The organism is Nocardia sp. NBC_00511 (assembly GCF_045161165.1).
Lineage (GTDB): Bacteria > Actinomycetota > Actinomycetes > Mycobacteriales > Mycobacteriaceae > Nocardia.
Genome location: NZ_CP107849.1, coordinates 3157365 through 3388050, shown reverse-complemented (window position 1 = coordinate 3388050; position 230686 = coordinate 3157365). Strand labels below are relative to the sequence as shown.

General features: G+C 67.8%; 210 protein-coding genes, 1 pseudogene and 1 riboswitch (2 of these 212 only partly in view). Of the genes and pseudogenes, 127 read left to right on the top strand and 84 right to left on the bottom strand.

Annotation, left to right across the window (positions count from 1 at the left end; all coding sequences use genetic code 11):
* From OG300_RS16030 to OG300_RS16020, 3 genes are all read right to left on the bottom strand, one after another.
* Positions 1 to 105, bottom strand: the beginning of a protein-coding gene (locus tag OG300_RS16030) for a DUF6892 domain-containing protein (protein WP_405496661.1). 180 nt of this gene lie to the left of the window's left edge; only the first 105 of its 285 coding nucleotides appear in the window; the start codon lies at positions 103 to 105; its stop codon lies off the left edge, out of view.
* A gap of 122 nt (positions 106 to 227) precedes the next feature.
* Entirely contained in the window at positions 228 to 1760 is a 1533-nt protein-coding gene (locus OG300_RS16025; protein WP_405496659.1) for an FAD-dependent monooxygenase, read from the bottom strand.
* Between the two features lie 99 nt (positions 1761 to 1859).
* The gene (locus OG300_RS16020; protein WP_405498571.1) at positions 1860 to 2435 is read right to left on the bottom strand and encodes a dihydrofolate reductase family protein; all 576 of its coding nucleotides are present in this window, start codon (positions 2433 to 2435) and stop codon (positions 1860 to 1862) included.
* Between the two features lie 73 nt (positions 2436 to 2508).
* On the opposite strand from OG300_RS16020, the gene OG300_RS16015 reads away from it, so the two are divergent.
* From OG300_RS16015 to OG300_RS16000, 4 genes are all read left to right on the top strand, one after another.
* Positions 2509 to 3090, top strand: a complete 582-nt coding sequence (locus tag OG300_RS16015) for a TetR/AcrR family transcriptional regulator (RefSeq protein ID WP_405496657.1) — start codon at positions 2509 to 2511, stop codon at positions 3088 to 3090.
* A gap of 52 nt (positions 3091 to 3142) precedes the next feature.
* Positions 3143 to 3811, top strand: coding sequence for a TMEM175 family protein (locus OG300_RS16010; protein WP_405496655.1), 669 nt, complete (start codon positions 3143 to 3145; stop codon positions 3809 to 3811).
* Positions 3808 to 4947: an alkaline phosphatase family protein gene (locus tag OG300_RS16005; RefSeq protein WP_405496653.1), complete on the top strand. Its 1140-nt coding sequence runs from the start codon at positions 3808 to 3810 to the stop codon at positions 4945 to 4947. The genes OG300_RS16010 and OG300_RS16005 overlap by 4 nt, the downstream gene beginning before the upstream one ends.
* Positions 4948 to 5015: 68 nt before the next feature.
* The gene (locus OG300_RS16000; RefSeq protein ID WP_405496651.1) at positions 5016 to 5447 is read left to right on the top strand and encodes a GNAT family N-acetyltransferase; all 432 of its coding nucleotides are present in this window, start codon (positions 5016 to 5018) and stop codon (positions 5445 to 5447) included.
* Here the strand turns inward: OG300_RS16000 and OG300_RS15995 are convergent.
* Positions 5438 to 6421 (bottom strand): MerR family transcriptional regulator, encoded by a 984-nt coding sequence (locus OG300_RS15995; protein ID WP_405496649.1) that lies wholly within the window; start codon positions 6419 to 6421, stop codon positions 5438 to 5440. The two genes, OG300_RS16000 and OG300_RS15995, sit on opposite strands and share 10 nt — an antisense overlap.
* A 116-nt stretch (positions 6422 to 6537) precedes the next feature.
* Between OG300_RS15995 and OG300_RS15990 the strand changes: the two genes are divergently transcribed.
* The 4 genes from OG300_RS15990 to OG300_RS15975 all read left to right on the top strand — a co-directional run bounded on the left by OG300_RS15990 (position 6538) and on the right by OG300_RS15975 (position 8920).
* Positions 6538 to 7374 carry a TIGR03619 family F420-dependent LLM class oxidoreductase gene (locus OG300_RS15990; protein ID WP_405496647.1) on the top strand — a complete coding sequence of 279 codons (837 nt, stop codon included), beginning with the start codon at positions 6538 to 6540 and terminating at the stop codon, positions 7372 to 7374.
* Between the two features lie 50 nt (positions 7375 to 7424).
* Positions 7425 to 7907 (top strand): nitroreductase/quinone reductase family protein, encoded by a 483-nt coding sequence (locus OG300_RS15985; protein ID WP_405496645.1) that lies wholly within the window; start codon positions 7425 to 7427, stop codon positions 7905 to 7907.
* A 24-nt stretch (positions 7908 to 7931) separates the two neighbouring features.
* The gene (locus OG300_RS15980; protein WP_405496643.1) at positions 7932 to 8462 is read left to right on the top strand and encodes a pyridoxamine 5'-phosphate oxidase family protein; all 531 of its coding nucleotides are present in this window, start codon (positions 7932 to 7934) and stop codon (positions 8460 to 8462) included.
* A gap of 83 nt (positions 8463 to 8545) precedes the next feature.
* On the top strand, positions 8546 to 8920 hold the full coding sequence (locus tag OG300_RS15975; RefSeq protein WP_405496641.1) for a hypothetical protein: 375 nt from the start codon (positions 8546 to 8548) through the stop codon (positions 8918 to 8920).
* A 9-nt stretch (positions 8921 to 8929) separates the two neighbouring features.
* Here the strand turns inward: OG300_RS15975 and OG300_RS15970 are convergent, their stop codons facing one another.
* The gene (locus OG300_RS15970) at positions 8930 to 9385 is read right to left on the bottom strand and encodes a group III truncated hemoglobin (RefSeq protein ID WP_405496639.1); all 456 of its coding nucleotides are present in this window, start codon (positions 9383 to 9385) and stop codon (positions 8930 to 8932) included.
* A gap of 237 nt (positions 9386 to 9622) precedes the next feature.
* Here OG300_RS15970 and OG300_RS15965 point away from each other — a divergent pair, with 237 nt between their 5' ends.
* From OG300_RS15965 to OG300_RS15945, 5 genes are read left to right on the top strand one after another with little or no spacing between them, the layout of a single operon-like run.
* On the top strand, positions 9623 to 13288 hold the full coding sequence (locus OG300_RS15965; protein ID WP_405496637.1) for a nitrate reductase subunit alpha: 3666 nt from the start codon (positions 9623 to 9625) through the stop codon (positions 13286 to 13288).
* Positions 13288 to 14862, top strand: a complete 1575-nt coding sequence (gene narH / locus OG300_RS15960) for a nitrate reductase subunit beta (protein ID WP_405496635.1) — start codon at positions 13288 to 13290, stop codon at positions 14860 to 14862. Before OG300_RS15965 ends, narH begins: the two co-directional genes overlap by 1 nt.
* On the top strand, positions 14862 to 15467 hold the full coding sequence (gene narJ, locus OG300_RS15955) for a nitrate reductase molybdenum cofactor assembly chaperone (protein WP_405496634.1): 606 nt from the start codon (positions 14862 to 14864) through the stop codon (positions 15465 to 15467). Before narH ends, narJ begins: the two co-directional genes overlap by 1 nt.
* On the top strand, positions 15464 to 16189 hold the full coding sequence (gene narI, locus OG300_RS15950) for a respiratory nitrate reductase subunit gamma (protein ID WP_405496632.1): 726 nt from the start codon (positions 15464 to 15466) through the stop codon (positions 16187 to 16189). The genes narJ and narI overlap by 4 nt, the downstream gene beginning before the upstream one ends.
* A 9-nt stretch (positions 16190 to 16198) precedes the next feature.
* Complete coding sequence (locus OG300_RS15945; RefSeq protein ID WP_405496630.1) at positions 16199 to 17239, top strand: hypothetical protein; 1041 nt, start codon at positions 16199 to 16201, stop codon at positions 17237 to 17239.
* Here the strand turns inward: OG300_RS15945 and OG300_RS15940 are convergent, their stop codons facing one another.
* The gene (locus OG300_RS15940; protein ID WP_405496628.1) at positions 17240 to 18292 is read right to left on the bottom strand and encodes an HtaA domain-containing protein; all 1053 of its coding nucleotides are present in this window, start codon (positions 18290 to 18292) and stop codon (positions 17240 to 17242) included.
* A 177-nt stretch (positions 18293 to 18469) separates the two neighbouring features.
* On the opposite strand from OG300_RS15940, the gene OG300_RS15935 reads away from it, so the two are divergent.
* The 4 genes from OG300_RS15935 to hpnE all read left to right on the top strand — a co-directional run bounded on the left by OG300_RS15935 (position 18470) and on the right by hpnE (position 23624).
* The gene (locus tag OG300_RS15935; protein WP_405496626.1) at positions 18470 to 18883 is read left to right on the top strand and encodes a pyridoxamine 5'-phosphate oxidase family protein; all 414 of its coding nucleotides are present in this window, start codon (positions 18470 to 18472) and stop codon (positions 18881 to 18883) included.
* A gap of 179 nt (positions 18884 to 19062) precedes the next feature.
* Positions 19063 to 20463 carry an amino acid permease gene (locus OG300_RS15930; protein WP_405496624.1) on the top strand — a complete coding sequence of 467 codons (1401 nt, stop codon included), beginning with the start codon at positions 19063 to 19065 and terminating at the stop codon, positions 20461 to 20463.
* Positions 20464 to 20481: 18 nt separating this feature from the next.
* Complete coding sequence (locus tag OG300_RS15925; protein WP_405496622.1) at positions 20482 to 22170, top strand: LCP family protein; 1689 nt, start codon at positions 20482 to 20484, stop codon at positions 22168 to 22170.
* Between the two features lie 71 nt (positions 22171 to 22241).
* Positions 22242 to 23624 (top strand): hydroxysqualene dehydroxylase HpnE, encoded by a 1383-nt coding sequence (hpnE, locus tag OG300_RS15920; RefSeq protein WP_405496620.1) that lies wholly within the window; start codon positions 22242 to 22244, stop codon positions 23622 to 23624.
* On the opposite strand, the gene OG300_RS15915 is transcribed toward hpnE, so the two are convergent.
* Positions 23625 to 24320 (bottom strand): TetR/AcrR family transcriptional regulator, encoded by a 696-nt coding sequence (locus OG300_RS15915; protein ID WP_405496618.1) that lies wholly within the window; start codon positions 24318 to 24320, stop codon positions 23625 to 23627.
* 65 nt (positions 24321 to 24385) lie between these two features.
* Here OG300_RS15915 and OG300_RS15910 point away from each other — a divergent pair, with 65 nt between their 5' ends.
* Together OG300_RS15910 and OG300_RS15905 are read left to right on the top strand one after the other, a co-directional pair.
* Positions 24386 to 25405, top strand: coding sequence for an oxygenase MpaB family protein (locus OG300_RS15910; protein ID WP_405496616.1), 1020 nt, complete (start codon positions 24386 to 24388; stop codon positions 25403 to 25405).
* A 15-nt stretch (positions 25406 to 25420) separates the two neighbouring features.
* Positions 25421 to 26752 carry an oxygenase MpaB family protein gene (locus OG300_RS15905; RefSeq protein WP_405496614.1) on the top strand — a complete coding sequence of 444 codons (1332 nt, stop codon included), beginning with the start codon at positions 25421 to 25423 and terminating at the stop codon, positions 26750 to 26752.
* 3 nt (positions 26753 to 26755) lie between these two features.
* On the opposite strand, the gene OG300_RS15900 is transcribed toward OG300_RS15905, so the two are convergent.
* Positions 26756 to 27106, bottom strand: a complete 351-nt coding sequence (locus tag OG300_RS15900) for a hypothetical protein (protein ID WP_405496612.1) — start codon at positions 27104 to 27106, stop codon at positions 26756 to 26758.
* Between the two features lie 98 nt (positions 27107 to 27204).
* The gene (locus OG300_RS15895; protein WP_405496610.1) at positions 27205 to 27954 is read right to left on the bottom strand and encodes an SDR family oxidoreductase; all 750 of its coding nucleotides are present in this window, start codon (positions 27952 to 27954) and stop codon (positions 27205 to 27207) included.
* A 58-nt stretch (positions 27955 to 28012) separates the two neighbouring features.
* Between OG300_RS15895 and OG300_RS15890 the strand changes: the two genes are divergently transcribed.
* Together OG300_RS15890 and OG300_RS15885 are read left to right on the top strand one after the other, a co-directional pair.
* Positions 28013 to 28333, top strand: a complete 321-nt coding sequence (locus OG300_RS15890; RefSeq protein WP_405496608.1) for a winged helix-turn-helix transcriptional regulator — start codon at positions 28013 to 28015, stop codon at positions 28331 to 28333.
* Positions 28334 to 28465: 132 nt separating this feature from the next.
* On the top strand, positions 28466 to 29158 hold the full coding sequence (locus tag OG300_RS15885) for a polysaccharide deacetylase family protein (protein ID WP_405496606.1): 693 nt from the start codon (positions 28466 to 28468) through the stop codon (positions 29156 to 29158).
* Between the two features lie 9 nt (positions 29159 to 29167).
* Here the strand turns inward: OG300_RS15885 and OG300_RS15880 are convergent, their stop codons facing one another.
* Positions 29168 to 31174 carry an APC family permease gene (locus OG300_RS15880; RefSeq protein WP_405496604.1) on the bottom strand — a complete coding sequence of 669 codons (2007 nt, stop codon included), beginning with the start codon at positions 31172 to 31174 and terminating at the stop codon, positions 29168 to 29170.
* 176 nt (positions 31175 to 31350) lie between these two features.
* Between OG300_RS15880 and OG300_RS15875 the strand changes: the two genes are divergently transcribed.
* Complete coding sequence (locus tag OG300_RS15875) at positions 31351 to 32133, top strand: GntR family transcriptional regulator (protein WP_405496602.1); 783 nt, start codon at positions 31351 to 31353, stop codon at positions 32131 to 32133.
* A 54-nt stretch (positions 32134 to 32187) separates the two neighbouring features.
* Here OG300_RS15875 and OG300_RS15870 read toward each other — a convergent pair whose 3' ends face one another.
* Both OG300_RS15870 and OG300_RS15865 read right to left on the bottom strand, forming a co-directional pair.
* Positions 32188 to 32481, bottom strand: coding sequence for a hypothetical protein (locus OG300_RS15870; protein WP_405496600.1), 294 nt, complete (start codon positions 32479 to 32481; stop codon positions 32188 to 32190).
* Between the two features lie 134 nt (positions 32482 to 32615).
* Entirely contained in the window at positions 32616 to 32792 is a 177-nt protein-coding gene (locus OG300_RS15865; RefSeq protein ID WP_405496598.1) for a hypothetical protein, read from the bottom strand.
* Positions 32793 to 33174: 382 nt separating this feature from the next.
* Between OG300_RS15865 and OG300_RS15860 the strand changes: the two genes are divergently transcribed.
* The gene (locus OG300_RS15860) at positions 33175 to 33405 is read left to right on the top strand and encodes a DUF397 domain-containing protein (RefSeq protein ID WP_405496596.1); all 231 of its coding nucleotides are present in this window, start codon (positions 33175 to 33177) and stop codon (positions 33403 to 33405) included.
* A gap of 86 nt (positions 33406 to 33491) precedes the next feature.
* Positions 33492 to 34379 carry a helix-turn-helix domain-containing protein gene (locus OG300_RS15855; RefSeq protein WP_405496594.1) on the top strand — a complete coding sequence of 296 codons (888 nt, stop codon included), beginning with the start codon at positions 33492 to 33494 and terminating at the stop codon, positions 34377 to 34379.
* Between the two features lie 211 nt (positions 34380 to 34590).
* Here the strand turns inward: OG300_RS15855 and OG300_RS15850 are convergent, their stop codons facing one another.
* From OG300_RS15850 to OG300_RS15840, 3 genes are all read right to left on the bottom strand, one after another.
* The gene (locus OG300_RS15850) at positions 34591 to 34839 is read right to left on the bottom strand and encodes a hypothetical protein (protein WP_033089065.1); all 249 of its coding nucleotides are present in this window, start codon (positions 34837 to 34839) and stop codon (positions 34591 to 34593) included.
* A 311-nt stretch (positions 34840 to 35150) separates the two neighbouring features.
* Positions 35151 to 35396, bottom strand: coding sequence for a hypothetical protein (locus OG300_RS15845; RefSeq protein WP_405496592.1), 246 nt, complete (start codon positions 35394 to 35396; stop codon positions 35151 to 35153).
* A 2-nt stretch (positions 35397 to 35398) separates the two neighbouring features.
* Positions 35399 to 35965 carry a hypothetical protein gene (locus tag OG300_RS15840; RefSeq protein ID WP_405496590.1) on the bottom strand — a complete coding sequence of 189 codons (567 nt, stop codon included), beginning with the start codon at positions 35963 to 35965 and terminating at the stop codon, positions 35399 to 35401.
* 150 nt (positions 35966 to 36115) lie between these two features.
* On the opposite strand from OG300_RS15840, the gene OG300_RS15835 reads away from it, so the two are divergent.
* Both OG300_RS15835 and OG300_RS15830 read left to right on the top strand, forming a co-directional pair.
* Complete coding sequence (locus OG300_RS15835; protein WP_405496588.1) at positions 36116 to 36964, top strand: acyl-CoA thioesterase domain-containing protein; 849 nt, start codon at positions 36116 to 36118, stop codon at positions 36962 to 36964.
* Between the two features lie 241 nt (positions 36965 to 37205).
* A complete protein-coding gene (locus OG300_RS15830; protein ID WP_405498570.1) occupies positions 37206 to 38555 on the top strand; it encodes a lipase family protein in 1350 nt (449 codons plus the stop codon).
* A 70-nt stretch (positions 38556 to 38625) separates the two neighbouring features.
* On the opposite strand, the gene OG300_RS15825 is transcribed toward OG300_RS15830, so the two are convergent.
* On the bottom strand, positions 38626 to 40176 hold the full coding sequence (locus tag OG300_RS15825) for an acyl-CoA carboxylase subunit beta (RefSeq protein ID WP_405496586.1): 1551 nt from the start codon (positions 40174 to 40176) through the stop codon (positions 38626 to 38628).
* 238 nt (positions 40177 to 40414) lie between these two features.
* Between OG300_RS15825 and OG300_RS15820 the strand changes: the two genes are divergently transcribed.
* Together OG300_RS15820 and OG300_RS15815 are read left to right on the top strand one after the other, a co-directional pair.
* Positions 40415 to 41782 (top strand): ABC1 kinase family protein, encoded by a 1368-nt coding sequence (locus OG300_RS15820; RefSeq protein WP_405498569.1) that lies wholly within the window; start codon positions 40415 to 40417, stop codon positions 41780 to 41782.
* 105 nt (positions 41783 to 41887) lie between these two features.
* A complete protein-coding gene (locus OG300_RS15815) occupies positions 41888 to 42238 on the top strand; it encodes a hypothetical protein (RefSeq protein ID WP_405496584.1) in 351 nt (116 codons plus the stop codon).
* A 129-nt stretch (positions 42239 to 42367) separates the two neighbouring features.
* Here OG300_RS15815 and OG300_RS15810 read toward each other — a convergent pair whose 3' ends face one another.
* On the bottom strand, positions 42368 to 42616 hold the full coding sequence (locus OG300_RS15810; protein ID WP_405496582.1) for a hypothetical protein: 249 nt from the start codon (positions 42614 to 42616) through the stop codon (positions 42368 to 42370).
* A 281-nt stretch (positions 42617 to 42897) separates the two neighbouring features.
* Between OG300_RS15810 and OG300_RS15805 the strand changes: the two genes are divergently transcribed.
* The gene (locus OG300_RS15805; RefSeq protein ID WP_405496580.1) at positions 42898 to 43326 is read left to right on the top strand and encodes a hypothetical protein; all 429 of its coding nucleotides are present in this window, start codon (positions 42898 to 42900) and stop codon (positions 43324 to 43326) included.
* A 31-nt stretch (positions 43327 to 43357) separates the two neighbouring features.
* Here OG300_RS15805 and OG300_RS15800 read toward each other — a convergent pair whose 3' ends face one another.
* From OG300_RS15800 to OG300_RS15790, 3 genes are read right to left on the bottom strand one after another with little or no spacing between them, the layout of a single operon-like run.
* The gene (locus tag OG300_RS15800; protein ID WP_405496578.1) at positions 43358 to 44530 is read right to left on the bottom strand and encodes a mandelate racemase/muconate lactonizing enzyme family protein; all 1173 of its coding nucleotides are present in this window, start codon (positions 44528 to 44530) and stop codon (positions 43358 to 43360) included.
* 8 nt (positions 44531 to 44538) lie between these two features.
* A complete protein-coding gene (locus OG300_RS15795; RefSeq protein ID WP_405496576.1) occupies positions 44539 to 45882 on the bottom strand; it encodes a cation:dicarboxylate symporter family transporter in 1344 nt (447 codons plus the stop codon).
* Between the two features lie 16 nt (positions 45883 to 45898).
* Positions 45899 to 47014, bottom strand: coding sequence for a mandelate racemase/muconate lactonizing enzyme family protein (locus OG300_RS15790; protein WP_405496574.1), 1116 nt, complete (start codon positions 47012 to 47014; stop codon positions 45899 to 45901).
* Positions 47015 to 47168: 154 nt separating this feature from the next.
* On the opposite strand from OG300_RS15790, the gene OG300_RS15785 reads away from it, so the two are divergent.
* From OG300_RS15785 to OG300_RS15750, 8 genes are all read left to right on the top strand, one after another.
* The gene (locus OG300_RS15785) at positions 47169 to 47855 is read left to right on the top strand and encodes an FCD domain-containing protein (RefSeq protein WP_405496572.1); all 687 of its coding nucleotides are present in this window, start codon (positions 47169 to 47171) and stop codon (positions 47853 to 47855) included.
* A gap of 204 nt (positions 47856 to 48059) precedes the next feature.
* Positions 48060 to 49355: an MFS transporter gene (locus OG300_RS15780; RefSeq protein ID WP_405496570.1), complete on the top strand. Its 1296-nt coding sequence runs from the start codon at positions 48060 to 48062 to the stop codon at positions 49353 to 49355.
* An 89-nt stretch (positions 49356 to 49444) separates the two neighbouring features.
* Positions 49445 to 50167 carry a GntR family transcriptional regulator gene (locus OG300_RS15775; RefSeq protein WP_405496568.1) on the top strand — a complete coding sequence of 241 codons (723 nt, stop codon included), beginning with the start codon at positions 49445 to 49447 and terminating at the stop codon, positions 50165 to 50167.
* A 128-nt stretch (positions 50168 to 50295) separates the two neighbouring features.
* A complete protein-coding gene (locus OG300_RS15770; protein WP_405496566.1) occupies positions 50296 to 50838 on the top strand; it encodes a thiamine pyrophosphate-binding protein in 543 nt (180 codons plus the stop codon).
* 2 nt (positions 50839 to 50840) lie between these two features.
* The gene (locus tag OG300_RS15765) at positions 50841 to 51437 is read left to right on the top strand and encodes a thiamine pyrophosphate-dependent enzyme (protein WP_405496564.1); all 597 of its coding nucleotides are present in this window, start codon (positions 50841 to 50843) and stop codon (positions 51435 to 51437) included.
* Complete coding sequence (locus OG300_RS15760; protein ID WP_405496562.1) at positions 51434 to 52813, top strand: aldehyde dehydrogenase family protein; 1380 nt, start codon at positions 51434 to 51436, stop codon at positions 52811 to 52813. The genes OG300_RS15765 and OG300_RS15760 overlap by 4 nt, the downstream gene beginning before the upstream one ends.
* Positions 52810 to 53943, top strand: a complete 1134-nt coding sequence (locus tag OG300_RS15755; RefSeq protein WP_405496560.1) for a mandelate racemase/muconate lactonizing enzyme family protein — start codon at positions 52810 to 52812, stop codon at positions 53941 to 53943. The genes OG300_RS15760 and OG300_RS15755 overlap by 4 nt, the downstream gene beginning before the upstream one ends.
* Before the next feature lie 36 nt (positions 53944 to 53979).
* Entirely contained in the window at positions 53980 to 55431 is a 1452-nt protein-coding gene (locus OG300_RS15750) for a glycoside hydrolase family 76 protein (protein ID WP_405496558.1), read from the top strand.
* A 32-nt stretch (positions 55432 to 55463) separates the two neighbouring features.
* On the opposite strand, the gene OG300_RS15745 is transcribed toward OG300_RS15750, so the two are convergent.
* Positions 55464 to 55817: an ArsR/SmtB family transcription factor gene (locus OG300_RS15745; RefSeq protein WP_405496556.1), complete on the bottom strand. Its 354-nt coding sequence runs from the start codon at positions 55815 to 55817 to the stop codon at positions 55464 to 55466.
* A complete protein-coding gene (locus tag OG300_RS15740; RefSeq protein WP_405496554.1) occupies positions 55814 to 56275 on the bottom strand; it encodes an SRPBCC family protein in 462 nt (153 codons plus the stop codon). The genes OG300_RS15745 and OG300_RS15740 overlap by 4 nt, the downstream gene beginning before the upstream one ends.
* Positions 56276 to 56399: 124 nt before the next feature.
* Between OG300_RS15740 and murJ the strand changes: the two genes are divergently transcribed.
* A complete protein-coding gene (murJ, locus tag OG300_RS15735; protein ID WP_405496552.1) occupies positions 56400 to 58070 on the top strand; it encodes a murein biosynthesis integral membrane protein MurJ in 1671 nt (556 codons plus the stop codon).
* A gap of 105 nt (positions 58071 to 58175) precedes the next feature.
* Positions 58176 to 58589, top strand: coding sequence for a nuclear transport factor 2 family protein (locus OG300_RS15730; RefSeq protein ID WP_405496550.1), 414 nt, complete (start codon positions 58176 to 58178; stop codon positions 58587 to 58589).
* On the opposite strand, the gene OG300_RS15725 is transcribed toward OG300_RS15730, so the two are convergent.
* Positions 58590 to 59219, bottom strand: a complete 630-nt coding sequence (locus OG300_RS15725; RefSeq protein WP_405496548.1) for a TetR family transcriptional regulator — start codon at positions 59217 to 59219, stop codon at positions 58590 to 58592. It abuts the gene before it with no gap.
* A 108-nt stretch (positions 59220 to 59327) separates the two neighbouring features.
* Here OG300_RS15725 and OG300_RS15720 point away from each other — a divergent pair, with 108 nt between their 5' ends.
* The 15 genes from OG300_RS15720 to OG300_RS15650 all read left to right on the top strand — a co-directional run bounded on the left by OG300_RS15720 (position 59328) and on the right by OG300_RS15650 (position 72051).
* Entirely contained in the window at positions 59328 to 60551 is a 1224-nt protein-coding gene (locus OG300_RS15720; protein ID WP_405496546.1) for an alkane 1-monooxygenase, read from the top strand.
* On the top strand, positions 60551 to 60715 hold the full coding sequence (locus OG300_RS15715; RefSeq protein WP_405496544.1) for a rubredoxin: 165 nt from the start codon (positions 60551 to 60553) through the stop codon (positions 60713 to 60715). The genes OG300_RS15720 and OG300_RS15715 overlap by 1 nt, the downstream gene beginning before the upstream one ends.
* Positions 60716 to 60725: 10 nt before the next feature.
* The gene (locus OG300_RS15710) at positions 60726 to 60911 is read left to right on the top strand and encodes a rubredoxin (RefSeq protein ID WP_405496542.1); all 186 of its coding nucleotides are present in this window, start codon (positions 60726 to 60728) and stop codon (positions 60909 to 60911) included.
* The gene (locus OG300_RS15705; protein ID WP_405496540.1) at positions 60908 to 62140 is read left to right on the top strand and encodes an NAD(P)/FAD-dependent oxidoreductase; all 1233 of its coding nucleotides are present in this window, start codon (positions 60908 to 60910) and stop codon (positions 62138 to 62140) included. Before OG300_RS15710 ends, OG300_RS15705 begins: the two co-directional genes overlap by 4 nt.
* Before the next feature lie 266 nt (positions 62141 to 62406).
* Positions 62407 to 63273, top strand: a complete 867-nt coding sequence (locus tag OG300_RS15700) for an MlaE family ABC transporter permease (RefSeq protein ID WP_405498568.1) — start codon at positions 62407 to 62409, stop codon at positions 63271 to 63273.
* Positions 63273 to 64142 carry an MlaE family ABC transporter permease gene (locus OG300_RS15695; protein ID WP_405496538.1) on the top strand — a complete coding sequence of 290 codons (870 nt, stop codon included), beginning with the start codon at positions 63273 to 63275 and terminating at the stop codon, positions 64140 to 64142. The genes OG300_RS15700 and OG300_RS15695 overlap by 1 nt, the downstream gene beginning before the upstream one ends.
* 3 nt (positions 64143 to 64145) lie before the next feature.
* Positions 64146 to 65174 carry an MlaD family protein gene (locus tag OG300_RS15690; RefSeq protein WP_405496536.1) on the top strand — a complete coding sequence of 343 codons (1029 nt, stop codon included), beginning with the start codon at positions 64146 to 64148 and terminating at the stop codon, positions 65172 to 65174.
* On the top strand, positions 65171 to 66178 hold the full coding sequence (locus OG300_RS15685; RefSeq protein WP_405496534.1) for an MlaD family protein: 1008 nt from the start codon (positions 65171 to 65173) through the stop codon (positions 66176 to 66178). Before OG300_RS15690 ends, OG300_RS15685 begins: the two co-directional genes overlap by 4 nt.
* Complete coding sequence (locus tag OG300_RS15680) at positions 66175 to 67188, top strand: MlaD family protein (RefSeq protein WP_405496533.1); 1014 nt, start codon at positions 66175 to 66177, stop codon at positions 67186 to 67188. Before OG300_RS15685 ends, OG300_RS15680 begins: the two co-directional genes overlap by 4 nt.
* Entirely contained in the window at positions 67188 to 68117 is a 930-nt protein-coding gene (locus OG300_RS15675; protein WP_405496531.1) for an MCE family protein, read from the top strand. Before OG300_RS15680 ends, OG300_RS15675 begins: the two co-directional genes overlap by 1 nt.
* Complete coding sequence (locus tag OG300_RS15670; protein WP_405496529.1) at positions 68114 to 69121, top strand: MlaD family protein; 1008 nt, start codon at positions 68114 to 68116, stop codon at positions 69119 to 69121. The genes OG300_RS15675 and OG300_RS15670 overlap by 4 nt, the downstream gene beginning before the upstream one ends.
* On the top strand, positions 69122 to 70072 hold the full coding sequence (locus OG300_RS15665) for an MlaD family protein (RefSeq protein WP_405496527.1): 951 nt from the start codon (positions 69122 to 69124) through the stop codon (positions 70070 to 70072).
* A gap of 13 nt (positions 70073 to 70085) precedes the next feature.
* The gene (locus OG300_RS15660) at positions 70086 to 70754 is read left to right on the top strand and encodes a hypothetical protein (protein ID WP_405496525.1); all 669 of its coding nucleotides are present in this window, start codon (positions 70086 to 70088) and stop codon (positions 70752 to 70754) included.
* On the top strand, positions 70661 to 71398 hold the full coding sequence (locus OG300_RS15655; RefSeq protein WP_405496523.1) for a TetR/AcrR family transcriptional regulator: 738 nt from the start codon (positions 70661 to 70663) through the stop codon (positions 71396 to 71398). The genes OG300_RS15660 and OG300_RS15655 overlap by 94 nt, the downstream gene beginning before the upstream one ends.
* Positions 71395 to 72051: a TetR/AcrR family transcriptional regulator gene (locus OG300_RS15650; RefSeq protein ID WP_405496521.1), complete on the top strand. Its 657-nt coding sequence runs from the start codon at positions 71395 to 71397 to the stop codon at positions 72049 to 72051. Before OG300_RS15655 ends, OG300_RS15650 begins: the two co-directional genes overlap by 4 nt.
* Here the strand turns inward: OG300_RS15650 and OG300_RS15645 are convergent.
* The 4 genes from OG300_RS15645 to OG300_RS15630 all read right to left on the bottom strand — a co-directional run bounded on the left by OG300_RS15645 (position 72048) and on the right by OG300_RS15630 (position 76497).
* A complete protein-coding gene (locus tag OG300_RS15645; RefSeq protein ID WP_405496519.1) occupies positions 72048 to 72602 on the bottom strand; it encodes a vancomycin high temperature exclusion protein in 555 nt (184 codons plus the stop codon). The two genes, OG300_RS15650 and OG300_RS15645, sit on opposite strands and share 4 nt — an antisense overlap.
* Positions 72603 to 72702: 100 nt before the next feature.
* Positions 72703 to 73185: an LOG family protein gene (locus OG300_RS15640; RefSeq protein ID WP_405496517.1), complete on the bottom strand. Its 483-nt coding sequence runs from the start codon at positions 73183 to 73185 to the stop codon at positions 72703 to 72705.
* 1022 nt (positions 73186 to 74207) lie between these two features.
* Positions 74208 to 75674 carry a DUF222 domain-containing protein gene (locus OG300_RS15635; RefSeq protein ID WP_405496515.1) on the bottom strand — a complete coding sequence of 489 codons (1467 nt, stop codon included), beginning with the start codon at positions 75672 to 75674 and terminating at the stop codon, positions 74208 to 74210.
* 178 nt (positions 75675 to 75852) lie between these two features.
* Positions 75853 to 76497 (bottom strand): hemerythrin domain-containing protein, encoded by a 645-nt coding sequence (locus OG300_RS15630; RefSeq protein WP_405496513.1) that lies wholly within the window; start codon positions 76495 to 76497, stop codon positions 75853 to 75855.
* A gap of 89 nt (positions 76498 to 76586) precedes the next feature.
* On the opposite strand from OG300_RS15630, the gene OG300_RS15625 reads away from it, so the two are divergent.
* Positions 76587 to 77147 (top strand): TetR/AcrR family transcriptional regulator, encoded by a 561-nt coding sequence (locus OG300_RS15625; protein ID WP_405496511.1) that lies wholly within the window; start codon positions 76587 to 76589, stop codon positions 77145 to 77147.
* Positions 77148 to 77165: 18 nt separating this feature from the next.
* On the opposite strand, the gene OG300_RS15620 is transcribed toward OG300_RS15625, so the two are convergent.
* A complete protein-coding gene (locus OG300_RS15620; protein WP_405498567.1) occupies positions 77166 to 78023 on the bottom strand; it encodes a cyclopropane mycolic acid synthase family methyltransferase in 858 nt (285 codons plus the stop codon).
* A 224-nt stretch (positions 78024 to 78247) separates the two neighbouring features.
* On the opposite strand from OG300_RS15620, the gene OG300_RS15615 reads away from it, so the two are divergent.
* Together OG300_RS15615 and OG300_RS15610 are read left to right on the top strand one after the other, a co-directional pair.
* Entirely contained in the window at positions 78248 to 79150 is a 903-nt protein-coding gene (locus OG300_RS15615; protein WP_405496509.1) for an expansin EXLX1 family cellulose-binding protein, read from the top strand.
* A 119-nt stretch (positions 79151 to 79269) separates the two neighbouring features.
* Complete coding sequence (locus OG300_RS15610; RefSeq protein ID WP_405496507.1) at positions 79270 to 80199, top strand: alpha/beta fold hydrolase; 930 nt, start codon at positions 79270 to 79272, stop codon at positions 80197 to 80199.
* A 1-nt stretch (position 80200) separates the two neighbouring features.
* Here the strand turns inward: OG300_RS15610 and OG300_RS15605 are convergent, their stop codons facing one another.
* A complete protein-coding gene (locus tag OG300_RS15605) occupies positions 80201 to 81622 on the bottom strand; it encodes a WS/DGAT/MGAT family O-acyltransferase (RefSeq protein ID WP_405496505.1) in 1422 nt (473 codons plus the stop codon).
* A gap of 328 nt (positions 81623 to 81950) precedes the next feature.
* On the opposite strand from OG300_RS15605, the gene OG300_RS15600 reads away from it, so the two are divergent.
* Positions 81951 to 82541: a cutinase family protein gene (locus OG300_RS15600; RefSeq protein WP_405496503.1), complete on the top strand. Its 591-nt coding sequence runs from the start codon at positions 81951 to 81953 to the stop codon at positions 82539 to 82541.
* Between the two features lie 147 nt (positions 82542 to 82688).
* Here the strand turns inward: OG300_RS15600 and OG300_RS15595 are convergent, their stop codons facing one another.
* Positions 82689 to 84701 (bottom strand): SDR family oxidoreductase, encoded by a 2013-nt coding sequence (locus OG300_RS15595; RefSeq protein ID WP_405496501.1) that lies wholly within the window; start codon positions 84699 to 84701, stop codon positions 82689 to 82691.
* A gap of 406 nt (positions 84702 to 85107) precedes the next feature.
* Here OG300_RS15595 and OG300_RS15590 point away from each other — a divergent pair, with 406 nt between their 5' ends.
* Both OG300_RS15590 and OG300_RS15585 read left to right on the top strand, forming a co-directional pair.
* Entirely contained in the window at positions 85108 to 86052 is a 945-nt protein-coding gene (locus OG300_RS15590) for an LLM class F420-dependent oxidoreductase (protein ID WP_405496499.1), read from the top strand.
* Positions 86053 to 86155: 103 nt separating this feature from the next.
* On the top strand, positions 86156 to 87163 hold the full coding sequence (locus tag OG300_RS15585; RefSeq protein ID WP_405496497.1) for an RNA polymerase subunit sigma-70: 1008 nt from the start codon (positions 86156 to 86158) through the stop codon (positions 87161 to 87163).
* 13 nt (positions 87164 to 87176) lie between these two features.
* On the opposite strand, the gene OG300_RS15580 is transcribed toward OG300_RS15585, so the two are convergent.
* The 12 genes from OG300_RS15580 to OG300_RS15525 form a co-directional block, all read right to left on the bottom strand.
* Complete coding sequence (locus OG300_RS15580) at positions 87177 to 88037, bottom strand: amidohydrolase family protein (RefSeq protein ID WP_405496495.1); 861 nt, start codon at positions 88035 to 88037, stop codon at positions 87177 to 87179.
* A 13-nt stretch (positions 88038 to 88050) separates the two neighbouring features.
* Positions 88051 to 88809 (bottom strand): SDR family NAD(P)-dependent oxidoreductase, encoded by a 759-nt coding sequence (locus OG300_RS15575; protein ID WP_405496493.1) that lies wholly within the window; start codon positions 88807 to 88809, stop codon positions 88051 to 88053.
* A 35-nt stretch (positions 88810 to 88844) separates the two neighbouring features.
* The gene (locus tag OG300_RS15570; RefSeq protein WP_405496491.1) at positions 88845 to 89981 is read right to left on the bottom strand and encodes a glycosyltransferase; all 1137 of its coding nucleotides are present in this window, start codon (positions 89979 to 89981) and stop codon (positions 88845 to 88847) included.
* A gap of 15 nt (positions 89982 to 89996) precedes the next feature.
* Positions 89997 to 91313 carry a glutamate-1-semialdehyde 2,1-aminomutase gene (locus OG300_RS15565; protein ID WP_405496489.1) on the bottom strand — a complete coding sequence of 439 codons (1317 nt, stop codon included), beginning with the start codon at positions 91311 to 91313 and terminating at the stop codon, positions 89997 to 89999.
* Positions 91306 to 92517, bottom strand: coding sequence for a GNAT family N-acetyltransferase (locus OG300_RS15560; RefSeq protein ID WP_405496487.1), 1212 nt, complete (start codon positions 92515 to 92517; stop codon positions 91306 to 91308). Before OG300_RS15560 ends, OG300_RS15565 begins: the two co-directional genes overlap by 8 nt.
* The gene (locus tag OG300_RS15555; RefSeq protein ID WP_405496485.1) at positions 92514 to 93866 is read right to left on the bottom strand and encodes a glycosyl hydrolase family 28-related protein; all 1353 of its coding nucleotides are present in this window, start codon (positions 93864 to 93866) and stop codon (positions 92514 to 92516) included. The genes OG300_RS15560 and OG300_RS15555 overlap by 4 nt, the downstream gene beginning before the upstream one ends.
* A gap of 41 nt (positions 93867 to 93907) precedes the next feature.
* Positions 93908 to 95209 (bottom strand): Wzz/FepE/Etk N-terminal domain-containing protein, encoded by a 1302-nt coding sequence (locus OG300_RS15550; RefSeq protein ID WP_405496483.1) that lies wholly within the window; start codon positions 95207 to 95209, stop codon positions 93908 to 93910.
* Positions 95200 to 96624, bottom strand: coding sequence for a hypothetical protein (locus OG300_RS15545; protein WP_405496481.1), 1425 nt, complete (start codon positions 96622 to 96624; stop codon positions 95200 to 95202). The genes OG300_RS15550 and OG300_RS15545 overlap by 10 nt, the downstream gene beginning before the upstream one ends.
* A gap of 90 nt (positions 96625 to 96714) precedes the next feature.
* Positions 96715 to 97719 (bottom strand): glycosyltransferase, encoded by a 1005-nt coding sequence (locus OG300_RS15540; protein WP_405496479.1) that lies wholly within the window; start codon positions 97717 to 97719, stop codon positions 96715 to 96717.
* On the bottom strand, positions 97716 to 98999 hold the full coding sequence (locus tag OG300_RS15535) for a lipopolysaccharide biosynthesis protein (RefSeq protein WP_405498566.1): 1284 nt from the start codon (positions 98997 to 98999) through the stop codon (positions 97716 to 97718). Before OG300_RS15535 ends, OG300_RS15540 begins: the two co-directional genes overlap by 4 nt.
* A gap of 506 nt (positions 99000 to 99505) precedes the next feature.
* Positions 99506 to 100669 (bottom strand): glycosyltransferase family 4 protein, encoded by a 1164-nt coding sequence (locus OG300_RS15530; protein WP_405496477.1) that lies wholly within the window; start codon positions 100667 to 100669, stop codon positions 99506 to 99508.
* Positions 100666 to 101709, bottom strand: coding sequence for a glycosyltransferase family 4 protein (locus OG300_RS15525; RefSeq protein WP_405496475.1), 1044 nt, complete (start codon positions 101707 to 101709; stop codon positions 100666 to 100668). Before OG300_RS15525 ends, OG300_RS15530 begins: the two co-directional genes overlap by 4 nt.
* A gap of 256 nt (positions 101710 to 101965) precedes the next feature.
* Here OG300_RS15525 and OG300_RS15520 point away from each other — a divergent pair, with 256 nt between their 5' ends.
* From OG300_RS15520 to OG300_RS15510, 3 genes are all read left to right on the top strand, one after another.
* Entirely contained in the window at positions 101966 to 103582 is a 1617-nt protein-coding gene (locus OG300_RS15520) for a serine/threonine-protein kinase (RefSeq protein WP_405496473.1), read from the top strand.
* 103 nt (positions 103583 to 103685) lie between these two features.
* On the top strand, positions 103686 to 105074 hold the full coding sequence (locus tag OG300_RS15515) for a polysaccharide pyruvyl transferase family protein (protein ID WP_405496471.1): 1389 nt from the start codon (positions 103686 to 103688) through the stop codon (positions 105072 to 105074).
* The gene (locus OG300_RS15510) at positions 105071 to 105907 is read left to right on the top strand and encodes a glycosyltransferase family 2 protein (protein ID WP_405496469.1); all 837 of its coding nucleotides are present in this window, start codon (positions 105071 to 105073) and stop codon (positions 105905 to 105907) included. Before OG300_RS15515 ends, OG300_RS15510 begins: the two co-directional genes overlap by 4 nt.
* Here the strand turns inward: OG300_RS15510 and OG300_RS15505 are convergent.
* Positions 105904 to 106527, bottom strand: a complete 624-nt coding sequence (locus OG300_RS15505) for an MspA family porin (RefSeq protein ID WP_405496467.1) — start codon at positions 106525 to 106527, stop codon at positions 105904 to 105906. The genes OG300_RS15510 and OG300_RS15505 overlap by 4 nt on opposite strands.
* Positions 106528 to 106606: 79 nt before the next feature.
* Complete coding sequence (locus OG300_RS15500; protein WP_405496465.1) at positions 106607 to 107719, bottom strand: class I SAM-dependent methyltransferase; 1113 nt, start codon at positions 107717 to 107719, stop codon at positions 106607 to 106609.
* Positions 107720 to 107733: 14 nt separating this feature from the next.
* On the opposite strand from OG300_RS15500, the gene rfbC reads away from it, so the two are divergent.
* On the top strand, positions 107734 to 108297 hold the full coding sequence (rfbC, locus tag OG300_RS15495) for a dTDP-4-dehydrorhamnose 3,5-epimerase (protein ID WP_405496463.1): 564 nt from the start codon (positions 107734 to 107736) through the stop codon (positions 108295 to 108297).
* Here the strand turns inward: rfbC and OG300_RS15490 are convergent.
* The 4 genes from OG300_RS15490 to OG300_RS15475 are packed head-to-tail and all read right to left on the bottom strand — an operon-like array spanning position 108281 to position 112004.
* Positions 108281 to 109309 carry an NAD-dependent epimerase/dehydratase family protein gene (locus OG300_RS15490; RefSeq protein ID WP_405496461.1) on the bottom strand — a complete coding sequence of 343 codons (1029 nt, stop codon included), beginning with the start codon at positions 109307 to 109309 and terminating at the stop codon, positions 108281 to 108283. The two genes, rfbC and OG300_RS15490, sit on opposite strands and share 17 nt — an antisense overlap.
* Positions 109310 to 109312: 3 nt before the next feature.
* Positions 109313 to 109963 carry a PIG-L deacetylase family protein gene (locus OG300_RS15485; RefSeq protein ID WP_405496459.1) on the bottom strand — a complete coding sequence of 217 codons (651 nt, stop codon included), beginning with the start codon at positions 109961 to 109963 and terminating at the stop codon, positions 109313 to 109315.
* Complete coding sequence (locus OG300_RS15480; protein WP_405496457.1) at positions 109960 to 110742, bottom strand: glucose-1-phosphate cytidylyltransferase; 783 nt, start codon at positions 110740 to 110742, stop codon at positions 109960 to 109962. The genes OG300_RS15485 and OG300_RS15480 overlap by 4 nt, the downstream gene beginning before the upstream one ends.
* On the bottom strand, positions 110739 to 112004 hold the full coding sequence (locus OG300_RS15475) for a methyltransferase domain-containing protein (RefSeq protein ID WP_405496455.1): 1266 nt from the start codon (positions 112002 to 112004) through the stop codon (positions 110739 to 110741). Before OG300_RS15475 ends, OG300_RS15480 begins: the two co-directional genes overlap by 4 nt.
* A 578-nt stretch (positions 112005 to 112582) precedes the next feature.
* Between OG300_RS15475 and OG300_RS15470 the strand changes: the two genes are divergently transcribed.
* From OG300_RS15470 to OG300_RS15450, 5 genes are all read left to right on the top strand, one after another.
* Positions 112583 to 114034, top strand: a complete 1452-nt coding sequence (locus OG300_RS15470) for a sugar transferase (protein WP_405496453.1) — start codon at positions 112583 to 112585, stop codon at positions 114032 to 114034.
* 84 nt (positions 114035 to 114118) lie between these two features.
* Positions 114119 to 114496, top strand: a complete 378-nt coding sequence (locus tag OG300_RS15465; protein WP_405496451.1) for a hypothetical protein — start codon at positions 114119 to 114121, stop codon at positions 114494 to 114496.
* Positions 114483 to 118424: a hypothetical protein gene (locus OG300_RS15460; RefSeq protein ID WP_405496449.1), complete on the top strand. Its 3942-nt coding sequence runs from the start codon at positions 114483 to 114485 to the stop codon at positions 118422 to 118424. The genes OG300_RS15465 and OG300_RS15460 overlap by 14 nt, the downstream gene beginning before the upstream one ends.
* A gap of 69 nt (positions 118425 to 118493) precedes the next feature.
* Positions 118494 to 119720 carry a cytochrome P450 gene (locus OG300_RS15455; RefSeq protein WP_405496447.1) on the top strand — a complete coding sequence of 409 codons (1227 nt, stop codon included), beginning with the start codon at positions 118494 to 118496 and terminating at the stop codon, positions 119718 to 119720.
* Between the two features lie 67 nt (positions 119721 to 119787).
* Positions 119788 to 120516, top strand: coding sequence for a TetR/AcrR family transcriptional regulator (locus OG300_RS15450; RefSeq protein WP_405496445.1), 729 nt, complete (start codon positions 119788 to 119790; stop codon positions 120514 to 120516).
* Between the two features lie 2 nt (positions 120517 to 120518).
* Here OG300_RS15450 and OG300_RS15445 read toward each other — a convergent pair whose 3' ends face one another.
* From OG300_RS15445 to OG300_RS15435, 3 genes are all read right to left on the bottom strand, one after another.
* Positions 120519 to 121937, bottom strand: coding sequence for a serine/threonine-protein kinase (locus OG300_RS15445; RefSeq protein WP_405496443.1), 1419 nt, complete (start codon positions 121935 to 121937; stop codon positions 120519 to 120521).
* A gap of 17 nt (positions 121938 to 121954) precedes the next feature.
* Positions 121955 to 124174, bottom strand: coding sequence for an MMPL family transporter (locus OG300_RS15440; RefSeq protein WP_405496441.1), 2220 nt, complete (start codon positions 124172 to 124174; stop codon positions 121955 to 121957).
* 139 nt (positions 124175 to 124313) lie between these two features.
* Entirely contained in the window at positions 124314 to 125696 is a 1383-nt protein-coding gene (locus OG300_RS15435) for a threonine/serine exporter ThrE family protein (protein ID WP_405498565.1), read from the bottom strand.
* Between the two features lie 149 nt (positions 125697 to 125845).
* Between OG300_RS15435 and OG300_RS15430 the strand changes: the two genes are divergently transcribed.
* The 3 genes from OG300_RS15430 to OG300_RS15420 all read left to right on the top strand — a co-directional run bounded on the left by OG300_RS15430 (position 125846) and on the right by OG300_RS15420 (position 130756).
* Positions 125846 to 127753 (top strand): acyl-CoA dehydrogenase, encoded by a 1908-nt coding sequence (locus tag OG300_RS15430; RefSeq protein WP_405496439.1) that lies wholly within the window; start codon positions 125846 to 125848, stop codon positions 127751 to 127753.
* Positions 127754 to 127938: 185 nt separating this feature from the next.
* Positions 127939 to 130089, top strand: coding sequence for an MMPL family transporter (locus OG300_RS15425; RefSeq protein WP_405496437.1), 2151 nt, complete (start codon positions 127939 to 127941; stop codon positions 130087 to 130089).
* 31 nt (positions 130090 to 130120) lie between these two features.
* Entirely contained in the window at positions 130121 to 130756 is a 636-nt protein-coding gene (locus tag OG300_RS15420) for a phosphatase PAP2 family protein (protein WP_405496435.1), read from the top strand.
* Here OG300_RS15420 and OG300_RS15415 read toward each other — a convergent pair.
* Together OG300_RS15415 and OG300_RS15410 are read right to left on the bottom strand one after the other, a co-directional pair.
* Positions 130753 to 131643, bottom strand: a complete 891-nt coding sequence (locus OG300_RS15415; protein WP_405496433.1) for an NERD domain-containing protein — start codon at positions 131641 to 131643, stop codon at positions 130753 to 130755. The genes OG300_RS15420 and OG300_RS15415 overlap by 4 nt on opposite strands.
* Positions 131644 to 131753: 110 nt before the next feature.
* The gene (locus OG300_RS15410; RefSeq protein WP_405496431.1) at positions 131754 to 133448 is read right to left on the bottom strand and encodes a GMC oxidoreductase; all 1695 of its coding nucleotides are present in this window, start codon (positions 133446 to 133448) and stop codon (positions 131754 to 131756) included.
* A 145-nt stretch (positions 133449 to 133593) separates the two neighbouring features.
* On the opposite strand from OG300_RS15410, the gene OG300_RS15405 reads away from it, so the two are divergent.
* The 7 genes from OG300_RS15405 to gcvP all read left to right on the top strand — a co-directional run bounded on the left by OG300_RS15405 (position 133594) and on the right by gcvP (position 140818).
* Positions 133594 to 134235 carry a CDP-alcohol phosphatidyltransferase family protein gene (locus tag OG300_RS15405; protein ID WP_405498564.1) on the top strand — a complete coding sequence of 214 codons (642 nt, stop codon included), beginning with the start codon at positions 133594 to 133596 and terminating at the stop codon, positions 134233 to 134235.
* Positions 134236 to 134298: 63 nt separating this feature from the next.
* Complete coding sequence (gene gcvH / locus OG300_RS15400) at positions 134299 to 134703, top strand: glycine cleavage system protein GcvH (protein ID WP_405498563.1); 405 nt, start codon at positions 134299 to 134301, stop codon at positions 134701 to 134703.
* A 184-nt stretch (positions 134704 to 134887) separates the two neighbouring features.
* Positions 134888 to 135361, top strand: a complete 474-nt coding sequence (locus OG300_RS15395) for an FHA domain-containing protein (protein ID WP_405496429.1) — start codon at positions 134888 to 134890, stop codon at positions 135359 to 135361.
* A gap of 44 nt (positions 135362 to 135405) precedes the next feature.
* Entirely contained in the window at positions 135406 to 136173 is a 768-nt protein-coding gene (locus tag OG300_RS15390; RefSeq protein ID WP_405496427.1) for a MerR family transcriptional regulator, read from the top strand.
* Between the two features lie 161 nt (positions 136174 to 136334).
* Positions 136335 to 136808 carry a bifunctional nuclease family protein gene (locus tag OG300_RS15385; RefSeq protein ID WP_067822294.1) on the top strand — a complete coding sequence of 158 codons (474 nt, stop codon included), beginning with the start codon at positions 136335 to 136337 and terminating at the stop codon, positions 136806 to 136808.
* A 216-nt stretch (positions 136809 to 137024) separates the two neighbouring features.
* A complete protein-coding gene (locus tag OG300_RS15380) occupies positions 137025 to 137594 on the top strand; it encodes a MerR family transcriptional regulator (RefSeq protein WP_405496424.1) in 570 nt (189 codons plus the stop codon).
* 131 nt (positions 137595 to 137725) lie between these two features.
* A riboswitch (glycine riboswitch) is annotated at positions 137726 to 137821 on the top strand.
* Between the two features lie 156 nt (positions 137822 to 137977).
* Positions 137978 to 140818, top strand: coding sequence for an aminomethyl-transferring glycine dehydrogenase (gcvP, locus tag OG300_RS15375; RefSeq protein WP_405496422.1), 2841 nt, complete (start codon positions 137978 to 137980; stop codon positions 140816 to 140818).
* A 77-nt stretch (positions 140819 to 140895) separates the two neighbouring features.
* Here gcvP and OG300_RS15370 read toward each other — a convergent pair whose 3' ends face one another.
* From OG300_RS15370 to OG300_RS15355, 4 genes are all read right to left on the bottom strand, one after another.
* Positions 140896 to 141306 (bottom strand): hypothetical protein, encoded by a 411-nt coding sequence (locus tag OG300_RS15370; protein WP_405496420.1) that lies wholly within the window; start codon positions 141304 to 141306, stop codon positions 140896 to 140898.
* Positions 141307 to 141397: 91 nt separating this feature from the next.
* Positions 141398 to 143071, bottom strand: a complete 1674-nt coding sequence (locus OG300_RS15365) for a substrate-binding domain-containing protein (RefSeq protein ID WP_405496418.1) — start codon at positions 143069 to 143071, stop codon at positions 141398 to 141400.
* Positions 143072 to 143176: 105 nt separating this feature from the next.
* Positions 143177 to 143443, bottom strand: coding sequence for a WhiB family transcriptional regulator (locus tag OG300_RS15360; protein ID WP_405496416.1), 267 nt, complete (start codon positions 143441 to 143443; stop codon positions 143177 to 143179).
* Between the two features lie 49 nt (positions 143444 to 143492).
* Positions 143493 to 144038, bottom strand: coding sequence for an HNH endonuclease (locus OG300_RS15355; protein WP_405496414.1), 546 nt, complete (start codon positions 144036 to 144038; stop codon positions 143493 to 143495).
* A gap of 582 nt (positions 144039 to 144620) precedes the next feature.
* Between OG300_RS15355 and OG300_RS15350 the strand changes: the two genes are divergently transcribed.
* The 8 genes from OG300_RS15350 to OG300_RS15315 all read left to right on the top strand — a co-directional run bounded on the left by OG300_RS15350 (position 144621) and on the right by OG300_RS15315 (position 160252).
* Complete coding sequence (locus OG300_RS15350; protein ID WP_405496412.1) at positions 144621 to 145565, top strand: LysR family transcriptional regulator; 945 nt, start codon at positions 144621 to 144623, stop codon at positions 145563 to 145565.
* A gap of 74 nt (positions 145566 to 145639) precedes the next feature.
* Positions 145640 to 147319 carry an AMP-dependent synthetase/ligase gene (locus tag OG300_RS15345; protein ID WP_405496410.1) on the top strand — a complete coding sequence of 560 codons (1680 nt, stop codon included), beginning with the start codon at positions 145640 to 145642 and terminating at the stop codon, positions 147317 to 147319.
* 7 nt (positions 147320 to 147326) lie between these two features.
* Positions 147327 to 148577, top strand: coding sequence for an NAD(P)/FAD-dependent oxidoreductase (locus OG300_RS15340; RefSeq protein WP_405496408.1), 1251 nt, complete (start codon positions 147327 to 147329; stop codon positions 148575 to 148577).
* Entirely contained in the window at positions 148574 to 149173 is a 600-nt protein-coding gene (locus OG300_RS15335; RefSeq protein WP_405496406.1) for an SGNH/GDSL hydrolase family protein, read from the top strand. Before OG300_RS15340 ends, OG300_RS15335 begins: the two co-directional genes overlap by 4 nt.
* A gap of 40 nt (positions 149174 to 149213) precedes the next feature.
* Entirely contained in the window at positions 149214 to 155738 is a 6525-nt protein-coding gene (locus OG300_RS15330) for a beta-ketoacyl synthase N-terminal-like domain-containing protein (protein ID WP_405496404.1), read from the top strand.
* Positions 155735 to 157786, top strand: a complete 2052-nt coding sequence (locus OG300_RS15325) for a beta-ketoacyl synthase (RefSeq protein ID WP_405496402.1) — start codon at positions 155735 to 155737, stop codon at positions 157784 to 157786. The genes OG300_RS15330 and OG300_RS15325 overlap by 4 nt, the downstream gene beginning before the upstream one ends.
* Complete coding sequence (locus tag OG300_RS15320) at positions 157783 to 159339, top strand: PfaD family polyunsaturated fatty acid/polyketide biosynthesis protein (protein WP_405496400.1); 1557 nt, start codon at positions 157783 to 157785, stop codon at positions 159337 to 159339. Before OG300_RS15325 ends, OG300_RS15320 begins: the two co-directional genes overlap by 4 nt.
* A gap of 103 nt (positions 159340 to 159442) precedes the next feature.
* Positions 159443 to 160252: an amidohydrolase family protein gene (locus OG300_RS15315; protein WP_405496398.1), complete on the top strand. Its 810-nt coding sequence runs from the start codon at positions 159443 to 159445 to the stop codon at positions 160250 to 160252.
* Positions 160253 to 160272: 20 nt separating this feature from the next.
* Here the strand turns inward: OG300_RS15315 and OG300_RS15310 are convergent, their stop codons facing one another.
* The 3 genes from OG300_RS15310 to OG300_RS15300 all read right to left on the bottom strand — a co-directional run bounded on the left by OG300_RS15310 (position 160273) and on the right by OG300_RS15300 (position 163470).
* Complete coding sequence (locus OG300_RS15310) at positions 160273 to 161424, bottom strand: DUF3089 domain-containing protein (protein ID WP_405496396.1); 1152 nt, start codon at positions 161422 to 161424, stop codon at positions 160273 to 160275.
* Positions 161425 to 161884: 460 nt separating this feature from the next.
* The gene (locus OG300_RS15305) at positions 161885 to 162553 is read right to left on the bottom strand and encodes an alpha/beta fold hydrolase (RefSeq protein WP_405496394.1); all 669 of its coding nucleotides are present in this window, start codon (positions 162551 to 162553) and stop codon (positions 161885 to 161887) included.
* A 191-nt stretch (positions 162554 to 162744) separates the two neighbouring features.
* Positions 162745 to 163470 (bottom strand): class I SAM-dependent methyltransferase, encoded by a 726-nt coding sequence (locus OG300_RS15300; protein WP_405496392.1) that lies wholly within the window; start codon positions 163468 to 163470, stop codon positions 162745 to 162747.
* A 243-nt stretch (positions 163471 to 163713) separates the two neighbouring features.
* On the opposite strand from OG300_RS15300, the gene OG300_RS15295 reads away from it, so the two are divergent.
* On the top strand, positions 163714 to 164163 hold the full coding sequence (locus tag OG300_RS15295; protein WP_405496390.1) for a VOC family protein: 450 nt from the start codon (positions 163714 to 163716) through the stop codon (positions 164161 to 164163).
* A 16-nt stretch (positions 164164 to 164179) separates the two neighbouring features.
* Here the strand turns inward: OG300_RS15295 and OG300_RS15290 are convergent, their stop codons facing one another.
* Positions 164180 to 165724, bottom strand: a complete 1545-nt coding sequence (locus OG300_RS15290; protein ID WP_405496388.1) for an acyl-CoA carboxylase subunit beta — start codon at positions 165722 to 165724, stop codon at positions 164180 to 164182.
* A gap of 187 nt (positions 165725 to 165911) precedes the next feature.
* Here OG300_RS15290 and OG300_RS15285 point away from each other — a divergent pair, with 187 nt between their 5' ends.
* The 3 genes from OG300_RS15285 (at position 165912) to OG300_RS15275 (ending at position 168546) form a co-directional block, all read left to right on the top strand.
* Positions 165912 to 167462 (top strand): hypothetical protein, encoded by a 1551-nt coding sequence (locus OG300_RS15285; RefSeq protein WP_405496386.1) that lies wholly within the window; start codon positions 165912 to 165914, stop codon positions 167460 to 167462.
* 128 nt (positions 167463 to 167590) lie between these two features.
* Positions 167591 to 168100: a hypothetical protein gene (locus tag OG300_RS15280; protein WP_405496384.1), complete on the top strand. Its 510-nt coding sequence runs from the start codon at positions 167591 to 167593 to the stop codon at positions 168098 to 168100.
* A 50-nt stretch (positions 168101 to 168150) separates the two neighbouring features.
* A complete protein-coding gene (locus OG300_RS15275) occupies positions 168151 to 168546 on the top strand; it encodes a hypothetical protein (protein ID WP_405496382.1) in 396 nt (131 codons plus the stop codon).
* A 157-nt stretch (positions 168547 to 168703) separates the two neighbouring features.
* Here the strand turns inward: OG300_RS15275 and OG300_RS15270 are convergent, their stop codons facing one another.
* The 3 genes from OG300_RS15270 to OG300_RS15260 all read right to left on the bottom strand — a co-directional run bounded on the left by OG300_RS15270 (position 168704) and on the right by OG300_RS15260 (position 170879).
* A complete protein-coding gene (locus OG300_RS15270) occupies positions 168704 to 169096 on the bottom strand; it encodes a hypothetical protein (RefSeq protein WP_405496380.1) in 393 nt (130 codons plus the stop codon).
* Between the two features lie 127 nt (positions 169097 to 169223).
* On the bottom strand, positions 169224 to 169910 hold the full coding sequence (locus tag OG300_RS15265) for a hypothetical protein (protein WP_405496378.1): 687 nt from the start codon (positions 169908 to 169910) through the stop codon (positions 169224 to 169226).
* A 45-nt stretch (positions 169911 to 169955) separates the two neighbouring features.
* Entirely contained in the window at positions 169956 to 170879 is a 924-nt protein-coding gene (locus OG300_RS15260; RefSeq protein ID WP_405496376.1) for a PDR/VanB family oxidoreductase, read from the bottom strand.
* Positions 170880 to 171019: 140 nt separating this feature from the next.
* Here OG300_RS15260 and OG300_RS15255 point away from each other — a divergent pair, with 140 nt between their 5' ends.
* From OG300_RS15255 to OG300_RS15215, 9 genes are all read left to right on the top strand, one after another.
* On the top strand, positions 171020 to 172180 hold the full coding sequence (locus OG300_RS15255; RefSeq protein WP_405496374.1) for an acyl-CoA dehydrogenase family protein: 1161 nt from the start codon (positions 171020 to 171022) through the stop codon (positions 172178 to 172180).
* A 32-nt stretch (positions 172181 to 172212) separates the two neighbouring features.
* On the top strand, positions 172213 to 172737 hold the full coding sequence (locus OG300_RS15250; RefSeq protein WP_405496372.1) for a YiiD C-terminal domain-containing protein: 525 nt from the start codon (positions 172213 to 172215) through the stop codon (positions 172735 to 172737).
* A complete protein-coding gene (locus OG300_RS15245) occupies positions 172737 to 173627 on the top strand; it encodes an alpha/beta fold hydrolase (protein ID WP_405496370.1) in 891 nt (296 codons plus the stop codon). Before OG300_RS15250 ends, OG300_RS15245 begins: the two co-directional genes overlap by 1 nt.
* Before the next feature lie 9 nt (positions 173628 to 173636).
* A complete protein-coding gene (locus tag OG300_RS15240) occupies positions 173637 to 174761 on the top strand; it encodes an ABC transporter ATP-binding protein (RefSeq protein WP_405496368.1) in 1125 nt (374 codons plus the stop codon).
* Positions 174762 to 174795: 34 nt separating this feature from the next.
* The gene (locus OG300_RS15235; RefSeq protein ID WP_405496366.1) at positions 174796 to 176166 is read left to right on the top strand and encodes an ABC transporter substrate-binding protein; all 1371 of its coding nucleotides are present in this window, start codon (positions 174796 to 174798) and stop codon (positions 176164 to 176166) included.
* Entirely contained in the window at positions 176163 to 177020 is an 858-nt protein-coding gene (locus tag OG300_RS15230; RefSeq protein ID WP_405496364.1) for a metallophosphoesterase, read from the top strand. The genes OG300_RS15235 and OG300_RS15230 overlap by 4 nt, the downstream gene beginning before the upstream one ends.
* 2 nt (positions 177021 to 177022) lie before the next feature.
* The gene (locus OG300_RS15225) at positions 177023 to 177976 is read left to right on the top strand and encodes a carbohydrate ABC transporter permease (protein WP_405496362.1); all 954 of its coding nucleotides are present in this window, start codon (positions 177023 to 177025) and stop codon (positions 177974 to 177976) included.
* Entirely contained in the window at positions 177969 to 178793 is an 825-nt protein-coding gene (locus OG300_RS15220; RefSeq protein ID WP_405496360.1) for a carbohydrate ABC transporter permease, read from the top strand. Before OG300_RS15225 ends, OG300_RS15220 begins: the two co-directional genes overlap by 8 nt.
* A 71-nt stretch (positions 178794 to 178864) precedes the next feature.
* Positions 178865 to 179398 (top strand): hypothetical protein, encoded by a 534-nt coding sequence (locus tag OG300_RS15215; RefSeq protein ID WP_405496358.1) that lies wholly within the window; start codon positions 178865 to 178867, stop codon positions 179396 to 179398.
* A 7-nt stretch (positions 179399 to 179405) separates the two neighbouring features.
* Here the strand turns inward: OG300_RS15215 and OG300_RS15210 are convergent, their stop codons facing one another.
* The 5 genes from OG300_RS15210 to OG300_RS15190 all read right to left on the bottom strand — a co-directional run bounded on the left by OG300_RS15210 (position 179406) and on the right by OG300_RS15190 (position 184124).
* Complete coding sequence (locus tag OG300_RS15210) at positions 179406 to 179804, bottom strand: VOC family protein (RefSeq protein ID WP_405496356.1); 399 nt, start codon at positions 179802 to 179804, stop codon at positions 179406 to 179408.
* Complete coding sequence (locus tag OG300_RS15205; RefSeq protein WP_405496354.1) at positions 179797 to 180582, bottom strand: phosphosulfolactate synthase; 786 nt, start codon at positions 180580 to 180582, stop codon at positions 179797 to 179799. Before OG300_RS15205 ends, OG300_RS15210 begins: the two co-directional genes overlap by 8 nt.
* Positions 180564 to 181781, bottom strand: a complete 1218-nt coding sequence (locus OG300_RS15200) for an acyltransferase (protein ID WP_405496352.1) — start codon at positions 181779 to 181781, stop codon at positions 180564 to 180566. The genes OG300_RS15205 and OG300_RS15200 overlap by 19 nt, the downstream gene beginning before the upstream one ends.
* Positions 181778 to 183271: a class I adenylate-forming enzyme family protein gene (locus OG300_RS15195; protein ID WP_405496350.1), complete on the bottom strand. Its 1494-nt coding sequence runs from the start codon at positions 183269 to 183271 to the stop codon at positions 181778 to 181780. Before OG300_RS15195 ends, OG300_RS15200 begins: the two co-directional genes overlap by 4 nt.
* A 103-nt stretch (positions 183272 to 183374) precedes the next feature.
* On the bottom strand, positions 183375 to 184124 hold the full coding sequence (locus tag OG300_RS15190) for an SGNH/GDSL hydrolase family protein (RefSeq protein ID WP_405496348.1): 750 nt from the start codon (positions 184122 to 184124) through the stop codon (positions 183375 to 183377).
* Positions 184125 to 184284: 160 nt separating this feature from the next.
* Here OG300_RS15190 and OG300_RS15185 point away from each other — a divergent pair, with 160 nt between their 5' ends.
* Positions 184285 to 184629, top strand: a complete 345-nt coding sequence (locus OG300_RS15185) for a VOC family protein (protein ID WP_405496346.1) — start codon at positions 184285 to 184287, stop codon at positions 184627 to 184629.
* Between the two features lie 83 nt (positions 184630 to 184712).
* On the opposite strand, the gene OG300_RS15180 is transcribed toward OG300_RS15185, so the two are convergent.
* Complete coding sequence (locus tag OG300_RS15180) at positions 184713 to 185891, bottom strand: FAD-dependent monooxygenase (RefSeq protein WP_405496344.1); 1179 nt, start codon at positions 185889 to 185891, stop codon at positions 184713 to 184715.
* 403 nt (positions 185892 to 186294) lie between these two features.
* On the opposite strand from OG300_RS15180, the gene OG300_RS15175 reads away from it, so the two are divergent.
* The 9 genes from OG300_RS15175 (at position 186295) to OG300_RS15135 (ending at position 197694) form a co-directional block, all read left to right on the top strand.
* Positions 186295 to 186735: a hypothetical protein gene (locus OG300_RS15175; protein WP_405496342.1), complete on the top strand. Its 441-nt coding sequence runs from the start codon at positions 186295 to 186297 to the stop codon at positions 186733 to 186735.
* Between the two features lie 109 nt (positions 186736 to 186844).
* Positions 186845 to 189568 carry a phosphoenolpyruvate synthase gene (locus OG300_RS15170; RefSeq protein WP_405496340.1) on the top strand — a complete coding sequence of 908 codons (2724 nt, stop codon included), beginning with the start codon at positions 186845 to 186847 and terminating at the stop codon, positions 189566 to 189568.
* Entirely contained in the window at positions 189565 to 192921 is a 3357-nt protein-coding gene (locus OG300_RS15165) for an AMP-binding protein (RefSeq protein WP_405496338.1), read from the top strand. Before OG300_RS15170 ends, OG300_RS15165 begins: the two co-directional genes overlap by 4 nt.
* Positions 192918 to 193175 (top strand): acyl carrier protein, encoded by a 258-nt coding sequence (locus OG300_RS15160; protein WP_405496336.1) that lies wholly within the window; start codon positions 192918 to 192920, stop codon positions 193173 to 193175. Before OG300_RS15165 ends, OG300_RS15160 begins: the two co-directional genes overlap by 4 nt.
* Complete coding sequence (locus OG300_RS15155; RefSeq protein ID WP_405496334.1) at positions 193172 to 194260, top strand: SDR family oxidoreductase; 1089 nt, start codon at positions 193172 to 193174, stop codon at positions 194258 to 194260. The genes OG300_RS15160 and OG300_RS15155 overlap by 4 nt, the downstream gene beginning before the upstream one ends.
* A complete protein-coding gene (locus tag OG300_RS15150; RefSeq protein ID WP_405496332.1) occupies positions 194257 to 195156 on the top strand; it encodes a nucleoside-diphosphate kinase in 900 nt (299 codons plus the stop codon). Before OG300_RS15155 ends, OG300_RS15150 begins: the two co-directional genes overlap by 4 nt.
* Positions 195153 to 196124: a ScbA/BarX family gamma-butyrolactone biosynthesis protein gene (locus OG300_RS15145; RefSeq protein WP_405496330.1), complete on the top strand. Its 972-nt coding sequence runs from the start codon at positions 195153 to 195155 to the stop codon at positions 196122 to 196124. Before OG300_RS15150 ends, OG300_RS15145 begins: the two co-directional genes overlap by 4 nt.
* Entirely contained in the window at positions 196121 to 196753 is a 633-nt protein-coding gene (locus OG300_RS15140) for a nitroreductase family protein (protein WP_405496328.1), read from the top strand. The genes OG300_RS15145 and OG300_RS15140 overlap by 4 nt, the downstream gene beginning before the upstream one ends.
* Positions 196750 to 197694, top strand: coding sequence for a hypothetical protein (locus OG300_RS15135; protein ID WP_405496326.1), 945 nt, complete (start codon positions 196750 to 196752; stop codon positions 197692 to 197694). Before OG300_RS15140 ends, OG300_RS15135 begins: the two co-directional genes overlap by 4 nt.
* Before the next feature lie 13 nt (positions 197695 to 197707).
* Here the strand turns inward: OG300_RS15135 and OG300_RS15130 are convergent, their stop codons facing one another.
* Both OG300_RS15130 and OG300_RS15125 read right to left on the bottom strand, forming a co-directional pair.
* Entirely contained in the window at positions 197708 to 198469 is a 762-nt protein-coding gene (locus OG300_RS15130) for an ABC transporter permease (RefSeq protein ID WP_405496324.1), read from the bottom strand.
* Complete coding sequence (locus OG300_RS15125) at positions 198466 to 199743, bottom strand: glycosyltransferase (protein WP_405496322.1); 1278 nt, start codon at positions 199741 to 199743, stop codon at positions 198466 to 198468. Before OG300_RS15125 ends, OG300_RS15130 begins: the two co-directional genes overlap by 4 nt.
* Positions 199744 to 199862: 119 nt before the next feature.
* Here OG300_RS15125 and OG300_RS15120 point away from each other — a divergent pair, with 119 nt between their 5' ends.
* On the top strand, positions 199863 to 202415 hold the full coding sequence (locus OG300_RS15120) for a cytochrome P450 (protein WP_405496320.1): 2553 nt from the start codon (positions 199863 to 199865) through the stop codon (positions 202413 to 202415).
* On the opposite strand, the gene OG300_RS15115 is transcribed toward OG300_RS15120, so the two are convergent.
* A complete protein-coding gene (locus OG300_RS15115; protein WP_405496318.1) occupies positions 202383 to 203435 on the bottom strand; it encodes a TIGR03617 family F420-dependent LLM class oxidoreductase in 1053 nt (350 codons plus the stop codon). The genes OG300_RS15120 and OG300_RS15115 overlap by 33 nt on opposite strands.
* Positions 203436 to 203636: 201 nt before the next feature.
* Here OG300_RS15115 and OG300_RS15110 point away from each other — a divergent pair, with 201 nt between their 5' ends.
* From OG300_RS15110 to OG300_RS15100, 3 genes and pseudogenes are all read left to right on the top strand, one after another.
* Positions 203637 to 204602, top strand: a complete 966-nt coding sequence (locus tag OG300_RS15110) for a fumarylacetoacetate hydrolase family protein (protein ID WP_405496316.1) — start codon at positions 203637 to 203639, stop codon at positions 204600 to 204602.
* Positions 204599 to 205327 carry an MBL fold metallo-hydrolase gene (locus tag OG300_RS15105; RefSeq protein ID WP_405496314.1) on the top strand — a complete coding sequence of 243 codons (729 nt, stop codon included), beginning with the start codon at positions 204599 to 204601 and terminating at the stop codon, positions 205325 to 205327. Before OG300_RS15110 ends, OG300_RS15105 begins: the two co-directional genes overlap by 4 nt.
* A 164-nt stretch (positions 205328 to 205491) precedes the next feature.
* A pseudogene (locus OG300_RS15100) lies at positions 205492 to 206412 on the top strand (glycosyltransferase 87 family protein); the annotation flags it as partial.
* 309 nt (positions 206413 to 206721) lie between these two features.
* Here the strand turns inward: OG300_RS15100 and OG300_RS15095 are convergent.
* Positions 206722 to 207975 (bottom strand): cytochrome P450, encoded by a 1254-nt coding sequence (locus OG300_RS15095; RefSeq protein ID WP_405496312.1) that lies wholly within the window; start codon positions 207973 to 207975, stop codon positions 206722 to 206724.
* Between the two features lie 154 nt (positions 207976 to 208129).
* Here OG300_RS15095 and OG300_RS15090 point away from each other — a divergent pair, with 154 nt between their 5' ends.
* Positions 208130 to 208597, top strand: a complete 468-nt coding sequence (locus tag OG300_RS15090; protein ID WP_405496310.1) for a PaaI family thioesterase — start codon at positions 208130 to 208132, stop codon at positions 208595 to 208597.
* Positions 208598 to 208687: 90 nt separating this feature from the next.
* Here the strand turns inward: OG300_RS15090 and OG300_RS15085 are convergent, their stop codons facing one another.
* The 6 genes from OG300_RS15085 to OG300_RS15060 are packed head-to-tail and all read right to left on the bottom strand — an operon-like array spanning position 208688 to position 213660.
* Complete coding sequence (locus OG300_RS15085) at positions 208688 to 209530, bottom strand: acyl-ACP desaturase (RefSeq protein ID WP_405496308.1); 843 nt, start codon at positions 209528 to 209530, stop codon at positions 208688 to 208690.
* Positions 209531 to 209545: 15 nt separating this feature from the next.
* A complete protein-coding gene (locus OG300_RS15080) occupies positions 209546 to 210379 on the bottom strand; it encodes an SAM-dependent methyltransferase (protein WP_405496306.1) in 834 nt (277 codons plus the stop codon).
* The gene (locus OG300_RS15075) at positions 210376 to 210627 is read right to left on the bottom strand and encodes an acyl carrier protein (protein ID WP_405496304.1); all 252 of its coding nucleotides are present in this window, start codon (positions 210625 to 210627) and stop codon (positions 210376 to 210378) included. Before OG300_RS15075 ends, OG300_RS15080 begins: the two co-directional genes overlap by 4 nt.
* Positions 210624 to 211166, bottom strand: coding sequence for a PaaI family thioesterase (locus OG300_RS15070; RefSeq protein ID WP_405496302.1), 543 nt, complete (start codon positions 211164 to 211166; stop codon positions 210624 to 210626). Before OG300_RS15070 ends, OG300_RS15075 begins: the two co-directional genes overlap by 4 nt.
* Before the next feature lie 10 nt (positions 211167 to 211176).
* Positions 211177 to 211965: a ferritin-like domain-containing protein gene (locus tag OG300_RS15065; protein WP_405496300.1), complete on the bottom strand. Its 789-nt coding sequence runs from the start codon at positions 211963 to 211965 to the stop codon at positions 211177 to 211179.
* Positions 211966 to 212004: 39 nt separating this feature from the next.
* The gene (locus OG300_RS15060) at positions 212005 to 213660 is read right to left on the bottom strand and encodes an AMP-binding protein (protein ID WP_405496296.1); all 1656 of its coding nucleotides are present in this window, start codon (positions 213658 to 213660) and stop codon (positions 212005 to 212007) included.
* Between the two features lie 211 nt (positions 213661 to 213871).
* Between OG300_RS15060 and OG300_RS15055 the strand changes: the two genes are divergently transcribed.
* The 8 genes from OG300_RS15055 to OG300_RS15020 all read left to right on the top strand — a co-directional run bounded on the left by OG300_RS15055 (position 213872) and on the right by OG300_RS15020 (position 222216).
* A complete protein-coding gene (locus OG300_RS15055) occupies positions 213872 to 215110 on the top strand; it encodes a cytochrome P450 (RefSeq protein WP_405496294.1) in 1239 nt (412 codons plus the stop codon).
* A complete protein-coding gene (locus tag OG300_RS15050) occupies positions 215107 to 216327 on the top strand; it encodes a cytochrome P450 (protein WP_405496292.1) in 1221 nt (406 codons plus the stop codon). Before OG300_RS15055 ends, OG300_RS15050 begins: the two co-directional genes overlap by 4 nt.
* Positions 216324 to 217769: an NAD(P)/FAD-dependent oxidoreductase gene (locus tag OG300_RS15045; protein ID WP_405496290.1), complete on the top strand. Its 1446-nt coding sequence runs from the start codon at positions 216324 to 216326 to the stop codon at positions 217767 to 217769. Before OG300_RS15050 ends, OG300_RS15045 begins: the two co-directional genes overlap by 4 nt.
* A gap of 17 nt (positions 217770 to 217786) precedes the next feature.
* Complete coding sequence (locus OG300_RS15040) at positions 217787 to 219055, top strand: cytochrome P450 (RefSeq protein ID WP_405496288.1); 1269 nt, start codon at positions 217787 to 217789, stop codon at positions 219053 to 219055.
* A gap of 59 nt (positions 219056 to 219114) precedes the next feature.
* A complete protein-coding gene (locus OG300_RS15035; protein ID WP_405496286.1) occupies positions 219115 to 219540 on the top strand; it encodes a hypothetical protein in 426 nt (141 codons plus the stop codon).
* The gene (locus OG300_RS15030; RefSeq protein WP_405496284.1) at positions 219534 to 219761 is read left to right on the top strand and encodes a helix-turn-helix transcriptional regulator; all 228 of its coding nucleotides are present in this window, start codon (positions 219534 to 219536) and stop codon (positions 219759 to 219761) included. Before OG300_RS15035 ends, OG300_RS15030 begins: the two co-directional genes overlap by 7 nt.
* Positions 219758 to 220720, top strand: a complete 963-nt coding sequence (locus OG300_RS15025) for an NAD(P)-dependent alcohol dehydrogenase (protein ID WP_405496282.1) — start codon at positions 219758 to 219760, stop codon at positions 220718 to 220720. The genes OG300_RS15030 and OG300_RS15025 overlap by 4 nt, the downstream gene beginning before the upstream one ends.
* Positions 220721 to 221112: 392 nt before the next feature.
* Positions 221113 to 222216 (top strand): hypothetical protein, encoded by a 1104-nt coding sequence (locus tag OG300_RS15020; RefSeq protein WP_405496280.1) that lies wholly within the window; start codon positions 221113 to 221115, stop codon positions 222214 to 222216.
* 115 nt (positions 222217 to 222331) lie between these two features.
* Here the strand turns inward: OG300_RS15020 and OG300_RS15015 are convergent, their stop codons facing one another.
* Positions 222332 to 223171, bottom strand: coding sequence for a hypothetical protein (locus OG300_RS15015; RefSeq protein ID WP_405496278.1), 840 nt, complete (start codon positions 223169 to 223171; stop codon positions 222332 to 222334).
* An 87-nt stretch (positions 223172 to 223258) separates the two neighbouring features.
* The gene (locus tag OG300_RS15010) at positions 223259 to 224098 is read right to left on the bottom strand and encodes an alpha/beta fold hydrolase (RefSeq protein WP_405496276.1); all 840 of its coding nucleotides are present in this window, start codon (positions 224096 to 224098) and stop codon (positions 223259 to 223261) included.
* A 96-nt stretch (positions 224099 to 224194) separates the two neighbouring features.
* On the opposite strand from OG300_RS15010, the gene OG300_RS15005 reads away from it, so the two are divergent.
* Positions 224195 to 225172, top strand: coding sequence for a helix-turn-helix transcriptional regulator (locus OG300_RS15005; protein ID WP_405496274.1), 978 nt, complete (start codon positions 224195 to 224197; stop codon positions 225170 to 225172).
* Positions 225173 to 225197: 25 nt separating this feature from the next.
* Here OG300_RS15005 and OG300_RS15000 read toward each other — a convergent pair whose 3' ends face one another.
* Both OG300_RS15000 and OG300_RS14995 read right to left on the bottom strand, forming a co-directional pair.
* Positions 225198 to 225785, bottom strand: coding sequence for a Uma2 family endonuclease (locus OG300_RS15000; protein ID WP_405496273.1), 588 nt, complete (start codon positions 225783 to 225785; stop codon positions 225198 to 225200).
* 102 nt (positions 225786 to 225887) lie between these two features.
* Entirely contained in the window at positions 225888 to 228071 is a 2184-nt protein-coding gene (locus OG300_RS14995) for a malate synthase G (protein WP_405496271.1), read from the bottom strand.
* A gap of 182 nt (positions 228072 to 228253) precedes the next feature.
* Between OG300_RS14995 and OG300_RS14990 the strand changes: the two genes are divergently transcribed.
* The 3 genes in view from OG300_RS14990 to OG300_RS14980 are tightly spaced (at most 2 nt apart) and all read left to right on the top strand, a layout consistent with a single transcriptional unit that may run on beyond the window.
* Positions 228254 to 229000, top strand: a complete 747-nt coding sequence (locus OG300_RS14990; protein ID WP_405496269.1) for an SDR family NAD(P)-dependent oxidoreductase — start codon at positions 228254 to 228256, stop codon at positions 228998 to 229000.
* Positions 228997 to 229632, top strand: a complete 636-nt coding sequence (locus OG300_RS14985; RefSeq protein WP_405496267.1) for a TetR/AcrR family transcriptional regulator — start codon at positions 228997 to 228999, stop codon at positions 229630 to 229632. Before OG300_RS14990 ends, OG300_RS14985 begins: the two co-directional genes overlap by 4 nt.
* A gap of 2 nt (positions 229633 to 229634) precedes the next feature.
* Positions 229635 to 230686, top strand: partial view of an acyl-CoA dehydrogenase family protein gene (locus OG300_RS14980; RefSeq protein WP_405496265.1) — the 5' portion only. 238 nt of this gene lie beyond the right edge of the window; 1052 of the gene's 1290 nt are visible here — the first part of the coding sequence; its start codon is at positions 229635 to 229637; its stop codon lies beyond the right edge, outside the window.

Genomic DNA, 230686 nt, shown 5'->3' with positions numbered 1-230686 from the left:
TCGCAGCGTGTCCTCGAGGGACCACTGGGCGAGCTTGGGGGAGTCGCCGTACATGAGTTCTTCGACGACTGCCAGTTTGAGATTGAAGTCCACGAACCTGGTCACATGTCTGAACTTTGCGGCAGGTGTGGTCGAGCCGGGTGCCGTTATCCGGTTGGCGGGGTACGGGTTTCGGCTGGCCGACCCGTTCGGGCGGGTCGGCCAGCGCGTCGGGGACTCGGAGTGGGTCAGGACACGCGGGGTGTTCCGAACCAGAGTTGCAGGGCTGCGCGGAGGCCGGATGCGGTGGTTTCCGCGGGCTCGTCGAGGGTTGCGGCCCAGGCGATGTGGCCGTCGGGGCGGATGAGAAGGGCGTCGGCCGGGCGGTTTTCGAGCTTCGCGGTGTGGATATCGAAGTGGGGGTGCGACTCTCGGGCGATGACCTCCAGGTCCGTGCGGTCGGACAGTAGAAGGAGGAACGGGCGCGCGGGGTGGAGGAGGTCGGCCAGCTCGATTCGGCCGGTGCCGGTGTGGAGGGTGAGGTTGGGGGCGAGGGTGCCGGTCAGGGGGTGGTTGCCGGGGTTGGGGAAGGGGTAGCGGAGGTCGGTGCCTCCGATTAGGGCACCTACCCGGCGTAGGGGCTGGTCGTCGGTGAGGAGTTCCTGGAAGAGGGTGCGCAGGGCCTCGGCGGCGGGGTCGTGGGCGCGGCGCAGGGCCACCTGGGCCTGGGTGTGCATCATCGTGCGGGCGCCCGCGAAATGGCGTTCGTCGTGGTAGGTGTCGAGCAGGTCGGCGGGTGCGTGACCGTTGAGGTCGGCGGCGAGTTTCCAGGCCAGGTTGACCGCGTCGAGCATGCCCGCGTTGAGGGCGACGCCGGTGGCGGGGAAGAGGTGGGCGGCATCGCCGGCGAGTAGGACGCGGCCGTCGCGATAGCGTTCGGCGTGGCGGGCCTTGAAGGTGAAGCGGGACAGGCGGTGGGTGTGTGCCACCGGCAGGTCCGCGCCCAGGACGCGGCGGATGCTGTCCTGCAATTCGGTGACTGTCAGCGGGATGTCGTCGTCGTATTCGGTGTCCTCGTCCTCGATCGTGTAGACGGACAACACGTCCGAGGTGGGGGAGACGCCCATGCCGAACAGGCCGCGCTCGGTGCGGGTGAAGCCCGCGTGCAGGGTGCCGAAGCCGGGTAGCTCGAGGTCGCCGTTGTCGTGGCGGTTCACCGAGTCGGGGACGGTGATCGCCGCGAGCCGGTTCACCTCCGGATAGACGGTGCCGGAGAACGGGATTCCGGCCAGTTCGCGCACCCGGCTGCGGGCGCCGTCGCAGCCCACCACGTAGCGGGCGGCCACCTGATAGGCACCGTCGGGACCCTCGACGTCGAGGGTCACCGCCTCGGCGTCCTGGCTGAGGCCCACCACCCGGTGCCCGCGCCGGATCTCGACGCCGAGCTCCTCGGTCCACTCGCCCAGCACCCGCTCCAGCTGCTGCTGGGGCAGTGGCAGCGCGTGCATGGGGCTGTCCTCGAACCGGGTGAGGTCCACGTGTACCCCGCCGAACGGAAAGCGCGGCGCCGGAATCGGATCCGTGCACGCGTCCTGGAAGCGTTGCAGCACACCGCGGTAGCGCAGCAGCTCCAGGATCTGGCCGCCGATCCCGCCCGCCTTCGGGGTGTCCCGGGGCCGCGGCTGCCGTTCCAGCAGCAGCGGCCGCACCCCGGCCAGCCGCAGTTCCGCGGCCAGCATCAGCCCGGTCGGGCCCGCACCCACGATGATCACCTCGGTCATTGCACACCTCTCGTATTCGACCGTTTCCGGTCTCGGCTCAACACTTTTCGTCATCCCCCGGGTCCGCCGCGAACCCGGGGCCCATTTTCGGTGCGCCGATCAGGCGCGGTCGAACCAGCTCATCTGGGTGCCGTTGTCGAACTGGCGTCGCTCGGTGACCCGGAACCGGGTGGGCTGGAAGTTGGCGCCGAACAGGGGGATGCCGCCGCCCGCGACCACCGGGTAGCTCTTGATGATCAGGTGGTCGATCTCGCCGAGGAGCTGCGTGGCCAGGTTGCCGCCGCCGCACAGCCAGATGTCCAGGCCGGCTTCCTTCTTCAGCTGCTGGACCAGGGCTACCGGGTCGGTGTCGACGATCTCGACGTCGAGGCAGTCGGCCGCGGCCAGTGTGCGGGAGAAGACGTACTGCTTCAGGTGCGGGTAGGGGTTGGCGACGCCGACGGTGAGGCCGGGTTCGTAGCTGCCGCGGCCCATGAGCACGGTGTCCCAGTGCTTGTTCGGGATGTCACGCGGCATCCCGAAGTAGTCGCGGACGTGCACCGGGACCGAGTCCGGGTAGTTCTCGTTGACCCAGGCGATCTGGTCCTCGCCGAGCGGATAGAAGTCGAATTCGCCCCGCGGACCCGCGATGTAGCCGTCGATGGAAACCGCCGCGAAGTAGGTGAGCTTTCGCATTTTCGACCGCCTCATCTGTAGTACTCTGTGCGAAGTGATTTGAACCGTAGTACTACAAATGGAGTGGTGTCAAGTGGTCCGTACGAACCCGGAACGACGGCAGGCGTTGCTGGACGCATCGATCGAGGTCCTGGCCCGAGAAGGCGCTCGCGGCTTGACCTTTCGCGCGGTCGACAAGGAGGCGCAGGTGCCAACGGGCACCACCTCGAACTACTTCCCCAACCGCGATCAACTGCTCGTACAGGTCGGCAACCGGTACTACGAGCGGCTGGTGCCCGGACCCGAGGCCATGACCAAACTGCACGCACTGCGCTCGCGGGAGACCGTCACCGAACTCATGACCGAGGTGGTCGAGCGCGTCACGCGGTTCCGCAGCGGATACCTGGCGATCCTGGAACTGCGGCTGGAAGCCACCCGCCGCCCCGAATTGCAGGCCCTGCTCACCGCCCGCGTCCGCGCGGACCTGGATTTCAACGTCCGCAATCACGTCGAGTACGGCATGCCCGGCGACGAGCGCACGCCGGTCATCCTCTATCTCGCACTGAACTGGCTGATCCTCGACCGCCTCACGCTGCCCGACATCTTCGACGAGAAACAGGCCGCTGAACTGGTGCACACCATCGTGGAACGCGCGATCCCGGCCGAAAACGATTGAGCCGGATCGCGACTAGCCGGAACCGGGAGGCCGGGAGGCCCATAATTCGATCGTGTTCTCCCGCAATGTTGTGTCATCCGAGCGCCGGTCGGAGCCGTCCGATACCGCTCGCGTCGAAGCCTTCAGTGACGGGGTCATGGCCATCGCCATCACCCTGCTCGTCATCGAGATCCACCTGCCGGACACCGAGGGTGGGAATCTGCTCCACGACCTGGGTCACCTGTGGCCCAGCTACTTCGCCTATGCGGCATCGTTTCTCACCATCGGCGTGATCTGGCTGTGCCATCACCGGTTCTTCGGGCGCATCCGGCGCATGGACGGGCTGCTGCACGTCGGAAATCTGCTGCTGCTCTTGGCGGTCGCCTTCCTGCCGTTCCCGACCACCGTGCTGGCGCATCACCTCGAGGACGGGGGACCGAACGCCCGGGTGGCGGTCGCCTTCTACGGGGTGGTGGCGTCGTGGCAGACCGCGGCGTGGTTCGTGATGTGGATGGCGTTGCGCCGCAACCCGGATCTGTTCGAGCCCGGATACGACGCGGAGTTCGCGCGGCTCGAGAGCAAGCAGGCCGTGATCGGGTTCGTGGTGTTCGACGTCATCGCGGCCATCGGCCTCGCCGTGCCGATCCTCGCCCTGATCCTCTATCTGCTGATGATTCTGCTGTTCGGCTACACCAGCACCCGCTCCCACGTGTTCGGTCGCGAATTGGAGGGCTCGCGGTGAAGACGCTCGCCGATATCCTGCCCGCCGTCGGAGCGACCTTCGGGTCGGCGGAAGCCAATCCGCTCGGCCTGGCGGGTAACCGCGACGTCGTGGTGCTGGTGATCGACGGACTGGGGGCGGAACTCGTTGCGCGGCACCGGGAAACCGCGCCGACGCTGGCGGGGCACGTGGTCGATACGCTGGTCGCGGGATTCCCGGCGACCACCGCGACCAGCCTCACCAGCCTCGCGGTGGGTGCGCCGTGCGCGACGCACGGGATCGTCGGGTACACGTTCGCGGTGCCGGACGGGGACGGGCTGCGGTCGTTGAATTCGCTGCGGTGGCGGCTGGATACGGCCGAAGGGGAGAACGCGCTCGCGGCCTACCCGCCGGAAACCGTGCAGCGGCAGCCCAGCCGATTGCAGGAATTCGCGGCGCGCGGGGTGGAGATCCACTATGTGATTCCCGGCTATCAGCGGGATTCCGGGCTCACGCGGGCGGCGTTCCGGGCGACCGGCATCGTGCATCCGGCGGCGACGCTGGACGAGGTACGGGACGGGATTCTCACCGTCGCAAGGCATTCCGGCACCGGATCGCGATTCGCCTACGCGTACTTCGCCGACCTCGACGCCAATGGTCACGTGTACGGCCCCGAATCGCCGGAGTGGCTGGCCGTGCTGCGCGCCGTGGACGCCTTCGTCGCCGACCTGCTGTCCGAGCTGCCCGCCACCTGCACGCTGCTCATCACCGGCGACCACGGGATGATCCGGGCCGATACCGTCATCGACCTCGAATCCCGGGCCGAGCTGCGGCGCGACGTGCGGTTGATCGCCGGTGAGGCGCGGGTGCGCCACGTCTACCTGGAGCACCCGGACGCCCTCGCCGCCGTGCATGCCGCGTGGGCCGGTGAATTGTCCACGCACGCAACCGTTGTCACCCGTGAGCAGGCCCTGGATGAGCACTGGTTCGGTCCGACGCCACCGGACTCGGTGATCACCCGGCGCATCGGCGACGTCATCGCGGTGGCGGAGGGCAACAGCATTCTGGTGCGGCCGACGACGGAGGCGTTCGAGTCGACACTGCTGGGTCACCACGGCGCACGGACGGCCGCGGAGCAGCTGGTACCGCTCATCGCCAACCGGGCGGCCTTCGCCTAGCCCGGACGGGCACCCGGTGAGAGCCGGGCCGCCGCAGTGAACTGTTCGGTCGTCATTACCATTTGGCAATGCTTTCGCACGACGAAGACGGGTACGAGATCGACGCCGACAGCGGGCGAATCGACGTGGCCCGGGTCCACCACTGGCTGTCAACCGACGCGTACTGGGCACTGGGACGTGAACTGGACGTCGTGCAGCGCGCCGTCCAGGGCTCGCTGAGCTTCGGGGTCTACGACCGCGACGGCGAGCAGGTCGCCTTCGCCCGCGTGGTCACCGACCTGGCGACCTTCGCGTGGCTGTGCGACGTCTACGTCGATCGCGGACATCGGGGGATCGGGCTCGGTCACCGGCTGGTCGCCGCCGTTCGCGACCACCTCGCGCCCTACCAGCTCAAGCGCATCCTGCTGGCGACTCTCGATGCGCACAGCGTGTACGCCGACCTCGGATTCGCGCCGCTCGCCGAACCGACGCGGTGGATGGAGCTCGGCGCTCAGGGCTGAACGGGCTTGTCGCGACAGCCTTGTCGCGGCGACAGCCCTTCCGGTGCGGTGGAGACCGGCTCATCGGAGCGGGTCAGCGCGGTGTAGAGCCAGCCGTGCGCCTGCCCGACAGTGACGGGCATGTCCAGCAGGTCGGAGGTGAGCGCCCAGTAGCGTTGAATCCTTGGATCGGAATCGGTTGCGCCGCAGCGCAGTTGGTTTCGGAACTCGGGGGTGTCGCGTTCGCGACGGGCTGTGGCGTGTGCGGAGACGAACCGGTCCAGCAGCGGGTTCGCGTGCGGTTCGACGCCTGCGGCGGCCAAGGGAACCACGTCCATCAGGATGTCGCCGACGGCGAAGAACAGGTCGCGCCGGTCGCGGATGGTCTGCGAATCCGCGCGCCAGATCTGTTGTGCCACTGCACCGTAGAGGCTGGGATCGGTGACGAGATCGGTCAGTTCGGCGTACGCGAGGACCTCGTCGACGGTGGGGTCGACGGGCGGTTCGGGAATGGTGCCGCAGACGAAAGTCTCGAAGTCGAGGGGCTTCAAGGCCGGGAGAACTCGTCGCCAGAAGCGGATGAGGCCGTCCCGCGCGGCGTGGGTGTCCTGCGCTCCGGCCAGTAGGCAGAGTCGATCCGCACGATCGGCCGGTGGGGCGGCTTCGAGTGCGCGCAGTGAGGCGCGCCGCCAGGCCAGCGACCGGAATTCGATGTCCAGCCGGGCGCTTTCGGCGGCGACCGCCTCGGCGAGTGAGCATTCCCCCTGTAGCACTTCGACAATCGACGGCAGGCCGAGGCCGAGCGCGCGCAGGCGGCGGACCTGCGTGAGACATGCCGTCGCGGCGTCGGCATCGAATAGACGATGCCCACCGGGACTGCGGGACGCCGCCAAAATCCCTTCGTCGCAGTAGAACCGGATCGTCCGCACCGGAAGCCCTGTCGTGCGCGCCAATTCGCCGATGGTGATCAGCGTCGCGCGCGGTAGGCCGTCCATCCCTTCGAACCTAGCGGATAAGACCGCAACGACCCCACCCGTCGACACTGACCGGGATGGGCCGTTTGCGTGGCCTGTCGGAATCCGCCGCTGCCGGGGTGCGTATAACTGCTGGGATGCGCATCGGTTTGTCGACCCCCGTGGTCACCGCGGTCCCCGGGCTCACCTCGGCGTGGGAGGCCACGGCCGGACCGGACGAGCTGGGGGCGATCGCGGCCTGTGCGGACGAGCTGGGATTCGACCACCTCACCTGCTCCGAACACGTGGTCGTCCCGGTCGAGGTCGCGGCGATTCGCGGCGGCACCTACTGGGATCCGCTGGCCACCCTGTCGTTCCTGGCCGCCCGCACCCGCGCGATCCGCCTGGTCACCTCGGTGCTCGTGCTGCCGTATCACCACCCGCTGGAGATCGTGAAGCGCTACGGCACCCTGGATCGGCTCAGTGGCGGCCGGGTGGTGCTCGGGGTCGGGGTCGGTTCGCTGCGTGAGGAATTCGACCTGCTGGACGCGCCGTGGGACGACCGGGGCGCGGTCACCGATGTGCGGATGCGCGAATTGCGTGCCGCGTGGGGGCAATCCGAGGTAGACGGGATGCTGGTGTCCCCGGCCGCGCAGCGGGACAGTGTTCCGCTCTGGGTCGGCGGCCGCACCGGGCGTTCGCTGCGGCGGGCGCTGGAACTCGGTGACGGTTGGATGCCGTTCGGGCTGCACCCGGATCAACTGACGGACATGCTGAGCCGCGCGGAACTGCCCGCCGGTTTCGACGTGATCCTGTCTCCGGCGCACGCGCTGGACCCGCTCGGCGACCCGGACGGCAGCGAATCCGCCGTGCGGCGACTGCAATCCACCGGTGCGACGCTCGCGACCTGCCGAATCAGCGCCACCTCGGCCGACCACTACTGCGAGCAGCTGCACGCGCTGCGCGCCCTCGCCGACAAGATCACCGAAGCCTGACGTCCGCCGAAGAGTGTGCGCGCCGGGCACGTTTCGTATCTAATGGCGCTATGGGGACTCTTGGGGGATTGGTTTTGTCGGCCTCGGATCGGATCAATCGGCGCGGCATCTATCTGGGGCGCAGATCGACGAAAATCCATGCGGCCCTGTACCGATGGTCGAACGGTCGGCTCGGGGCGAGTGTCACCGGCTGGCCGCGGGCGCGGATCCTGCTGCTCGACCACGTCGGAGCGAAGAGCGGGATACAGCGGACCTCGCCGGTCATCTTCCAGCAGGTCGATGGTGTACTCGCGGTGGCGGCTTCGAAGGCTGGACAGCCCGACAACCCGGCCTGGTTCTACAACCTGCGCGCCAATCCCGACACGACGATCCGACTGGGCTCCGAAACCCGTTCCGTCCGTGCGCGAGTGGCGAGCGACGCCGAATGGGAGCGGCTGTGGCCCGGCTTCGCGGCCGCCTTCCCGGCCTTCGAGACCTACCGCACCAATGCCGGAACCCGCCGCATCCCGATCATCGTCCTCGATCCGCGCTGACGATCTCGACCACGGAGCACTGACATGGACAGCGACGTCGAATGGGCCCGGATCCGGCAGTTGCTGGACCGAGGCCGCAGCAGCACGGGGCATTTCGCGATCGGATCACTGGATCCCGTCGGCGGCCCGAGCATCACTCCGGTGGGCACGGTGTTCTTCCGTGACGACCGCAGCGGCTTCTACTTCGACCAGTACGCCACCGGACTGCGCCGCAACCTCGACGCCGACCCGCGCGTCTGCCTGATGTCGGTCGACAGCGGATCCCTGTACTGGTTCCGCTCCCTGCTGACCGGCCGCTTCGCCACCCCGCCCGGTGTGCGCCTCTACGGCACCGCCGGACCGCGCCGCCCGGCCACCGACGCCGAACTCGAGAAGGTGCGCCGACGCGTCCGCCCGATGCGGGCACTGCGCGGCGGCCGACTGCTGTGGTCGGACTTCACCCATGTGCGTGACCTCACCTTCACCAGCGCCCGCCTGGTGCGTTACCCGGTGATGATGTCGGGGCTGCCGCAAGAGGATTCGATCACCCTGGCGGAGGAGATCGGCGGGGTGTGACCCGCCGGTGACACCTCGCCGCGAGAGCGCCCGCGCGCCCCGACTCTACGATTCAGCTACGCGGAATCGGAGAACGGACGGACATGAGCATCGAGCACGATCAGGGCACCGGGGTGGTCGGCTGGGCGGTCGCGGCGTGGGGCGGCATCGCCGCAGTGCTGTGGGCCCCGGTCGCCGCGGCACTGCTGGACTTGCTCTACCGCTTCCCGATCCCGTTCGGCGACTTCGCAACCGGCCTCGCCGAAGCGGGCAACGCGGGCCTGGCCTCGGTGTACTACCTGGTCATGGGCGAGGGCCCGGTACTGTTCCTGCTCGGCGCGGCCGCGGGCTACTACAGTGCACGAACCGTGGGGCCGAGGCTGATTCGCGGCCTGGCGCTGGCCGTCGTGGCCGGATTCGGACTTGCCTTCCTGGGTGCGCTACTGCTCGCGGTGACGGGGTTGGCCACCGGTAGCTGATCGTTCGGGTCAGGCGACGCGCAGGCCGACGGCTGCCAGGGCGACGAAGCCGGGGCCGTCGCCGGTGGTGGTGGCTTCGGGGCCGTTGAGGCGGCGGAACATCGAGATGGCGATGCGTTCGCCGACGGCCTTGGCGCGCTCGGCGTTGGGGCCCGCGTAGCGGCCGTCGACGGCGGCTCGCCACAGTTGGACCCAGCGGCCGAAATGGTCGGCCCGCATCGGGATCGCGGCGTGCAGTTTCGCGTGCGGGGCGAAGGCGTTGCGGCGGTATTCGGCGGTGCGGAACAGGGCGCGTTCCCAGAAGTCGGTGATGCGCGGGATGTGGATCTCGAGATCGGTGCGGGCGATCTCGGTGAAATAGGGTCCGATCAGTGAATCGGTGAATGCTGCTACATAGAAGCGGCGCAGCAATGCCTCGAGATCGTCGCGGCCGGTGATATCCGGCTTGTTCGAGGAGATAGTCACGGATCGAATTCTAGGCGATGGAGAATCCTCGATCCAGGGACAAATGTCCCTTCGGATGTGGCTGTGACCGGGGCATACTCTCCCAGCTGGGTTAAGTGACGCAAATTACTTCGAGTCGAACTGTAATCAGCGGTTCAATATTCAGCTCTGGTATAGCGGATTTGCAAAAGGCAAAATTCGATAGCACGATCAATTCGACCGCTGTGCCGCGAGTTCCCGGGAAGACAGGACGAGATGATGACCGAAGCCGACGCACTTCTGCTGCGGACCGGGAAATTCCTCCGGCGTGCCGAAGTGTCCGAAGATCTGCGCAGCATCCGTCATGAGGGCGGGCGCGAGGGCGACAGGTTCTATCGGGATCGGTGGAGTCACGACAAGGTGGTGCACTCGACGCACGGGGTGAACTGCACCGGCTCGTGCCGGTGGAAGGTGTACGTCAAGGACGGCATCATCACCTGGGAGACCCAGGCCACCGACTATCCCTCGGTCGGGCCCGACAGCCCCGAGTACGAGCCGCGCGGCTGCCCGCGCGGCGCGGCCTTCTCCTGGTACACGTATTCGCCGACCCGTGTGCGGTATCCGTACATTCGTGGCGTCCTGCTGGAGATGTACCGGGAAGCCAAGCGCCGCACCGGAGATCCCGTGCTGGCCTGGGCCGACCTCCAGAACGATCCCGAGCGCCGTCGCCGCTACCAGCAGGCCAGGGGCAAGGGCGGCTTGGTGCGCGCCACCTGGGACGAGGTCGTCGAGATCATTTCGGCGGCGCACGTGCACACCATCAAGGAGTACGGCCCGGATCGCATCGCGGGCTTCTCGCCGATTCCGGCGATGTCGATGGTGTCGCATGCGGCGGGCGCGCGGTTCATGGGTTTGATCGGCGCGCCGATGCTGTCGTTCTACGACTGGTACGCCGATCTGCCGATCGCGTCGCCGCAGGTGTTCGGCGATCAGACCGACGTCCCGGAGTCCGGAGACTGGTGGGACGCCGCATATCTCATCATGTGGGGCTCCAACGTTCCCGTCACCCGCACTCCCGACGCGCACTGGATGACCGAGGCGCGTTACCGCGGCCAGAAGGTGGTCGCCGTCGCCCCCGACTACGCCGACAACGCCAAATTCGCCGACGAATGGCTGCATCCGCACCCGGGCACCGACGGCGCGCTGGCCCTGGCCATGGGGCAGGTGATCCTGCGCGAGTTCTTCATCGACCGTCAGGTCCCGTTCTTCACCGACTACGTCAAACGCTTCACCGACCTGCCGTTCCTGGTGACCCTCAGCGAGCGAGACGGTGCGTACGTGCCGCACAAGTTCCTGCGTGCCGCCGACCTCGGCGATACCGAGGAGGGCGCGGAGTGGAAAACCGTTGTGCTGGACGAGAACACCGACGCACCAGCCATCCCGGGCGGTTCGCTGGGCTTCCGCTGGTCGGACTCCGGCAAGGGCAAGTGGAACCTCGACCTCGACGGCATCGAGCCGAAACTGTCGCTGCACCAAAATGATTCGGCGTCCGTGCCAGTGCTGCTGCCGCGCTTCGACACCGAGGGCGGCGTGCACGGTCAGGGCCGGGGGAGCACCATCGCCCGCGGAGTCCCGGTGCGGCGCATGGGCTCCGGCGGACCGCTGGTCACCACCGTCTTCGATCTGCTGCTCGCCCAGTACGGCGTCGAACGCGAAGGACTGCCCGGCGAGTGGCCCAGCGGTTACGACGACGCCGATTCCCCGGGCACCCCGGCCTGGCAGGAATCGCACACCTCGGTGCCCGCCGCGACCTGCGTGAAGATCGCCCGCGAATTCGCGACCACCGCCGAGAAGTCCCAGGGCCGCTGCATGATCCTGATGGGCGCGGGCACCAACCACTGGTTCCACTCCGAAACCATCTACCGCGCCTTCCTCGCCCTGTTGCAACTGACCGGCTGTCAGGGGCGCAACGGCGGCGGCTGGGGTCATTATGTCGGCCAGGAGAAGGTGCGCCCGTTCACCGGCTGGTCCACCCTCGCGGGTGCGACCGACTGGGTCCGCCCACCGCGTCAAATGATCGGCGCGGGTTACTGGTTCGTGCACACCGACCAGTGGCGCTACGACCAGTTCGACGCCGACGTGCTGGCCTCCCCGCTGGGCGAAGGCCGCTTCGCGGGCATGACCGCCATGGACTGCCTCGCTCAATCGGCGCGCCTGGGCTGGACCCCGTCGTACCCGACCTTCGACCGCAACCCCCTCGACCTCGCCGACGCCGACGATCCGGTGGCCGCCGCGACCGAGCAGATCCGTTCCGGCGAAATGAAATTCGCGTGGGAAGATCCCGACGCGCCGGAGAACTGGCCGCGCGTGCTGACGCTGTGGCGCGCCAACCTGCTCGGCTCCTCGGCCAAGGGCGCGGAGTACTTCAGCAAGCACCTGCTGGGCACGCACTCATCGGTGTCGGCCGCCGAGGCACCGGAGAACGCGCGACCCCGCGACATCACCTGGCACGAGGACGCCCCCGAGGGCAAGCTGGATCTGCTTGTCTCCATGGACTTCCGGATGACGTCCTCGACCATGCTCTCGGACATCACGCTGCCCGCCGCCACCTGGTACGAGAAGCACGACCTGTCGTCCACCGACATGCACCCGTTCGTGCACTCCTTCACCCCGGCGATCGATCCGCCGTGGCAGGCGCGCACCGACTTCGAAGCGTTCAGGGCCATCGCGCACCGGTTCAGCGAACTGGCCGCCGATCATCTCGGCGTCCGTAAAGACCTGGTCGCCACCGCATTACAGCACGACACCCCCGGTGAGATGGCGCAGCCCGGCGGCGTGGTCGCCGACTGGCGCGACGGCGACTGCCCGGCGGTCCCGGGACAGACGCTGCCCACGCTGACCGTCGTCGAACGCGACTACACCGCTGTCGGAGCGAAATTCGAGGCGCTGGGCCCGCTGGTCGAGGAACTCGGTCTGCCGGTCAAGGGCATCGCGCTGCGACCTGACGAAGAGGTCGAGCGGCTCAAAGCCCTCAACGGCACTGTCCTCGGTGGTCCCGCCGACGGCCGGCCCCGGCTGGACACCGCGGTCAAGGCGGCCAACACCATCCTGGCGCTGTCGGGAACCACCAACGGCCGCTTGGCGACCCAGGGCTTCCACACCCTCGAGCAGCGCACCGGCCAGCCGATGGCCGAGCTGGCTTCCGAACACGAGGGCAAACGCATCACCTACGCCGACACCCAGGCCGCTCCGGTCCCGGTCATCACCTCGCCGGAGTGGTCGGGCAGTGAGTCCGGTGGCCGCCGCTACACCGCGTTCACGCTCAACACCGAACACCTCAAGCCGTGGCACACGCTGACCGGCCGCCAGCACTTCTTCATCGATCACGACTGGATGCACGAACTCGGCGAAGCACTGCCGGTGTACCGCCCGCCGCTGGACATGCACCGGCTCTTCGGTGAGCTCGCGCTCGGCCCCGACGGCGACCGGCAGGTGACGGTCCGCTACCTGACCCCGCACAACAAGTGGTCGATTCACTCGCAGTACCAGGACAACCTGTTCATGCTCTCGCTCACCCGTGGCGGACAAGTGGTCTGGATGTCGCCGCAGGACGCGGCCGCGATCGGTGTCGCCGACAACGATTGGATCGAGGCGGTCAACCGCAACGGTGTGGTGGTGGCGCGCGCCATCGTCTCGCACCGCATGCCCGAGGGCACCGTGTACATGAACCACGCGCAGGAACGCACCGTGCACGTCCCGAAATCCGAGGCCACCGGCAAGCGCGGCGGCATCCACAATTCGCTGACCCGGCTGCTGCTCAAACCCACCCACCTCATCGGCGGCTACGCCCAATTGTGCTGGGGCTTCAACTATTACGGTCCGACCGGCAACCAGCGTGACGAGGTCACGGTCATTCGCCGCCGCGCACAGGAGGTGCAGTTCTGATGAGACCGATGGCCCAGATCGCGATGGTGATGAACCTCGACAAGTGCATCGGCTGTCACACCTGCTCGGTCACCTGCAAGCAGGTGTGGACCAACCGCACCGGCATGGAATACGCCTGGTTCAACAATGTCGAGACCCGTCCCGGCCTCGGATACCCACGCGCACACGAGGATCAGGAGAAGTGGCGCGGCGGTTGGGAACTCGACAGGCGTGGACGGCTGAAGCTCAAGGCCGGTGGCAGGCTGCGCAAGTTGGCCACCCTGTTCGCCAATCCGACCCTGCCGCAACTCGCCGACTACTACGAACCCTGGACCTACGACTACCGGATGCTGACCGAAGCCCCACTGGGCGACGACTATCCGGTCGCGCAGGCCCACTCGGCGCTCACCGGCAAACCGATGACGATCCAGTGGAGCGCCAACTGGGACGACAACCTCGGCGGCGCCACCGAACACGGCGACGACGACCCCATGGTGCGCAAGACCCGCGAAAAGGTCTCCGACGCCATCAAATTCACCTTCGAGCAGACGTTCATGTTCTATCTGCCGCGCGTCTGCGAACACTGCCTCAACCCGGCCTGCGTCGCCTCCTGCCCGTCCGGCGCGATCTACAAGCGCAGCGAGGACGGCATCGTGCTGGTCGACCAGGACGCCTGCCGCGGCTGGCGGATGTGCGTGACGGGCTGCCCGTACAAGAAGGTGTTCTTCAACCATCACACCGGCAAGGCCGAGAAGTGCACCTTCTGCTACCCGCGCATCGAAGCCGGACAACCGACCGTGTGCTCGGAGACCTGTGTGGGACGCATGCGCTACCTGGGTGTGCTGCTCTACGACGCCGACAAGGTCGCCGCGGCGGCCGCGACCGCGGCTGAAAAAGATCTCTACGCAGCGCAATTGGATGCTTTCCTGGATCCGGAGGATCCCGAGGTGCGTCGTGCCGCCGAACTCGCGGGCATCAGCGCCGAATGGATCTCCGCCGCGCGCCGCTCCCCGGTGCACGCGCTGATCAGCAAGTACCGCGTGGCGCTGCCGCTGCATCCGGAATACCGGACCATGCCGATGGTCTGGTACATCCCACCGCTGTCGCCGGTCGTCGACGCGCTCTCGGAGACCGGGTTCGACGGTGAGGACGCCGGCAACCTCTTCGGCGCGATCGATTCGCTGCGCATCCCGGTGCAGTACCTCGCGGAACTGTTCACCGCCGGTGATGTCGTGCCGGTGCGCGCGGCACTGGCCAAGCTCGCCGCCATGCGCTCGTATCAGCGTGACATCAACCTCGGCGACGCCCCGGACGAGTCGATCGCGGCCGCCGTCGGCATGACCGGTGCGGAGCTCACCGCCATGTTCCGGCTGCTCGGCATCGCGAAATACGAAGACCGGTACGTCGTTCCGACCGCGGCGACCGGCGAGGCTCGGGCCCTGGACGCGACGTTCGACGACGGATGCAGCCTCGACTTCCAGGGCGGACCCGGATTCGGCGGCGCCGGTCCGGAATGGGCGAGTCCCGGCCGTAAGACGTTGCCGCTGAGCCCGATCGAATCGTTGCATCCCGCGTCGACCGGTCAGGAGCGGTGATGGCGGCGACCCGACCGGCGCTGTATCAGGCCGCCGCGCACTGCCTCGACTATCCCGACGCCGACTTCCTCGAACGGCTTCCGCTGCTGCGTGAATGCGCGCCGGAGCTGCGGCCGTTCCTCGACTACGCCGCCTCGGTCGAGCTGGCGGAGCTGGCCCGCAACTACGTGTCCTGCTTCGACTTCCGCAAACGCCACTGCCTGCACCTGACCTGGTGGATGGACGGCGACACCCGCAGGCGCGGTGAGTCCCTGGTCGCGATCAAACAGGCGTTCCGGGACCACGGCCTCGAGTTGCAGACCGGCGAACTGCCCGACTACCTGCCCGCCATCCTCGAATTCGCCGCTGCCACCGGCTCGATCGATCTGCTCGTCGAGCACCGCCCCGGCCTGGAACTGCTGCGCCTGGCGCTCGTCGAACAGCACGACCCGTACGCGAACGTGCTGCAGGCGGTCTGCGCCACCCTGCCCGGCGCGTCGCCGAAGGATCAGGCCGCCGCCCGCGCCCTGGCCCGCTCGGGTCCACGCAGCGAAACAGTCGGCGTCGCACCCTACGGGCACCTGGATCTGCTGCCCATCCTCACCACGACCGGAGACCGGCGATGAACGTATTCCTCTGGGGCGCACTGCCCTACATCACCGTCGGGCTGCTGGTCGCGGGCCTGTACTGGCGGTACCGCTACGACAAGTACGGCTGGACCACCCGCTCCTCGGAGCTGCACGAATCCAAGCTGCTCAGCGTCGCGTCGCCGATGTTCCACTACGGCATCATGTTCGTGTTCGTCGGGCACATCATGGGTTTGCTCGTCCCGGCCTCCTGGACCGACGCGGCGGGACTGGGCGACCATACCTACCACCTGCTTTCGCTCTTCGGCGGTACCGCGGCCGGAATTCTGGCGGTGGTCGGGATCGGGCTGCTGATCTACCGTCGCCGCCGCAACACCGCCGTGCACCGGGCGACCACGCGTGGCGACAAGGTCATGTATGTGTTCCTGGTGGCCGCCATGCTGATGGGAATGTGGGCCAAGCTCGCCAACGCCTCGCTCGGTTCCGGTTACGACTACCGTGCCACCATCGCGCCGTGGACGCGCGGGGTGCTGACCCTACAGCCGGAACCCGCTCTGATGCAGGGCGTTCCGGTCACTTTCCAGGTGCACATCCTGTTCGGGATGGCGTTGATCGCGTTGATTCCGTACACGCGGCTGGTGCACATGTTCAGCGCGCCCATTCAGTACCTGTTCCGGCCGTACATCGTCTACCGCTCGCGTGACACCCGTCAGCTCGGGACGCGCGAGGAGCGGCGCGGCTGGGAACGCACCGGGGTCTGACGCGAAACCATGCCGGGCATCACCGAATCGGGCACTGTCGGAGTTGATCATGAAGCGGCCGGGCAACTCTCACCGCGCCGCACCTCGCCCATTCAGGGACGGCCGCCGCTGATCTGGCCGGTAGCGCAGGCGGTGGTGTTCATCGCGTTCGCGGCGGTGGTCGTACTGCTGTTCGCGCGACCCGAAACCGGGCTGACGCTGCTGTTCGGGATCGCGATACCGCTACTGCCGCTGACCTTCCTGATCGCGCCGGGACTGTGGCGCAATGTCTGCCCGCTGGCGAGCGCGAATCAACTGCCGCGCACACTGCGGATCAGCCGCCGCCTGCATCCGCCGAAATGGCTGTACTCCTACGGGTATCCGATCGCGATGGCGCTGTTCTTCGGGCTGGTCTGCGCGCGCCCGGCGGGCCTGGACCGCAACGGGCCGGTCATGGGCGCGGTGCTGCTGGTCGTCCTGCTCGCGGCGTTCATCGGCGGCCTGGCTTTCAAAGGCAAGAGCGGCTGGTGCAGCACGGTCTGCCCACTGTTGCCGCTCGAACGTGCTTACGGGCGAACGCCTTTGATCACCTTCGGCAACGCGCACTGCCGACCGTGCCTGGGCTGCACCAAGAACTGCTACGACCGCAAACCGGCGAACGCCTACACCGCCGACCTGAGCGATCGCGCCCGCTCCTGGCGCGTGCCGCGAGAGCTGTTCGCGGCCGTCCTGCCCGGATTCGTGGTGGGGTTCTTCACCATTGCAACCCACGCGGGCCAGCCCCTGGCTGGGCGGTATCTCGGATTCGGGCTCTGTGTGCTGGCCGGTGTCGCACTGTTCGGCGCGCTGTCGACATTCGCGTCCACCACGACCCTCACCGCCGTCTACACCGGTGTCGCGCTGAACCTCTTCTACTGGTTCGGCGGACCGGTCTTCACCGCCGCCCTCGCGCGGATCCTCGGGGTGAACGTGGACTGGCTGCGCTGGCCGCTCAGCGCGACGGTCCTGGCCGCCACCGTGTGGTGGGCGAGCAGGACCGCGGGCGTGAACCGGCGGGTATCGCGCCGGTGATCAGTATCGGAAGCTGATCGGCGCGCCCGGCTGAGCGGCATAGGGCTGCAACGACATCGGCGACAGCGTCGGCTCGAAGGTCACCGGCACCTGCGACCACTCCGTGCGGCCCGGCTGCGCGGCGGCGTCCAGCTGCGCCAACCGAACCCGCCGCAACGAATCCGCGCCGATGGTGTCGGAGGTGGAAGTCTCGGCGGTGAGCCAGGTTCCGGAGTCGGTGAACTCGATCCACGGGTTCGCGATGGCGATCTCACCGAGGTGGAAGCGGGTCGAGGCGACCGCCGTGCCCCGGTACTTGATCGTGCCCTTGCCGGTCGACGGATCGACTGCGGCGGAATCGAATTCGAAGTTCAGCGCTTTGTCGCGGACCGCCGCGCCACCCGAGCCGGACAGCGTGCCCGACAGTGGGCCGGTCACCGTGTCGGCGAAACCGGCGGCGACCGGCCACACCAGATCGGCCGCGGACGGCTTCGGGGTATTGACGCCGGGGGCCGGATCGAAACGCACCGTGGTGGCGAGCTCCTGGCTCGCGTTGACCGCCTCGGCGGCACCGTAGGTGTACACCCCGTACACGCCGTCGGCGGGCATCTTCGCGGGCTTGGCGACCTCCAGCGTCGCGGTGAAGGTGCCGTCACCGGCCAGCGGGATCCACTGCTTGCGGACCGTGCGCTGCAGATCGAGGGGAGCCTGCGGAATGCGCTGCAGCGCGGACTCGCTCAGGACCCACGCGGTATCGGCGCGAGCCAGCCCGCGCGCGGCGGTCGGCGCGCCCTCCGAGGGCCGCCACTGCGGCGAGAACGCGCCGAAGGTGACGAAAGTGCCGTGCGGGACGCCCGGCGGCACCGGCACCGGCAGCCCGCCGGTATTGGCGGCGGGATCGAATCCCTTGCCGCGCACCACGATCCGATCCCCTGGATGCACCACGGCGGCGCCCAGCGGGGTGACGCCGTCGGCGGCGAACAGCTCGATCGACGGGTTCGCTTCGGCGGCCGCGGCCGGAAGCGCCTGCACCAGGCCCAGTCCCGTCCCGGCGGCCACGACCAGCGGGATCACCGATAGCCGACTCCGTGCGAACCCTCGCGATGCAATCTCCATACCGCCACGGTAAGGCAACCCTAAATCACACTCGTCGCGGGGGTATTTCCGCAACCGGCCCCGATGCTGGGAGTGAACCATGGGTCCCGGCAAGGCAATTGGCGAAATCGGGATGAATCGACCACAATCGAAAGTATGGGCGGCGTAGGGGCACGAAAGCTGCGCGAGCTCTCGGCTGCCGATGCACTGAAACGGCTGGCGAGCTCGCAATTCGGGCGAATTGTGTACTCGCGACGCGGTCTACCGATCATCCGGCCTGTCAACCACATCGTCGAAGAGGACATCGTGGTGGTGCGGGCGCATCTGGGCGCAAGCCTGTTGCGGGGCGACGGTCAGGTCGTCGCCTACGAGGCCGACTCCTTCGACGAGCACACCCGGCAGGGCTGGAGTGTCATCGTCACCGGCGTCGCGCGGGTGGTCACCGACCCCGAACAGGTCTCGCGCTACGAGACGCTGCTCGACCCGTGGATCAACCTGCCGATGGACCACGTCATCCGGATCGAGACCGAGATCGTCACCGGCCTCGAGCTGGTCGACGACGAGGGCTGATCCGACTTCGGGATTCCCACCCACGGTTGCCGCTGACTGTGATCTGAAATACCACTGCGGTAGCGTGACACGCCGATGTACCGAGCCCGGCAACCCGCCGGCTAGCTCGGCGCGGCCCGGGTACCTCCACCATGCGCGACCACGAGCCCCCGCGGCCGCTCGCACGTGGAAGGAACTGCATGACAGCCTCGGAAAGGCAGCTACCGGACACCGGTGCCGCACCCGCGGACGAGGGGTACGCGCGCGGTCTCTCACCGCGCACCATCCAGATGATCGCCATCGGCGGCGCGATCGGCACCGGCCTGTTCTACGGCGCGGGCGGCGCGATCGCACAGGCCGGGCCCGCGCTCATCCTCTGCTATCTGGCCGCCGGCCTCGCCATCTTCGTCATCATGCGGGCACTGGGCGAACTGCTCACCTACCGCCCGGTGACCGGCAGCTTCGCCGAGTACGCCAACGAATTCCTGGGCCGATTCGCCGGATTCGCGACCGGCTGGACCTACTGGGCGGTGTGGGTGGCGACCTGCATGGCCGAGATCACCGTGGCCGGCAAGTACGTGCAGTACTGGTTCGACATCCCGCAGTGGGTGACCGCGCTGGTGGTGCTCGGCGTGATGTTCCTGGCCAACCTGATCTCGGTGCGGATGTTCGGCGAGGGCGAATTCTGGTTCTCCACAATCAAGGTCACCGCCATCGTCGCCATGATCCTGATCGGCATCGGCGTGCTGATCTTCGGTTTCGGGCATGCCACCAACCCGACGGTGAGCAATCTGTGGAACGACGGGGGCGTGTTCCCCAACGGCACCGGGCAGGCCCTGCTGGCGTTGCAGATCGTGGTGTTCGCCTATGTCGGTGTCGAACTGGTCGGCGTGACCGCGGGTGAGGCCCGCGATCCGAAGCGCACGCTGCGCAAGGCCATCAACACGCTGCCGTTCCGCATCGGGCTGTTCTACGTGGGCGCGCTCATCGTGATCATGTCGGTGTCGAGCTGGCGCACCTTCCACGCCGGCCGCAGCCCGTTCGTGGAAGTGTTCGAGCAGATCGGGATTCCCGGTGCGGCGGCCATCATCAACTTCGTGCTGCTGACCGCGGCGCTGTCGTCGTGCAACTCGGGCATCTACTCCACCGGGCGCATGCTGCGCAGCCTCGCGCAGCGTGACGAGGCCCCGGCGAAGCTGGCCACGCTGAGTCGCCGCTCGGTGCCCGCGGCGGGCATCGCGGTCTCGGCCGCGGTCATGGTGATCGGCGTCGGCGTCAACTACTTCTCGCCGGACAAGGCGTTCGCGTACATCACCTCGGTGTCGACCATGGGCATCATCTTCGTGTGGGGCGTCATCCTGGTCTGCCACCTGATGTACCGGGCCCGGGTCGCGCGCGGCGCGCTGCCCGCCAGCGATTACCGACTACCCGGCGCACCTGTGACAACCTGGCTCGCATTGGCCTTCCTGGGTCTGGTCGTGGTGCTGCTGTTCTTCAACGAGGCCGGTCGAACGGCCCTGGTCGTGGGCCTGGTGTGGGGTGCGCTGGTGTGCGTGGGCTACCCGGTGCTTTCCCGCAAGCGCTCGGGAAGCACTGCATAGCAGCTACTCTCGGTGGGCATGACGCACGCACGAGGACGACGAGCCAGACCGTCGCCCGCGTACGACCCCGAGACGGTGCCGCTACGCCCGGCCCGGCCGCGAGCCAGACCGCCCGCCGCCGGTCGCCCCAGAGGCCGCCCGAAACGGCGGGCGCACGGGGCGCTGGTGGCGGGCCGGACCGCGATCGCACTGATCGCGGTGGCGGTGCTGGCCCTGACCGGCACCGCCTGGCGCAAATATCACGTGGAGATCAGCGGCATCACCACCTCCGATGCCATCGCCGACGGACCCAAATCCACCGGCAAGACCCAGAACATCCTCATCATGGGGCTCGACAGCCGCCTCGATGAGCACGGCAATCCGCTGCCGCAGGAAATGTACGACGCCCTGCACGCCGGAGACGACAGCGAAGGCGGATTCAACGCCAATGTGCTGATCCTGGTTCACATTCCGGGCGACGGCTCGAAGGCCACCGCCCTGTCCATTCCCCGCGACGACTACGTGAGCCTCGACTCCGCGTCCTGCACCGGATCCACCTCGTGCAAGGGAAAGATCAAGCAGGCCTACGGTTTCGCGTACGCGGCGGCCAAGGACAAGCTCGGCGCCGCCGGGGTGAAGGATCCGCAGACCCTCGATCAGAAGGCTCGCGACGCGGGCCGCAAGGCCGAAAGCAACACGGTCAGCAAGTTTCTCGGCGATGTGCCCATCGACCACTTCTTCGAGGTCACCCTCGCCGCTTTCTTCCAGATCGCCGAGAACGTGCAGCCGATCACGGTGTGCCTCAACGAGGACACCAGCGACAGCTACTCGGGCGCGAATTTCAAGAAGGGCAAGCAGGAGATCGACGCCTCGCAGGCGATGGCCTTCGTGCGGCAGCGCCGCGACCCGGATCAGCCGCTGTTCACCGACCTCGACCGCACGCGGCGCCAGCAGGCGTTCATCGTGTCGCTGGCCCGGCAGCTACAGGACGGCGGAACCCTCAGCAGCCCCACCAAATTGCGCGGCCTGCTCGATATCGCCAAGCAGAACACCGCCATCGACAGCGGACTGGATCCGCTGCAGTTCGCGCAGCGGGCCTCGAGCCTGATGAACGACGGACTGTCGCTGTTCACGTTGCCGGTCAAGGACTTCGGCACCGACGACGCGGGCGAATCCATCAATATCGTGGATACCGCCGAGATTCGATCCATCGTGCACAACCTGCTGAACCCCGGTGACAGCGACGGCTCCGCGACGACCACACCGACCGCCACCGGTATCCCCGGCACCTCGGGGGTGTCGATCGACGTGGTGAATTCCTCCGGCGGCACCGGCCTCGCGGCGCGTCTCGAAGCCGCCCTGACCGCACAGGGATTCACCCAGGGACAGGCCACCACGGGCAGCGTGCGCGCGGCCAGCACCCTCAGCTACGGCACCGGTGCGGAAACGGCCGCGACCGCGCTGGCCACCCAGCTCGGGCTGACCGCGACCGCGTCGAGTGCGGTGTCACCGCAGACGGTGAAACTCACCGCGGGCACCGACGCCGCGACCGGGCCGATCGCGGATCTCGCCGCCGCCCAACCGGATTCGACCGACACCGCCGCCACGACGCCCACCGTCACCACCACCCCGCCCGCACCGGTCTCGGCCACCGCGCCGGGCTCGAACGCACCGGCGGCCACCGACCTCTCGCAGATGGACACCGGCGGGATCCCCTGTGTGAGGTAACGGGATTCGGACATATCGGCCGGGAGTCGGGCGTAACTTCCTTGGTGAAGGTTCCGGCTCGAGGGGCGCGCATGAACGATCCGCGACGGTATGTGGTCATCGGTGGGGGACTGGCCGGACTGGCCTCGGCGGTCTGGCTGGCCGAAGCCGGAAAGCAGGTCACGCTTTTGGAGCGGCGCGGGCGACTCGGCGGGCGCACGCACGCGCTCGAGGTCGCACCGCTGCGCGATCTGGCCGACAACGGGCAGCACGTCATCGCCACCGGATATCACCATCTGTTCCGGTATCTGAGCAGCGTCGGCACCCGGCAGTACGTGAGCTTCCCGCATCAGGGCGTACTGCGCTGGCCCGGCGGCCGCACGGCACGCATGGGCACCAAGGGATTACCCGTGCTGAAGGCGCTGTTCGGGGCGCATCCCGACGCCAGTACCGCTGACCGGCTACGCGCCGCGGTCGCTACCGCACGGCTGGGCTGGCAGTGCTTCGACCAGCCCGCCGACCTCGCCGATCTGACGACCGACCAGTGGCTGCGACGACTGGGCATGCCCGAGACCGCGCGGGAAGCGCTGTGGGACTGGCTGGCCCTGGGCATCGCCGCCGAACCCGTGCGCCAGGAATCGGCCAAGGTGTTCGCCGACGTGCTGGCGACCGGAATCCGGTTGGGCGTCAAGCATCGCCGGCCGGTCTCCATCGGCTACCCGACCACCGACCTCGACACCCTGTTCGTGTCCGGGGCGCAGCGGGTCTTCGAAAGACACGGCGTCACAGTGAAATACCGGGCGGTGGCGCGGCGCATCCGCATCGAGGACGGCACTGTCACCGGCGTCGTACTGGCCGACGGTGATATCGAACCCGCCGACGCGGTGGTGTGCGCGGTACCCAACTCCTACATCGGCGGCCTGCTCGACGATCTGCCCGAACACGACCGGATCTATTCCGCCGCGGACAAACTCGGGTACACGCCCATCGTCAGCACCAACCTCTACCTCGACCGGCCACTCGGCACCGAGGGCGCGATGGAGGCGCTGATCGGCGGCGCGGGCATCATCGACGAGGTCTTCGACCGCCAGCGCATGCACGGGCGCGGCACCCTCAACGGCTGGCTCTACTGCCTGACCACCAGCGCCGCCTACGAACAGGTGCACAAACCCGGGCACGAGATCGTCGAGGAGCAGATGGCGCTGCTGCGGCGCTACTACCCCGACGCCGCCGACGCCAAAATCGTGCACGCGCAGGTGGTTCCGATGCCGCGCGCCACCTTCTCCCAGGTCGTCGGCACCGACGGGCTGCGGCCCGGACAGGCCACCTCGGTGCCCACCCTGGTGCTGGCGGGGGATTGGACGCGCACCGACTGGTCGGCGACCATGGAGAGCGCGGCCCAGAGTGCCGCGCGCGCCGTGGAACTGCTGCTGGCGCTGCCCGTGCCCCGGGTCGTCACCGGGCCCTCGGTCTGATCACTCGCGTTCGGCTCGCGCCTGCGGGCGGAAGAAGTTGAGGATCAGCCGGGTGATGTCGGCCAGGAAGCGCTCGCGGGGAATCGGCGGGCCGTCCAGCAGATAGCGGATGGTCAGGTGCTCGACCACCCGCACCAGCATCCAGGCCGCGGCATCGGTGTCCACGTCCGGTGGCGCGGAATAGCGGCCCATCGACAGCGTGAGCCGGGCCAGCTCGCCGATCTGCTGCTCGAAGGCCTGCACCGGACCGCCCACCGACAGCCGCGGCGTCTGCTCGACCACCGCGCGCAACAGCTCACGATCATTGCCGAGGGCATCGAGGAGATCCGAGATCGTCTCCGGGACAGCCACTTCCGGGGCCGCGCCGATATTCGCCAGCACCCGGGCGCGCACCCGCTCGGCGACGGTGCTGGTGTAGCGCTCGATCACCGCGGCGACCACCGCGTCCTTGTTCGGGAAGTACTGATACAGCGAGCCGGGGCTGATCCCGGCGGCCGTCGCGATGCGATTGGTGGACGCGCCGTCGTAGCCGTGCGCGATCAGCACCCGCTGCCCGGCATCGACGATCCGCGACACCATGGCGCGGGAGCGATCCTGCTGCGGGGTACGACGCGGGGGAGCGGGCGCGCGACGCGGCACCGACGCCGGTTTCGGTGTCGTAGCAGCGGTTTTCGGGGTGCGAGGTTGCGATGTCATGGCGATCCGGTGGAGGTTTCGAATGCGAATTGAAGGCGAGCGATGATTCGTGTCAGCGTGGGCTCATGGTGTCACAAGGCGCAACGGCGCGCGAGCGTCACAGTGAACCCGCACCCCTGGGTCCGGACTCGCTGACCTGGAAAACCTTCGGCTCGCTGTACTTCCTGCCCAGCGCGCTGTTCGTCGGCATGGTGCAGAACATGCACCCGGGACTCGGCGCGGGCGTCGAATTCCACTCCGGGCTGGAACAGGAGTTCTATCAACGGATCCTGCGTTCGCTGTACCCGATCTACGGGGTGGTGTTCGACGGCGACCGGGCCGCCGAGACCGCGCGCGAGATCGTCGGATACCACCGGACCATCAAAGGCGTCGATGCGCGGGGGCGGCGATATCACGCCCTCGACCCCGGCACCTTCTACTGGGCGCACGCGGTGTTCTTCATGCAGAACCTGCGCGCCGCAGACCTCTTCATGGGCGGGCTGAACGAGGCACAGCGCGAACAACTCTGGCGTGAGCACTACCGGTGGTACGAGCTGTACGGGATGAGCATGCGGGTGGTGCCGCCCAGTTGGCCCGCCTTCCAACGGTATTGGCGCGACATGTGCCGCGACACCCTCGAATCGACCAAGGCGGCGCGCGATGTGTTCCACCTCGTCGAAACCGTGTCCGTGCCGCCTTTCCCGCTGGTGCGGCAGCTGCCGGAACCGCTGTGGGAACACCTGATCCGGCCCGCGGGCGGACGGTTCTATCAATTCGTCACCATCGGCATGTGCGATCCGGAGATCCGCCGCACCATGGGATTCACCTGGAGCACCCGGGATCAAGCGCGATTCGACCGCCTGTGCCGGACACTGTCGGCCGCGAACGCGGTGACACCCGACGGCCTGAAGTACTTCTTCCCGCGCATCCACGCCGCCCGCCGCCGCATCGCCGGGAAACGCCCGGCCTGGCTGCCGCCGCCGGAAGCACCCGAAATGCTGTGGCCCGCACCCGAACAGCGCGACGACCCCAAGCACTACTGCCCCGTCCACGCCCGCCGCCCGGGTGGATCCGTCGCCGGATTCCGCCAGCTGACCGGCTACTGACCGAACAGGATCGACATGCTGCCCACCGCCGCGAAGCATCCCAACGACTACTACTACCGCCCCGGCCTGCCGCTGCGCCCGCCACCCGCGCGCGCCGTGCCCTCCGACCTGTGGTTCGAACCGCGAAAGGCCATGCTGGGACCGTGGATCGACGTGCGACCCGAACCCGTCGACACCCCGCGCACCCGGCTGATGGCCGACCACCTCTGGCAGGGCGACGAACCGATGGACGCGGTGGTCGCGGCATTCGGGCGCATGCGCGCTCCGGGTGGACGCCGCATGCTCGACCAGGCCCTCGCACACGGCATCGACAGTCTCGACGACCCGCTGCCCGAACTGGTGAATCTCTTCGCGCTGCTGGACAATCCGCCGGACTGGTACGACCCCGACCTGTGGGAATACGGGCGGCAGCGGTGGATCAACGTATCCCTCGCCGGGAAGATGGCGATGGGGGTGCAGGACTTCATGGGGACCTTCGTCGGCGCGGAGGTCGCCTCGGCGGTCGGGCGCACCGGGCGCTTCGTGAAAGACCCGTATCGGCGCGGACTCGAATCCTCGGTCTGGTTCCGCAGTGTCACCGCACCGCGGGCGCTGGAACGCACCAATCCGATCTTCCACGACACCGTGCGGGTGCGGCTCATGCACGCCCAGGTGCGAGCCATGCTCCGGCGCAGCTGGGGCGACGAGCATTTCGCGCAGCACGGCAACCCGATCTCCAACGCCACCACCATGGGCGCGGCCGTCACCTTCGGACTGTCGCCGATGTGCTTCGACCACGTGCACGGACGGCGCGGCAGCACACGACAATTCGATGCGGTCATGCACTACTGGGCGTACATCGCCTACGTGTTCGGAGTGGCGGAGGAACTGATCCCGCGCTCGGCCGCCGAGGGCATGGAACAGGCCGACTACATGGTGGCCACCGCCGGGGTCGCCCCGCAGTGGACCGCCACCATGGCCGGTGCCGCCACTCGCCGCTTCACCTCGGCGACCCCGGCCGGACGACTCCAGATCGCGGCCACCGCACCATTACTCGGGGCGCTCGCGTATTACAGCAGCGAACCCCTGGTGCGCACACTGTTCGCGGACACCGCACTGAAATCGGTCCCGCTGCGCCCCTTCTCCGCACTGGTCGGCCTCGCCGCCGGGACCGAGGTGAAGGTCCGCGCCCTCGACGACCGCCTGCCCGGGGCGCGCACTCGAATGATCCGGCGCGCCCGGCACATCGACCCCATGTGGGACCGCAACACCCGCATCGCCCGCTACCTCGCCGCCCGCGTCGGCATCCGCACGACGCCGTTCGACCAGCACGACACCACCGCCGAGCAGACCCGCTGCCCGATCTGAGGGTCAGCCCTGCGTGCCCGCGATACTCAGGTACACCACCATCACCGTGAACAGGAACCAGCCCGCGCCCTGCCAGATCGGCCAGGCCCGACCCGCCCGGAACGCCCGGTACGCCAGGACGAACGCACCCACGCCCCCGGCCAGCAGCACCAGGCCCGGCCCCAATCCGACCACCAGTCGCGCGGTCGTATCGCAGACCATGCCGTCGGCATTCAGACAACGCTGCCGGGCCGCCGCCCAGGTCAGCACGATCGCGGCGACCACACCGGCGGCCATCAGCACGCTCACCGCGTAGATCACGGCGTGCCGCAGCATCGATGGATCGTTCCAGCGTTTCTCGACGTCATTGACCATGCCCGCACCTCCTCGCCACACTCGGCGGATACCCCCGTCGCGCCGATACCACCATGGTCGTCCTGTCCGGGAGCCGCCGCCACGCCGATCGCGGTCGCCTATCCCGCTGCCACGTAGTCGCGGCCGCCGACATAGACGGTGTCGCCCAGCGCCGCGGCCACGGTGGTGGCGTCGGCGACCGCCGTGGCGAACTCCTCGACGGTCGGCAGCTCACCGTGATCGCGGCGAGCGGTCACCGCGTCCGGATCCCGCCGCTCGAGCAATCGCACGATGATGGTCCCGTCAATCATGTCCCCGGACACCACGACGAAACCCACACCGCCGCTCTCGAATTCAGCGCTCATGGTCCGCAGCGCGTCCTCACCGGCCCGCTTGCTCGCCGCGATCTGCTCATAGCCGGGCGGCACCGCGCGGGTCGCCGAGAAATGCGCCTGATGACTGGTGACGAACACGATCCGCCCGCCGACCGGCAGGTGGGGGAGCGCGAGCGCGGTCAGCCGGGTCTGCGCGTCGCGATTCAGCGCCATCGCGTACCCGGGCGCGGCATCGCGCTCGAGCCCGCCGGAAGCATTGAGCACCAGCACATCCAGCCGTCCGAACTCCGCGACCACACCGTCCACGAGCGCCTTCGAGCTACTCGGATCCGCGATATCCGCACCCGCCACCGACGCACTCCCGCCCGCCGCCACGATCTCGGCCACCAGTACCTCGGCCCGCCTGCGCTTCTCCCGATAGTTCACCACCACGTGATCCCCGCGCGCTGCCAGCACCCGCGCCGTCTCCGCCCCGATACCCCGGGAAGCCCCGGTGATCAACACGATCCGTTGATCCGCACCGCTCGCCGTCATCAATAACTCCGTCCGCCGAACCACTTCTAATCCAGAAGCACTACTCTGATGCTTCGAAATGAGAAGCGCAAGCGAACCACCGCCCACCCCACCCAGATCCGCCCCCGCGCACGCCGCGATGGAGCTGCTCGGCCAACGCTGGATGCTGCGCGTCATCTGGGAACTCGACGCCACCCCCCTTGGCTTCCTGGAACTGCGCCGCCGCATGGACAACTGCTCGTCGAGCATGCTGTCGGTCCGCCTGCAACGTCTCGTCGAAGCGGGCATCGCCGCCAAACTCCCCGACAAGTCCTACGAACTCACCACCGCCGGAAAAGAACTCGCGCAGGCCCTCACCCCGATCTGGGAATGGTCCGAACGCTGGAGCGGCTGCTCCTAGTCCGCTCGCCCCTCGAGTTGGCCACCGCTGGAACGCAATTGGTGCAGAGGACTCGGCGCGGTCCACCTGGGAACCGGAGATCGGTCGGATACGGTGCACACCGCCGGGGGACTCCGACGACCGTAGGACGGTATGAAGCGCAAGTTGATCATGGTGGTGGTCGCGCTGCTGTTGATCGCGACCGGGTTGTACGTGCTGATGAATTCGCGCACCTATCAGGTGGCCGGGCGGATCGTGGCGCGGGTGAAGACCGACGAGAGAGTGGTGGCGCTGACGCTCGACGACGGGCCTTCGGAGAGAACACCGGACATTCTGAAAACCCTTGCCGACGCGGATATTCCGGCCACCTTCTACCTGATCGGCAATGAACTCGCCGATCGGCCCGACGACGGCCGTGCCATCGCCGAGGCGGGGCACGAGATCGGCAATCACACCTATCACCATCGGCGGATGGTGTTCGTGACCCCGGGGTTCGTGCGCGACGAGATCGAGAGCACCGACGCCGAGATCGCCAAGACCGGATACCAGGGGCCGGTCACGTTCCGGCCGCCCAACGGCAAGAAGCTCTTCGCGCTGCCGCTGTATCTCTACAGCCACGATCGCGTCACCGTCACCTGGGATGTGGAACCGGATTCCGGCAAGTCGCCGAGCACCGACGAGATCGTCGCCGACACCGTCGAGAATGTGCGGCCGGGCTCGATCATCCTGCTGCACACCATGTATGACAGCGGCGCACCGTCACTGGCCGCGATCCCGCGCATCGCGCAGGCGCTCAAGGATCAGGGCTATCGCTTCGTCACGGTGTCCCAGCTGCTCGCGCTCTGAGGATCGAGGTCACGCGGCATCACCGGGTCCGGAGATGCCGCGGCGGACCTCACCGGCCGTGTGCTCGAAGCGCAGCGGATCACGACCCCGCGAGGAATGCAGCTGCCACGGCACACTGGTCACCATGACGCCCGGCTCGAACAGCAGCCGGGCCTTCAACCGCAGCGAACTCTGGTTGTGCAGCAGGTTCTCCCACCAGCGGCCCACCACGTACTCGGGGATGAAGATGCTGACCACATCGCGCGGGCGCGACTTGCGCTGCCGCTTGATCTCCTCGAGCACCGGCCGGGTGACCTCGCGGTAGGGCGACTCGATGACCTTGAGCGGAATCCCCACCTGGTTGTTGTCCCAGTCGGCGGCCAGCCGCCGGGTGTCGTCGTCATCGACGTTCACGGTGACCGCGGTCAGTGTGTCGGGCCGGGTCGCCCGCGCGAACTGCACCGCCCGCTGGGTCGCCTTGTGCCAGCCCGACACCAGCACCAGCGCGTGCACCCGGCCGGGCAGCGTCACCAGATCGTCCGGATCGATGGACAATTCGGCCCGCACCGAGGTGTAGTGGCGGTGGATCGACCACATCAGCCCGACCAGGATCGGCATCGCGATCACCACCAGGTACGCGCCGTGGGTGAACTTGGTGATCAGCACGACCACCAGCACCACCCCGGTGAAGCACGCGCCGAAGGCATTGATCGCGCGCGCCCGGTGAATGTGCAAGCGCTCCTTGGTGGTTTCCGCCGCCCGCAGCGCCTTGTTCCAATGCCGCACCATGCCCGTCTGGCACAGCGTGAACGAGGTGAACACACCCAGGATGTAGAGCTGGATCAGACGGGTGGTGGATCCGTCGAAGGCGTAGATCAACACCCCGGCCACCACCGACAGCAGGATGATGCCGTTGGAGAACGCCAGCCGGTCCCCGCGGGTGTGCAGCTGCCGTGGCATGTAGCGGCGCTGCGCGAGAATCGAATTCAGCAGCGGGAAACCGTTGTAGGCGGTATTGGCGGCCAGGATCAGGATCAGCGCCGTGGTCACCATCAGGTAGTAGAAGGCCACGCTGTGCCCGCCGAACACCGCCGCCGAGATCTGCGCGATCACCGTCTTCTGCGCGTCGGTGTGGCAGTCGCCGGGGAATCCGATGATGTCGCAGGTGTTCTCGACCACCCGGGTCTTGGTGATCATGGCCAGCGCGGTGACCCCGGCGAACATGGCGATCGCGATGACACCCATCGCGGTCATGGTCCGAGCGGCATTGAGCGCCTTGGGCTTGCGGAACGCGGGCACCCCGTTCGAGATGGCCTCCGCACCGGTGAGCGCGGTACAGCCGGAGGAGAAGGCGCGCAGCAGCAGGAACGCCAGCCCCGCGGTCGACAGCCCGACCTGCTCGGCGTGGATCTGGAAGTGCGCGCTCTCCGCGACCGGCGCGTGCCCGAACGCTGTCTGACCCAGCCCGACCACGATCATCACGAACACGCCGACCACGAAACCGTAGGTCGGCACCGCGAAGGCCCGTCCCGACTCGCGGACCCCGCGCAGATTCATCGCGGTCAGGAACACGATGAACCCCAGATTGATGGCCACCCGATACGGATTCAGATCCGGCACCGCGGACACGATGTTGTCCACCCCCGCGGCCACCGACACCGCCACGGTCATCACATAGTCGACCAGCAGCGCGGCCGCGACCACCAATCCCGGCAGCGCCCCGAGGTTCTCGGCCACCACCTCGTAGGAACCGCCGCCGGAGGGATAGGCCTGCACCACCTGGCGATACGACAGTGCCACCACCGCGAGCAGCACCACCACCCCGCCCGCCACGATCGGCGTCAGATGCAGATACGCCAGCCCGCCGAGCGTCAGGATGAGCAGAATCTCCTGAGTCGCGTAGGCGACCGACGACAATGGGTCACTGGCGAAGATGGGCAGTGCCAGGCGCTTGGGCAGTAACGTCTCGCCCAGCCGATCGCTGCGAAACGGACGCCCCAGGACCAGTCGTTTTGCGACGTCGATCGGTGAAACCACGGTGGTCGAGCGTAGGCGGGAAATCCGCAACCAGCCGAAACGCGCACCGTATGGATTTCGTAAAGAAACCCAAATGACGAGAGTTCGTGCTGTGGGCGCCGAGACTTGTGCAGTTGATCCAACAACCACCTAGACTGTCTGGGACGTGAACAAAGATTTTGTGGGAAGGTGACACGATGGGAGACCGGACGGTAGTCGCCGACGTTGCCGATGAGCTGGCACGTCGAGTGGCATCCGGGGAGTACGAGCCCGGTGGTCTGATGCCGTCCGTCCGCCAGGTCGCCGAGGAATTCGACCTGAATCGTGCGACGGCGCAACTGATTCTGGGACGGCTGGAGTCCTACGGCTTCGTGGACGCCTACCGCGGCAAGGGCTTCGTGATCCGCGATGTGCGGTCCGAGGGCGGCGTGGACGTGTACCGGCGGCTGTTCCGGCTGTCGATGCCCGCGCCGGAGATCGCTGCGGAGATGTTCGGCAATATCGTCGACGAGGAGCGCGGCATCGCGCTCGACGCACTGCTGGCATACACCGGCAGCGATCGGGCGCTCGACCCCGCCGACCTCAAGGACGACATCGACGAGCTGGAAACGCTTGCGCGCGGGGCGAATCCGGATCCGCACCGGATGCTGAGCATCGAGCTGGGCCTGCTGCGCCGACTGCTCACCGCACTCGGACATTCGGTACAGCGCGCGGTGCTCAACTCCATCGGCGAGATGATCCTCGAGGTGCCGGAGGCCGTGCAGGCCTACTTCGCGGTCTCGCCGGATCTGCATGTGCTGGTGTGGCGGGCGCTGGTCGCCGTCTGGGAATCCGACGGCGGGCCGAGTCAAGCGCAGCTGGCGCTGTTCGAGGACCTCTTCGGCATGTACCACCAGAAGGTGCTGGCCCGCTTCGAGGAGCTGGTGGGCGTCGACCTCGCGGCCGAGGAAGTTCCGGCTCCGCACGCGGCCACCGCGTAGAGGGGGATGCGGCTACCGGGCGGGAATCCGTCAAGGCAGGTAGCCGAAATCCCGTTACTGTCCGATCACCGCGTTCATGATGGTGCCCGCGCTGGTCGCGATGATGCCGCCGATGAGTGCGCCGGCCACCTGCTTCGGCGCCTGCAGCGCGCTGCCGCTCCACTTCTCCCACGCGAACCGGCCACCGGCGTAGACGATGGCCAGCACCCCGGACAGCAGTACGAACCAGGTGAAGTATCGAACCAGGCGTAGCAGCTTGTCCGCGAGTGGCGGCGTCTCCGGGGTCGGATTGAAGATCTGAGCGTGCTGGATCTGCAGTAGCAGATCGTGAGTGGCAGTAAGGATCATCCGGTGCTCTTCCACGCGACGGCTCTTCCCCTATCCGGGGTACTCGCCGTAGGTGGGTCGCGCAAGCGGCAACCGGCGCGAGCGTGGCGGCAAACGTGATTGCCGCGCAAGCGAACTCGCGTACCGGTCGGTCCTCAGTCCACGTCGTTGTCGGCCGATAAGTACGCTATGGCCGCCAGGTACTGCCGACAGGCGAAGTGCTGATCGTGGGCGCGCAGGATGGTGCGGGCCCGGCGGTAGGTGAGATTGCGTGGTTCGACCGCGCAGTCGTCACCGGAGAGATCGGTGGAGCGGGCGAGCATCTGTGTCATTGGATGCCTCTGGCCGATGGAATGGTGCTCCGAGTTTAGGAGTCTGCACGGTGCAGATGCAAGTACATCTGCACGCTCGAACATCCCGTGTTGCGGCCGGATTCCGCCGTCACGTGACTATTCGGACGGGCGCTTCGGGAGCAATCGGACGAACAGGACCGACTAGCCGGGATTGTCTGTAATTCTTCGCAACTTCGCCAGGGGTTTTGCGACAACAAGATCAAAGCTGTTGTGTTGCAAAGGATGTGCCCATTTGTGCCATCGATGCCGGGCAATCTGCGTGCTATCGTTCAGCTTGCGGTTGCAACTGTAAGTACATCTGGTCGAACATTTGCAAGTACCCGGACGACCGTCTGCGGGCGGTACTGGCAAGGAGTCTGAAATGTCTGATATCTCGGCAATCTCGCTCGATCGCTCGAACCTGTTGTGGCGCAAGAGCACCTACAGCAACCCCAGTGGTAACTGCGTTGAGCTGGCTCCGCTCGCCGATGGGCAGGTGGCGGTGCGCAACTCGCGCGACCCCGAAGGATCCCTGATCGTGTACACCCGTCCCGAGATCGACGCGTTTCTGCAAGGCGCGAAGAGCGGAGAATTCGACGACCTCGCGCGCTGAGCGGTAGCATTGGCAATCGGCGCGGTGGTTCGCGACTAGCCGTTGTGAGTCCACTGCCGGCAAACCCGAGCATCGGAGTGGACCCCATGATCGCAGAACCCGTTGCCCACGGTCGGGCGGATTCCGCTGTCGCCGAACGTGGTCCGACTGCACTGCGTATCGCGGTCGGAAGTCAGCTACGGAAGCTGAGGGAAAGTCGCGGCATCACCAGGGAAGCCGCGGGTGAACACATCCGCGGATCCCATGCCAAGATCAGTCGCCTGGAACTCGGGCGAACCGGATTCAAGGAGCGCGACATCCGGGATCTGTTGGCGCTGTACGGCGTTACCGATCCCGGTGAGCTCGAGCAGTTCCTCGACCTGGTGCACAAGGCCAATCAGCCCGGCTGGTGGCACCGATACAGCGATCTGCTGCCGCAGTGGTTCGAGACCTATCTCGGACTCGAGCACGCGGCCAAATCGATTCGTACCTATGAGGGTCAGCTCGTACCGGGTCTGCTGCAGACCCCGGACTACGCGCGCTCCATCGTTGCCCTCGGGCACGATGCGGACGCCGAACGCCGCGTGTCGCTGCGCAGGCGTCGGCAGGAGCTACTCACCCGCGACGGCGCACCCAGCTTCTGGGCCGTCCTCGACGAGTCGGTGCTGCACCGGCCCATCGGCGGCTCGGGTGTGCTGCGCGGTCAGCTCGAGCACCTGATCGACATGTCCAAGCTGCCCAACGTGACCATCCAGATTCTGCCGTACGCGGCGGGTGGCCATGCGGCAGCGGGCAGTTCGTTCACGATGCTGCGTTTCGCGGAGGCGGAGCTTCCGGACATCGTGTATCTGGAGCAGTTGACCAGTGCGCTGTATCTGGATCGCCGCCAGGATCTGGAGCTCTACCGGCAGGTGATGGATCAGCTGAGTGTGCAGGCGGAGGCGCCGGAGCGCTCCCGCAAACGTCTCGCGGAGATTGCCGCGGAACTGCACTGAGCCAGCGGCACAACTGAAGCATCGGCAAGACTGAGGCATCAGCAAGGCGGACTCACCACCGTGGGTCCGCCTTGAATGCTGTGCGGGTAATGCTTAGTTGAGCAGGGATCGAAAGGGTATGTGCGCCAGAGTAATCGGCCGGAACATGAATAAGGGGCCCCCAAAGGGGCCCCTATCAGTCCACCGTCAATGCGTCGGCGGGCGTGCCGGGTTACTGCCTGATGAAACTGGAGGCAATACGCCAGAACGCCTCCGGTTGCATGGTGTGCAGATCCCAGTCGTTCACCATGGCATGTGCCGTGGTGACGATCCGCTCGATGTCGAAATCATACCGAGTGGCCGCTCCAGTGGATTCGACCTGGCGGATAACGAAAGCGGTAGCCGTTTCTCGGGAATAGGTTTGCTCCGGCTGACTTCTGTCGGCAAACCCGAGTCGGCTGAGGTTGATTGGCTGATTCATTCGAACGCCCCTGACGCCAGGCCGACGGCTAACCGTGGGCGAAGAATCGCCGGTGATTCACCGCTCGGCTCTCTGGTTGTCCCCTTATTGGTGCCTTGCACCGATGAGTCTATGACCGTGCATTGCGCAGATGCAAGTACATCTGCAACCTCGAATTCGCAGCGTCAGAGTGAATTTCGGGATGCTATAAGTTTGCGAAACGATGGTTGGCGAAAGGTTGGAACCCGCGATCAGCGGACCTACCGGGTAATTCCGAACGAAACTTCTGGTCGCGCCGCGTTGTGGTGATTTATCCAGGTATTTGCGGGAGATCAAACCCAGCCGCTGGAAGCCGCTCCACGGGCCTTCGCAGCTTTGACCCGGTGATGTTCGTCGATCATGAGAGCGATCCCGAAGCGTAGGCACAGCAGCGCGGCGAGGGCACACAGGGCGCTCCAGGTGAGTTCGCCGTAGCCGACCATCGTCAAAGTCAAAGCCATCGCGACGATTCCGGCGGCCGTCAGAATCGGTCCGGGTTGATTGTGCGTGTCATCGACGACGCTGGGGGCAGCCGGCATATTCAAGATCCTTTCTGCGCGGTGATACCGGGGTCGTCCAGCAGCCCGAGAAAGGCGCGGGCGTAGGGCGAGGCGGCCGTCTCGGCATGCACCCGTGGCCAATCCACCTGGGCCCGTAATTCCCGTGCGATGTGCAGCAGCCGGGTGAAATCGACCCGGTGCGGATCGAGCACCAGCAGTTCCCCGATGAGCAGATCGGCGACCGTCACCACCGGCGCCTCGATCCGCCCGACAGGTAGTCGATCGGCGCGGGCCAGCAACTCCGCGCTCACCTCCTGCCCATTGGGGCGGAAGAGCAGATCGACCCGGACATCGCGGTCGTAGAGCAGGATTCGGCTCTCGTCGGCCGCGTCCGGTGCGCGCAGCCCGGTCCCGAGCAGCGCGGCCCGTGCCCGCGGTGCGTCAGCCGGGCGCAGCAGCACCTGGACGGCCGAGTAGCCGTCCGGCAGTGGCCCGCCGCGGGCATAGACCGCACAGGCGCCGCCGACGGCGCCCGGAATGTCATTGGCCAGTAGCGTTTTCACCACGGAGGAGAGGGTGTCGAGCTGGCGGCCGATGGTGCGGACCATTGGGATGGCTTACCCGTCTGCGGCCACGCTAACCGTCTCGGCGCAGGGGACCTGACACCCCGGGGCCGGGACCGGTCAGTGGGTGCCGGATTGGATCGGCCTCCGCTCGTATGTTAGGCCTGGAAACGGTGGATCGATCAACCTGAGTGGATGGGAGCCGGTGCCGTGGTAGACGTGCCCGCATATTTCGATGAGGTCGACGGCGGCTTCTATCCGACCGGCTACGCGGCCAGTCAGTGGTCCTCGGCGCAGGTGGTCGGGCCCGCGCTGACCGGCCTGCTGGCCCGGGAACTGGAAAGGGCGCACGCCACCGAGGGATTCGTGCCGGTGCGCCTCACGGTCGATCTGTTCCGTGCCGCCCGCTTCGCGCACACCACCACCCCCACGGTGCGGGTGCGTGACGGCCGCCGGATCCGAGTGGCCGATGTCAGCGTGATGCAGGAGGGCGCGATGGCCGCCCGGGCGACCGCGGTACTGCTGCAGCCCGCCGAACAGCCGCCAGGGGAGCTGTGGCGCCGCGAGCGGGAACCGCGGCCGCCGACGCCGCAACGCGCACCCACCTCGCCGCTGCCGCAGATTCCGTTGTTCGGCAGCGATACCGAGATGACCGCCTGGTCCTCGGTGCCGACCGAACACGAGAACAACAGCCGCAAACGCACCTGGCAGAACCCGATCCGGGTGATCACCGGCGAGGAGCTCTCGCCGTTCGTGCGGGTCTCGGTGGTCGCCGAGGCCACCAGCATGATGACCAACTGGGGTGACAAGGGCATCGGGTTCATCAATACCGATATGACGCTCGGCCTTTCACGGCTACCGGCGGGCTACGAGATCGGCGTGGAGGCCGACAGCCACTTCAGCGAGCACGGCACGGCCGTCGGCGTGGCGACTTTGTTCGACCGGGTGGGCTCTTTCGGCAGCTGCATGGTCACTTCGGTGTCGAACGCGGGCCGCCAGATCAGCAACGCGCAATTGGACATGGTGATGTCCAAGCGCTCGTGAGGTCCGGAATGCGGCGCTGACAGGGCGTTTGCGACCCGCAGGCAACGTGGCTGCGACCCCCGGCCACGGACCGGTCTCGATGTGGCTTCGAACAGACCACTCGGGAGTGTCGGGCGCTCGCCCGGTCGTACGCTCGGGCCCTCGAGATGAGTATGCCCGGGCCACCGACTACAGATTTGTGGGGGTTGCTGTGCTGCGCTGCCTGCGAAACCTCGCCGGTACCTTGATGATCGGCTGCTTGATGGTCCTGGGCCCCGGTGCGGGACCGGGATTCGCCCAACCCGCGCTTCCGACGCCGAATCCCGGCCCGCCGCCCGGCATTTCGCTGCCGGACTTCCAGAAGTGGATCGACGAGGTGGTGCCCCACCCGGCGCTGGCCCCGGCGGCTCCGGACTCGCCCCTGGTCGACACGGCGGATCTGACACCGGAATTGGCGGCGCTGCGCTCGGCGGCCATGCCCGCCGCCATCGGCGACCCGTTCGTCGACGACTGGCCCGACGGCCTCGACGCGCTCGACAACGGCGCGATCGTGGAGACCCGCGACATCACCGCCTTCGCCGGGGGTGAGATGGTGCTGCCGGTCCGCCAGGTGCTGCAACTGAAGTACCGCACCAGCGACTCTCAGGACAAGCCCTCCTACGCCATCGCCAGCCTGGTGCTGCCCGCCGGAGACTGGACCGGCCCGGGGGAGCGGCCGATCGTGGTCAACAACCTGCCGATCGACGCGTTGGGCCGCAAGTGCAATCCGAGTTACACACTGACGCACGGGATCACGCGTGCCGCCGAGCTCACCGGCTACCTGCAACCGACCACGCAGCTGGCGCTGGCGCGCGGCTACGGGGTGCTGATCACCGACCACGAGGGCCCGCGGATGGCCTACGCCGAGCCGGTGGTGGCCGGGCACGCGATTCTCGACGCCATTCGCGCGGTGCGCAATCAATACCCGGATGAGCTGTCCGACAGTAGATTCGGCATGATCGGCTACTCCGGCGGAGCCATCGCCACCAACGGCGCGGTGAAGCTGATGGACTCCTACGCCCCCGAACTCGACAACCTGGTGGTCGGTGCGGCCATGGGCGGTGTGCCCGCGGACTTCTCGCTGCTGGCGCACAGCATGAACGCCAACCTGGCGTCCGGGGTGTTCATGGGCGCGGTCTTCGGCATCGGCCGCGAACGCCCGGAAATCCTGGCGGCCATGAACAATCTTGCCCAGTGGGTGGCGACCTCGTCGATCAACAGCGAATGCAGTGAGACCTTCGCGACGCCGGGCGCGCTGCTGCTGCCCATCGACGTGCTCTCGAACATCCCCGACCCGCTCGACAGTCCACTCGCGCACCAGATCTACTCGGTCACGCGGATGGACGGCATGAAATCTGCTGTGCCGCTGTACATCTTCAACGGCGATCAGGAGTTCTGGGTGCCCGCGGTGGGTGCGGAGAACCTCTACAACGAGCAGTGCGCCCTCGGGGTGCGCGCCGTCTACCGGCACGTGCTCGGCGAGCACTTCATCGCCGCGTTCACCGGCTATCCGGAATCACTGGCATGGCTGGATCAACGACTCCAGGGCATCCCCGCGCCCGACGAATGCTGAGGTGATCCCGTGCCGGAGTGGGGCTTTCGACGCACCGCATCGAAAGCCCCGCCCGGGCAACGGGTTGCGGTCACATGGGGAACAGGTTGTGCTTGCGCGGGTTCGACTTGCGCACGGCGTCCTTGTCGCGCAGCAGCCGCAGCGCCTTGCGGATCTCCAGGCGGGTGGCCGACGGTTCGATGACCGCGTCGATGTACCCGCGCTCGGCCGCCGTCCACGGGGTGGCGACGGTGGCGTTGTAGAAGTCGATCATGTTCTGCCGCACGGCTTCCCGCTGTTCCGGCGGGGCCGCCTCGAGCTGCCGCTTGCCGACGATCGGGATCATCGACTCCGCGCCCATCACCGCGAGCCGGGCGGTCGGCCAGGCCAGCGCGATATCCGCGCCGAGCTGCTTGCAGCCCATCACCGCGTAGCCGCCGCCGTACGCCTTGCGCGTCACGATGGTGACGATCGGCACGGTGGCCTCGATCAGCGCGCGGAACATGCGCCCGCCACGCTTGATCACGTGGTTGCGTTCCTCGTCCACGCCCGGCAGCACACCCGGGGTGTCCACCACGTACACCAGCGGGATGTTGAAGGCGTCGCAGAGCCGGATGAAGTGCGCGGCCTTGTCGGAGCAGGCGGCGTCGAGCGCACCGCCCAGCGCCATCGGCTGATTGGCGACCACGCCGACCGGCAGGCCGTCGACACGCGCGAACCCGGTGATGAGATTCTCCGAGGTCTTGGCCCCGAGCTCGTGGAACGCGCCGTCGTCGAAGATGCGCAGCAGGACCTCGTGCATGTCGTAGCCGGTCTTGTCGGCGTCCGGCATGAGCTTGTCGAGCTCGCGGTCGGTGTCGGTGAGCTCGGGCTCGAGGCCCGGGTTGACCACCGGCGGCGCTTCCAGGCAGCTGGTCGGCAGGTAGCTCAGGTAGTCCCGCACCCAGGTGAAGGCGTCGCTCTCGGTCTTCGCGACGTGGTGCACGGTGCCGTTCTGCTCGAGCGCGCGCGCCCCGCCCAGCTCCTCGGCGGTGACCACCGAACCGGTGACGGCCTTGATCACCTCCGGGCCGGTGACGAACATGTACGAATCCTCGGTCGCCACCAGGACATCCATGTTGATGGGTCCGTACACCGAGCCGGCCGCGCACTTGCCGAGCATGACCGCGACCATCGGCACGTAGCCCGACAGGTCCTCCTGCAGCCGGCACATGATGGCGTACCAGGCCAGGGAGGTGACGCCGTCCTGGATGCGCGCGCCGCCGGAGTCGTTGATGCAGACCACCGGGCAGGCGTTGTTGTAGGCGAACTCCATCACCAGCCGCACGCGGCGGCCGAACATCTCGCTGACCGAACCGCCGTACACGGTCGGGTCGTGCGAGATCACCACGACCGGGCGGCCGTCGATGGTGCCGCGACCGGTGACCACGCCGTCGCCGTAGTAAGCGTTGGGGTTGCCGGGCTGGCGCATCAGCGCGCCCATCTCGACGAAGCTGCCCGGGTCCAGCAGCATGTGCGCCCGTTCTCGGGCGCTGGGAATGCCCTTCGCAAGCCGCTTCTGGAGTCCCTTTTCACCGGTGGGTTCTTCGGCGATCTCCAGGAGCTTGCGCAGTTCCGCCAGCTTTTCCGCTGTACCCGTCATTACTTAGGTCTTGCCTTTCCGACTTCAGCTATTCAGGTCCGATGCCGACCCGGTCGAGCCGGATCGCGGCCCGACCATGCACGGTACCGTGAGCACCCGGTTCCTAACCAGTGAACGCCCGGGTAACCTGTGCCGCCGGTCACAGCCGGGATCGGCTGCCATTCGTGTATCGGAACCGGTGCGGCCATTGCTACTTCCGCCTCGACTGGGGGATACACTGCGGCCCGTGAGCTCACCTATGACTGTGCGAGCGGGGACGCCCGAGGTGATCAGGCCGGATCTCGATACGTTCGGGTTCTCCGAGTTACGGCGCACCGCTGCCGTCGGCGCGGTACTCGGCGGCTCGGTGGTGAGCAGTGTGCTGCGAGGTGGCCTGCGGCCGTCCAAACGCAAGCGTGCCGCCGCCGAGGGCGTGGTGAACGGCTTCGAGACGCTGGGCCCGATGTTCGTGAAGCTGGGTCAGCTCATCGCCTCCTCGCCGGGTGCGTTCCCGCGTGAGCTGGCCGACGCCTGCCTGCGCTGCCTCGACGATGTGCCGCCCTTCCCGGGCGCCGACGCGCGCGCCATCGTGGAGGCCGATCTCGGCAAGCCGATCTCGGAGCTGTTCCTCGAATTCGACGACAAGCCGCTCTCGGCGGCGTCGATCGCCCAGGTGCACGCCTGCGTGCTGCCCGGCGGCCGCCCCGCGGTGGTGAAGGTGCAGCGCCCCGAGATCGCGCGCCGGATGATCGTGGATCTGCGCGCGGCCATGCGGCTGGCGCGCACCCTGGAGAAGCGCTCGGAGAACGCGCGGGTCGCCAATACCCAAGCGGTGGTGCGGGATCTGTACGAGGCCACCGTCGCCGAACTGAACTTCCTCATCGAGGCCGAGAACCAGAGCCGGGCCCGCGAGCACCTGGTGGCCTTCGGCGACAACACCAATGTGGCCGTGCCCGAGGTGTATTGGGAGTACTGCGCCCCGCGCGTGCTGTGCATGGAGCGGATGCGCGGCATGCCGCTGGACCGCTTCGACGACATCCGCGACGCCCATCCCGAACCGGAGCTGCTGATCCGGCGGCTGGTGAAGGCGTGGATGGAATCGGTTGCGGTGCACGGGCTCTTCCACGGTGACGTGCACGCGGGCAACCTGTGGCTGCTCGAGGACGGCCGGGTGGCCATGCTCGATTTCGGCATCGTCGGCCGGATGGAGACGGAGTGGCGCGAGTTCGTGCGCGCCCTGTTCTACGCCAGCTCCATCGACAACGACTTCCGTCCGGTGGCCCGCGCGCTGCGCAAACTGGACCTGGTCGCCGACGACAGCGGCGACGACGCCACCATCGGACGGCAGCTCGCGGTGGCGCTGGGCCCGGTGCTCTCGGGCAGCCTCGACAAGCTCGACCTGGGCCTGGTGTCGGCGCGGCTGCTCGAGTTCGGCAAGCGCCGCGGCGCGTCGGGCCCGCAGCAGCTGATGCTGATGGGCAAGCAGCTCGGCTACTTCGAGCGCTACGCGGTCGCGCTCGCGCCGGGCTGGAAGCTGGGCCGCGACCTGTACCTGTTCCGCAATATCTTCCCCGCCGAGGTGGCCGCGAAGGCCGCCGAGGACGGCCTCACCCTGCCCGTGGACTGATCCGGGAAACCTGAGAGGGAAAAGCAAGGAAACGCTCAGGCTACGGCCAGACGCACCCGGCACTGTGGATCTCGTTGGCATACGGCGAGAAGTGCGAGGTGCGTAATGGTCGAGTTCGAGGTCACCGGAACCACTGTGACGGTGCATATCACCGGAACCCATCGCCTGTTGGCCCTGCGTGAGAACGTGGTCTTCGACATGTCCCAGGTCGCCAGGATCACGATGGCCCCGGTCGATCTGCGCCCACCGTGGGTGCGCGCTCCGGGCACCTTCCTACCCGGTGTGATCGCCGCCGGTATCTTCCGCGGCAAGGGTCGTAAGGAGTTCTGGGACACCCGTTTCGAGGGCAGTGCCCTGCAGATCGACCTGGCCGGGGGCAGCCTCACCCGGCTGGTGGTCGACACCGACGATCCCACCTCCACCTATCTGCGACTGTCCAAGGCCGCGGCGGCCTGACCGCCGTACTCCGGAGACGGCAAAAGACCGGGCCCGGACCGCATCGAGTGCGGTTCGGGCCCGGTCTCTTTCGTTGTCCGCTTGGTGGGCCCTTATCGGAGTGACATGCGAAGCGATGCCGGAAATGGATCAGGGGGTCGGGCAGAGCATGCCCGCGCCGGGGCCGGGGGCCGCGCCGGGGGTGCCGCCGGGTGCGGCGGGGACGGGAACGATGCGTTCGGGTACGACGCCGGCGGGTGTGTTGGCGGGGGCTCCGGGTGCGGGAGCGGCCGGTCCGCCGATCTCACCCGAGCCATACGCGGCGGATGGGGTCATGGTCAGCAGGGCGGCACAAACGAAGCCTCCGACGAGCACACCGGTTAGTTTCTTTCGTGTCATGGCAGTGACGCTACAACCAGCTCAATGCAATTCGTGGCATCTGCGGGTGTTCGGAATGTCGTGACCGGGGCATCGTGTCAATACAGGATTGAATTGGGCTGTGACGCAAGGATTCACAACAGCGGAATGAATCGTTTTCAGAGTGTCGTCCCGGTGTGGCCTCGGAAGACCTTGTCGCCGCTGCCGGAACACTTTTCGATACCGACCGGGCGTGTCTTCACACTCCGGGGTCGCCGGTGTTGTTCACTGCTTGCTTAATTTCATTGCTGGGAGGGAGCGGTATGGCAGGGCCGGGTTCGAGAATCGCGGTGGCGGTGGCGATGGTTGTCGTGGGCGGTGCCGCGATGGTGGCGCAGGCGCCCTCCGGGTCCGCCATCGCGGGCTGTGGCACCAACTTCACCGACTTTCGCGGCGGGTTCACCGCCGAGGGCGATCCGCAGAATTCACTGCAATTCGACGAGGGCGGCGGCATCACGTTCCACAGCGTGCGATTCGGTACCGGCGAGGGCATTTACGCGGTGATTCCCACCGGCGGATTCACCGCCGCGCTGCGGCTGTCCGACAAGGGCGAGGACATCGCCCGCATCGCCAATGCCACCTCGATGGTCAAGAGCACGGCCTTCGTGTGCGCCGCGCCGGGTACCCAGGTCACCACGTTCACCTCGCTGGATCAGAGCAGTCGTCGCCTGAACTACGTCCGTACCAGCTGAGCTGGGTCGCGGTGACCCGGGCGGGGTGCGCTCAGGCGTGCAGTGCCCGGAACACCCGGTAGAGCGCGGCCTTGTCCTCGAAGCCGATTCCAGGGCTCTCGGACAGGGTGAGCCGACTGTGCGCGATCACCGCGTCATCGGCGAATCCGCCCGTGGGCTGGAATTCCCCGGGATAGGACTCGTTGCCGCCCAGGTGCAGGGCGGCGGCGATATGCGACGCGAATTGATGACCGCCGTGGGGAATGCAACGCCGTGCCGACCAGCCGCGCTGCCGAAGGAGGTCCTGAATCCGCAGGTATTCCACGAGCCCGTAGCCGAGGACCGGATCGAATTGCAGGATGTCGCGATCGGGCCGCATCCCGGCATAGCGCAGCAGATTGCGAGCGTCGGTGTGGGAGAACAGATTCTCCCCGGTCGCGAGCGCGCCGGAATAGTGTTCGGCCAGGGTGGCGTGCAGCGCGAAATCCAAAGGGTCACCGGGTTCTTCGAACCAGCGCAGCCGATACGGTTCCAGCGCTTCGCCGTACGCGAGCGCGGTGGTGAGATCGAAACGGCCATTGGCGTCCACGGCGAGTCGGGAACCGTCACCGTCGAGCACGTCCAGCACCGCTTCGACCCGTTTGATATCGGTGGCCAGATCCGCGCCGCCGATTTTCATTTTGACGACGTCGTAACCCTGCGCGAGAAACTCCCGCACCTCGTCCTGCAGCTGCGGTAGGTCTTTCCCCGGCGCGTAGTAACCGCCTGCCGCATAGACGAATACGTCCGGATCCGGCGCGCCGAGGTCGTAGTGCTGCGAGAGCCACCGGTGCAGCGGCAGCCCGGCGAGTTTGGCGGCGAGGTCGAACAGTGCCATGTCGACGACGCCGACGGCGACCGAGCGTTCGCCGTGCCCGCCGGGTTTCTCGTTGCGGGTCATGACCTCCCAGGCACGTTCCGGGTCGACGGCCGCGCCGTCGGCGGTGACCAGATCGTCGGGATCGGCGGCGAGCAGGCGCGGAATCACGCGGCGGCGCAGGATCTCTCCGGCGCTGTAGCGGCCGTTGGAGTTGAAGCCGTAGCCGACGACGGGTTCGCCGTCGCGCACGACATCGCTGACGACGGCGACGATGGAGCAATCCATGGCGCTGAAGTCGATGAACGCGTTGCTCATGGCGGAGCTGATGGCGACGGTGCCCTCGTGGATGGCGGTGATGCGTGGCATGGGATTCCTCAGGGTTGTTCGGGGACACAGGTTTTGCCCGGCGTCATGCCGAGCACGCGGGCGGCGACGCCGCGGTCGATGCCGTCGGGTTCGAAGCGCGCGACCACGACGGTGGCCACGGCGTTGCCGAGCACATTGGTGGCGGCGCGGGCCATGGACAGGAACCGGTCCACCGAAAGCACCAGGGCCAGACCGGCGATGGGGACCAGGGCGGTGGCCGCGACGGTATTGGCGAGGGTGACGAACGCCGACCCGGAGATCCCGGCGGTGCCCTTCGACAGCACCAGGAACAGCGCGAACACGGTGAGCTGGTCGGTCAGGGTCATCGGCACGCCGTACACCTGCCCGATGAAGATGACGCAGATGGGCACCACCACCGCGACCCCGTCGAGGTTGAACGAGAACCCCGCGGGCACCACCAGGCCGATCACCTTGCGCCGGCAGCCGACCGATTCCAGGCGTTCCATCAGTTGGGGCACAACGGCTTCCGAAGACGCGGTGCCCAGCACCACCAGCAGTTCCTTGCGCAGCACCCGGATCAGCCGCAGCAGCGAGAATCCGGCCAGCCGCGCCACCAGACCCAGCACCAGGGCGATGAACACCAGCAGCGCCAGCACCGACACCAGCACCAATTTCACCAGCGCCGTGAGGGTTTGCGACCCGTTCTTCCCGACGGTCGAGGCGACCGCCCCGAAGGTGCCGATCGGCGCGAACAGCATGATGACCGCGATCATCCGGAAGAACACGGTGCTGAGCGTGGTGCAGCCGCGAATGATCGGCTCCGACACGGTCTTCGGCAGTCCGAGCACCGCGATCGCGAACAGCACCGCGAAGATCAGCACCTGTAGCACGCCGCCGGTGGCGAACGCACCGACCGCGTTGCTGGGCACCATCTTCGCCAGGAACCCGGTCAGCGACGTGTTGTGCTGATCGGCGCTGACATAGGTGGAGAGCTGATCGGAGGCGTGCGCGGGCTTGTGCACGCCGCGGCCGGGATGCAGCAGGTTGACGGCGGCGAGCCCCAGCAGCATCCCGATGGTGGTGACGATCTCGAAGTACAGCAGGGTCTTGAGCGCGATGCGCCCCACCGACTTCAGTTCTCCCGCCGTCACGATCCCGGTCACGATGACCAGGAACACAATCGGCGCGATGACAAGCTGCACCAGCGAGATGAAGACGGTCGCCAAGGGTTGCAGTCCGGCCGCGTAATGCGGTGCGGTGATGCCGAATACGGCGGCGGCGATCGCCGCGACGAGCACCTGGAGACTGGTGCTCGTGATCAGTTGCAGCCAGCGGGGTTTCGGCCGGGCCTGCGCGGTGGACGGCAGGCTCTCGGTGCCGAGGATGTCCATGTCACTCGCCGCCCGCTCATGCTTCGGTGACGAGGGTGTCGCGCAACGCGTCGCGGTCCACGCTCAGGCCGAGCCCGGGGCGGTCGGGAACCGTGATGCGGCCGTTGACCGGTCGCGGTGAATCCGGGAACAGCAGTTGCCCGACCTGGGCCATCCCGACATGCCATTCCAGCAGCCACCCGTTCATGAGTCCGGCCAGCGCGTGCAGGTTGAACAGCGGCCAGCCGCCGCCGTGCGCGAGCGGCAGGTTGTAGATCTGGGCGAGGTGGGCGGCCTTGCGCTGTTCGGTGAAGCCGCCGCAGTAGCAGGCATTTGGTTGCAGGATGTCGACCGCGCCGCGTTCGACGAGTTCGCGCAGCCGCCACCGATGTCCCTCCATCTGCCCGGCGGCGATCGGGATCCGGGTGTGGGCGCGCAGGTCGGCCAGGGCGCGAGCGTCGTTCTGCTGCAACGGTTCCTCGAACCAGGTCAGCCGGTCGTCCTCGATCTCGCGGCACAGCATGGCCGCGTCGACGGGCGTGAACAGGTAGTTGGCGTCGATCATGAGGTCGATGTCGTCGCCGACCGCCGCACGGACCGCGTGCACCCGGGCGGCGTCCTCGCGCCAGCCCCGATCATCAACGCCGACAACCTGTTTGAGTGCGCTGAAACCCTGGTCGACATGCAATCGCGCGGCGGCTGAGAGGGTTTCGCGGTCGTACTGCGGGAACCCGAACGTGACGTATACCGGCACCTCGGTGCGTGCCCCACCGAGCAGGCTGGCCACCGAGCGCCCGGCGTCCTTGCCCTTGATGTCCCACAGCGCGATATCGAGCAGTGACAGCGCGCTGGACACCACGCCGGTCATGGTGCGCGGGTTGATCCGCTGCCAGATCCGCTGATGCACGGCCTCGATCTCGCGCGGGTCCAGATCGAGCACGGCCGGAAGGAAGTGCCGTTCGAGGGCGACGACCACGGCGTGCGCCAGGAAGTGCCCGGTGACCGCGACCCCGGTCAGTCCCTCGTCGGTCTCCACCTCGCAGAACACGAAGTTCTTCTGTTCCTCGCGGCCGTAGCCGCGCACCCGTCCGTCGAGCAGCGGCACCTCGATGGAGGTGGTGTGCACGCTGGCGCGAATGTCCTTGATCCTCATCGCAAGCCTCCCTTGGCTTTCCGGGGAACCTGGTGACTGGTCCGCCGGTGGACCGAGCATGCGCGCGGCGATTGTCAACTGTCAACGATTTGCAATCGACAATTTGGCCGGTCATAATGCGGTTCATTTGCGCGGCGAGCCGGAAGGGAACCCCATGGCCCACGACCCCGAGATGATGACGGCGCTGCAGCAGCGCCTGGCCGAACGTCAGGCCAGTTCACTGCCACAGCTGATCGTCGAGGAACTCGAGCGCATGATCATCGACGGCGTGCTGACGGGTGGCGACCGGATCAACGAGTCGTCGCTGGCGCTACGGCTGGGCGTGAGTCGCGGCCCGGTGCGTGAGGCGTGCCGTCAGCTCGAGCGCAGCCGCCTGGTCGAATTCCGCACCAACCGTGGCATGTTCGTACGCGAGATCTCCGTCGAGGAGGCCGCCCAGCTCTACGACATCCGCGCGAGCCTGTTCGGGCTGGCCGGACGCTTGGCGGCCGCCCGGGTGACCGCCGGGGAGGTGGCGGCACTGCGCGCGCGGGTGGACTCGCTCGCCGAGGTCGAGGCCCGGATGGACGAGTACTACCCCGGCAACGTGGACCTGCATCGGGAACTGCTGGGGCTCACCGGCAATCCGCGCCTGATCGAGCTCTACGACGCGGTGTCCAAGGAGCTGCACCTGTTCCGACGGCACGGCCTGGAAACCGATGCGGCCCGCCATGTTTCGAACACCCAGCACACCGAGATCATCGATTGCCTGGCGGCGGGGGAGGTCGAGCGCGCCGGAGCGCTGATGGAGGCGCACGTACTGGCGGGCAAGGAACGCATGCTCGCCGCGGCGCGCGACTGAGACTATCCCGCGCGCGCCCCCGGGTGAGGTTGGCGGGAAATGGGTCTTGTGGGCCCCGTCACAGAATGAGTAGCATGCTACTCATTCTGAAAGGCATGCCACGCCTCTGAGTGGCTGCCTGATCTAGGTCCATGTGGAGGAAAGATGGACAGAGTCGTTCTCCGGCCGGAAGATTCGCCCTTCGGTGCGAGCGTCCTGCGGAAAGTGACGCTGAGGCTGGTACCACTGCTGATGGTCGGATACATCGTCAGCTACGTGGACCGGATCAATATCGGCTTCGCGAAGTTCGGGATGGACAAGGCCTTCGGCCTCAGCGCCACCCAGTACGGCTTCGTGGCGGGCGTCTTCTTCGTCGGCTACATCCTGGCGGAGGTACCCAGCAACATCATCATGACCAAGGTGGGCGCGCGGGTCTGGCTCAGCCGGATCCTGGTGACCTGGGGCGTGATCGCGGCCGCGACCGCCTTCGCACCCAACTTCACCACCGTGTGCGTACTGCGCTTCCTGCTCGGCGTCGCCGAGGCGGGCTTCTTCCCCGGCATCATCGTCTACCTGACCCGCTGGTATCCGAATGCCCAGCGCACCAAGGTGATTTCGACGGTCATGGTGGCGATCCCGATCGCCAGCGTGATCGGCGGCCCGCTCAACGGCTGGATCCTGGACTCCTTCGACGGTGCGCTGGGCCTGTCGGGCTGGCGCTGGGTCTTCGTGGTCGGCGGTGTCCCGGCGATCGTGCTGGGCGTGGCGTTCTTCCTGATGCTGACCGAGTCCCCGGAGCGGGCGCGCTGGCTCAACGACAGCGAAAAGGCCTGGCTCACCGGTGTTCTCGCGGCCGAGGACGCCGAGCGCGCGGTGGCCGCCCCGGTCGGGCACCGGGGCGCGCTGCGCGATCGAAGGGTGATCGCGCTGTGTCTGGCCTACTTCCTGCTGCTGTGCGGGGCCTATCCGCTGACCTACTGGATGCCGTCGGTGATCAAGAAGGCCGGGCACGGGCTCAGCAGTTTGCAGGTGGGCTGGCTCTCGGCGGTGCCGTTCCTGCTCGCGGCCATCGCCATGTATATCGCGGGCCGCCGGGTGCGCGACGAGCGCTCGGCCAAACCGGTGCTGATCGCACTGGGCATCTCGGTGGTGGCGTTCGTGCTGACGGCGGCCGAATTGGCGGTCCCGGCAATCGCTTTCGCGGGCATCACGGTGGCCACCATGGCCGCGCAGACCGCCAAGCCGCTGTTCTGGGCGGTGCCGACCTCGTATCTGGCCGGGGTGGGCGCGGCCAGCGGCATCGCGCTGATCAACTCGCTGGGCAATGCCGCCGGGTTCGTCAGCCCGTATGCCTTCGGCTGGATCCAGGACGCCTCGCACGGCGATACCGGTCTGTCGATGGGCGTGATGATCTTCGCGAACGTGGCCGCCTTCGGGGTGCTGGCGGCGCTGGCGATGCGGTCCCGAGCGGGGCGCGTCGCGGTGGCGGGGGTCGAACCGGCACCCGGCGTGGGCGCGTAGGAGTTCCTCGCGCAACCGATTAGGCTGGGCAATCGCCCGTGGCGACCCGCCGCGGGCGATCGGTCGTCGTTCGCCCCCGAAGAGGTCTCGTGTCGCAGGATGCACCAGCTGACAGCAAGTCCGAGCTGATCGCGGAGGAGATTCGTGACGCGATCCGGCAGGGGCGGCTGGAGCGCGGCATTCTCTACTCCTCGCGCGAACTCGGTGAAATGTTCGGTGCGTCAAGGACTCCCGTGCGCGAGGCGCTGCTGCGGCTGGCGGATCTGGGCCTGGTGCGCATCGAACGCAATCGGGGCGCGCGGGTGGTGGGTCAGGACGGCCGCGGCATCGTGGACCTGTGCAGTCTGCGGGTGCTGCTGGAACCGCCCGCGTGCCGCAGTGCCGCCGCGGTGATGACCAGCCGCGACGACGAGGCCATGCTGACCGAGTACCGGATCATGGAGCGGCTCGCCGACGGCGGCGCGGAGTACTTCGCCGCCGATGAGCGCCTGCACGAACTCATCCTGCAGGCGAGCGGAAATGTGCGGCTGGCCAAGATGGTTCGCGAACTGCGCCAGACGCTGACCCTGGACGGACGGCACAGTGTGCCCCGGTATCAGCCGGTGGAGACGGCGCTGCGCGATCACTGGGCGATCGTGGACGCGCTGCTGAAGCGCGACGGCGCGGCCGCCGAGCGCGCGATGCGCCTGCATCTGGTGCGTTCGGGTGATCTGCTGGTCGCGCATTCCAGTGAGAACGACCGCGGCCTGGTGGCCGAGTGGCGGCGCTGGGTGGCCGTGTCGTTGCCCGAGGGCGAGCAGATCAGCTACTGAGGGTCCGGCCCCTTCCGATCTGCTGGCTAACTTCTATCAATCAGTTGCATGCTACTCACCTTCATTAGTATGTTGTTGACGGATAGTGAACTGCCACACGGCAGTCGGTCCCTGTGAAAGGACAAGCTGTGGACCCCAATTCATATGCGGCGTCGGTCGCGCGGGGGATCTGGGCGGCGCAGGTCGATCTGGTCGGATACGTTCCCTCGGTCAGCGTCGCGCCCGTCATCTCGGCCCTGGTGGAAACCAGCGGTGGCGCGGACGGTCGCTCGCGCACCGTCTTCCCGCTCTCTCGCGAAGAGGAGGCCGCCGGCGTGCTCGGCGCGCTCCCGCTGACCGGTAAGCTCGGCGCGATCGTCATGCAGGACAACGGTTTCGGCAATGCGCTGACCGCGCTCACCACCTTCAACCTCGCCTACCACCTGCCGCTGCTGATCGTGGCGAACACCCGCGGCGGGCTCGGCGAATACAACTCGATGATCCACACCTTCAGCCAGTACGCGCCCGCCCTGCTGCGGGACCTGGGCCTGCAGGTTTTCGAAATCGACAGGCGCAGTGGGGTTTCGGATTGGGAGGCGGTGGTAACCGAGGCCGGTGTGCATGCCCGGATGACCTTCCGCCCGGCGATCGTGCTCGCCCACTTCTGGAACACCGATGGAAAGGCGGCCTGATCATGCGGCGTATCGATGCCCTGCGGGTGCTCGCCGACCTCACGCCCGACCTACCGGTGGTGGTCACCTGCGCGGCCTCCAGCCGGGAGCTGGCGGCGGTCGCGGACCGGCCCAATCACCTGTATCTCCTCGACGCGATGGGGCTGGCCGGTTCGGTGGGTACCGGTGTGGCCCTGGGGATCGCGGACACCCCGGTGCCGAAGGTGATCACCATCGAAGGTGACGGATCCCTGCTGATGAACCCGAATGTGCTGCCCACGGGCGGGTTCCTGCGTCCCGACAAGCTGGTGATGGTGCTGCTCGACAATGCCGTCTACGGCGCGACCGCCAACCTGCCCACCTACGCCGACACCATCGATCTGGGCATGCTGGCCGAGGCGAGCGGCTGGACGGTGCGGCGCGCCAGCGATCCGGTCGAGCTGACCGCGGCCGTCGCTGCCGCCCTGGAGCTGCCGGGCCCGGTGCTGCTGCACGTGCACATCGAGGTGGGCAATGCCTCGGATGTGCCCAAGCTGCTGGAGGATCCGGTGATCCTCGGCCGCCGCTTCCAGGACTGGCTGTGCGCCCGCATCGCGGCGCCGGTGGAGGTGCTGCTGTGATCGGCACTGTCGACCCCACCACCGGTCGTACCCTCGACACCTACCGCTTCACCTCCGATCGCGAACTCGAGTTGCGGCTGCGGCGCGCGCACACCGCGGTGAAGGTGCACGGCGACAGCGACATCGCCGACCGCATCGGCAACTTCCGGCTGCTGGCCGAGCTGTTGCGCACCCGCCGTGAGGATCTCGGCCTGCTGATCACCGTGGAGATGGGCAAGCCGATCACCCAGTCCTGGGCCGAGATCGACAAGTGCGTGGCGGCGTGTGAGTACTACGCCGACCACATGGCCGAGCTGCTCACCCCGCAGCGCGTCGACGTCGCCCCCGACACCGCCGAGGTGCGACTGCGCCCGCTGGGCGTGCTGCTGGCGATCATGCCGTGGAATTACCCGTTCTGGCAGGTGATCCGGGCGATGCTGCCCGCGATCGCGGTCGGCAACGCGGTGGTGCTCAAGCACGCCGACAATGTGACCGGCTGCGCGCGGGTGCTGCAGTCGCTGTTCGACGAGGTGTTCGGCTACGGCGTGCTCACCCACGTGGTGCTGCCGCCGCACCGGGTGTCACCCTTGATCGAGCATCCCGTCATCGCCGGAGTGGCCTTCACCGGTAGCAATCGGGTGGGTGCTCAGGTAGCGGCGGCAGCAGGGCAGTCGGTCAAGAAATCGGTGCTGGAACTGGGTGGTTCGGACCCGTTCATCGTGCTCGAGGACGCGGACGTGTCGGCGGCTGCTGCCGCGGCGGTGCGTTCCCGTTTCCTCAACACCGGCCAGAGCTGTATCGCCGCCAAGCGAATCATCGTGCAGCGCGGCATCTTCGGCGAGTTCGTCGAGGCGATGGTCACCGAACTGGGCAAGCTGGTGTACGGCACGCCGACCGATCGCGGCACCGATGTCGGCCCGATGGCGCGCGCGGATCTGCGCAACGAACTGCGCCGCCAGCTGGATGTGGCGGTGGCGTCGGGTGCGCGGGTGCTGTTCGGCGGCACCGTCGACGACCGGCCCGGCGCGTGGTTCCCGCCGACCCTGGTGCAGGTGCGCGACACCGGATCCGCGGTGTTCCGCGAGGAGACCTTCGGTCCCCTGGGCGCGGTGCTGTCGGTGGCCTCGGAGGAGGCCGCGCTGACCGCCGCCGAGGACTCGATATACGGCCTGAGCTGTTCGATCTGGGGGTCCGACCTCGACGCGGTGGATCGAATGGCCCGGCGCATCCACACCGGATCCGTGTTCGTGAACCGGATCTCCGAATCCGATCCCCGGCTGCCCGTCGGCGGCGTCAAGGCCAGCGGTTACGGCCGCGAGCTGAGCCACTACGGCGTCACCGAATTCGCCAACGTCCAGACGGTGCGCAGCGCCGCGACCCCCAGGAGCCTCCGATGAGCATCGCCAGCATTCGCACCCGCGCGGTAGCGGTCCCGGTCGACAAGCCGACCCGAATGTCCAACCGCGAGTTGAACGTTCGCCACTATCTGCTCGTCGAGGTGACCGATTCCGACGGTGTCACCGGCGTCGGCTACACCTATGCCGGAACCGGCGCGGGCATGCTCGCGAAGGTCGCGGCCGAGGACCTGCTCGTGCCCGTCTACCTGGGCGCGGACCCGAATGACGTGACGGGACTGTGGGAGAAGGCCTTTCAGGAGACCCTCCTGGAAGGCCGCCGCGGCACGGTGATCCGGGCGCTCTCGGCGATCGACATCGCCCTGTGGGATCTGCGCGCCAAACGCGCCGGACTGCCGCTGGTGAGTCTGCTGGGCGGCTCGACGGATTCGCTGCCCTCCTACGCATCGGGCGGCTATTACCGCCCGGACGAGGGAGATTGGGCCGAGGCGGTGGTGCGTGAACTGGAATTCAATGCGTCCCAGGGCTTCACCGACCACAAGATCAAGGTCGGTGGGCTGAGCGTGGCCGAGGACGCCCGCCGGGTGGCCGCCGCCAGCGCGGCGATCGGCGACACCGGCCGACTCGCCCTGGATGCCAACAACGCCTACCGCTCTGTCCACGAAGCCCGCACCGCCATCACCGCTTTCGAGCGCGCCGCGGGCGATCGTGGACTGTGGTGGTTCGAGGAACCTTTGTCCCCGGAGGCCTTCGCGGGCCACGCCGAACTCTCGCGCACCATCGCGACCCCGGTCGCCACCGGCGAGATCCATCAGACCCGCTGGGAATTCCGCCCCCTGATCGAGGCGGGCATCCCGATCCTGCAGTGCGACGCCGGTGTCGCGGGTGGCGTCACCGAATGGCTGCGCATCGCCGCCACCGCCGCCACCTTCGGGTCGCAGATGGCTCCGCACTGGCATCACAACCTGCACGTCCACCTCTGCGGTGCGGTACCGAACGCGCTGGTCGTGGAGTACTTCGCGGGGGAGAAGGGCATCTACAACTTCGAGAAGCTGCTCACACCCGAGACCCGGCTCGAGTACGGCGGCAATCGGGTGCGAATCCCGGCCCGACCTGGTCTGGGCATCGAATTCGACCCGGAGCTGGTGAGCAAGTTCGAGCTCATGGGCTGAGCCGGGGTTCGGTCGCCGCGCGGTAGCGTGGCGGAGATGACCTCACGCAGCTGGAGCCGGTGGGCCGTGGTCGGCGCGGTGGCCGGGCTGTCGGTGGTGGCCTCGCTGGTGCTGCTGCCGCGGCCCGGTGGCGACTCGTTCGGCGCGGGACCGCAGGCGCGGCTGTGGTGGCGCACCATCACGCTGATGACGGGGGAGGACGGTGCGTCGGCCCGCATCGACGGCGGGCGGCCCGGTGATCGGGTGTGGCTGGATCGCAGTGTCGACGGCAGCCGCGTCGCTGATGGAAAGCTCACCGTCGCAACGATTCCCGAGGCGAGTATCGCGGGGGAGACCGCCGTCGTGAGTTACGCGGGCGGCCTGCTGCGGGCCTGCGCCGAGGCCGATGACCGGGCCGTGGTGCGCTGCACCCGCTGGACCTCGGCCGCCGATCCCACCCCCGATCGCCGCACCCGGGCCGTCGAGCGCCTGATCGACCGCTACGACCACGACACCGGCCGCTGGTCCGGTGACGGCGGCACCTGGCAGAGCGCCAACGCACTGACCGCGCTGATCGACTACATGCACCGCACCGGTGACCGCCAATACGTCGGCTACCTCGACGACGTCTACCGCCACGGCGATGTCGCCCGCACCGGTGTCCCCAAGCAGACCGGCTATCACGATGACGAGTTGTGGTGGGCGCTGGCCTGGATCGACGCCTACGACCTGACCCACGAGGCCCGCTATCTGACGGCCGCCCGCACCATCGTGGACGCCCTCGACGATCAGCATGCCTCGTTCTGCGGCGGCGGCCTGATCTGGGCGCGGGTGGGAACCGATGCGCCACAGCATCCTTGGGACCAGGTCAACTCGATCACCAACGCGCTCTACCTGACTGCCACCGCGCAGTTGGCGGTCCGGGTGGAACCGCAAGCACAGGCGGGCTATCTGTCCCGCGCCAGCACCGCCTGGCAGTGGTTCGGCCGCCCGCCCGGGCAGCTGCTGATGGATTCCTCCGGCCTGGTCGAGGACCACCTCGACCGCTATGGCGACACCTGCGTGGTGGTCGACGCCGGAAAGCGCTGGACCTACGGCCAGGGCCAGCTGATCAGCGGCCTGGTCGCGCTGTCGCGGGCCACCGGCGACACCGGCCTACTGGGCGATGCCGACCGGATCGCCACCGCCACAACACGATCCGGGTCGGAGTTCATCGACAACGGCGTGCTCACCGAACCCTCTGCCACCGATTGCCCCGGTCCCGAATGCCACGACGCGGGCACCTTCAAGGGCGTGTTCGTGCGCGCCTACGCGGAACTCCTCGACACCGGCCGCTCCCGGGCAGCCACCGCCACTTTCCTCACCACGCAGGCGAATTCCATGCCGCACACCGCGATCGACGATTACCCGTTCCGCTGGCAGCCGCCGATGATCGCCAAGGATCAACCGAATTTCGCCACCCAGGCGGCGGCACTGGATGTCCTCAATGCCGCCGACGCGGCGAGGTAGGCCGGACCCGCAACGGGCCCGGCCCACCTCGATCAGCCCGCGTCGCCGGACCGATCCTGTTGCTGCTGAATGGTTTCCGCGATCCGCTTGATCCGCCGCAGCCGTGCGTCCCAAGCCGCACCGACGGTGGCGAACTGTGCCACCGCCCGCGCCAACTGCGCCTCGTCCACCCGATATCTCCGTTCCCGCCCGGCGGGCATCGCGTGCACCAGCCCGACCCGGTCGAGCACCGCGAGATGCTTGGCCACCGCCTGCCGCGTCACCGGGAGATGCTCACTGAGACTCGTCGCGGTCCCGCCCCCGTCACCGAGCAGCAGGTCGAGCATGCGCCGCCGCGTCGGATCGCCGACCGCCGACCACAGCTCGTCATCGACGGCCGTACTCATTTCGCCGCTACCAGCCCGGTGACATAGGTACCGAGGTCCGGCACGAACTTGCTCCAGCCATTGCTGTGGTCGAGGTACTCGGCCTCCAGTTTCGCGGCCTCCCAGCCCATTTCGCGGAATCCGGTCTCCACGAGCCGAATCCGCGTCCCGCCGTCGACCGCCGTCAACTCGAAGGTCACCAGCAGCGAATTGCTCTCATCGGCAGCGTCCCCCTCGGGCGCACACCACCGGAACGAGAACAGCCGCGGCGGATCGACATCCACCACGGTGATCGCGGTAACCTGCGCCCCGTCACCCCACTCCAGTTCGCCGGTCGCCCCCGCCCGCGCCTCGAACCGTGCGTCATCACTCCACCACTGCGCGACGTGCTCGGGCTTGCTCACCACCTCGAACACGATGTCGGGCGAGGCGTCGACATGGATTTCCCGCTCGATGCTGCCGAACTCTGTAGTGGTCATAACTTCCTCCATGTGCAACGTTTGGTTGCGAGTAATCTAACCCGCGCTGGGCTGATTGGCAACCATTGGTTGCGCGTAGGTCGGTAGCTTGGAGAGAATTCGTTCACCGACCGGGGGAGACGCAGTGCACGACTACGGCAGCTTTCCCACGCAGCCACTGCCGATCGCACCACCCCGCAAGCCCGTCGAATGGAAGGGCGTCAACCCGTCCGCCCGTCCCGATGCCGCGGTACGCGCCGGACGCCAGCTGGCAGTGGCCGGAATGGTCAGCCGCGCGACGGGATTCGCCCGGACCCTCGCGGTGGCGGCCGTGCTGGGCACCGCCGCGGTCGGCGACGCCTACAACGGCGCCAACAACTTCCCGAACATGGTCTACGAGCTGCTGCTCGGCAGTGTGCTGGCCGCCGCGGTGGTGCCGGTGCTGATCCGCGCACGCCGCCACGGCCGCAAGCACTCCCGCGAGTTCACCCAGCGCCTCATGCTGGCGATCGTGCTGGTCCTGGCCGTCATCACGGCGGCGACGGTGGCGTGCGCGCCGCTGATCGCCGGCGCCTTCGTCGACGATCCCGGGCAGCGGCATCTCACCACCCTGCTCGCGTATCTGCTACTGCCACAGATCTTCTTCTACGGCCTGACGGTGATCGCGGGAGCCGTGCTGAACGTCCGCGACAGCTTCGCCACCGCGGCCTGGGCTCCGGTGGTCAACAATGCCATCGTCCTGTTGACCTGCGCCGTCTTCGTCCTACTGCCCGGCCCGATCACCCTGACGCCCGCGACCATGACCACCGCTCAGGTGCTCACCCTCGGCATCGGTACCACCGCGGGCATCGCCGGACAGGCGGCGTGGGTGGTGGCGGCATTGCGCCGCAACGGATTCGAATGGAGCTGGCGCGTGCGCCCGCTGCCCTATACCTGGCGTCCGGTGCGAGCCGGGGTGCCGGTGCTGGGCTGGCTGCTGGTGTACGCCGTGATCAGCCAGGTCGGCGTTTTCGTGACCACGCGCATCGCCTTCGCCTACGGCGGCGTCTCCATCAGCGGCTACGCGGATCTGCTGTTCCAGGTTCCGTATGGCATTCTCGCGGTTTCCGTGCTGACCGTGCTGATGCCGAGGATCTCCCGGGCCGCCGCCCGGGGCGATCGCCCCGCCATGCTCGCGGACCTGGCCAGGGGCGCACGCTATCTCACCACCGCCCTGGTCCCGGTGACCATGGCGATGATCCTGCTGGTTCCCGCGCTGGCTCCGCTGGTGTTCACCGGCCGGGTCGGTGTCGCCGACGCGCACCTGATCGGCACCGTCGTCGCGTGTTCGGCCTTCGGCCTCGGCCCCTTCGCGCTGGTGATGCTGCAGATGCGGGTCTTCTACGCGGACAACGACACCCGCACGCCCGCCCTGATGAACCTGGTGATGGTCGCGACCAAGGTCGGCACGGTGGCGCTGTCGGCGATGTTCCTGTCTCATCAGTCGGTGATCGTGATGCTCGGTGTCTCCGGGTCGCTGTCGTACGTGGCGGGAGCGCTCACGGGTCACCTTCTGCTGCGCCGCCGCCACGGCCTGCTCGGATTCTCCGCTGTCGCGGCGACGTTCCGGGATGTGGCGTGGGCGACGGCGTGCGCGGGAATCGCTGGGCTGCTGGCGATTTCGCTCGCGCACCACCTGATCACCACCGCGAGTCCGGAACGGTTGCTGTCGCCCGCTGTCGGCGCCGCGGCCCTCGCCGCAGTGTTCCTCCTGGCGGCCCGTGTGATCGGCATTCCCGAACTGCGCATCGTGCGAACCCTGCTCGCCCGCACCTGACGATAAGCAATCCTTATCGCTACCAGGCTGCTTCGGCCCTCGTTCCGGGCCTCCGCGGACGGTTGACTCTGTGTTGTCAGCAAGACGGCAACGAGAGGCAAGACGATGACGAACACCGCACTCGCTCCACAGGACGTGGTCCGCCGCTACTTCGAGGCGCTGGCCGCGGGCGATCAGGCCACCATTCTGGATTCGTGGGCCGAGGATGGAAGCTGCTGGTACGGCGGGGAATTGCCGATCTCGGGGACCTGGAAGGGGCGCGACGCCGTGATCGACGGGTTCCTGGCGACGGCCTTCGATCACCTGGATCCGGCGCACGAGGTCGGCCTGCGGGTGACCAACCTGTTCGGCGAGGGCAATCAGGTGTTCGCCGAATGGGATTCGTGGGCCACCGGTAAGACCGGGCGTGCCTACGACCAGAAGAACAGCGCGGTCTTCCGCATCCGCGACGGACGCATCGTCGAGATGCGCGAGTACGCCGATACCCAGCACTGGGCCTGGGCGCTGCTCGAGCGGTGATCAGTCCCGCTGTGCCACAGCCGATTCCAGTGTCGCCCCGAAGGTGCCGACGATCACGCGGTTGATCTGCACGACCGCGCGGTCGATCGGCCCGGTGGGCTGGAACAGATGGCTGAGGGCCAGTCGGACCAGGGTTTCCGCGAGTGCGGCCAGTTCGGCGTCGGTGACGGCACCCAGCGTGTACTGGCTGCGAATCATCCCGGTCACCGCCGTGATCGCGCGTCCCAGCACCGGTTCCGGCTCGGTCATCAGGACCGGCAGCAGGGTGGTGTCGGTGGCCGATCGCCCGGTGAGCACCGCCTTGAGCAAGGTGTTGTCGGCACCCGTGCGCAGCGTGAAATCGACCGCCTCGGTCAACCCGGCTATCACGTCGGCGGGGTGCGCGGCGAGGCTCCCGGCGATGCCGGTGAGGAAGACCTCGACCTCCTGCTCGATCACCACCTCGGCCAGCGCGTGCTTGTTGTCGAATTCCTTGTAGAGCACCGGGCGGCTGACGCCGACCTCCTTGGCCAGCCGCGACATGTTCACCGCACCCCAGCCTTCGGTGACGACTATGCGGCGCGCGGCGTCGATGATCCGCTCGCGCAGGAGTTGCCGCATCTCGGTCTGGAAGTTCGGCGCTTCAACCACGACCCGATCGTACATCAGCCCAACTTCCGTCTCGTCGTTGACAGATTCTAGCAAGCTGTATCTAATGAATACAGTTTCTCGGAAAGTGTAAACGCTAGGAGTACGGCAATGACGACGTCTCGCATCGGAGAGCAGGTGGCCCCGGCTCGCCCGCAGTGGCGTGACCGCAAGCGCTACCTGTGGCTGTTCGGTCTGGTCCCGCCGACCGCCCTGTTCCTGGCCACCGCGCTGGTGGCGGCCTTCAACCAGTTCGGCTGGGACGCGGTGGCCCCGGTCTGGTGGTGGATCGGCCCGATGCTGGTCTACGGCTTGCTGCCGCTGCTGGACCGCTTCTTCGGCCCGGACGGCCAGAACCCGCCCGACGAGGTAATGGAGTACCTCGAGCAGGACCGCTACTACCGCTACTGCACCTACGCCTACATCCCGTTCCAGCTGCTGAGCGTCGGGTTCGCCTGCTACCTGTGGACCGCGAGCAACCTGTCCTGGCTCGGTATCGAGGGCGGTCTGGGCCTGGTCTCCAAGATCGGCGTGGCGCTGAGCATCGGCGTGATGGGTGGCGTCGGCATCAATACCGCGCACGAAATGGGCCACAAGAAGGACGAATTGGAGCGCTGGCTCTCGAAGGTCACCCTGGCGCAGACGTTCTACGGCCACTTCTACATCGAGCACAACCGCGGCCACCACGTCCGCGTCGCCACGCCGGAGGATCCCGCCTCCGCCCGCTTCGCCGAAACCTTCTGGACCTTCCTGCCGCGCAGCGTCTGGGGCAGCCTGCGCTCATCGTGGGAGCTGGAGGCCAAGCGCCTGGAGCGACTGGGCAAGCGCCCGTGGACGATCCACAACGACGTGCTCAATGCCTGGCTGATGTCGGTGGTGCTGTGGGGCGTGCTGGTCGCGGTCTTCGGCCCGATGGTGCTGCCGTACCTGGTGATTCAGGCCGTCTACGGTTTCTCGCTGCTGGAGACGGTCAACTACCTCGAGCACTACGGCCTGCTGCGGCAGAAGACCGCCACCGGTCGCTACGAGCGCTGCACCCCGGAGCACAGCTGGAATTCCGACCACATCGTCACCAATATCTTCCTGTACCACCTGCAGCGGCACAGCGATCATCACGCGAACCCCACCCGCCGCTATCAGATCCTGCGCAGCATGGACGGCGCGCCGAACCTGCCCAGTGGCTACGCCAGCATGATCGGCCTGGCGTACTTCCCGCCACTGTGGCGCCGGGTGATGGATCACCGCGTGCTCGAGCACTATTCGGGTGACATCACCCGGGTCAATATCCAGCCTCGCAAGCGTGCCCGCGTGCTGGCGAAGTATGGGGTGGCGTGATGTCGGCCTACCGCTGCCCGGTCTGCGAGTACGTCTACGACGAGACCGCCGGCGCACCGCGCGAAGGCTTCCCGGCGGGCACCGCCTGGTCGGCCATCCCCGACGACTGGTGCTGCCCCGACTGCGGGGTCCGCGAAAAGCTCGACTTCGAACCCGCCCGATAGGAGACCCCCGATGAGCACCGACTTCAAACTCTTCCGCTGTCTGCAATGCGGTTTCGAATACGACGAGGCGCTGGGCTGGCCCGAGGACGGCATCGAGCCGGGCACCCGCTGGGCCGACATCCCCGAGGACTGGTCCTGCCCGGATTGCGGTGCGGCCAAGACCGACTTCGAGATGGTCGAGGTCAGCCGCGCGTGAGCGGGCGCATCGTCATCGTGGGTGCGGGCGTGGCGGGCGCGACCGCCGCCCGCACCCTGCGCGCCGAGGGCTACGGCGGCGAGATCGTGCTGCTGGGCGCGGAGCCCACCTCCCCGTACCGGCGGCCCATGGTGTCGAAGGAACTGCTCGCCGGAACCGCCGCCGAACCCCGGACGCTGTTGCAGCCGCAGGAGTTCTGGGCCGCCAACGGCATCGAATTGCGCACCGGTGTCACCGTCGAGTCCATCGACCCGGAACCGGGCCTGGTCTGGCTGGCCGACGGCAGCGCCATCGGCTACGACACCCTGCTGCTGGCCACCGGCGCCCGCCCGAGACTCCTTGCGAGCGAGGGCGATCCGCTCCCCGGTGTGCGCACGCTGCGCAGTCGCGCCGATGCCGAAGCACTGCGCGGCGCGCTCGCGGGCGGCGGCCCGCTGCTCGTCGTCGGCGCCGGTCTGATCGGCTGCGAGGTCGCCGCGACCGCACGCGGCCTGGGTGTCGAGGTGAGCTTGCTGCACGCGGGCCCCACCCCCATGGACCGGGTCGCTCCCGCGCTCATCGGCGACTACTTCCGGAAGCTGCACGCCGACAACGGCGTAGCCGTCCACACCGAGGTACTGCTCACCGGACTCGAGGCCGACGGCGCGCACACCACCGCCATCGCCGCCGACGGCAGCACCTGGTCGGCGGCCGCCGTGCTGGTCGCGATCGGATCTGTCCCGGACACCACCCTCGCGGAGCGCGCGGGAGTGCTTGTGGGAGACGGAATTCTGGTCGACGAGCACTACCGGACCTCGGCCGCGGGCATCTACGCCGCGGGTGACGCGGCCGCTCGTTTCGATTCCGCACTCGGTGCGCACCGTCGTGAGGAACACTGGAACTCCGCACAGGCGCAAGGCGTGGCGGTGGCGAAGTCGATGCTCGGCAAACCGGCCGGGGCCGTCGACGTGCCCTGGGGCTGGTCGCTGCAATACGGCCGAAACCTCCAGTTCGCCGGGCAGATTCGACCCGGCGACGACCTGGTGGTGCGCGGTCCGGTCGGTGCGGGGGAGGGGACCGTGCTGGCGCTGCGCGACGGCCTTATCGTGGGTGCCGCCGCGGTCGGCCGGCCCGCCGAGGTGCGCACCGCCCGCGATCTGATCGCGCGCGGCGTGCGACCGGATCCACTGGCCTGCGCCGACGATTCGCGCTCGCTGGCCGACGCGGCGGCACTGTCCGGACAGTCGTGACGGCATCCGCCCGCAGTTGAGCTAACCGCTCGCAATATCTGAAATGCCACTGGTTCATGTGAATGATCCAGTGGCATTTCGCATTTGCCGACCCATTGCTGAAACCTGCTGGTAAACCATGCTATCCGCGCGGCGCGCGCATTCTGCACCCGCCCTGAGCGCCCCGTCAACCCCGGGAAAACTTCCGTGAAGACTGACACGTCAGTCCGAAATCTGTATTACTGTCTCGGTCAGTTCGATCCGGTCAAGCAGAGGGACCGGTCGGCATCGACCAAACAGTGGGGCTGTGGGGTGGTAAACAATTGGTCGACAAGGCTTTTCGGGGGCCGGAGCCGTTGCTGCGGCAGGCAATCGAATTCGTACTCTCAGGGTTGCGGACCTTCGGACGCACCATTCAACTCGGGATCGCCGCGTTCCGATATCTCATCGTCGATATCGTCGCGCTGCGCCATCCCTGGCGTGACACGCTGCAGCAGGGCTGGTTCATCGTCAGCGTGACAGCGATTCCCGCGGTACTGGTTTCGATACCGTTCGGGGTGATCGTCGCGGTGCAGGTCGGCAGCCTGACCCAGCAGGTCGGGGCCAGCTCGATCTCCGGCGCGGCGGGCGGTCTGGGAGTGATCCGTCAGGGCGCGCCCATGGTGACGGCCTTGCTACTGGGCGGTGCGGCCGGTTCGGCCATCGCCTCCGATCTGGGCGCGCGCACCATCCGTGACGAGGTGGATGCCCTGCGCGTCATGGGAATCGACCCGGTGCGCCGTCTGGTCGCGCCACGGCTGGCGGCGATGATCGCGCTCACCCCGCTGCTGTGCATGCTGATCATCTTCATGGGCGTGTTCACCGGCTACGTGATCGCGGTCGGCTTCCAGGGCGTGACGCCCGGCTCCTACCTGTCGGCCTTCGCGGCGTTCGCCAAGATGGCCGATCTGTGGGTGGCCATCGTGAAGTCGGTGCTGTTCGGCGTCATCGTGCTGATCGTGTCGTGCCAGCGGGGGCTGGAGGCCACGCACGGACCCAAGGGCGTCGCCAACGCGGTGAACGCCGCGGTGGTGATCGGCGTGATCGCGGCCTTCGGCGTCAATCTGGTGATCACCCAGCTGGTTTCGATGTTCATTCCGACGCAGGTGGGCTGATGACACAGGTACCCGCGCGCTACACACCGCTCGGCGCGGTCGGTCGCGCCGCCGGACGCGGAGCACAGGCCCCGCTCGGCGTCTTCGAAACCCTCGGGCACCAGGCGACTTTCGTCTACGAGGTGCTCGCCGCCATCCCGCACACGCTGCGGGTCTACCGACGCCAGACCATGCTCATCCTCTCCGACATCACCTGGGGTTCCGGCGCGATCATCGTCGGCGGCGGCACCGTCGCGGTGCTGGCGTTCCTCGGCATCGCGGTCGGCGGTTCCATCGGCGTGGAGGGATTCACGGCGTTGAACATGGTCGGCATGGGCCCGCTCACCGGGTTCGTGTCCGCCTACGCCAATACCCGCGAGATGGCGCCCATGGTCGCCGCCATCGGCTTTGCCGCCCAGGCGGGTTGCCGCATGACCGCGGAGATCGGGGCGATGCGCATCTCCGAGGAGATCGACGCCCTCGAGGCGATCGGCATCCGCCCGATGCCGTTCGTGGTGACGACCCGGGTGATCGCGGGGGCGATCACCATCGTGCCGCTGCACCTGCTCACCCTGATCCTGTCGTATCTGTCCTGCGCGACCGTGGTCAATGTGCTGCACGGGCAGTCCTCGGGCACCTACTACCACTATTTCGACGCCTTCCTGCAACCCGGTGACGTGCTGGCCTCGCTGCTCAAGGCGACGATCTTCGTGGTCACCATCATTCTCATCCATGGCTACCAGGGCTTCTACGCCTCGGGCGGGCCGGAGGGTGTGGGGCGGGCCTCGGGCCGCGCGATCCGCGCCTCCCTGGTGCTGGTGGTCATCCTGGACATGATCCTGACGATCGTGATCTGGGGCCTGGATGTCGGCATCCGGATCTCGGGGTGAATCATGGCTGTCTTCAAGGATCATTCCGGCCGTAGTGCCGGTGCGTGGATGCTGCGCCTGCGCGGCGTGGTGATCGCCGTGGTCATCGTGATCACCGCGATCTTCGTGAGTTCTTATGCCCGTGGCGATTTCGCCGACCGGTTCAAGCTGACCGTCGACGCCTCGACTCTGGGCGAGGGCCTCGCGCCCGGCGCGGAGGTGAAGTTCCGCGGCTTCGCCATCGGCACCGTGCGCAAGGTCGAGACCATCGGCTACGGCCATCAGCGCATCGACGTCGAGATCGACCGCAAACAGGCCGCCGCCCTCACCGACGACGTGACCGCACGCTTCACCTCCTCGAATGTCTTCGGTTCCAGCGCCATCGAACTGGTACCGGGCACCGATGGGAAGACGTTGCGGGAGAACACGATTCTCCAGATCGGTGAGAACGCCACCAATGCCACCGTCGCCGGGGTGTTCCGCCGTGCGGCGCGGCTGACCCAGGTCCTGGATTCGGCGTCGGTGCACCGGCTCTTCGACCTGCTGCTCGACAATGCCTCGAGCCTCTCGCCGGTATTGAAGTCGTTCTTCGACACCGCCCGCATGCTCGCGGACGGGCAGCAGGCTCCGCTGGGCAACTACCTGCGCATCGGCGGCGACATGACCGGTGCGTTCCAGCAGTTCGTGCCCGCCGCCGGCCACGCCGTGCTGGCGGTGCTCGAACAGAGCGCCTACTTCGGTGACGCGGGCAATCAGGAGCGCACCAACAAGGCCGTCAATGGCGTGAACGACGCTGTGCTGCGCGGGATTTCGGACCTGCTGCAACAGAACAACCCGGAGCTGGAGAAGATACTCGACGGCGTACTGGATCTGGCCGTCCCGATCAGCGTCTCACTGGGTTCGGTGGCCCCGGCCTACAACCGGGTCCCGAATCTGCTGCGGGCCATGGACGACGCCATGCCGGTCGTCGACGGTCACGTGCAACTGCAACTCGAGCTGATCGCGAAAACCATGCCGTACCTGGCCGATTCGCTGGCAGGGGGAACGAAATGAACGACGTCGTCAAATCGGCGGTCAAACTCACCGTGTTCCTGCTGGTGGTCGCCGCCTGCACCACCTTCATCGTGACCGCGCTGCGCACCCCGATTCCGGGTGAGAAGGTCGGCTACGACGCCCTGTTCACCGACGTGTCGGGCCTGTTCGTCGGCGACTCGGTGCGCATGTCGGGTGTCGCGATCGGCAAGGTCGAGACGGTGGCGCTGGACGGGGCCCTGGCCCGCGTGCACTTCACCGCGGACAAGACCCGCCCGATCTACGACAACACCAAGGTCGCGGTCCGCTACCAGAACCTGATCGGCCAGCGCTACATCGAACTGCTCACCGACGGCCCGGACGGCGCGAAACTCGCGGTGGGAGCGACGGTTCCGCTCGATCGCACCATCCCCAGCTTCGACGTCTCCAAGCTGTTCAACGGCTTCAAACCGATGTTCGACACCCTGGACCCGGCCGCCCTCAACCAGTTCGGCACCAACCTGCTGCGGGTCATCCAGGGTGACGGCTCCGGCATCGGCCCGGTGCTCGCGGATCTCGACAACCTGATCAAGCACGCCCACAACAGTGAGGCGGTGATCATGCTGCTGATCCAGAACCTGGGCATCGTCTCGCAGGCCATCGGCGGCAAGTCCCAGTCGGTCGGCGATCTGGTGCATCAACTCTCGGGAATCCTGAACCAGTTCACCAGCAAGACCCAGACCATGCTGAGTGCCGTCGACACCGCGAAAAAGGTGCTCGCGCCGATGATTCCGATCCTGGAGGACGGACGCGACGCCTACGACCAGGGCTACGGCCCGATCGACGGCCTGCTGCGCCGACTGGTGCCGCAGACCGATCAGCTGACCCAGATCCTCGCGCTCACACCGCAATTGGTGACCGGCCTGAATCAGTCGGTGCCCGGCCAGGGCTATCAGCCGCGCGTCACCTGCTCGCACGGCGAGGCCGCGCTGCCCGCGGTGGTCGGGGTCATCCTGTCCAACCAGAAGCTGGTGATCTGCCAATGAGAGCCCTGATCGCCTATGTCGGCGAACTGATCCGCGACACCCTCACCGGCCGCGGCGACCAACCCACCCAATTGCGCTGGGGCATAGCCGGAGTCACGGTCTGCGTGATCGCACTGGCCGTCGCGGGCGCGCTCTACGTGATCCCGTTCGGACAGCAGACCTACACCGCGAACTTCAAGATCTCCGGCGGCGCGCGCTCCGGCGACGAGGTGCGGGTGGCCGGAATCAATGTCGGCAAGATCCGCTCCGTCGACCTGGTCGGTGACCACGTCGAGGTGAGCTTCACCGTGAAATCCGATGTGCGCGTGGGCGATCGCTCGTCGGTCGAGGTCAAGATGCTGACCCCCATCGGCGGCCACTACCTGGCGCTGTCCCCGGTCGGTGACAAGGCACTCGGCTCCGCGCACATCCCGCCCGAGCGCACCGGCACCCCGTTCGAACTCAGCGACATCCTCGACAAGGGCACCCCGCTGTTCGGACAGGTCGACGCGGGCACCCTGCGCAATACCGTCGGCCAGCTCAACCAGGCCTTGAACCAGCAGCCCGACGCGCTGCGCGACCTGATCGGCAACGCCAACGACCTGACCGGCCTACTGGCACAGCGCACCGATCAGCTCAATACGGCGCTGAACGTGTCCGACGAATACATCGCCGCCATCGCCGACGACAAGGCGGTGGTCGCCGACTTCGTCCGGCAACTGGGCGCGGTCGCCGATGAGCTCGGCAACCGCAAGGACGACATCGTCAGCATGTTCAACCTGGTCAAACGCCTGCTGGTGGTGCTGGATCGGCCGATCATGGCCTACGGCGACAGCATCGAGCCGACGGTGACGCAGTTCGAGCAGCTGTTCTCGAAGCTCAATACCGATCCGAATCAGATCGACACCGTGATCACCGGATTGCGCGACGTCATCAACCGGCTCACCGGCTTGCTCGGCACCCAGGTGAAGGTCGATCAACCGGCGGCCGGTGTGCAGATCTGTATTCCCTACGCGGGGAAGGCGTGCTGATGGGTTGGGGCAGAACAGCACTCGCCGCCGGAGTCGCGGTCGTCGTGGTGGCCGCGGGTGTGGTCGGCGTGACGTGGGTGAAGACCACCCGCGACGCGAAGCACAGCGTATGCGCCGAATTCACCGACACCGTCGGGCTCTACGAGGGCAACAGCGTGACCATGCTCGGCGTCGAGATCGGCACGGTGTCCAAGATCGAAGCGCAGGGCGACCGGATGCGAGTCACCATGAGCGTCAAGGATTCCGTGCAGCTCCCCGCCGACATCCAGGCCGTCACCATGTCGAGCTCCATCGTGACCGACCGGCACGTCGAGCTCACCAAGCCGTACACCGGCGGAGCTCACTACGACACGTCGAAATGTATTCCCCTGGACCACACCAAGACTCCCATCGGCATCAGCGAAGCGCTCGACGCCATGGGACGGCTGGCCGGGGACCTGACCAATGGAGGCGGCACGCCCGGAAAACCCGACACCCTGCTGGACGACACCCTGACCGCCGCGAACAACGCCATCGACGGCACCGGACCGCAGTGGAATCAACTGCTGCAGCGGCTGTCCGCGGTGGTCGGGGACCCGTCGCAGAAGGACGCGGTGTTCCGGCGGCTGATCGACAATCTCGACAAGCTCACCTCCATGTTCGTCACCAACTGGCCGGACATGGCTCGCGTGCTCGACAACCTGCGGGCCGGATTGCAGTTGATCGGCGACTTCTCCGCGGAGTTCTCCGGAGCGGTCGACATCGCGGTCGAATTCCTGCCGGTGATCGCCCGCAATGTCGGCAAATACGATTCGCAGGCATACAGCTTCCTGGATGTGTTCCTGCCGCAGGCACACACACTGGTGCAGCAGCATCAGGGCGATATCGACTCCCTGCTGTCGGCGCTGCCGCCGCTGGCCGCCCAGCTTCCCCGGGTCGGTGTGAAATGAGGCGGGTCCTGCTCCGGCTGGTTCCGGTGGTGACGGCGGCGACCCTGCTGCTCAGCGGCTGCGGGGTGCGCGCCACCGATATCCCGATTCCCGGCACCTATCCCTCCGGCGACACCTACACGGTGCGAATCGAATTCGGTTCCGTCCTCAACCTGCCGGATCGAGCGAAGGTGATCGCCGACGGTGTCGAGATCGGCATGCTCGATCACATCGACCTGATCGGCAATACCGCGGTCGCCACCGTGAAGCTGCACACCGACGCCAAACTCCCCAAGACCACGACCGCGGAACTGCGCCAGTCCACCATCCTCGGTGACATCCACATCGCCCTGGAGGCCCCGAAGAACGCGACCTCCGGATTCCTCGGCAACGGGGACGTGATCCCGATGTCGCAGACCATCCCCGCCACCAACGTCGAGGACATCCTGCGCGCACTGTCCAACATCATCTCCGGCGGGCGGTTCGCCGATATCGAGCAGCTGGTGACCCAGGTGAACGCCGCCTTCCCGTCGGATCCGGCCGAACTCGACCGGATCAACAACGCGGGCCGGGCCGCCCTGCACGACATGGCTTCCCACACCGCCGACATCGACCGGATCCTGACCTCGGCGCAGGCGATCACCGGCAAGCTGGAGGCCGGGCGGGGCGCGGTCGACGAGATCCTGACCGAGGGACCCAATCGCGCTGCGGGCCTGTCGGACGTGCTGCTCGGCGTGGTCGGCCTGATCATCAGCGGTGGACCGCTGGCCAAGAACGCCGGAGACCTGCTGCTGCCGCATATCGGCGACTTCCAGTCCATCGTCTCGATTCTCGCGCCCACCGCGGTGACCGCCGGATACGCCGACCTGACCCTGGCCGCGAACCTCGACGCCTTCCACACGCTGCTGAAGGAGAAGATCATCCCCTTCCTCGAGGCACCGAATGTGAACGTGCAGAAGGTCTCCGCCGATGTGCAGGCCGACCAGCTGATCACCACCCTGCGATCGATCGGAATGGTGCCCTAGATGAAACTCTCACTCTCCGGGCCGGTTTCGCTGGTGCTGCTGCTGATCCTCACCCTGATCTGCGGCAGCTACATGGCCGTCGGCGTGCTGGATCTGGATCCGCGACGGCAGAACAACACGGTCACGGTGCTGCTGGACAACTCCGGTGGCCTGATGAGCATTTCGCAGGTGACGCTGCGGGGACTGCCGATCGGGAAGGTGCGTTCCATCGACGCCACCGGCCGTGGGCTGTCGGTGACCCTGGAATACGATGCGAAATACCGGATTCCGATGGACAGCGCGGTGCAGATCGCCAACCTGTCGGCGGCGGGGGAGCAGTTCCTCGACTTCCGGCCCACCGGCACCGCCGGACCGTACCTGCACAGCGGCAGCATCGTGCCGACCAGTCAGGTGCGCACCGCGACCACCGTCGGTGACGCCCTCGCCAAACTGGATGCGCTTACCGCGCAACTGGATCCGGCGAAACTCCAGAACCTGGCCAGCACGGTGGCCGCCGGATTCGACGGGCGTGACGGTGATGTCGCCAACCTGACCAAGACGCTCATCGACACCGCGAACCTGTTGCACGACAAGCGCGATGCCATCGGGCGGCTGTACTCGAACGTGCAGACCCTCGGCGATCACTTCGACGGTCGCGCGCCGACGTTGATCGCCGCGTCCGGCGATGTCACCGCCGCACTGCCGGAGCTGCTGCACATCATCGCCGCGTTCCAGAACTACTCCTACATCGGCGAGAACATCTTCGCCGACCCGATCGGCCCACTGGTCACCAAGATCAACGGGTATCTGCAGCTGATCGGGCCCGACCTGGCGCATATCGCAACCGTCCTGAAACCCGCTACCAGCGTGATCAAACCACTGCGGGTGGACGCCGGATCGATCGTGGACCTGCTGGCCACGGTGTTCCCCGGCGACGGCTCCGCCCACGTGGCCATCGACGTGCCCCGATAGAGAGAAGGCAATCGTGAGTGATATCGACGAAACCACGGAATCGGTTGTGATAGTGGGGAAGACGAAGGTGGAAGACGCGCGGCCGGTGCTGCTGCCGGTCTCGCGGTCGACCGTCGCCGCCCGAGTCATGAAGGGCCGCGTCGCGATCCTGGTCGGGGTGACCGCGTTGTTCGCCGTCGCCACCGTCGTGCTCGGCGCACTCTGGTACAACACCTCCGGCGACTACGACGCGCTGAAAACCAATGAGGCCGACCGGGATCGGGCCGCCGAGGTCGCGCACGACTACACCCTGCGCTCGCTGACCTACGACTACAAGAACCTGCCCGCCTTCTTCGACGGCGTGGAACGCGGCACCTCCGACGCGCTGCGCGACCGCTACACGCAGGTGCACGACACGCTCGCCAAGATCATGACCGATGCCCAGGTGGTGGCGACCGGCCAGGTGGTCGGCACCTCGGTGGACGCCAAGGGCAACGACCAGTACACGGTCACCGTGTTCGCCACCCAGCGCACCCAGAACGTGCAGCAGACCGACCCGGCGACCGTCCCCAACCTGCTGGTGCTGACGGTCGCCAAGAGCAACGGCGCGTGGCTGGTGACCGACTACGGCCCCAAGGACATCGGGGCCAAGAAGGATGCCGCGGCGCAGCCCGCTCCGGCCCAGAACGGGGCCGCGAAATAGCCTCTGGACGCAGGGGGCGTCCGCCGCAGCAGGAGCTGCCGCAGCGGCGACGCCGCCAGATCATCGAGGCCGCCTACGAGGTCTTCACCGCGCAGGGCTACGAGGCCACCGCCATCTCGCAGGTGGCGGCGCGGGCCGGGATCGGTCAGGGCACCGTCTACCGGTACTTCGGTAGTAAGCGCGAAATCCTGGACCAGGTCATCGATCTCGGCGTCGAGAAGGTGATGGAGGCGCTGCAATTGCAGCTGCTGGTGGGCCGGGCATCCGAGGTGGCTGAGCTGGTGGGTGGCGTGCGGTCCGCGATGGACCGGCTCTACACCCTCATCGAACGCGAACCGCAGTTGGTGCGGCTGCTGGCGGTGGAGGCCGGAGCCATCGACCCCGAACTGGCGCACCGGCTGCTGGGTTTGGAGGCCATGGCGGCGTCACTGGTGGCGGGTGAGCTGACGCGCGGTGTCGAGGAGGGCTGGATTCGCCCCGACGTCGACGCGGATGTCCTCTCGCACACCGTTTTCGCCCTGGTCGGTCCGTGGATGCTGCGCGAGCTGGCCGGCAGCGGCAACCCGGTGAACCGGGACCGCAGCATGAGCGCGGTGCTCGGAATGCTGGAACGTTCCCTGCGCACAAGGAGTGCCAACCCGTGAGCGACGCCCCACCCACTCGCCGTTCCCCACCCACCCACGTCCCCCGCTCGGGCCGCACCCGCCACCGCCGCGACGATTTGATAGCCGCCACCTACGATTTGGTCATCACCCGAGGCTTCCGCAGTATCGGCGTCGACGACATCGCCACCGCGGCGGGCGTCAGCCACGGCACTTTCTACAACTACTTCCGCAACAAACGCGACATCCTCGACGCCGTAATCGACCACTGCTTCGACCACCTGCGCCACCGGCTCCTGGGCCCCGAAGGCGACGCCGTCCCCGAATCCCTGGACGCCTTCTGCGCCCGCTACGCCCGAGTCATCGACCGCTGCTACGACCTGGTAGCCACCGAACCCGGCCTGGTGAACTTCTTTCTCCTGGAAGCCTCGTCGATAGACGACCGCGTCCTCGACCGCTGCCTGCACAACGCCCGCACCTACGGCTCCCAATCGGTCCGCCGCATCGACGAAGGCATAGCCGCAGGTTTCCTGGACCCCGACCTCGACGCCAGCATCGCCGCGGAAGTCCTACTCTCGGTACTGGTTTCAGCCCTGATGTCAGCTTTGCGCGCTGGCAGCGACGGCCTCACCCAATCCCGAGTCCGCACCGAACTGACCACGTTCCTGCGCACCTCGTTCGCCCCGCCACCCTAACGCCGCGCCATCACCACCAACGCCCCCACGGCCTTGGGTGCAGCCAACAATTCCCGAATCCTGTTGCGCACCAACGTCCGCCGCCGACAATCAGCCCCCGCCTCCACCCCATCAGCATCGATCCCCACCCCCCGACACAACGCCACCGCCCGCGCCGTATGCCCCCGCTGCGAAACAATGATCGCCCGCCCCACCCCGAACTCCCACCGCGCCCGCTCACAGGTGGCCCGCGTCGTCACCCCCAACCCATCCTCTCGCACCACCCCCGCATCCACTCCCCGCGCCAGCAGATACCCCCGCATCGAAGCAATCTCATCCCCCGAAACCCCCGCAGCATCCCCCGAAATCAAAATCTCCCGAACCTTGCCCACCTGTAGCAGCTCGATCGCCACATCAAGCCGCCCCCGCAAATAAGCCAACGGTTCCCCGTCCACCCCCACCTTGGCCCCCGGCACGATAACCACCGGAGCCAAAGGCACATCCACCACCGAAAACCGATGCCCCGCCGACACCACCCGCAGCCAAACATTCGCCCCGACCACAACGCTCACCAGCCCGGCCCCCACCGCAGCCCAACCCCACCTCGGCACCATCACGCCCGCTACTCTTCCAGACCACCGATTGTCAGTCGGCCCACCGACCCGGTTGTGACTAGGCGGATCTGCCCCGCAGTGCGGCCTCGACGGCTTCGAATGGAGTGGCAACCGTCAGTCCAGCGTCGACCGGTTGACCGTGGGCGTCGGTGATTCGCCAACCACCCAGGGAGATGACGGGGATTGTGGTGCGGTGGTTGGCCAGGGCCAGTTCTGAGAGGGTGCCCCAGGAGCCGCCGATCACGATTGCGGCGTCGGCCGAGTTTATGAGGATGGCGTTTCGGGCTTCGCCCATGTTGGTGTAGATGACGGCGGAGAGGTGGGGGCAGGTGGTGGTGGGGTCGGTGTCGGGGCGGATGCCGATTACGAGTCCGGCTGCGGTGGAGGCGCCTTCGGCGACGGCGGCCATTACGCCCGGGCCGCCGCCGCACAGGACTGTTGCCCCGGCCTGGGCGAGGAGGCGGCCGACTTCGCGGGCGTTCGCGTTGTCGGTGGGGTTCTCTTCGCGGGGGCCGCAGACGGCAACTTGGAATGCTGGCATTGGAGCTACCGGTGAGGTTCGGGTGTGGGGAGTGCGGTGGTCGGGCGTTGCTTCGAGAAGTCGAGGTGGAAAGGTGCGCCGTTGTCGGCTGGTCTCCAGCCTCGGGTGAGACCCATGCGAATGTTGTCTGCAACCTCTGCCGGGAGGACCGGCCGGACCTCGCCGTTGATCCAGGCAGCATCCGGATGCAGGCGGTCGGTGGTGACAACCAGCGTGGTGCCACCACGTTCGGGCTGGTCAACCGCGTACGTGCACGGTGTCCATCCCATTGCCTGGCAGTATGTCGGGCGCCCGCGCAACCTCCAGCGGTAGTCGACACCGTCAACCGTGATCCGACGTGATCCCTTGCGGCGCAGCGGCATCGGCCCTCCAAGTTCGATGGCCCCACCCGAACGGCCGAGCCTCAGGGGCGCAAGTGTTCCATCCACGTGCAGAGGCCCACAACCGATTTCAACCCCAACCCCCGAACCAAGATCAAGGAGCTCTCACCGTGCTGAACCGGACAATTCTTCACGCTGAGAGCTCCTTGATCATGAAAAACGGCCCGGACAAAACCGGGGGCGCGGATCGGACAAACCTTGCGGCTGTTGCCCCATGGGACTGAACGCCAATTGGAGGATCCGGAGAACGTAATGCGTGCAGTCCCTGGGCTGGTACGAGAGATGCGGCTCCCAACCTGGCGTCAGCCCCAGTCCGGCAGGGCACCCAACGCGACCACGCTTCCCTGGTCTTTGTGCCTGCATTGTGAACGAGAGTCGGGTTTATCCAAGGGTACGGACTGGCTTGATCGCTGATGCGGAGTGTCCCACAGGGCATTAGGGAGTCCGGTAGTGCCGGGACCGAGGAGTGCTTGGCCGGGGTGGCGGATGATGCGTGCCTCACGAGCGAGCTGAGTTTCGCGGGTTCGGCTGGCTGGCAACGATTTCGCGAGGTGCCCGGCTGTGCGCGCTCGAATGCGCGCACAGGGCAGCCTTCAGCGCGGTGGGTGGTGGAGGTGGCGAGTCGTGCTGGGGGACTGCCCGCTATTCGGGTGCGCGGTGGGCGATCCGCGCTTGATACGCCAGCCGGGCTCGCCGATTCTGGCTGCGTGCCACCGATTGCGCGATCTGCTCCGCCCTATGGTGGCGATGATTGACACGCGGAGTTTGCGTCGGATCGATAGGCATCGGCGCGATCCACCCGGTGCGTCCAGCGAACGGGGAATCCTTACCCATCACCACGGTTTTCCAGCCATTCGGACCGTCATTCACCAGGGCGTGGCAGTGATCGCACGCCAAGGTGAGATTCCGCAGGTCGGTGGGTCCGCCCTTGGCCCAATCGGTGACATGATGCACCGCGCACATGCTCGGCGGGGCATCGCATCCCGGTCGCGTGCAACCCTTTTCGGAAGCAATAAGGGCGAGGCGCTGAGCGGAGCTTGCCAAGCGGCGAGCGCGACGCAAGTGCAGCGGCATGCCGTGACGGTCGAAGATCGCGAGAATCGGCTTGGTGCCCGCCGCCATCTTCAACGCCTCATTGATCGAAAGCTGAGTACCGGTAGCGGTGTTGGCGATCCCTGCCGCGTTCTCCAGGTCTTCGAGGCTCATGGTGATCACGGCCTGGACCGGAAGGCCGCGGTGCTTGCCGAGCTTGGCGGCGTCGATGTCCGGGTTCAGGATCATCGCCAGAGCATCATGAACACGCATCGCCGTGGTACGCGTGTCACGCCGGGCGGCAGCCTCGAGGACAGCCTTGTCGACCTTGCCGTAGAACAGGTTCGGGCTCTGAGGGTCGTCGAGGTTGCAGACGCCAGGGCGCGCGTACTTCGAGATGATGACATCCCAGACGGTGCGGACAGTGGGCATGATCCAGCCCTGCACCCAGGACATGCCGTCGGCGCGCTGACGTCCAATTGTCAGGCCCCGCATACGCTTACGATCCGCATCCGTGGTCAAAGAACCATCCGGATCCAAACGGGCGGTGATCTCACGCCCGATACGCGGCAGGTCATCCGGCCAGCCTTCGCGCGAGTAATCCAGCAACTGCGTCTCGACCTCGGTACGGGTTTCGGCGTCGACGGCGTCGGGCAGCTGGTGCAGTACTTCGACGATGTTGCGGACATGGTCGCGGGAGATCTCACCGATCTCGTACGCATGTGCCGTGGCAGCGAGCGCAGGCTCGCGCAGATGCCCTGTGGGGTCACGGAATTCACCGACCTGTTCGGTGACTTTCGCGCGGCAGGTGGCGTCGTATTTGGTGAGCCGCAACGTATCCCGCAGGTACCGAACAACTCCTCCGGCACCGGAGGTTTGCGGCATGGAGCGGTCGGAGACTTCGATGATCAGGCGTGAATCCATCGCCGACAACACGCGCTTGCACATCTCGCACTGCTGCAAGAACTCGGTGAGCTCATCCTCGGAGAAGTGAGTGAAATCGGTGGAGGCGACAACATTCACCGCGGCGACCAGGTCGGCCATACCGCTCATGTTGGATGATTCCCCCGAATTCATACCTCCATTCTACTCCTCCAACAAGGAAAAGAACACTGAATGCCGTTGCAGTATAAGGAAATTGGCTATTTGAATTCATCATTTCAAAACACAGGCGTCGTGGTGCCCCCTCCGAACCACGACGCCTGCGCTCTCGAGCCCGGTGAAACACCCCGGGGCGAGTCAATAACCGCAGCGTTCAGTAATTCGGGCCGAAGGCCGCGCGCTGAGTGCGTCGCAGCCACCCGCTGAACACCCGCGCCAACGGTGGCACCGGGACCCCGGCACTATCGTTCGGCCCAGCGACGGACAGCAGCCAGGCGGGCATGAACCGCAGCGTCCACAGGGGAGCCGTTGTGCGCATGTGATTTTCGAGAGCTTTCCAGACCCGCTCGTCGAGTGCGGGTGCGAGGCGGCTCAGCAGTTCTCGCTCTTCGTCCTGGGTGTGCACCGTGAGCTGGTCGCGTAGCTCCTTGGTCAGCGCGGACAGTCGTGTCGCCGACGCGGCGTCGGTGACTGGCTGGGTGACGGACTCGGTCCATCGGGTGAGTAGATCCGCGAGTTCGGCGTGTTCGGTCGTGAGGGTTTCCAGCGCCTCTGGATCGGCTCCTGCCGCACGCAGCCGCGGCCACAGGAATTCGTCCTCGCCCTCGTGATGATGGTGGATGACGTAGGCGAGTTTGCCCGCGTAGGCACTGAGCGCATCGGCGCGTACCCCGTTCGGAGTCTCGGCCAATTCGGTTGCGGTGCTCTGGATTCGGTCCAAATCGCCGATCATGGCACGGTGGGCGAGGAGCATCGTCTGATGGCCCCTCGGCAGACTGGCGACGGATGACACGGGCATGACGACTCCTAGACGTGCGGCAGCTGAGCCGACCACAACGGTACTATAAACATAGTGAAAAACACTAGGTCTGTAGTGAGAGGAGAAGCATGTCCCGCAGGCGGGAGCAGGTTTTGGATGCGGCGATCGAGGTGTTGGCCACCGAGGGCTCGCGTGGTCTGACCTTCCAGGCGGTGGATCGGGCGGCTCGCGTGCCCGCGGGCACCGCGTCGAATTCGTTTCGCACCCGCAGCGCCCTGGTCATGGGGATCGTGAACCACCTCGTCGAGCTGGATCAACGCGATTGGCAGGCCGTCGGCGGGATGGTCCGGCCCCACACCCGAGACGCGTTGGCGCAAGCCATGATCGGCATCATCGGCCACGCGCTCGGCCCGGGGCGCAACCGGACGATCGCCCGCTACACCCTCTTCGTGGAGGCGGCCGCCCGCCCGGAATTCCGGGCCCCCATCGCTACCGGCCGCGCGGCCGTCGACTCCTGGATCACCCCGTGGCTCCAACGTCTCGGCTCATCCGAGCCCGCAGCACACTGCGGAATTCTCCTGGACCACATCGACGGCATGATCCTGCACCAGATCACCTGGCCACAAGCAGAATTCGATCCGGGACCAGGAATCGATGCCCTGCTGACCGGCCTACTACCGCCGTCCTGAACGGCAGCAGCGGCGCTCTTACTTGGTCAGCGTGAACTGCATGACGTCGAGGTGGCCCGCGCGGAAGTAGTGGGCGCACCCGGTGAGGTAGCGGCGGTAACGGGCGTAGATCTCCTCCGAGGTCAAGGCCACGGCTTCGGTGCGATGTGCTTCGAGGGCCTCGGCCCACAGGTCCAACGTGCGGGCGTAATGGGGTTGCAGTGATTGGATTCGCGCGGTGTGGAAGCCGGCGGATTCCGCTGTGCGGGTGACGGTTCCGGGCTGGGGGAGTTGTCCGCCGGGGAAGATCTCGCGTTTGACGAAGATGTGGAACAGCGCATCCTGTCGGGTCACCGGGATGTCGGCGGCGCGGAGTTCGGCGAGCGTGCGCCCGATGATGGTGTGCAGGAGCATGCGGCCGTCGGCGGGAAGCATCCGGTGGGCGCGGGTGAAGAACTCCGGATAGCGCTCGGCACGAAAGTGTTCGAACGCGCCGATGCTGACGATGCGGTCGGCGGTGCCGTCGAATTCTTCCCAACCTTGCAGGCGCACTTCGGCTTCCGGGATGTCGAGCGCGCGCAGACGTGCCCGAACCGCGTCGAATTGGTTGCGGCTCAACGTGAGTCCGATGACGCGCACGCCGTACTCCTGTGCGGCGCGGATCATGGTGGAACCCCAGCCGCAGCCGATGTCGAGCAGGGTCATGCCGGGTTCCAGCTCGAGTTTGCCGAGCGCCAAATCGATCTTGGCCTGCTGCGCCTCGGCCAGGCTGAACTCGGGCCGGGCGAAGTAGGCGCAGCTGTAGGTCATGCTCGGGTCGAGGAACAGGGCGTAGAAGTCGTCGGACAGGTCGTAGTGGGATTGCACCTGACGGTAGTAGGGGGCGAGGCGGGCCATGGCGAACTCTCCTGTGCTGGGCTGATACCCGGTGATGCGGTGCCGATACCCGGTGATACGAGGTAGCGCCCGGCATGGTTCTGGATCCATGACACACCGGCAACACGCCGAGTTTTTCAGTCCGAGTTTCTGATTCGAGCCCGTCGTAACGGGCCCGGCTGCTTTCCTGATGGGGAGTGCAGCATCGATTCAGCAAACACTATTCGGAGGGTTGGGGACCGATCATGCACCGCACGGGACTCGAAGAGGTCCACCACGGCAGGCCGTGGCTCTGGACGATTCTGGCCGGAGCAGTCGTGGTCGGATTGGCCACCTGGTGGATTCGCCCGCAGTCGCTGAGTTGTTCGATGGCCGGGCCCACCACCACCGTCGTCACCCTCCCCGCCCACGCGAGCCCGAGTACGGTTACTCCCCAGCAGATCCCGTCGTCGGATCAGCCACCGGCCCCGCAACAGGGTGAGGCCCGGTTCTACGCCTTCAGTCAGGGCGTGGCGTGCTCGCTGCCGGATCTGCCCCTGGACGGCTACTACGTCGGGGTGCCGACCAGTCAGTATGACGGCTCCGCCCCCTGCGGCTCCTACATCGACATCGACGGCCCGCTCGGCAGCGTCCGCGCGCAGATCGTCGACCGCTGCCCGGGCTGCGGCCCCGACCAATACGATTTGAGCCGTTCGGCTTTCGAGGCCATCGCCAATACTTCGGACGGGGTGGCGAAGATCCGCGTCAATCGCGTTCGCGACCCGAACCCGGCCCCGGACCTGTTCTACCGTGTGCAGCAGGGCAGTTCGGCGGACTGGATCGGATTGTTGTTCTCTGGCAGCGGAAATCCCATCGCTCAGGTGTCCCTGCGCGCCGATTCCGGCGGCGACTATCGCCCGCTGCGCCGCGGCTACGACAACTACTGGACCATCTCCGGTGCGGGACCCGGCCCCTTCACCGCCGAGGTCACCGACATCTTCGGCCACGCCGCCTTCGTCTCGGGTCTCACCGTCACGCCGGGGCAGTTGCACCAGACCGGAATTCGCCTCTACGACATTCCGGAGGACACCACGACGGTGCCGCCGCCGCCCTCGGCTCCGGTGGTCGTCACCACGGTGGTCCCGCCGCCGAACGCGTGCAAGCCGTGATCTGCCGCGTCCCGGGCGGTGTGGCATCATCAAAGTGAAACGTGTTCCTATTTTGTGCGAGCCGTGCCGCGGCCGAGCCGTCCTCGGGCATCCGGCGGCGGCGCCCCGGGAGGCATTCGATGACGAACCACAGCGTGGATCACTCCACTGACAAACCGACCGCATCGTCGCGGCGCGGTCGCCGGTTGTCGCCGCGCATCTCACGATTGACCGAGGTGCCGCAGGGTCGGATGGTGGAACTGCCCGGCCGCGGCAGCACCTATCTGGTGGATCTGCCGGGCCCGACGCCCGAGTCCCCGACCGTGCTGCTGCTGCACGGCATGGCCACCACCGCCATGCTGAATTGGTTCCCGTCGCTGGCCGAACTCAACGAGCACTTCCGGGTGGTGCTCTACGACCAGCGCTGGCACGGCCACGGAATCCGTTCGGAGCGTTTCGATCTCGACGATCTGGCCGACGACGCGGTGGCGGTGGCCGACACGGTGGGCATCGAGCGCCCCATCGTGGCGGGCTACTCGCTGGGCGGACTCATCGCGCAGCTGGTGGCGCACCGGCATCCCGATCGCATCGGCGGGATCGTGCTGGCCGCGACCACCTATCGCTTCCAGGAAAAGTGGCGCGAGCGGGCGTTCCATCGCAGCTGGGGCGCGATCGCCGCCTCGATGTCCGAATGGTCGTTCCAGCGGGCCGAATTGCGTCGCGACAGGCTGCCGGTGTTGCCGGAGTCGTCCTGGCCGGTGGGTCGCCTGGATGTCTGGGCCACGGCGGAATTCCGGGCCACCAGCGGTTGGGCGCTCGCGCAGGCCCTGGCGGTGGTCGGGCGTTTCGATGCCTCGGACTGGTTGCCGAGTCTGAAGGTGCCGGCGGCCGTGGTGATCACCACGCGAGATCGGGCGATGCCCGTCTATCGTCAGCTGGAAATGGCGAAGGCGATTCCGGGAGCCGAGATCTTCCTTGCCCGGGCCGGCCATGCGGCGTGTGCACTCGAGGCGGACGTCTTTGTCCCGGTGTTCCTCGAGGCCTGTCAAGCGGTAGCGAACCGGTTGTAGCTCACGGTGTTTCGGGCTCGGTGGTCGGTTTCTCGCGGGCGGACTTGAGCAGCTCGGTGATCACCTCGGGCACCGCGTCGGCGATCCGGTCCACATCGGGCACCAGTTCCTTGGCGGCGATGAAGCCGAAGTCCAGGTGCCCGTTGTTGGAGATCACCGTCGCGGTGAGACCGGCCCCGTGGAAGACCGGCCCGAACGGATACATCGAGGCCACCCGCACCCCTAGGAAGTACATCGGGAAGTTCGGCCCGGGCACGTTGGACACCACCAGGTTGTGCACCACCGGATGCCGCTCGGCCAGCTTCAGCGAGGAGTAGGCGCGCGCCGCGAGCTGAAAAGTGTTGGGCGGCGCGTACTTCGCCCAGTCCTGTAGGAAGTCGGCCCCGATCAGATTGTGCTCCTCCTTGGCCCCGCGATTGTCCGCGGCGATGGCCAGCATCCGTTCGACCGGATCCTCGATCTCGGTGTAGAGCCGCGCGAAGATGGTCGAGACCTTGTTGGTGCCCTCGTCGTGCCGGGAGGAGTCGTGGGTGGACACCGGAACCGAGGCGATCAGCGAGGTTTCGGGCAGTTCGTCGTGCAATTCGAGGTAGCTGCGCAGCGCGCCGCCGACCACGGCCAGCACCACATCGTTGACCTTGACCTCGAAGGCTGTCTTTATCTCCTTGATATCGGCTAGGTCGGACTGCACGAACGAGAGCGAACGATGCTGTGTGATAGCCCGATTGAAGGGCGTGCGCGGCGCGGTGAACGGTAGCGGCATCCCGCGTGATCCGCTCCCGCGGCGGCGCTGCACCAGACCGCCCAGGATGCCGACGGTCTTGGGCACCATGCCGACCAGTCCGAGCTTGCCCGGGATCTTGAGCAGCGCCTCCCCGGCCAGCAGCAGATCGTTGGGTTCGCCGTCGTCGTCGGTGGTCTCGGCGGGCGGGGTGTAGGTGACGCCCGGCTGGATGTCGCACAGGTGCATCATCATGTTGGTGCCGGTGATGCCGTCGACGATGGCGTGGTGGTACTTGGAGATGACCGCGACCCGGCCGCCCGGCAGGCCCTCCACCACCCACATCTCCCACAGCGGGCGACTGCGGTCCAGCGCGCGTCCGGCGATGTCGGCGGCCACTTCGGCGAGTTCCTTGCGTCCGCCGGGGCTGGGCAGTCCGATGCGGCGCACGTGGTAGTCGAGATCGAAGTGTGAATCCCGCACCCACACCGGGTGATCGAGGTCGAGGGGCACGTGGTGCAGCCGCCGGGTCATGGCGGGGATCAGGTACAGGCGCCGCCCGAGTTCGGCCTTGAAGCGTTCGTGGTCGAACTCGCCCCCGTCCGCGCCCGGATCGAGTATCAGCATTGCGCAGACGTGCAGTAGTTGGGTGTCTGTTTCGAGATAGAGGAAGCTCGCGTCGAGCCCGGTAAGTCGTTCCATACCAACACACTATGAGAACTCGTTGCATTTTGCGCGGGGTTCGCGGTGTGGTCCGGATCCCGTTCGATGCCGGTTCGTTGCCTCAAAGTAGCACGTAGATAACAAGTTTCATGATGAAACGGTTGGGTACCAATAAGGTGACTCTCCAGTAGAATTCGTTGCCGCTCCATCCGGTCGTCCCTACCTTGGGTCACATAGCTCGGTGATCGTTCTCTAGTCACTGACAAGAGTCACCGTGCTTCTCACAACGGCGTGAGGGGTGAGGACAATGGGCTACCGAAAGGTGCTGCTTCCTGGGAGATGGCGTACCGCAGGGGGTTTCGCGATCATGGCGATGATCGCGACGGTGTTCCTGCCGCTACCCGCGACCGCCCACGCGGACGGATGTACCGACGTGGACGTCGTGGTGGCAAGGGGCACAGGCGAACCCGGCTGGCTCGGCGACGAGGTCGGCGATCCGCTCTACGACATGCTGCAAGCCCGATTGCCCGTCTCGACGAGCGCGTACGCCGTCGCCTATCCCGCCGACTACAGCTTCAATGTGGGTGCGGGCACCTCGGATCTGGTGTCGCACTTGACTGCTCAGGTCGCCGCCTGCCCGGCGCAGCGGTTCGTCCTGGTCGGTTACTCGCAGGGTGCGGCGGTCGTGCACGCGGCGCTGGGCACCGGCGTGGTGTCCTGGTATCCGGGCCGGGTGCAGCTGCCCGGCTACCTCGGCGACCATGTGTCGGCGGTGCTGCTGTTCGGGGATCCGGTGCGGGCGCTGGGCTGGAATGTGCCGGGCGCGTTCGTATCCCGGACCGGCGACTGGTGCATCGGCGGCGATCCGGTGTGCGGCGCGGGCGTCGACGCCAACGCGCATGTGGCCTACGGCAGTGATCTGGTGGACGCGGCGAACTTCGCGGCGGACCACATCTGACCCCGGGGAGGGGCGATGCCCACGCGAGGGGCTTCAGGGGTCACGGCCTCGGGAGCCTCTGTCCCACCTCCGAACGCGCGGGCATCGAAATGGTTCGGCCCCGGTGAGCATGCTCACCGGGGCCGAACTCCGTTGCGGGACAGCCGGTTACCAGTGCAGGCCAGGAATCCGGTTGGTGAAGCGCGCGGCCGGGGCGGGCAGGCCCATCAGCGGCTGCACGATCGGGGCCAGCGCCAGCAGCGGGCTGCGGCCCTGCGGCTTGGCGGGCGCGTCGGCCGCCTCGACCGGTTCGGGCCGCCCGGCGGCCTTGGACTCACCGAACATCCGGAAACCCTGGTGCAGGATGGCGCGTTTCACCGAGGGCATGACGGTGTCGACGAACTGGGCGAAGGTGCCGATCGGGGTGTCGATGCGGTTGGGCCGGTGCTCGAGCGCCCGCACCACGATGTCGGCGGCCTGATCCGGGCTGTGCACCGGAATGGACCGGTACAGATCGGTGGGGGCGATCATGGCCGTGCGCACCAGCGGCATCCGCACCGAGGTGAAAGTGATTCCGGCGTCGGCGTTCTCGACCGCGGCGATCTCGCTGAAGTTGTCCAGGGCCGACTTGCTCGCCACGTAGGCGGCGAAGCGCGGAACCTTGGTCTGCACCGCGATCGAGGAGATGTTCACGAAGTGACCGAAGCGGCGCTCCCGCATGGACGGCAGCAGCGCGAGGATCAGGCGCACCGCGCCGAAGTAGTTGACCGCCATGGTGCGCTCGAAATCGTGCATGCGGTCGGTGGAGTTGAGCACCGAGCGGCGGATCGAGCGACCGGCGTTGTTGACCACGTAGTCGACGTGCCCGTGATCGGCCAACACCTGCTTGACCAGCAGCTCCACCGACTTCTCATCGGTGATGTCGCAGATGTAGGCCTGTGCCGCACCGCTTTCGGCGCGCACGGCGGCGGCCGCCGCGTTCAGGTCCTCCTCGGTGCGGGCCACCATGAGCACCGTCGCGCCGCGCTTGGCGACCGCGTGCGCGGTGGCCAGGCCGATGCCCGAGGACGCCCCGGTGATCAGCACGACCCGGCCGTCCACGCCTTCACGGCGGCGGGCGCGATCGGGATCCAGGTGGGCGCGCCAGTAGTCCCACAGGGTGGCGGCGTAGTCGGCGAAGTCCGGGACCTCGATGCCGGTGCCGCGCAGATGCGCCTGCGTGGATTCCGAGACGAAGTCCGATTCGAAGGCGGTGTGCGGGGCCACCTCGGCGGGAATGCCGAAGCGCTCCAACAGGAAATCGCGGACCGCGGGAACGCCCGGCAGGCCGCCGAGGGCGTGCAGCGCGGTGTGCGAGCCTGGCACGGTGCCGATGGAGGTCGGCGCACCGGCGGCGCGGGCCAGCGCGTTGTAGATCTCGCCGAAGGGCTGCGGGCGCGGGTTGGTGAGGTGGAAGGTGCGGCCGATGAGACCGGGCTTGGTGACCAGTTCGACCATGGCGGCGACCACGTAGTCGACCGGGACCACATTGGTGGCGCCCAGATCCGGCAGCGGCACCGGCAGTTCCGAGGGCAGCGCGGCCAGTCCGGCGATGGCGGGGAAGAAGTAGTACGGGCCGTCGATCTTGTCCATCTCGCCGGTGCGGGAATCGCCGACCACGATGGCCGGACGGTAGACCCGCCAGCGCAGGCCCTTCGTCTCGCGGACCAGCTTCTCGGCCTCGAACTTGGTGCGGTGGTAGGGCGAATGCAGGCCCTGGCCCAGGTCGAAGTCGTCCTCGAAGAACTTGCCCTGGTGATCACCGGCGACGGCGACCGAGGACACGTGGTGCAGCACCGCGCCCAGCTCGACGGCCAGGTCGGCGACCGCGCGGGTGCCCTGCACATTGGCGGCGTAGGTGGTGTCCGCGTCGGCGGTCATGTCGTAGACGGCGCCCAGGTGCACGATGTGGTCGGCGTGCGGCGGCTCTTCGATCAGGCCGAGCTCGGGTGCGGTGAGATCGCCGACCAGCGGGAAGACGCGGTCCTCCGCGCCCCAGCCCGCGGCCAGCTCACGTAGTTTGGCGACCGAGGCCTCGCGGGTCAATGCGTGCACCACGGCCTGTGGATCGCGTTCGAGCAGGCCCGCGACAACGCGTCGGCCCAGGAATCCGGTTCCGCCCGTGACGATGTAGGAAACCATCGTCCCCTCCTTAATGATCGAACCTGTTGGAAATCAACAGGGTTCGTCCGACATGCGTCGGTGGATGCGGACGGTGCGTGTGATGTGGCCCCCTAGCAGAATGTCGGGCCGAGGTAGGAACACCTTCGTGCCTAACTAGTGGGTAACTTTACGGACCCCCGGTTGGCCGTTCAACCAAAACGGGGGTTTCGGCGGTGTGTGACTGGTCACCTCGGAGCTAATCGAGTTGATATGTGTAACAAAGGGTTTGGTGTAACTCTCGGGCGCAGTCGGCAATTGGCTCGCTATTGATCTTGGTCATGAGCGGGCGCTCACCTGGTGCGGTGGCGGGCGGGTCGCTGAACGTCGGTGTGGTCCGTGACCTGCGTGAAGTTTCCTTTCGGAGTCGCTCGCCGTCTCTATCCATATGAAATTCAGCCTCTTCATGCCGACCGGACTCAGCCAGGACTTCGCCGACTTCACCGATCCGGTGGCGGCCTTCGAAACCATTACCGAACTGGCCCGAGCGGCCGACGAATCCGGATTCGAGACGGTCTGGGCAGCTGACCATTTCATTCCGTTCCTGCCGTCGCGCGATTACATCTTCGAAAGCTGGACGACACTCACCGCGCTCGCCCGGGATACCGGCCGAATTCGAATCGGTCAGATGGTGACGGGCAACAATTACCGCAACCCCGCGTTACAGGCGAAGATGGCCTCGACGCTCGATGTGATCTCGCGCGGCAGGCTGACCTTCGGGATCGGCGCGGGCTGGTACGAGGGGGAGTACGCGGCCTACGGGTATCCGCTCGCGGATGCGCCGACGCGGCTGCGGCAGCTCGGCGAGGCGGTGCGGATCATTCGTTCGATGTGGACCGAGCCGACGACCACGTTCGAGGGCTCGCACTATCGGGTTCACGAGGCGCTCAACGATCCCAAAGGCGTGCAGCGGCCGCACATTCCGCTGTTGATCGGGGGATCCGGGGAGAAAGTGACGTTGAAGCTGGTCGCCCGGTACGCCGATGCCTGCAATGTGCAGGTGTCGCCGCAGGAGCTGGTCCGCAAGTACGGCATTCTCGAAAAGCATTGCGAGACAGTCGGTCGCGACTACACCAGCATTCTGCGGACGTCCTCGACCTACTGCATCATCGCCGATACCGACGCCGAGGCGCGGGCGCAGGTGCCGCCGTGGGCACCGATGGTGTTCCCCGGGGAGCTGGCTGACTACGGACTCATCGGCACCCTCGATACCGTCCGAGATCGGATCGCGGCCTACGAGCACGCGGGCGTCGACGAGCTGGTGATCAGCTTCCACGACTCCCTCGACCCGGACGCGATCCGCGACTTCGCGAAGGAGTTCATCCAGCCCTGAGCGGCGTGACCTGCGCAGAGTTACCTTTCTCGTTCCGGTCCGGTCGATACTGGGGACGGCCCCGAACGGCGGGGCCCGGCCAGGGCAGGAACGGTGATGACACGTGAGCGGCACATCGCAGCGTGAAGATCCGGGGGTCGCGGCGCGCGACGAACAGTTCGCCGCCGACACCGAGCGGTACCGGCGCGAACTGCTGGCGCACTGCTACCGCATGGTCGGGTCGGTGCACGAGGCCGAGGACCTGGTGCAGGAGAGCTACATTCGCGCCTGGCGCGGATACGCCCGATTCGAGGGCCGGTCTTCGGTGCGAACCTGGCTGTACGCCATCGCCACCAATGTCTGCCTCGACGCGCTCGCCGACCATCGGCGACGCGTCCTGCCTGCCGGGCTCGGCGGGCCCTACCGGGGACCGGATGCTCCGGCCGACCCGGACGCGGGCGTCGGCATCTCCTGGCTGGAACCGCTGCCCGACGCGCTGATCACCTCGTCGGCCACGGACCCGGAATCACAGGTGATCGACCGTGAATCGCTGCGCCTGGCACTGGTCGCCAGCCTGCAACACCTCCCTCCGCAGCAGCGGGCCATCCTCATGCTGCGGGAGGTGCTGGCCTTCACCGCCGCCGAAACCGCCGAAATCCTCGGCACCACCCGCGCCGCCGTGAAGACCGGCCTCCAGCGCGCCCGCACCCGCCTCGCCGGACTCGACACGACCGCCGACGACCTGATCGAGCCGGACGACCCTCGGGCCCGCACCCTGCTGGCGGGCTACATCGCGGCTTTCGAGCACTCCGATCCCGGCCTGCTGGAACAGGTGCTGCGTGCTGACGCCACCTTGCAGGCGACGCCCTTCCTCGACTGGTACGCGGGCCGGGGGGCGTGCATCCATCAGCTCGCGACCTATGTGCTGGGCTCGCCCGGCGACTGGCGGATGCTGCCCGCCCGGGCCAATGGTCAACCCGCCGTTGTCACGTACCTCCGCGACGCGAGCGGTGTGCTGGTGCCGTACGGTGCCGCGGTGCTCACGGTGACGGCCACCGGCATCACCAGTGTGGTGGCCTTCCACGACCCGGCGGTGGTCGCCGCGTTCGGGTTCCCGCAGTCGCCGCCGTAGCCGAGGTGTCGTCCTATCCGAGGCGGTAGGTGTCGATGGCGTTGTCGCGGTAGAAGAATTCGGCTTCGGCCTCGGTGGCGTCGGTGGTGACCAGATGGTCGATGGTGGCGAGCAGTTCGGGGTAGGTGCCGGCGCGGGTGTCCACGGGCATGTTGGAGGCGAACAACAGGCGCCGCCAGCCCCAGAGCGAGACGGCGGATTCCAGCCAGTATTCGAGGGTGGGCCAGGACAGGTCGGGGCAGATCAGGCCGAGGCCGGACATCTTGCAGGACCACTGGGTTTCCTTGGCGGCCAAGGAGATCGCGTTGTGCCAGGCGGTGCGGGCGTCGGGGTCGGTGGCGGCGGGGAAGCCGAGGTGTTCGAGGACCACGCGCAGGGTGGGGTAGCCCGCGAGGAAGTCGATCCAGTCGAGCATGTCGGCGGGGCGGGCGACCAGGTCGAAGACGGCGTCGCGGTCTTGGAGCCACCCGGCGAGGGCGTCGGCGGCGGGGGTGTTGGGCGACAGGCCCGCGAAGACCCGCGCGCCGCGGAAATGCGTACTGCGCGACTGCTGTTCGAGGTGGTCGAGCAGCTCCGCGGTGGGCAGCCGCGGGTCGACGGTGCCGATCAGGGCGAACGGGCGGGGGTCGGCGGTGGCGACGGCGTCGATCCAGCGGTGCTCGTCGAGGTAGGCGTGCGGTGCGGTGGCGGCGGAGACGTGCACCAGCCCGGCGACCTCGGTGCCGGGGTGCGCGCGGTCGTAGTCGGCGAGCAGGTGGTTCACGCCGAACTGCGGATAGCCCGCGTCCACATACCCTTTCAGCCCCGGATACCAGGGGTGGGCTGTGAGATCCCACAGGTGCATGTGCGCGTCGATGAGGGGAATGGTGGGCATGAGGGCGCGACTCCTAGTTCATCGTGATGCCGCCGCTGACGCTGATCAGCTGACCGGTGAGATATCCGGCCTCCGGACTCGCCAGCCACGCGATGAGGGCGGCGACTTCGTCGGGTTGGCCGAGGCGTTTGAGGGGGATGGCCTGCTCCAGGGCGCGCAGCACGTTGCCGTGCCCGGCCATGGTGGCGGCCACCATGGCACCCGAGATCGGGCCGGGGCACACCACGTTCACGGTGACCTCGTGGCGGGCGATCTCGCGGGCGAGCGATTTGGCGAAACCGAAGAGACCGGACTTCGAGGCGGCATAGGCGGTTTCGCCGGACGCGCCCGCTCGCGCGCCGTCGGAGGCCACGAACACGATGCGGGCCGCGTCGGCGGCCTGCAATCCACGCAGCAGCTGCCGGGTGAGCTGCATCGGCCCGCGCAGATTGACCTGGAACATGTGGTCCCAGTCGGCGATCCGGCTCTCCAGGAACGGATCCACCACGGCCACACCCGCACAGTGCACCACGGTCGAGATCCGGCCCTCGACGGCACGCGCCACCGACGCGATGCTCTCGTCGCGGGTGAGATCCAATTCCAGCGCCACCGCGCCCGGTCCGAGTTCCGCTGCCCGGTCGCGGGTATGCCCCGGATCCAGGTCGGCCAGCCACACCCGCCGTCCCGCCGCGACCAGTCGTCGCGCCACCGCGTGCCCGATATCGCCCGCTCCACCCGTCACCAGTGCGCCGGACACCCTGCCGACTTCACCCACTGCCTCACCCTGTCCCACTGTCCACGAAATCCTTCGGATTCATGAATAGTCGGTCAGCGGCGGTTACGCGAGACAATGTCGGCAATCCGACCCCGGAATGCCTCCGGTGAGAACGTTTCGGCGTGTTTTCGGATAGTGGTCACGTCATAAACCGACGGGTCGAATTCCCGCAGGGCACGGGCGAATCCGGACACCACGGCATCATCGTCACCCGCTTCGACGTGTTCGCCGGATACGCCCGGAATCACGGTGTCGAGGGCTCCACCCGCGCCCACCGCGACCACCGGTGTGCCACATGCCATCGCCTCGACGGGCACGATCCCGAAGTCCTCGACGCCGGGCATGAGCAGGGCTCGGCAGCGCCGGTAGGTGTCGAGGAGCACCTCGTCGGAGGCCGCGCCCAGGAACGTGGTCTCCGGTCCCGCAAGCGATTCCAGCTGTCGCCGGTAGCGGCCGTCGCCGAGGATCACGAGTCGGACCCCGGCCTTGCGGGCCGCCAGGATCGCCAGATCGGGGCGTTTGTAGGGGACGAGGCGTCCGGCGAACAAGAAGAAGTCCTCGCGTTCGAGGGCGGGGTCCGGGGCGAAACGGTCCACGCGCACCGGCGGATTCACCACATCGGCGGGCAATCCCCACCACTGTTCGACGCGTCGGGCGACCGCCTGCGAATTGGCAACCACCCGGGTCAGTTTCGGGGCGGCGCGCAGTTCGCCGCGCCGGGCCAGACCGCCCAGTACGGTCAGGGCGGCCTGTCCGGCCCTGCCGCCCGCCTCGCGGGCACGGAACGCGGGATCCCAAGCCCAGCGGGCCGGGCTGTGCACGTAGGCGATCACGGGGGCGTCGGTGGCCAGGGCCGCCTGGGTCGCGAAGGCGTGGTGGCTGATCACCACCGCGTCGTAGCTGTCCAGGGGTAGGCGGCGCAGTGCGCGCGGTACGAAGGGCAGCAGCGGGGCGTGCGAGCGCCCGCCGGTGGCGGCGTGCAGCCGGGACAGGGGAGTGTCGCGGACGAGATCGGTTGCGGTCGTGTCGAGTCCGGCGGCGCGCAGCAGCAAGTCGCGGCACTCCGGTTCGACGATCGGTGCGAACACGGGCGCGTCCGGCCACACCTTCATGAACTCGGCGACCACCGCCTCGGATCCGCCGTACTCGGTCAGCCGCTCGTGTACGAGGGCGACTCGGGGTTCGGTCATCTGGGAACTCCTGCGTCAGGGCACGCGGCGCGGGGCGGCGTGGCGGCGGAGGGTGGGGGCGACGGGGCGGCCGGTGAGCAGGCCGTCGACGCTGCCGTTGTCGATGGCCCGCCGGTAGGTCTTGGCGGCCGCGCGGCAGGCATCGATGGTGAGATCGATATCGGCGTCGGTGTGGGCGGCCGAGACCACGAACGACTGGCCCAGTACGCCGCGATCCAGCAACTCCTGGAGGAACAGGGTCCGATAAGGCTGGGAGGCAACGCCTTCCGCGTCCCGGGTCAGGAAGATCAGGCAGGAGGCCCGGCCGCGGGCCTCCAGGTGTTCGGCGATGCCGAGTTCGGCGGCGGCGGCGTTGACCCCGTCGGCGAGCCGTCGTCCGGCCGCCTCCATGCGGGCGACCGGATCGGTGGTCCGGTAGGCGTGCACCACCGCGCGGAACGCGGCCAGCGACGCGGTTTCCGGGCCGTGGGTGGTGGACAGCAGGAACACCCGTTCGGCGTCGGTGCGCAGCCCGCCCAGCTCCATGAACTCGCGTTTACCGGCGAGTGCGGAGATCGGGAAGCCGTTGCCCATCGCCTTGCCCCAGCACGACAGGTCCGGGACGACCCCGTAGAGCTGTTGCGCCCCACCGGCCGACCAGCGGAAGCCGGTGATCATCTCGTCGAAGATCAGCAGCGCGCCGTGCCGATCACACAGGGCGCGTACGCCTTCCAGGAAGCCCGGCGCGGGTTCGGCCAGGGCGGTGGCCTGTTCGAGGACGACGCAGGCGATATCGCCTGCGTCGAGGACCGTGGCCAGGGACGGCAGATCGTTGTAGCCGAAGCGGGCCGTCGAGACGGCGGGAATGCCGGCGTTCATGTCGGTGAGGCCGATGAACCAGTCGTCGACCGAGAAGAACGGCTGATCGCACACCGCGACCCGCTCGCGGCCGGTGACCGCGCGCGCCAGCCGCACCGCAGCGGTGGTGGCATCGGAGCCGTTCTTGGCGAACTTCACCATGTCCGCGCCCGGGACCAGATCCAGGAAGTCCTGTGCGGCAAGCAGTTCCAGCTCGGTGGGGCGGGAGAAGTTGACGCCGTCGGCGATGGTGCGGGCCACCGCGTCCACCACCGGCGGGTAACCGTGGCCCAAAGTCACCGAGCGCAGTCCCATGCCGTACTCGACATATTCGTTGCCGTCGCGGTCCCACACGCGGGCGCCGCGCCCGCGCACCAGGATCGGCGCGCGGTCCTCCGGATACTGGTCCGCGCCGCGCGCGTAGGTGTGCGCGCCGCCGGGGACGAGTTCGTGCAGGCGGGCCTGAATCTCGTTGCTGCGGTGGTAGTCACGCATCGTGGTCACCGTCCGCCGTGACGGCCCACAGGTCGTGGTCGCCGAAGTGCCCGTCGATGCCGGTGTAGCTGCGCATGGTTGCCTCCTTGTGCAGTCCCGCCCGTGCGGCGACCGCGGCAGATGCGGTATCCCCGGCGGCGACGGCGGTGGATATCCGGAACAGGTCGAGCTCCTCGAAGGCGTATGCCAGCAGGGCCCGGGTGGCCGCCGTGCGGACGTCGTCGTCGGCGTGGGCGGGGTCGGCCCGGAATTGGATCCGGGCGGTGCGGTCGAACAGGTCGAGTTCTAGAATCCAGGCGTCACCGGCGGGGACGCCCGCGAGGTCCAGGTGTAGTCGCAGGCTCTCGGTGGTGCTGGATGGTCTTGTCCCGAACGGGAATTCGAGTCGGTGGCGATCCGGAGTGCGCAGCACCGCGCCGGGATGGCCGGTGAGGGGCAGTGTCACCGGGGCCGGGGGGAGCATCCGCTGTCCGATCCGCCAGACCTGACCGGCGCGATAGCGTGCGGCGACCGACAGCGCGAGCGCCCGGCCGGGGGAGTGCCGCGGCAGTGGTTCCGGCGGCGGTGTCGGATCGGTGCCGCGGGCGAGGGTCCGCTCGATCCACATCTCGGTGAATCCCTTGGGCGGCAACTCCGCTCGCGTCATCGACCACAGATCGTGATCGATGCGGGCGCCGCCCACGTCGTAGCGGCGCACCATCCGGCCCTCCCGGATGAAACCGAGCTGGCGGGCCCCGTGGGTGGCGGCGGCGTTGGCGGGGGAGATGGGCGCGATGATGCGTTCCAGCCCGAGCGTGTCGAAGCCGAAGTCGAGGATGGAACCCGCTGCCACGCCGCCGAATCCGAGCCGCCCGAGCCGGGCGTCGATCCAGATGCCCATCTCGCCCTGCCGGGTGTGCGGGTCGATATTGCCGATCTCCACCTGTCCGGCGAAGCGGCCGTCGACCTCGATGACGGTGGCCACCCGCCGCCCGGTGCGCGCGTTGGTGGCAGCCTCCAGGCATTCGCGCACCCAGCGCCGCTCACTGTGGCGGGTGTCCCAGTCCAATGGCGAGGTATGCCAGAACGGTTGCAGCAGTGCGCGATCGCGCAGCCGCAGCCGCCGCCAGTCGGGGAAGTCGGCCGCCCGGGGCAGGCGCAGCACCAGCGTGCTGCCGTGCAGTCGCGCCGGACCCAGACGCAGCCGTGTCAGGGCCGCGCTCACGAGTGCGGCCGCTGTTTGCCCAGTGGTGACGTCTTGATCGCGCCGTCGGTCCCCACCGACAGCCGCCAGTACGCTCCCGCGGCGTCCTTCATCACGATGCCCCCCTCGCTGCGATCGGAAAGATATGCGCCACTGTTCAATACCGCCGACAGCACCGTGCCGTTCTGATCCTGGACCTGAAGGATGTCGGCGTCGGACTGGGTCGCCTGCGCCACCGTGGTCCCGGCGAAGCGCGCACCGTGGATCGCGCCGCGGCCGATCACGTGCCAGCCGTCCGGGAACGAGCGCGGGTCCACGTCCTGGAAGGAACCCGAGATCAGGTTGATCGCGGTGCCCTCGGCGGCCCCCTTGGGGTCGACGCGGATCTCCAGCGGTGGGGCGTCCAGATCCGGATCGAACTGCACGTTGGCCAGATACGGCTGGCGGCAATTGATCAGGTCCAGGCACACCTTGCGGGCGGCCACTTTGCAGTTGACCATGCCGAACTGCGCGGGCCCCCCGGCCGCCGCGCCGATCGACAGTGCGGTGTCGGACCCCTCGAACCACACATTGGTCAGCCACCAGTCGTTGGCCGGACCGTCGACCACCAGGTGACGGTCGGTGGTCCTGGGATCGTTGTCGGAGACGAATTCCACATTGGCCAAGGCCAATCCGGCATTGTGGTCGCCGCCGGTGCCCAGCACGCTGATGTGGTTGTTGGTGAACTTGGAGGAGGTCACGTAGTTCTGGATGCACGAGGTGACCAGGCCGTAGCCGAAATTGTTGATGTCGCAGTCGATCACGGCGGTGCCGCCGGTGTTCTGGTCGAGCACCAGACCGCGCTGTTCGACGAAGCGGGGCGCGTTGTCGCTGAGATGGTTGCCGCGCAGCACCACGGTGTCGAAGGTGCAGCGGAAGCAGTTCGACAGCCGGATGGCGGTGGACTTGGTGCCCGAGAGGTAGAAACCCAAGCGGGAGAAGCGGACTCGCTGGCGACCGTGCAGGGCGATGAAGGTGTCGTCACCGTCGTAGTTGATGGTGGTGACGTCCGCGCCGTCGCCGAGGATCGTCGCGTAATCCGGCAGTGCCGGAAAACGTTTGAGCGTGTACTGCCCGGCCGGGATGTAGAGCACCAGCGGTTTGTTGCCCACGTTGACCGCGGCCGCGAACGCCTCGGTGTCGTCGGCCTTGCCGTCGCCGGCCGCGCCGAAGTCCTTCACATTGCGGGCCGAGGGCGCGTCGGTGACATGCGGTGAGCGGAACTGGGATCCGCTCGCGTCGTCCTTGGCGCAGGCGGCCGCGGCCACCGGCAGGATGGCGGCCGCGCCGAGTCCGGCCGTCAGCAGCCGCCGCCGGCGCACGGCGGCCACGGGTCGCTCCGGGCGCGGCGCGTCTCCGCCGCGAGGCTCTGTCACCGCTTCACCAGGTCGCCCGGGTGCTTCACGAGCTGGGCGAGAGTGCGTGGCGGCCGGGAGAATACGACCACGCCGATCAGCCGTTCGTTGTCGTGGCCGAAGGTGGCCAGCGCCCCGCGCACCTGATTGCTGGTGCTGCGGCCCAGTTCGATCACGCCGATGGTGGCGTCGCAGCGGCGGGCCAGCGCGATGGCGTCGGCGGCCGCGGTGACCGGCGCGGCCTCCACGATCACCTGGTCGAATTCGCTGTGCAGCTTGGCCATCAGATCGCTGAAGCGTTCGGAGTCCAGCAGGTCGGGGGTGCGGAAGTCCACGCCGCCCAGGGGCAGCACGCTGATCCCGACCTCGGGCCAGCCCACCACGGTCTCGGCGGCGGTGGCGCTGTTGCGCAACAGTTCCGAGAGTCCGGCCCCGCTGCCCACCGGCACCCGGGAGCTGGAACCGCGGCCGCTGGTGTCGGCGTCGACCAGGATCACCCGCGCGCCGGTGTCGGCGAAGGTGCGTGCCAGCCCGATCGCCACATCCGGTTCCGACTCCCGCGACAGCGAGGTCAGCAGCAGGCTGACCCGGTCGGGGTCCTCGGTGAGCCGGGTGCGCAGTCGCCGCAGTTCCCCGGCCGCGCCGGGCCGCCCGTCGTCGACGATGCCCAGGATCGGCACCGGCACAAAGGCTTCCAGCTGGGTGGAGGTGCGGATCCGGCGGTCGAGGCGGTCGCGCACGAATGCGGCGCCCAGGCCCAGCACCAGCCCGCCCAGCACCCCGAGCAGGTAATAGCGCTTCTTCTGCGGACCGGTCGGCGTGGTGGGGGTCTGCGCCTTGTCGATGACCTCGGCGCGGGCCGCGGGGGCGGCATCGCTCTGGGTGACCTCGAGCCGTGAGATCAGCGCGCGGAACTGCGAGACCGTCTCATCGGTGAGGGTGCGCGCGCCCGTGGCGGTCGAATCCTGCACGGAGATAACGATGATGGTGGTGGCGGGCGGGGCCACCGCGGTGATCTTGCCGCGCAGATCGTCCACCGACTCCTTCAACCCCAGCTGATCGTGCACGAAGGTGGCCACGGTGACACTGCTGGCCAGATCCACATACGACCGCACCCGCGCCTGCGCGGCCAATCCACCCTGATACGAGTCGTTGACCGAGGTACCCGTCGCCATCGACACATACACCGAACTCGTCGCGACGTAGGTGGTCGGCAGGGTGCTCGCGTACCCGTATCCCGCCCCCGTGCACACCACCACCGCGACGACGACGATCCACCAGCGCCGCCGCAGCAGGTGTACGTAATCCATCAAACCCATTGCGCTGTCCTCTGTTTCCCGGTCCTCTGTACCCCAGTGCGCGGGGGCGTCACCCTCGCGCCGAGTGGCGGCCCCGACAGCTGGTCCACCCGTCTTCGATATTCGCCGACCAGCAGATAGGTCAGCCAGGCCAGCACCACCGCCTGCAGATATTTGCCGAGCATCTCGACGGTGCCCAGAATGCCCCGCTCGAAGAGCACCGGCACCTCGATCACCGACAGCCCCAGGATCGCCAGCGCGAGATAGCGGCTGTAGAGGGCGCGCGACCAGATCAGCAGCATGACGAAGGTGATGGTGACGCCGACGGCTACCCCGATATAGCCGCCGAGCACATAGCCCTCGTTGATATTGCCCTCGGCCAGTGAGACTTCCACCGTCGACATGTCGACCGAGCGCCCGCGCACCTGCTCGGCCCACGCCGCCCCCGACCGGAACTTGTCCGCGCCCAGCAGCTGGGTGGGGATCAGGCTCTGGAAGGAGTGCAGCGCCACCTGGCCCGGGGTGAGCCAGGAGCTCGGTCCGGCGAACCAGGAGTCGGTGGCCGCCTCGAGCAGGTCGAAGCGGCGCAACATGCTCAGGAACGGGTGCACCACGGTCGGGTATTGCGCATCGACCTGTGCCGCATCGGCTTTGGCGGCCGCGTCGGTCTTGAGCGACTGCAACCAGCCGAACCCACCGATGGCCACCGCGGTGATGCTCAGTACCCCGGCCACCCGCACCCGGGTCCAGCCGATCATGGCGAAACGCACCGCGATGGCCAGCGCCGCGCCCATGATCGGCGTCTTGGACTGCACGATGGCCGTCCACACCAGTTCGCCGCAGGTCAGTCCCCCCACCACCAGCAAGGTGCTGCGGGCATTGTCGTTGCGGTAGAACACGATCAGCCCGACCGCGCCGAGGGTGGCCATGATGGTGACCAGGTTGATGATCGGACTGGGGCTCTCGAGCTCCCCGGCCTTGCCGGTGGTCCCGGTGGCGTAGGCGGCCAACCGGCCCAGCGTGCCGATCACGTACAGCACGAACAGGGTCTGCGCGAAGATCGGATCACCCGCGAAAGGCACCGGGCGCGTGGCAGATTCGCCCTTGCACGGGATCCCGCGCAGCCGGGTCCACAACACGTAGGCGATGACCAGCCCGGCGTACACCCACAGCCCGAAGATCACCGGTTGCAGGACGTCGTGAATGCCCTTGTCGTAGCCGTAGTCGTAGAGCCGGGGATCGGGCACGTTGTCGCCGAAGTTCGGCAGGGGCTGCACCCACAGCAGCACCACCGGGCGCGCGACATACGACAGCGACCAGTGCGCGGTCTGCGCGATCAGGAAGATGCGGGCGGCTCCGGGCACGTAGAGGGCGGCCACGGCAATCGTGGCCAATGCGGCGGCGACCAGGAACACGGCGAGTTGCGCGGGGGCCATCACTCTCCCATCACCCCCTTATGTCCGCGTGATATGCCGGGGCGTTACCCGATTGGGGGACAGTATTTTCGGCCGCTTCATCCGCGGCGGTCATGTCAGCGCGCCGACGATCTCGCGGGCCCGGTCCACATAGCGGTGCTCGCCGGTCACGATGCGGTGGTATCCGGCCTCGGCGACCTTGGCGGCCTGCTCGGGATAGCGCGCGCAGCGGGCGAGCACCTCGCGCAGCTCGGCGGGACCGGAGAACAGGAAGCATTCGGATTCGTCGCTGAGCAGTTCGGCGTGCTCGTCGGTGCGCTCGCCGACGAAAAGCCCACCGGCGGCCGGTACTTCGAAGGTGCGGCAGGTGTGGGTGTCGCGATTCTCGGAGTTCAGCAGCACCAGGTTGGCGGTGACGGCCGCGACCGCCGCGGAGAAGTGCTCGCCGTACACCGGGCCGCCCACCTCGGCACCGGTGCCCCACAGTTCGCGCACCCGCCGCCAGCCCGGACCGCGTAACAGCATGTCGCCGCGATGTTCCCGGGCCAGGGAGACCAGCAGGTCACGGCGATCGGGGCGGACCGCGCCGACGAAACCCAGCAGATACCGCCGGGCCCCGCGTCGCGCGGTGCGGTGGTGCAGGGCCGGATCGTAGGCGCTGCGCACGAACTTCACGTCGCGCGCACCCCGAGCGGTGAGCTCCGGGACGTTGTGCCACTTGGTGGTGACGATGAGATCCCAGCCGGATTCGGCGGCCAGGTACTCCGGGCTGGTGTTGTACGGGTTGGACACGTCGTCGGGGCTGTAGTGCACGTGCAGGCCCGCCGGGGTCGCCAGCAGTCGCTGCTGGTCCAGATGCACGGTCTTGAAACCGAACAGCAGGTCCGGGGCGAATGCGGCGGCGGCCCGGTCGATCTCGCGATGCAGCTGCTCGATATTCCAGGGTGCGCGACGGTGCGCGAACTTCGAGTACACCCACGGCGGCGAGAGCCGGGCGGGCAGCGTGACGGAGGTGGTGTCGATCACCACCACCTCGTGCCCGGCCTGCCGGAAACCGTCGGCCAGCGAGCGGGCATTGCTGCCCACCCAGTCGTCGCCCACGAACAGCACCTTCACGCCATGTCTCCCTTGGTGACCAGAACGGCGTCCGGGAGGTTCGCGCCACCGCGCGCGGACCGCTCCCGGACGATGAGCCACCGGACCCGGATGATGTACCACAGTGCGACGCCGGTTTCAGCGCAAACGGTTCCGTAGACCAGCGTCCACACCGATTGCGTGCGTACCGCGGTCACCAGAGCGATTGCGGCGATACAGGTTCCGATCACCGCACCGATCAGCACCCCGGCCGTATCCCGCTTGACCGGCAGCACCGCGGTGGTGACGTACGAGGTGATGGTGGTCGCGGGCAGGATGAGCACCTCGACCCGCAGCATGGGGATCGCGCCGTCGAAATCGCGGGTGTAGATGAGGTGGATGAGCGCCGGGGCCAATATCCACACCGACACCACCGCCAGGCACGCGAGGGTCACACACCCGATCAGCATTCGCACTGAACTGCGCCAGAAGTGATCCTCGCTGCTGCGCCGCGCCATTCGCGGCAGCAGCGCGAAACCGATGGGATCGAGAGTGGACTGCACGGCGCGCACCAGGCGGTCACCCGCCGAGTACAGGCCCAGCGTGGCCGCCTCCAGCACGGTGCCGTAGACCGCCGCCGACCCCTGCCCGTACCCGGTGACCAGCAGTCGCGAGGTGAAAATCGGTGCGGCCATCCGCAATACCGCCTTCACCCCGTGCGGTCTGGCGGGCGGCCCGTAGCGGCGGAAGGAGTCCCACCAGGTCAACGCCACCGTCGCGATGGAGGAGATGAGCAGGCACAGCACCGCCATGGAGGCGCTCGGGAACCGGGGGAGCAGCCCGACCAGCAGCGCCAGATACGCGATGCGGCCGATGCCCTGATAGATGGTGGAGGACCCGAAGCGGCCCTGCCCGATCAGCAGCCAGTCCTCCGAGATCGACCAGAAGCCACCGGCGAACAGACCCAGCAGTGCCATATGCAGTTTCGGTGACGCGTCGAAGGCGATACCGGCCAGCAGTGCCGCGCCGAGCAGACCCAGACTGGTGGCACGAATCGCGAGATAGGTGCCGCGCAAACGGTTCACCTCGCGATGGCCGGGATCGTCGTCGGGCACCCGCGCGGCCAGGAACGAGGTGATCCCGAGGTCCACGGCCAGCGAGCCGATGAAATACGAGGACATGCCGATGGCCAGCAGACCGGTGCCGTGCGGGCCGAGCATGCGGGCCAGCAGTGGGACGGTGACCAGGGTGATGACGTACTGGCCGTACTTGCCGAAGGTCACCAGCCCGATATCGCGGATCAGGCTGCCGATACTGCCCAGCCCGCCGCCGGACTGTTTGCGATGGCGGCCGTGGTCGTCGGAAACCTCTTCGGCGGCAGGCTCTTCGGCTGCGCTGCCGGTCGCGGCGGGGGTGTAGGCGCCGGTGGCGTCGCGCTGCGGTATCGGGAGCCGGACGGTGGGGAAATCGGCGTCGGCGGGGATCGGATCGCCGTACAGGCTGGGTGCGACCGGACCGCGCGAGGCCGCGGCGTAGCGGGCGGCCTTGGCCTCGAAACCGGGGGCCTCGAAGCCGGGCGGCCCGTGCTCGGAATTGGCGGTGCCGTGCTGGGCATTGCTGATGCCGTGCGGTGCGTGGCCGGTGGAGCCGGTGGCCGCGTTGACGATTCCCGGCAGGCCGCGATCGTGCTCGAAAGAGCCGTCGCGCTGATCCACGTCCGGGATCGCGTGGCGCAGTGCCCGGCGGCGGCGGAGCCGGTCGAGGGTGCCCGGGTGCACCATCGGAGTGGTGGGCGGATCGAACGGCGGTCGTGGGTCGGTCGGTTCGGTCATCGTCGCCGCCGTTTCCGCGACAGCTCGGTGACCAGGGCGGTGACGATCCAGCCGGATTCCGCGACATCGAAATCCCGGGCCCGTACCCGCGCGGCGTCGGCCAGCTTGGCGCGCAGGGCCGGGTCGGCGATGAGAGTGTCCAGGGCAGTGGTGAGTTCGGCGCGGTCACCCGCCTGCACGAGCAGTCCGTTCACCCCCGGATCGACGATCTCCTCCGGGCCGCCGGGACGGGTGGCGATGACCGCGCAGCCCGCGTGCATGCCCTCGACCACCACTTGACCGAACGGTTCGGGCAGCACCGAGCAGTGCACCAGGATGTCGGCGTCGCGCAGATAGGGTTGCGGGTCGTCGACGTGGCCGGTGAAGGTGACCGGCAGGCTCAGTGCGGTGGCCAGTGCCTCGAGTTCGGTGCGGTAGTCCTGTTCGCCGAAGAACGTGCCGCCTACCAGCACCACTTCGCGCGGCAGGGTTTTCACCTCGGCGAGGGCGCGCAGGAACAGGTCCTGGCCCTTCCACGGCGCGAGCCTGCCCACCACCGCGACGACGGTCTCGGCGGCGGGCCGCTGCGGCGGCCGGGTCGAGAGCTCGGAACTCTCAGGGCCGGAAGCGAATTCGACTCCGGGGTAGGCCACCACCGCGTGGCGTCGCCAGGTGCGGAGGGAGGACAGCGTGCCGCGGCTGTTGGCGATCATGCCGCGCGCCGCCAGCCAGCCCAGCAGCCGGATGAGCGGGGCCAGCCAGCGGCCGAAATAGTCGGTCGAAATGCGGTCGTGCACATGCCAGATCAGCGGCACCCCGGCGCGGCGGGCGGCGACCGCGCCCATCAGCATCGCCTTGGTGCTGCCCGCGACCACCACGGTCGCCTCCAGCTCGCGCACGGTCGCACCGAGCGTCCAGCCCAGGCGCACCAGGCCGACGCCGCCGATCAGCAGGCTGCGCGGGCCGGAGCGCTCGATGGTCATGGCACGGGAATCGAATTCGCCGGTCACCACCCGGGTGTCGATGCCGCGCCGGGCCATCAGGCCCAGCATGGGGCCGTCCTCGGTGTAGACGACGGTCGAGCGGGTGCCGGGCATGGCCGCGACCAGGCGCATGGTGGCCAGTTCGGCCCCGGAGGGCGCGGCGGTGTGTGCCAGGAAGACGGTGTGCGGTGGGTTCATCGGGCGGCGAGCTCCGCATACAGTTCGCCGTGCCGCCGTGCCGCCGCCGCCCAGGAGAACGTCTCGGCGTGGGCGCGGCACTGTTCGGCGTCGGGTCGGGATCCGGCCAGGGCCGCCGTGATTCGTGCCGCCAGTGCTTCCGCGTCACCCGGCGGCACGATCAGGGTGGGGTCCAGCTCGCGCACCGAATCCGGCAGCCCGCCGCACTCGGCGACCACCGGGGCGCGGCCCGCGGCGAGGGATTCCAGGGCGATCAGACCGAAACCCTCGAGCGCCAGCGATGGGACCACCGTCAGTTCGGCCAGCACGTACAGGTCGGTGAGCTCCTGATCGCTGATCGCACCGGTGAAGGTGATGGTGTGATCGCCCGCGGCCAGCTCCCGCAATTCGGCTTCCGCGCTGCCGGTTCCGACGATGACCAGCCGGGCGTGTGGATGCGTGGCCAGCACGGCCGGCCAGCCGCGGATCAGCACGTCGATGCCCATCCGCTTCTCCAGCCGCCGCACGCACAGCACCACGCCGCTGTCGGTGGCGGGCTGCGGAGTCGGGAACCGGTCGAGGTCGACGCCGGGGGCGATCACCCGGACCCGGTCCTCCCGAACCCCGTAGTCGCCGACCAGCAACCGCCGGAAATGCTCCGACAGCACCACATATCGGTCCGCGCGTGCGTAGCGTAGTCGCTCCACGAAATGCTTGGCGCGCACCGCGCGATCGCCCTCCCCGGCCATCCGGCTCTCCGCCGCCCACGGTCCGTGGAAGTGCACCACCAGCGGATTGCCCACCGCCACAGGGCCATACAGGCAGAAGTGCCGATCCAGCACGGTGCCGCGGGGCAGCGCGCCGCGGTCGGTGAAGGCCGTGCGGGCCCGATGCAGCGTGGAGCCACCGGTCGGGCCCCACGACTGGGCACCGACCGGTGCGTCACCGAAAGCCTTTGCGGTGACCGAGATTTCGGTATCGAGCGCCAATGCTCGGTACAGGTCGGTGAAGTACCGGTTCAATCCTCCGTGAGCGGCTGAAAACCACTCGGATCCGGTCATATGCACCCGAACGGGCCGCATCAAAACCCTCATCCCCGGGTCCGTCGCCCTCATTCGACCCGTGGAGTACGAGCCGAACGCCCTTGCAGCGCAAGTGTATGCCAATCCGTGCGGACGGGCGCGCTAACAGTCTGCAATCGACCAGCCGCCCGGTAGCCCGGAGCCGGAAAACACCGCGGGGTCGGGCACGCGATCGTGAGTTAGGGTGAGCTGCGGTGGTGGCATCGAAAACGGTGCCTTATAAGGAAGTGCGAACTTGGGGCGGACACTCGCGCAGGGGCAGATCTTCGCCGGGTACTCGGTGGAGCGGCTGCTCGGCGTCGGCGGGATGGGTGAGGTGTATCTCGCCCGGGATCGGGATCTGCCGCGCTCGGTCGCGCTCAAGCTACTGGCCTCCGGCAAGGCCGACGATCCCGAAGTGCGAGCCCGCTTCCTGCGCGAAGCCGATACCGCCGCGCGACTCTCGCATCCGAACATCGTGGCGGTGTACGCCCGCGGCAACGACGAGCACCGGCTGTGGATGTCCATGCAGTACATCGAGGGCACCGATGTGGCCGCGGTACTGCGCGACGGACCATTGCGACCCGACCACGCCGTGCGCATCATCACCGAGACGGCGCGCGCCCTCGATCACGCCCACCGCGCCGGGGTGCTGCACCGCGATGTGAAACCCGCCAACATCCTGCTCGCCTGGGGGCCCGACCAGCGGGTATACCTGGCGGACTTCGGAATTGCCAAGGCCTTCGACCAGACCAGCGGCCTGACTCGCACCGGCGAGATGTACGCCAGCTTCCAGTACGCCGCACCCGAACAGTTCGAACTGCGCACCGACACCGACCATCGTGCGGACATCTACGCGCTGGGCTGCACGCTGTTCCACCTGCTCACCGGGGAGCTGCCATATCCGGGGGAGAGCACCGCGCAGTTGGTCGCCGCCCACATCGGCGGCGATATCCCGCGGCCCAGTCAGCGCAATCGATCGGTCAGCCCGGCCTTCGACGCGGTCATCGCGCGCGGCATGGCCAAGCGCCGTGACCAGCGCTTCGGCAGCTGCGGGGAACTGGCGGCGGCCGCCGCGCAGGCGCTGAGCGCCACGTCGGGCCCGTGGCTGCGCCACGACGCCGTGCCCGAACTGTGGGGCGCGGCACCGGGTCCCGGGCCTCGGCTGGACCCGAGCCGGTTCACCGGGGCCCTAACCCAGCCGAGTGCTCCGACCCAGCCGAGTGCTCCCACCCAACCGCCGCTGCGCTACAGCGGACTCGACGGCACCGGTCCGAGGTACACCGATGCCGCGCCGACCCAGTTGGCGGGCAGCGTTCCGCCGCCCGTGCCGGTTGCTCGCCCGCGTCGGCGCCGGGGGCTGATCGCCGCGTTCGCGGTGGCCCTGGTGGTGGCGGCCGGTGCCGGGATCGGATTGGGCACCGGAGCAATCCATTTCACGATCGGCGGTACGAACGCCGCACCGGGTGCCCCGCCCGCGCTGAGCGGTGACGCCTCCCGCGACGCCGCGGTCAAGGCTGCCTGCGATTACAGCAAGCTGATGAGCACCTACGACTACGCCGACGGTGACGGGTGGCAGAGCAAGGTGCTCGCCGGTGCGACAGGTACCTGGAAGACACAGGCCGGACAGCTGCTGCCCACCATCCGGCTACTGCTGGAAGCGGATTCGGAGCACACCAGCGCAAAAGCCGCGGCATGCACGGTGACCTCGGGTAACACGACGCACTACGAACTCGATGCGGATATCACCGAACTCAATGTGACCAAGGGCAAGGCCGATACCACCGACCATCAGAAGATCACCATGTCCATGGACTTCGTGGACGGCAAGTGGCTGTGCAGCAAGTGGGTCAGTCCCTTGTTCCCCAGCTGACACAACAGATTTCATGCCCTAACCATCGGTAGCGCGGGCGGCCGGTCGTGCGATAGATTCGCGACGGATTCGTGCTCGAACCGGACGTCGGAAGGAATCGAGCGTGGCGAACGCTGGCGCGGGGGATGGTGCCGGAAGACTTCGAGTGCTCGTCGACAACGGCGAGTACTGGCTGCGCAATCGCGGCGACATCGCCATGATGGTGATGACCGTCGAGCGATTGCGAAATCGCTGGCCACAGGCCCGCATCGGCATGCTCACCGATCAGCCGCGCATCCTGCGCGGACTGCTGCCGCAGGCCGAGCCGGTGGTGGCGCACGAGGGCGGGCACTGGGGCAGCGGCGGTTTCGCGGGCCGTGTCGACGAGGCCGCGGGCGTGCACGTGCTGGGTCCGGCCGCGGTGCGCTGGCGGGCGGTGACCGAGGTGCCCAAACATCATCTGCGCGGGGTGCGTGATCGGGTGCGGGCCTTCGCCGGAAGTGCGTCGCCCGAAGCGCACTCGGGGATGCCGGAGCTGCCACCGGTACCCGCCGCGCTGGACACCGCCGGACTGGTGGTCGCGCAGGGCGGCGGCTACATGACCGATATCGACCGCTACCAGGCGCATCGCACCCTGGACCTGCTGGAAGCCGCGCAGCGCCAGGGCATTCCGAACGTCATGCTCGGGCAGGGGCTGGGCCCGATGGTCGATCCCGAGCTGCTGCGCCGGGCCGCCGAGGTGCTGCCGGGCGTGGACCTGATCGCCCTGCGCGAGGGCCTGCGCGGACCGAAGCTGCTGGCCGAACTCGGGGTCTCCGCCGATCGGGTGGTGGTCACCGGGGACGACGCGGTCGAGTTCGCCTACCGGCTGCGACGACCGGTGATCGGCACGGATCTGGGTCTGTGCCTGCGCATCTCGGACTACTCGAAGGTCAGCGACAGCGCCCGTGACACCCTCGGTGTGGTGGTGCGCCGCGAGGCGGCGGCGCTCGGGACCGCGCTCGCCCCGCTGATCATCTCCGAATACGACGACGAGGACCGCCGCCACACCCTGCCGCTGCTGGCCGGTGCGGGGCGCACGCGCGCGGTCATCGGCCGCTCGGGCACCGCGCAGGACGTGGCGCGGCAGGTCTCGGGTTGCCGGGTGCTGGTGACCAGCGCCTATCACCTCGCGGTTTTCGCGCTCTCCCAGGGGATTCCGGCGGTGGCTGTAACGGCTTCGCAGTATTACGACGACAAGTTCTATGGGTTGGCCGACATGTTCGGCGGCGGGACCGGCGTGGCCGGTGGGCTGCGGATCGTGCACCTCGACGTCGAGGATCTCGATACCGAATTGACATCGGCCATCCGGGATCTATGGGAGTCGGCGCCGGAACTGCGAGATACTTTGCAGCAGAAGGCCGTTGAGCAGATCGACGCCGGCCGTGCGGGCCTGGAGCGCGTGTACGGGCTCGTGGCGGGGGGTGAACGCCGCCCCGCCGAACCTGCCGTACCAGCACAGGGGGACGAATGAAGAACCTGTCGGTGTGTGTGCCCGCCTACAATTCGGCGCGCACCCTCGAGACCACGCTGCGCTCCATCCTCGACCAGGATGCCGAGATGGAAGTGCTGATCCTGGACAATGCCAGCACCGACGGGACCGGCGAGATCGCCCGATCCTTCGATGATCCGCGAATCCGCGTGGAGCGCAATGCCGAAACCCTGCCCATCGGCGAGAACTGGAACAAGGCGGTCGCGCTCAGCACCGGGCGCTACGTGAAGGTGGTGTGCGCCGACGACATCCTGTTGCCCGGCGCCCTGCACCGCCAGCTCGACGTGATGGGCGACCGCTCGATCGCCATCTGCTCGGCCAAGTTCCAGGTCATCGACGAGCGCGGTGAGGTCGAGGAGACCGACCTGGGGTTACCGAACCTGTTGGGCCCCAGGGATGCTCGCGCGCTGATGCGCACCATCGTGCACCGCGGCCCGGCCGACTTCGGCCCCACCGCCGCGGCCATGTTCCGCCGCCAGGACTTCGACCGGGTCGGCGGCTTCCGCGGCGATCTGGTCTTCCCGATGGACGTGGACCTCTTCGCCCGGGTGTGCGCCTTCGGCACCTTCTTCGGTATGCCCGAAGTGCTTGCGGCCTGGCGCAATTCGAGCTTCAACCTGTGCAGCCAGACCTCGACGGTCAGCAAGCTCACCGAGATGCTGCGCTTCCATCACCGGCTCGGTGCGGAGTACCCGCAGTACATCGGCGTGGGTGCGGTGCTCGGCGGCGACTGGCGGTTGGCGCGCGCCGCCGCCGAGCGGGTGCGGGTCCGGACGGTCGCGACTGCCCTGCGCCGCCCGGACCTACTGCACTAGATGCTCGACGTCGGGCCGTAGGCGACGACGGTGTCGCCACCGGCGCTGGTCAACCGGACGAACGGGCGGATGGTGGTGGTGCCGAGCACGCCGGTCACGGTGGCGTGGAAGCCCGACATGGTGATGCAGCCGTGGGTGCCCGACACGTCACCGCCCGCGGCGTCCACCGACTGGATGCCGGGGCCGAAGCCCACATCCAGTTCGCCGCCGATGGTCGGAATCAGGTTGTAGAGATCCGCTTTGAGATCGGTGCCGACCTCCAGTTCGAGCTGCGGAGTCTGGTACTGGAACGCGAGCTTGCCCGACAGCGTCAGCGGGTATCCGACCTGGTAGCCGATGGTGAGGTGGCCGTTCCACTGGTCGCCGGTCGGCGAGGAGACGTCGAAACAGGCCTTCCCGCTGTGGAACCACTCGCGGGTCAGCGGGTTGCCGTCCAGCGGCGCCACGAAGTTGATCCTGGTATCGGATTCGACGGCCGCCACGGTGCGGCCCTGCTGATCGACGATGGAATTGGTCGCGTCGACTGCGCCGGAGGAGCTCCCGACACTCAATGCCAGGCCGACGGAGCCGACTGCGGCCAGGGCCGCGGTGCGCTTCAGCGCGCGGTGCTTGTTGCGCATGTTCGTTCTGTTCCCTCATCAGATGCGACCGCGTATCCCCTACGCGGCCAAAGTGTTTCCCTGCCGAAACGGCCGATCTTCACGGTGGATCGGGTACGTCGATCACCCACTTTCCCTCCAGCCCGGGCCAGCGGGCCCGGACTTCCCCCAGCAGATCGGGCACGGTCAGCAGTACCCGATCCGGTCGCGCCGCGACGAGGTCCGCGGGCGCGATGATCGGAATGCCGGTACCCGGCATCTGGCGGCCCTGCTTGCCGGGCGAGGCGTCGGCCACCCCGGCCAGCAGTCCGCGATGCACACCGGCGAGGTGCAGCAGGGCGACCGCTCGGGAGGCCGCGCCGTAGGCGTAGACCCGTTGTCCCGCAGCGGCTTCCGCCTCGAGCCAGCTGCGCAGCGCCCGGGCTCGGCGGTCGGCCGCGTGCTGGAGGCCGCGTACGGCGTCCGGGGTGACGAGCGGGGCCTCGGCGGCGAGCACGCGGGCGATCGACGCGTCGGGCTCGGACTCCGCGAGTCGAGAACCGGTACGGGCGGCCGCGACGAGGACCGTGCCGCCGTACAGGTCGAACTCCCAGGCGCGCACCGCCACCATTCCGGCGGCGCGCAGCCGCTCGAGCAGCGCGGACAGGGAGTAGTAGGCGAAGTGGCCGTGCCGCAGCGCGTTCCACTGCCCCTGCGCCACGATGGCCGCGAGGGAATGGAATTGCAGCAGCAGCACGCCCTCCGGGCCGATGGCCCGGTGCCGCTCATGAAACGCGATGTCCTGCGCGGGTTCGTGCATGATGCCGAAGCAGTCCACGACCACATCGGCCGCTTCCGCGGTCGCCGCGTAGCCGCGTTCGGTGAGCAGTGGCAGCCAGCTGCCGCCGTGCGGGCTCCCGAATTCCCGCACCGTGCCGCCGCCGGGCAGCAGGCCCGCCGCGGCCACCCGATCCACCGCGTCGCGCGCCTGATCGCGCAGCGCCTGCGGTTCCACCCCGCGCGGTTCCGCGGTCACCGTGTCGTCCTCGGCGAGTTGCGCGAGATCGCAGTCGCGGCACAGGTCCATCGCCAGCGGATGCGTCGTCACCACCCCCACCCCGGCCGGATCGAACATCGGAAAGTCGTCTGCCGCAGGGGCTTTCCCGAGATCGAGCACCCGGATCAACGGCCGCGACCCGCATCCGCGACACCGCTGCGCGCCCGGCCCGCTCATGGCACCATGACCGGGTGCGCATCGACACGACCGAGCTCGCCGACGTCCTGGTGCTGACCCCGCAGCCGTTCCGCGACGACCGCGGCCTGTTCACCCGCACCTTCGACGCCGGGGAGTTCGACGCCCACCTGGGGGTGCCGGGCCTGGCCGCGAGTTTCGTGCAGGACTCCCAGTCGCGTTCGCATCGCGGGGTGGTGCGCGGCATGCACGGGCGTGGCGGGCGCGGGGAGGCCAAGCTGGTGCGCTGCGCGCACGGCGCGGTGCACGACGTCCTCGTCGACATCCGCCCCGGCTCGCCGAGCTTCGGACAGCGGCAGGCATTCCGGCTGGACGACACCGACTTCCGGCATCTCTACGTGCCGCCGGGGTTCCTGCACGGCTTCCAGGCGCTGACCGATATCGCCGACGTCTGCTACCGCATCGACCGCCCGCACGATCCCACCGAGGACCTTGCCGTCGCCTATGACGACGCGGAACTCGGCATCGAATGGCCGCAGCCGGTGACCCGGGTGTCGGAGCGCGACGCCGGGGCGGGCTCGTGGCGTGAGCTGCTCGGGCATCTCACACCCCGGTCCTGATCCGCCGCAGCTCGCCGTCGATGGTCCCGGCCGCCTGTAGCGACTTCAGGTGCGCCAGGCGGGTGAAGCGCTGGAAGAAGGCCTCGGAGGTGAGTCCGCGCGCGAGGTACTCGCGGTACAGTTCGGCGGCGCCGTCCGGAATGCTCCAGCTCGCCTCGTAGCCCAATTCCTTTCGGGCATAGGAGAAGTCGACTCGATACGAGCGCGGGTCCGCGCCGTTCTCGCCGGTGATGACGAGCGTGGACGCCGGGACCGCGTCGACCACGGACTGCGCGATCTGCGCGACCGTCAGATTGTTGACCTCGCTGCCCACGTTGTAGGCGCGACAGTGAATCGCCTCGATCGGAGCCTCCAGGCAGGTGGCGAAGGCGCGCGCGATGTCCTGCGCGTGCACCAGCGGCCGCCACGGCGTGCCGTCGGAGAGCACCCGCACCTCACCGGTCAGCACCGCGTAACCGACCAGGTTGTTGAGCACGATGTCGGCGCGCAGCCGCGGCGAGAAGCCGAAAGCGGTGGCGTTGCGCAGGAATACGGGGGAGAAGCCGGAATCGGCCAGCGCCGCCGCATCGTCCTCGACGCGCACCTTGGACTCCGCGTACGGGGTCAGCGGGCGCAGCGGCGCGTCCTCGGTGACCAGGCCGTCCCCGGCCGCGCCGTACACCGAACAGGTGGAGGCGTACAGGAACCGCCGCACCCCGGCCGCTTTCGCCAGCCGCGCCAGTCGCACCGAGGCGTGATGGTTGATGTCGTAGGTGATCTGCGGGGCCAACGCGCCGAGGGGATCGTTGGACAGCGCCGCCAGGTGCACCACCGCGTCGAACCCGGCCAGCTGCGCCTCGGTGACATCGCGCAGATCCACGTCCAGGGTCGGGGGCGCGGCCGGGGCGTCGCCCAGCACGCAGTCGGCGAAATACCCGCAGTCCAGGCCGGTCACCTCGTGACCGGCCGCCGCTAGCTCCGGCACCATGACGGTGCCCAGATATCCCTGATGCCCGGTGACGAGCACGCGCATGGCTTACCTACCTCCGAAAGTGATGGACGCCTTGTCGAGCAGGAACGCCTCGGCGTACCGGGCGCGGCACTGCACCCCGCGCAGCCGGGCCAACGCCAGGAACGACTCCTCGTCGAACCAGTCCCGATGATGCTGGGACGGATAGTGTTTGAGCAGCAGCGCGGCCTTGCGCTCGGCACAACCGGCGGGTAGCGGATGGAAGACGGCGGGCTGCGGAGTATCGCTCTCCCACTTGAGGATCTCGTAGCGCAGCAGCAGATGGTCACGGAACTCGGTGGACGCCAGTTCGGCCAGCAGCCGGTGATCCTGGTGCGCGTCCCCACGCTGCGGCGCGAACACCAGCTGGGCGGCACTGCCCCGGCGCAACGTCCCTACCGCGTTCTTCACCCGCTCCCAGTGGGCGGGTGCGTAGCCGTCCGGCACATCCAGGATACGCAGATCGAGATCCGCTCCGGGGCAAAAGGACTCGAGCGCGAAGCGTTCCTCGGCCTCGCGCTCGGTGCCCGCGCCCGCGAGCACCAGCGCCCGGATCCGCAGTCCCGGAATGGATTCCGACAGGGTGAGCAGGGTGCCGCCGAGCCCGATCGCGAGGTCGTCGCAGTGCGCGGCCAGCAGTGCGATCTCGGTGACCGCGCCGGTGTGCAATCCGATCATGCCCGCGCGTTCTCCCACACCATCCAGGGGCGATCACCGCTGAGATAGCCGGCGTCGAGTTCGGCGCGCTCCTTGAAGGTGTCGGCCGGTTTCCAGAACCCGTGATGCTGATAGCCGAACAGCCGACCCTGCGCGGCCAGCGCGCCGCAGGCGTCCTCGACCAGATCGCCACCGGGCGGCAGATGCTCGAAAACCTCCTGGGTGAGCACGAAGTACCCGCCGTTCTCCCAGATCGGCAGTCGCGAGACCGGCGTGATGTTCTTCACCTCGCCCGCGGAGTTCACATCGACGCAGTGGAAGGAGGACTGCGGCGGCACGATCATCATCGAGGCCGCGGCACCGGAATCCTGGAAACGCTCGATCATCTCGTCCAGTGGGGCGTCGGTGAGCACGTCGGCGTAGTTGGCCAGGAAGTAGGTCTCGCCGTCGAGGTGGGAACGCACGCGGCGCAAGCGCTCACCGATCGGCGACTCCACCCCGGTGTCGACGAAGGTGATGGTCCAGTCGCTGATATCGGACTGCAGCAGCTCGACCTGGCCGCCGCGGATCACGAAGTCGTTGGACACCGACTCCTGATAGGTCAGGAAGAAGTTCTTGATGTGCGCGGCCCCGTAGCCCAGACACAGCACGAAGTCCTTGTGCCCGAAGTGCGCGTAGTAGCGCATCACATGCCAGATCAGCGGGCGCGGGCCCACCATCTGCATGGGCTTGGGGACCGGATCCTCGGTGCCGTTGCGCATGCGCATGCCGTAGCCGCCGCAGAACAGTACGACCTTCACTTCGCTTGCCTCTCTGCGTGATCGAGTGCGGCGGCATCGTCGGGCGTCGCATGGTGGAGATGGGGGAGCGGGTAGACGATCTCCGCGCCCCAGGCGGTGACCGGCCGCAGCTGCGCGGTGAGCTCTCGCTCCAGGTTCCAGGGCAGCACCAGCACCACATCGGGGCGGTCGGCCTCGATGCGTTCGGGTGCGTGGATCGGGATCCGGGTGCCGGGGGTGAACCGGCCGTGCTTGTAGGGATTGCGGTCCACGGTGTATTCCAGCAGGTCCGGGCGAATCCCGCAGAAGTTGAGCAGCGTATTGCCCTTGCCGGGCGCTCCGTAACCGACGACTCGTTTACCGGATGCCTTGGCGTCCAACAGGAATCGCAGCAGATCCTGGCGCACGCGTTCGGCGCGCGGACGCAGCTCGAGGTAGCCGGCCACCTCGTGCAGACCGGCTTCGGCCTCCAGGGCCAGCACCTGCGCCACCCGCGGCGTGGGTTGCGCGACCGCGTCGGGGCGGGCCCACAGGCGCAGCGAACCACCGTGGGTGTCCAGCAGTTCCACGTCGACCACGGTGAGACCCGCGGTGGCGAGCGCGCGTTGGGCCGACAGCACGGTGTAGTACTGGAAGTGTTCGTGATAGATGGTGTCGAACTGGCCCAGCGTAACCAGATTCAGCGCATGGTGCACCTCGACCGATAGCCAGCCGTCGTCGGCCAACAGGGTACGCAGTGACCTGGTGAAACCCAGTAGATCCGGGATGTGGGCGTAGACGTTGTTGGCCACCACCAGGTTTGCCGGGCCGTGCGTCTCGCGCACGCTCGCGGCCAGTTGCTCGTCGAGGAAGGCCGTCTGGGTCGGTACCCCCCGGTCTCTTGCTGCCGCACCGACATTGACCGAGGGCTCGATGCCCAGGCAGGGGACGTCCGCGGCGACCATATGCTGCAGCAGGTAGCCGTCGTTGCTGGCCACCTCAATTACGAAACAATCGCGGTTCAGATTTAGCTGATCAATTGCGGACTCCACGAATTGTTTCGCGTGCCGCACCCAGCTATCGGAAAACGATGAGAAGTAGGCATATTCGGTGAATGTCTCCTCCGGCGTGATCAACGCCGGGATCTGCAACAGCAGGCACTTCTCGCACAGCCTCAGGTGGAGCGGAAACGTGGTTTCCGGTAGGTCCAGCTCGGCGGCGGTGAGAAATTTCTCGCAGGGCGGGGTGGCGCCCAGATCGAGAACAGTGATCAAACTCTCGGAGTCGCATAGTCGGCATTGCACGAAGTTTCCCCACCTTTCACCGAGCCCGGCAATCCGGGCAGCAACGGACACCCCATGGGTCGGCTCGGTTCGGCCTTACGTTACAACAGAATTGGGAACATCCCACGTGCCGCATACGTGACCGATAGTGCCAAATCAGGTGGATTTCTGCGACCCGCAGAACCGAGCGTCCACGTGGCGAACCCAGGAGTCTTGCAATACAAGGGTTTCGCCCACCCCACACGGTGTGCCTTGTGTAGATCAAGCTGCGATTCTGCGATTAGGGGAAACTGGGGGATCGCCCGCCGGTACCGGTCGTGTTCCTGCCCGTTACTTTCCGGAAACGTTGAGGCGGACCAGGATTGAATGTCTCGGACGGCTTCGGTGTGTAACATTCGGTCCCTGGCCGCCGAAAGACTCGACGGCCCCATCGGTTTGCATGGCCTGAAAGCCCTTGGGAAACCGGCGTCAACCCGTTCAGTGGAACTGATCAGCGGGGATCGGAACCGAGTTCTTCCCGTAGGGGGAGGTGCGTTCGTTTCATGAGTTACGAGATTTCCGCCGGTCGCGCTGTGCGTGTCATCCGGCTCCCTCGACCTGTGCCACGTTCGGATCGTGAACGCTGGCAAGCGGACTACGCGCGCCGGCTGTTGGGCGGCGACCTGGCCGTTCTCTGTCTATCCATCGGATTCGCCCAGTGGATGCGTTTCGGCGGCAACGCGCATCCGCCACTGGCCTCCCGGTTGCCCCTCGAAGTCGGCTACACCGTGGTGTCCGTGGTGCTGGCGCTGGCCTGGCAGGCCACGCTGACCCTGAGCGGCACCCGCTCGGCACGCGTAATCGGCAGCGGCACAGAGGAATACCGGCGGGTGGTGGCCGCCTCGCTGAAGCTGTTCGGCGGTCTCGCCATCGTCTCGCTGCTGCTGCGGGTCGACGTCGCCCGCGGCTACCTGGCTATCGCCCTGCCGCTCGGCATGCTCGGCCTGTTGCTGGAACGGCGGCTGTGGCGTGGCTGGGTGGCCGCGCGGCGCGCCCGCGGTGAGTTCCGGACCGCCATGCTCGTCGTCGGCAGCCCGCAGGCGGCTCGCGCCATGGTGGCGGCCTTCTCCCGCGACGGCAACTCCGGCTATCGGGTGATCGGCATCTGCACCCGCGACGAGGAGGCGCTCGCGGAACGCGTCATCGACGTCGACGGGCGCGAAATCCCGGTTGTCGCAAGCGATCACGAGGTGATCGACGCGGTGCGGCGCACCGGTGCGGACACCGTGGCGATCACCGCCACCGACAATCTCGGCCCCGCCGACTTCCGGCGCATCGCCTGGGAACTCGACGAACTCGGCGGCGAACTCATCGTCACCCCCGGTCTCGTCGACATCGCGGGCACCCGCCTGATCCACCGCGTCATCGCCGACATGCCGATGCTGCACGTGGAGAAGCCGCAGTACGACCGCGCCAAGTCGATTCGCAAGGGCTTCTTCGACTTCTGCTTCGCCCTGCTGGCGCTGCTGGCCATCGCCCCCGCGCTGTGCGGCATCGCGCTGGCCGTCAAGTGCACCAGCCGCGGCCCGGTCTTCTACCTCTCCGAACGCATCGGCCGCGACGGCCACCCGTTCCGGATGATCAAGTTCCGCAGCATGTACGCCGATGCCGAACACCACATCAACGCCCTCATCGACAGCAACGGCGGCAACCCGCTGTTCTTCAAGGTCCGCGACGATCCGCGAGTCACCACCGTGGGCAGGGTGATCCGGAAGTACTCCCTCGACGAACTCCCACAGTTCTTCAACGTGCTGCGCGGCGAGATGAGCATCGTCGGCCCCCGCCCCCAGGTGCAGCGCGAAGTCGACTCCTACGACGGCATCATGCGCCGCCGCCTGCTCGTCAAACCCGGCGTCACCGGCCTCTGGCAGGTCAGCGGCCGCTCGGATCTCACCCCCGAAGACGCCATGCGTCTCGACCTCTCGTACGTCGAGAACTGGTCGATGGTCCTGGACCTCTTACTGATCGCCAAGACCATCGGGACCGTGACCCGGGGTGAGGGCGCGTACTGACCCGGCCGAATTCGCTGGCACCGGTTGAACTCTCCTCCGTCCGCTGCCCATGGCAGACTGCTCCGAAAGCCATGCGGGGGAAGGATGAACGTGGAACTGGTGCTGGCGGTAGGGGCCTCCGACGATGACGTCGAGGAACTGCACTCACTGTTCGAGGCACTGGTCGAAGACGACGAACTACGGACTGCCAGCAAGTCGACGCAGCGTGCGGCCACCCGGACCGACACCCTCGGTGCGGAGGAGACGATTCGGATCGTCGTGGACTCGGCGGCGCTGTGTACCGCGCTGTCGACCTGCGTCGTCGCCTGGTTGCGCATGCGGCGGCCGAAACTGCGGCTGACCGTCACCGGGCCGGACGGGGCCAGCGCCGAGATCGACGCCACGGGTTCGCAAGCGGTGGAACAGGTCCAGGTACTGGAGGTCATCGAGCGGGTGCGCGGGACGCTGGATGACGCTTCCTGATCCGGAGGCCAGCCGCGCGGTCCTCATCGGGTCGGCGACCTACGCCCCGGATTCGGGCTACGAGTCCTTCGCCGAAGTGGCGCGCAGCCTCGCGGACTTCGCGGAGTTCCTGCGCGCCGAGACCGGCCTGCGGCACATCGACGTGATCGCCGACCCCGCCGACAATGCGGAGATCGCCGCCGCGATCACCGCCGCCGCCAAGGCCGCGACCGGGCTGCTGCTGGTCTACTACGTCGGGCACGGAGCTGTGGTCGACAACCAGCTTCACCTGACGCACAAGGGATCTCGCGCCGACGACGCGGATGTGACCGCGCTCGGGTACGGCACCATCCGGTCGCGGATCAAGAAGGACGCGCGGGGGCCGGTCGTCGTCATCCTCGACTGCTGCCACAGCGGCAAGGCCTTCTCCCGCGACGTGCTCTCCGGCGACAGCGAACTGCTGGTGGCGGCCACGGATATCGATGGTGCGTTCGTGCTGACCGCCACCGATGAGAAGAGCAAGTTCGCGCTCGCCAAGGGCGAGCACGGGAGCACCGCGTTCACCGGGATGCTGCTCGATATCCTGCGCACCGGGGTGCCCACCGGGGACCGGTTGTTGACCATGTCGGTGCTCTACCGCGAACTGCGCGACCGGCTGCCCGCCGCGAATCTGCCCAGACCCAAAGCGCTGGAACGCGGTACGGCCGGGCAGCTCGCGCTGGCGGCCAACCGCCGCTGGTCCGGCGGTCTCGCGGCCGAGGGGCTGCCGCCCGTCACCGCCACCGCGTACACCGCGCAGGTCCGCGACCTCACCCCGATCGACGGGCTGCTCGACCGCGACGCCGAGCTGGCCGAGCTGGCCGAATTCTGTTCCGGCGACGAACCCTACGTCTGGTGGCAGGCCGGACCCTGGGCGGGCAAGACCGCGCTGATGACCTGGTTCGCGCTGCACCCGCCTCCCGGCGTGCGGGTCATCTCGTTCTTCGTCACCTCCCGGCTGGCCGCCCACGACGACCACAATGCCTTCACCGACGCTGTGCTGGAACAACTCTCGGCCCTGCTGCCCGACCAGGTGGCGACCGTCGCCCGCGGATCCACCGATCGCGACGCCCTGCGCCGCCACCTGCTCGAGCTGGCCGCGCAGCGGGCCGCCGACAGTGGTGGCCGGGTGGTACTGCTGGTGGACGGGCTCGACGAGGATCGCGGCAAACCCAGCATCGCGTCACTGCTGCCGAAGTATCCCCACCCGGGCTTGCGCGTGCTGGTCTCGGGTCGCCCGCATCCCGATCTGCCGCTGGATGTTCCGCGCAGTCATCCCCTGAACAGTTGCCGCCGTCGCGAACTCGGCCGCTCGCTGGCGGCCTTCGACATCATCCAGATGGCGCGCCTGGAGTTGCACGGCATCCTCGAACGCTCCGACGTCGACCAGCAGATCCTCGGCCTGATCACCGCCGCGCACGGACTGACCGGCACCGAACTCGAGGACCTCACCGGACTGCCGCCGTACCGGATCGACACCATCCTCGCCGGCGTCACCGGTCGCACCTTTCAACCCCGGTCCAACCGGTTCGCACCCGGTCAGATCTACCTGCTGGCGCACGAGACCCTGCAGCGGGAAGCCGAATCCGCGCTCGGCCGCGCCCTCATGACGTTGTACCGCAACCGGATTCACACCTGGGCGGCGCGCTATCGCGATCAGGGCTGGCCGGTCGAAACACCCACCTATCTACTGACGCGGTATTTCTCGATGCTGCGCGGGCAGAACGACCGCGCGCGGATGACCGAGTTGGCCCTCGACATCGTTCGACACGACCGCATGCTGGTGCTCACCGGCGGCGACGGCATGGCCCGCACCGAGATCACCACGGTGTCCGGAGTCTGGGCTGCCGCAAAGGATCCCGATCTGCTGGCGGTGTGCAAGCTCGCCATGCGCCGTCGGCGACTGACCCGGCGTGGCGGCGACATCCCCGCCGGGTTGCCCGCGGCGCTGGCACTGATGGGGGAGACCACCCGGGCGCAGAGCCTGGCCGACGGCATCCCGCGTTCGGGTCGTCGGCGCAGCGCGCAGATCGAGCTGATCGCCGTTCGCGTCGCCGCCGGCGATGCCCGGGGCAATCGCGCGCTCATCGATTCGCTGCGGTCGGATCGGTACGCGCTCAGCGATCACGATCTGGTCCGGCTCACCGCCGCCCTGGTCCGGGTCGGCGATATCGCGGGCGCGCAGGTCCTCGGGCGTGAGATCGCGCTGCCCGTCGAGCGGACTCGCATGCTCGCACAACTGGTTTCGTCGCGGCGACTGCCACCCGAGGATGTCGCCGAGGCGATCCGCGAGATCAACCGCCACGCGCTGCTGACCAAGGGGCCCTCGCTGGAACGCGAGGACATCCTGCGCCGGGCGGCGGGCGCGTTCGCCGATATCGGCGACTTCGACCGGGCGCTGGCACTGAGCGAGACCCTCACCACCGAGGAGTTGCGGGCCGCGACCCGATGCCGGATCGCGCGCGCCATGACCGAGCACGGACAGACCGAGGCCGCCGGGCGCTGCGTGCGCTCGGTTCTGACGGCGATCCGGGGTATGACCTTCGACCCGGTGATGCGATCGCGGCTACTGGCCTGGATCGCGGCCGATCTGGTCGCGGTCGGCCGCCAGGACCGGCTGCGCGAACACCTCGACGACCTCGAGGCGCGGCTCACCGGATATACCCGGCTGGTGCGGCTGGCGATGGTGGAACAACTGGTGCACTGCCGGAGCGAACTCGGCGACGCCGACCGCGCCGTCACGCTGGGCCGCCGATTCGCCACGGAGACCGACGGACTCGCCATCTGGACCAGCACGCTGCCGGCGCTGGTGCGCGCGGGCCGGACCACCGAGGCCCGGCGGCTGGCCGCCGAGATCGAACTCATCTCCTACCAGGTGAGCGACCCCTACGAGCGCGGGTTCGAATTCTTCGCGGTGGTGCGCGCGCTGCTCGTCGCCGGGGACGTCGCGCACGCCGAGGCCATGGCCGAGCGGATCGACGACATCGGCTGCCAGTTCCTGGTCTGCGCGTTCCTCGGCACCCGGCCCGCCGGGACGACCGAGCGCGCGAGCGCCTACCTCGACCGGGCCCACGGCATCGCCGAGGCGCTGCTGGCCCGGGTGCACATCTGGGACGACAAGGCGGCCAAGCACTTCGGCCGCACCCTGTTCGCCGCCGACTGGCTCGGCCGCCACCCGGTCGGACCCGCGCAGACGCCCCTGGCCGCACTGCTCGACCGGCTGATCGCCAGAGGTTCGCTGGAAGCCGCTGTGCGACTGGCGGATCGGCTCGTCTCGCTGTACTCGACCTGGCCGCGTCCACACGAGGGACTCGATCAAGGGCTCGGCGGGCTCGCGGCGGTCTTCGTGCGGTCCGGGCACGACGAGATCGCGCGCACGCTGATCTATCGGGTGGGCGGGCTCGCGTCCCGCATCGCGGTGGCCCGGGTGGTCATCGGGGAGGTCGGCGTGCAGGCTGCTGAAGTATTGCTGCGGCCGATGCTCGATGAATTCGAGAAGGATGTACTGGCGGGCGGTTTCGTCGAGGTGTCCTCGAATCGTGCCGATCTGGTGCGCCTTTCGGTGACGCTGGGTGACAGCGACCGGGCGCAGCGGCTGTCCAATGGTGGCGGCCCGGCCGGGATCTACGGCGCGCGTGCGGCGAGCGTTCCCGCCGCCGCTGAGCGGGAGGCGCGCGAGCACAACGCCGATGCGCTGATCCGCGTCTACCGTGGGCTGCCCGCTGCGGATCGGCCCGCCGCGAACCTGCGAATCCGCAGGCTGCTGGCCGAGATTCTGGCCAAGACCCGCTGGTATGAGGCGCTGGACATGATCGCGCGCTTCGATCCCGCGCTGCTGGCGGCCATCGCGGAGGAGGCCGTGCGCCTGGATGCCGAGCCCGGGATGGCTCATCAAATTAACGCTATTTAGTAATAGGTGTTCACAAGATGCGGTGTGGTGTGGTTCACTCGACCTCGAACGTGTTCCAAAGGAGGTTCCGTGTCCGCGCCGTCCATTCCCACCGGTTTCGACTTCACCGATCCCGACCTGCTCGCCGAGCGGTTGCCCATCAAGGAATTCGCGCAGCTCCGTGCGACCTCGGTCCCGTTCTGGGTGCCGCAGGAAAACGGCCTGACCGGATTCGACGACGGCGGCTACTGGGCCGTCTCCAAGATGGATGACATCAAGGAGATCTCCAAGAGCCCCGAGCGCTTCTCGGCCGAGGAGAACACCGCCGTCATCCGCTTCTACGGCGACATCGCCCGCGAAGAGATCGAAGTGCAGCGCTACCTGCTGCTCAACATGGATCCGCCGCGCCACACCAAGCTGCGCCGGATCATCTCCAAGGGCTTCACCCCGCGCGCCATCGAGTCGCTGCGCAACGCGCTGCGCGACCGTGCCGAGCGAATCGTGCACGAGGCCAAGAAGAACGGCGGCGGCAACTTCGTCGAGCAGGTCGCGGCCGAACTGCCGCTGCAGGCCATCGCCGAACTCATCGGCATCCCGCAGGAAGACCGCGGCAAGATCTTCGACTGGTCCAACCAGATGATCGGCTACGACGACCCGGAGTTCAACGGTGACCACAAGGTGGCCACCGCCGAGGTCATGGGCTACTCCTGGAACCTCGCCGAACAGCGTCGCGCCTGCCCGATGGATGACATCGCCTCCACCCTGCTGCACGCCGACATCGACGGCGACGCACTGGCTTCCGACGAATTCGCCTGGTTCGTGATCCTGTTGTCGGTTGCCGGCAACGAGACCACCCGCAACGCCACCACCCACGGCATGAAGGCGTTCGTCGACAACCCCGAGCAGTGGGAGATCTTCAAGGAGCAGCGTCCGCGCACCGCTCCCGACGAGATCGTGCGCTGGGCCACCCCGGTGATCGCGTTCCAGCGCACCGCGACCGAGGACACCGAGCTGTCCGGTCAGGTCATCAAGCAGGGCCAGCGGGTCGGCATGTTCTACTCCGCGGCCAACTTCGATGAGGAATACTTCGACAAGCCGCGGGAATTCAACGTGCTTCGCAACCCGAACCCGCACGTCGGTTTCGGCGGCACCGGCACCCACTTCTGTGTGGGCGCCAACCTGGCCCGGCTGCAGCTCGACCTGATCTTCAACGCCATCGCGGACGTGATGCCGAACCTGCACCAGGTCTCCGAGCCCGTGCGCCTGCGGTCCGGTTGGCTCAATGGCATCAAGAGCTGGCAGGTCGCTTACGAGTAAGCCCCTCAGGCCCCGATTGCCCCGCGTGCCACACGCGGGGCAATTCCGTATTCGACAGGGAGACAGCATGACCGAGCCCCGCCGCCGCGGCCGGATGCCCGCGGTCAGCGACGCCGACATCCGGCGGGTCGCGCTGTCGCTGCTCGTGGATCAGGGGCCCGACGCGATCACGTTGCGCGCCATCGCCCGCGAACTCGGTGTCACCGCTCCCGCGCTCTACCGCTACTACGAATCCCGCGACGACCTCGTCGCCGCGGTTCGCACCGACGTGTGCGCCCTGCTGGCCCGCGACCTCGAAGCCGCCACCGACGGCCTGCCCGATGATCCCGGCATCCGCTTCTTCGCCATCTGCCGCGGCTTCCGCCGCTGGGCCCTGGCGCACTCCCGCGAATTCACCCTGGTCTTCGCCTCCCCGGTCGGCGTCGGAAACGCCAGTGTCATGCAGCAATTCGGCGAACCGGTGGGCCGCATCTTCCTAGGCGCGGCCGGTCGGCTGCTCACCAACTACACCGTGGTGACCCCGCCCACCGAACTCATCCCCGCCGAACTGCGCGACGACCTGATCACCTTCCAGACCGATCTGCTGCGCGTGCTGTCGGACTCCGGGCAGAAGTTCCCCGCCGAGAAACTGGACCTCGGCGTCAGCTACGTCATGATCCAGTTCTGGGCCCGGCTCTACGGGCACGTCACCCTGGAAGTCTTCGGCAACTATCCGATCCCGATCAGCCACCCGGACGTGCTGTTCGACACCACCCTCGCCGATATCGGCAGAACCATCGGATTGGTCAGCGACTGAGGCTATTTCGGCTGCACGCTCGGTGTGCTGGTCACCGCGGAGGGCGTCGCGGTGGCGTCGGGCATCGCCGAGTTCACCGCATTGCACAGCCAACGGCCTTCGACCTGCCGCATCGCCAGGATGATCTGTAGCACGCTGGTCCTGGCGTTGGGCGTCGTGGTGTTCGTCACCGCCGTGGTCACGTAGGCGGAGACCTGAACCTGACCGCTGTCGGCGGATTTCAACGCGCACTGCGCATCTCGGACCTCGGAGTGGGCCTGGACGTTGACCAGAGTGTCGCGCAGGTTCGCACTCGCGTCGTTCCAGTGCTGTAGCCAATCGCCGGTGGCGCCAGTGGTGATCGCTCGCGCGTAGGTGTCGAAGTCGGCTGCGGACTTGATGTCATAGGTGCTGACGACCCGGGCATATGAGCAAGCCGTCTGCACCGCAGCATCATTCGTCAGCTCGGGGCTGGGCGCAGAAGGTGAGAAATGCAGCAGGGTGACCGCCGCGGCCACCGCCGACCCGGCCAGCGCCAGTCCCGCGATCGCCGCCGCCACCCACGGCCACCGTCGCGCTCGAACCGCGCTCGGGACCGGAACCTGCTGTGACGGCGCCAGCTTCGCGGCATCGGCGAGCGCCCCGCAGGTGGGGAAGCGGTCTTCCGGATCCTTGGCCAGCGCCCTGGCGATGACCTGATCGAATCCACGCGGCAGCGCCAGGTTGCGCCGACTCGGCAGGGGCACGGGGAGATACAGGTGCCCGTGCAGCAGCTGCGCGGAATTCACTCCGGGATAAGGCAATTCGCCGGTGAACAGATGAAACAGGGTGCAGCCCAGCGAATATACATCGGCCCGTCGATCCACCTGGGCGTTCCCGGCCAGCTGTTCGGGCGCGGCGTACTGCAGGCTGGCGTAGATGTCCCCGGTCCGGGTGAGACTCACGCTCTCGTCGAGCGCCTTGGCGATTCCGAAGTCCGCGAGCAACACTCGGGCGTGCGGGCCGTTGGCCAGCATCACGTTGGCGGGCTTCACATCCCGGTGCAGCACCCCGGCGCCGTGCGCGTAATCCAGGGCCTGCGCGACCGCCGAGACAATGGCGACCGCCTGCTCGGCCGCCAGCGGACCGGAACGCACGACGTGACCGGCGTCGGTGCCCTCCACGTATTCCATGGCGATCCACAGCCGCTCGTCGCTCTCGCCCCGGTCGTAGACGGTCACGATATTCGGATGTGACAGTCGCGCGGCCAGATCCGCCTCGCGCTGGAACCGGGCCCGGACGTCCAGATCGCCGCTGACCGCCGTACCGAGCACCTTCAGGGCCACCGGCCGCGGCAGACTCCGATCCCGGGCCAGATACACCTCGCCCATCCCACCGGTGCCGAGCAGTCGCTCAATCCGATATCCGGCGAAAACCTCACCGGCCCTGAGTGCCTGCCCCACCCCGTGTCCTCTCCGCGTCAGTCGGTGCGGCTGACACTACTGTGCGCGAGTTGATTTCGCGTCAGCGTGTCGAGGTCGTCGTCGAGGACCGGTTCGCTGAGACCGACGTGGCGCTGGACGCGCTTCATCCAGCGTGGAGCCCACCAGACGCGGTCGCCGAGCAGCTTCATGACGGCGGGGACCAGCATCATGCGCAGCACGGTCGCGTCGATCACCAGGGCGGCGATCATGCCGTAGGCGATGTACTGCATCATCACCAGTTTCGAGAAGGCGAACGCACCGGTGACGACCAGCAGGATGAGGGCGGCGGCGGTGATGATGCGACCGGTGTGGGCGGTGCCGTAGCGGATCGACTCCTCGGTCGTCGCGCCGCGGGCGCGGGCTTCGACCATGCGCGACACCAGGAATACCTCGTAGTCGGTGGACAGACCGTAGATGATCGCGATGATCAGGACCAGGATGTTGGCCTGGATCGGCTGCGGGGTGAAGTTCAGCAGCGTCGCGCCGTGGCCCTCGGTGAAGATCCAGGTCAGGATGCCGAGGGTGGAACCCAGGCCCAGGGCGCTCATGAAGGCGGCCTTGATCGGCAGGACCAGGGAACCGAAGGTCAGGAACATCAGGATGGTGGTGAGTGTCAGCACCAGCGCGATCATCAGCGGAACCCGGTTCAGCAGCGCGGAAATCGCGTCGTGCTGGATGGCCGGGACACCGCCGACCAGGAGCGTCACGTCATCGGGGACCTCGATGGAACGCAGGTAGTCGATGGTGGGATCGGCGTGGCCGGAATCGGCCAGGATGGCCTGGGTGTGATAGATATCGGGCTGCAGCTGGGAGCGGCGGGGAATCTCGAACCCGGCGGGCAGCAGACCCGGTGCGCTACTTGCCTGCTGAATCAGCGGGCCGACCTCGGTGCTGTCCTTGGCGACAATGATCAGCTCGACCGGATCGGACTTGCGGAGCGGGAAATTCGTGTCGATCATCTGCTGGGCGACGCGGGTGGTGTCGTCCGGCGGTAGGTACTTCTCGCTGAACCCGCCGAACGCGATATTGCGGACCGGCAGTATCAGGACGAGTAGACCCATCACCACGATCGCGGTGATGGCGCGGGGATGCCGCATCACCCAGGCGGTGGAACGACCCCAGAAGCCGTCCTCCACATCGTGTTCCGGACGTGCGCGCCGGAAGCGCTTGAGCCCCAGCGCATCCACCCACGGACCCAGGATCGCCAGTGCGGCAGGCAGAATCGTCACGGCGGTCAACGCCGCGAGGGTCACCGTCGCGATCGCGCCGTAGGCGATCGACTTCAGGAACCCCTGCGGGAACAGCAGCATGCCGCCAAGGCTGGCGATGATCATGGTGGCGGAGAACAGCACCGTGCGACCCGCCGTCATCACCGAGCGGCGGACGGCAGTGGGGGTGTCGTACCCGGCGGCCAACTCCTCCCGGAATCGGCTCACGATGAACAGGCCGTAGTCGATGGCCAGGCCCAGCCCGATCATCGAAACCACCGGGGCCACGAACGAATTCACCTCGGTGACCGAGGTCAGCGATTTCACGATCCCATTCGCGCCGACGATCGTCAGCACACCCATGATCAACGGCAGCGCGGCCGCGACCACCCCGCCGAAGATGAAGAACAGCAGAATCGCGACCGCGGGGATGGCCAGCAATTCCATCCGATGGGTATCGGAGGAGATGGTGTCGTTCAGCGCGGTCGCCACCGCCTGCAGACCGCCCACCTGGACGTCGACACCGGGAACTTCGAAGGCGTCCTTCACCTTCCGGTAGTTCTCCAGCACGACGCCGCCGTCACCCGCGAGCGCGATCGCCGCGACCGCGTGCCGCTTGTCCTTGGTCGCCGCCGCGGCCGACGTCCCCGACTTGGTGGTGACACCGGGCCAGTAGGTGCCGTTGACTCCGCTGATCTCGTCGGGATACTCGCTCGTCAGACCGTTGAGCTTGTCGATGATCGGCTGCGCGATATCGGGATCGTCCACCGTCCGCCCTGCGGGCGCGGTGTACATGACCACGACATCCACATCGTGGTTCGGCCCGAACGCCGCACTGGCCAGCACCGCCGCCTGGGTGGATTCCGAGCCCGGATCATCCAAACCGCCGGAGCTCAGATGACTTTCGAACCCCCATCCGTACCCGCCCAATGCGAGCAGCCCGGTCGCCACCACCCCGATGACCACGAAACGCCAGCGTGCGACCAGCCCACCCCACCAGTCGAACAAATCACGCCGCCGTCGCCTACTTCGAGCCATATCCAACGGTAGCAAGCAAGATCAGGCACCGCCGTCCCAGAACCCCGGTAACCCCTCAACTATGAACGCGCACAACCGCTTACGGTGGCTGCCCGGGTGGGCGGCAACATCACATGCGGCTGGCGGTGAAGCGGGGCCGCCGAACCGCGCCGAATCGCTTGATGATTCGTGGTCGGCGCAGGTCGCGGGCCATCCATTCGCCGAGGGTGACTCCGGCGGCGAGGGCCAGGCCGACGGCGAAAGCGCTGAAGAGTTGGTTCAGGCCCACCAGGAGTTCATCGTTGAGGAGGGCGTAGAGGCCGCGGTAGACGCGCAGGCCCGGGAGCAGGGGAGTGATGCCGGCTACCGCGATCACCAGGGGTGGGGTGAGGGCTCGGCGCGCCAGGAGGCCGCCTGCGAGACCGACCACCGTGGCCGACACTCCGGTCGAGACGATGGGGCCGAAGCCCAGGTGCTGGATCATCAGGTAGACGATGGTCGCCGCGGCACCGCTGGCGGCGGCCGCTGCGACCGCGCGGCGTTCCGCGTAGCAGGCGAGGGCGAACGCCGCCGCGGTGACCGCACCGGCCACCAGTTTCAGCGGCAGGTTGGTCAGGTCGCGGGTCGAGGTCATGTCCGCGTTCGGGACGGTGGCCTCGAAGACCTCCGCCACCCGCAGCGTCAACGCGATGCCCGCGATGATGCCGCCGGTCATCATGATCACCTCGAGCATCCGGCCGGACGCGGTGATCGGAGCGCCGGTGATGGCGTCCTCCACCGCGCCGACCAGCTGTAAACCGGCCAGCAGCACCGCGATTCCCGCCGCGATGATCAAAGCCGGATCCAGGTGCAGGCCGGAGGCGAAGGTCGACACCAGCACCGCGGGCGTGGCCGCGATGATGCCGCCCACGATGTGCTGGAAGAAGAACGGCAGCTTGCGCCGATTGAGTATCCGGTTGGTCCGGTCGATGAGCATGGTCGCGGTGAAACTCAGCAGCGCGATCAGCCATCCGCCATTGAGCAGTACCGCGACCCCGGCGGCCATCAGCGCCCAGCCGAAGGTCGCCACCCACCGGTTGTAAGGGTGCGGGGCGCCGGTGATCTCGTCGAGTGCGGCCAGGGCCTCCTGCGGCGGCAGCAGCTCGGTGCGAATGCGGCGGGTCAGTTGATCGACGGCCGCGAGCCGGGTGAAATCGAGGGAGCGGTAGTGCACGACCCGCATGGTGCTGGCGGGTGGCAGCTTCGGGCCGCGGTCCACCGAGATGCGGATGGAGTTGTAGGTGACGTCGATATCGCACTTCTCCAACCCGTAGGTGGCGGCGATGAATTCGATCTGATTGGTGGTGTCCATGACGGCCGTTCCCGACGCCAGCACCACCTCTCCGACGCGCTCGGCCAGATCCAGTACCTCGGTGACGGTCGCGTCGTCGGTGAGGTCGATCGGCCGCACCGGAGCGGGCATGTCGACGACCGTGTCGGCCGGTGCGCGGTTGTCGTCGACCAGGCGATCCATGGTGCCGGTCAGCAGCCGTTGCCAGCGGGTTCGTAGGCCCGGGGGCGCTCCGCCCGGGTCGGTTGCCACCTCATTGCTCACACCAGAAACGTACACGGGTGCGGGAGATCACCAGGGTGAGCACGGCGGGGGCAGTAGTGTTTCGGAGTATGGAGACCAGCGAGAAGTCGGTAGCCGAGTCACTCCGCGCAGCCCTCGACGGCCCTTGGCGCAGCGTTCGGGAACAGGCCCGCGAGATCCTCGACGACGACCGTTTCTACGGCGATCCCGCCCTCGATATGACAGCCGCTCGGGCCCGGGTGCTCGAGCAGATGCACCTGGTGGCGTCCTTCGGCTGGGTGGAAGGTGGCTTCCGTCATCCGGATGGCAGCCCCGGCGATCCGGGCGGTGTCGTCACCGCCCTCGAGATGCTCGCCTACACCGATCTGTCGCTGTGGGTGAAATCCGGTGTGCAGTGGGGACTTTTCGGCGGCGCGGTGGAAAACCTCGGCACCGAACGCCACCGCGGCTATATCGAGGAGCTCATTCCGCTGCGCCTGCTCGGCTGCTTCGCGATGACCGAGACCGGCCACGGCAGTGACGTCGCCAACCTGGAGACCACCGCGACCTACGACCCGGCCACCCGGGAGTTCGTGGTGCACAGCCCGACTCCGTCCGCGCGCAAGGACTACATCGGCGGCGCGGCCGAACACGCCCGCATGGCAGCGGTTTTCGCGCAGCTGATCACCGGCGGCGAAAGCCAGGGCGTGCACTGCTTCCTGGTGCCCATCCGCAACGAGAGCGGTAGCGACCTGCCCGGCGTCACCACCTCCGACTGCGGCCTCAAGGGCGGTCTGCCCGGCGTCGACAATGGCCGAATCCTGTTCGACCAGGTGCGAATTCCGCGCGAGAACCTGCTCAACCGCTACGCCGACGTGGCCCCCGACGGCACCTACAGCTCCGAGATCACCAATCCGAGCCGCCGCTTCTTCACCACCCTCGGCACCCTGGTCCGCGGCCGGATCAGCGTCGGCGGCGCGGCCGCCGCGGGCGCGCGAGTGGCGCTCAGCATCGCCGTGCGCTATGCCGAACAGCGTCGCCAATTCGCCGATCCGGACACCGGCGAGGAGACCGTGCTGCTGGACTACCGCAGCCACCAGCGCCGCCTGCTGCCGCTCGTAGCCCGTTCCTACGCACTGGCTTTCGCGCAGAACGATCTGGTGCGGCGCATGCACCTGGTGCAGACCGGAGCCGACACCGACCCGCGCACCCAGCGCGCGCTCGAGAACCGGGCCGCCGGGCTCAAGGTCGCCCAGACCCGCCACGCCACCCAGGCCATCCAGGAATGCCGCGAAGCCTGCGGCGGCGCAGGCTATCTCACCGAGAACCGCCTGGTCACCCTGAAGGCCGACACCGATGTGTTCACCACCTTCGAGGGCGACAACGTGGTGCTCACCCAGCTCGTCGCCAAGGACCTGCTCACCGCCTACGCCGACGAGGTGCGTGACCTCGACGCGCTGGGCTGGGTGCGCTTCGCCGCCACCGCCGCCCGCGACGTGGTCCGCGAGGCATCGGGCGTGCGGCAGATGATCCAGCGTCTGCGCGACCGCGGCGGCGAGAGCGTCGACGACGCCGACCTGTCGCGACGCGACGTCCAGCTGCAGCTCTTCGCCGACCGCGAGGACTACATGACCCGCACGGCCGCGCATCGACTGCAGGCGCGCGCCAAGGAGACCGGGCCGTTCGAGGCGTTCAACAACGCGCAGGACCACATCCTGGCCGCCGGTACCGCGCATATCGAACGCATGGTGCTGGAGGCGTTCATCGACGGCATCGCCGACATCGAGGACGAGGAGGCGCGGGCACTGGCCGACAGCGTCTGCGACCTGTACGTGTACTGGACCATCGAGCAGAACCAGGCCTGGTACATCATGCACCGGTTCATGTCGGTGGAACGCGCGAAGGCGGTGCGTCGCGGCGTCAACGAGCTCGTCGATCGACTACGCCCGCAGGCCCTCACCCTGATCGAGGGGCTGGGCGTGCCGGAGCGGATGCTGCACGCGGCCATGCTGGGCTGACCCTCCCGAACACCCGAGTACCGGACACCGGTGCGCCGACACGGCGCACCGGTGAACTCTATTGCCGTCGTGCATCGTTGAGAGGTTGACCACTTTCCGACTACTACGCGCGGTAGGAGCACGAGTATGTGATTCACATCAGCCCGACCGGGGGACTTCACCAGGCTGTGAGGGGACATCACGCGATGATCGACAAACTCGTCCGACCCGCGTTGCGCGCGCCGAAACTCGTGCTCATCGTGGTGGGCATCGCCTTCCTGCTCTGCGGTGCGCTCGGATCGCAGGCCGCCGCCCGGCTGTCCAACGGGGGCTTCGTCGCCACCGACTCCGAATCCGCCCGCGTCGCGGACCTGCTCGACCGCGACTACGGCATGTCCGGCATGCAGCTGGTGCTCACCGTCGAAGCCGCGGGCGGTGCGAACTCGGCGGCCGCGATCAGCCGCGGCAAGGACATCGCCGGGCAGCTCACCGGCGATCCCCGTGTCTCCCAGGTGGTTTCGCCGTGGACCACGCCCGCGCTGAGCAAGGCGCTGGTCAGCCGTGACGGTGCGATCGGACTGATCGTCGCGAACGTGCGCGGCGACGAGAACACCGCACCCGGCGCGGCCCACGACCTGGCCGCCCAGTTCACCGGCGACAGCGGCGGACTCACGGTGCGCGCCGGGGGACAGGCCATGGTCTGGTCGGAAACCAACACCCAGACGCAGAAGGACCTCGCCATCGCCGAGGCCATCGCGCTGCCGCTCACCTTCCTGCTGCTGGTCTGGTACCTGAGAAGCCTGGTGGCAGCGGCGATTCCGTTCGTCACCGGGGTGGCCGCCATCGCCGGGGCGAGCGCGGTGCTGTACCTGCTCACGTATGTGGTGGAGCTGTCGGTGTTCGCGCTCAACATCACGACCGCGATCGGGCTGGCGCTGGCCATCGACTACTCACTGCTCATCATCGGCCGCTACCGCGAGGAGATCGCCGCCGGACACGACCGCACCGAGGCGCTGGGCATCGCCATGAAGCGCGGTGGACGCGCGGTCGCCTACTCCGGCATCACCGTGGGCATCGCGCTGCTCGGAATGTCGTTCTTCCCCATGGCTTTCCTGCGCTCGCTGGCCTTCGCGGGACTGGCGGTGGTGGCGCTGTCGATCGTGCTCACCCTGACGCTGGTTCCGGCGCTGCTGATGCTGCTGGGCGATCGCATCAACCGCAAACCCCTGCGCGAGGCCGCACCCGTCGAACAGGGCCTGCTCTACCGGGTGGCCCGCACCGTGCAGCGGCGACCCGCCCTGTGCGCGCTGCCGGTGCTGGCGCTGCTGCTGGTACTGGGCGCACCCATCGTCGGATTGAAACTGGGCCTGCCCGACGACCGGGTGCTGCCCGGCGCATTGGCATCCCGGCAGGTCGGCGATCTGCTGCGAGACCGCTTCGACGACAACGCCACCGGGACCGTGCAGATCATCGTGCGGGGGCAGGGCATCGACCCGAGCGCCTACGCTGCCGCCCTGTCCGGCGTCGCCGACGTCGAGGCGGTGACCGGGCCGACCGGAACCTACGCGCACGGCATGCCGGTCGCACCCGCCGACCCGGCCGCCACCGGACCCGGCAGCACCCACCTGACCGTCGCCACCCGCCTCGACCCGTACTCGGCGCGCGCCGTGCAGCAGCTCGACGCGTTGCACGCGGTGCCGGCCCCGGGGCCGGTGCTCTTCGGCGGGCTCGCGCAGCAGAACGCCGACTCCGCGCACGGCATCACCCAGGGCTTCCCGAAGGCGGTCGTCTGGATCGCGCTGATCACCTTCGTACTGCTGCTCCTGCTCACCGGCAGCGTGGTGCTACCGCTGAAAGCCATTGTGCTCAATGTGCTTTCGCTGTCGGCGACCTTCGGCGCGCTGGTGTGGGTGTTCCAGGACGGCCATCTCGGCGGTTTCGGCACCGAGGCCACCGGCTACACCATCGCCACGCTGCCGGTGCTGCTGTTCTGCGTGGCCTTCGGGCTGTCGATGGACTACGAGGTGTTCCTGCTGGCCAGGTTCACCGAGGAATGGGAGCGCTCGGCGCGCACCCGCGCGGACAACGACAACGCGGTCGCGCTGGGCATCGCCCGCTCCGGGCGCATCGTCACCGCCGCGGCCCTGCTGATGGCCGTGGTCTTCGCCGGGATCGCCGCCAGCGGCGTCACCATGAACCGGATGCTCGGCGTCGGCCTGGCCCTCGCGGTGCTGATGGATGCCACCCTGGTCCGAATGGTGCTGGTGCCCGCCTTCATGCGGGTGATGGGCACCGCCAACTGGTGGGCTCCGCGCCGCTCACGACCACTGCTGGAGAAGGTCGCGCTGCGGGAATGAGCGCATCGCCGCGCACCGGTATCGTGCGGGCGTGACCAGTTCGATCGCCCCCGCCCCGGTGCGCCCGGAGCACTCCACGCGCCGTGCCACCCTGCCGATCCTGATCGTCGCGGGGGTGCTCGTCACATTGCTTGTCCCGCAGACCTTTCCGTCCGGCGGGGGATCGACGCGCCTGGACCGCGTGCTCGAGGAGCACATCCACACCGCCCTGGACGCGCACACCTGGGTGTACCGGGTCCTGGTGTTCCCGAGCAACAGCTACGTGGTGCTGCCGCTGCTGGTGGCGTTCGCGGCCTGGTACGCCTACCGGCGGCAGTGGTGGGCGGCCGGATTCGCGCTCATCGCCCCGGAAGTGGTGGTGGCGGTGAATTCCTTTGCGCTCAAACCGTTCTGGAATCGTGAACTACACCACTACCTGGCCTACCCGAGCGGGCACACGGTGCAACTGGTGGCCGTGGTGACCGCCTTCGCGCTGGTATCCGAATCGTTGCGGGTGCGCACCGCGACGGTGCTGGTGATGATCGTGATCGTGCCCGCGGTGCTGATCGGCATGGTGGGCTTCGGATACCACCATCCCACCGACGTATTCGGCGGCACGGCGGCCGCGGTAGCGCTCGTGACCGCCCTGTATCTGCCGTTCCGCTATTTCACCGCAACGCGGGACTAGTACGAGAGCACCACCGCGGCGATGAACCAGGCGCCCCACAGCACGGCCACGATCATGCCGAGGGTGAGCAGCACCCGCATCATGCTGTGCCCGACATGGATCCGCTCACCGGTGCGCGGGTAGAGCTTGCTCGGAGCGAACCACGGTGCGGGCATCGAGAATCCGTGCCCGGCCGCCGCGTGCTCGCGCTCGAGCCGGGCCTGCTCCTCGGCGTACGCCTCGGCCTGCGCCTGCTGCGGGCCACCGTGCCACAGCGTGATGTCCACCGGGCCCAGGAAGCCCTCGTTGATGAGATCCTGCGGCGCGGGCAGATACGGCAGGATGCCCAGGCCGCGGAACGCCCACGCCACATCATTGGCCGACCACTGCGGGCGGCCGCGCGAGAGCAGCGCGGTGAAATGATCGCGCAGCCGGCGCTCGTCACCCAGCAGCACCTGGAAGCTCGGATCCGTCCACATCTGCTTGATCTGGAGATTGGATCCCGGCGCGGGCACCACCAGCACGATGCCGTGGATCACCCGCTGCCCCAGACCGCGCTCGGCCAGCCAATTCTGCAGTGCGAACGTGTGATCGCGGGACTTGTCCAGCGGGGTGCGCTTATCGCCGCCGTCGAAGGAGATGATGCGGTCCCCGACCCGCCACGGGCCGTTGATCGGAACCTCGAGGTCGCCGTCCATCTTCTCCGACAGCGCCTCGGCCTCGATCACCACGCAGCTGGTCGGCGTCCACACCACGGCGTCGAAGGGATGTAGCCGATCACCGTGGAACAGACTGCAATTGACGGTGGCGACACCCTTGGGATCGGTGCTGCCCTTCCAGGTGCGCATCCAATCGATGAGCACCTTCTCCGCATGCGTGCCGGCGGTGTTCTGGACTCGGACGAGCATCAGCTCTCACCCTCCTCGTCGACTCGATACCCCCGGCCATCCTACGGGTTCGAGCGTTCGAAACACCGCCTGGCACGCCGCTTCTCTCAGTATCTGGCGGAGCGCCTCGATCAGTACGCCGACACCGGCGGGTCGACCGGGAAGATCGGCAGCCGCAGCGCGCCCGGCGCGAAGTCCGGCACCGCCGCGCTCTTGGGCGCGACCGGGTTGATGCGCCGGTAGGCCGCACCCAGCTCCGGACGCGGATCGGCCTCGCTTCGGTTGGGCCAGAACGCCATTGCGCGTTCGGCCTGCGCGGTGATGGTCAGCGACGGGTTCACGCCCAGGTTCGCCGTCACCGCCGAACCGTCGGCCACATGCAGCCCCGGATACCCGAACACGCGCTGATACGGGTCCACCACACCGCTTTCCGGGCCCTCGCCGATCACGCAGCCGCCGATGTAGTGCGCGGTCGCCGGGATGTTGAACACGTCCATCGCCAGCATCTGCACATCGCCGTCGACCTTCTCCCCGAAGCGGCGGCTCACGTCGTGGGCGAGTGGGATCCAGGTCGGATTCGGTTTGCCCGTACCCTGTTTCGTCTTCAGCTGCCCCCAGCGCCGGAACGAGGTCAGCGAATTGTCCAGCGACTGCATCACCAGCAGGATCACCGACTTCTCCGACGCCCGATGGGCATTGAGGCTGCGCGCGAACACCACCGGATGCAACACCATCGCCAGCAGGAAGCGCAGGAACCGGAACGCGCCGCCGTCGATCAGCGGAACCGACAGCGGGAACAGGCCGTTCTGGCCCTTGCCGTAGTGGCAGACCTCGATGTGGGTGCTGGGTTCGGGGTGGATCGAGGAGGTGATAGCGATGCCCTCGGCGAAATCGTCGCGGGCCTTGCTCACCACATTGAGGATGGCCTCGGAATTGGAGCGGGTCAGCTCACCGAGCCGGGGGGAGAGGTTCGGCAGCACGCCCTCGTCGCGCATCTTGTGCAGCAGCTTCTGGGTGCCGAGCGCGGCCGCCGCGAACACCACCTGCTCGGCCGTGAACACCTTGCGGCCCTTGCGAACCCAGCGATCCGAACGTTCGGTCTCGACCGCGTAGCCGCCGCCGGTCAATGGCCGCACCTTGGACGCCGTGGTCAGCTCGAACACGTGCGCACCGGCCTGCTCGGCGAGGTAGAGGTAGTTCTTCGGGGTGGTGTTCTTGGCGTTGTGCGGGCAGCCGGTGAAACAGCGCGCGCAGTGGATGCAGCCGTTGCGGCGCGGCCCCGCCCCGCCGAAGTACGGATCGTCGACCTCGACGCCGGGCTGTTCCTCGTTGAAGAACACACCCACATTGGTGGCGTGGAAGGTGTCGGCGACACCGAGATCCTCTGCGACGGAACGGATCACATCGTCGGCCGGGGTCATGCGCGGATTCGGCGCGACGCCGAGCATGCGCTGCGCCTGGTCGTAGTAGGGCGCGAGTTCGGCGCGCCAATCGGTGATGTGGGCCCACTGCTTGTCGGTGTAGAAGTTCGGCAGCGGCTCGTAGAGGGTGTTGCCGTAGATCAGCGATCCACCACCCACCCCGGCCGCGGAGAACACCGCGCACTTGCCGAGGATGCTGATGCGCTGGGTACCGGTGAGTCCGAGGCGTGGAGCCCAGATCGCCTTGCGCACATTCCAATTCGTGTTCGGGATGTCCTCGGCGTTCCAGCGGCGGCCGGATTCCAGGACGGCGACCCGGTAGCCCTTCTCGCTCAGGCGCAGCGCGCTGACGCTCCCCCCGAAGCCGGAGCCGATAACGACGACGTCGTAGTCGAAGTCGGGCATGGTCTTTCCTCTCCCAGGTGCGGTAGTCCAGTCACCCTAGCCAATCAATGAGAAGGTGTTGATCTCATTCTCTCACCGGCGGGGGATGGCGCAGACCATATCGTCTACATCCTCCCCCTCCCGACGGCGGCGTGCCCGGATGGAGATGCCGCCGCGATTGCTGTATGACCGGGTTGTGACATCCGAGCGCAACGCCGAACCGGTCTACAGCGACCGGATTCTGACCGTGCCCAACGTACTGAGCGTGATCCGGCTGATCGGCGTCCCGGTTTTCCTGTGGCTGCTGCTGGTCGAGAAGGCCGACGGGTGGTGTTTCGCGCTGCTGATCGCCAGCGGGTTCACCGACTTCCTGGACGGCAAACTCGCCCGCCTGCTCGATCAGTCCTCGCGACTGGGTGCGATTCTCGACCCTCTCGTCGACCGCCTCTATCTGCTGGCGACCCTGGGCGGCTTCCTGATTCGCGGCATCCTGCCCTGGTGGGTGGTGGTGATTCTGGTCGCTCGCGATGTGATCCTGACCCTGGTGTTGCCGATCTACCGGCGCCGCGGCCTACCCCCGCCCGATGTCATCTACCTCGGCAAGGCCGCCACCTTCGCGCTCATGTCCGCGCTGCCGTGGACGCTGGCCGGTCAGATGGATTGGGCCGCCGCGGGTTTCAGTCGCGCCTTCGGTGGGGCATTCTTGATCTGGGGCACGGCGGTATACGTCTGGACCGGGATCCTCTACCTGGGCAAAGCCGTAGCCGTGGCCCGAGCGATACCGCCCGCGCCACACCATGATCACTAGCCGATAGGGTGTGGCACAGACGGATCGACGACGATCCCGAGAGGAACGCCTGTTGAAAGGACGCTGCCAGTGACCGCAGTACCCGAGGATTTGCGCTACTCGGAAGAACACGAATGGATCAGCAAGGTCGGTCCGACCCGGGTGCGGGTGGGAATCACCGATTACGCGCAGTCCCAGCTCGGTGACGTCGTGTTCGTACAGCTGCCGGCGCCGGATCAGGAGGTCGCCAGCGGCGACAGCATCGCCGAGATCGAATCCACCAAGAGCGTGTCGGACATCTACGCTCCGCTGGCCGGGAAAGTCGTTGCCATCAACGAGGTTCTGGACGCCGAGCCGGAGACGGTCAACTCCGACGCGTACGGCGACGGCTGGCTTTTCGAGATCGAGGTCGACTCCGCCGAAGCACTCGACGCAGCGCTGTCCAAGCTGCTCGATGCCGCAGGTTATCAAGGAGTTATCGGAGGCTGAGTCAGCCTTCACAGTTCTACCTGCACGGGTACGCCCTGGCAGGGTACGGTCAATGCCAACAGAAGTGCGCGCAGCCGGTGCCCGGAAAATCGGGGCCTGTCCGAGGCGGGAAGTGGCCGGTAGCCGCATCGCTGAAGGCATCAATTGCTTGCATGGATTATTCGGTTCGAGGAGGAGAGCAAGGGTGAGCGAGAACAAGGACCCGGGTTACCAGGAGACGGCAGCAGAGACCACTTCGGTGTTCCGCGCCGATTTCCTGAACGAGGTCGACACGTCGCGCACCGAGCAGACCGGCGAGCAGCCGGTGCAGGGAGTCGAGGGGCTGCCCCAGGGCGCGGCCCTGCTGGTGGTCAAGCGGGGCCCGAACGCCGGTTCGCGCTTCCTGTTGGACCAGCCCACCACCTCCGCGGGACGTCATCCCGACAGCGACATCTTCCTTGACGATGTCACCGTCAGCCGTCGCCACGCGGAGTTCCGTCAGGACGACGACACCTTCCAGGTCGTCGATGTGGGCAGCCTCAACGGCACCTACGTGAACCGGGAACCGGTGGACTCCTCTGAACTGCAGAACGGTGACGAGGTTCAGATCGGTAAGTTCCGCTTGGTGTTCCTGACCGGTCCTCGCCCCGCTTCCAGCGAGGCGGCGGGCACTCTATAGGGCCGAGCGGAATGACAGGCGCAGCGCAGTGGACGCGCGGAGGGATGTCGATCGGCTCCGTGCTGGATTTGCTGCGTCCGGATTTTCCGGACATCACCATCTCCAAGATCCGATTCCTGGAATCGGAGGGTCTGATCAGCCCGGAGCGCACGCCCTCGGGGTACCGCCGTTTCCACGTGGCGGACGTCGAGCGCCTGCGCTTCGTGCTGACCGCACAGCGGGATCAGTACCTGCCGTTGAAGGTGATCAAGGAACAGCTCGAAGCGATCGACAGTGGGGCGGCGACGCTCGGGGTCCGGGAAGCCCGGGCCCGGGCGAACGCCGTGGGAGGCGTCGTGCCCGATTCGACAGATGCCGTGGCGGCCAATGGAAATGCCCGGTTGCGGAGGCTGGGTGTCGTGCCCGGTGAGGTTTCCCCCGAAGAGCTGCGCTTCGATCACGAAATCCGCATCACCCGTGCGGATCTGCTCGAGCAGGCCGGGATCGACGAGAAGTTCCTGACCGAACTGATCCGCGCCAATCTGATCACGCCCGGCGCGGCAGGCTATTTCGACGGCGACGCCGTCACGCTCGCCCGTACCGCCCGGGCCCTGAGCGAATTCGGTTTGGAGGCAAGGCATTTGCGCGCCTTCAAACTTGCCGCCGATCGTGAGGCCGCGATGGTCGCGCAGATCGCCGCACCGATCGCCAAGAGCCGCGACGCCGATGCCCGCGCCCGCGCCGAGGAGACGGTTCGCGAGTTGGCGGCGCTGTCGCTGACACTGCACACCTGCCTGGTGAAGACCTCCGTGCGCGCTTCCCTCGGAGGCTGAAATCTTCGCCTAGACTCGGTGATACGGCTGAGGAGAAGGCAGGGCTCGCCAGTCGGTTGGGTTGATTTGGGAGGCAGTGCCGTGAGTGAGCGAAGCGAGCGAACCAACAAACACAGCGCGCGTTCGCGCACGGGTGGGCTGAGCGTCAGCGAGGCACGGCCGTGAGCGAAATGCGTGTGATCGGCATCCGTGTCGAACAGCCACAGAACCAGCCCGTGCTGTTGCTCCGCGAAGTGTCCGGCGACAGATACCTACCGATCTGGATCGGTCAGGCCGAGGCGACCGCGATCGTGCTCGAGCAGGAGGGCGTCACGCCGATTCGGCCGCTGACCCACGACCTGATAAAGATCTTGATCAAGGATCTCGGGCACACCCTCAAGGAGGTCCGCATCGTGGATCTGCAGGAGGGCACCTTCTACGCGGATCTGGTCTTCGAGAACGATCTGCGGATCTCCGCGCGCCCCTCGGATTCGGTGGCCATCGCGCTGCGCGTCGGCTGCCCGATCTACGCCGAGGAGCCGGTGCTCGAGGAGGCCGGGCTCGTCATGCCGGACGAGAAAGAGGACGAGGTCGAGAAGTTCAAGGAGTTTCTCGAGTCGGTCTCGCCGGATGACTTCAAGGCTACGGACAGCTGACCAACTGCTGACCTGCCGATGATCTCGAAAAGAGACATTTCCGTGTCTCTACCTCAGGTTTAGGGTGAGAAACACGCGCTCGGCCAAGCTTTAACCGGGCCGATTTTCCCGCGACAATCAGGAGAGTAGCCTCGATTGTCAGGCCACGCTCCAGGTCGATGCTGTGCCGGACGAAACGCACAAGCCCTGATAGGCAAGGCAGTAAGGGAGTAGTCAGTGGGAGATCATCCGCAATCCAAGGATGTGGTGCAGCCAGGGCTGTTCCCCGATGACACGGTGCCGGACGAGCTGGTCGGCTACCGCGTGCCCAGCGCTTGCCAGGTGGCCGGGATCACCTACCGTCAACTGGACTACTGGGCCCGCACCGGGCTGGTCGTACCCTCTATTCGCAGCGCCACCGGATCGGGCAGCCAGCGGCTGTACTCGTTCAAGGACATCCTGGTCCTCAAGATCGTCAAACGCCTGCTCGACGCCGGCATCTCACTGCAGAACATCCGCATCGCGGTGGATCACCTGCGCAGCCGCGGCGTCCAGGACCTGGCCGGCATCACCCTCTTCTCCGACGGCGCCACCGTCTACGAGTGCTCTTCGCCGGAAGAGGTCGTCGATTTACTGCAGGGCGGACAGGGCGTCTTCGGTATCGCCGTCAGTGGCGCCATGCGCGAATTGACCGGTGACATAGCCAATTTCCCGGCCGAGCGCGCCGAACTCGGCTCCACCTCGGACCGTCCGGAGGATGAGCTGTCCTTCCGTCGCAAGGCCCGGATCAACCGCAAGACCGGTTAGCTCCCGCTCCTCGAACGCGCGTCGCCCACCGGGTGGCGCGCGTTCGCTGTCTGCGAAACCCGGGCAACCCGGTGTGAAATCAACCCAGGCAACATTGCCGTAACTTGACGCCGCTTAAACTGGCAGTGCGTCGCAGCCGTGCGGGAGAGTTCCGGGGATAGTCTCGGACGCCGAAGGAGCAGCACCTCCCCGTCAATCTCTCAGGCACAAGGGACCGTGCGGAGTTACGACGCCTCTGGAAAGTGATGGTCGCGAGCCATCCGCCCATGGTGAAAGGGCTCGGCAGGTCCGGGCGCGAATCTCTCAGGCGCCCAGGACAGAGGGGGAGGGCAGACGAATCGTCGGTCCCCGGGCCGACCCACGCCCACCCCCTTGGAGCAGCCGTGATCTGGACTCGATCGTTCGCCGACCGCCACATCGGCCCCGACAGCGGCGAAACCGCGCGCATCCTGGCCGCCGTGGGCGTCGAGTCGCTGGACGAACTCGCCACCAAGGCGGTGCCCGCCAGCATTCTCGATGCCTCCGGGACCAATGGCCTCAGCGTGCTGCCGGACGCGCTGTCCGAGCACGAGGCCCTCGCCGAGCTTGCGGCACTGGCGAATTCGAACACCGTGGCCACCTCGATGATCGGCCTCGGCTACTACGACACGCTGACCCCGCCGGTGTTGCTGCGCAACCTGGTGGAGAACCCGGCCTGGTACACCGCGTATACGCCCTACCAGCCGGAGATCAGCCAGGGCCGCCTCGAGGCGCTGCTCAACTTCCAGACCATGATCGCCGACCTGACCGGCATGCAGGTCGCCAACGCCTCCATGCTGGACGAGGCGACCGCCGCCGCCGAGGCGATGACGCTGTTGCAGCGGGCCAATCGCAAGAGCAAGTCGCAGCGGCTGCTCATCGACTCCGATCTGTTCCCGCAGACCCGGACCCTGCTCACCACCCGCGCCGAACCGCTGGGCATCGAGATCGTCGAGGCCGATCTGTCCACCGGCGTGCTGCCGGAGGGCGACTTCTTCGGCGTGATCGTGCAGCAGCCGGGCGCGTCGGGCCGGATCGTGGATTGGGCTCCGGTCATCGAAACCGCGCACGAGCGTGGCGCTTTGGTCGCGGTGGGCGCGGACCTGCTGGCGCTGACCCTGATCACCCCGCCCGGTGAGCAGGGTGCGGACGCGTGTTTCGGCACCTCGCAGCGCTTCGGTGTGCCGCTGGGTTTCGGTGGCCCGCACGCGGGTTACCTCGCGGTGCGCGAGGCGCACGCGCGCCAGCTGCCCGGCCGTCTGGTCGGCGTCTCGGTCGACGCGGACGGCAGCCTCGCCTACCGGCTCGCGTTGCAGACACGTGAGCAGCACATTCGCCGGGAGAAGGCGACCTCCAATATCTGCACCGCGCAGGTGCTGCTGGCCATCCTGGCCGCCATGTACGCCTCGTATCACGGTGCGGACGGCCTGCGTTCGCTGGCGCGGCGGGTGCACGGGCACGCGCAGTGGCTGGCGGCCGGACTCGGTGACGCCGTGGTGCACCAGAGCTTCTTCGACACCGTGCTGGTGAACGTGCCCGGCGGCGCGGAAGCCATTGTGTCCAAGGCGAAGGGGCGTGGCATCAACCTGCGCCTCGTCGACGCCGACCACGTCTCGATCGCTTGCGACGAGGTCACCACCGACACCCACGTGGTGGACGTGCTGGACTGCTTCGGCGCGGAGATCCCGGTCGGCCCGGAGGGCGCGCTGTTCCACGGCAAGCAGCGCCCGCACATCGAGGTGCGCACCTCGGAGTTCCTGACCGCGCCCGCGTTCACCAGGTACCGCACCGAAACCGCGATGCTGCGCTACCTGCGTGCGCTCTCGGACAAGGATATTGCCCTGGACCGCAGCATGATTCCGCTCGGTTCCTGCACCATGAAGCTCAATGCCGCCGCCGAGATGGAGTCCATCACCTGGCCCGGCTTCAATCGCGTGCACCCGTACGCGCCGGTCGAGGACGCCCCCGGCCTGATCAAGCTGATCGAGGATCTCGAGGGCTGGCTGTGCGCGGTCACCGGCTACGACCGGGTTTCGTTGCAGCCCAACGCCGGTAGCCAGGGCGAGTACGCGGGCCTGCTGGCGATTCGCCGCTACCACCTGGATCGTGGTGACTCGCACCGGGATACGTGTCTGATCCCGTCGAGCGCGCACGGCACCAACGCCGCGTCGGCGGCCATGGTCGGCATGCGGGTGGAGGTCGTCAAGACCCGCCCGAACGGTGACGTGGACCTCGACGACCTGCGCGCCAAGATCGCCGATCACGCGGATCGCCTGGCCTGCATCATGATCACCTACCCGTCCACGCACGGCGTCTACGAGCACGAGGTCGCCGAGCTGTGCGGCCTGGTGCACGAGGCGGGCGGCCAGGTGTACGTGGACGGCGCGAACCTCAACGCGCTGGTCGGGCTGGCGCGGCCGGGCAAGTTCGGCGGCGATGTCAGCCACCTGAACCTGCACAAGACCTTCTGCATCCCGCACGGCGGCGGCGGTCCGGGCGTCGGCCCGGTCGCGGTGCGCGCGCACCTGGCGCAGTACCTGCCCGGCGATCCGCTCGAGACCGGGTCGCACGCGGTGTCGGCGGCCAAGTACGGTTCGGCCTCCATCCTGCCGATCACCTGGTCCTACATCCGGATGATGGGCGCCGACGGCCTGCGCCGCGCCACCCTGACCGCCATCGCGTCGGCGAATTACCTTGCACGCCAGCTCGATCCGCACTTCCCGGTGCTCTACACCGGTGAGAACGGCATGGTCGCCCACGAGTGCATCCTGGATCTGCGCGAGATCACCAAGCGCACCGGCGTCACCGTCGACGATGTGGCGAAGCGGTTGGCGGACTACGGTTTCCACGCTCCGACCATGAGCTTCCCGGTGGCGGGCACCCTGATGGTGGAGCCCACCGAGAGCGAGAACCTCGAGGAGCTCGACGCCTTCGTCGCCGCCATGGTGGCGATCAAGGCCGAGATCGATCAGGTCGAGGCCGGGGTGTGGCCGGTGGCGGACAACCCGCTGCGCGGCGCGCCGCACACCGCGGAATGCCTTGTCGGCGAATGGAATCACCCGTACAGCCGTGAGACCGCGGTCTACCCGCAGGGCGTGAAGCACGCCCGCGCGAAGGTGTGGCCGTCGGTGCGCCGCATCGACGGGGCCTACGGCGATCGCAACCTGGTCTGCTCCTGCCCGCCGCTGGACGCCTACGCCGAGTGATGCACGGCTAACTCGATCCTCGAAAACCACAGCGCCCCATCCGTCTTCGCGACGGATGGGGCGCTGTTGCTGGACTGTCAGGCCGTGACGGGCCGGTAGGTGGCGATGGCCCAGATGACGATCACGTCGAGCGCGATGATCAGCAGCGACCAGGCCGGGTAGTAGGGAATCGAGAGGAAGTTCTCCACGATCGACAGCGCCGCCATCAGGATTGCGGCGGTGCGGCCCCAGGTGGTGCCCTTGAGCAGGCCGATGGCGACGATGATCTCGATGATGCCGAGGCCGATGTGGATCCAGCCCCAGCCGGTGGTGTTCAACTTGTAGACGTAGTCCGCGCCGACGACCAGCAGGTCGTCCGCGGCGACCGCGGAGATGCCCTGCAGGATCGACAGCACGCCGATGACGAACAGCAGAATGCCGGCCGCGATGGAGGTGCCCGCGGCCAAGCCCTGCTTCAACGTGGCGTCGGGTTCTGTACTGTGTGCCATTCGCCGAATATGCCACTTGTTTGCTGGTGGATGCGTAAAGCGATACCAACGTGTTGCTTGGGCCGGTTTCGCACGGTTTGTCGGTTATCGCTCAGGGTGTGGTCAGCGCGTGCGAGACCGCGGTGCCGAACGGCAGGTCAGCGGTGGTGGCAACCTTGGTGTAGGTGCCTCCGGTGCGCTGGGAGAGGGTCTCCAGGGTCTGGGTGCCGGGCCCGCCCACCACGATGATGTCGACCCGCACCGGTTTGGCCGGATCGCTCACCGCGGCGAGATCGGCGAGCAGTTGATCGCCGGTGACGCTCGAGTCGTCCTCGGGCCCGTCGGTGATCAGCAGGATCGAATTGGTGCGGGCCTTCGCGTAATTGCCGAGTACGGCCTTGTAGGCGGCCTCGAGCGTCGGATAGGTGCGGTCGGGTTTCGAAGGGCTCGCGGTGACGCCGGTCAGGCCCTGCCCGATGGCATTGCGCTGATCATCGGTGAGTGGCGCGGTGGCGGTGAGCACCTTGTACGGGTTGTTCCCGTCGAGGTTCTTGGAGTACTCCCACACGCCGAGCCCGAAACCGGACGGCATGACGGTCATGGTGGAGTTCACGGCCGCAACGGCATTGGCGAGCCGGGTGGTGTTGCCCTCGGCGGTGCCCATGGAGGAGGAGACATCCAGCAGCACGGTGGCCTGCACGCCGAGCACCGGATGGTTGAGGATGCTGAACACACTGGCCAGGACCGCCTTGGCGGGCACGGCCGCAGCGGCCGGGGGTGCCGCGCCGAAACCGTTGTCGGTGAACAGTTTCTGCTGCTCCGGGGCACGCAGGAAGTCGGAGAACAGTCCCGCGATCAGGTTCTGGGTCTGATCGACCCAGCCGCCGGTGAGCTGGGCGGCGGGATAGTCGGCGATCGGTCCGGCATTGTCGGGGCGGTATCCGCTGAGCCCGGGGTGGGCGTGGATCTGCTGTTCGGTGGTGGCGACAGCGTGCAGCGGGGACTTGGCCGGGTCGGCGGCCGTGGCGAGGTCGTTGAGCGCACCGTTGGTATCGGTGGTCGTGGGTGCGTTCGCGGCCAGAATCGAAATGGCCGAGACGACCTGACCGGTGGCGACGGCCTTGTCGTCGAGCGGGTCGGTACCGGAGACGCCCGAGCCCACCGCGGTCGCCACGGCGAGGGACGGATCCCCGACCGGCAGGCCGAGTTTCAGTCCGCCCCAGGAGCCGAGCCCGACGTCGCCGAGCGAACCCTGTTGCAGCCGTGGCAGATCCGACCAGTGGATCTGGGCCTTCTCGAGCGCGGCGCGCAGGTTCTCGGGGACGGCGAGGGAGATGGGGCTGACCGCGATCGGGGCCGGATTGCCCGCGATCAGGCCCGGTATCCGCATCTCCTCGATGGAGCGGGAGGACTGCGGGATCCACAGGCCGGGCGGCTGGCCGAGCGCGGTGTCCCATTTGGCCGCGGCGAAGGCGGCGACCACGGCCGCCGACGGCTGCCCGGTCACGCTGACCTTGGCGCAGTGGTCGCGGACGTGCGGGTTGGTCGCGTTGAAGCGGTCCGCGGCGGCCTTGACCTGGGTGACGATGTCCGGATCGACCATGACCGCCAAGGTCGAGACGCCGTCCACGCAATTGGCGGCCGCGGCGCTGTCGCGCTCCTTGGAACGGTTCGACAGCCAGGCCCAGCCGACGACGGCCAGCACCAGGACGAGTACCGCGGCGAGCGCGATAACCGGTCCCTTGCTGACTCCCCGCGACCCGCCTTCGGAGCGATGAGTACCCACGATCGACCAGTGTAAGTTGACGCCCGCCAACCCACCTGTGCCAGGCGGTTACGCGCATACCGGAACGGCGGCCACCCCCGGAATGGGAGTGACCGCCGTCGTCATTCAGTCGCGGATGCGCTTACCGCGGTCGTACTCGTGTCCGCCCCAGACACCGGACTGGCCGGTGGCGGTCGCGAACTCGCCGCATTCGCGACGGATCGGGCAGGCCGCGCAGATGCCGCGCGCGTAGTCGAAGTCCTGCGAGGGGTACGGGAACCAGGCCTCGTGGTTGACGTCGCCCTTGCAGGCGGCGTGCTGCCAGTAGTCCTTCGAGTCGGAGATGGGGAGCAGATCCGCCAGGGTCGGCTCGCGAAGTGCAGTGTTGGTCATCGGATCTCGCTCCTTTCGTGTCCGATCACGCAGCTGGGATGTTTCGAGTTCAGGAGGCGGCCAGTTCTTTCCAGATCCGACGCTGCCGCTTGGCTCTGTCGTTGGGGGCCTTCGGCTCCCACAGCAGCGGCATCCCGGCCTCCTCGGGAGTCCGGTTCGCCTTGTGGGTATTGCAGGGACCGCAGGCCGCGATCAGGTTGGACCAGGTGTTGGGGCCGCCCCTGGACCGCGGGCGGATGTGGTCTACGGTGCGGGCCCAGCCGTTGCAGTACCCGCAGCGGTACTCGTCGCGCCGCAGGACGGCGGCGAGGGTGGCGCGGCTGTCGTCGTCGTGCACCAGGATCCGGTGCTCGAGGTACACGTAGCGGTTGAGCCGGATGGTCTCGGGCAGCGCGATCTCGAGCCGCTTGGAGCGGATCGGGAAGTGTGGCTGCCGGTCGGTGACCGGCTCGGCGGCGCCGCTGAGCAGCAGCACCACGGCGCGTTCGGCGCGGATGGTGGTCAGCGCCTCGTAGGAGGCGTTGAGCAGCAGCACGCCGCTGTGTATCCAGTTGTCGGTGGTTATCTCCGGGTGGTCTGCATGACGGAACAGCATGGGGGTCACCATGTTTCGTGAAGGGACAGAGCGTGAAGTGTCACAGTTGAAGTGAGGTGAAGAGAAAGAGAACAGGAAGTGTGAAGGGGTCGCTTTACGCGAGCGCGTGGAGACGGCTGCCGGGGCGGGCGATGCGCTCTGGGTCGCCCACGAGCAAAGCTCGCTGTCCCGACTTGCTCGGATGCTGTTGCAGGAACTCCGGATTCATTGCCGTCTCCTCCTTCCTGCTGGTCACGACCGGTGCGGTCGATTGATCTCGGTGAATTTCATGGTGACACAACGACATGGTCGTTGTCGGCTGATTTATTGCCCCCGGTGACGGCCCCGCGACGTGGCGGTGAAGACACCGTAGACTTTCAACGAACCGATGCCCGGCTTTGTTCCTGAGAGACAGGAATCACAGCGAGGTGTTGCACGGGGGTGTACCTGGCAGCGGTGACCAGCTGAAATCCAGCACAGCGAGCCTTGCGAAGCGTGGGATTCACTGGCAGGCAACCGAACCGGTAGCGGCTGTGTGGTTGGGATTCATCGCCGTTCACCTGCCCCAGCTACCGTGACCGGTATTCGGAAGGAGCCGGCGTCATGGAGTTCCGACATCTAGTCTCGTTCATCACCATTGCCGAAGAATTGCACTTCGGCCGCGCAGCGCAGCGCCTCCACCTTACCCAGCCGAGCCTGAGTGCTCAGCTGCAGAAGCTCGAGAAAACCCTTGGAGTTCAGCTGGTAGCTCGCAACTCCCACGAGGTGCGGCTGACCGCGGCCGGACGTGAGTTCGAACTACAGGCCCGGCAGATCGTCGCTCAGATGGATCGGGCCGCGCGGGCGGCCAAGGCCACCGCGGAGGGCCGGGCGGGCAACCTCAATATCGGCTACAACCTGCCCGCCAGCCGGCATGTGCTGCCGGAGACCCTGGTGCGGATGACCGATCGGCACCCCGACATCGTGGTGTCGCTGTGGGAGAAGCGGACCGGGCCGCAGCTCACCGCGCTCGCGGACGGATCCCTGGATATCGCCCTGGTGTACGGGCATCCCTCGACCGCGGAGTTCCAGTATCGCCGCCTGCTACACCGGGTGCCGCTGGTCGCGGTGGTGGGTCGGCGGCACCGCTGGGCGGATCGGCCGGGCGTGCCGTTCGCCGAACTGCAGGGCCAGGACTGTGTGCTGTTCACCCGTGAGCAGTGTCCGGCCATGTACGACACCATCTTCCGGGCGGCCGCACAGACGCGGATCGCCCTGAGCGTGGCCCATCACGCCGACGATCCGGGGGCAACCGCGCACATGGTGTCGGTGCGCCCGCTGGTCGGGTTCGCGTCGCTGCCGCGTGCGATTTCGATGGGAATGGGTGCGCCGGGCAGTAATTCGGTGGCGGTCAAATTATTGGATCCGGTGCCCACTCTGGATTTGTATGCGGTGTGGCGGACCGATGAAACGAATCCCGCGGTGGCGGCGTTTCTGGATTGCATCGAATCGGCGGAACCTGCACCCCTCGATGATGCTCGGCCGGTTTCGGTCGCGGCGATTCGATAGGCAATGACTTTCGCGCGGTAGGACCGGCGCACCGGCGGCGACGAGAATGATTGCGGCCGACCAGAATTCATTATGTGAACACAGCGTCTGTCATCGCTAGATCCGTCACCGGAAATGGATTCTCGCCCCCCGACACCGCGAGTTTGTACGCGATCGTCGCGGAGGCGGCCGCTCGGCGGCCGGAACGGGACACCCTCGCCGCGGGCGAGGACACGCCACTGAGCTGTGCGCGGCTCGACGCCCAGGTGCGGGCGGTGGCCTCGGTGCTGCTGGGGCGCGGGGTCGCGGCCGGGGATCGGGTGGCGATCCTGGGCCGCACGAGTCTGGCCTGGGCCGTGCTGGATTGTGCGGTGCTGGCGATCGGCGCGGTGGTGGTGCCGGTGTATCCGACCTCGTCGGCGGCGCAGATCGAACACATCCTGAGTGACAGCGGCGCGGCCTTCAGCGCTGCCGAGACCGCGCAGGACGCGCAGCGGCTGCGTAATGGCGGGGCCGGTGAGGTGTGGACCTTCGACGAGATCACTGCCTGGGCCGAGGGTTCGGTCCGCGCGGATCTCGACGACTACACCGCGCGGGTGCGCATCGACGACCTGGCCATGATCGTCTACACCAGCGGCACCACGGGTTTGTCCAAGGGCTGCATGATCACTCACCGCAACATGTACGTGTCCGCGGCGAACACGGTGCGCCAGACCGGCGATCTGTTCGACGGCGTCACCGTCCTGGCGTTGCCGCTCTCGCACGTGTTCGGCCAGACCATGTTGTTCGCCAACCTCTTCGGCGGCGCGCGCACCCACCTGCTGCCGGGCATTCCGGAACTGGTCCCGGCGCTGACCCGGGTGCGGCCCACCTTCCTGGCGCTGATCCCGTACGCGCTGGAGAAGATTCGCAAGCACTGCCGCTCGCTGCTGGACGAGGACACCGAGCGTGAGGCGGTGATCACCGGACTGCTGCGGCTCGAGAACGGGGAAGCGCCCGAGGCCTCCGCGGATCCGGTGGCGGCGGCGCTGGGTGGGCGACTGCGCTACGTGATCTCCGGCGGTGCGTCCCTGGACGATTCGACCGCCGGGTTCTACGCGGGCTTCGGGACCGTCATCCTCAACTGCTACGGCCTGACCGAGGCGGCGACCGCGGTGACGGTCAGCGCGCCGGAGACCAACCGCATCGGCACCGTCGGCAAGCCGATCCCGGGCACCTCGGTGGCCATCGGCGAGGACGGCGAAGTCCTGGTCGGCGGCCCGCACGTCTCGCCCGGCTACTGGGGTGCGGCCAGTGCGCAGCAGGTGGTCGACGCGGACGGCTGGCTGCACACCGGGGACATCGGCGTCCTCGAGGACGACTATCTGCGAATCACCGGGCGCAAGAAGGAGATCCTGGTGACCTCCGGCGGCAAGAACGTCGCGCCCACACCGCTGGAGGACCGGGTGCGGCTGCATCCGCTCGTCAGCAACTGCATGGTGGTGGGGGAGGGCCGGGCCTTCGTCACCGCGCTGGTGACGCTCGACGCGGAGCGCGCCGAAAGCTGGCAGCGTGATCATCCCGGCATCGATCCGGCGACCGTTGTCCAGGCCGCCGTGGACGACGCCAATTCTCTGGTCTCCCGCCCGGAATCCATTCGCGAGTTCCGGATTGTGGCAGGCGATTTCACCGTTGCCAACGGATTGTTGACCTCGTCACTGAAATTGCGCCGCGCGGCTATCGCGGAAACCTATTCGGCCGATATCGATCTCCTCTACTCGACGAAGCGAAAGTGAATTGAGCATGTACGACGTCATCGTTGTCGGTACCCGCGTGTCGGGCTCCCCGCTGGCCATGCTGCTGGCGCGCAAGGGTTATCGGGTGCTGGGTGTGGATCGCGCCCACTTCCCCAGTGACACCCCCTCCACCCACTACATCCACCAGGCCGGGCTGAGCCTGCTCAACACCTGGGGTCTGCTCGACCGCGTGGTGGCCACCGGCTGCCCGCCGGTGCGGCACCTGAACTTCACCTACACCGACATCGACATTCGCGGCATGGCCGATCCGTCGGTCGACGGCATCGACGCCGTGTACTGCCCCCGCCGCACGGTCCTGGACAAGATCCTGGTCGACGCCGCCGGTGAGGCGGGCGCGGAGCTGATCGAGGGCTTCACCGTGACCGGCCTGCTGCGTGACGGTGACCGGGTCGCCGGTATCCGCGGCCGCGTCGGCGACGGTCCGGAGCAGGAGTTCCGGGCGCGCTTCGTGGTCGGCGCGGACGGCGCGAACTCGATCGTGGCCAAGGAGGTGGGCGCGCAGGTCTACGAGGGTTCGGAGGCGGCGTGCTTCGTCTACTACTCCTACTACGAGGGCCTGGACTGGGGCATGAACCACCGCACCGGTTTCGGTGAGCAGCAGTTCGCGGCCTGGCCGACCAATGACGACCAGTACCTGGTGGCGGTGATGCGCAAGCGCGATCGCTTCCGCGAGTTCCGTGCCGACCCGGATGCGGGCGTACAGGAGATCGTGGAGCAGATCGACCCGGAACTCGGTGCGCGCCTGCGGGATACGGGTAAGCGGGTGGAGCCGTTCCGGCCCATGCTGTACCCGGACAACCACCGCCGCCAGTCCTTCGGCCCGGGTTGGGCGCTGGTCGGCGACGCCGGCTACCACAAGGACCCGTTCACCGGCTGGGGCATCACCGACTCCTTCAAGTACGCCCAGCTGCTGGCCGATCTGGCCGACGAGAGCCTGTCGGGCGCACGGCCTTTCGAGGAGACGCTGCCGGAGTACCAGCGCGAGCGCGACGCGCAGAGCGCCAGCACCTACGAGCTGACCCTCAGCATCTCGGAGCTGACCCTGACCCCGTACTACGACTCGGTGTTCCGCGCGACCAGCATGAGCCCCGACTACATCAAGAAGTTCTTCGGCCTGATCGCCGGGCTGTACCCGCCGGAGAAGTTCTTCGGCGAGCAGGAGCTCTCCGAGCTCTACGAGCTGGTCGGCTTCCCGGAGGCGGCGCGCCACATTTCCAAGGCCGAGGCCTCGCTATGAGCGCCCCGGGCCTGATCGCGCTGGGTGACAGCTTCGTGGAAGGTCGCGGCGACCCGGCCGCGGCCGGTGGGTATCGCGGCTGGGTGTCGCGCCTGGGCGGCCAGCTCGGCTTGCGCCCCAACGCGATTCGCAATCTGGGTGTGCACGGCGCGACCACCGGTGACGTGTTGCGCCACCAGGTGCCGCAGGCCGGTCGGGCCGGACTGTACGGCGTGGTGTGCGGGGTCAACGACCTCGTGAGTTCCTTCGACCCGGCGGCGTTCGAGGACAACCTCGACGTCCTGTTCGGCACCCTGCGTGCCACGGGCGCAACGGTATTCACCGCCGACTACCCGGATATCCCCGCCCGGCTGCCGGTCCCGGAGAACTTCCGCGGCCTGCTGCGCGAGCGTTTCGCCTTCGCCAACACGGTCATGACCCGGGTCACCGCCGACCACGGCGTCCTGCTGCTGGACCTGTCGGCCCGCCCCGACTGGGAACTGCCCGGCACCTGGACCGAGGACGGCCTGCACCCCAGCCCGTCCGGTCACCGCCAGTTCGCCGCCGCCGCGGCCGAACTCATCGCGTCCACCACCGCCACCACCGTCGCCGCCTGAGCGACACGGCTCACCACATCTGGTTCGAGAGGGATTTTCCGTGACAGACGACAGACGGCTTGCGCGCGACCCGATTGCCATTGTCGGGATGTCGGGCCTGCTGCCCAAGGCACGCAATCATCGGGAGTACTGGCAGAACATCGTCGACGGTGTGGACTGCACCGAGGACGTGCCCGCCTCCCGCTGGAGCCTGGACGACTACTACGACGCCGATCCGGCGACGCCCGACAAGACCTATTCGCGACGCGGGGCGTTCCTGCCCGATGTCGATTTCGATCCACTCGAGTTCGGGCTGCCGCCCAACCAGCTCGAGGTGACCAGCACCATGCAGACGCTCAGCCTCGGTGTGGCGCGCGATCTGCTGGTCGACGCGGGCGCGACCGGGTCGGACTGGTACGACCCGGCGCGCACCGGCGTGGTGCTCGGCACCACCGGACCGGTGCCGCTCATGCACCCGCTGGCGGCGCGGCTGTCCACGCCGGTGCTCAAGGACGCGGCCCGCTCGGTGGGCCTGTCCGACGCCGACGCCGACGCCATCGCGGACCGCTACGTCGCGGCTTTCGCTCCGTGGGAAGAGAATTCGTTCCCGGGCCTGCTGGCCAACGTGGTCTCGGGCCGGGTGGCCAACCGCCTCGGGCTCGGCGGCATGAACTGCACCGTCGACGCGGCCTGCGCGGCCTCGTTGGCCGCCATCCGCACCGCGATCGCCGAACTGCGCGACGGCCGGGCCGACATGATGATCACCGGTGGCGTCGACACCGAGAACACCATCTTCATCTACATGTGCTTCAGCAAGGTCGGTGCGCTCTCGCTCGGCGGGCAGATCAGCCCGTTCGGTGCGGGCGCGGACGGAACCCTGCTGGGCGAGGGCATTTCGATGCTGGCGCTGCGCCGCCTCGAGGACGCCCGCCGCGACGGCAACCGGATCTACGCGGTCATCCGCGGCCTCGGCTCCTCGAGCGACGGCCGCGCCAAGAGCATCTACGCGCCGGTCGCCAAGGGCCAGCGGGTGGCACTCGATCGCGCCTACGCCGACGCCGACTGCTCGCCCGCCGACGTCGAACTCATCGAGGCGCACGCCACCGGCACGGCGGTCGGCGACAAGACCGAGCTGACCGCGCTCAAAGGCCTGCTGGCAGACGCGACTTCGGAGGCCCGCTTCGCCGCGGTGGGCAGCGTGAAGTCCCAGATCGGGCACACCAAGGGCGCGGCGGGCACCGCCAGCATCATGAAGCTGGCGCTCGCGCTGCACCAGAAGGTGCTGCCCGGCACCATCAACGTAGATCAGCCGAACGCCGAAATCGCGCCCGAGACAGCGCCGTTCTACGTGAACTCGCGGACCCGCCCATGGATCCTGGACCCGGCGCGACCGGTGCGCCGGGCCGCGGCCTCGGCAATGGGCTTCGGCGGCACCAACTTCCACCTGGTGCTCGAGGAAGCCGATGGTGTCCGCCCCGAGCTGCTGCACCGCACTCCGCGCGCCCACATCTGGCACGCGGCCGACGTCTCCGGCCTGATCGACGCGGTCCGCTCCACCGAGGGCGGCGACGGCGGCGACATTCCCGAGGACCACGCGCGTGTCGGATTCGTCTCGCTCGACGAGGACACGGCCGCGGACCTGCGGACGCTGGTCGTCGACGAGCTGGTGCGCAATCCCGAAGCGCCGCACTGGGATCACCCCGAGGGCGTGTACTTCCGCGCCGCCGCGCTGCCCGGCCGCAAGGTCGGCGCGCTGTTCGCGGGCCAGGGCAGCCAGTACGTCGACATGGGAATCGATGCGGCACTGAACAATCCGGCGGTCGGCTCGGCCTTCGACACCGCCAACGCCGCCTTCACCGTCGCGCCGCAGCGTCTCGGCGCGGTGGTCTTCCCGCCCCCGGCGTTCGACGACGACACCCGTTCGGCGCAGGAGAACGCGTTGCGCCGCACCGAATTCGCGCAGCCCGCGATCGGTGCGCTCGCGGCCGGCCAGTTCCGGGTGCTGAGCGACTTCGGGTTCCAGGCCGAGGGCTACCTGGGGCACAGCTTCGGTGAGCTCACCGCGTTGTGGGCCTCGGGTGCGATGAGCACGGACGACTTCTTCGGCCTGGCCCGGGCGCGTGGCGCGGCCATGACGGTGCCCGAGGGTGTCGAGGCGGGCACCATGGTGGCCGTCGGCGCGTCGCGTGAGGACATCGAGAAGATCATCGCCGAGCTCGAGGACGTGTGGATCTGCAACCACAACGCCCCCGACCAGGTGGTGGTGGGCGGCGGCACCGAAGCCATCGCGACCGCCACCGAGCGATTCACCGAAAACGGTTGGATCACCCGGGCATTGCCGGTCTCCGGCGCGTTCCACACCCCGTATGTCGGTCACGCCGTCGAGGCGTTCGGTGCGGCGGTGTCGAAGGTGGCGATCGGTACCCCCGACGCCACCGTGTACGCCGACACCCGCGGCGCGTCCTACGGTGCGGACGCCGAGGCGAATCGCGCCACCCTGACCGCCCAGCTGAGCAACCCGGTCGAGTTCTACGACGCGCTCACCGCGATGCGGGCCGACGGCTGCACGGTCTTCGTGGAGTTCGGTCCCAAGCAGGTGCTGACCTCGCTGACGCGGCGCACCTTCGGTGACGAGGTCATCGCCATCGCCACCGACTCCGGTCCGATCGGCAACGGCGATCTGGCGCTCAAGCGGGCGGCCGTGCGATTGGCGGTGCTCGGCTTCGAGCTGCGCGGCATCAACCGCCACAGCGCGCCCGAGCTGGCGGCACCGGCCAAGAAGCCCGGTATGGCGGTGACGCTCTCGGCTCCGGAGTACGTGCCGGAGAGCCGTCGCAAGGCCTACGCGGCCGCCCTGTCCGACGACTACGAGCTGTCGGTGGTCGCGGCGGCGGCAAAGGCGCAGGCGGTCAACGGTTCTGCGGCCACCCCGGCCCCGGTGCTCGTCGCCGGGCCCGCCGTGAACGGCAACGGCCACCTTCAGGACGCTCGACTCTCCACCGCCGCGCCCGGCAGCACTCAGCTCGCCCCCGCCGTGTCCGGTGCTACCCAGCCCGGCCACGACCGGCCCACTTCCCCCAGACCTCTGGAGAATCACGTGTCCGCGGAACCCCAGTACCGCATTCCCACGCCGGGTGCGCTCGACAGCGCGCTCGTGCAGCACCTGCAGACCCACCGCCACTACCTCGACGGCCAGCTGGAACTGGCCCGCGATCTGGCGGGCGCACTGCGCCACGGCCAGGTCGACGAGCTGCTGGTCCGCGCCATCGAGGCGGTCAAGGATCACGGCGTCGCCATCAGCGAAAGCCATTCCCGGGCAGGCGATGTGGTCGCGCAGCTGGCCGAGCTGGAGGGTGGGTCCACGGTGACCCGCGCCCAGTCGGTGCCGGTCTACGTCGATCCGGTCGCCAACGGTGCGGCCGTCGAGTACCGCGCTCCGGCGGCGCTGACCGCCCCGGCTCCCGCCATCCCGGCCGCCGCGCCTGTCGCTCCGGTCGCCGCGCCGACGATCGCGACCGTCCCGGTGCAGGTGGAAGTTGCCGTGCCCGTGGCGGTTACGTCTCCGGCGGCTGCTCCCGTCGAGTCCGGCGCACTGTCGGCCGACGCGGTTCGCCAGGCCCTGCGCGAGGTGGTGGCCGACAAGACCGGTTACCCGGTCGAGATGGTCGACACCACGATGGATCTGGAAGCGGATCTCGGTGTCGACTCGATCAAGCGGGTTCAGGTGATCGGCGCTCTGCAGGAACGGTTCCCGGAACTGCCGGTGCTCGGGCCCGAACAGCTGGGCACGCTGCGCACCCTCGACCAGGTCGTGGACGAGCTGGTCGCCGGTGAACCGGCCGCGAATACCGTTGCCGCCGAACCGGTCGCGACCGAATCCGCCGCCGATACCATCGAATCCGCCGCGAACACCGCCGCGGCGGGCGTTTCCGCCGACACCCTGCGGCAGGCGCTGCGGGAAGTGGTCGCCGACAAAACCGGTTACCCGGTCGAGATGGTCGACACCACGATGGATCTGGAAGCGGATCTCGGCGTGGACTCGATCAAGCGGGTCCAGGTGATCGGCGCACTGCAGGAACGGTTCCCGGAACTACCGGTACTCGGACCGGAGCAACTCGGCACGCTACGCACGCTCGATCAGATCGTGGGCGAGCTGGCCGGGGGTGATGTCCACCCAAAAGCTGAGGCCGCGGCCGAAACGCCGCGGCACGTCGTCGAACTCGTCGAGCTGCCCGCGGTCGATCCGGCCGTGGACCCCTACCGCCCGGCCGGGCACGCCGTGCTGGTGTGCCTGGACGAGTCGGCCGAAACCGACTGTGAGGCCATCGAAGAGCTGCTGAGCGCGCGCAGCTGGTCGGTGCGCCGGGTGTCCGGACCCGACGCGGTCGCGGGCACCGGTCCGGTCGATGTCTGCGTGGTCGTCGCCGGTGTGGCGACGGAATGGGTGCAGGCACAGGCGATCCTGACCGACGCCATCCTGGTCGCGGGGCAGGCGCTGCCCCGGCTGCGGGCGGCGAGCGCCCGGGCCGGATTCGCGACCATCACCCGGCTCGACGGCCACCTCGGCTTCCGCGGTGACGCGGAACCGGTGGCGGCCCTGCTCGGCGGACTCGGCGGCCTGGTGAAAACCCTGGCGGCCGAACAGCCCACGCTGTTCTCCCGCGCCCTCGACATCGACCCGGAGGTGCTGCCGCAGCGCCTGGCCGAGATCGTCCTGGAGGAGCTCTGCGATGTCGCTCGCGACACCGCGGAGGTCGGCATCGACGCGAACGGCGTGCGCCGCACCCCGGTGCCCAGCCGCCACGATGATGCTCGCACCACCGAGATTGTCCGCGCCGGAGCCGATTTCGGTCCATCGGTGCTGACGGCCGCCGACACCCTGGTGGTGACCGGCGGTGCGCGCGGCGTCACCGCGACCTGCGTGCTGGAACTGGCGCGGCACAGCGACTGCCGGTTCGTCCTACTGGGGCGCACCGAGCTGGCGGCCGAGCCGGAGTGGGCGGCCGGGGTCGCCGACACCGACCTCAAGCCCGCCGCGGTCCGCGCGCTGGCCGGTACCGGCGTCAAACCCCGCGATATCGACCGGGCCTGCGGGCAGATCCGGGCGGTGCGCGAAATCCGCACCACCCTGGCCGAACTCGGTGACCGGGCCGATTACCTCGCGGTCGACGCCACCGACGCACAGGCGCTCACGGCGGCTCTCGCACCGTGGCGCGTCGAGGAAGACGCCGAGCACCTCGCCTCGGACGGCTCGATCGACACGGATGCCGAAGCTGTTGTGCGCGGACCGATCACCGGTGTGGTGCACGGAGCGGGTGTGCTCGCGGACTCGCTGATCCCCGACAAGACGGTCGAATCCATCGGCCGGGTGCTCGGGCCCAAGCTGGCCGGACTCGCGGCGGTGCTCGCGGCGGCGGGCGATCCCCGTCACCTGGTGCTGTTCACCTCGGTGGCCGGATTGTTCGGCAACACCGGGCAGGCCGACTACGCGGCGGCCAACGAGGCGCTGGGTCGCTTCGCGGTCAGCTGGGGCGCTCGCGATCCGCAACGGTTCGCGACCGCTCTGGACTGGGGCGCCTGGGACGGCGGCATGGTGACTCCCGAACTGCGGGAACACTTCCTGTCGCAGGGCGTGCCACTGCTGGCACCGGCCGCCGGTGCCGCGGTGTTCACCGCTCAGTTCGGTGCGGCTCGCCGCCCGGAACCGATCCTGCTGGTCGGCCCGGCCACCGCGCTCTCGCAGGCGGATCCGGATCCGGCTCCGGTGCGGGCCCGCCGCGGCATCGCCGACCTGGTGACCGCTCCGGTGATCGACGCCCATCGCATCGGTGAGCACATCGTGCTGCCCGCGACCTTCGGTCTGGGTGTCATGGCGAACCTCGCCGAACGCACCCGGCCCGGCCGGATCGTGGTCGGGGTGCGCGGTTTCCAGGTGCTCAAGGGCCTGGTGTTCGATCACCCGATCCCGAGTCTCGAGGTGGAACTCGAGCCCGCCGATCCGGTCGACGGTCGGATCGCGGTGCTGGCCACCGTCTTCGGTGACGGAGCCGCCCGATTCCGGGCCACGCTGCTTCTGGGCGATAAGCCCGAAGCGGTGGCCCGGCAACAGGTCCCGGCCGGACCGGGGGAGGACGCCAGTTACCTCTACCGCGACGGCATCGAGTTCCACGCCCCCGCCCTGCAGGGGTTGCGTGCCATCCGTTCGGCGAGCGACCAGGCCGTCGTCCTGGAATGCGCGCTGCCCGCGGACCCGGTGGCGCACGGCAGTTTCGCCAGCCGCCTGCACGATCCGGTGCAGGCCGACCTGATCCTGCAGTCCCCGCTGGTGCTGGGACACCGGTTGCTCGGCGCGGCCTGCCTGCCGCTGGGCGTCGGCCGGATCGACTACCACCATCCGCTGCCGTCGGGCGACCCCTTCCTGGTGGTCGTCGACAACCCGCGGGCCAGCCGGATGGAAGCCCTGATCGACGCGACCGCACTGGCCCTCGACGGCACGGTGCTGCAACGGTTCTCGGATGTCACGGTTCTCACGACACCCGATCTGACGGAGAAGTTCCAGACCTCGGTGAGGGGGTGGACGGCATGACAACTCTCGACTTCGACGGCATCGCCTTCGATCCGGCAGGGGCGCGGGCGACCGCACCCGCGGCCGGACCGGCGGTGCGGCAAGATGATTCGGCGCCGGTGGCGGCCCGATCCGATAGTGCGGCAGTCGCGCCGGTGGATCACGGTTCGCCCGTGCACCCGGTAGCGGCCGATGCGATCGCTCAGATTCGGGCCGGTATCGTCGCGGCGCACCGGTCGGCGCTCAACGCGCAGACCGCATTGCAGCGTGAGCTGTGGCGGCAGGCACGTGGCGGCGTGGCTGGCCGACAGGCTGAATCCATCGAGCCGGTTCGGTCGGAGGCGCTGGTGGCCGCCCACCCGAGCGTCCCCGGCTCGGCTCTGGTCGCGGCGGCCGGAGCGCAGGGATCAGCGATCCTCGCGGCGACCCACGCGGCCGAAGGATCGTTCAAAGCTCTGGCACGCACGCAGGTTTCGCGACTGGACGCCGCCGCGCTGCGGCAGCTGGCCGAGAGCGACGCGAGCGTGGTGTTCGGCGGGTCGCACCGCCGGGCGGGGGTGGAGGTGGCCGCACGGCTGGCGTCCACCACACCGCTCACCCTCACCGCCGTGTCCTCGATCGAGTTGTACGGCGGCAATGGCAATGGCCGGGTCATCGCTTCGTTCGAGGGTGATCCACGGGCGGCGGCATTGCAGGCGGCCGAGGTCTTCGCCCTCTACACCGGGATGCCGCTGTGCCTGTCGGGCAGCACGCTCACCGGTGGAGTGGGGGAGTCCGAGGCCGGATTCGGCAGCGGCACTGTCGATCTGGTGGTGGACCGCCTCGATGTGGTGCCGCGTCCGTTCCTGCAGGCGACCGCCACCCTGGGTGACGGCACGTCGGTGGCGGTGACCATGATGGTCGCCGAGCGGCACGGAGCCGAGGTCGGTCCCGGCCAGGCGGTGCCGCGGGTGCTGCTCAACGAATTCCACATGGCACACCTGGCGCGCGGCGATCAGGCCATCGCCATGGGCCAGGAATTCGCCGAATACACCGGGGTGCGGGCGACGCGCCTGCCCACCGGCGGGCTGCTGCTGGTGGATCGGGTGACCCGGTTCGACGGTGCGCGCGGTGAGTTCGAATCCGCGTCGTACGACACCGAATACGACTCGCCCGCCGACTCCTGGTACTACGGCGACACCGCCAACGACTCCATGCCGCACTTCGTGTACATGGAGACCTCGTTGCAGGCGGCGCTGCTGATGGGCTACTACGTGGGGCCGACGCTGACTCAGCCCGGCACCACCCTGAGCCTGCGCAACCTTGGCGGCACCGCGACGGTGCTGCGGCAGGTCGATCTGCGGGACAAGACGATTCAGCAGGCCTCCCGGCTGCTGTCGACCACGATCCTGCCGGGTTCCTCGCTGCAGACCTTCGACTACACCCTCAGCGTCGACGGTGAGCCGTTCTATCGCGGTGAGACCATGTTCGGCTACTTCAGCGATCAGGCGCTGGGCAACCAGACCGGCCTGGACGCCGGACGCTATGTGCCGAGCTGGCTTTCGGCGCATCCCGAGGCGACGCCGCGGGTGATCGACGTGGCCGCCCGCCGCGCCGACCCGGTGGCTCCGGCCTGCTCGCGTCGCAAGCTGGCGCTCATCGACAGCGTCGAGGTGGTCGACGAGGGCGGCAATTACGGTGCGGGATACCTGCATTCGGTGCGGGCCATCGATCCGGCGGACTGGTTCTTCGATCGGCACTTCCATCTGGACCCGGTGATCCCGGGCTCGCTGGGTGTGGAATCGGTGATCCACGCCGTGCAGGAGTGGATGCTCGACGCCGGATACGCCGCGGGACTGCAGGACCCGGTGTTCCGGATTCCGCAGGACCTGGCCTTCAGTTGGCGTTATCGCGGCCAGTTCCTGCCGACGGACGGCACCGTGGAGCTCGAGGCGCACATCAAGTCGGTGCATCGCGGGCCGAACTCGACCACCGTGGTGGTGGACGGTTCGCTGTGGAAGCCGGGCCTGCGCATCTACGAATTGATCGACCTGGCAATCGAACTCGCCGACCGGGAGGTGCTCTCGTGACCACCTTGCACACTCCGGCCGCCGAGACGGTCGAGGACATCGGCGCGTTGCTGCTGGATCTGGATCGGCCGTGCTGGATCGTGCGCCACGACGGCCGGGTCGCCGCCACGGCGGACGAGGGACTGGCCGCGCGCGGTCAGGTCCTCGCCGCGGTCGGTCCGCTGCCGCCGGAACGGCTGGGCGACAGCGCGTTCCGGGCCGCGCACGGCGTGCGGTCGGCGTATGCGGCCGGTGCCATGGCCAATGGCATCGCCTCGCCCGCGCTGGTGATCGCCATGGCCGAGGCGGGTTACCTGGCCAGCTACGGCGCGGCCGGGGTGCCGCCCGCCGGAGTGGAGGCGGCGCTGGCCGAACTGTCCACCCGGCTGGTGGGAAAGCCGTTCGCCTGCAACCTCATCCACAGCCCGTCCGAGCCCGCGCTGGAGCGGGCCATCGTGGATGCCTGCCTGCGTCACGGCGTGCGGTGCGTGGAGGCCTCGGCGTTCATGGATCTCACCGCCGAGGTGGTGCGGTATCGGGCGGCCGGGCTCGCGGTGAATCCGCAGGGCGGCATCGAGATTCGGCATCGGATCATCGCCAAGGTGTCGCGGGTCGAGGTGGCGGAGCTGTTCCTGCGGCCCGCGCCGCAGCGGCTGGTGACACAGCTGGTCGAGTCCGGGCGCATCACCGCGGTTCAGGGTGACCTGGTGACCCGGGTGCCGATGGCCGACGACATCACCGCCGAGGCGGATTCCGGCGGTCACACCGACCGTCGCCCGCTGGTGGTGCTGCTGCCGGAGCTGATCGCCGCCCGTGACCGGATCGCATTGAGCGTCCCGGCCGCGGCGGGGGTGCGCATCGGCGCGGCGGGCGGCATCGGCACGCCGGACGCGGCGGCGACCGCGTTCGCCATGGGTGCCGCCTACATCGTCACCGGATCGGTCAATCAGGCCGCGCGCGAGGCGTTGCAGTGTGAGGCCACCAAGCGGCTGTTGGCCACCGCGCAGTTCGCGGACTGTGTGATGGCTCCGTCCTCGGACATGTTCGAGCTCGGCGTGCAAGTGCAGGTGCTGCGGCGCGGCACCATGTTCGCCACCCGCGCCCAGCGGCTCTACGACCTGTACCGAGCCTACGACGGCATCGACGCCCTGCCGGAGGAGGTGCGGGGCGAGTTGGAAGCCAAGCTGTTCCGCCGTCCCCTGCAGACGGTGTGGCAGGATTGCGTGTCGTTCTTCACCGAACGTGATCCGGCCCAGCTGGTTTCGGCGGAACGGGACCCGAAGGCGCGCATGGCGTTGATCTTCCGCTGGTATCTGGGCCTGTCCTCGGGCTGGAGCATCCGCGGTGACGCCGAGCGGACCGCCGACTACCAGATCTGGTGCGGCCCGGCCATGGGCGGGTTCAACACCTGGACGGCCGGAACCTATCTGGCCGAGCCCGGCAATCGGTCGGTGGCCGATATCGCCGATCAGTTGATGACGGGCGCTGCCTATCTCACCCGGATCGCCCAGTTGCGGACCGCCGGTGTGCGGTTGCCCGCTGCCATCAGCCGCTACACGCCCGCAGCGCGGTAGCGGCATCCGAAACGTGCCCTCGCCTCGCGGTTCGCTCGCCGCGCGGGCGGGGGCACGCGCATGATGGAGGGCATTCGTCCGGAATGCGAAGGAGCTCGCGTATATGACCATCGACGCCTGGGCGCAGCACCCCACCGCGCGGTTTCTCGCCCACGACATGTTCGATTCGCTGCGGCGCTGGACCGCTGCCATTCCGCCGAGTGAGATCACGCTGAAGACGACGCTGGCCGCCATGGACGCGGCGGGTGTCGATCACGCGCTGCTGTCTGCCTGGCACGCGCCCGAGGGCGTGCTCATCTCCAATGACGAAGTGGCGGGGTGGGTCACGGAGTATCCGGACCGGTTCTCCGGGATCGCCTCGGTCGATCTGCGGCGGCCCATGGAGTCGGTGCGTGAACTGCGGCACCGGGTCACCGATCAGGGTTTCAAGGGGCTGCGGGTGCTGCCGTGGTTGTGGGAGGTGCCGCCCACCGATGCCCGGTTCTACCCGCTGTACGCCGCGTGCGTGGACCTGGGCATTCCGTTCTGCACCCAGGTCGGGCACACCGGGCCGCTGCGCTCCTCGGAGTCCGGGCGACCGATTCCGTACATCGACCGTGTCGCTCTGGACTTTCCGGAGCTGACGATCGTCTGCGGGCATATCGGCTACCCGTGGACCGAGGAGATGATCGCGGTCGCGCGCAAGCATCCGAACGTCGTCATCGACACCTCGGCGTACACCACCAAGCGACTGCCGCCGGAACTGGTCTCGTATCTGAAGACTCGCAGCGGGCGTCGAAAAGTGTTGTTCGGCACCAACTTTCCGATGATCTTTCCCGAGCATGCGCTCGCCGGTCTGGACGCTCTCGGTCTCGACGACGAGACGCGGGGGCTCTACCTGGACGGCAACTCCCGGCGCGTCTTCGGGCTGTAGTCGACGCGCCGGGATCGGGGTTAGTGCGCGGCCTGCCAGGCCTGGATCTGCTGGTGCGCGATCGAGACCAGGCGGTCGGGGCCGTAGTTCATGTCGATCAGGTGCGATTCGAACAGCGGGATGTCGTTGAGATGGTCGGGCCCGTCGAGACTCACCTTGTAGAAGGTGTACGCGCCCTGCGTCTCACAGTGCCCGACGCCGCGTGACGAGGTAGAGGTCCACGGCGAATCCGAATGCGGGAACGCGTCGGGAAGTGTCGTGTAGTCCAGCAGGATCGACACGATGCCGAACGCGTACGGATCAGACGGAACTGTCACCGGCTGCGGTGTGGCATCACCGCTCAACACCGCGGGATCGGTGCAGGCGACCTGGTATCCGGGACCGTAGGGCAGACCCCACCGCATCGACATCAGGCCCGGGTCGGCATTGCCGAAGAACGACACCAGCGGATCGTGCTGCGCCGTCGAATACGCTACGACGCAACCGTATTGGCCGCGCTGCGTGCACAGCGGAACGCTGGAGAAGTCGCCTCCGGTGGTGCTGCCCTGCGCGACGGTGACATTGCCGCCCATGAGGAACGCACCCACCAACTGTGACCGCTGCTGGGCATCGGATTCGATGTGCTCGCGAATCAGTTTGCGCGCCAACAGTGTTCCCTGCGAATGGCTGATGATGACGACACCGCGCCCATGATTGTCGTGCGCCATGTAATCGTTCCACGCATCGACGATGTCCTGATATCCCGGCTGCGTGATATCCACTCCGGCCAGCGCCACCGGCACCGCGGGCAATGTCACCTGCCGATACACCGGCGCGAAAACCCGGCACTCACTGTCGAATCGGCCCGCCTGGAACTGCGCGATCGACCGCGCCTCCGGCTGCGCCACCAGATCCTGCGTCAACGCCACCTGGCTGCTCACCGTCGGATAGATGTAGAAGCAATCCACCGGCTTGTCTTTGTCGGCCACCGCAGGCGGATCCGACACCTGCCCCGTCCCGAGATCGGTGGTCCGCAACGACCCGTCACAGGGATTCCCGGTCATCCCCGGCCGACACAACCACGTGGTCGCCGTCCCCTGCCCCGTCGGCTCCGCCTGCGCGACTCCCGTCGCCGCCACCGCGAGCACCCCAGCGAACACTGCCACCACTACCCGCAAGCCACGTCCAGACACCGTCGTCCCCTTCAGCTTCCGATGATCGTCCATCCCACGCCGCCGAGGCATCGCCGAATCGTCACCTCAGCCAGCCAACGACCCTAATCGGGCGGCACGCGGTGCGGACGGAAACCATAGAATCCGGCTATCAATGTCAATGCTCGAGCCCGGCTCGGTCGGCTGTCACCGAGTATCCGAGTCGGAATCGCCGGCTACGAAGTGCATGACAGCCGAATAGTGTTGCTGCACATTGTGACCCAGGCTATGAACCGTCGGAGCGGGGTCGCCGGACGCCTGCTCGAGGAGACCGCAATTCGACATCCCGGGTGCGCCGTCGTCGCCGAAACAGACAGTGACGCCGTGGAGTTCTATCGAGCCGTAGGGTTCGAGGTGAATTCTCTGGGGGAGAAATACCCCGGGGTCGAGCGATTCGAGGTGCGCCGCCCACCTCCGCACGCTCGTGCTGATGGTTGAGCTGTCAGAGGTGGTTGCGGATTATGGCCACGACGTCGGCGGGACGGCTCAGGAACGGGCAGTGACCGCCCGGCAAGGTGACGGCGGTGTCGCAGCGTTTGGTGAAGTGGGTGACCATTTCGGGCAGGATCGCCCGGTCCTCGCTTGCCGCGATGTAGGTCGTGGGGGTGTCTTTCCACGCCGCGTGTGCGGGGGAGTCGGCGAATATCGAAACGGGTTCGGGGCGAAGGAGATCGATAGCGCGGTCCGCGACTTGTGCTGCGCAGTCGGCGAACAGGCCTTCGCGAGCACCGGCGGGATCCAGCCGTGTCATACCCGCGTCATCGACAGTGAGTGGCAGCGGAGCACCTTGCTGACCGGTCTCCTCTTCGATCCGCGCGATCCACTGCTGAGCGTTCTCCCCGACATCGAAGACGAAGCTCGACAGATACAGCAGATGAGAGACCCCCTTCAACCCGGTCGCCGTGACTCCGCCGAAGGAGTGCGCCAACACAACCGGGGACTCGACCGCCTGATCGACGAGGTCCTGAACACGCCGAGTGCTGTCGGTGAGCGACTGGCCTGCCAGATCAGGCACCGTGACAGTGACCCCGTCGCTACGCAAACGTGCGGCGACCTCGTCATAGTGGGCGGGTTGCAGCCAGGCACCGTGCAGGATTATCAAGGGGCGCATAACTACTGGTTATACCCGCGCCGAGAGAACATCTACGTCAGGGCCGGATTCGTTGCGGCCGCTGGTCATCAAGCCTCAGCCGACGCGAAGCCGATGGTCGCGGCATGGGCCTAATCCTGCAAACGACCTGCGAGATAATCAGTTTCCTGACGAATACACCATCGGTTTGCAGGAATAGGCCCATTCGAGCGTCATGAGCGAGATGCGCGCGCGAGGATGATTCCGCCGAGCGGGCTCTCTGGTGAGGTCAGAGTTCGGTCTGTCTCGATGGTGAAGTCGGCGGCGTCGAGCCATGCGCGCATCTGGTTGTGTTGGCGGCGGTGGACGTGGAGGTGCATCGGATGGCCGCCGTAGCCTTGGGTTTTCAGCTGGGTGTCGTCGCCGACGTGGAAGCCGAGGAGCAGCGGTCCGCCAGGGCGAAGCACTCGCTGGAAATGGTTGAAGACGGAGCCGAGTTCGTTGTCGGGGACGTGGATGAGTGAATACCAGGCGACCAGGCCCGCTATCGAGGAGTCCGCGAGGGCGAGATTCGTCATGGAGCCGACTTCGAATCGGAGGTCGGGGTGATCGCGGCGGGCCACGTCGATCATCGCGGGCGACAGGTCTATTCCGAATGCGTCTGCATTCAATTGGTGCAGGTGGGCGGTGATTCGTCCCGCCCCGCAACCGACATCCGCAACCGGGCCGCCGCCCTGTGCGCGCACTGTCTCGGCGAAGGACGCCAGGATTGATCGTTCTTCGGGTGTTTCATCCAGCAGGTGGCGGGTGACGTCCGCATACGTAGTCGCGACGGTGTCGTACGACATCCTCGTCTCATCCAGCCAGTCGTCACTGTTCGGTTCGATCCCCACGGTCCGAAGGCTACCCAGGAGCCTGAGCGTGCCCTGACCCGCATCTGAGTTGATCGATTGCGCCACAGTCGATCCCCGCGTCCGTACCTGCCGAGAATCGTCCCGACCGAACCGGCCAGCTCCCGGCTGTGGGATGATGAGCATGGCAATTGGGTCAGGGCTGCGCCGCATACAGGCGGCCGGTGCCATTGGCAACGCAATCTCAGGCCGGTGTCTGTACGGCGGAACAAGTAGGAATCGCGGTCTTCGCAACAGTGGTCTCGGACCCGTCTCGCACGGGATGCGAGTCCTGATCGGTGGAGGTGCCAATTGGTCGAGCCCACACAGCCCGGATTCGGAATGGTAGCGGCCCATTTCATTGTCTCGGACGACGTCGAACGCTCTCAACGTTTCTACACCGAAGTACTCGGTGGCAAGGTCGCCTTCTCCGGCGGGCCCGTCTACGTCGCGCTGGCCAATACCTTCATCATCATCAACGTGGGTGGCGGCCCGACCGACGACAAGCCCACGGTCGTCTTGGAGACGCCCCGCGATCCCGACCGAGTCAGCAGCTTCCTCAATCTCCGCGTCGAAGACATCCACGCCGCGTACACCGAATGGAGTGCCCGAGGCGCTCAATTCCTGACGCCACCGATCCAGCACAAGTACGAGATCCGCTGCTACATACGCGATCCTGACGGATACATTATCGAGGTCGGGCAAACCACAGATCCAGAAGGGGACTGGTCGGCGTGGCTGCCGCGCCTCTCGGAGGCCTGAAGGGACGCATCTCTGCCTAGAGCGGGATGAGGTGGTGTTTTCGGGGGCTGTGCTGGATGTCCTTGTTGCGCAGCAGGTGTAGGGCTTTGCGGATCTCCAGGCGGGTGTGGGCTGGTTCGATGACCGCGTCGATGTAGCCGCGTTCGGCGGCGATCCAGGGGGTGGCCATGGTGGCGTTGTAGAAGTCGATGAGTTGCTGGCGTAGGGCGGGGCGTTCGGCTTCGGGGACCGCTGCGAGTTGGCGGCGCTGGGTCAGGCTGACGGCTGCCTCGGCGCCCATTACGGCGATGCGGGCCGTGGGCCAGGCGAGATTGATGTCGCCGCCGAGTTGTTTGGAACCCATGACGGCGTAGGCGCCACCGTAGGCCTTGCGGACGATGACGGTCACGATCGGGACGGTGGCCTCGGTGACGGCGAAGAAGAAGCGGCCGCCGCGTTTGATGACGCCGATCCGCTCCTCTTCGACGCCGGGCAGCACGCCGGGAGTGTCGACGACGAAGATCAGGGGGAGGCCGAAAGCGTCGCAGAGCCGGATGAAGTGGGCGGCCTTGTCCGAGCAGCGGGCGTCGATGGCGCCGCTGGAAACCATGGGCTGGTTGGCGATCACGCCGACGCTGCGGCCGTCGACGCGGGCGAGTCCGGTGATCAGGTTGCGGGCGGCGGCATCGCCGACCTCGTGGAACTCGCCGTCGTCGAAGATCCTGGCCAGGACGTCGTACATGTCGTAACCGGCGCGGTCGGAATCGGGGATGATCGAGTTCAGCTCCCGGTCGCTGTCGGTCAGGTCGGGCTCGAGGCCGGGATTCACCACCGGTGGCTGATCGAAGCAGTTGGACGGCATGAAGCTCAGATAGTTACGCGCCCAGGCGAATGCGGCGGGCTCGTCGACCGCGACATGGTGGATGTTGCCGTTCTGGGCTTGGGTGAACGCGCCACCGAGTTCTTCGAGAGTGACCTCCTCGCCGGTGGTTTCGCGAATGATGTCGGGGCCGGTGACGAACATGTAGGCGGATTCGGTCGCGATCAGCACATCGGTGTTGATCGGTGAATACACCGCTCCCGCAGCGCATTTGCCCAGCATCAGCGAGACCTGGGGCACCGCGCCGGACAGGCGCAGCTGGCGTCGGCTCAGGGCGGCGTACCAGGCCAGGGAGGTCGCGGCGTCCTGGACCCGGGCGCCACCGGAATCGTTGATCGCGACGAACGGGCAGCCGACGTCGGCGGCCAAGTCCATGGCCGCGGCGACCTTGCGCCCGAACATCTCTCCGATGGATCCGCCGTAGACCGTCTGATCGTGCGAAATCACCACCACGGGGCGTCCGTCTACCGTGCCCCGTCCGGTGACGACGCCGTCGCCATAGAGAGCATCGGAGTGTCCGGGCTGGCGCACCAACGCACCGCTCTCGATGAAACTGCCTGGGTCCAATAGCATTTCGATGCGTTCGCGCGGGCCGGGAATGCCCTTCGCGGCGCGCTTGGCGATGCCCGCCGCACCTGTCGGCTCGCACGCGGCTGCCAGTTTCTCTTGCAGCAGCGCGAGTTTCGCGCCAGCGGTCTCCACAGCTGAGTCCTCCCTCGAACCGGGGCTGCCGGTTACACGTTCAGAGACCGACCCTAGCTGGAATAGACGGGTTCATAACTATGTGCACTGCAATAAACTCCAGGCTGTGTCGTCTACAGCAATACACAGCGGTGCAGCGAGTTACCAGGCGCGAGCGGGCCGTGCGGTCGAAGAGCACACCAAGGCGATGATCGTCGCTGCCGGCGAGCGGGTGATGATGGACCGGATCGCCGCAGCTCCACCGGGAAGTTCGATCGAGCGACTCACGCTGGCCGAGGTGTGTGCGGGTGCCCGCGGCTATATCCGGCGCGACGGCACCGAGGGGCCGATTCCGAAGGCCACCATGTGGAAGCATTTCAAGACTTTCGAAGCGCTCGCCGCCGCGGTCATCGAGAGCCTGACGGCCGACAATCGGCCTGTGCCGGAACAGTTCTCGGCGCTCGCGGCGCGCGGTGAACAGGTCGGCGCTCGGCGTGACGGGGTCGACGCGCAACGGCTGGAGGCGCGGTTTTCCGCCCGGCACTACGACATTCCGCGTCTCGAGGAACAGTTCGCCGACGCCTCGACCCGGGATGAGCACTCCGACATGCTGTTCTGGGCGGCCGAGCTGGCCGAACGTCACCTGCAGCAACGGCGTCGCGGCAATCAGCGAGCGGTTGTCGCTGCTCGTGACTGGGCGCGGCGGGGGATCGGCCTGGTCGATCCGGCCGCTCGCCTGGACTGCATGATGGGCATCCGCTGCACCCGCGCCGCGGCGGCCGCCGAGATGACCCTGTGCCGCAAACCCGATTACGAGCCCACCGGCCTGAGCCGCATCCGGTCCATCAAGGAGACCGAGATGATGTTCGCCGATGCCCTCGGCTGGCAGGTGCATCACGAACTCGCGAGTTTTCATGCCGAGCTCGCCCGTGCCCTGAGCGAGGAGGATCCCGACCGCGAAATCGGCGCGCATCACATGATCGCCACCACGCTGATCGAGCTGTGCGGACCCGCCCCGAGCATCGCCAGGGAACCACAGGACACTCTGCGAGCCAGCGAACTCGCCGATGTCATCGTCGGCCTACGCCGAATCCACCTGGCCTATTCGACCCACCCCGAACACCGGCACCTGTACGCCACCATCTTCGGGCCGGACATCGATGACTGGACACGAAAGTTGCTGTCCTGCTTCCCCTCGACAGTCAAGGAGCGTCACCGCCACGAGGGCAATATCCGAGCGCTACTTCGCCTCGACGATCTCACGGAAGACCACGAACACGCCTCGATCGACCTGCTCCGAACCGCCGAATACGGCACCATCCGCGACATCCTGGTCGCCCGCTACCTGACCGCGAAAGCGCGATCTCTCGGCCAAATCGACAGCGGGGCAATCGAGTCCGCCAACCACCCAGACATCGACCGAACCTCGCTCGTCCATCTCCATCCGGCGGCACTGATCCAAGCCGCCATCCAGTTCTACGACCACGCTGCCGCCGCCAGCCCCCGCGGTGCGAGTGGCGTTCTCCGCACCGCGGCCGCCGACGCCAGCGCCGAACTCAAACGTGCCTGCTCGTCGCAAGACGCAACCAGCACCGTATCCGGACCGCCCGTCAGCGAATTCGACACCATCGCCAGGGCGATCAACGACCTCGTACTCGTCACGATCAGCCGTCGAAACCGCTTCACCGACAAGGAAATCGAGCACCTGATCGACATGATCGACCCGATGTACTACTACATCACCGCGGGCCGAAACTGAACGCCGAAGTAGATGTCGCCACCCGCGGTGGGATTGCGCGGTGCCGGTGCGACATCAGCGCGCATGCGGCCGAGCGCGCCTACCAGGCCGCCTCGCAGTATGGCAACAAGGGCGTTTTCGCCGACGGCGTGACCAGCGTGGTGCAGACCGCCGCCGCGATCGGCGGCACCACCGTCGGCAGCCCGGTCGCGGGAGGTATCGCCGCTTCGGTCACAGGGGGCATCGCCGCCACGGTCGACTCCTACATCAAGGCCGACGTGATCCCCAACCCGGCAGATCCTGCGCATCCGTTGCCGGACGACAAAGTATCGACCTCGCTGAACGACATTTTGACTACTGTTCAGCCGGACAGCGTCCGCGACCAGTATTTGCAGGTCGAAGGCTACGTTCGCAACAACCCCGACAGTGCCCATTTCTTTGACCAGCCCAATGGTGGGAGCTTGCTCGACTGGAATAATGTCACTACTCCCGACGGCTCAGGAGTAAACGCGTGGCAAGACGCCTACAGTAAATTTGCAAACGACGCCGATACTAAACTCCACAACTTTTCTTTCCCGGCACCGAACCCGTCCGGGCAGCCCATTACCGAATCCAACATAGCGCCGCGAGGCGACCAACGACCGCCAGGGGCCAAATAATGAGGACTATCTCAAAGATTTCCCCTTTCATGTGCGCGACTACCGTCGCCATGGTTGCTGTCGCTCTCTGCTGCAGCGCTTGTGACAGCCACGACAGCGGATCGCAGGCCACCAAGCCGTCTAGCGCAACTCTTACCACCACGAGCCAACAGTCCGATCCGATCCACGAGACCTATTTGCGGGTTCAGGCGTATGTGAAGCAACACCCGGAGACTGCACACTACTTCGACCCTCAGCCGGGTGACGCTTATCAAGGGCCAAACCTGATCGAGAACTGGGCAAACATGCTCGACCCGACCGGGGCAGCGATCAATGCGTTCTATGATGATTACAGTCGTTTTTCCTGGGCCGTCAATCACGAACTCGGACGCGATGAGTTCAACCCCATACCCCAGAACGGGATTATCGTCGAAACGGCAGAGCCCTCCGCGACCAAACCGAACTAAGAATGTGGTCGCGCTTCGGCTCGCGCCCACTCATCGCCAGACCCGACCGCGCCCATACCGCGGGTGAGCGAATTCGACAGGATGTACTACTACACCTCGGGCCGAAACTGAACGACTGAATGAGCCCCAGCTATTCACGAGTGGGGATATGGGATATTCAGCGGGGTCGGGCTGGGGCGGTGAGTAGCCAGCGCCAGCGTGGGAGTTCTGCGATGACGGTGATCGCGGCGAGGGCGGTGACGACGGCGACTCCCCAGGTGGGGAGGATGAGGATCGCGCCCCACAGTGCGCCGGCGAGTTCGAGCAGCATGAAGGCGATGGTCACGGTGCCGTGGACGGGGACCGTGATCTGGTCCTTGTCGCCGGGGGTGGCGAAGATGCCGGGGACGACGATCAGGATGACAACGGCGAGAACCGACCAGGCCCAGGAGTAGTGGGCGAGGCCCCACGGCAGGGTGATCCAGCCGACGAGTTCGGTCAGCACGCGAAGCAGGGCGGGGATTCGGCCGCGGTCGGTCAGGTTGGGTGAGGTGGTGGAGCGTTCGAGCATGCGGTGAGCGTCGCACACCCGGACGTGGAATTCCTGTCGTGATCGACTCGACGACGAAGACCCCGTTCGGATCACCGATCCGAACGGGGTCGTGTCCCCCGGACGATGCTCGCCGGGTCCTACCGCCTTACTTGGCGGGGGTGAAGGGCTGGTTGATCGTCGTGAAGTACTGGATGACAGCCGCGATGGCTACCGGGGCGGTCACGAAGATCTGACCGGCGATGGTGCCGAGGAAGCCGACGGCGGCGGCGCCGGCGATGCAACCGGCGAGCGGGCCCGCGCCGAAGAGGAGGGCGAGGGCGCCGGTGAGGGTGGCGCCGACAGCGGCACCGGCGAGGCAGCCGAGGCCCGCGCCGGCGAGGCCGCCGACGACGGTGCCGATGGCGGCACCGACGGAGATGGTGTCACGCATGCGACCCCAGGCCGCCTGCTCACGGTCGTAGGTGGTCTTCCAGGGGGCCTGGTCCTCGTACGGCAGGGCGACCGGCTGGTAGACCGCGTGGGCCTCGTCGAACTGGGGGGTCAGGGTGGCGGTGCGGTCCTTGATGTCGGCCGCGATCGGGAAGACGAAGTCGTCGACCCGGAAGGAGAGCGGGGTGCCGCCGAGCACGGTGCCGTTGGCGGCCTTGATCTTGAAGACGCCGTCCTCGACCGTCATCGAACCGGCGTCGGTGCGCACGATCGTAGAGGTTCCGGTGTCGGTCGCCGTGTAGTTCGTGACATCGGCGGTGTCCGCCTGGGCAGTACCGGTAACGCCGGCGCCGATGCAGATCGTGGCGGCGAGCAGCGCGGACGCCGCAGCAGTATTCCTCATCTGGTTCTCTCTGCGTTCTTTCGCTCGTTTTTTCGGCTTCTCGTGTCACAGGTCGAGCACGAGAACATCTGAGATCGCCCGCGAAACGCAGGGCATCATGGTGTCGCCGGAGGCGCGTTCGGCGGCGGTCAGCACCGAATCACGGTGCTGCACTTCGCCTTCCAGGAACTTCGTCTCACAGCTGCCGCAGGTGCCCTCGCGGCAGGAGGTGACGATCGCGACGCCCGCGGCTTCGAGGGCGTCGACGATCGTCCGGTTCGCCGGGACGGGCAGCACCTGACCGCTGCTCGCGAGGCGTACCTCGAAGGCCCGGTCGACGGTGGTGTCGACCGGGCGTGGCACGAAACGCTCCGTGCGCACTGTCACGCCCCGGCGCGCGCCCTCGGCCTCGACGGCCGCGAGCAGCGGTTCGGGCCCGCAGCAGTACACGGTGGCGGTGGTGTCGGCCAGCAGCTCCGCGAGCGGCAGCAGGCCGGATTCGTTCTGCGGCACCAGATTCACTCGGGGATAGCCGCCGAGTTCCTCGGTGAACGCCAGATGCGCCCGGGTCCGCGCGCCGTAGTACAGGCTGGCGCGGGCCCCGGCCGCGGTGGCCGCGGCCAGCATCGGCAGGATCGGGGTGATCCCGATGCCGCCCGCCAGGAACAGGTACTCCGGCGCGGGTTCCAGTTCGAAGTTGTTGCGCGGTACCGACACCCGCAGTTCGGTACCGACGTGCGCGGTACCGAACAGGTGGTCGGAACCGCCGCGACCCGCCGGTTCGTGCAGGATGGCGATCCGCCAGCGCTGCTGTCCGGCGAGATCACCGCAGAGCGAGTATTGTCGAACCCCAACACCTTCGGCGACCACGTCGATGTGGGCGCCCGGGGACCACTGCGGCAACACACCGTCGAGCGCCGTCAGTTCGAGGGCGAAAACGCCTTCGGCCACGTCACGTCGATCGGTCACCCGGACTGTCAGGTCGGTCATCGCATCCCCTCTCTGTGGAGTCGGTGTGAGCCTGACCGAGCGTTGAGCAAGATCGCGCCCCGGTTGCCCGAGTCGATTCGCCCGATAGGCATTGCCGATCGAGGCGCCACCACCTGCGCCGACACGCCGACACTGACCCCATGAGCGCTGTGGCGGAGCTGGTCGAACTGACCAGAAAGTTCGTGGAAGAGCACGTCATTCCGGTCGAGCGCGAGGTGGTGGTCGACGGCCGCGTCACCGATGACGCGCTGCGGCTGGACCTGCAGAACAAGGCCAAGGCGGCCGGTGTCTTCGGCCCCCTGTCGGACCCGCGCTACGGCGGCCTCGGCCTCGACACCCGGGGTCAGGCACAGGTGCTGGAGGCGGCGGGCGCGAGCCTGCTCGGCCCGCTGGCCGTGAACGCCTGGGCCCCCGACGACGGCAATATCCACCTGCTGGCGCATGTCGCCAACGCCGAGCAGCAGGAGCGCTACCTGGCCCCGCTGTCCGCCGGTGACGTGCGCTCGGCCATCGCGTTGACCGAGCCCGCCCCCGGTGCGGGCGCCGACCCGCGCATGCTGCGGACCGTCGCCCAGGAGACCGACACCGGCTGGGTCATCAACGGCGCCAAGCACTTCACCACCGGCGCGAACGGCGCGGCCTTCACCATCGTGGTCGCCATGACCCCCGACGGCGCGACCATGTTCCTGGTCGATCAGGACAACCCGGGCCTGCGGGTGGGTCGCCGCATGCCCACCCTGGATCACACCAGCGCCCCCGGCGGGCACTGCGAACTCGAGCTCGTCGACTGCGAGGTGCCCGACGCCGCCGTGCTCGGCGAGGTGGGGCGCGGGCTGGAGCTGGCCCAGGTGCGTTTGGCCCCTTCACGTTTGACGTTCTGCATGAACTGGCTGGGCCTGGCGGTGCGGGCGCAGGAGCTCACCATCGCCCACATCACCGGTCGCACCGCCTTCGGTGTCCCGATCGCCGAGCACGGCATCGCGCAGGGCCTGGTCGCCGACAACGAGATCGACATCGCCGCGTCCCGTGCCCTGGTGCGCAGCGTCGCCGAGACCATCGACCTGCAGGGCCCCAGCTCCTCGCAGGCCCGCCACGAGACCTCGGTGGCGAAAACCTTCGTCTCCGAGGCGGTCTGGCGGGTGCTCGATCGCGCCGTGCAGCTGCACGGCGGACTGGGTGTCTGCGAGGACCACCTGGTGGCCCGATTCCTGGTGGAGGCCAGGGCATTCCGCATCTACGAGGGCCCGTCCGAGGTGCTGCGCTGGTCGATCGCGCGGCGCGCGCTGCGCAGCCCCCGCTGACCGATTCGCCGAATACGAGAGGCAACACCGAGATGACCACCAGAGTGCTGGCCGGATTCGCCGCCGCCTACCCCGAACTGGACTACGCCGCAATCGATTACGAGTACCTGCGCGCCGTCTCGCAGGACATGGTGCCCTTCGGCCGCCACGTCGGCACCCAGATCACCGAGATCAGCCGCGACCGCTCGGTGGTGGAGATCCCCGCCGATGACAGCGTCCGCAACCACATGGGGACCGTGCACGCCGGTGCGCTGTTCACCGCCGCCGACATCGCGGGTGCCGCGGCCTTCGTCGGCGCCGCCGCCGAACGGCTCTACACGGTGGAGCGCCTGGTGCTGCGCGGCGGCACCGCGGCCTACCGCAAGCCCGCCGTCGGCCGCATCCGCGCCATCGCCACCGTCGACCTGCGCGAGCTGGCAGAAGTGTTGTCGGCCAAGGAATCCGCGCGCTTCGAGCTGGCGGGCAAGGCGGTGCTGCTCGACGACAACGACGTACAGGTCGCCAAGTTCACCTTCGACTATGTCTGCGACGTGACCATCGCCGAAGCGGAGGCGTGATGACCACCGCGCCCGAGTCCAAGCCGGATTTCCGTGCGCTGGAGGCGATCTCGGTGCCCAGCACCGACGACGTCACCTTCACCGTGCGCTTCCTGCCGGCCGAGCGGGCCGACGCGCCCGTCGTGCTGATCCTGCCCGCCATGGCGATGAAGGCCAAGAACTACTTCGGCCTGGCTCGAGCGCTGCACGCACAGGGGCTCTCGGTCGCGACCGTGGACCTGCGGGCACACGGTGAGGCCACCCCGATCCTGGGGGAGCACAAGGACTTCGGCTACCGCGAGATGATCGAGGCCGATCTGCCCGCGATCGTCGCCGCGGTCGAGGAGCGCTTCCCGGGCGCCGCGCTGCACCTGTTCGGCCACAGCCTCGGCGGCCAGCTCGCCCTGCTGTTCAGCGCCGCCGAGCCCGGCCGGATCGCGAGCGTCACCGTGATCGGCACCGGTACGGTGTTCTGGTGGGCGTTCGGCCCGCGCCGCTGGTGGGAGGCGATCAGCCAGATCCAGTGGATCGGCCTGGTCTCGCGCTTCAAGGGGCAGTGGCCCGGCGGCGTGCTGATTCCCGCGCCCATGCCCGGCGGCGTGATGATCGACTGGTCGGTGCATTCGCTGACCAGCTACTACCGCCCCAGCGGCACCAAGCGCAAGTACAACTCGCTGCTGGCCGCCATGGGCATTCCGGTGCTGGCCATCTCGCTGTCGGAGGACGTGCTGGGACCGAAATCCAATGTGGATTTCCTGGTCTCGCGCATGCCGTCCGCACGGGTGACGCAGTGGCACATCGACGAGGCGTCCGCCATCACCAACCGCGACCACTTCATGTGGGTCAAGGACGCCCCCGCCATCGCCTCCGGCGTGGCGAATTGGATCACGACCGGCAACGCGCCGGCCTGAAGGAGAGACGTGGCTCGGCTGCAGATCGACGCGGTGTCGAAGAAATTCGGCGCCGACTACGCGGTGCGCGAGGTGAACCTCGACATCGCCGACGGAGAATTCCTGGTCCTGCTCGGCCCCAGCGGCTGCGGCAAATCCACGCTGCTGCGCATGATCGCGGGACTCGAGCAGCCGTCCGAGGGACGAATCCTGCTGGACGGCAACGACATCACCGATGAGGTGCCGCAGCGGCGGGACCTGGCCATGGTGTTCCAGAGCTATGCGCTCTACCCACACCTGTCGGTGGCCAAGAACATCGGCTTCCCGCTGCGGGCGCGTCGCCGCCCGCGGGCACAGATCGCCCAGCGCGTCAGTGAGGTCGCCGCGACCCTGGAGCTCTCGGCGCTGCTCGAGCGTCGCCCCGCCGCGCTCTCGGGCGGGCAGCGGCAGCGAGTCGCGTTGGCGCGCGCCATGGTTCGTGATCCCGGCGCGTTCCTGATGGACGAGCCGCTGTCGAACCTGGACGCGAAACTGCGCAGCGCCACCCGCGGTGAGCTCATCGCCCTGCACCGCCGGTTGGGGGCCACGTTCCTGTACGTGACCCACGACCAGGTGGAGGCCATGACCATGGCGACCCGCATCGCGCTGCTCAACGGCGGACAGATCGAACAGGTTGGGACTCCCGAGGAGCTCTACGACCGTCCGCGCACCGCGTTCGTCGCCGGATTCCTCGGCTCGCCGCCGATGAATCTGTTTCCGGCGCAGGTAGTTTCGCAGGACGGTGCGTTGCGGGTGCGGACCGAGGGCATCGACGTCGCGCTGGGTATCGACGCCGAGCTGCCCGCCGACACCGAGGTGCTCGCGGGCATCCGGCCCGAACGCCTGCGCATCGATCCCACCGGGACCGCCGTGCGCGGCCGCATCACCATGGTCGAGAACCTGGGCAGCGAGGAGCTGGTGCACGTCAGCGCGGGCGACGTCGAGCTGTGCGTGCGGGCCACCCGGCCCGCCGGGGTCGCGGTCGGCGAGGACATCGCGCTGCGCACCGACCCCGCCGATATCCACCTGTTCGACAAGGCTTCCGGCCTGCGCCTGACCTGGCAGGAGCCCGAGACGGCCGCCGTGCAGGACGCGGTCGCGGTCTCCGTCGCCTGAATTTTCACACCCCCCGTTCGATGAGGAGAACACCGTGAAACGCACCGCGCCCATGTTGGGCATGGTGTTCGCCGCCTGCCTCGCGCTGACCAGCTGCGGGCTCGGCGGCACCACCGCCAGCGACACCACTACGGCCGGCAAAGTACCGGAACTGCGTCCGGACCAGCAGGTTTCAATCGTCTTCGAGTCCTACAACTACGGTATGGCCGGAGCCTGGACCGACACCTTCAACGGCCTGATCGCGGACTTCTCCAAGAAGTTCCCGAACATCAAGGTGACCGCGCAGAAGCCGCAGGGCAACAGCCCCAACCCGGCCACCGACACCATCTCCAGCATCCAGAACCAGATCGTCGCGGGCACGCCGCCCGATGTCGCCCAGTTGGGTTTCAGCGACCTGGATTTCACCATCCACCAGCTCGGCGCGAAGCCCCTGGACACGCTGTTCGGCAAGGACGCGGTACAGGCCAACTTCGACGGCGCGAAGTACCACTACAACCCGCGCGCCCGCACCCTCGACGACTGGGACGGCCACACCTTCGGCGTCCCGTTCGTGTTCTCCACCCCGGTGCTGTACTACAACGCCAGCCTGTTCACCCAGGCCGGTCTGGATCCGGCCAAGCCGCCGGTCACCTGGCAGCAGGTCGCCGACGCCTCCAAGGCAATCACGTCCAAGACCAATCAGGGCGGCATCTACATCGACTGCCTGACCAAGGCCGCCAAAGACTGGTGCCTGCAGTCGATGGTGCGCTCCAATGACGGTCGCGTGATCTCCCAGGATCGCCACACCCTCACCTACGCCGACGCCCCCAGCGTCGAGGCCGTGAAGATGGCCCAGGATCTGGTCAACTCCGGCAGCATGCCGAAGCTGCAGCAGAAGCAGGGCTACGAGGCGTTCGCCCGCGGCGAGATCGGCATGATCCTCGAAACCAGCTCCATCCAGGGCACTTTCGTGGCCGGCGCCAAGGACAAGTGGGACCTGCGTTCCGCGCCCATGCCGCGCTTCGGTGACAAGCCGGCCGTGCCCACCAATTCCGGTGCGGGCCTGCACATCCTGACCTCCGACCCGGCCAAGCAGCGTGCCGCCTGGGAGCTGATCAAGTTCCTCACCAGCGAAGAGGCCTACGTCAAGATCTCGCAGAACATCGGCTACCTGCCGCTGCGCTCGGACATGATGACCGACCCGTCGGCGCTGGGTTCCTGGGCGGTGCAGAACCCGCTGCTGCAGCCCAACCTGGCGCAGCTGTCCACCATGGAGCCGTGGGTTTCCATGCCGGGCAACGACTACCTGCAGATTCGTGACGGCATGATGGACGCCGTCGAGTCGGTGGTGTTCCAGGGCAAGGACGCCCAGTCCACATTGACCGCCGCCCGCAATGAGGGCGCCAAATTGCTGCCCGCGTCATGACCGGCCTGACTCTGGTCCAGCTCACCGACACCCACCTGCGGGTGGCCGGTGAACAGGTCCTCGACAATGTCGACACCCACGCGTCGCTGGTGCGGGTGCTCGAGCGGTTGCGCACCGGAGGACGCAATATCGACGCGTTCATCCTCTCCGGTGACCTGACCGACACCGGTGCGCCCGAGGCGTATCAGCGGCTGCGTGCGGCCGTCGAACCGGTGGCGGCCGAACTCGGCGCCCAGGTGCTCTACGTGATGGGAAACCATGACGAGCGTGGCGCTTTCGCCACCGAGCTACTCGGGCAGGACCCGGATCAGGTGGACACCGCGGTGCCGCTCGACCAGGTCATCGAGGTCGACGGCCTGCGGGTGATCGGCCTGGACAGCACCACCCCGGGGCTGCACGACGGCCGCCTCGAGGTCGAACAGCTGGCCTGGCTGAGCGCGCAGCTCGAGCGGCCCGCCCCGCGCGGCACGCTGCTGGTGCTGCACCATCCGCCGCTGCCCTCGGCGATTCCGGCGGCGGAGTTCCTCAAGCTGCGCGACGCCGATCAGCTGGCAGAGGTGCTCGCGGGCACCGATGTTCGGATGATCCTGTGCGGGCACAACCACATGACGGCGGCCTCGGTGCTGTCCGGGATCCCGGTATGGGTCGGTCCGGCCATGGCCTACCGCATCGACGCCATGGGTCCGCTGGGTCGTCAGCAGGGTTTCGTGGGTTCGGGATTCACTCGTCTGGACGTGCTCGGTGAGACGGTGATCGCGACCGCGGTCGAGGCCGCCCCGTCGACGCAGCTCTACGACAAGTCGGAAACCGAAGTGCAGGAACGCCTCTCGGCGCTCGCGGCGGAAGCCGGGTAGCGGTGTTCGTCACTATCGTCGAACCGGACGCGCCGCCGGTGATCGCTTCGGCACCGGCGGTGCGTCCGCGCCGCGCACTGTGGCCCCGGGTCGCGCGCGTCGCGGCGCCCTACCTGTACCTCGCGCCCGCGCTGATCCTGCTGGTGGTGTGGACCTATCAGCCGCTGGCACAGGCGCTGCAGCTGTCCACCTACTCCTGGAACCTGCTGCCGACCTCGCCGATGAAATCGGTGGGCACCGCCAATTACGATCGGCTGGCGCATCTTCCGGCGTTCTGGGATTCGATCGGCCGCACCGGGGTGCTGATCGGTGGCATGCTGCCGTTCACCGTCATCCTGCCGGTGGTGATCGCGCTGGCCAGCCGCAAGGTGGGGGCGCGGGCCCGGACCGTCTATCACGCCATGATCTTCACGCCGTTCCTGGTCGCGCCGGTGGCGGCGGCCGCGGTGTGGCGCTGGCTGCTGCACCCGCGCACCGGCTTCGTCGACAGCATGCTGGGTTCGCAGCGCAACTGGGTGTACGACGTGCAAACCGCGCACTGGGTGATCATCGGCATCACCGGCTGGCAGCTGATCGGGTTCGCGGTGCTGGTGGTGTGGGCCGGATTGGCCGGTATCAGCGGTGATTACGACGAGGCGGCCCGCGTCGACGGCGCCAGCCCGGCGCAGATCCGGCGCTGGATCACCATGCCGCTGCTGTCGCCGACCCTGCTGTTCCTGGTGCTGACCACCGTATTGCTCAGTCCCACACTGACATTCCCGCTCATCGACACCATGACGCAGGGTGGTCCGGCGCAGGCCACGACCAATATCTACTACCTGCTCTACGAGTACGCGTTCCACAACTTCGACGCGGGCCTCAGTGCCGCCGCGGGTGTCGCGCTGTTCGTGGGCTTCGGTGTGGTGGCCGCGGGGCTGGTCTGGATCTCGGAAAAGGTTGCCTTCCACGATGACTGAAACATCGCTCGTCGAACGCCTGCGGTCCGCCGGCAGCCATGTGCTGCTGGCGGTCACCGCCGTGGTGTGCGTGTTCCCGATCTACTGGCTGTTCGCGACCGCGCTGCGCCGTCCCGAGGACGTCACCTCGCTCTCGCCGATCCCGTGGCCGCTGTCGCTGAGCAACTTCTCCGACGCGGCCCGGCAGGTCGACATCACCGGGCTGATGGTCAACACCTTCATCGTCGCCGGTCTCTCGGCCGCGGGGCAGTTGTTGATCGCGCTGCTGGCGGCCTACGCGTTCGCCATGTACACCTTCCGTTTCCAGCGGCTGCTGTATCTGGCGTTCGTCGGCACCTGGCTGGTGCCGTTCCAGGTCACCATGCTGCCCAACTACATTCTGCTGACCCGGCTCGGACTGCTCGACACGCTGGTCGGCGTGGTGCTGCCGACGCTGTGCTCGGCGCTGGCGGTGCTGTTGCTGCGTCAGCACATGTCGGCGTTCCCCAAGGAGCTGGTGGCCGCCGCCCGCATCGACGGGCGGGGCTCGTGGTCGATCCTGTGGACCGTGGTGGTGCCCAACCTGCGGCCCGCGCTCGCGGCGCTGGCGATCCTGCTGTTCATCAACTCGTGGAACGAATACTTCTGGCCCGCGGTGGTGCTGCGGCGTTCCAACGGTGTGCTGCAGTTGGGTTTGCGCAGTTTCATGGGCACCGAGGGTGATCAGTGGGGGCCGATGATGGCGGTCGCGGGGCTGGCGTGTCTGCCGGTGCTGCTGCTGTACCTGCTGTTGCAGCGTCATATCGTCAACGCGTTCGTGCGCTCCGGCCTCAAGTAGGTCACCGGGAGGTTGTCCCGGGGCTCGCGGCGGTGCTTGTCCCGGGGACGATGCCGTGGAAGGGTCTGGGGATGCCTGCGCCTCGGATGCGAAACAGCTTGTCGGTCAGCGTCTTCGCCGTCCTCGCGGCGGGAGGTCTGGTGACGGGTTGCTCGTCGGACTCCGGGACCACGCCCGCCGCGGTGGTCACCGGAACCACCTGGGCCTTCACCCCCGAGGCGGAGATCCTGCCGCCGAGCGCGACGGTGCCGAGCAGCACCCCGCCGCCCGGCACGACGACCGCGGCCGGCGGTGCGGTGTGGACGAATTCGGGCGACGCGGTGACCACCGTGCGGCGATATCTGTTGCGGTGGACCGGAAATCCGGTGCAGGCCGACGACACCGAGGGCCGCTATCCGCTGGTGTGCGCGGGCTCGACGCTGGCCAACAATCCCGGGAGGCTCACCGGCACCATCGGATTCGCCGACGATCAGGTGAAGCTGACGCAATCCGACGGCAGCGCGGTATCGGTGCCGGTGCGGAATTCCTCCGGCGTCACCACCACCCGGACCTTCACGGTCGGCACCGGGGCGCAGGGCCTGTGCCTGTCCGACGTCACCGGGTGAGCGGCGGTCAATACATCATGCGCGGGTCCAGGTAGTGCTTGAACTCGAGCAGGTTGTTGGACGGATCCCGCAGCACCACCGTCAGATGCTCCTCGACCATTCCGGCGAAACGCGTTGCCGGTTCGGCGAAGAACGGCAGCTTGCGCATTTCCGCGAGCTTCACCAGGCGATCGAAATCCTCGCGCTCCCGAAACGTCACGCCGAAATGGCGGGGATACATCCGCGGTTCGGCGTCGACGATATCCGAGCGGTGGCACACCACCTGATCACCGAAGAAGTCCAGGGTGATCCGATCCGGGTAGCGGCGTGCCAGTTTCGCGCCCAGCCCGCGCACGTAGAACTCCTCGGCGGCGTCCAGGTCGAGGGCGGGGATGGCGAGGTGGAAGGCGTCTCGGGTGTCACGCACGGGCGGCCTCCGGTCCGGGGAAATCGGTGATGGTGTCGGCGCGCAGACCCAGGCGCAGCGTTTCCAGGCCGATCACGTCGCCGGTGTGGATATTGCCGAGGTTCACCTGCGGGCCCAGACGGCGCAGCAGGTAGATCTGCAATTCCTTGGTGGGGGCCTCGAACATCAATCGGTTGGTGTCGATGGCGGATTCGGCGATCTCCTCGATGAGCCCGTAGCGCAGTTCGCCATTGGGGCGGCAGATGCCGCTGCGGCCGCTTTCGCGGGCCTCGGCGATCACCAGCTGCGCACCCGCGTCGAGATCCTGGTTGATGTACTCGATCCAGCGCGCGGGGGACAGGGTCTCCGAACGGTTCGGATCCTTGAACCCGACCTCCGAGAGCACCGTGAACTCGTCGGCGAAACGCCGGATGTACTCGGCCTTCTCGGCATTGGGCAGCGGGATCGCGCCATTGGAGATCTCGACCACGGTCGCCCCGGCGTCACTGCACAGCTTGTACCACTCGTCGACCCGGCCGTTCATCACGAACTTCTCGAAAAGCGTGCCACCGAAATAGAATTCGATGCCGTTGCGGCGCGCGGCCTGGGTCTTGCCGAGAATGTCGTGGGTGGCCAGACAGGTGCCCCAGCCGAATTTCACGTAGTCGATGAGATCGCCGTAGCTCGAGACGATGTCGTCGAACTGGCCGCTGGGCAGTCCCGGATCGATGACCATGGTCAGGCCGCGGTTGCGGGGTTTGGCATCGCGGCCCGGCAGATTCAGGGTGTGGGTGAACATACGACCTCCTTCGAGGCGCCGTCGGATGGCGTCGGGTTGCGGAATCGCCGGGGAATCAGCACCGATACGTCGGTGCGCAGCATGGGTCGGCCGGTGAGCCAGAGACTGCCCGGAATCCGGCGCAGCACTTCGGTGGTGGCGAGGGCCAGGCCCACCACGGCCAGATACAGCAGCACGGTTTTCCACGGCTGCGGCAGGTGCGGGAATTTCGGGATCAGCATCTCGATGAACAGCGGATGCACCAGGAAGATCCCGAAGGAGCGATCCGAGCCGTAGCGGATGACCCGGGCCAGCACATCGCTGTCATCGCGGCGGGCCGCCCAGCGGGTGCCGAGCAGGTACAGGCCCGCGCTGACCGCGACGAACCACAGCGTCATCTGCGGGACGAACACATCGCTCGCACCCCACGGGGGCAGGCCGTGATGGACCAGGAACACGTAATTCGCTTCGGCCGCAACGCCGGTCAGCAGTAGGACTGCCACAATCACGCGGCCGTGCGCGCGCAGGAAGGCGTGCACGGCATCGATGTGCCAGGCGGTGACCGCACCGAGGATCGTGAAGAACTGGTACGGCAGCACGCTGGCGGGAACGTGGGTCCACAGCTCGCCGGACAGCCCGGTCGTGAACGGCGGATAGTGCAGGTAGTACAGGACGACCAGATGCAGTGCGGCACTGCCGGTGAGCAGCCAGCCGTGATGACCGGCGGTGACCTGCAACAGCTTTCGCAGCAGCGGGAACAGCAGGTACGCCTGCATGGTCACCAGCAGGAAGTACAGGTGGTAGTAGGCGGTGCCCCACACCAGATCCAGACCCAGGCGGCTCAGCAGCCAGGGAACCGAACCGTGGTTCTGGCCCAGGTGGATCGAATACGCCCAGTACACCACCGACCACGCCACATACGGGATGCCGACCAGGGCGAAGCGCCGCCGCCAGAACGTGGTGGCGCGGAACGACTTTCCGGCGAACTGGTAGACCAGCACGAAACCGGTGAGCGCGAAGAAGGCGAAGCGGGTGAAGTGCAGCAGGGTCAGGATGCCGTGCGAGGTGTCATTGCCGGAGTCGTTGGCCTGGTCGATGACGTGCACCGCGATGACGCAGGCGAAGGTCAGCACCCGAAACAGGTCGACCTGGTACAGGTGTGGCCGCGCCGGCGCCCGGCGGGGCGGGTCGGCGCGCTGAATGTCGGTGGCTGTCATCATGAGTGGTCCGCGGCCGAGCGCAGCAGATGCCGCCGGACCTTACCGGTGGGCGCGCGCGGGAAGTCCTCGACGAATCGGATCTCGACCGGATGCTTGTACGGCGCCAGATGCCGCGCGCAGCGCTCGTAGAGCCGCTGCGACAGGCCCGCCGTGTCGCCGGTCGGAATGGCGAAAGCGACCGGTACCCAGCCGAGTACCGGATCCGGACGGCCGACGACGACCACCTCGCGGATCCCGGGGTCGGGCAGCAGTACCTCTTCGATCTCGCGCGGATACAGCAGTTCGCCGCCGCGATTGATGACGTCGTCGCCGCGACCGGTCAGGTAGACGAAACCGGCGGTGTCCACCCGGCCCAGATCGCCGGTGTCGAGCCAGCCGTGCGCGTCGAAGCGGTCGTGGGCGCGGCCGCCGTGATAGCCGGAGATCACGCCCGCGCCCCGAATGTGCAGGCGGCCGGTGTCTCCCGGCGGCACCACGGTGCCACGCCGATCCCGGATCTCGACCTGCACACCGACCGGTCGCCCGCACGAACCCGGCGGTGCGATGCCGTCCAGCGGGGTCGCGGTGATCTGGCTGGCGGCCTCGGTCATGCCGTAGCTCTCCACGATCGGCACACCGGTGAGCGCGGTGATGCGGTCGCGCACCGCGACCGGCAGCGGGGCCGAGGCCGACCGAATGAAGCGCAGCCCGGTGCCGCCGGGGATCTGCTCGCCGGTGCCGAGCACCGACAGGATGGCGGGGACCGCGTTGAGCCAGGTGATGCGGCGTTCGGCGAGCAGCTCCCAGAAGCCCGACGCGTGGAAGCGGCGGTCCAGGACCAGGGTGCCGCCCGCGATCGAAGTCGCGAGCAGCGCAACGACTTCGGCGTTGATGTGGAACAGCGGCAGGCAGTTGTAGCCGCGGTCGGCGGCGGTCAGCCGATTGTGCCGGGCCACCGCACCCGCCACGTGCAGCAGCTGGGTTTCGCTGAGCCGCACCGCTTTCGGTTCCCCGGTCGATCCGGAGGTCGACAGCAGCACCGCGCCGCGACCGGCGTGCGGGACCGCACCCAGTGTCCGCGCCGGGCCCGGATCCGCGGACAGCAGTGGCACCCCGCAGTCCGCGGCCAGTTCGGGGCGCGAGCCGACGACCGCGGCCGGATGCACGCTCGTGAGGGTGCGCCGCAATTCGTCGAGAGGCGCGCGTGGATCGACCGGCAGCACACAGCGTCCGGCCGCGATGAGCGCGAGGAAGGTGGTGGCGAAGTCGAGGGGATCGTCGAGATCGACGACGATCACCGCGCCGGGGCGGATCCGGCACGCCTCGAGCTTGCGCGCCCAGCCCAGGGTGAGGGCCCATAGCTGCCGGTAGGTGCGGGTCCGGCCGCTGCGCGCATCCTCCAGAAAGGTTCGCGGGCCGGATATTCGGGACTGCTCGGCGACCGTCACCGCGAGCGTGCCCGCGTGTGAAGGGTTTTCGCCTGGCTCCTGGAACTCGGCGATCGCTTCCATCTCACCAGCGTGAGCGTCGAACCTGTGACATTGTTACCTCATTTCTGTGAGGTTCCTGCACGGTCCCGGCGAGTCTCGCCGACACGGCGAGGGTTGCCCGATGTCAGCTGTGTGAGGTCCGCGCCGCCGGCTCGGTCGGCACATGCACGACGCCGTCCGCGCGCAGGCCTGAGGCGAGCTCTCCCGCGATCCAGCGATGCCCGGCCGTGGTCGGATGTAACCCGTCGGCCAAGCGCGGGAAATGCCACTTGGACACCAGCGGATCGAAGACCACCGCGTGCGGGTCGGCGCTGTGGGTGGCGGCCACGATCTCGGCATCGGTGTCCCACACCGCCTGCGCGGGATGATCACCGGTCGGGAACACGGTCAGCACCGCGATGGCCGAGGTCGGCGATTCCATTCGGACCAGCCGGATCAACTGTTCCACCCCGGCGCGCAACAGTGCCGGAGGTGCGCCGACGTCATTGTGTCCGGACTGGATGATCACCAGTGCCGGATGCAGATGTGGCAGATCGAGTTTCGGCAGCAGCCGATCGAGGGGTCCCAGCGACCGCGCCCCGCCCGCGACGAATCCGGCACCCGGATCCGCGCTCACCACCACCCGCCACCCGATCGTGTCGGCCAGCACTTCCGGCCACGCCTGCCGCGGCGATCCGGCGCCCGTCCCGGCCGCGAACGAGGCCCCCAGCACCGCGAGCACCGGCCCCTTATCCCGCATCGCGCCGCCGCCCGCAACCCCCGCCGCCGCTACCGCCCGTTCGTGCGGCCGCAATATGGCCATATCGCACGACACGGCGAACAGCGACAAACCGGCGAATCCAGCAGCGAGCCAACGGGACAGGGTGCGATGCACGCCGCCCTTTCTATCGGCCGCCCGCACGCCGGTCAAGGCAAGTGCCCTTGACCGGTCAGCGACCCGCGACGGACCGATCAGGAATCGAGAAGCCCCGGACGGGGGTCGAACCATAGCGTTGGTGTCACGGAGTTCGACACGACATGAAGGAGCACCTCCGATGGCCAGCAAACTTGACGCGATCCTCTACCCCGTCACCGATATCGCAGCCGCGAAAGCCCAGTTCACCGCGCTGCTCGGGGTGGAACCCGCGGTCGATCAGCCGTACTACGTGCACTTCCAGCCCGCCGACTCCCTGGCTGTCGGCCTGGTCCCCAACGGCCGCGACCGCGGCCTGACCGGCGGCACCCCGTTCTGGACGGTCGACGATATCAACGCCGAGGTCAAGGCCCTGGTCGAAGCGGGCGGCACCGTCACCGAGGACCCCCACGACGTCGGCGGCGGCAAGCTGGTCGCCGTGGTCCAGGACGCCCAGGGCAACGTGATCGGCCTCGCCCAGTCCTGACCCCCGCCAGGACCAAGATCAAGGAGCCCTCACCGTGCCGATTCGGGCAAGAGTTCGCGGTGAGAGCTCCTTGATCTTGAAGGTCAGCGGTAGCCCAGTTCCGACAGGGTGTAGGCGATGTCGCGGCGGACGGCGGGGATCCGGGTGGCCAGGCCGATGAGGGTATTGCGTACCGCGCGTGCGGGTTTGGGGGAGAGGGTGGCCACGCGGGTCATGCGATCGGTGAGTTTGACGACGTCGGTCGCGACGGGTCGGCGGGTGGATTCGTAGTCGTCGAGCAGGGTGTCGGGCTGTCCGCCGAGGACCTGGGACAGGAGTCTGCCCAGGACGGCGGCGTCCTGGATGCCGGTGTTCATGCCCTGACCGCCCGCGGGGCTGTGTACGTGCGCGGCGTCGCCCGCGACGAAAACCCTTCCGGCGCGGTAGGTGTCGGCGACCCGGTGGTGTACCCGGAAGCGGGAGCTCCACAGCAGTTCGTGGACGGTGATCTCGCCTGCGGGGCCGCGCGCGTCGAGCAGCTGCTGCACATGCTCGAGGTCGGGCTTCTCGGGTGCCTCGTCGACGGTGGCGACGACGCGGTAGCGCATACCGTCCGGGTCGGGCAGCGGCGCGACTACGGTGACGCCCTGCGGGTCCAGGTGCAGGCCGACCTGCTGGCGCGGTTCGGGCCAGGTCATGCGAATGTCCGCGAGTACGAACGACTCCGGATAGGTGGAGCCGGTGAAGCCGATGCCCGCCTGTTCGCGCACCACACTGTGCATGCCGTCTGCACCCACCACATAGTGGGCGGCCAGGGTGCCGGTGGTGCCCGTGCTGTCGGTATAGGTGAGGGTCGCGCCGTCGGCGTCCTGCGTCACCGCGGTGACCTCGTAGGGGCGCGCGACCTCACCGCCCACCTTCCGCAGCCGCTCGAGCAGGACCTCTTCGGTGATCTCCTGCGGAACGAGCAGGGCGAACGGATAGTCGGTCGGCAGATCCGCGAACGAGAGTTCCGCCAGTTCGTGCCTGCCGTCGTGCAGCACGAAGGTGTCGACCACCTCACCGCGTTCGATCAGGGTGGCGGAGATCCCGAACTCCGAGAGCACCTCCAGGGTGCGGGCGTGCACCACGCAGGCCCGCGAGGTGTTCGCGCCCTCGGAGATCTTGTCCAGCAGCACGAAATCCACTCCGGCGTCCGCCAGCGCGATGGCGACGGTCATGCCGACCGGACCCGCGCCGACTATCGCCACCTCGGTCGTCGGGGGAATCGGGTTGACGCTCATGTTTACTCCTCGATCGTGCCTGCACAGCGCGGTTCGATCTTGCGGGCGGCCGAAATCGATTGCAAGACCCCGGTACTCGAGGCACGAACTCGTGGAACACCCTGAGCCGGGCCGCGGTTGGAATGAGGGCGGGGTGCGACCTGAGGCTGATACCGCCGACTACCGGAGGGGGATGGCAGGGCGTGATCGCTGGTGGAGAATTTCCTGCGCGTCCCGTGATCACCAGCGTTCTTTAGGAAACCTCACAGGCGCAACGGATCCGACGCACAGCTGCGGGGACGAGGGTAGTCCTCGGAACCCGCTGGGGCGGGTCCGGACAGTTATCCGGAAATCGACGCGTGAACTCGCTTTACCTGGTGAATGGGAGAACACAGTGCCCGCAACGTCTACTCTCGCTGTCCCCGTGGCTTCGACGCAGATCGCAGACGACTACCGGGGCCACGGCTGGACCGTGTCGGTGACCGCCGACGGCATCGAGCTGATCACCGATGCGCGCATCGCGGCGGTGGAGTTGACGGGCGTACAGGCGGCCACGGTGCGCCGTTACCTGCGGGCCAACAACCTCTCCGGTCCGGTGATCGAGATCCAGGGCCGCGAGCGTCGCGAGATCCACCTGGTCGTCGGCGCGGGCAAGGCCTTGCGCGCCATCGAGATGCTCCGCGAGTCCGGCGCGACCGTGTACACCGACGGCGCGCGGGTGGCGCTGCCCGCCGGGGATCCGGCGATGGGCTGGGGAATCGCGCCCGGCGAGGCCCGCTGGGTGCCGCCGCTGGTGGCCATCTCCGCCGCCGTGACCGCTGCGAATCGGTCGAATCGGTCGAACCTGCGGAAGCTCGCCTGCTGAGGCAGACCCGAGAAGTAAGGGCTGGCGCGCATTTGAAAGAGGGATTATTCAGAAGGGGACCCTCTGATCTTGCTCGGTGAGCGCCTGAGCGAGGTGACCATCAGGGGTGATGGGAGAACTTGTGCGGGTACTCGGCCCATGGTCGGAATCGGGGGACCTGGCCGCGAGTGGTGGTGGTAAGGCGCAGGGGTTGTATGCGCTGGGGGAACTGGGGGTTCCGGTGCCACGGTGGGTGGCACTGGGCAGCGACGTGTTCGAAGAGTTCGCCGCCGCAGCGGGATTGGGGCCCGCACTGCGCGAATTCGCCGCGATCGACGAGGTGGCGGCGGCGGTGGAGCGGGCCGCGGAACTGCGGGCCGCGCTCGCGGTGGCCGAGATCGCGCCGGACGTGCGGAAATTGCTCGTCGAGGCGTGGGAAGCCCTGGGAGAGAGCACGATCGCGGTGCGCTCGTCCATGCTCGCCGAGGACGGTGCCGAGCATTCCTTCGCCGGGCAGTTCGACAGTCACCTCAATGTGCGCGGCCTGGACGCGGCGATCGAACGAATCCGGGACTGCTGGGCGTCGGCCTTCTCCGAGCGCGCGGTGCGATATGCGTTCGCGCGCAATCTGTCTCGGTCCCTCGTGCCCGCCGTGGTGTTGCAGCGGCTGGTGGCCGCCCGCGCCAGCGGTGTGGTGTTCACGCTCAATCCGATGACCGGGGCCCGGGACGAGCTGGTGATCAGCGCCGTCTACGGGCTGGGGGAGGGCTTGGTCTCCGGTGTGGTGGACGCCGACTCGGTGATCGTGGACAAGGACACCGGCGCGGTGCTGGACATCGTGGTGGGGGACAAGGATATTCGCTACGAACCCGAGGACGGCCAGGGTGTGGCGGCCGTCGAGGTGCAGGCGACGCAGCGTGGTGCCGAGGTGCTGGCCGCCGCCGAGATCGCCGAGCTGACCGAGCTCGCGCGCAAGATCGAGGTCGAACGCGGTGCGCCGCAGGACATCGAGTGGGCCATCGACGACGCGGGCATCTGGCTGTTGCAGGCCCGCCCGATCACCGCCGTCGCCGCGACCGCCGCGGATCGATCAGCGGAATTGCGCGGCGCGGGCGAGCAGGTCGGTCCCGACGAGGCGCGAATCTGGGACAACTCCAACATCATCGAGAGTTTCAGCGGCGTCACCTCACCGCTGACCTACACCACCGCGGCCGACATCTACGGCCGGGTGTATCGGGGCTACGCGGCCTCACTGCGGGTGCCGCCCGCTCAGTTGGAGCAGACCGACGCGTGGACACCGGTGCTGCTGGGCAGTTTCCACGGTCGCGTGTACTACAACCTGCTGCACTGGTATCGCATGGTCGGCATCGCGCCGGGCTATCCGCTCAATCGCAAGGTCCTCGAGGCCGCGCTCGGCGTGGCCGAACCGCTGCCGGACGAGATCGCGAAGACGCTGCGCCCCTTCGAATTCGACTCCACGTTTGCCCGGCTGCGCTCGCGCGCGGTCACCACCGCGACCTATGTGCGACGGCTGTTCGGCATCGACACCATGATGGAGCGGTTCACCACCGAGTTCTACCGCGTCTACGACGAATACGACTCGCTGGACTACACCACGCTGACCGGCGAGCAGGCCTACCGCTCCTACCGCACCGTCGACCGCGATCTGGTGGAGCGCTGGGGACCGCTGATGGTGCTCGACGCCATCCTGCTCACCCTCACCGGACTGATGTTCGGGCTCACCAAACTGCTGCTGCCCAAGGCTCCGGAATGGTTCCTCTACGCGGTGCTGGGTCCCGGCGCGGATATCGAATCCGCCGAACCGGCCCGCGCGATGACGGAACTGGCGCTGCTGGTCCGCGCCGATGAGACGCTTACCGAGCTCATCAATTCGACTGCGCCGGAAGCTGTTCCGGACGCACTGCGAACGGGCGGCCACCACGGGTTCATCGCGGCCGTCGAGGACTATGTGAACCGCTACGGCTACCGCAGCCTCGACGAACTGAAACTGGAGACCCCGGATCTGCGGGAGGATCCGTCGAGCCTGTTCGTCATGCTGCGCAGTGCGGCGAGCCGGGTCGGTGACACGGTCGCCGCCGGGCGCGGCGCGGAGGCCGAGGACTACCTCGACGCGCGCCTGCACGGCGTGCGCCGCCGCGTCTATGAACGGTTGCGCGCCAAGACCGCTCGCTGCGCCGCCCATCGTGAACGCCTGCGCTTCTGCCGCACCCGGGCCTTCGGCATGGTGAAGCGGATGATCCGCGTCATGGGCCGCGACCTGGTGGCACGCGGCGTGCTCGCGGAGTTCGACGATGTCTTCCAGCTGACCGTGCACGAACTGCGCGGCTGCTACGAGGGCGCGGACACCGGGGCACTGCGTTCGGTCGTCGCGGCCCGAAAGGCGTTGCGGGCCAGGGATTCCACGCTGGTCGCCCCGGCCCGATTCCGCACCGTGGGCCCGCGCCTGGGCAATGCGGAGCTGACCGCGCAGGGCTGGGTGCCGATCACCGCGACCGCCGCCGCCACCGTGGGCACCGTGCTGGTGGGCATGCCGTCCGCCGCCGGTGTGGTCGACGGCATCGCGGTGGTGGTCGACGAACCCCGGGATGTCGCGGGCGGCATCCTCGTCGCCTACCGCACCGATCCCGGCTGGGTGGCGGCCCTGCCGTCGGCGTCGGCGCTGATCATCGAGCGGGGCAGTCCGCTCACCCATGTGGCGATCGTGGCCCGCGAGCTGGGCGTGCCCACCGTGGTGCAGATTCCCGACGTCACCCGCCAGTTGCGCACCGGGATGCGCATCCGAGTCGACGGCGCCGGTGGAACCGTGACCGTGCTGCCCGAAGGAGAGCTGTGAGCGACCGCGAAGACGAAACGACCGTGCGGAACTGGCTCGTCGAGCCGAGCGCGGACACCGGGCTGTACCTGGCCGACGAGGCCGACGGGTGGGAGTACCGCAGCTATCGTGAACTGGCCGAACAGGTCTGGTCCATCACCGGACTGCTGCGCGCGCACGGACTGGGCTCCGGCGACGGGGCCTGCGTCATCATGCCGACCGGATTCCCGTGTGTGGCAGCGTTCTACGCGGTATGGGCCTGCGGCGGCGTGTTCACGCCGGTGGCCCCGCCCATGTTCGGTGACCTGGCCGCGATCGTCGCCCACATCGCGGGCATCCTGGAGCAGGCCGCACCCCGGGTGGTGGTGACCTCCCCGGAGTTCGAGCAGTTCGTGCGCGAGGCCGCCGCCGTCGCCGGACGCGAGGACGAACCGCTGGTGATCGGCACCGCCCTGCCCTCCGCGCCCGAGGTGCGGGAACTGGGCGCGGCAGCGGAAGTCGCACTGCTGCAATTCACTTCGGGCTCCTCGGGTGCGCCCCGGGGCGTGCGGGTGAGCTGGCCCAACCTGGCCAACAACATCGACATGATCACCCGGCTGATCGACTGGCGGACCGGCGACGCCATGGTGTCGTGGCTGCCGCTCTACCACGATATGGGGCTGGTGGGCGCGTTCCTGACCGGTGTCACCGCCCAATCCGACCTTTACCTGATGCGCCCGGACCAGTTCGTGCGCGACCCGATCCGCTGGCTGCGCGCCATGACCCACGCCCAGCACGCGGCGTCGCCCTCCTTCGCGCTCGGCTATGTGGCGCACCGGGTCCGGCCCGAGGAGATCGCGGAGCTGGACCTGTCGGGCTGGCGCACCCTCGCCATCGGATCGGAACCGGTCGAGGTCGCCGACCTACAGGCCTTCACCGAACTGACCGGGCCGCGCGGCTTCTCGACCGGCGCGCTCACCCTGGCCTACGGCCTGGCCGAGGCCACCCTGATGGTGACCTCGTCGCCGACCCGTCGCCCGATCACCGCGCTGCGCCTGGACAACCCGAAACTCCGTTTCGGCGAACCGATTCCGGTGCTGGAGGAAGCCGTCCTCGACGACACCCACCGGGTGTCCGGCGCGGGCTGGATCACCGGACTCGGGTTCTCGACGCCGGAATCCACCGTCACGGTGGTCGACGACGAGGGCCGTGCACTGCCCGACGGTGTGCTGGGCGAGATGGTCGTGACCGGTGATTCGGTGGCGCTCGGCTACTCCGGAAGTCCCGACACCGGTTCGACGACGCACTTCCAGGACGGCCGCCTGTACACCGGCGACGCCGGATTCCTGTACCGCGGTGAGGTTTTCGTACTGGGCCGGATGGGCACCAGCCTCAAGGTGCGGGGCCGCTCGGTGTTCATGGAGGACATCGAATCGCGGGTGGCGCAGGAAACCGGGCTCACCAAGGGCAAACTCGCGGCCGTCGGCATCGTGGAGGCCGGGGTGCAGGGTGTCGCCCTGTTCGCCGAGACCGCGCCCGGCGACTGGATCACCGAGGCGCGCGCCATCATTCGCGGGCAGCTCGGACCCGCGCAGACCGCGCACATCGTGACCGGTCCGCGCGGACTGATCCGCCGGACCTCCAGCGGTAAGCCGCGCCGCCGTCACATGTGGCAGCTGTTCAAGGACGACGAACTGCCCGGCGCGGTGCTGCACGACTCCGATGCGAGCGCCGGGCCCGCGGTCGAACCGGATGTGCCGCAACCGGGTCTGCCGCTCGAACGGCTGCGCGGGCTGCTCGAGGCCGCGTCGCGATCGGTGTCGATTCCGGATGAAGCCGCTGTCCTGTTCGAGGGTTCCCTGGCCGAGGGATTCGGCAATGCGGGTTCGGATATCGACTTCCTGGTGGTGACGGACGGTTCCGAGGAACTGCCCACGTTGCCGACCGTGCTGTTCCTCGACGGCCGCCGGGTGGAGGTGCGCACCCGCTCGCTCGACCAGCTGCGGCGGCAGCTCGAACGGGTCACCGGCACACCCGATGAGGATGTCCTCAATCGCTGTCAGCGGTTCCTGCGGGCGACCGTGGTGCGGGCAGGCAGCGTGGACCTGGACGGGCTGCGGGCGCTGATCGGGCACAGCGCGTTCGCCGATGTCGTCGCGGGATGGTGGACCGAGCGTGCCCGCCACGCCCTGCGACACTCGATCGCCTTGCGCGCCTTCGGGGTTCACGCCGAAGCCGCCGGGTGGGCTCTCGACGGCCTGACCCAGTCGATGAAGGCATGGGCCGCCCGGCGAGGCGAGACCTACCTGGAGACGAAATGGCTGCCCCGGCAGCTGGACCGCCTCGGGGCGGACCCATTCATCGACCGCTATCGCGAACTGCTGCGGGAGGACTCGGACCAGAACTGGTGGGAGTCGCTGCTGGCGTTGGCCGCGGAGCTCGGCGTGGACGGTGTCGCCGACGACGCGCACGCGCTGATCTTCACCCGCCGCCCGGCCGTCACCACCTGGTCGATCGCCGGGCGAGTGCACGTGCTGCGCGCCGACAGCGAGGTCTTCGTGCTCTCCGACCGGTCCGCGCAGGCGTGGCGGTCGGTGGTGTTCCGGCAGTCGGTGCGTGATGTGCTCGCGCGCGCTCCGCACGAGATCGGTGCGGAGCTGGCTGAATTCGTGCGACTGGGATTCGTCGGCCTGCAGTGGCGCGGCGGTGAGGTCCTCACGCCCGCGCTGGCCATGTGCAAGCCGGTCGAGCAGTACACGCCGGCCGCCGCCGTCGCCTCCCCGGCGCTCGGACTGGCCGGGGCGGCCCGTGACAGTGCGATCGCGACGCTGTCACCGCTGTCCGCGCAGCGCTTCACCGGCAGCGGTCTCAACCTGGTGTGGTCGAACGTGGTGCTGGAGAACGCCCGCGAGGATCTCGTCGGCGCGGTCAAGGACGCTCAGGTGGAGGTGGCCGATATCGCCGCGCACCGGCTGATCGCCATGAGCGTGCGAGTGCTGTTGAGCGCCTTCGGCGTTCATCCGCTGCCCGCCGACGTGGACCCGGTCGGCACGGTCGACCGCCTGCTGCCGTCCAACACTCGCGGTCGTGCCGAACTCGTCGCCGCACTGGAATCCGCTGGGCGCGTGCGCTTCTCGGCACCCGGCAGTGACGCCCTCGCCGGACTGGCCGTCCTCGACGATTTCGTCACCACCGTGCGTGGCGTCGCCGCCGATCCCGCCGACTTCCCGGCCTCCTTCGACTCCCGGGAGCAGTGGCAGCGCACGCTCGCCCTCGGCTACGACTGGTTGCGCCTGGCCGGATACCTCGACACCGACCTTCCCCTGGACGAGGCCCGCGATCTGCTGGCCAGCGGCGGCCAGCAGCCGCACCTGCGTGAAAGCGAGCGGTCATGACCACCGAAAACCCTGTCGCCGAACGTGTCCGGCAGATCGTCGCCGCCATGGCTCCGAACTCGGCGGCCGACCCCGCCGACGAACGCCGCCTGATCGAGGACCTCGGCTACGACTCGCTGCGGCTGATGGAGCTCACCGTCGTCCTCGAACGCAGCTTCGAACTGCCGCGCTACCGGCCCGAGCAGCTGATGGGCGTGCTGCGCGTCGGCCAGGTCGTGGATCTGGTGGTCACGAGCCTGGAGGTGCGGGCATGAGCGGCGACACCGTGCTGCTGACCGGAGCCAGCGGCCTGGTCGGGGCCGAGGTGGCGGCGCGCCTCACGGTCGCCGGTCGCCGGGTGGCCGCTGTGCTGCACAGCAATTCGGATATCCGATGCAACAACGGCAGCGTCGTCGAACCGGCGCTGCGGGTGTCCGGGGATATCCGCAGGCCCGGGTTCGGCCTGCCGGACGACATCGCGGCGCGGCTCGGCACCGAGGTCGGGCTGATCGTGCACTGCGCGGCCACCACCGCCTTCGACGCCACCCCGGAAAGCTACGAGGAGCTCAATGTCGGTGGTGCGACGCACGCCGTGCAACTGGCCCTCGACTGGGATGTGCCGCTGGTGCACGTGAGCACCGCGTATGTGTGCGGGCTGCGCGGCGGGGTCATCCGCGAGGACGAACTCGACACCGGTCAGGGATTCGGAAACGGCTACGAGCAGAGCAAGTTACGGGCCGAACAGCTGGTGCACGCGGCGGGGGAGCGCGGACTGCGCTGGACCATCGTGCGGCCCGGGATCGTCACCGGCGGCCTGAGTGACGGTGCCATCCGCGAGTACAAGAACCTCTACACGGTCGTGAAACTCATGGTCGAGGGGAAACTGCGCACCCTGCCCGGCCGCTACGACGCCACCCTCGCCCTCGCCCCCGTCGATCATGTCGCCGACGTGATCGCCGCCGCCGTACAGGATTTCGACGCGGTGGCGGGGCAGACGCTGCACGCCGTCGGCCGTGACACGCTCTCGCTGCGCGAGGTCTCCGATGTGCTGGCCGAATACCCGTCGTTCGACGTCGCGACCTTCGTGCCCGAATCCTCCTTCCGCGCCGAGGATCTCGATCCCATCGAGCGCGAGTACTACCAGCGCATCGGCGTGCTCTACACCAGCTACTTCCAGCGTCGGCTGAGCTTCGACACCACCGACGCCGACCGGCTGCTCGATGGTCTGCCGCCCCGCACCGGCAAGGACTACCTGCGGCTGCTGCTGGACCACTGCCTGGAGACCGGGTACCTCGGCGCACCGCTGCTGTCGATCGAGGACATGTTGGCGCGCACCAGCTTCGGTGAGGTGACGCGATGAACGGCGACCCGCTGCGCACCCTGCTCGAGCAGCTCACGCCGTCCAAGGAGAAGGTCGACGCCTATCTCACCGACACCTATCTGCTCGAGACCGTCGATCAGACCCGGCGTCTCGGCATCGACACCGAGCGCTTCGCGGCCGAACACGCACTGCTGCTGCTCAAACCGGACGCCATCGTCGCGCGTGCCGTCGAACCGACCCTGCGGTGGCTGTCGGACAACGACTTCCGGGTAGTAGAGGCCCGCCGCGTGGTCGTCGACCGGCACGTGGCGCGCGCCCTGTGGTATTTCGCCTGGAACATCGCCTCGCCGGAGCGTCGCAGGCTGGCGGATCTGCTGGTCGGGATCTCCGACGTGCTGGTGCTGGTGGTGCACGGCCCCGTCGGTGAGCTGCCGACCTCCGTGCGGCTGACCGCGTCCAAGGGCGCGACCGATCCGCGCAAACGGCAGCCCGGGGAACTGCGGCACCTGCTGGGCCGCCACAACTATCTGCTCAATCTGGTGCATTCGCCCGACGACCCGGCCGACGTGCTGCGCGAACTCGCCATCTACTTCGACGAGCACGAGCGGGCGGAGCTGTTCGCCCGCGCGGCCGACGGAACCGACCGTTCCGGCGTCGCCGCGGCGCTGGCCGAGGAACTGTACGCGGTCACCCCGGCGCGCAGTTTCGACCGGGCCGAGGCCCTGGCGGGGGTGTGCGACGCGCTCGGCCGCACCGCACCGGAATCCGATGCCGAACAGGCGACCTTGCTGAATACGGCGTGGTCAGCGGGCCGCGATCTTGATCCGTGGTCGACAATCGTGCTCGGTTCCCACGTCCTTCCCATGCGCACCGGGACCGGATCGCAAACCCTGCGACCCGTGGGCGCGACCGATTGGCTGGAGGCCAGACCGTGACACAGGCAGAAATCGCGACAGCGTCCCACATCCGCACCATTCCGCGCGCCCTCGCCCACCGGCAGGCCGTGTCGGAAGTCTTCGTCACCTCCCTGGACGAGGCGAGCGCCGACAGCTTCGTGGTGGGTGCGCAATTGCCGCGCATGCACGGGCACTACGGCGATCACGCGGGCGAGCTCGCCCGCCACCACGATCTGGTGGCGGTCATGGAGGCCGCCCGGCAGGCCTCGATCGCGGTCACCCACGAGTTCTATGGGGTGCCCACCGACTGCGCGTTCCTGGTGCGCACCTTCAACGGCACCGGGGTCGACGCACCGAGCTGGGAGATCGGTGTCGCCCCCGCCGACCTGGAGTTGCGGGTGCGGGCGCTGCGCAAGCATCACCGCGACGAGACGCTCCAAGGTCTGGACCTGGTGCTGGAAATCAGTTGCGGGGGAATCGAAATGGGGACCGTCGACGGCTCGTTCTCCTGGGTCGCGCCGCAGCAGTGGGGTGCGCTGCGGGCCGGATTCCGCAAACGCCTCGGGCTGCGGGCCTTCGAGACCGCACTGCCGATCGGGGAGCGGGCCGCGGCGGGTCTGGTGGGCCGGGAGAACCCGCGCAATGTGGTGATCGGGCCGCCGGAAGCCACCGCGACCGGCACCCGCGCCGCCGTGGTCACCGACACCACGCATCCGATCCTGTTCGACCATCAGCTCGACCACGTGCCCGGCAACCTGCTCATCGAGGCGTGCCGGCAGACCGCGCTGACCACTCTCGGCGGTCGCACCTGCCGGCTGGTCAGCGTGACAAGCACTTTCGAGCATTTCGTGGAATTGGATCTGCCCGCCGAATGCGTGGCCGAGCGCACCGAATCCGGCGTCGATGCCACCGTCGTGCACTGCGAGATCCGGCAGCTGGGTGCCGTCGCGGCCCGCATCGACCTCGAATTCGCCGACGGTGCCGCGGAATCGGAGACCGATCGGTGAATGTGGAGTTGCTGACCGGCACCCGCGCGGTACGCAAGGGCCTGGATCTCACCCGTCCGGTCTCCGATGCGGAGCTGGCGGCCTGCCTCGATATCGCCGTGCACGCGCCGAGCGGATCCAACCGGCAGCCGTGGCGCTTCGTCGTGGTGCGCGACGGCGGGCTCAAGGCGGCGATCGGCGAGTACTACCGGAAGGGGTTCGCGGCCAATCTGTCCGGGCGGACACCACGCCCGGACCAGCTCGCTGACCTCGGCTCGGGACAGTACCTCGCCGATCATCTGGGCGAGGTGCCCGCGCTGATCCTGGTGTGCTCGCTGGGGCGGCTGCCCGCCGATGCCCCGCCACTCCGCCAGGCCAGCTTCTACGGCTCCATCTATCCGGCGGTGTGGAATCTGCAATTGGCTTTGCGGGCAAAGGGTCTGGGTTCGACCATGACCACCGCGCACCTGGCCTACGAGCGGGAAGTCGCGGAGCTGCTCGGCATCCCCTTCGACGAGGTGAGTCAGGTGGCGCTGCTGCCGGTCGCGCACCTGCTGCCCGGCCGGGCAGCGGCACCGCCGAGACGCACACCGGCCGCGGAAGTCACCGGGTGGGACGGCTGGGTCGGAGCCGAAGGAGTGCGGGGGTGACCGAGCTGGCTGAAAGACCCTCCAGCACAGCCGGGTTCGGCGCGGTCGGGCGGATCATGCGGTTCACCCGCGTCATGTACAAGCCGCACTACCTGCTCTACGGCATCCTGTGGACGCTCGCCCTCGAGGGCACGGCCGCGCTGCTGACCCGCCCCGGATCAGGCTGGCACCCGACCGGGGCGACCGTCGCCCGCATCGCGATCGTCGCCCTGGTGCTGCTGTACCTGCGCATGGTCGACGAACAGAAGGACCTCGAATACGACCGGGTGCACAATCCCGATCGGCCGCTGGTCACCGGCGCGGTGAGCGCCGCCGACCTGCGCGGGGCGATGACCGTCATCGCGGTCGTCGCCATCGGCGGCAGTCTCGCGCTGTCGGTGCGCTCGGCGGTCGCGATCGCCGCCGTGCTGGCCTACGGGCTGATTCTCTGGGGGCTCGAACAGCTTTCGGAGACGGTGCGCACCGATATCCTGCTCAACCTCGTGGTCACCTACCCGGTACAGCTGCTGGTCACCGCCTACGTGGTGCTCTCGGCCGTCGACACCGGGGAGGCGGCGGCGAGCTGGCGGGTCGCGGTGGTGGCGATCGTGTTCGCGGGCGCGTTCCTGCAATTCGAATTCGCTCGCAAGACCTGGCGGGTCGCCCGGCCGGGGGAGATGTACTACTCGAATGCCCTGGGCGCGCGCGGAAGCACGGCGGCCTCGGTGCTGCTGGCGGTAGCCGCCGTCGTCACCGAGATCGTCGTGGCGCGACCGTGGGACATGTCCGGCGCGGCCGCCGTGATCGGGTGGATTCCCTTGGTACTGTGCGTGATTCCCGCCATCGGCTCGGTGCGGTTCGAGCGGTCGGAGGATCCCGAATATCCGGTGCTGCCCGCCGTCGCGTTCATTCTCACGCTGTACCTGACGCTCATCGCGCAGGCGGTGGTGGCCACCCGCTGACCGGGCGTCCGGATCAGCGGTAGGCCAGCCGCCGGAAAGACACACTCGCGCAGGCGAATCCGATCGCGGCCAGCGCGGTGCACCACAGCACCGCCGCCAGACCCCGGTCCGCGCCGGTGCCGTCGAGCAGCCCGCGCACCGAATCCACCACGGGGGTGGCGGGCTGGCGGTCGGCGATGCCGCGCAACCAGCTCGGCATGGTGTGGGTCGGCACGAAAGCGCTACTGACATAAGGGATGAACGTGATGGCGTAGGTGAGTCCGCCCGCCGCCTCCGGATTGCTGGCCGCCATGCCCAGGGCCACCGCGATCCAGGTGATCGCCGTGACGAACAGGCCGATCAGCCCGGCCGCCGCCAGCCAGCCCAGCGGTCCCGAACCGGGCCGGTAGCCCAGCGCCACGGCCACCGCCACCGCGATCACGATCGCCGCCATGGTGCGCACCACGCCCTCGGTGAGATGCCCCGCGGCCAGGGCCTGCCGGTACATGGGCAGGGTGCGGAAGCGGTCGACGCTGCCCTTCGTCATATCCGTGCACACGCTGGTCGCGGTGATCGACGCGCCGAAACCCGTGCACAGCAGCATGATTCCCGGCACCACGTAGTCGAGGTAGGAGCCGCCGACGTCGATCGCGCCGCCGAAGACGTAGGTGAACAGCAGCATCATCAGGATCGGCATGGTCAGGGAGATGACCAGGGTGTCGGTGCTGCGCAGGGTGCGGCGCGCGCACCGCCGGAACATGACCAGGGTGTCGGCGAGAAAGGGCGGCGGGGTCACCGGGCGGCGGCCTCGATGAGATCGGCGGCCCGCTCGACGGTCCCCTCGGTGCGCAGGGTGCGTGCGAATCTCTGCACCCGCGCGCGGGTCACATCGTTGAGCAGCGGTGCCAGCCGCTGCTCCAGCTTGGCGGCGGTGAGCTCGGTGAAGCGCAGGTGCGCGCCCACGCCGAGGCGTTCCACCTGACCGCCCCACAGCGGCTGCTCGAAGGACACCGAGCACACCAGGGTCGGCAGTCCGGCGCGCAGACTCTCGAAAAGGGTGCCGACGCCACCGTGGTGCACGGCGGCCGCGCAATACGGGAAGATCGTGTCATAGGCGAAGGGGCCGACGATCTTCACGTGCTCGCCGGGCTGTGCCCGCGCCACATCCAGATCGCTCCAGCCCGCGCTCACCAGCGCCCGCACCCCGAGTTTGGCGGAGACCTCGTCGACCATGGACAGCACCGCGCCCGCGTCCTTGATCGGCATGCTGCCGAACCCGAAGAACACCGGCGGCGTATCGGCGCACACCCATTCGAGGATGTCGTGATGGTCGCCCGCCAATTCGCCGACGGCGGCACGGGTTTCCTGGTTCAGGGTGAGGAACCCGGTGAACGGTCGGCGCTCGTCCCAGAGCTCCGGCAGTCCGGGAACCAGTGCGGGATCGTAGATCTGCAATTCCGGCACCTCGGCGCGCGCCAGCATGGCCGCCGGGCTGGACCAGGTCTTCGGCAGACCCAGCGAGGCCCGCAGGTCGTTGAGATAACGCATGAACACCACCCGGCGCAGGTTCTCGGCGACCGTCCAGGTCGCCAGATTCACCGCGGCGGGCGGATTGCGGTGCGGGGCCAGGACTCCCGGAAACGGATAAGCGCGATTGGAGCGGCACGGGAAATAGTGCATGCTCACCAGCGGCACACCCATGGCCTCGGCGACCGAGACCGCGCGGTCCTCGGTGACGGTGCTGGCGACGATGAGTTCGGCCTTGGCGCAGACGTCGACGACTTCGCTGTTCATCCGGTCCGCGTACTCGGCCATCTGCTCGCCGACCAGCCGCATCAACCGCAGGGTATTGCCCGCGGCGAGGGCGCGCTGGCCCTCCGCGGAGGAGTAGAGCTGCTGTACGTCCGGGCCGCAGGGCAGGACGGGCAGACCCGCGGCGGCCACGAACTCGACCAGGTTCGGGGGCGCGCCGAGCAGGACGTCGTGGCCGCGCCGCCGCAGTTCGACGCCGAGCCCGACCACCGGATGCACGTCACCCCGGGTTCCCGTCAGCGGAATCGCGATACGCACGCAGTCTCTTTCGACGCAGTGGTGGGACCAATCGACACTGGTTGCTGCCCTGTGCGCTTGTCCAGACCATGGAAATGTGGGCGTTTCAGAAGGGGTTCGGGCTGGGTACAGTGCGGCGAATGCACATCGCGATGTTCGTGGACTATCACCCGGCCTCGCTCGGCGGCGTACAGACCGCCGTCACCGCCCTGCGTCGCGGACTCGAACACGCGGGGCATCGGGTCACGCTGTTCACCGTGCCCGACCCGGCGGCCGCTCCGGATCCGGACATCGTTGTGCTGCACGGGCTTTCCCTGCCCGCAGTGAACGGCTTCGAGGTGGTCGGGCCCACCCGGGGTAATGCCGCGCTCATCGACGCCGCCTTCGCCGCGCGCGGGCCGTTCGACATCGTGCACACCCACACCACCTACGGCGTCGCCATCGCCGGAATGAAAGCCGCACGGCGGCATCGGATTCCGCTGGTGCACACCGCGCAGAGCCGCGACGACGCCTTCATCGAGCACACCGTGCCCGCGCCGTATCCGGTCGCGCTGGCGCTGCGGCTGCTGCACGGGCGCTTCGTGTCCCATCGCCATCACATGCCGCACCTGGCCGGGGAATCCACGGCCGCCCGGCACGCCTGGTGGACGATCACCGGGCAGGCGCAGGCCGCCGACCGGGTGATCGCACCCACCCGCCACTTCGCGGAACTGCTGCTCGCGCACGGTGTCACCCGGCCGCTGCGGGTGATCTCCAACGGGGTGGACGACGCCCTGCTCGATGCCCGGGTCGCCGTGCCGCGGGTGGATGACGGTCCGCTGCGGCTGGTCTGGTGCGGGCGGTTGTCGGCGGAGAAGCGACTGCTGGAATCGATCGAGGCGATTCGGCGCACGGACAACACCGTTCTGGATATCTACGGTGACGGCGAGCTACGGGGTCCGGCGGCCGGGCGCATCGTCGAATTGCGGCTCGGTGACCGGGTGCGGCTGCACGGGCGGGTCAGCCAGGCGCAGTGCCTGGACGCGATGGCCGCCGCGGACGCGCTGCTGTTCCCGTCCCACGGTTTCGACACCCAGGGCATGGTGCTGCTGGAGGCGACAGCCATGGGACTGCCGGTGGTGTACTGCGATCCGGCGCTGACCGAATCCGTGCCCGCCGGAATCCGCACCGCTGATCCGTCCGTCGACGCACTGGCCGACACGCTCGGCAAGCTCGCCGCCGATCCCGCGCTGCTGGCCGGATTGCGTGAGGAGCTGGCCGGGCAGGTGGACTCGGTGCGGCAGTCGCGGCAGATCGCGGCCATGGTCGAGGTCTACCGGCAGGCGCGGGTGACGCTGAGTGCGGTTGCGCCGCAGGCGATGCCGCGCACCCTCGCCGAGATCCCCACCGCGCCGGGGCGGATCCCCGGGCTCGGGCACAGCGTTCGGGCGCTGCAGGACGCGCCCGGGTTCGTGAAGTCGCTGCCCGAGCTCGGCCCGATCGTGCGCGTGCACTTCGGCAGCCAGACCGGCTACGTCCTCACCACACCCGACCTGCTGCGCGAAGTGAACCTGGGGGACGCCGAATTCGAGCGGGAGGACCTGCGCGAGGCCATCGCCGATATCGCGGGCGGTGCGGTGAACGTGCTGCGCGGCACCGAACATCGGCTGCGCCGGCGGATGATCTCACCGGCCCTGCGGCAGTCCCGCCTGGCCGAATACGCCGAATCCGCGGCCGATATCGCGAACGCCTGGGCGGCCGCCCTGCCCGCCGGGCGGCGGGTGAACCTGATGGACGAGGCGCACGGGCTGGTGCTCGACACCGTCTCGGCGACGTTGTTCACCGCCGACTTCGGCGCCACCGCGCGGCGCGAGATCCGCGACAGCGTGCCGTGGCTGCTCAGTCAGGTGATCGTGCGCACCGCCCTGCCGCCGCGAGTGCGCCGGCTGCGGGTGATCGCGGAGTACCGGTGGCGCCGCAAGTCCCGGCACCTGCGGGCCGCGGTCGGTGCGGTGGTCACCGAATACCGCAGGCGCGACGAGGATTTCAACGATGTGGTGTCCGCGCTCATCCGGCACACCGACAGTGAGACCGGCGCGACGCTGTCCGACGACCACATCATCGACGAGGCGATCCTCATGCTCGCCGGTGGCGTCGGATCCATGGCGTCGCTGACGGGTTGGCTGTGGCACGAGGTCAGCCTGCGTCCCGCGATCGCGGAACGGTTGTACGCCGAACTGGACGCGGTCGTCGGCACCGGCGAGGTGCGGCCCTCGCATCTTCCCGCGCTCCCGTACCTGAAACAGGTTGTGTCCGAAACGATTCGGTTCTGGGGTCCGTGGATCAGCGCCGCCAATGCCGCCGCCGATCTTCCCATCGGCGAGGTGACCATTCCGGCCGGTTCGGCGATCATGTTCAGCCCCTACATGGTTCAGCACGATCCGCGCTGGTTCGCGCACCCCGAATCCTTCGACCCGGACCGCTGGGCCCCCGACCAGGTGGCCGACACCGCCAAGAAGGCCAGCATCTCCTTCGGCGTCGGCCGCCGCCGCTGCCTCGGCGACCACTACGCCCTGCTCGAAATAGCGCTGGCCTCAGCGGCTCTGCTCTCTCGCTGGCGCGTCACGCCCACCCCCGGCTACCGCGTCCGCGCCTCCAATCGCGACTTCGTGCTGTCGCCGTCAGCCCTGCCCGCCACCCTGCAACGCCGGTGAGATAGCGCGGACCCGGGTCAGCATCGCGCGGAATTCGGCGTCGTGGTCAGGGTTTTCCGGTGCCGCGAGGGAGATGCCGTGGCACAGCCCGCAGAACCAGCGTTCGAGCACGGCGGGTAGATCGGCGTAGGTCGCCTGCGGCACCAGCCGATCGAGCAGGTCGTCGGTGAGCAGTCGCGGCAGTTCGTCCCATCGCTTCGCCTGCGCGTACGCCGTGAAGTCCGATGCGGCGTCGGCATATCCGAGCGCGTCCAGGAGACCGCGATAGGCCGGGGTCGAATAGAGGAAGGCCAGTTCCGAACGGACCTTTTCGCGCTGGCTCGCGACGGCGGCCTCGTCGTGCCCGGTAACCACCTTCGGGACGACCACAACCCGGGGTCCGCCATCGCTTCGACCACGCTGGGCCGCACCGTCGTTCAGGGTGGGAAGAAGGTGTCCCCGGAGTGTGACCGGATGCGAGGCGGTCGGGTGAACCACGAATCCGTCCGCGGTCGCCCCCGCGAGCTCGCACATGCGCCGATTGACCCCACCGGTCCAAATGGCGGGCGCGGGCACCGCCAGCGGGCCGGGATTGAAATACGGCTGCAGCCTGGTGAATTCATAGTGGCTGCTGTGATGGTTCAGCCCGGTCCCGTCCTGGAACGCCGCGAAGATGGCGCGCAGCGAATCCACGTAGTCCGAGAGTTGCGCCACCGGATCACTCCAGGGCATCGAATACCGACCGACGATATTCCCCCGGACCTGTGAGGCCACTCCCAGTTGGAATCGCCCGCCAGACAGCTCGGCCAGATCCCACGCCGCACACGCGGTCACCATCGGACTCCGCGCGAACGCCACCACCATGCTGGTCCGCACCGTCAACCGACTGCTGTGCTCCAGCGCGAGCGCGCACACCGCGAACGGATCGTGCACCGTCTCCGAGACGTGCACCGTATCGAACCCGAGCTCCTCGATCCGCCGAACCCGCGCCGCCACCTGCGACAACCGCGTATCCGCCGGAAGCGACGTCACCAATTCCACACCGCGCACCCTACGGATCCGTTGCGACCCATCGACTCCTGCCCACCCCAGACCCGTGATCGAGTACCTGGTCGCCACCAGCCGGAGGAACTGGTCGGCTCGTTGAGATCTTGAATTCGATCTTGGGCAACCTCGGTGCGGGATCTGTCGGTAGGGTGCTCGGGGACTCGGTTCATTCCTGGAATTCGAACAGGCTGGCTTATGAGCGATGTACGTGTGGGGCGGCGGGTGCGGCGGACGCTGAACCGGGCCGACGGGCGGATCGATCTGCATATCGACGGCGGATCGGGGTGGGAACTGGCGCGGGGGGAGGCTCGAAGGGGTGGTGGGTTCGGGATTCCGGCGCAGTTCAGCGACGAATTCGAGGTTGCCCGGTTCGAGGGACTGGGGTTGGGTGACGGGGCGGCGGTGTTGCCGGTGAGTCCGGTGTCGTTCCGGGACTTCATGTTGTACGAGAAGCATGCGGTGGACGCGGCGCGGGGGATGGTGCGGCGGTTCATCCCTGCCGGGTATCCGGTGGCTCGGGCGTTCGAAGCGGTTACGCGGCAGACGTTTCCGGCGTTCCGGCCGAACAAGCTGTGGTATCAGCAGCCGATCTACTATCTGTCGAACGCGTTGACCATCGTGCCCAGCGGCACGGTGGTCGAGAGTCCTTCCTACAGTGGCGCACTGGATTTCGAGCTGGAGCTCGGGGTGGTGCTGGGGGCTCCGCTGCGGGACGCGTCGGCGGCGGAGGCCGCGGCGGCGATCGCGGCGGTGGTGGTGATCAACGACTTCTCGGCGCGGGATGTGCAGCTCGCGGAGATGCGGTCGGGGTTCGGGCCGCAGAAGTCCAAGCACTTCGCCAGCTCCATGTCGGAGACGGCGGTCGAGGCCGCCGGGCTGGTCGAGCGTTTGGACGAGCTGACCGCGAGTGTGCGGATCAACGGAGAGACGGTGTCGCGCACCGGGACTCGGGGCATGAAGTTCTCGATCGCCGAGGCGATCGCCCACGCCTCCACCTCCGAACAACTTTATCCGGGTGAACTTTTCGCCACCGGGACCCTGCCCGGTGGCAGCGGCATGGAGATCGGACGCTGGCTGGCGCCGGGCGACCGGTTACGGCTGGAGATCGACGGCATCGGCGTGATCGAACACGACATCGGCGAAAGCAAGGCAACGGCATGAAAATCGAACAGGTCGCGGACACCGTCTACGTGGTGACCGGAACCAACGTGAACTGGTCGCTGGTCACCGACGGTTCCGGCGTCACCCTCGTCGACGCGGGCTACCCCCGCGACATCGCCGCGGTCCTCGATTCCATCCACCAGATCGGCCACCACACCAACGATCTGGCCGCCATCCTCCTGACCCACGCCCACCTCGACCATATGGGCGGCATCCCCGGCCTGGTCGAACGCACCGGCGTCCCCGTCTACACCGGCGAACACGAAGCGGCCCACGCCCGCCGAGAATTCATCGAGCAGATCACCCCCGCCGAAATGGTCGGCCAACTCCGCACCCCCGGCGGCCCCCTCTGGATCAGCCAGACCCTACGGGTCATCCGAGGCCACATCCGCATGAACGTCCCCACCGCCACCGCCTACGACGACGCCACCCTCGCCGCCCTCCCCGGCGGCTTCCGCGCCGTCCCGGCCCACGGCCACACCACCGGCCACACCGCGTATCTCATGCCCGCCGAAGGCATCCTCTTCAGCGGCGACGCGGTTGTCACCGCCCACCCCTTGCTCCCGGGCACCGGCCTGCAAACCCTGCCCACGGTGTTCAACCACGACGAACCCCGCACCCGCAGCACCGCCACAACCCTTCTCGACAGTGCCCCCAAACTGATCATCCCGGGCCACGGCCTTCCCTACCCCGTCCCCGCGGGCACCGTGCCCAAGCTCGTCTGACGGCACTGAAGAGGAGGATCGGGAACGCCCGTCGGCATGTCCGACGGGCACCGATGCTCCCCCCGGAAGCCTGCTTCTGATCACCGCCCCATTCGGAACATGTTGTCCGCCAACCACTATGTTGTATCCATCTGTTAGTTCCATTCGGAAACGCAGGGGGATGGATGAGTGGGGGAACGAACGGTACGGCGGCCGGTGTGCCGAGGCGATGGGCCGGAGTCGCCCTGGTGGCCGGGGTCATCGCGTTCACAGTGCAGGCGATCCTGATTCCGCTGCGCGCTGCGCCGCAGTTCGGATTGCTGGCCAACCAGAGCGATCTGGAGATCTACCGCAGTGGCGCATTGCAGGTGCTGCACAATGCTTCTCTGTACCTAGAGCCGGTTCCGCCGGGCGGATGGTTCACCTATCCGCCCTTCGCCGCGATCGTCTTCATGCCGCTGGCCTGGATGCCGTTGGCCGCAGCGCAGTCGCTGGTGTTCGTCGTCTCCTGCGCCGCGCTGTGGGTGACCATGTGGCGTTGCTCCCGTGTGCTGGGCTATCGAGGCGATCGCAATCTGGCAGTGACCTGTCTGGGATTGTCTTTGCTTGCAGTCGATTTGGAGTCGGTGCGAGGGACGCTGTGGCAGGACCAGATCAATCTGATCCTGATGGCGGTGATCGTGTGGGATCTGACGCGGCCGAAGTCGGCGAGGTGGCGGGGATGGACGGTCGGGCTCGCGACCGGGGTCAAACTCACCGCAGTGGTCTTTCTGCCCTACCTGCTCTTCACGAAGCAGTGGCGAGCGGCGTTGTCCGCCACCGTGTTCGGAGCGGCGACGGTGCTGATCGCCTGGATCGCCGTCCCGGCGGACAGTCGTGAATATTGGCTGCACGCGGTGCATGATGTCGACCGGATCGGACCGGTCACCCATCCGTTGAACCAGTCGATCAACGGCGTGCTCGCGAACCTGTGGGCACCCGAATCCCCTCCCGCCCCGGTGTGGATACTGCTGGTCATCCTGGCTGCGGTGCTCGGGTACGGCGCGGCGGTCAAGGCTCGGCGGGCCGGACGGGATCTGCTGGGCATCGTAATCGTCGGACTACTGGCCTGTGTGACTCCTCCGCTGGCGTGGAGTCATCACTGGGTGTGGATCGCGCCGCTGCTGATCATTTTGCTGCACAACGTGATTCAGGAGCGCCGGCATCGCGCGGCCTGGGTAGTTGCCACTGCGGCAGTCTTCGCCTTCGGATCGATGTGGTGCACCGCATGGATCTACGGCGAGATCGAGCGCCTCGGGCTGGCGGGGGAGCCGGGCTATATTCCCGCGATGAGCGCGGCCGTGGATCAGATGCCGATCGGGGTCCGGGCCATCGTGTGCGGGATACCGCCGGTGATCTACTTCGCGGTGGTCACGTCAACGCTGCTGCGAAACAGCGGAATCGGTCGGCGGGTGCACGAGGACAGGGAGGGTGTGCAGGCCGCGGATCAGGGTGCTGGTCTGCCACGCGGCCGGGTCCGCGACGGGCGCGAGGCGTAGGTCCGGGAAGCGTTGCAGGACAGCTGTGAAGGCTATGTCGGCTTCCAGGCGGGCGAGGGGTGCGCCGAGGCAGAAGTGGATGCCGTGGCCGAAGGCGAGGTGGCCTGCGGTGTCGCGGTCGGGGTCGAGGGTGTCGGGGGTGGGGTAGCGGTTGGGGTCTCGGTTGGCGGCGGAGAGGGCTATGTAGAGGAGTTCGTTTGGGGGGATGAGGGTTTCGCCGATGAGGGTGGGGACTGTGGTGAAGCGGGGGGTGGACATGTTGACCGGGCCGTCGTAACGGAGGAATTCTTCTACGGCGGCGGGGACTTCGGCCAGGTCGGCGCGGAGGGCGGCGAGGCGGGGTGGGTTGGTCAGGAGGGCGAGGGTGCCGTTGGCGATCAGGTTGACTGTTGTTTCATGGCCTGCCACCAGTAGGAGGAAGGACATGGAGACGAGTTCGGGGGCGGTGAGGGTGTCGCCGTCGTCGGCGGGGGTGATGAGGGCGGAGAGGAGGTCGTCGCCGGGGTGGCCGCGTTTGGTGGCTACCAGGGTGGTGAGGAAGGCGGCCATGGCGGCGGTGGCTCGGGCGCGTTCGTGCTCCAGGCCGACGACGCCGACGAGGGCCTTGGTCCACTCCTGGAAGGCGTCTCGATCCGACACCGGGACGCCCAGCAGTTCGCAGATCACCGTGATCGGCAGTGGGACAGCGAAATCGCGGAGCAGGTCCACTTCCTCGCGGTCGGCCATCGCGTCGAGCAGGTCGCTGGTGATGGCTTCGATGCGGGGGCGCAGGGCGGCCATTCGGCGCATGGTGAAGGCCTTGGAGACCAGTTTGCGCAGGCGGGTGTGCTCGGGCGGGTCGGTGTTGAGCATGTTGGACAGCAGCGCCAGGGCGCGCGGATCAGATGGGGGCGCATCGCGTTTGGCGGTGACGAGTTCGTCGGTGCGGACCGCGTCCTTGTGCAGGGTGGGATCGGCGAGGGCGGCGCGGGCCTCGGCCAGTCCCAGGACCACCCAGCGGATCACGCCGTCGGGGAACAGGACTCGGCGCACGGGGCCGTCCTCGCGCCAGCGGCGGTAGCAGGCGTGCGGGTCGGCGAAGAACTCCGGGCCGATGGACTCGATACGGTCGGGGGCTGCGATATCGGCCATGGCGCGACGATAGCGGGCGGGCCGCGGGCGCGCGGGGGACGGGACGGATGCCGATCAGTCGATCGGACCTGGGAATGGAATGCGCGACGGTAAGGCGGAATTCACCGGGGGCTGGTCGAATTCGGGGGCATCGTAGGCCAGGAAGGATGAATCCATGACCAGCACCGATATTCAGGTGGACGGGACCGTCGCCAAGCGAGTCGGCGAACTGACCGAGGTATTCGAGCGGGGCCTGCAGGAAAAGCTGGGTGTCGGCGCGTCGCTGGGCATTCGGCTGGAAAGCGCGGGCGAAGGCTACACGCGGTATTACCTGGACCCGAATCCGGCGACCATCAATGCCATGTTCACCGTGCACGGCGGCGTCATCGCCACGCTGATGGATACCGCGATGGGCAGTGCGGTATTCACCAAACTCGGTGACAACACCGCATACACCACCCTCGAATTGAAGGTGAATTTCATCCGCTCGGTCGCCATCGACGGCAAACGGCTCATCTGCGAGGCCACCGCCGTGCACGTCGGCCGCCGCACCGCCACCGCCGAGGGCCGCATCACCGATATCGACGGCAAGCTGATCGCACACGGCTCCACCACCATTCTGGTCCTGGGCCCGCAGGGCTGAACAGCCCGGCACCGGGCGGCGTGAGCCCGAGCCACAGGACGGCGAAAAAGGCCCGGTCCCCTTGGGGGCCGGGCCTTTTCGATACTCCGGTCAGGCCAGCGTCCGGAACTGCCCGATCAGATCGGCCAGCTCGTCCACCTTCTCGGTACGGGCGTCGACCGCCCGGTCGATCACCTTCAGCAGATGCTCGTACGCCGCGGTGTGGTCGTAGTCGGCGACATCGGCGATGCGCAACGCCCACCGCCAGTACCCGCGCAACGTATCCGAGAGCGGCATCCGGAATCCGGCGATCACGTCCCGGATCGGCTCGACGGCCGCGTCACCCTGCACCCGCAGATACCGGGTCACCACATCGGCCATGAAGCTGAAATGCCGTGCCTCGTCGCGTGCCAACCGGGTCAGCACCGCCGCCAGCACCGGTTCGTCGACGACGTCCCGCAGCTGGTGGTAGTACATCTGCGTCGCCTTCTCCTGCACCAGCGCGTAGGCGAAGAACTGCACCGGATGCTCGTAGGGCAGATCGAAGGGCTTGCGCCCCTCCACCGCCAGCTCATGACGCAGGGTGGCGCGATCGGCGATGCCGGCGGCCACCTGATAGTGGTTGAGGGCCCGCGCGTGCGTGTCCTCCTCGAGCGCCCAGCGCACCGTGAAGTGGTACAGCTCCCGATTGTGGATGAACGCGGGCAGGTCCACGCTGTCATCCACCGGGAAACACCGCTGGTACACATCGAAATACCCGGGCAGATGATCCTCGATGAAGGTCACGAACTGCACCGCCGACCGCTGTCCCTCGCTGAGTCGCCCCGCGTCGGCGGCGGCCCAGTCGAAGGCGGTCTCCACATCCCAGGCGCGTACCGCCGGGGACGCGGCGAGGAAGCCGTCCACCGCCGCCACCAGTTCGTCCACCGGCAGCAGCGTCGATTCGATGCTCATGTGTGCTCCTGACGGCTAGCGGGCCTTGCGGCAGCCCAGTGCGTAATGCTTGGTGGTGTAACCCCATCCGGCATTGGCGACCTCGAGGTAGTGCCGCAGCTTGACGGCCATCCCGGGCTGCCGTTCGTCGATCTCGGCGGCGGCCGCGTCGACATTGGTGATCCAGTCCTCGATGGTGCGCCGGTACTGATCGGTGAGATCGTCGACCGAGGTGATGGAGAATCCGGCGTCCTCGGCGGCGGTGATCAGATCCGACAGCGGACGCAGATCACCCCAGCCGAAGATGTCGGAGCGCACGAACTCGGTGCCCGCCCGCTCGTCGAAGGCCCTGCGCGCGGCCGCATTACGGAAGCAGCTCTCCGATACGTACAGGGTGCCGCCGCGACGCAGCACCGTGCGCGCCCGGCGGAACACCGCGTCGAGATCCGGCATGTGCACGATGGAGCCGAGCATGCTGACCGCGTCGCGGCTGCCCGCGGGCAGGTCCATCTCCTCGAAATGTCCTACGCGAGTCTGCACTTGGCGCGCGACACCGCGCGCCTCGGCCTGCGCGGCGATGTATTCGTGCTGGCGCGGAGCGGGACTCACGCCCAGCGCCTCGCAGCCGTACTCCTGGGCCATGAACAGGATCAGCGAACCCCAGCCGCAGCCGATGTCGAGCAGCTGCTCCCCGCCCTGGATGCCGAGACGGCGCGCCACGAACCGCAGCTTGTTGCGCTGCGCGAGTTCCAGTGTGTCGCTGTCGTTCTCGTAGAGCGCGGAGGAGTACTTGCGCAGCGGATCCAGGAACTGCCCGAAGATCTCCGGGTCCAGGTCGTAGTGCTGGTTGGTATCGGCGGTGACGGTCATGCCGCGTCCCGCAGCGCCTTGTCGACCACCACGGCGACCTGGCCGAGGGTGGCGGTGCCGAACACGTCCTCGTCCTCGAGCTCGATGTCGAAGGTGCGCTCGATGCGGGCGATCATGCGCAGCACCCGCACCGAGTCCACGCCCGCCATGGCGCGCAGGTCGGCGTCGGGGGTCAGCTGCTCGGCGGGCAGACCGGTCTCGGTGACCGCGATCTCGGTGACGGTGCGCAGGATTTCTTCGGTGGTCATGAGCGAACTCCATTCTTGGGGAGAGCATTTGCGGTGGTGAGGGCCTGGGCGAGCAGGGCGACCTCGTCGTCGCGCAGGGACAGCTGGTGGCGCACCGACTCGAGGTCGAAGGGCCGGTAGGTGGCGGCCGAGGACGCGCACAGGGCGTCGTCGGCGTCGAGGATCTCGGCGCCGGCCTGGATCAGTTCACCGGTGCCGGACTCCGACAGTGTTGCCACACAGCGGTATTCGCGGTCGATGAGCAGGGGCGTGAGGAACCGGGTGCGCTGCGACACCGTGAACGCGGGCACCTGCCGCGCCAGCACGATGAGATTGCCCATCACCTCGTCGCAGATCACGCCGGTCAGGCCGCCGTGCACGATGCCCGGATACGACTCGAAGCAACGATCCAGCCGGAAGCGCGCCTGTAGTCCGTCGTCGTGCGGGGTGAAGCTCAACCGCAATCCGGACGCGTTGTGCGGGGAGCAGCCGAAGCAGTGATAGTCCGGGATGACCGACCACGGCACGCGCACGGCGTCCGGGACGGCGGGGGAGACCACGGCCGCCGCGCTAGGCGATCGCCTCGGCCAGCGCGCGGCGGACCTTGGCATTGCTGGACAGATCCAGGCCGGTCATGGTCGCGAAGGTGCGACGGACCTTGTCGTGCAACACATCCAGCTCACCCTCGGCGGCCACCTGCTCCAGGAACAGCTCGAAGCCGGTGTCGATGGTCTCGTGATCGCCCAGCTCGGCGATCCCGGCCTTGAACGTGCTCACCGGATGCTTGATCTTGGCCTCCGAGCTGTACACGTACAGCGTCTCGAGCACCGACGGCAGCTCCTCGGGACGCCGCGCCAGGCGCTCGGTGGCGTAGTAGATGAACTCGCGGGCATGCCCGGCCTCGTCGCGACTCGCGTTGAGCAGCAACGTCTTCAGCACCGGCTCCTGCACCCAGCTCGACACCGCGCGGTACACGTGGTTGACGGTCAGCTCGGAGATGATGTTGGTGGCCAGCGTCGCCGACGGCGTGGTGCCCGGCGCGTACGGCTCGCGCATCGCGTCCACGGCCCGGTCCTGCACGTCCTCGCCGATGGCGCGCAGCCAGGAGCGGAAGGCGTAGTGGTGCTGCACCTCCTGGTAGCCCCACACCACCGCGAAGGTCGAGAAGTCGTAGTCGTCGACGAACTCCTCGAGGAAGCCGTGCACCGCGGCGATGACATTGGATTCGCCCATGGCGGCGCTCTTGGCCAGAGTCACGTACTCCGGGCGCACCAGGTCGTGGTCGATGGTGTCGAAGGGCAGGTCGCTCAGCGACCAGTGCAGGCGCTCGTAGTGGCGGAAGACTTCATAACTGTGCACGGGAGACTCCGGTTCGTCGGGATCGGATAGTGCTGGGCGTCATCGCCACTGGGTGATGAGTTCACGGGCGGCCAGCCGCTGGAGCTTGCCGCTGCTGGTGCGGGGAATCGTGCGCGGCGGCACCAGATGCACCTCGACGGCGGCCAGACCGAGCTCGGCGGCCGCCTGCTCGCGGATAGCGGTGCTCAGCGCGGCGGCCGCGTCGCCGGTGAGCTCGGATTCGGCGATCAGGACGATCACGTCGGCGCCGTCCGGATCGATGGCGGCGGTGCAGCGGCTCTTGTAGATGCCGTCGAGGTCGCGCACCGCGGCCTCGACGTCCTGGGCGTAGTGGTTGACGCCGCGCACGGTGATCATGTCCTTGCAGCGTCCGGTGACGAAAAGCTCACCGCCGCGCAGGTATCCGAGATCGCCGGTGCGCAGCCAGCCGTCAAGGAAACGGTCGGCCACGGCGGCCGGATCGACGGTCAGATAGCCGGAGGTCACCGAGCCGCCGCGGATCAGGATCTCGCCGACGCGGCCGTCGGGCAGTTCGACACCGGAATCGGTCGAGACGATCCGCAACGCGAGATCGTTCACCGCCGCCCCGACACCCGCTACCGCCCGCGCACCCGGCTGCTCCGGCGAAACCGGTTCCGCCAGTTGCGCATCCGCCAGCAGGGCACGATCGACCCACTCGAACACCGGTGGGCGGCCCAGCGGCGGGAACGCCACCGCCAAGGTGGCCTCCGCCATCCCGTACACGCCGAACATGGTCGCCGGGGCGAACCCGGCCGGGGCGAACCGCTCCAGGAACCGCGAGACCACATCCTGCGAAATCGGTTCCGCGCCATTGAATCCGATGCGCCAGCGGCTCAGATCCACCTCGGCGACCTGCTCGGGGGCGACCGCTTCGAGCAGCGCCTCGTAGCCGAAACTCGGCATCGCGGTGATGGTGACACCGGCGGCGGCGAACTCGCGCAGCCAGCGCGCCGGATCCTTCACGAAGGCGATGGGCGACCACAGGTGCGACGGGATGCCGCGCAGGATCGCCGACAGCGTGCCGAACAGGCCCATGTCGTGGAACAGCGGCAGCCAGAAGCCGCCCTGATCATCGAGGTCGAGGGCGATGCCCTCGCGGATCGCGGCCAGACCGGTCATCACATTGCGGTGGGTGAGGCGCACGCCCTTGGGCAGCGCGGTGCTGCCGGAGGTGAACTGCACGACCGCCAGATCGTCGGGGGTCACGACCGGCAGTTCGACACCCTCCACGGTCTCCTCGAAAAGCACTGCCGTGTCCACGAATTCGAGGTCGACCGTGCCGTCCAGCAGCGGCAGCAGCTGGGTGAACTGCGGCGAGACGAGCACCGTGCGCATCTCGGCCGCCGCGGTGATGGCGGCCAACTGCTGCGGATAGCCGCCCGCCCGCCGGGTGCTCGCGGGCAACGGCAGCGGCGTCGCCGCGCCGCCCGCCGCCGCCACCGCGAAGAAGCTCACCAGAAATTCCGGCGCGTTCGGGCACAGGATGCCCACCGGTTCGCCGCGGCGCACGCCGCGCGCCACCAGCGCCGCCGCGGCCGCCAGTGCACGGCGGTGCAACTCGGCGTAATCCATGGACTCGGCCGTCGACCAGAAAGTCGCCGCCACTCGCGGGTGCTCGGCGGCGATGAATGCGAGCCGATCGGTGAGGGTGCCTTCGGAATTCGCGGAATTCATGACCGAAACGACAACAGTGAATTGTGTCCGGGTGCTGAACGCGTTGTTAATCCCGGGCGGTGATAAGCAGCCTCGATCGGCCAATCAGCCTGCCCGATAAAGGGATACCGCGATCGGGCGATAGGCGTCCGCGATGGCAGGGTAGCCCCCGGTGACGGGCCCGTGAGGATGAAACCGCAGAAAATTCGCATTCACAATTCAGGAGTCGCCGGTGAGTCCCGAACCCGCCGCGGTCGAGGAAATGAGCCGGGTGCAACTGGCCGTCGTCGAAAGCGTCGCGCCGCACCTGCGGCACAACCCTTACGACAGCTATCGGATCCTGCGCGCCGCCGGGCCCTTCGTCCCCGGACCCCACGACACCCACCTCGTCACCCGCCACACCGAGGCCCAGGCCATCCTGATCGACCCGCGCTGGAGCCACGCCGAGGAACCCGAGCTGCTGCACGGCGACAGCGAAGTGGAACTGCCCGGCTCGTTCCTGTGGATGGAACCGCCGGACCACACGCGACTGCGCGGACTGGTCGGCAAGGCGTTCACCTCGCGGACCATCACCGGATTGCAGGAGCGCGCGACCCAGCTCGTGGACGAGTTGCTGACCGCGATCCTCGCCGAGGGGGAAGTGGATCTGCTCGAGACACTGGCCTATCCGGTGCCGCTGACCCTCATCTGCGAACTGCTCGGCGTACCCGCCGAGGCGCACGAGCAGGTGCGGGTGATGTCGGCCGGCATCGCGCGCGGGCTCGACCCGGACCTGCTGCTGAGCCCCGAAGAGTTGGCCGCGCGCACCAAGGCCGTACACGAATTCACCGCGTTCTTCGGCGATCTCGTCGAACAGCGGCGCAAGGCTCCGCGCGACGACCTGATCACCGCGCTGGTGCAGGCCGAGGAAGCGGGCGTGCGGCTGACCCACACCGAACTGATCGGCACCCTGCTGATCCTGGTGGTCGCCGGGCACGAGACCTCGGTCAACCTGATCGGCAACGGCGTGCTGGCGCTGATTCGCGAACCCGGCGAATTCCAGCGGCTGCGCGCCGATCCCGACCTGGCCGGTCCCGCCGTCGACGAGGTCCTGCGCTACGACGCGCCCGTGCACCTGACCACCCGCACCGCGCGCGCCGAAATCACGGTCGGTGACCGGACTTTCGCGCCCGGCGACGCGGTGATCGTGCTGCTCGGCTCCGCCAACCGCGACCCCGACGCCTTCCCCGAACCCGACCGCTTCGACCTGGGCCGCTACCTGCCCGGTCGGCGCACCGAACGCCACCTGTCCTTCGGTCTGGGCCTGCACTACTGCCTGGGCGCACCGCTGGCTCGTATGGAGATGCGGAAGGTGTTGCACGCGTTTGGTTCTCGTGTCACCGGCCTCACCCTGCTGGCCGAACCGCCGTACCGGCCGAACGTGGTCGTGCGCGGCATGTCCGAATTGCATGTTCGTGTGGAGGGCAGATGAGCACCGCCGTACCCGAGATCACCTTCGACGCTTTCGAACCCGAACACCGCGCTGATCCCTACCCGGCCTATCGGCGGGTGCGCGATGCGGCGGGACTGTTCCCCTACCACTTCGGGGACGTGCCGGTCACCCTCGTCACCCGCTACGAGGACTGCTCGGCCATCCTCACCGGATCGGACTGGGGACACGGCTACGCGGCCGGGATCAGCCCCTTCCGTGACACCACCGCGGCCATCCCCGGCTCGTTCGTGCGGATGGATCCGCCGCAGCACGGGCGCTACCGCAAGCTGGTGGCCAAGGCGTTCACCCCGCGCATGGTCGCCGACCTCGCGCCCGTCGCCGGACAGGTGGTGGACGACCTCGTCGATACCGCCCTGGCGCGTGGCGAATTCGATGTGCTCGAGGATCTCGCGGTGCCCCTCGCGGTCGCCATGATCCCGGTGCGGCTGCTCGGCGGCGATCACGCCTACGGTGACCGCTTCCGGGAATGGCAGCTGGCCATCGCGCACGGCAGCGACCCGGACGCGCTGCTCGCGCCCGCGGATATCGAGGCGCGCGGACGGGCCGCCCTGGCGTGCATGGGCTACTTCGGTGAGCTGGTGCAGCGGCGCAAGCGCGAACCCGGAACCGACCTGCTCAGTGAACTGGTCGCGGCCAGCGCCGACGGTGAGACGCTGACCGAGGCGGAAGTCATCGGGATCTCGCTGCTGCTGCTGGTGGCGGGGATGGAGACGTCGATCAACCTGATCGGCAACGGCATGCTCGCCCTGCTGCGCAACCCCGTCCAGCTCGAATTGCTGCGGCAGCGACCCGAACTCATCGAGCCCGCCCTCGACGAGATGCTGCGCTACGACGCGCCCACCCAGTTCACCATCCGCGTCGCACTCGCAGACACCGTGGTCGGCGGGCGGCAGTTCCGGCGCGGCGACGGCGTCGTGGTGCTCACCGCCTCCGCCAGCCGCGACGACCGGGTCTTCCCCGACGCGGACACCTTCGACATCACCCGCTACGCCGGAAACCGGCCCGCCCGCAAGCATCTCGGGTTCAGCCTCGGCATCCACTACTGCGTCGGCGCGCCCCTGGCCCGGCTCGAAGCCGCGGCCGCCATCCGCGCGCTGCTCGACCGGGCACCGGATCTGCGCCTCGGCGCCGAGCAGATCGAATACCGGCCCAGCCTGATCCACCGTGGCGTGCGGTCGCTGCCGGTGACGGTATGAGCCCCGACCGGCACGCCATCGTCATCGGCGCGGGCATCGCGGGCCTGCTCGCCGCCCGCGTCCTCGCCGAATCCTGCACGCGGGTAACCATTCTCGAACGCGACACCGGCGACGTCAGTGCCGTCCGGCGCGGCGTCCCCCAGGGCCGCCACCTGCACGGCCTGCTCGATCGCGGCCGCGGCATCATGGAGGACCTCTACCCCGGCTGCACGGCCGACTTGGCCGCAGTGGGCGCGCACACGGCCGAGGTCCTGGTCGGAACCCGCTGGTACATAGCCGGATCCCGACTCACGGCCACCTCCACCGGCCTCACCTCGATCATCGCCACCCGCCCGCTCCTGGAATCCGTCCTGCGTCGCCGCACCCTCGAATTCCTGAATGTCGAACTGCGCGAAGGCATCACCGTGCGCGGCCTGATCGGCGATGGGAACCGGGTCACCGGTGTGCGACTGGCCCCGCACCGCGACGGCCGCCCAGCCCTCGACGATCAGACAATCGGCGCACCGGCCGAAAGCGCGACGCCTGTCGATGAATTCGACGAGGCCCGACACGGACGTTCGCGCGCAGCGCTGTCGGCCGAGCAGGTCATCTGTGCCGACCTGATCGTGGATGCCAGCGGCAGGGGTTCGCGAATCGGGGAGTGGCTCAGGGAGATCGGAGCTCAGTCGCCTGCCGAGGAACAGCTCGAGGTGGATCTGGGGTATGCCTCGAGGCTGTACCGGCATCGCGAGGGGCAGCTCGGCGGGCACGCGTCGGTGATCATCTCCACCGGTCCGGACGGGCACGGCGGGGGAGCGGTGCATGTGGAGGGAGACCGCTGGTTGGTCACCCTCGCAGGGATGATGGGGGATCATCCGCCCACCGATCCGGCTGGGTTCCAGGCGTACGCGGCTACCCTCTCCGCGCCCGATATCCACGAAATCATCACGGCCAGTGAGCCGCTCGACGACGCGGTGCCCTACCGATTCCGGGCATCGGTGCGGCGGCGCTTCGACCAGCAGACTGCCGCCCCGGCGGGGCTGATCGTGCTCGGAGACGCGCAGTGCGCATTCAACCCGCTGTACGCGCAGGGAATGACCGTGGCCGCACTTCAGGCCGACGCCCTGCGTGAATGCCTGCGTGCCGAGGGCGAATTCGCCGATCTGCCCGCACGGTTCTACACCGCCGCCACGGAGGCCGCCGCCACCGCCTGGCAGCTCGCCGCCGCCTCGGACCTGCGCCACCCCGACGTGGCGGGCGAACGCACGCTGCTGTCGCGGCTCACCAACGCCTTCGTCGCGCAGACCCAGCGCGCCGCCCACCACGACCGCCGGGTGGCGCGCACCTTCATGCGCGTCGCCCACCTCGTCGAACCGCCCGCCGCACTCGCCGAACCGGTGCTGGCGGGCCGAATCATGCTGCGCGGCAACGGTGCCGCCTTCGCCCGCTCCGCCGATCGTTGAACCCCAGGAGGACAGCCATGGCCGCCCCAGAGGTGCACGCCGTTGCCGAGGAACAGGATCCGGCCGTACTAGCGGCACTGGTCCAACTCTTCGGACCCGACGGCCGCTCCGACCCCTACACCCCGGCGCGCGTGCTGCGCGAGGCCGGACCCATCCATCAGACGCCGCTCGGGCATCGCGTGCTCACCCGCTACGAGGACTGCGCCGCCGTGCTGTCCACCACCGCGTGGAGCCACGCCGAAGAGGCCGGGATGATGCACCCGACCGTCAAACCCGAGAACGCGGCCGACGAGCTGCCCACCTCGTTCCTGTGGATGGAGCCGCCGGACCACACCCGGCTGCGCAACCTCGTCACCAAGGGCTTCACCCCGCGCATGGTGACCCGGCTGCGCCCGCGCATCGAGGAACTCTCCGAGCAGCTGGTCGACAACTGCCTGGCGGCAGGCGAATTCGACCTCATCGAGCAGATCGCCTACCCGCTGCCGCTGATCATCGCCTGCGAGCTCATCGGGGTGCCGAAGGAGGCCTACGGGCAGGTGCACCAGTGGTCGCAGGACCTGGCGCGCGGCTTCGACCATGACTACACGCTGCCCGAGGAATCGCTGAAGGCCCGCAGCGCGGCCTCGCGCGGATTCATGGGCTACTTCCGCGAGCTGCTCAACGAGCGGCGGGTGGATCCCAAGGACGACCTGCTCAGCGTGCTGTCGCAGGTCGAGGATCGCGGGGACGTGCTCTCCGAGCAGGAGCTGCTGGCCACCTGCATCACCACCTTCGTGGCCGGGCACGAGACCACCGCCAACCTGATCGGCACCGGCATGCTGCGGCTGCTGCGCGCCCCCGATCAGATCCAGGCGTTGCGCGACCGTCCCGAGCTGACTGCCGTCGCGCCCGACGAACTGCTGCGCCTGGAACCGTCGGTGCAGATCACCACCCGTGCGGCCACCCGGCCGATCACCGTGGCCGGACACGACTTCGAAACCGGTGAGGGCGTCGTCATTCTGATCAACTCGGCCAATCACGACGAGCGGGTGTTCGCCGATCCCGATCGCACCGACGTGGCCCGCTACTCCGATCCGATGAACCCGGCCAAGAAGCACCTCGGGTTCAGCCTCGGCATCCACTACTGCCTGGGCGCGCCGCTGGCGCTGCTGGAGATGGAAGTTCTGCTCGATGTGATCCTGCGCAAAGTCTCCGCGCTGGAACTGCTTTCGGAGGATCCGCCGTTCAAACCGAACGTGGTGATCCGCGGGCTGGAGTCGCTGCAGGTGGGGTTCAAGCCCGCCTGAGGTTGCTCGTGATGTAAAAGATTCTGTACATCGTGTCGTGTTTTCTTTACTCTGGGTGCATGCCCTACGAGGAGAAGCGAACCTGGATCCTGGGTGCCGCGGCCGTCGTCTCGTACGCGATCTATCTGATCGTCGTGCTGGCGCGGGCGCGGCATTCGGCGTTGACGGAGGTGGCGTACGTCGCGCCGCTGCTGTGGGCGGTCGGCGGATCCATCCTGGCGTCCGTGCTCGCCAGCATCGCGGTGTCCATCGGCTCCCGCGACCGGGATCGCCGCGACCAGCGCGACCGTGAAATCGACCGGCGCGGAACCCATGTCGGCAATGCGTTCGTGGTGCTCGGCGCGGTCGCCGCGCTGATCCTGGCGCTGGCCGACGGCGACCGGTTCTGGATCGCGAACGTGATCTACCTCGGCTTCACGCTCTCGGCCGTGGTCGGCTCGGCCGCCAAACTGGTCGCCTACCGGCACGGGGTGTGGCCGTGGTGAAACCCACGAAGGTCACCAACAACATTCGCGCACTGCGTTTCTCGCACGGCGAGATGACCCAGGCCGACCTCGCCGACCGGCTCGGCGTCACCCGGCAGACGGTCAACGCCATCGAACAGGGCAAGTACTCACCCTCATTGGAGGTGGCGTTCCAGATCGCGCGGATCTTCCGTGCGCCACTGGACGACGTTTTCGACTATCCCGAGGAGCAGCACCCGTGAAGGCCATCACCCAGGATGCCTACGGCACCACAGATCAACTGTCCTACAACGATATTCCCGATCCACTGCCCGGACCCGGCGATGTGCTGATCCGCGTGCACGCGGCCGGCGTGGATCCCAGCGTCTGGCATCAGATGACCGGCGAACCACGCCTGGCCCGGCTCGCGCTCGGGCTGCGGCGGCCGCGGGAACGGGTGCGCGGCTGGGACGTCTCCGGCACCGTGGTGGCGGTGGGTCCCGAGGTCACCGAATTCCGCTCCGGCGACGCGGTTTTCGGTACGGTGCCGGGATCCTTCGCCGAACTGGCGTGCGCTCCCGCCGCCAAGTTCGCGCCCAAACCGGTGAACCTGAGCTTCGAAGAGGCTGCGGCGCTGCCGATCTCGGGGACGACCGCGCTCGTCGGGCTGCGTGACTCGGGTCGGATCGCGGCGAGGCAACGTGTGCTGATCATCGGCGCGAGTGGGGGAGTCGGACACCTCGCGGTGCAGTTGGCCAAGCATTTCGACGCCGAGGTCACCGGTGTGTGTTCCGGAGCCGCTGCCACGTTCGTGCAATCCCTCGGTGCGGACCGGGTCATCGACTACCGGACCGAAAAGCTCACCGGTACTTACGATCTCATCCTCGATATGGCAGGCAACCGTCCGCTGTCACAGCTACGGGCACTGCTCACCCGGACCGGGACCCTGGTGCTGGGCGGTGGTGAGAACGGGGGTCGCTGGATCGGCGGGGTCGACCGTTCGCTGCGCGCGCAACTGCTGTCCGCGTTCACGAAGCAACGCCTGCGCGCCCTGCTGGCCCTGCCGAAACCCGAAGCGCTGCGGACACTGGCCGAACTCGCGGCCGCCGGTGCGGTGACCCCGCGCATCGATCGGGTCTTCGCCCTGTCGGACGCCGTGGCCGCGATCGAGCACCTGACCACCGGTCATCCACGCGGGAAGATCGTCCTCACCGTCGGCTGACCGCGGAACGTCCGAGCCCCTCCGCCGCGGGTGCGGCGAAGGGGCTCGCGTATTCGGATCCGGATCCCGGAATCAGAGGGGCAGCGGGCCCGAGGAACCGCTGGTAGCCCAGGAGAAGGCCGCGTTGACGCGGCTCAGGATCAGATTGGCGACGTCGAGGACGGTAGAACCCATCGATAATTCCTAGCGTTCGAGGGACAACGGTGCGGAGCGTAACCGACGACCCGGCACCGCGGATACCGGTTGGCGCAAACGTGAATCCGGGGACTGACCTGCGCGCGAGCGGGTAGGCGGCGATCGCCGCCACTGTCGCAACTTTGTGGCTACTCTGGAGTTCGTTCCTGCCCGATCGACGGTGCAACCGGCGATGACGAACTCGTGGAGGACGACACATGCTGCACACTGATATCCCGACCCACGGCGAAATCCTGAACCTGGCCGCCGCCACCGGGCCCTGGTGCCTCTCGATATACACGCCCACCGAGGCGGATACCCCCACCCCTGACAAGAACCGGGTGGCCTTCGAAAATCAGGTGAAGCAGGCCCTGCAACGGGTCGACGACAAGCAGGCGCACGCCGCGCTGTCGGAAGAACTCGCCGACCTCCTCGACGACGAGGACTACTGGCGCTATCAGTCCCGCACCCTCATCGCGCTGGCGACTCCCGAGCAACTACTCACCTATCGGGTGCCCAACCGCCTCGAGGCCAGCACCACCGTCGCCGACCGCTTCGCCATCACGCCGCTGCTGCGCGCGGTCACCTTCCCGCAGTCGGCATTCGTGCTCGCGCTCTCGGAGAACGCGGTGCGGCTCGTCGAGGTCAGCGGCGATCGGCCCGCGCAGGACGCGCAGGTGCCGGGCATGCCGGTCAACCTGAACGAATACCTGGCGCTGCCGCCGCTGGGCCGCAGCCCGCACGGGCGACTACAGGGCAGCGAAGGACGCAAAGTTCGCGTGCGCCAATACAGCCGCGCCGTCGACCAAGCACTGCGAAATGTGCTGACCGGCTTGGACATTCCCCTCATCCTGGCCGCCACCGAACCCACCGCGGGGCTGTTCCGCTCGGTCAACAGCTACCCGCACCTGCTGAGCGAATCCCTGCCCGGCAACCCCGAACACCTCTCCGACGCCGAACTCGCCGAACGCTCCCGGGTACTGCTCGACCAGCACTACGCCGACGAATTGACCGAACTGCGCACCGAATTCGAGAAGCGCCGCAGCGACGGCCGTGGCCTCGCCGACCTGTCCGACATCGCCCGCGCCGCCACCTACGGCACCATCCGCACCCTGCTGGTCGACATGGACGCGGTCATTCCCGGTGTGGTCGCCGACGACGGCTCGATCACCCCGGCCGCCTCCGGGGACGCGGTGGGCCCGGACATCCTCGACGACATCGCCCGGCGCACCCTGTTGTCGGGCGGCCGTGTCCTGGCTGTGCGCGCCGAGGACGTCCCCGACGGGGAGAAGGCCGTGGCGATCCTGCGATACGCGCCGTAGCCGAACCGGTGGGAATTCGGTAATTCGGTCCGCGGCAACAGCATTCGTGATCGCTCCACGCCGAACTCGTACGTCGAGGAAGGTGGGGTCGACAGGACTCGCCCGCGCGGGTGAATCAGCGGGCGGCGGCGGTCGAGGCGGTCGCCACGGCCACCAGTCGCGCCATCGCGTCCGGGCGCAACGCGGCGGCCTTCACGGTCGAGCCCGCATAGCGCAGGATGCCGTCGGCGACGAGCTCCGGAAGCCGGGGCTCGTGCAGGGATTCGGCGGCGAACGCGTAGAGGGCGTCGAGTTTCGGCAGGATGAGGCCGTAGTCGATGGTGCGCGCGATCCGGCCTTCGAGCGCGATCACCTGCTCGACGGACAGATCGTGCAGCGGGTATTCCTCCGGAAAGACATTGCGCAGGTTCAGGAACAGCCCGACCGAGCGGGTGCGGGGATCGCCGATCCACGGGGCCAGGCGCGCGAAGGGGCCGACCGCGAGATCGGGACGCTCGATCAGCGCCTGGGTGAACAGCGTGCGCACCAGCGTCACATTGATCAGGAATCGTTCCGCCGCGGATTCGCTTTCGGCGAGGCGCGCATGGTCGAGATACCCGGACACGATGCTGCGGTTGTGTGCCCGATACCAGGTCAGCGGTGACGGCGCGGCGAGGAAATCCAGCCACCGCCGCGCCCCCGGCGTGGAGGCGACGCCGCTGTCCGCCGTGAGCAGCCGCGCTTCGAGTTTGTCGAGCAGCAGCCGGTCGTTGACCGCCCGCCACCATGGGCTGCCGGTCACCGGATCCAGCACCCCGCGCGCCAATTCCCAACGCAGGAACGTCGATTCGGCGCGGCCGTAGCGCCGCAGCGCCAGCGGATACGCCTCCGCCGCCAGGTCGAGCCGCGCCGTGGGCTCGTCCTGGACGGCCGCCACCCGCCGCGCCGCCTCCTCGGCCGCGCCCCTGCAATCCATTTCCCCCACCCTACCCAGCGCGGACCCGGGCGTCTTTTCGAGACCGGGGGCCCGTACCGTGTGGGCTCACCGGTCGCGGTGAAAGCCCTAGGCGCGGGCGGGAATCGGTACCGCGAGGAAGGCGAGCAGGTCGCGGGTGAGGCGCTCGGGGTGGGTGAGGTAGAGGCCGTGGGGTGCGTTCTCGTAGACGAGAAGTTCGCTGTGGGGGAGTAGGGCGGCTTGCCGGTGGCCGCCGAGTTCCACGGGGATGGAGGCGTCGGAGTCGCCGTGGACGATCAGGGTGGGCAAGGTGATCGCGGGGAGTTCGGCGCGGAAATCGGTTTCGACGACCGCGCGGTTGCATTCGATGATCGCGTGGCGAGAGGTTCCGGCGATGGAGTTCAGGACCTGATCGCGGGCGATCCGCGAGACCTCGCAGCCGGGCAGGCCCACACCGATGTAGGCGTCGCCGTTGTCGGTGAGCCAGCGGTCCAGGTGATGCCGCCACGAATCACGCAGGGCGTCGGCATGTTCGGCGGGAACGCCGTCCGGGTTGTCGGGGGTGGCGAGCAGGAACGGCAGGGTCGCCGCCAGCAGAACCAGGCGTTCGACCCGGGCGCTGCCGTGGCGGGTCAGGTAGCGCACGATCTCCCCGCCGCCCATGGAATGACCGACCAGGGTGAGGTCGTGCAGGTCCAGGTGGTCGATCAGATCCGCGAGATCGTCTGCGAGGGTGTCGAAGTCGTAGCCCAGGCCGGGGTCGTCGGAGCGGCCGTGACCGCGACGATCCAGGGCGATCGCCCGGAATCCCCGCGCGACCAGGTCGGTCATCACACCGCGCGCCTCGTTGCTGTCCATACCCCAGGCCGACAGGAACAGCACGGGTCGGCCGGTGCCCCAGTCGCGGTAGAACAGCGAGGTGCCGGCGCGGGTCTCGATGAAAGGCATTGCGGTGTCTCCTCATTCGGTGTTCTCGGAACGAGGAGCAAGGTATCGGCGCTTCCCTGACATCTTGTGTCAGTGGATTTCGGCAGAATGGAATTCGTGCGCGCCAGCCGACTGATGTCCATCCTCCTGCTGTTGCAGACCCGCGACCGCGTCACCGCCGACGAACTCGCCACCCACCTCGAGGTCTCCGTGCGCACCATCTACCGCGACATGGAATCACTGACTTCCGCCGGGATCCCCGTCTACGGCGACCCGGGACACGCAGGCGGCTACCGCCTCCTCGACGGCTTCCGCACCCGCCTCAACCTGCTCACCACCGACGAGGCCGAATCCCTGCTCTTCACCGGATTGCCCGGCGCGGCAGCCGATCTCGGCCTCGGCGCCCTCGTCACCGGTGCGCGCCTCAAACTCATGTCCGCCCTGCCACCCGAACTGCGCGACCGCGCCACCCGCATCGCCGAACGCTTCCACCTCGACACCCCCGGCTGGTACGGCGAAGACGAACCCGCCCCCTACCTCCCCGTCGTGGCCGACGCCGTCTGGAACGAACGCTCCCTGCGCTTCACCTACATCCGCTGGGCCGAACCCCACCTCGTCGCCCGCACCACCGCCCCCCTCGGCCTGGTCCTCAAATCCGGCAACTGGTACCTGGTAGCCCGCACCGACGACCGAACCCGCACCTACCGCATCTCCCGAATCATGGAAATCCAAGTCCTCGACACCCCCGCCCCCCGCCCCGCCGACTTCGACCTCCCCACCTACTGGACCACCTACCTGCAATCCTTCGACCAACGCCGCCACCGAGACTCCGCCACCCTCCTCCTCACCGCCCCCGCCTACGACCGCCTCATCGAACTCCTCGAACCCGCCGCGGTAACCGCCGCCCGCACCACCGCAACCCCCACCCCCGACGGCCGCACCCGAGTAACCATCCCGATCGAATCCCACGCCCGAGCCCTCCCCGACCTCCTCCGCCTGGGCTCGGGCGCGGAAGTCATTGCCCCCGAACCTCTCCGACAGCGACTCGCCGCCGAGGTGACCGCTATGGCCCGCGTCTACGCCGCGACGGAGTAGAACACACTGCTATTCGGTGGGTCGGTCAGGAGAACCTGGTCAGGACGGAGATCGGGAACGAGATCGGGAATGGCTCAGAGATCTCGAGGATGTCCTTCTCCCCGAGCACAATCGGCTCGCCGTAGGCAGTGCCGTCGAGAGTGCGGATCTGAATTCGGGGATGAGGCTCGAAGTCGACCAGCCAGTATTGGTCGATGCCAGCGCGTGCGTACTCGATTACCTTGCGGCTGCGGTCTTCTCGCTCGCTTCCCGAAACTCGCGAAACGATTTCGATCGCAAGTTGAACGTCGCTACCAGGGCATACAGAAAGACCGAGATCGAAGATGTTACGTGCGGCCTCCGCGCTGACAAGTACGACATCGGGTCTGCGCACGCCGGAGGGCGTCGAGATATCCAGCGGTGCCTGCACGTATACGTCCACGCCGCAGCCCTCGGCGGCGCGTTCGAGGATGCTTTTCAGGACCCTTGCGAAGTGGTCATGGTGAAAGCTCGGTGACAACTCGATCAGCCAGCCATCGACGAGTTCGTGTGCCTTGCCCCGATCTGGGAGACCGTGCAGATCCTGCACGTTGTATGGCCCGTAGCCGTAGTCGCGTTCGAAGGCAGCACTCACCGCTCCTGTCCTTTCGTCAGGGAACTTTCGCCAGTGTAAGCGAATCCCCGATCGACAACTGTCGACCGGGGATTCGTTTCATGCGCCGAAGCGGATGTGTGCCTACACGCTCTTGTTGAAGGCCTTGGCCTCGCGGCGGCGGCGGTGCAGGATCGGCTCGGTGTAGCCGTTGGGCTGCGTGGTGCCCTCGAGGACCAGTTCCTTCGCGGCCTGGAAGGCGATGGAGGCGTTGAAGTCCGGGGACATGGGGAAGTACGAGGAGTCACCGGCGTTCTGGTGGTCCACGACGGGGGCCATGCGCTCGAGGGAGGCGATGACGTCGGCTTCGGAGACGATGCCGTGGCGCAGCCAGTTGGCGACCTGCTGGCTCGAAATGCGCAGGGTGGCACGGTCTTCCATCAGGCCGACATCCTTGATGTCCGGCACCTTCGAGCAGCCGACGCCCTGGTCGATCCAGCGCACCACGTAGCCGAGGATGCCCTGGGAGTTGTTGTCCAGCTCCTGCTGCTTCTCCTCGGCGGTCCAGTTGGTGTCCTGGGCCAGCGGGATCTCGAGGATCTCGTCGACGGTGGCGCGGGGGCCGCCCTTGGCGATCTCGGCCTGCCGCTTGAACACGTCCACCAGGTGGTAATGGGTGGCGTGCAGGGTGGCGGCGGTGGGCGAGGGCACCCAGGCGGTGTTCGCGCCGGACTTCGGCTGCGCGATCTTCTGCACCAGCATGTCGGCCATCAGATCGGGCATGGCCCACATGCCCTTACCGATCTGCGCCTTACCGGGCAGACCGGTGGCCAGGCCGGTGTCGACGTTCCAGTCCTCGTAGGACTTGATCCACTGCTGGGCCTTCATCTCGGCCTTGCGGACCATCGGCCCGGCCTCCATGGAGGTGTGGATCTCGTCGCCGGTGCGGTCCAGGAAGCCGGTGTTGATGAACACCACCCGGTCCTTGGCGGCGTGGATGGACGCCTTCAGGTTCACCGTGGTGCGGCGCTCCTCGTCCATGATGCCGACCTTGAGGGTGTTGACCGGCAGGTCCACCACGCCCTCGATGCGCGCGAACAGCTCGTTGGTGAAGGCCACCTCGTCCGGGCCGTGCATCTTCGGCTTCACGATGTAGATCGAGCCGGTGCGGGTGTTCTTCAGCTGGGTGTCGCCGTTGAGGGCGTGCTTGGCGATCAGGACGGTGATCAGGCCGTCCATGATGCCCTCACCGATCTCGTTGCCCTGCGCGTCGATGATCGCGTCGGAGGTCATCAGGTGACCCACGTTGCGCACGAACAGCAGCGAACGACCGTGCAGCACAAGGTCACTGCCGTCGAGCGCGGTGTAGACGCGGTCGGGGTTCATGGTGCGGGTGAAGGTCTTGCCGACCTTCGACACCTTCTCGGCCAGATCGCCCTTCATCAGGCCCAGCCAGTTGTGGTAGCAGAGGACCTTGTCCTCGGCGTCCACGGCCGCGACCGAATCCTCGAAGTCCATGATGGTGGTGACCGCGGACTCCAGCACCAGGTCCTTGACACCGGCGGTGTCGGTGGAACCGACGGGGGAGGACGGGTCGATCTGGATCTCGATGTGCAGACCGTTGTGCTTGAGCAGCACCGAGGTCGGGTTCGCCGGATCGCCCAGGTAACCCACGAGCACATCGTTGTCGGCCAGGCCGATCTCGGTGCCGTCCTCGAGGCCGACGACCAGCTCGCCGTTCTCGATCGAGTACTTGGTCGAGCCGATGTGCGAGCCGGTGATCAGCGGCACCGCGTCATCGAGGAAGTTGCGGGCCCACTCGATGACCTTGTCACCGCGGACCTTGTTGTAGCTCGAACCCTTCTCCGCGCCATTGGCCTCGGAGATGGCGTCGGTGCCGTACAGGGCGTCGTAGAGCGAGCCCCAGCGCGCGTTCGCCGCATTGATGGCGAAGCGGGCATTCATCACCGGCACGACCAGCTGCGGTCCCGCCTGGGTGGCGATTTCGGCGTCCACGTTCTCGGTACCGATCTGGAAATCGGCCGGTTCGGGACGGAGATAGCCGATCTCGGTGAGGAACTGCTTGTAGGCAGCCTTGTCGTAGCCGGCGCCTGGGTTCGCGCGGTGCCACTCGTCGATCTTGGCTTGGATGTCGTCGCGTTCCGCCAGCAGAGCACGGTTGCGGGGACCGAGGTCATTGATGACGGCCTCGGCACCCGACCAGAACGCGGCGGAATCTACGCCGGTGCCGGGGAGGGCCTCGTTCTCCACGAAATCGTGGAGAACCTTGGCAACCTGCAGCCCGCCGACCTGAATCCGCTCTGTCATCTACTGCCTCATTTCGAGAAGCCGGGTGGAAAAAGTACGGGCGTCATATTACCCGGGTTACCGGGCGGTATTTCACGGCACCGGGGTTCGGCGCGTCCGGGTCCGGGGTTGATTGTATCGCTCGGTACATTTAATGTACTGGTTGGAACATTTCTTCTGCGGCGCTCGCGAAGGTGCGAATCATGGGAAAACCGTTGTCCGGCAAGGTCACTGTGGTCACCGGCGGCAGCCGCGGGCTCGGCCGCGAGATGGTGCTGGCGTTCGCCGAAGCGGGTGCGGACGTCGTGATCGCCAGCCGCAAGCTCGACGCCTGCGTCGCACTGGCCGAGGAAGTGACGAAAAAGACTGGGCAGCGGGCCTTGCCGGTGGCCTGCAACGTGGGCGAGTGGGAGCAGTGCGAGAACCTCGCCGAAGCCGCCTACGAGGAGTTCGGCGTCGTCGACGTACTGGTCAACAATGCCGGGATGTCACTGCTCTACCCCAGTTTGGAGCAGGTTTCCGAGGCCATGTTCGACAAGGTGATGGCCACCAACCTGAAGGGGCCGTTCCGGCTCTCGGCGCTCATCGGCACGCGGATGGCCGCGGCGGGCGGCGGATCGATCGTGAATATATCTTCGATCGAGGCCGCGCACCCCGAACCGCTGGCCGTTCCGTACGCCGCCGCCAAGGCCGGACTCGAGGCGCTGTCGGTCGGGCTCGCGCACACCTACGGACCGGGCGTGCGGGTCAACACCATTCGCTGCGGGCCCTTCGACACCGATATCGCCAAGGCGTGGCCGCCGGAGTTGCGCGCGGAACTGGCCCGGCACACCGCGCTGAAGCGCATCGGCGGTCCGGCCGACATCGTGGGCGCGGCACTGTTCTTCGCCTCCGACGCCTCGGCCTACTGCACCGGGGCGACGCTCGCCCTCGACGGCGGCTTCCGATGACAGCTGCCGTTCCCGCGCGCAGGCGTGGCAGACCTCCTGCTTCAGAAGCCGGGGAGACCCGTGAGCGGATCATGCGGGCCGCGCTGGAACTGTTCGCGCACAAGGGCTTCCATGGCACCGGCGTCGCCGAGATCGGTGATCGGGCCGACGTGCAGCGCGGGGCGCTGTACTACCACATCGGGTCCAAGGAGGAGCTGCTGTGGCAGATCCTCGCCGACTACACCCGGCTCATGCTCGCCGAGGCCGAACAGATCACCGCCGGGGACGACTATCCGGTCACCAAGCTGCGCAAGCTGATCCACAGTCACGTGCGGTTGATCATCGAGAACCGCAGCGCGGTCGCCATCCAACTGCGTGATGTCGCGTCCTTGACCGGGGAGCGCGCCCGCGAGCTACAGGCATTGCGCGACCGCATCCAAACCCTGTGGCAGCAGGCCCTCGACGCCGGTCACGCCACCGGCGTGCTGCGCACCGCCGACCACGTCGTCACCAATGGCGTCCTGGGCATGCTCAACTCCGTCACCTTCTGGTACCGCGACGAAGGCAAGCACACGCCCGGCGAGATCGCCGACATTCTCTGCACCACCGTCCTGGATGGACTCATCCAACCGCGCAAGAGCACGAAAGGCTGATCATGGCTTGGGATTTCGACACCGATCCGGAATACCAGAAGAAGCTGGACTGGGTCGCGGAGTTCGTCCGGACCGAGGTGGAACCCCTCGACCTGCTCTACCCGAACCCCTACGACCGCGCCAACCCCGAGATCCGGGCGCTGATGAAACCGTTGCAGGACAAGGTGAAAGAGCAGGAGCTGTGGGCCTGCCACCTCGGTCCTGAACTGGGCGGACCCGGCTACGGGCAGTTGAAGCTGGCCCTGCTCAACGAGGTGCTCGGCACCTCGATGTGGGCTCCGTTGGTATTCGGCTGCCAGGCACCGGATTCCGGCAATGCCGAGATCCTCGCCCACTTCGGTACGCCCGAGCAGAAGGAGCGCTACCTGCAGCCGCTGCTCGACGGTGAGATCGGTTCCTGCTATGTGATGACCGAACCCACCGGCGGATCCGATCCCACCGCCTTTCAGACCCTGGCCGTGCGTGAGGGCGACGAATGGGTCATCAACGGCGAGAAGTGGTTCAACTCGGCCGCCGAATTCGCCACCTTCCACATCGTGATGGCGGTGACCGACCCGAATGCCGCACCGCACCAGCGACTCTCGATGTTCATCGTGCCCGCCGACGTGCCGGGCCTCGAGATCGTGCGCAACTTCACCGTCCCCGGATTCAGCGAACACGAGGGGCACCTGCGCTTCACCGACGTGCGCATCCCCGCCGACTCGCTGCTCGGCGCGGAGGGCATGGGGTTCATCGTGGCGCAGACCCGTCTCGGCGGCGGCCGCGTCCACCACGCCATGCGCACGGTCGCATTGGTGCGCAAGGCCTTCGACATGATGTGTGAACGCGCCGTCTCACGGCCCATGGGCAAGGGCGTGCTCGGCGGCAAACAGCTCACCCAGGAGAAGATCGCCGAATCCTGGATCGAGATGGAACAGTTCCGGCTGCTGGTGCTGCGCACCGCCTGGCGCATCGACAAGGAACAGGACTACCGCAAGGTCCGCCACGACATCGCCGCCATCAAGGTCGCCATGCCGAAGGTCATGCACGACATCGCCCAGCGCGCCATGCACCT

Bases quoted from the DNA above. Each gene is read 5' to 3' on its own strand.
- OG300_RS15020 (WP_405496280.1), top strand. From the start codon at position 221,113: ATGCTGCACACTGATATCCCGACCCACGGCGAAATCCTGAACCTGGCC.
- OG300_RS15335 (WP_405496406.1), top strand. From the start codon at position 148,574: ATGAGCGCCCCGGGCCTGATCGCGCTGGGTGACAGCTTCGTGGAAGGT.
- OG300_RS15425 (WP_405496437.1), top strand. From the start codon at position 127,939: ATGATCGACAAACTCGTCCGACCCGCGTTGCGCGCGCCGAAACTCGTG.
- OG300_RS15150 (WP_405496332.1), top strand. From the start codon at position 194,257: ATGAACGGCGACCCGCTGCGCACCCTGCTCGAGCAGCTCACGCCGTCC.
- OG300_RS15500 (WP_405496465.1), bottom strand. From the start codon at position 107,719: ATGAGCGGGCCGGGCGCGCAGCGGTGTCGCGGATGCGGGTCGCGGCCG.
- OG300_RS15015 (WP_405496278.1), bottom strand. From the start codon at position 223,171: ATGGATTGCAGGGGCGCGGCCGAGGAGGCGGCGCGGCGGGTGGCGGCC.
- OG300_RS15695 (WP_405496538.1), top strand. From the start codon at position 63,273: ATGACACAGGTACCCGCGCGCTACACACCGCTCGGCGCGGTCGGTCGC.
- OG300_RS15465 (WP_405496451.1), top strand. From the start codon at position 114,119: ATGAACGTGGAACTGGTGCTGGCGGTAGGGGCCTCCGACGATGACGTC.
- OG300_RS15325 (WP_405496402.1), top strand. From the start codon at position 155,735: ATGACAACTCTCGACTTCGACGGCATCGCCTTCGATCCGGCAGGGGCG.
- OG300_RS15810 (WP_405496582.1), bottom strand. From the start codon at position 42,616: ATGACACGAAAGAAACTAACCGGTGTGCTCGTCGGAGGCTTCGTTTGT.
- OG300_RS15340 (WP_405496408.1), top strand. From the start codon at position 147,327: ATGTACGACGTCATCGTTGTCGGTACCCGCGTGTCGGGCTCCCCGCTG.
- OG300_RS15900 (WP_405496612.1), bottom strand. From the start codon at position 27,106: ATGGTCAATGACGTCGAGAAACGCTGGAACGATCCATCGATGCTGCGG.
- OG300_RS15360 (WP_405496416.1), bottom strand. From the start codon at position 143,443: ATGACCAACACTGCACTTCGCGAGCCGACCCTGGCGGATCTGCTCCCC.
- OG300_RS15050 (WP_405496292.1), top strand. From the start codon at position 215,107: ATGAGCACCGCCGTACCCGAGATCACCTTCGACGCTTTCGAACCCGAA.
- OG300_RS15565 (WP_405496489.1), bottom strand. From the start codon at position 91,313: ATGCGTGACTACCACCGCAGCAACGAGATTCAGGCCCGCCTGCACGAA.
- OG300_RS14995 (WP_405496271.1), bottom strand. From the start codon at position 228,071: ATGACAGAGCGGATTCAGGTCGGCGGGCTGCAGGTTGCCAAGGTTCTC.
- OG300_RS15550 (WP_405496483.1), bottom strand. From the start codon at position 95,209: ATGGGTTTGATGGATTACGTACACCTGCTGCGGCGGCGCTGGTGGATC.
- OG300_RS15640 (WP_405496517.1), bottom strand. From the start codon at position 73,185: ATGCCAGCATTCCAAGTTGCCGTCTGCGGCCCCCGCGAAGAGAACCCC.
- OG300_RS15610 (WP_405496507.1), top strand. From the start codon at position 79,270: ATGACGAACCACAGCGTGGATCACTCCACTGACAAACCGACCGCATCG.
- OG300_RS15855 (WP_405496594.1), top strand. From the start codon at position 33,492: ATGATCGCAGAACCCGTTGCCCACGGTCGGGCGGATTCCGCTGTCGCC.
- OG300_RS15595 (WP_405496501.1), bottom strand. From the start codon at position 84,701: ATGGTTTCCTACATCGTCACGGGCGGAACCGGATTCCTGGGCCGACGC.
- OG300_RS15180 (WP_405496344.1), bottom strand. From the start codon at position 185,891: ATGAGCGTCAACCCGATTCCCCCGACGACCGAGGTGGCGATAGTCGGC.
- OG300_RS16000 (WP_405496651.1), top strand. From the start codon at position 5,016: ATGCTTTCGCACGACGAAGACGGGTACGAGATCGACGCCGACAGCGGG.
- OG300_RS15710 (WP_405496542.1), top strand. From the start codon at position 60,726: ATGAGCACCGACTTCAAACTCTTCCGCTGTCTGCAATGCGGTTTCGAA.
- OG300_RS15060 (WP_405496296.1), bottom strand. From the start codon at position 213,660: ATGAATTCCGCGAATTCCGAAGGCACCCTCACCGATCGGCTCGCATTC.
- OG300_RS15200 (WP_405496352.1), bottom strand. From the start codon at position 181,781: ATGATGACAGCCACCGACATTCAGCGCGCCGACCCGCCCCGCCGGGCG.
- OG300_RS15120 (WP_405496320.1), top strand. From the start codon at position 199,863: ATGCACATCGCGATGTTCGTGGACTATCACCCGGCCTCGCTCGGCGGC.
- OG300_RS15160 (WP_405496336.1), top strand. From the start codon at position 192,918: ATGACCACCGAAAACCCTGTCGCCGAACGTGTCCGGCAGATCGTCGCC.
- OG300_RS15825 (WP_405496586.1), bottom strand. From the start codon at position 40,176: ATGACGGGTACAGCGGAAAAGCTGGCGGAACTGCGCAAGCTCCTGGAG.
- OG300_RS15820 (WP_405498569.1), top strand. From the start codon at position 40,415: ATGACTGTGCGAGCGGGGACGCCCGAGGTGATCAGGCCGGATCTCGAT.
- OG300_RS15450 (WP_405496445.1), top strand. From the start codon at position 119,788: ATGACCGAGCCCCGCCGCCGCGGCCGGATGCCCGCGGTCAGCGACGCC.
- OG300_RS16025 (WP_405496659.1), bottom strand. From the start codon at position 1,760: ATGACCGAGGTGATCATCGTGGGTGCGGGCCCGACCGGGCTGATGCTG.
- OG300_RS15615 (WP_405496509.1), top strand. From the start codon at position 78,248: ATGCACCGCACGGGACTCGAAGAGGTCCACCACGGCAGGCCGTGGCTC.
- OG300_RS15860 (WP_405496596.1), top strand. From the start codon at position 33,175: ATGTCTGATATCTCGGCAATCTCGCTCGATCGCTCGAACCTGTTGTGG.
- OG300_RS15850 (WP_033089065.1), bottom strand. From the start codon at position 34,839: ATGAATCAGCCAATCAACCTCAGCCGACTCGGGTTTGCCGACAGAAGT.
- OG300_RS15670 (WP_405496529.1), top strand. From the start codon at position 68,114: ATGAGGCGGGTCCTGCTCCGGCTGGTTCCGGTGGTGACGGCGGCGACC.
- OG300_RS15875 (WP_405496602.1), top strand. From the start codon at position 31,351: ATGGGAGACCGGACGGTAGTCGCCGACGTTGCCGATGAGCTGGCACGT.
- OG300_RS15305 (WP_405496394.1), bottom strand. From the start codon at position 162,553: ATGCGCCCCTTGATAATCCTGCACGGTGCCTGGCTGCAACCCGCCCAC.
- OG300_RS15265 (WP_405496378.1), bottom strand. From the start codon at position 169,910: ATGAGGAATACTGCTGCGGCGTCCGCGCTGCTCGCCGCCACGATCTGC.
- OG300_RS15315 (WP_405496398.1), top strand. From the start codon at position 159,443: ATGACCATCGACGCCTGGGCGCAGCACCCCACCGCGCGGTTTCTCGCC.
- OG300_RS15620 (WP_405498567.1), bottom strand. From the start codon at position 78,023: ATGGCCCGCCTCGCCCCCTACTACCGTCAGGTGCAATCCCACTACGAC.
- OG300_RS15910 (WP_405496616.1), top strand. From the start codon at position 24,386: ATGGTGTCACAAGGCGCAACGGCGCGCGAGCGTCACAGTGAACCCGCA.
- OG300_RS15630 (WP_405496513.1), bottom strand. From the start codon at position 76,497: ATGCCCGTGTCATCCGTCGCCAGTCTGCCGAGGGGCCATCAGACGATG.
- OG300_RS15945 (WP_405496630.1), top strand. From the start codon at position 16,199: ATGCCGGGCATCACCGAATCGGGCACTGTCGGAGTTGATCATGAAGCG.
- OG300_RS15840 (WP_405496590.1), bottom strand. From the start codon at position 35,965: ATGGTCCGCACCATCGGCCGCCAGCTCGACACCCTCTCCTCCGTGGTG.
- OG300_RS15215 (WP_405496358.1), top strand. From the start codon at position 178,865: ATGCCTGCGCCTCGGATGCGAAACAGCTTGTCGGTCAGCGTCTTCGCC.
- OG300_RS15980 (WP_405496643.1), top strand. From the start codon at position 7,932: ATGGACAGCGACGTCGAATGGGCCCGGATCCGGCAGTTGCTGGACCGA.
- OG300_RS15220 (WP_405496360.1), top strand. From the start codon at position 177,969: ATGACTGAAACATCGCTCGTCGAACGCCTGCGGTCCGCCGGCAGCCAT.
- OG300_RS15805 (WP_405496580.1), top strand. From the start codon at position 42,898: ATGGCAGGGCCGGGTTCGAGAATCGCGGTGGCGGTGGCGATGGTTGTC.
- OG300_RS15865 (WP_405496598.1), bottom strand. From the start codon at position 32,792: ATGACACAGATGCTCGCCCGCTCCACCGATCTCTCCGGTGACGACTGC.
- OG300_RS15885 (WP_405496606.1), top strand. From the start codon at position 28,466: ATGAAGCGCAAGTTGATCATGGTGGTGGTCGCGCTGCTGTTGATCGCG.
- OG300_RS15765 (WP_405496564.1), top strand. From the start codon at position 50,841: ATGCGGCGTATCGATGCCCTGCGGGTGCTCGCCGACCTCACGCCCGAC.
- OG300_RS15730 (WP_405496550.1), top strand. From the start codon at position 58,176: ATGACGAACACCGCACTCGCTCCACAGGACGTGGTCCGCCGCTACTTC.
- OG300_RS15530 (WP_405496477.1), bottom strand. From the start codon at position 100,669: ATGAACCCACCGCACACCGTCTTCCTGGCACACACCGCCGCGCCCTCC.
- OG300_RS15405 (WP_405498564.1), top strand. From the start codon at position 133,594: ATGCCGCCGCGATTGCTGTATGACCGGGTTGTGACATCCGAGCGCAAC.
- OG300_RS15600 (WP_405496503.1), top strand. From the start codon at position 81,951: ATGGCGATGATCGCGACGGTGTTCCTGCCGCTACCCGCGACCGCCCAC.
- OG300_RS15690 (WP_405496536.1), top strand. From the start codon at position 64,146: ATGGCTGTCTTCAAGGATCATTCCGGCCGTAGTGCCGGTGCGTGGATG.
- OG300_RS15075 (WP_405496304.1), bottom strand. From the start codon at position 210,627: ATGACCACCGAAGAAATCCTGCGCACCGTCACCGAGATCGCGGTCACC.
- OG300_RS15715 (WP_405496544.1), top strand. From the start codon at position 60,551: ATGTCGGCCTACCGCTGCCCGGTCTGCGAGTACGTCTACGACGAGACC.
- OG300_RS15525 (WP_405496475.1), bottom strand. From the start codon at position 101,709: ATGACCGGATCCGAGTGGTTTTCAGCCGCTCACGGAGGATTGAACCGG.
- OG300_RS15105 (WP_405496314.1), top strand. From the start codon at position 204,599: ATGAAAATCGAACAGGTCGCGGACACCGTCTACGTGGTGACCGGAACC.
- OG300_RS15080 (WP_405496306.1), bottom strand. From the start codon at position 210,379: ATGACCGTCACCGCCGATACCAACCAGCACTACGACCTGGACCCGGAG.
- OG300_RS15895 (WP_405496610.1), bottom strand. From the start codon at position 27,954: ATGACGGCGAGCGGTGCGGATCAACGGATCGTGTTGATCACCGGGGCT.
- OG300_RS15830 (WP_405498570.1), top strand. From the start codon at position 37,206: ATGGTCCTGGGCCCCGGTGCGGGACCGGGATTCGCCCAACCCGCGCTT.
- OG300_RS16020 (WP_405498571.1), bottom strand. From the start codon at position 2,435: ATGCGAAAGCTCACCTACTTCGCGGCGGTTTCCATCGACGGCTACATC.
- OG300_RS15785 (WP_405496572.1), top strand. From the start codon at position 47,169: ATGGCCCACGACCCCGAGATGATGACGGCGCTGCAGCAGCGCCTGGCC.
- narI (WP_405496632.1), top strand. From the start codon at position 15,464: ATGAACGTATTCCTCTGGGGCGCACTGCCCTACATCACCGTCGGGCTG.
- narH (WP_405496635.1), top strand. From the start codon at position 13,288: ATGAGACCGATGGCCCAGATCGCGATGGTGATGAACCTCGACAAGTGC.
- OG300_RS15965 (WP_405496637.1), top strand. From the start codon at position 9,623: ATGACCGAAGCCGACGCACTTCTGCTGCGGACCGGGAAATTCCTCCGG.
- OG300_RS15435 (WP_405498565.1), bottom strand. From the start codon at position 125,696: ATGGATCGCCTGGTCGACGACAACCGCGCACCGGCCGACACGGTCGTC.
- OG300_RS15985 (WP_405496645.1), top strand. From the start codon at position 7,425: ATGGGGACTCTTGGGGGATTGGTTTTGTCGGCCTCGGATCGGATCAAT.
- OG300_RS15935 (WP_405496626.1), top strand. From the start codon at position 18,470: ATGGGCGGCGTAGGGGCACGAAAGCTGCGCGAGCTCTCGGCTGCCGAT.
- OG300_RS15755 (WP_405496560.1), top strand. From the start codon at position 52,810: ATGAGCATCGCCAGCATTCGCACCCGCGCGGTAGCGGTCCCGGTCGAC.
- OG300_RS15990 (WP_405496647.1), top strand. From the start codon at position 6,538: ATGCGCATCGGTTTGTCGACCCCCGTGGTCACCGCGGTCCCCGGGCTC.
- OG300_RS15815 (WP_405496584.1), top strand. From the start codon at position 41,888: ATGGTCGAGTTCGAGGTCACCGGAACCACTGTGACGGTGCATATCACC.
- narJ (WP_405496634.1), top strand. From the start codon at position 14,862: ATGGCGGCGACCCGACCGGCGCTGTATCAGGCCGCCGCGCACTGCCTC.
- OG300_RS15675 (WP_405496531.1), top strand. From the start codon at position 67,188: ATGGGTTGGGGCAGAACAGCACTCGCCGCCGGAGTCGCGGTCGTCGTG.
- OG300_RS15720 (WP_405496546.1), top strand. From the start codon at position 59,328: ATGACGACGTCTCGCATCGGAGAGCAGGTGGCCCCGGCTCGCCCGCAG.
- OG300_RS15040 (WP_405496288.1), top strand. From the start codon at position 217,787: ATGGCCGCCCCAGAGGTGCACGCCGTTGCCGAGGAACAGGATCCGGCC.
- OG300_RS15485 (WP_405496459.1), bottom strand. From the start codon at position 109,963: ATGATCGGATTGCACACCGGCGCGGTCACCGAGATCGCACTGCTGGCC.
- OG300_RS15090 (WP_405496310.1), top strand. From the start codon at position 208,130: ATGACCAGCACCGATATTCAGGTGGACGGGACCGTCGCCAAGCGAGTC.
- OG300_RS15915 (WP_405496618.1), bottom strand. From the start codon at position 24,320: ATGACATCGCAACCTCGCACCCCGAAAACCGCTGCTACGACACCGAAA.
- OG300_RS15275 (WP_405496382.1), top strand. From the start codon at position 168,151: ATGGTTGCTGTCGCTCTCTGCTGCAGCGCTTGTGACAGCCACGACAGC.
- OG300_RS15170 (WP_405496340.1), top strand. From the start codon at position 186,845: ATGGGAGAACTTGTGCGGGTACTCGGCCCATGGTCGGAATCGGGGGAC.
- OG300_RS15870 (WP_405496600.1), bottom strand. From the start codon at position 32,481: ATGATCCTTACTGCCACTCACGATCTGCTACTGCAGATCCAGCACGCT.
- OG300_RS15925 (WP_405496622.1), top strand. From the start codon at position 20,482: ATGACGCACGCACGAGGACGACGAGCCAGACCGTCGCCCGCGTACGAC.
- OG300_RS15750 (WP_405496558.1), top strand. From the start codon at position 53,980: ATGACCTCACGCAGCTGGAGCCGGTGGGCCGTGGTCGGCGCGGTGGCC.
- OG300_RS15625 (WP_405496511.1), top strand. From the start codon at position 76,587: ATGTCCCGCAGGCGGGAGCAGGTTTTGGATGCGGCGATCGAGGTGTTG.
- OG300_RS15260 (WP_405496376.1), bottom strand. From the start codon at position 170,879: ATGACCGACCTGACAGTCCGGGTGACCGATCGACGTGACGTGGCCGAA.
- OG300_RS15110 (WP_405496316.1), top strand. From the start codon at position 203,637: ATGAGCGATGTACGTGTGGGGCGGCGGGTGCGGCGGACGCTGAACCGG.
- OG300_RS15245 (WP_405496370.1), top strand. From the start codon at position 172,737: ATGACCACCGCGCCCGAGTCCAAGCCGGATTTCCGTGCGCTGGAGGCG.
- OG300_RS15490 (WP_405496461.1), bottom strand. From the start codon at position 109,309: ATGCGCGTGCTCGTCACCGGGCATCAGGGATATCTGGGCACCGTCATG.
- OG300_RS15685 (WP_405496534.1), top strand. From the start codon at position 65,171: ATGAACGACGTCGTCAAATCGGCGGTCAAACTCACCGTGTTCCTGCTG.
- OG300_RS15995 (WP_405496649.1), bottom strand. From the start codon at position 6,421: ATGGACGGCCTACCGCGCGCGACGCTGATCACCATCGGCGAATTGGCG.
- OG300_RS15095 (WP_405496312.1), bottom strand. From the start codon at position 207,975: ATGGCCGATATCGCAGCCCCCGACCGTATCGAGTCCATCGGCCCGGAG.
- OG300_RS15680 (WP_405496533.1), top strand. From the start codon at position 66,175: ATGAGAGCCCTGATCGCCTATGTCGGCGAACTGATCCGCGACACCCTC.
- hpnE (WP_405496620.1), top strand. From the start codon at position 22,242: ATGAACGATCCGCGACGGTATGTGGTCATCGGTGGGGGACTGGCCGGA.
- OG300_RS15510 (WP_405496469.1), top strand. From the start codon at position 105,071: ATGAAGAACCTGTCGGTGTGTGTGCCCGCCTACAATTCGGCGCGCACC.
- OG300_RS15845 (WP_405496592.1), bottom strand. From the start codon at position 35,396: ATGCCGGCTGCCCCCAGCGTCGTCGATGACACGCACAATCAACCCGGA.
- OG300_RS15355 (WP_405496414.1), bottom strand. From the start codon at position 144,038: ATGCTGTTCCGTCATGCAGACCACCCGGAGATAACCACCGACAACTGG.
- OG300_RS15635 (WP_405496515.1), bottom strand. From the start codon at position 75,674: ATGAATTCGGGGGAATCATCCAACATGAGCGGTATGGCCGACCTGGTC.
- OG300_RS15185 (WP_405496346.1), top strand. From the start codon at position 184,285: ATGGCCAGCAAACTTGACGCGATCCTCTACCCCGTCACCGATATCGCA.
- OG300_RS15905 (WP_405496614.1), top strand. From the start codon at position 25,421: ATGCTGCCCACCGCCGCGAAGCATCCCAACGACTACTACTACCGCCCC.
- OG300_RS15155 (WP_405496334.1), top strand. From the start codon at position 193,172: ATGAGCGGCGACACCGTGCTGCTGACCGGAGCCAGCGGCCTGGTCGGG.
- OG300_RS15255 (WP_405496374.1), top strand. From the start codon at position 171,020: ATGAGCGCTGTGGCGGAGCTGGTCGAACTGACCAGAAAGTTCGTGGAA.
- OG300_RS15665 (WP_405496527.1), top strand. From the start codon at position 69,122: ATGAAACTCTCACTCTCCGGGCCGGTTTCGCTGGTGCTGCTGCTGATC.
- OG300_RS15410 (WP_405496431.1), bottom strand. From the start codon at position 133,448: ATGCCCGACTTCGACTACGACGTCGTCGTTATCGGCTCCGGCTTCGGG.
- OG300_RS15010 (WP_405496276.1), bottom strand. From the start codon at position 224,098: ATGCCTTTCATCGAGACCCGCGCCGGCACCTCGCTGTTCTACCGCGAC.
- OG300_RS15505 (WP_405496467.1), bottom strand. From the start codon at position 106,527: ATGCGCAACAAGCACCGCGCGCTGAAGCGCACCGCGGCCCTGGCCGCA.
- OG300_RS15545 (WP_405496481.1), bottom strand. From the start codon at position 96,624: ATGGCCCCCGCGCAACTCGCCGTGTTCCTGGTCGCCGCCGCATTGGCC.
- OG300_RS15195 (WP_405496350.1), bottom strand. From the start codon at position 183,271: ATGGAAGCGATCGCCGAGTTCCAGGAGCCAGGCGAAAACCCTTCACAC.
- OG300_RS15250 (WP_405496372.1), top strand. From the start codon at position 172,213: ATGACCACCAGAGTGCTGGCCGGATTCGCCGCCGCCTACCCCGAACTG.
- OG300_RS15205 (WP_405496354.1), bottom strand. From the start codon at position 180,582: ATGTTCACCCACACCCTGAATCTGCCGGGCCGCGATGCCAAACCCCGC.
- OG300_RS15045 (WP_405496290.1), top strand. From the start codon at position 216,324: ATGAGCCCCGACCGGCACGCCATCGTCATCGGCGCGGGCATCGCGGGC.
- OG300_RS15740 (WP_405496554.1), bottom strand. From the start codon at position 56,275: ATGACCACTACAGAGTTCGGCAGCATCGAGCGGGAAATCCATGTCGAC.
- OG300_RS15930 (WP_405496624.1), top strand. From the start codon at position 19,063: ATGACAGCCTCGGAAAGGCAGCTACCGGACACCGGTGCCGCACCCGCG.
- OG300_RS15460 (WP_405496449.1), top strand. From the start codon at position 114,483: ATGACGCTTCCTGATCCGGAGGCCAGCCGCGCGGTCCTCATCGGGTCG.
- OG300_RS15605 (WP_405496505.1), bottom strand. From the start codon at position 81,622: ATGGAACGACTTACCGGGCTCGACGCGAGCTTCCTCTATCTCGAAACA.
- OG300_RS15370 (WP_405496420.1), bottom strand. From the start codon at position 141,306: ATGGCACACAGTACAGAACCCGACGCCACGTTGAAGCAGGGCTTGGCC.
- OG300_RS15415 (WP_405496433.1), bottom strand. From the start codon at position 131,643: ATGCTCGTCCGAGTCCAGAACACCGCCGGCACGCATGCGGAGAAGGTG.
- OG300_RS15085 (WP_405496308.1), bottom strand. From the start codon at position 209,530: ATGAGCATCGAATCGACGCTGCTGCCGGTGGACGAACTGGTGGCGGCG.
- OG300_RS15580 (WP_405496495.1), bottom strand. From the start codon at position 88,037: ATGCCCACCATTCCCCTCATCGACGCGCACATGCACCTGTGGGATCTC.
- OG300_RS15790 (WP_405496574.1), bottom strand. From the start codon at position 47,014: ATGAGGATCAAGGACATTCGCGCCAGCGTGCACACCACCTCCATCGAG.
- OG300_RS15745 (WP_405496556.1), bottom strand. From the start codon at position 55,817: ATGAGTACGGCCGTCGATGACGAGCTGTGGTCGGCGGTCGGCGATCCG.
- OG300_RS15570 (WP_405496491.1), bottom strand. From the start codon at position 89,981: ATGACCGAACCCCGAGTCGCCCTCGTACACGAGCGGCTGACCGAGTAC.
- OG300_RS15835 (WP_405496588.1), top strand. From the start codon at position 36,116: ATGGGAGCCGGTGCCGTGGTAGACGTGCCCGCATATTTCGATGAGGTC.
- OG300_RS15035 (WP_405496286.1), top strand. From the start codon at position 219,115: ATGCCCTACGAGGAGAAGCGAACCTGGATCCTGGGTGCCGCGGCCGTC.
- OG300_RS15230 (WP_405496364.1), top strand. From the start codon at position 176,163: ATGACCGGCCTGACTCTGGTCCAGCTCACCGACACCCACCTGCGGGTG.
- OG300_RS15430 (WP_405496439.1), top strand. From the start codon at position 125,846: ATGGAGACCAGCGAGAAGTCGGTAGCCGAGTCACTCCGCGCAGCCCTC.
- OG300_RS15350 (WP_405496412.1), top strand. From the start codon at position 144,621: ATGGAGTTCCGACATCTAGTCTCGTTCATCACCATTGCCGAAGAATTG.
- OG300_RS15890 (WP_405496608.1), top strand. From the start codon at position 28,013: ATGAGAAGCGCAAGCGAACCACCGCCCACCCCACCCAGATCCGCCCCC.
- OG300_RS15590 (WP_405496499.1), top strand. From the start codon at position 85,108: ATGAAATTCAGCCTCTTCATGCCGACCGGACTCAGCCAGGACTTCGCC.
- OG300_RS15975 (WP_405496641.1), top strand. From the start codon at position 8,546: ATGAGCATCGAGCACGATCAGGGCACCGGGGTGGTCGGCTGGGCGGTC.
- OG300_RS15285 (WP_405496386.1), top strand. From the start codon at position 165,912: ATGATCGTCGCTGCCGGCGAGCGGGTGATGATGGACCGGATCGCCGCA.
- OG300_RS15390 (WP_405496427.1), top strand. From the start codon at position 135,406: ATGTCGATCGGCTCCGTGCTGGATTTGCTGCGTCCGGATTTTCCGGAC.
- OG300_RS15795 (WP_405496576.1), bottom strand. From the start codon at position 45,882: ATGGACATCCTCGGCACCGAGAGCCTGCCGTCCACCGCGCAGGCCCGG.
- OG300_RS14985 (WP_405496267.1), top strand. From the start codon at position 228,997: ATGACAGCTGCCGTTCCCGCGCGCAGGCGTGGCAGACCTCCTGCTTCA.
- OG300_RS15800 (WP_405496578.1), bottom strand. From the start codon at position 44,530: ATGCCACGCATCACCGCCATCCACGAGGGCACCGTCGCCATCAGCTCC.
- OG300_RS15270 (WP_405496380.1), bottom strand. From the start codon at position 169,096: ATGCTCGAACGCTCCACCACCTCACCCAACCTGACCGACCGCGGCCGA.
- OG300_RS14990 (WP_405496269.1), top strand. From the start codon at position 228,254: ATGGGAAAACCGTTGTCCGGCAAGGTCACTGTGGTCACCGGCGGCAGC.